Origin of the sequence: Streptomyces collinus, assembly GCF_031348265.1 — a bacterium.
GTDB lineage: Bacteria > Actinomycetota > Actinomycetes > Streptomycetales > Streptomycetaceae > Streptomyces > Streptomyces collinus.
The window spans coordinates 8551159-8781844 of sequence record NZ_CP133771.1 but is presented as its reverse complement, the minus strand read 5'-3'; the positions used below and the strand labels follow the sequence as shown (position 1 = coordinate 8781844).

At 70.6% G+C, this 230686-nt stretch carries 191 protein-coding genes and 15 pseudogenes (2 of these 206 running past the window's edge); 97 read left to right on the top strand and 109 right to left on the bottom strand.

Features of this window, described 5'->3' with window-relative positions; all coding sequences use genetic code 11:
* The 10 genes and pseudogenes from RFN52_RS39650 to RFN52_RS39605 form a co-directional block, all read right to left on the bottom strand.
* A protein-coding gene (locus RFN52_RS39650) for an SDR family oxidoreductase (RefSeq protein WP_184853711.1) crosses the window boundary here: on the bottom strand, positions 1–324 show its beginning. It extends 459 nt beyond the left edge of the window; the window shows 324 of its 783 coding nt (coding positions 1–324); it begins with the start codon at positions 322–324; its stop codon lies beyond the left edge, outside the window.
* Between the two features lies 1 nt (position 325).
* Positions 326–1555 (bottom strand): acyl-CoA dehydrogenase family protein, encoded by a 1230-nt coding sequence (locus tag RFN52_RS39645; protein WP_184853710.1) that lies wholly within the window; start codon positions 1553–1555, stop codon positions 326–328.
* Entirely contained in the window at positions 1542–1793 is a 252-nt protein-coding gene (locus RFN52_RS39640) for an enoyl-CoA hydratase/isomerase family protein (protein WP_311241190.1), read from the bottom strand. Before RFN52_RS39640 ends, RFN52_RS39645 begins: the two co-directional genes overlap by 14 nt.
* Entirely contained in the window at positions 1790–2608 is an 819-nt protein-coding gene (locus tag RFN52_RS39635) for an SDR family oxidoreductase (RefSeq protein WP_184853709.1), read from the bottom strand. Before RFN52_RS39635 ends, RFN52_RS39640 begins: the two co-directional genes overlap by 4 nt.
* Positions 2609–2830: 222 nt before the next feature.
* On the bottom strand, positions 2831–3475 hold the full coding sequence (locus RFN52_RS39630; protein WP_311241265.1) for a TetR/AcrR family transcriptional regulator: 645 nt from the start codon (positions 3473–3475) through the stop codon (positions 2831–2833).
* A gap of 103 nt (positions 3476–3578) precedes the next feature.
* Positions 3579–3740 (bottom strand): hypothetical protein, encoded by a 162-nt coding sequence (locus tag RFN52_RS39625; protein WP_184854240.1) that lies wholly within the window; start codon positions 3738–3740, stop codon positions 3579–3581.
* 37 nt (positions 3741–3777) lie between these two features.
* A pseudogene (locus tag RFN52_RS39620) lies at positions 3778–4062 on the bottom strand (AMP-binding protein); the annotation flags it as partial.
* A gap of 112 nt (positions 4063–4174) precedes the next feature.
* A pseudogene (locus tag RFN52_RS39615) lies at positions 4175–4366 on the bottom strand (AMP-dependent synthetase); the annotation flags it as partial.
* Between the two features lie 88 nt (positions 4367–4454).
* The gene (locus RFN52_RS39610) at positions 4455–5084 is read right to left on the bottom strand and encodes an HAD family hydrolase (protein ID WP_229856931.1); all 630 of its coding nucleotides are present in this window, start codon (positions 5082–5084) and stop codon (positions 4455–4457) included.
* Positions 5085–5094: 10 nt separating this feature from the next.
* On the bottom strand, positions 5095–6294 hold the full coding sequence (locus tag RFN52_RS39605; RefSeq protein ID WP_184853706.1) for an acetyl-CoA C-acyltransferase: 1200 nt from the start codon (positions 6292–6294) through the stop codon (positions 5095–5097).
* A gap of 129 nt (positions 6295–6423) precedes the next feature.
* On the opposite strand from RFN52_RS39605, the gene RFN52_RS40205 reads away from it, so the two are divergent.
* Positions 6424–7065, top strand: coding sequence for an alpha/beta fold hydrolase (locus tag RFN52_RS40205; protein WP_374050204.1), 642 nt, complete (start codon positions 6424–6426; stop codon positions 7063–7065).
* Here the strand turns inward: RFN52_RS40205 and RFN52_RS39600 are convergent.
* A complete protein-coding gene (locus RFN52_RS39600) occupies positions 7031–7906 on the bottom strand; it encodes a PaaX family transcriptional regulator C-terminal domain-containing protein (RefSeq protein ID WP_311241189.1) in 876 nt (291 codons plus the stop codon). The genes RFN52_RS40205 and RFN52_RS39600 overlap by 35 nt on opposite strands.
* A 5-nt stretch (positions 7907–7911) precedes the next feature.
* A complete protein-coding gene (locus tag RFN52_RS39595) occupies positions 7912–8547 on the bottom strand; it encodes a GNAT family N-acetyltransferase (RefSeq protein WP_184853705.1) in 636 nt (211 codons plus the stop codon).
* A 114-nt stretch (positions 8548–8661) separates the two neighbouring features.
* Between RFN52_RS39595 and RFN52_RS39590 the strand changes: the two genes are divergently transcribed.
* Positions 8662–9723, top strand: coding sequence for an alpha/beta hydrolase family protein (locus RFN52_RS39590; RefSeq protein ID WP_184853704.1), 1062 nt, complete (start codon positions 8662–8664; stop codon positions 9721–9723).
* Positions 9724–9798: 75 nt separating this feature from the next.
* Here the strand turns inward: RFN52_RS39590 and RFN52_RS39585 are convergent, their stop codons facing one another.
* Positions 9799–10473: a TetR/AcrR family transcriptional regulator gene (locus tag RFN52_RS39585; protein WP_184853703.1), complete on the bottom strand. Its 675-nt coding sequence runs from the start codon at positions 10471–10473 to the stop codon at positions 9799–9801.
* Positions 10474–10577: 104 nt separating this feature from the next.
* Here RFN52_RS39585 and RFN52_RS39580 point away from each other — a divergent pair, with 104 nt between their 5' ends.
* Positions 10578–11600: an NAD(P)-dependent alcohol dehydrogenase gene (locus tag RFN52_RS39580; RefSeq protein ID WP_311241188.1), complete on the top strand. Its 1023-nt coding sequence runs from the start codon at positions 10578–10580 to the stop codon at positions 11598–11600.
* Positions 11601–11789: 189 nt separating this feature from the next.
* Here the strand turns inward: RFN52_RS39580 and RFN52_RS39575 are convergent, their stop codons facing one another.
* On the bottom strand, positions 11790–13577 hold the full coding sequence (locus RFN52_RS39575) for a serine/threonine-protein kinase (RefSeq protein WP_184853702.1): 1788 nt from the start codon (positions 13575–13577) through the stop codon (positions 11790–11792).
* A 433-nt stretch (positions 13578–14010) separates the two neighbouring features.
* The gene (locus tag RFN52_RS39570) at positions 14011–15000 is read right to left on the bottom strand and encodes an aldo/keto reductase (RefSeq protein ID WP_184853701.1); all 990 of its coding nucleotides are present in this window, start codon (positions 14998–15000) and stop codon (positions 14011–14013) included.
* 579 nt (positions 15001–15579) lie between these two features.
* On the opposite strand from RFN52_RS39570, the pseudogene RFN52_RS39565 reads away from it, so the two are divergent.
* Both RFN52_RS39565 and RFN52_RS39560 read left to right on the top strand, forming a co-directional pair.
* Positions 15580–15864 (top strand): annotated as a pseudogene (locus tag RFN52_RS39565) (UBP-type zinc finger domain-containing protein); the annotation flags it as partial.
* 84 nt (positions 15865–15948) lie between these two features.
* Complete coding sequence (locus RFN52_RS39560; protein ID WP_229856972.1) at positions 15949–16377, top strand: DUF427 domain-containing protein; 429 nt, start codon at positions 15949–15951, stop codon at positions 16375–16377.
* Positions 16378–16400: 23 nt separating this feature from the next.
* On the opposite strand, the gene RFN52_RS39555 is transcribed toward RFN52_RS39560, so the two are convergent.
* Positions 16401–17399 (bottom strand): YdcF family protein, encoded by a 999-nt coding sequence (locus tag RFN52_RS39555; RefSeq protein ID WP_184853699.1) that lies wholly within the window; start codon positions 17397–17399, stop codon positions 16401–16403.
* Between the two features lie 153 nt (positions 17400–17552).
* Complete coding sequence (locus RFN52_RS39550) at positions 17553–17819, bottom strand: hypothetical protein (RefSeq protein ID WP_184853698.1); 267 nt, start codon at positions 17817–17819, stop codon at positions 17553–17555.
* A gap of 53 nt (positions 17820–17872) precedes the next feature.
* Between RFN52_RS39550 and RFN52_RS39545 the strand changes: the two genes are divergently transcribed.
* A complete protein-coding gene (locus RFN52_RS39545) occupies positions 17873–18010 on the top strand; it encodes a hypothetical protein (RefSeq protein WP_184853697.1) in 138 nt (45 codons plus the stop codon).
* 181 nt (positions 18011–18191) lie between these two features.
* A pseudogene (locus tag RFN52_RS39540) lies at positions 18192–18508 on the top strand (glyoxalase superfamily protein); the annotation flags it as partial.
* Between the two features lie 58 nt (positions 18509–18566).
* Here the strand turns inward: RFN52_RS39540 and RFN52_RS39535 are convergent.
* Together RFN52_RS39535 and RFN52_RS39530 are read right to left on the bottom strand one after the other, a co-directional pair.
* The gene (locus RFN52_RS39535; RefSeq protein ID WP_184853696.1) at positions 18567–20291 is read right to left on the bottom strand and encodes an acyl-CoA dehydrogenase family protein; all 1725 of its coding nucleotides are present in this window, start codon (positions 20289–20291) and stop codon (positions 18567–18569) included.
* A 78-nt stretch (positions 20292–20369) separates the two neighbouring features.
* Positions 20370–20927, bottom strand: a complete 558-nt coding sequence (locus tag RFN52_RS39530; RefSeq protein ID WP_184853695.1) for a PadR family transcriptional regulator — start codon at positions 20925–20927, stop codon at positions 20370–20372.
* 206 nt (positions 20928–21133) lie between these two features.
* On the opposite strand from RFN52_RS39530, the gene RFN52_RS39525 reads away from it, so the two are divergent.
* Positions 21134–21280 carry a hypothetical protein gene (locus RFN52_RS39525; RefSeq protein WP_184853694.1) on the top strand — a complete coding sequence of 49 codons (147 nt, stop codon included), beginning with the start codon at positions 21134–21136 and terminating at the stop codon, positions 21278–21280.
* A 519-nt stretch (positions 21281–21799) separates the two neighbouring features.
* Here RFN52_RS39525 and RFN52_RS39520 read toward each other — a convergent pair.
* Both RFN52_RS39520 and RFN52_RS39515 read right to left on the bottom strand, forming a co-directional pair.
* A complete protein-coding gene (locus RFN52_RS39520; RefSeq protein ID WP_184853693.1) occupies positions 21800–21997 on the bottom strand; it encodes a hypothetical protein in 198 nt (65 codons plus the stop codon).
* The gene (locus RFN52_RS39515; protein ID WP_184853692.1) at positions 21994–23181 is read right to left on the bottom strand and encodes a hypothetical protein; all 1188 of its coding nucleotides are present in this window, start codon (positions 23179–23181) and stop codon (positions 21994–21996) included. The genes RFN52_RS39520 and RFN52_RS39515 overlap by 4 nt, the downstream gene beginning before the upstream one ends.
* Positions 23182–24444: 1263 nt before the next feature.
* Here RFN52_RS39515 and RFN52_RS39505 point away from each other — a divergent pair.
* The 9 genes from RFN52_RS39505 to RFN52_RS39465 all read left to right on the top strand — a co-directional run bounded on the left by RFN52_RS39505 (position 24445) and on the right by RFN52_RS39465 (position 34471).
* Complete coding sequence (locus RFN52_RS39505; RefSeq protein WP_184853691.1) at positions 24445–26025, top strand: radical SAM/SPASM domain-containing protein; 1581 nt, start codon at positions 24445–24447, stop codon at positions 26023–26025.
* Positions 26026–26135: 110 nt separating this feature from the next.
* A complete protein-coding gene (locus RFN52_RS39500; RefSeq protein ID WP_184853690.1) occupies positions 26136–28019 on the top strand; it encodes a carbamoyltransferase C-terminal domain-containing protein in 1884 nt (627 codons plus the stop codon).
* Between the two features lie 47 nt (positions 28020–28066).
* Entirely contained in the window at positions 28067–28999 is a 933-nt protein-coding gene (locus tag RFN52_RS39495) for a phytanoyl-CoA dioxygenase family protein (RefSeq protein WP_184853689.1), read from the top strand.
* A complete protein-coding gene (locus RFN52_RS39490) occupies positions 28992–30272 on the top strand; it encodes an MFS transporter (protein ID WP_311241187.1) in 1281 nt (426 codons plus the stop codon). The genes RFN52_RS39495 and RFN52_RS39490 overlap by 8 nt, the downstream gene beginning before the upstream one ends.
* 3 nt (positions 30273–30275) lie before the next feature.
* Positions 30276–31211 carry an NAD(P)/FAD-dependent oxidoreductase gene (locus RFN52_RS39485; protein ID WP_184853688.1) on the top strand — a complete coding sequence of 312 codons (936 nt, stop codon included), beginning with the start codon at positions 30276–30278 and terminating at the stop codon, positions 31209–31211.
* A 53-nt stretch (positions 31212–31264) separates the two neighbouring features.
* Positions 31265–32182 (top strand): SGNH/GDSL hydrolase family protein, encoded by a 918-nt coding sequence (locus RFN52_RS39480; RefSeq protein WP_229856936.1) that lies wholly within the window; start codon positions 31265–31267, stop codon positions 32180–32182.
* Positions 32183–32192: 10 nt separating this feature from the next.
* Entirely contained in the window at positions 32193–32381 is a 189-nt protein-coding gene (locus RFN52_RS39475; protein WP_184853687.1) for a hypothetical protein, read from the top strand.
* A 1-nt stretch (position 32382) separates the two neighbouring features.
* Positions 32383–34251, top strand: coding sequence for a carbamoyltransferase family protein (locus RFN52_RS39470; RefSeq protein ID WP_184853686.1), 1869 nt, complete (start codon positions 32383–32385; stop codon positions 34249–34251).
* Positions 34229–34471: a hypothetical protein gene (locus tag RFN52_RS39465; RefSeq protein WP_184853685.1), complete on the top strand. Its 243-nt coding sequence runs from the start codon at positions 34229–34231 to the stop codon at positions 34469–34471. The genes RFN52_RS39470 and RFN52_RS39465 overlap by 23 nt, the downstream gene beginning before the upstream one ends.
* Here RFN52_RS39465 and RFN52_RS39460 read toward each other — a convergent pair.
* Positions 34440–35063: a class I SAM-dependent methyltransferase gene (locus RFN52_RS39460; protein ID WP_184853684.1), complete on the bottom strand. Its 624-nt coding sequence runs from the start codon at positions 35061–35063 to the stop codon at positions 34440–34442. The two genes, RFN52_RS39465 and RFN52_RS39460, sit on opposite strands and share 32 nt — an antisense overlap.
* Before the next feature lie 96 nt (positions 35064–35159).
* Between RFN52_RS39460 and RFN52_RS39455 the strand changes: the two are divergent.
* A pseudogene (locus RFN52_RS39455) lies at positions 35160–35428 on the top strand (IS5/IS1182 family transposase); the annotation flags it as partial.
* 89 nt (positions 35429–35517) lie between these two features.
* Here the strand turns inward: RFN52_RS39455 and RFN52_RS39450 are convergent.
* The gene (locus RFN52_RS39450; RefSeq protein ID WP_184853683.1) at positions 35518–36462 is read right to left on the bottom strand and encodes a glycoside hydrolase family 16 protein; all 945 of its coding nucleotides are present in this window, start codon (positions 36460–36462) and stop codon (positions 35518–35520) included.
* A gap of 302 nt (positions 36463–36764) precedes the next feature.
* On the opposite strand from RFN52_RS39450, the gene RFN52_RS39445 reads away from it, so the two are divergent.
* Both RFN52_RS39445 and RFN52_RS39440 read left to right on the top strand, forming a co-directional pair.
* Entirely contained in the window at positions 36765–38000 is a 1236-nt protein-coding gene (locus RFN52_RS39445; protein WP_184853682.1) for a sensor histidine kinase, read from the top strand.
* A gap of 223 nt (positions 38001–38223) precedes the next feature.
* A pseudogene (locus tag RFN52_RS39440) lies at positions 38224–38343 on the top strand (IS5-like element IS4811 family transposase); the annotation flags it as partial.
* A gap of 600 nt (positions 38344–38943) precedes the next feature.
* Here the strand turns inward: RFN52_RS39440 and RFN52_RS39430 are convergent.
* Both RFN52_RS39430 and RFN52_RS39425 read right to left on the bottom strand, forming a co-directional pair.
* Positions 38944–39738, bottom strand: coding sequence for an SCO4651 family lipoprotein (locus tag RFN52_RS39430; protein ID WP_184853681.1), 795 nt, complete (start codon positions 39736–39738; stop codon positions 38944–38946).
* Between the two features lie 624 nt (positions 39739–40362).
* Complete coding sequence (locus tag RFN52_RS39425; protein WP_184853680.1) at positions 40363–40554, bottom strand: hypothetical protein; 192 nt, start codon at positions 40552–40554, stop codon at positions 40363–40365.
* Between the two features lie 216 nt (positions 40555–40770).
* Between RFN52_RS39425 and RFN52_RS39420 the strand changes: the two genes are divergently transcribed.
* Both RFN52_RS39420 and RFN52_RS39415 read left to right on the top strand, forming a co-directional pair.
* Positions 40771–43302, top strand: coding sequence for a helix-turn-helix domain-containing protein (locus tag RFN52_RS39420; RefSeq protein WP_311241186.1), 2532 nt, complete (start codon positions 40771–40773; stop codon positions 43300–43302).
* A 523-nt stretch (positions 43303–43825) separates the two neighbouring features.
* On the top strand, positions 43826–44119 hold the full coding sequence (locus RFN52_RS39415) for a hypothetical protein (RefSeq protein ID WP_311241185.1): 294 nt from the start codon (positions 43826–43828) through the stop codon (positions 44117–44119).
* A gap of 101 nt (positions 44120–44220) precedes the next feature.
* On the opposite strand, the gene RFN52_RS39410 is transcribed toward RFN52_RS39415, so the two are convergent.
* Positions 44221–44538: an alpha/beta hydrolase family protein gene (locus RFN52_RS39410; RefSeq protein ID WP_311241184.1), complete on the bottom strand. Its 318-nt coding sequence runs from the start codon at positions 44536–44538 to the stop codon at positions 44221–44223.
* A gap of 628 nt (positions 44539–45166) precedes the next feature.
* Between RFN52_RS39410 and RFN52_RS39405 the strand changes: the two genes are divergently transcribed.
* Entirely contained in the window at positions 45167–46972 is a 1806-nt protein-coding gene (locus tag RFN52_RS39405; RefSeq protein WP_311241183.1) for a B12-binding domain-containing radical SAM protein, read from the top strand.
* A 27-nt stretch (positions 46973–46999) separates the two neighbouring features.
* Here the strand turns inward: RFN52_RS39405 and yddG are convergent, their stop codons facing one another.
* The gene (gene yddG / locus RFN52_RS39400) at positions 47000–47944 is read right to left on the bottom strand and encodes an aromatic amino acid exporter YddG (RefSeq protein ID WP_184853678.1); all 945 of its coding nucleotides are present in this window, start codon (positions 47942–47944) and stop codon (positions 47000–47002) included.
* Positions 47945–48278: 334 nt separating this feature from the next.
* On the opposite strand from yddG, the gene RFN52_RS39395 reads away from it, so the two are divergent.
* Together RFN52_RS39395 and RFN52_RS39390 are read left to right on the top strand one after the other, a co-directional pair.
* Positions 48279–49964, top strand: coding sequence for a ribonuclease J (locus tag RFN52_RS39395; RefSeq protein WP_184853677.1), 1686 nt, complete (start codon positions 48279–48281; stop codon positions 49962–49964).
* Between the two features lie 566 nt (positions 49965–50530).
* Positions 50531–50821, top strand: a complete 291-nt coding sequence (locus RFN52_RS39390) for a hypothetical protein (RefSeq protein WP_184853676.1) — start codon at positions 50531–50533, stop codon at positions 50819–50821.
* Between the two features lie 816 nt (positions 50822–51637).
* Here RFN52_RS39390 and RFN52_RS39385 read toward each other — a convergent pair.
* The 4 genes from RFN52_RS39385 to RFN52_RS39370 form a co-directional block, all read right to left on the bottom strand.
* Entirely contained in the window at positions 51638–52309 is a 672-nt protein-coding gene (locus RFN52_RS39385; RefSeq protein ID WP_311241182.1) for a pyridoxamine 5'-phosphate oxidase family protein, read from the bottom strand.
* A 310-nt stretch (positions 52310–52619) separates the two neighbouring features.
* Positions 52620–53237, bottom strand: coding sequence for an NUDIX hydrolase (locus RFN52_RS39380; protein ID WP_184853674.1), 618 nt, complete (start codon positions 53235–53237; stop codon positions 52620–52622).
* Between the two features lie 208 nt (positions 53238–53445).
* Positions 53446–54492 (bottom strand): MFS transporter, encoded by a 1047-nt coding sequence (locus RFN52_RS39375; protein WP_311241181.1) that lies wholly within the window; start codon positions 54490–54492, stop codon positions 53446–53448.
* Positions 54493–54713: 221 nt separating this feature from the next.
* Positions 54714–55436, bottom strand: coding sequence for a maleylpyruvate isomerase family mycothiol-dependent enzyme (locus tag RFN52_RS39370; protein ID WP_184853673.1), 723 nt, complete (start codon positions 55434–55436; stop codon positions 54714–54716).
* Between the two features lie 282 nt (positions 55437–55718).
* Between RFN52_RS39370 and RFN52_RS39365 the strand changes: the two genes are divergently transcribed.
* Complete coding sequence (locus RFN52_RS39365; RefSeq protein ID WP_184853672.1) at positions 55719–56216, top strand: peptidylprolyl isomerase; 498 nt, start codon at positions 55719–55721, stop codon at positions 56214–56216.
* Between the two features lie 206 nt (positions 56217–56422).
* On the opposite strand, the gene RFN52_RS39360 is transcribed toward RFN52_RS39365, so the two are convergent.
* On the bottom strand, positions 56423–56665 hold the full coding sequence (locus tag RFN52_RS39360) for a DUF5302 domain-containing protein (RefSeq protein ID WP_079129310.1): 243 nt from the start codon (positions 56663–56665) through the stop codon (positions 56423–56425).
* A gap of 337 nt (positions 56666–57002) precedes the next feature.
* Here RFN52_RS39360 and RFN52_RS39355 point away from each other — a divergent pair, with 337 nt between their 5' ends.
* Entirely contained in the window at positions 57003–58325 is a 1323-nt protein-coding gene (locus RFN52_RS39355) for an aldehyde dehydrogenase family protein (protein WP_184853671.1), read from the top strand.
* Positions 58326–58552: 227 nt separating this feature from the next.
* On the opposite strand, the gene RFN52_RS39350 is transcribed toward RFN52_RS39355, so the two are convergent.
* Positions 58553–59119: a TetR/AcrR family transcriptional regulator gene (locus tag RFN52_RS39350; protein WP_184853670.1), complete on the bottom strand. Its 567-nt coding sequence runs from the start codon at positions 59117–59119 to the stop codon at positions 58553–58555.
* A gap of 100 nt (positions 59120–59219) precedes the next feature.
* On the opposite strand from RFN52_RS39350, the gene RFN52_RS39345 reads away from it, so the two are divergent.
* Positions 59220–60293, top strand: a complete 1074-nt coding sequence (locus RFN52_RS39345) for an alpha/beta fold hydrolase (protein ID WP_184853669.1) — start codon at positions 59220–59222, stop codon at positions 60291–60293.
* On the opposite strand, the gene RFN52_RS39340 is transcribed toward RFN52_RS39345, so the two are convergent.
* Both RFN52_RS39340 and RFN52_RS39335 read right to left on the bottom strand, forming a co-directional pair.
* On the bottom strand, positions 60247–61080 hold the full coding sequence (locus tag RFN52_RS39340) for a DUF4436 family protein (protein ID WP_311241264.1): 834 nt from the start codon (positions 61078–61080) through the stop codon (positions 60247–60249). The two genes, RFN52_RS39345 and RFN52_RS39340, sit on opposite strands and share 47 nt — an antisense overlap.
* A 62-nt stretch (positions 61081–61142) precedes the next feature.
* A complete protein-coding gene (locus tag RFN52_RS39335) occupies positions 61143–61313 on the bottom strand; it encodes a hypothetical protein (protein WP_184853667.1) in 171 nt (56 codons plus the stop codon).
* Between the two features lie 533 nt (positions 61314–61846).
* Between RFN52_RS39335 and RFN52_RS39330 the strand changes: the two genes are divergently transcribed.
* The 4 genes from RFN52_RS39330 to RFN52_RS39315 all read left to right on the top strand — a co-directional run bounded on the left by RFN52_RS39330 (position 61847) and on the right by RFN52_RS39315 (position 67621).
* Positions 61847–62467 carry an SRPBCC family protein gene (locus tag RFN52_RS39330; protein WP_184853666.1) on the top strand — a complete coding sequence of 207 codons (621 nt, stop codon included), beginning with the start codon at positions 61847–61849 and terminating at the stop codon, positions 62465–62467.
* A 36-nt stretch (positions 62468–62503) separates the two neighbouring features.
* Entirely contained in the window at positions 62504–64816 is a 2313-nt protein-coding gene (locus RFN52_RS39325; RefSeq protein ID WP_184853665.1) for an FdhF/YdeP family oxidoreductase, read from the top strand.
* Positions 64817–64999: 183 nt separating this feature from the next.
* Complete coding sequence (locus tag RFN52_RS39320) at positions 65000–66508, top strand: DUF4246 domain-containing protein (RefSeq protein ID WP_184853664.1); 1509 nt, start codon at positions 65000–65002, stop codon at positions 66506–66508.
* Positions 66509–66709: 201 nt separating this feature from the next.
* Entirely contained in the window at positions 66710–67621 is a 912-nt protein-coding gene (locus RFN52_RS39315) for a hypothetical protein (protein WP_184853663.1), read from the top strand.
* Between the two features lie 115 nt (positions 67622–67736).
* On the opposite strand, the gene RFN52_RS39310 is transcribed toward RFN52_RS39315, so the two are convergent.
* Together RFN52_RS39310 and RFN52_RS39305 are read right to left on the bottom strand one after the other, a co-directional pair.
* On the bottom strand, positions 67737–70658 hold the full coding sequence (locus tag RFN52_RS39310) for a M48 family metalloprotease (RefSeq protein WP_184853662.1): 2922 nt from the start codon (positions 70656–70658) through the stop codon (positions 67737–67739).
* Complete coding sequence (locus RFN52_RS39305) at positions 70655–71236, bottom strand: hypothetical protein (RefSeq protein ID WP_184853661.1); 582 nt, start codon at positions 71234–71236, stop codon at positions 70655–70657. The genes RFN52_RS39310 and RFN52_RS39305 overlap by 4 nt, the downstream gene beginning before the upstream one ends.
* 543 nt (positions 71237–71779) lie before the next feature.
* Here RFN52_RS39305 and RFN52_RS39300 point away from each other — a divergent pair.
* The 3 genes from RFN52_RS39300 to RFN52_RS39290 all read left to right on the top strand — a co-directional run bounded on the left by RFN52_RS39300 (position 71780) and on the right by RFN52_RS39290 (position 74682).
* On the top strand, positions 71780–72274 hold the full coding sequence (locus tag RFN52_RS39300) for a hypothetical protein (protein WP_184853660.1): 495 nt from the start codon (positions 71780–71782) through the stop codon (positions 72272–72274).
* Positions 72271–72642: a peptidase inhibitor family I36 protein gene (locus RFN52_RS39295; protein WP_184853659.1), complete on the top strand. Its 372-nt coding sequence runs from the start codon at positions 72271–72273 to the stop codon at positions 72640–72642. The genes RFN52_RS39300 and RFN52_RS39295 overlap by 4 nt, the downstream gene beginning before the upstream one ends.
* Before the next feature lie 549 nt (positions 72643–73191).
* Positions 73192–74682, top strand: a complete 1491-nt coding sequence (locus RFN52_RS39290) for a SulP family inorganic anion transporter (RefSeq protein ID WP_184854213.1) — start codon at positions 73192–73194, stop codon at positions 74680–74682.
* Positions 74683–74891: 209 nt separating this feature from the next.
* Here RFN52_RS39290 and RFN52_RS39285 read toward each other — a convergent pair whose 3' ends face one another.
* The 4 genes from RFN52_RS39285 to RFN52_RS39270 form a co-directional block, all read right to left on the bottom strand.
* Entirely contained in the window at positions 74892–76346 is a 1455-nt protein-coding gene (locus RFN52_RS39285) for a serine/threonine-protein kinase (protein WP_184853658.1), read from the bottom strand.
* 160 nt (positions 76347–76506) lie between these two features.
* Positions 76507–76947, bottom strand: coding sequence for a VOC family protein (locus RFN52_RS39280; RefSeq protein ID WP_184853657.1), 441 nt, complete (start codon positions 76945–76947; stop codon positions 76507–76509).
* Between the two features lie 317 nt (positions 76948–77264).
* On the bottom strand, positions 77265–77765 hold the full coding sequence (locus RFN52_RS39275; protein WP_184854239.1) for a hypothetical protein: 501 nt from the start codon (positions 77763–77765) through the stop codon (positions 77265–77267).
* Between the two features lie 122 nt (positions 77766–77887).
* On the bottom strand, positions 77888–78919 hold the full coding sequence (locus tag RFN52_RS39270; RefSeq protein ID WP_311241180.1) for a helix-turn-helix domain-containing protein: 1032 nt from the start codon (positions 78917–78919) through the stop codon (positions 77888–77890).
* 145 nt (positions 78920–79064) lie between these two features.
* Here RFN52_RS39270 and RFN52_RS39265 point away from each other — a divergent pair, with 145 nt between their 5' ends.
* A complete protein-coding gene (locus RFN52_RS39265; RefSeq protein WP_229856944.1) occupies positions 79065–79349 on the top strand; it encodes an antibiotic biosynthesis monooxygenase in 285 nt (94 codons plus the stop codon).
* 111 nt (positions 79350–79460) lie between these two features.
* Here the strand turns inward: RFN52_RS39265 and RFN52_RS39260 are convergent, their stop codons facing one another.
* Positions 79461–80297: an alpha/beta fold hydrolase gene (locus tag RFN52_RS39260; protein WP_184853656.1), complete on the bottom strand. Its 837-nt coding sequence runs from the start codon at positions 80295–80297 to the stop codon at positions 79461–79463.
* A gap of 154 nt (positions 80298–80451) precedes the next feature.
* Here RFN52_RS39260 and RFN52_RS39255 point away from each other — a divergent pair.
* The 5 genes and pseudogenes from RFN52_RS39255 (at position 80452) to RFN52_RS39235 (ending at position 84791) form a co-directional block, all read left to right on the top strand.
* A pseudogene (locus RFN52_RS39255) lies at positions 80452–81291 on the top strand (helix-turn-helix domain-containing protein).
* Positions 81292–81423: 132 nt separating this feature from the next.
* Positions 81424–81954, top strand: a complete 531-nt coding sequence (locus RFN52_RS39250; RefSeq protein ID WP_184853655.1) for a hypothetical protein — start codon at positions 81424–81426, stop codon at positions 81952–81954.
* A gap of 166 nt (positions 81955–82120) precedes the next feature.
* A complete protein-coding gene (locus tag RFN52_RS39245) occupies positions 82121–83431 on the top strand; it encodes a hypothetical protein (RefSeq protein WP_184853654.1) in 1311 nt (436 codons plus the stop codon).
* Positions 83428–84072: a hypothetical protein gene (locus RFN52_RS39240; RefSeq protein WP_311241179.1), complete on the top strand. Its 645-nt coding sequence runs from the start codon at positions 83428–83430 to the stop codon at positions 84070–84072. The genes RFN52_RS39245 and RFN52_RS39240 overlap by 4 nt, the downstream gene beginning before the upstream one ends.
* A complete protein-coding gene (locus RFN52_RS39235; RefSeq protein ID WP_311241178.1) occupies positions 84069–84791 on the top strand; it encodes an ATP-binding cassette domain-containing protein in 723 nt (240 codons plus the stop codon). Before RFN52_RS39240 ends, RFN52_RS39235 begins: the two co-directional genes overlap by 4 nt.
* A 97-nt stretch (positions 84792–84888) precedes the next feature.
* On the opposite strand, the gene RFN52_RS39230 is transcribed toward RFN52_RS39235, so the two are convergent.
* Positions 84889–86343, bottom strand: a complete 1455-nt coding sequence (locus RFN52_RS39230) for a 3-hydroxybutyrate oligomer hydrolase family protein (RefSeq protein WP_184853652.1) — start codon at positions 86341–86343, stop codon at positions 84889–84891.
* A 422-nt stretch (positions 86344–86765) separates the two neighbouring features.
* On the opposite strand from RFN52_RS39230, the pseudogene RFN52_RS39225 reads away from it, so the two are divergent.
* From RFN52_RS39225 to RFN52_RS39215, 3 genes and pseudogenes are all read left to right on the top strand, one after another.
* Positions 86766–87725: pseudogene (locus tag RFN52_RS39225) on the top strand (extracellular catalytic domain type 1 short-chain-length polyhydroxyalkanoate depolymerase); the annotation flags it as partial.
* A gap of 92 nt (positions 87726–87817) precedes the next feature.
* Positions 87818–88543 (top strand): GntR family transcriptional regulator, encoded by a 726-nt coding sequence (locus RFN52_RS39220; protein ID WP_184853650.1) that lies wholly within the window; start codon positions 87818–87820, stop codon positions 88541–88543.
* A 144-nt stretch (positions 88544–88687) separates the two neighbouring features.
* Complete coding sequence (locus RFN52_RS39215) at positions 88688–89059, top strand: Ldh family oxidoreductase (protein ID WP_311241177.1); 372 nt, start codon at positions 88688–88690, stop codon at positions 89057–89059.
* 239 nt (positions 89060–89298) lie between these two features.
* Here the strand turns inward: RFN52_RS39215 and RFN52_RS39210 are convergent, their stop codons facing one another.
* Positions 89299–91575 (bottom strand): catalase, encoded by a 2277-nt coding sequence (locus RFN52_RS39210; RefSeq protein ID WP_184853649.1) that lies wholly within the window; start codon positions 91573–91575, stop codon positions 89299–89301.
* Positions 91576–91766: 191 nt separating this feature from the next.
* Between RFN52_RS39210 and RFN52_RS39205 the strand changes: the two genes are divergently transcribed.
* The gene (locus RFN52_RS39205) at positions 91767–92066 is read left to right on the top strand and encodes a barstar family protein (protein ID WP_184853648.1); all 300 of its coding nucleotides are present in this window, start codon (positions 91767–91769) and stop codon (positions 92064–92066) included.
* Positions 92067–92285: 219 nt separating this feature from the next.
* On the opposite strand, the gene RFN52_RS39200 is transcribed toward RFN52_RS39205, so the two are convergent.
* Positions 92286–93245 (bottom strand): helix-turn-helix domain-containing protein, encoded by a 960-nt coding sequence (locus RFN52_RS39200; RefSeq protein WP_311241176.1) that lies wholly within the window; start codon positions 93243–93245, stop codon positions 92286–92288.
* Positions 93246–93379: 134 nt separating this feature from the next.
* Here RFN52_RS39200 and RFN52_RS39195 point away from each other — a divergent pair, with 134 nt between their 5' ends.
* The gene (locus RFN52_RS39195) at positions 93380–94903 is read left to right on the top strand and encodes a dienelactone hydrolase family protein (RefSeq protein ID WP_184853647.1); all 1524 of its coding nucleotides are present in this window, start codon (positions 93380–93382) and stop codon (positions 94901–94903) included.
* Positions 94904–94940: 37 nt separating this feature from the next.
* On the opposite strand, the gene RFN52_RS39190 is transcribed toward RFN52_RS39195, so the two are convergent.
* The 4 genes from RFN52_RS39190 to RFN52_RS39175 form a co-directional block, all read right to left on the bottom strand.
* Positions 94941–96197, bottom strand: coding sequence for a C40 family peptidase (locus RFN52_RS39190; RefSeq protein WP_311241175.1), 1257 nt, complete (start codon positions 96195–96197; stop codon positions 94941–94943).
* A gap of 219 nt (positions 96198–96416) precedes the next feature.
* Entirely contained in the window at positions 96417–97232 is an 816-nt protein-coding gene (locus tag RFN52_RS39185; protein ID WP_311241174.1) for a GNAT family N-acetyltransferase, read from the bottom strand.
* Positions 97233–97359: 127 nt separating this feature from the next.
* Entirely contained in the window at positions 97360–98241 is an 882-nt protein-coding gene (locus RFN52_RS39180; RefSeq protein ID WP_184853645.1) for a diacylglycerol/lipid kinase family protein, read from the bottom strand.
* A gap of 84 nt (positions 98242–98325) precedes the next feature.
* Positions 98326–99924 (bottom strand): FAD-binding oxidoreductase, encoded by a 1599-nt coding sequence (locus RFN52_RS39175; RefSeq protein WP_184853644.1) that lies wholly within the window; start codon positions 99922–99924, stop codon positions 98326–98328.
* Between the two features lie 66 nt (positions 99925–99990).
* Between RFN52_RS39175 and RFN52_RS39170 the strand changes: the two genes are divergently transcribed.
* Both RFN52_RS39170 and RFN52_RS39165 read left to right on the top strand, forming a co-directional pair.
* Positions 99991–100608 (top strand): TetR/AcrR family transcriptional regulator, encoded by a 618-nt coding sequence (locus RFN52_RS39170; protein WP_184853643.1) that lies wholly within the window; start codon positions 99991–99993, stop codon positions 100606–100608.
* Positions 100605–102188 (top strand): glycerol-3-phosphate dehydrogenase/oxidase, encoded by a 1584-nt coding sequence (locus RFN52_RS39165; protein ID WP_184853642.1) that lies wholly within the window; start codon positions 100605–100607, stop codon positions 102186–102188. The genes RFN52_RS39170 and RFN52_RS39165 overlap by 4 nt, the downstream gene beginning before the upstream one ends.
* A 37-nt stretch (positions 102189–102225) precedes the next feature.
* Here RFN52_RS39165 and RFN52_RS39160 read toward each other — a convergent pair whose 3' ends face one another.
* The 4 genes from RFN52_RS39160 to RFN52_RS39145 form a co-directional block, all read right to left on the bottom strand.
* A complete protein-coding gene (locus RFN52_RS39160) occupies positions 102226–103767 on the bottom strand; it encodes a fused MFS/spermidine synthase (RefSeq protein ID WP_184853641.1) in 1542 nt (513 codons plus the stop codon).
* A 130-nt stretch (positions 103768–103897) separates the two neighbouring features.
* Positions 103898–104773, bottom strand: a complete 876-nt coding sequence (locus tag RFN52_RS39155) for a geranyl diphosphate 2-C-methyltransferase (RefSeq protein ID WP_184853640.1) — start codon at positions 104771–104773, stop codon at positions 103898–103900.
* Positions 104774–104788: 15 nt separating this feature from the next.
* Positions 104789–106111: a 2-methylisoborneol synthase gene (gene tcp, locus RFN52_RS39150; protein WP_184853639.1), complete on the bottom strand. Its 1323-nt coding sequence runs from the start codon at positions 106109–106111 to the stop codon at positions 104789–104791.
* Positions 106112–106187: 76 nt separating this feature from the next.
* Positions 106188–107603, bottom strand: a complete 1416-nt coding sequence (locus RFN52_RS39145; protein ID WP_184853638.1) for a family 2B encapsulin nanocompartment shell protein — start codon at positions 107601–107603, stop codon at positions 106188–106190.
* A 441-nt stretch (positions 107604–108044) separates the two neighbouring features.
* On the opposite strand from RFN52_RS39145, the gene RFN52_RS39140 reads away from it, so the two are divergent.
* Both RFN52_RS39140 and RFN52_RS39135 read left to right on the top strand, forming a co-directional pair.
* Positions 108045–108437 carry a hypothetical protein gene (locus tag RFN52_RS39140; RefSeq protein WP_184853637.1) on the top strand — a complete coding sequence of 131 codons (393 nt, stop codon included), beginning with the start codon at positions 108045–108047 and terminating at the stop codon, positions 108435–108437.
* Positions 108434–110239, top strand: a complete 1806-nt coding sequence (locus RFN52_RS39135) for a caspase family protein (protein WP_184853636.1) — start codon at positions 108434–108436, stop codon at positions 110237–110239. Before RFN52_RS39140 ends, RFN52_RS39135 begins: the two co-directional genes overlap by 4 nt.
* Before the next feature lie 277 nt (positions 110240–110516).
* Here the strand turns inward: RFN52_RS39135 and RFN52_RS39130 are convergent.
* Positions 110517–111989: pseudogene (locus RFN52_RS39130) on the bottom strand (CocE/NonD family hydrolase); the annotation flags it as partial.
* A 61-nt stretch (positions 111990–112050) separates the two neighbouring features.
* Between RFN52_RS39130 and RFN52_RS39125 the strand changes: the two are divergent.
* Entirely contained in the window at positions 112051–112968 is a 918-nt protein-coding gene (locus RFN52_RS39125) for a CocE/NonD family hydrolase (protein WP_311241173.1), read from the top strand.
* A gap of 253 nt (positions 112969–113221) precedes the next feature.
* Here the strand turns inward: RFN52_RS39125 and RFN52_RS40275 are convergent, their stop codons facing one another.
* Positions 113222–113431 carry a hypothetical protein gene (locus RFN52_RS40275; RefSeq protein WP_445082014.1) on the bottom strand — a complete coding sequence of 70 codons (210 nt, stop codon included), beginning with the start codon at positions 113429–113431 and terminating at the stop codon, positions 113222–113224.
* A gap of 395 nt (positions 113432–113826) precedes the next feature.
* Here RFN52_RS40275 and RFN52_RS39115 point away from each other — a divergent pair, with 395 nt between their 5' ends.
* The 3 genes from RFN52_RS39115 to RFN52_RS39105 all read left to right on the top strand — a co-directional run bounded on the left by RFN52_RS39115 (position 113827) and on the right by RFN52_RS39105 (position 116563).
* Positions 113827–114492 carry a response regulator gene (locus tag RFN52_RS39115; protein WP_184854209.1) on the top strand — a complete coding sequence of 222 codons (666 nt, stop codon included), beginning with the start codon at positions 113827–113829 and terminating at the stop codon, positions 114490–114492.
* Positions 114489–115619: a sensor histidine kinase gene (locus RFN52_RS39110; protein ID WP_184853635.1), complete on the top strand. Its 1131-nt coding sequence runs from the start codon at positions 114489–114491 to the stop codon at positions 115617–115619. Before RFN52_RS39115 ends, RFN52_RS39110 begins: the two co-directional genes overlap by 4 nt.
* A 248-nt stretch (positions 115620–115867) precedes the next feature.
* The gene (locus RFN52_RS39105) at positions 115868–116563 is read left to right on the top strand and encodes a hypothetical protein (protein WP_184853634.1); all 696 of its coding nucleotides are present in this window, start codon (positions 115868–115870) and stop codon (positions 116561–116563) included.
* Positions 116564–116606: 43 nt separating this feature from the next.
* On the opposite strand, the pseudogene RFN52_RS39100 reads toward RFN52_RS39105, so the two are convergent.
* Positions 116607–116973, bottom strand: a pseudogene (locus RFN52_RS39100) (sulfite exporter TauE/SafE family protein); the annotation flags it as partial.
* 201 nt (positions 116974–117174) lie between these two features.
* Between RFN52_RS39100 and RFN52_RS39095 the strand changes: the two are divergent.
* Positions 117175–118557, top strand: coding sequence for an L-serine ammonia-lyase (locus tag RFN52_RS39095; protein ID WP_184853633.1), 1383 nt, complete (start codon positions 117175–117177; stop codon positions 118555–118557).
* A 58-nt stretch (positions 118558–118615) separates the two neighbouring features.
* On the opposite strand, the pseudogene RFN52_RS39090 reads toward RFN52_RS39095, so the two are convergent.
* Both RFN52_RS39090 and RFN52_RS39085 read right to left on the bottom strand, forming a co-directional pair.
* Positions 118616–120909 (bottom strand): annotated as a pseudogene (locus RFN52_RS39090) (FdhF/YdeP family oxidoreductase).
* 3 nt (positions 120910–120912) lie between these two features.
* Positions 120913–122055 (bottom strand): aromatic ring-hydroxylating oxygenase subunit alpha, encoded by a 1143-nt coding sequence (locus RFN52_RS39085; protein WP_184853632.1) that lies wholly within the window; start codon positions 122053–122055, stop codon positions 120913–120915.
* 193 nt (positions 122056–122248) lie between these two features.
* Between RFN52_RS39085 and purU the strand changes: the two genes are divergently transcribed.
* Complete coding sequence (purU, locus tag RFN52_RS39080; RefSeq protein ID WP_184853631.1) at positions 122249–123121, top strand: formyltetrahydrofolate deformylase; 873 nt, start codon at positions 122249–122251, stop codon at positions 123119–123121.
* A 55-nt stretch (positions 123122–123176) separates the two neighbouring features.
* On the top strand, positions 123177–123968 hold the full coding sequence (locus tag RFN52_RS39075; protein ID WP_184853630.1) for an IclR family transcriptional regulator: 792 nt from the start codon (positions 123177–123179) through the stop codon (positions 123966–123968).
* A gap of 102 nt (positions 123969–124070) precedes the next feature.
* On the opposite strand, the gene RFN52_RS39070 is transcribed toward RFN52_RS39075, so the two are convergent.
* The 11 genes from RFN52_RS39070 to betA form a co-directional block, all read right to left on the bottom strand.
* Complete coding sequence (locus RFN52_RS39070) at positions 124071–124676, bottom strand: sarcosine oxidase subunit gamma (RefSeq protein WP_184853629.1); 606 nt, start codon at positions 124674–124676, stop codon at positions 124071–124073.
* On the bottom strand, positions 124669–127902 hold the full coding sequence (locus tag RFN52_RS39065; RefSeq protein WP_184853628.1) for a sarcosine oxidase subunit alpha family protein: 3234 nt from the start codon (positions 127900–127902) through the stop codon (positions 124669–124671). Before RFN52_RS39065 ends, RFN52_RS39070 begins: the two co-directional genes overlap by 8 nt.
* Before the next feature lie 28 nt (positions 127903–127930).
* Positions 127931–129163 (bottom strand): sarcosine oxidase subunit beta family protein, encoded by a 1233-nt coding sequence (locus RFN52_RS39060; protein ID WP_184853627.1) that lies wholly within the window; start codon positions 129161–129163, stop codon positions 127931–127933.
* Positions 129160–130443 (bottom strand): serine hydroxymethyltransferase, encoded by a 1284-nt coding sequence (glyA, locus tag RFN52_RS39055; protein WP_184853626.1) that lies wholly within the window; start codon positions 130441–130443, stop codon positions 129160–129162. Before glyA ends, RFN52_RS39060 begins: the two co-directional genes overlap by 4 nt.
* On the bottom strand, positions 130440–131300 hold the full coding sequence (locus RFN52_RS39050) for a bifunctional methylenetetrahydrofolate dehydrogenase/methenyltetrahydrofolate cyclohydrolase (RefSeq protein ID WP_184853625.1): 861 nt from the start codon (positions 131298–131300) through the stop codon (positions 130440–130442). The genes glyA and RFN52_RS39050 overlap by 4 nt, the downstream gene beginning before the upstream one ends.
* A 117-nt stretch (positions 131301–131417) precedes the next feature.
* A complete protein-coding gene (locus RFN52_RS39045; protein ID WP_184853624.1) occupies positions 131418–133856 on the bottom strand; it encodes a GcvT family protein in 2439 nt (812 codons plus the stop codon).
* 227 nt (positions 133857–134083) lie between these two features.
* Positions 134084–135046, bottom strand: a complete 963-nt coding sequence (locus RFN52_RS39040; protein ID WP_184853623.1) for an ABC transporter substrate-binding protein — start codon at positions 135044–135046, stop codon at positions 134084–134086.
* A 13-nt stretch (positions 135047–135059) separates the two neighbouring features.
* Positions 135060–137069, bottom strand: coding sequence for an ABC transporter permease (locus RFN52_RS39035; protein WP_184853622.1), 2010 nt, complete (start codon positions 137067–137069; stop codon positions 135060–135062).
* On the bottom strand, positions 137069–138157 hold the full coding sequence (locus RFN52_RS39030; protein WP_184853621.1) for a quaternary amine ABC transporter ATP-binding protein: 1089 nt from the start codon (positions 138155–138157) through the stop codon (positions 137069–137071). The genes RFN52_RS39035 and RFN52_RS39030 overlap by 1 nt, the downstream gene beginning before the upstream one ends.
* 19 nt (positions 138158–138176) lie before the next feature.
* Positions 138177–139646: an aldehyde dehydrogenase family protein gene (locus RFN52_RS39025; RefSeq protein ID WP_184854208.1), complete on the bottom strand. Its 1470-nt coding sequence runs from the start codon at positions 139644–139646 to the stop codon at positions 138177–138179.
* Between the two features lie 196 nt (positions 139647–139842).
* On the bottom strand, positions 139843–141504 hold the full coding sequence (betA, locus tag RFN52_RS39020; protein ID WP_184853620.1) for a choline dehydrogenase: 1662 nt from the start codon (positions 141502–141504) through the stop codon (positions 139843–139845).
* A 209-nt stretch (positions 141505–141713) separates the two neighbouring features.
* On the opposite strand from betA, the gene RFN52_RS39015 reads away from it, so the two are divergent.
* Complete coding sequence (locus tag RFN52_RS39015) at positions 141714–142460, top strand: IclR family transcriptional regulator (RefSeq protein WP_184853619.1); 747 nt, start codon at positions 141714–141716, stop codon at positions 142458–142460.
* 85 nt (positions 142461–142545) lie between these two features.
* Here RFN52_RS39015 and RFN52_RS39010 read toward each other — a convergent pair whose 3' ends face one another.
* The 6 genes and pseudogenes from RFN52_RS39010 to RFN52_RS38985 all read right to left on the bottom strand — a co-directional run.
* On the bottom strand, positions 142546–143676 hold the full coding sequence (locus tag RFN52_RS39010) for an aromatic ring-hydroxylating oxygenase subunit alpha (RefSeq protein ID WP_184853618.1): 1131 nt from the start codon (positions 143674–143676) through the stop codon (positions 142546–142548).
* Between the two features lie 92 nt (positions 143677–143768).
* Positions 143769–144932: an NAD(P)/FAD-dependent oxidoreductase gene (locus RFN52_RS39005; protein ID WP_184853617.1), complete on the bottom strand. Its 1164-nt coding sequence runs from the start codon at positions 144930–144932 to the stop codon at positions 143769–143771.
* Positions 144929–145291 carry a bifunctional 3-phenylpropionate/cinnamic acid dioxygenase ferredoxin subunit gene (locus tag RFN52_RS39000; protein WP_062931108.1) on the bottom strand — a complete coding sequence of 121 codons (363 nt, stop codon included), beginning with the start codon at positions 145289–145291 and terminating at the stop codon, positions 144929–144931. The genes RFN52_RS39005 and RFN52_RS39000 overlap by 4 nt, the downstream gene beginning before the upstream one ends.
* A 175-nt stretch (positions 145292–145466) precedes the next feature.
* Positions 145467–145871: pseudogene (locus tag RFN52_RS38995) on the bottom strand (MBL fold metallo-hydrolase); the annotation flags it as partial.
* On the bottom strand, positions 145871–146956 hold the full coding sequence (locus RFN52_RS38990; RefSeq protein WP_184853616.1) for an S-(hydroxymethyl)mycothiol dehydrogenase: 1086 nt from the start codon (positions 146954–146956) through the stop codon (positions 145871–145873). The gene RFN52_RS38990 and the pseudogene RFN52_RS38995, both read right to left, overlap by 1 nt.
* 199 nt (positions 146957–147155) lie before the next feature.
* A pseudogene (locus RFN52_RS38985) lies at positions 147156–148049 on the bottom strand (cupin domain-containing protein); the annotation flags it as partial.
* A 97-nt stretch (positions 148050–148146) separates the two neighbouring features.
* Between RFN52_RS38985 and RFN52_RS38980 the strand changes: the two are divergent.
* Positions 148147–148905: an IclR family transcriptional regulator gene (locus RFN52_RS38980; protein WP_311241172.1), complete on the top strand. Its 759-nt coding sequence runs from the start codon at positions 148147–148149 to the stop codon at positions 148903–148905.
* Positions 148906–149030: 125 nt separating this feature from the next.
* Here RFN52_RS38980 and RFN52_RS38975 read toward each other — a convergent pair whose 3' ends face one another.
* Together RFN52_RS38975 and RFN52_RS38970 are read right to left on the bottom strand one after the other, a co-directional pair.
* Positions 149031–149831, bottom strand: coding sequence for a GntR family transcriptional regulator (locus RFN52_RS38975; protein ID WP_184853615.1), 801 nt, complete (start codon positions 149829–149831; stop codon positions 149031–149033).
* Positions 149832–150306: 475 nt separating this feature from the next.
* A complete protein-coding gene (locus RFN52_RS38970; RefSeq protein ID WP_184853614.1) occupies positions 150307–150516 on the bottom strand; it encodes a DUF2180 family protein in 210 nt (69 codons plus the stop codon).
* Positions 150517–151386: 870 nt separating this feature from the next.
* Between RFN52_RS38970 and RFN52_RS38965 the strand changes: the two genes are divergently transcribed.
* A complete protein-coding gene (locus RFN52_RS38965) occupies positions 151387–152538 on the top strand; it encodes a S1 family peptidase (protein ID WP_184853613.1) in 1152 nt (383 codons plus the stop codon).
* A 113-nt stretch (positions 152539–152651) separates the two neighbouring features.
* On the opposite strand, the gene RFN52_RS38960 is transcribed toward RFN52_RS38965, so the two are convergent.
* A complete protein-coding gene (locus RFN52_RS38960; RefSeq protein WP_311241171.1) occupies positions 152652–152846 on the bottom strand; it encodes an alpha-L-rhamnosidase C-terminal domain-containing protein in 195 nt (64 codons plus the stop codon).
* Positions 152847–152991: 145 nt separating this feature from the next.
* Positions 152992–153354 (bottom strand): annotated as a pseudogene (locus tag RFN52_RS38955) (alpha-L-rhamnosidase-related protein); the annotation flags it as partial.
* Positions 153355–153743: 389 nt separating this feature from the next.
* On the opposite strand from RFN52_RS38955, the gene RFN52_RS38950 reads away from it, so the two are divergent.
* Complete coding sequence (locus RFN52_RS38950; protein WP_184853612.1) at positions 153744–154727, top strand: LacI family DNA-binding transcriptional regulator; 984 nt, start codon at positions 153744–153746, stop codon at positions 154725–154727.
* Between the two features lie 83 nt (positions 154728–154810).
* On the opposite strand, the pseudogene RFN52_RS38945 reads toward RFN52_RS38950, so the two are convergent.
* Positions 154811–155046 (bottom strand): annotated as a pseudogene (locus tag RFN52_RS38945) (alpha/beta hydrolase); the annotation flags it as partial.
* Between RFN52_RS38945 and RFN52_RS38940 the strand changes: the two are divergent.
* Positions 155028–155390 carry an alpha/beta fold hydrolase gene (locus RFN52_RS38940; protein WP_311241170.1) on the top strand — a complete coding sequence of 121 codons (363 nt, stop codon included), beginning with the start codon at positions 155028–155030 and terminating at the stop codon, positions 155388–155390. The pseudogene RFN52_RS38945 and the gene RFN52_RS38940 overlap by 19 nt on opposite strands.
* A complete protein-coding gene (locus RFN52_RS38935) occupies positions 155387–158017 on the top strand; it encodes a family 78 glycoside hydrolase catalytic domain (protein ID WP_184853611.1) in 2631 nt (876 codons plus the stop codon). Before RFN52_RS38940 ends, RFN52_RS38935 begins: the two co-directional genes overlap by 4 nt.
* A gap of 76 nt (positions 158018–158093) precedes the next feature.
* On the opposite strand, the gene RFN52_RS38930 is transcribed toward RFN52_RS38935, so the two are convergent.
* The 3 genes from RFN52_RS38930 to RFN52_RS38920 form a co-directional block, all read right to left on the bottom strand.
* On the bottom strand, positions 158094–160277 hold the full coding sequence (locus RFN52_RS38930) for a galactose-binding domain-containing protein (RefSeq protein ID WP_374050232.1): 2184 nt from the start codon (positions 160275–160277) through the stop codon (positions 158094–158096).
* 259 nt (positions 160278–160536) lie between these two features.
* Complete coding sequence (locus tag RFN52_RS38925) at positions 160537–161394, bottom strand: MerR family transcriptional regulator (protein WP_184853610.1); 858 nt, start codon at positions 161392–161394, stop codon at positions 160537–160539.
* Positions 161395–161728: 334 nt separating this feature from the next.
* A complete protein-coding gene (locus tag RFN52_RS38920) occupies positions 161729–162064 on the bottom strand; it encodes a winged helix-turn-helix transcriptional regulator (RefSeq protein WP_184853609.1) in 336 nt (111 codons plus the stop codon).
* Between the two features lie 65 nt (positions 162065–162129).
* Between RFN52_RS38920 and RFN52_RS38915 the strand changes: the two genes are divergently transcribed.
* The 3 genes from RFN52_RS38915 (at position 162130) to RFN52_RS38905 (ending at position 165375) form a co-directional block, all read left to right on the top strand.
* Positions 162130–162975, top strand: a complete 846-nt coding sequence (locus RFN52_RS38915) for an NmrA family NAD(P)-binding protein (protein ID WP_184853608.1) — start codon at positions 162130–162132, stop codon at positions 162973–162975.
* A gap of 59 nt (positions 162976–163034) precedes the next feature.
* A complete protein-coding gene (locus RFN52_RS38910) occupies positions 163035–163946 on the top strand; it encodes a phosphotransferase family protein (protein ID WP_184853607.1) in 912 nt (303 codons plus the stop codon).
* A 211-nt stretch (positions 163947–164157) separates the two neighbouring features.
* Entirely contained in the window at positions 164158–165375 is a 1218-nt protein-coding gene (locus tag RFN52_RS38905; protein WP_184853606.1) for a GNAT family N-acetyltransferase, read from the top strand.
* Between the two features lie 110 nt (positions 165376–165485).
* Here the strand turns inward: RFN52_RS38905 and RFN52_RS38900 are convergent, their stop codons facing one another.
* From RFN52_RS38900 to RFN52_RS38890, 3 genes are read right to left on the bottom strand one after another with little or no spacing between them, the layout of a single operon-like run.
* Entirely contained in the window at positions 165486–166016 is a 531-nt protein-coding gene (locus tag RFN52_RS38900) for a cupin domain-containing protein (RefSeq protein WP_184853605.1), read from the bottom strand.
* Positions 166017–166062: 46 nt separating this feature from the next.
* A complete protein-coding gene (locus tag RFN52_RS38895) occupies positions 166063–167127 on the bottom strand; it encodes a phosphotransferase family protein (RefSeq protein WP_311241169.1) in 1065 nt (354 codons plus the stop codon).
* Entirely contained in the window at positions 167124–168128 is a 1005-nt protein-coding gene (locus tag RFN52_RS38890) for a C-terminal binding protein (protein WP_184853604.1), read from the bottom strand. The genes RFN52_RS38895 and RFN52_RS38890 overlap by 4 nt, the downstream gene beginning before the upstream one ends.
* An 807-nt stretch (positions 168129–168935) precedes the next feature.
* Between RFN52_RS38890 and RFN52_RS38885 the strand changes: the two genes are divergently transcribed.
* On the top strand, positions 168936–170204 hold the full coding sequence (locus RFN52_RS38885; protein WP_184853603.1) for an MFS transporter: 1269 nt from the start codon (positions 168936–168938) through the stop codon (positions 170202–170204).
* Positions 170205–170294: 90 nt separating this feature from the next.
* Here the strand turns inward: RFN52_RS38885 and RFN52_RS38880 are convergent, their stop codons facing one another.
* Positions 170295–171074: a fumarylacetoacetate hydrolase family protein gene (locus RFN52_RS38880; protein WP_184853602.1), complete on the bottom strand. Its 780-nt coding sequence runs from the start codon at positions 171072–171074 to the stop codon at positions 170295–170297.
* Positions 171075–171260: 186 nt separating this feature from the next.
* On the opposite strand from RFN52_RS38880, the gene RFN52_RS38875 reads away from it, so the two are divergent.
* Positions 171261–172292: a LacI family DNA-binding transcriptional regulator gene (locus tag RFN52_RS38875; protein ID WP_184853601.1), complete on the top strand. Its 1032-nt coding sequence runs from the start codon at positions 171261–171263 to the stop codon at positions 172290–172292.
* Between the two features lie 178 nt (positions 172293–172470).
* Positions 172471–173337 carry a DUF3626 domain-containing protein gene (locus tag RFN52_RS38870; protein WP_311241261.1) on the top strand — a complete coding sequence of 289 codons (867 nt, stop codon included), beginning with the start codon at positions 172471–172473 and terminating at the stop codon, positions 173335–173337.
* A 550-nt stretch (positions 173338–173887) separates the two neighbouring features.
* Here RFN52_RS38870 and RFN52_RS38860 read toward each other — a convergent pair.
* The gene (locus RFN52_RS38860; RefSeq protein WP_311241168.1) at positions 173888–174454 is read right to left on the bottom strand and encodes an NADPH-dependent FMN reductase; all 567 of its coding nucleotides are present in this window, start codon (positions 174452–174454) and stop codon (positions 173888–173890) included.
* A gap of 406 nt (positions 174455–174860) precedes the next feature.
* Here RFN52_RS38860 and eno point away from each other — a divergent pair, with 406 nt between their 5' ends.
* The 6 genes from eno to RFN52_RS38830 all read left to right on the top strand — a co-directional run bounded on the left by eno (position 174861) and on the right by RFN52_RS38830 (position 181053).
* Entirely contained in the window at positions 174861–176171 is a 1311-nt protein-coding gene (eno, locus tag RFN52_RS38855) for a phosphopyruvate hydratase (RefSeq protein WP_184853598.1), read from the top strand.
* Between the two features lie 59 nt (positions 176172–176230).
* Complete coding sequence (locus RFN52_RS38850; protein ID WP_184853597.1) at positions 176231–177235, top strand: VOC family protein; 1005 nt, start codon at positions 176231–176233, stop codon at positions 177233–177235.
* A gap of 33 nt (positions 177236–177268) precedes the next feature.
* Positions 177269–177820 (top strand): carboxymuconolactone decarboxylase family protein, encoded by a 552-nt coding sequence (locus RFN52_RS38845; RefSeq protein WP_184853596.1) that lies wholly within the window; start codon positions 177269–177271, stop codon positions 177818–177820.
* Positions 177821–177861: 41 nt separating this feature from the next.
* Complete coding sequence (locus tag RFN52_RS38840; protein WP_184853595.1) at positions 177862–178971, top strand: alcohol dehydrogenase catalytic domain-containing protein; 1110 nt, start codon at positions 177862–177864, stop codon at positions 178969–178971.
* Positions 178972–179058: 87 nt separating this feature from the next.
* Positions 179059–179964 carry a LysR substrate-binding domain-containing protein gene (locus RFN52_RS38835; protein WP_184853594.1) on the top strand — a complete coding sequence of 302 codons (906 nt, stop codon included), beginning with the start codon at positions 179059–179061 and terminating at the stop codon, positions 179962–179964.
* 222 nt (positions 179965–180186) lie between these two features.
* The gene (locus RFN52_RS38830) at positions 180187–181053 is read left to right on the top strand and encodes a 3-hydroxybutyryl-CoA dehydrogenase (protein WP_184853593.1); all 867 of its coding nucleotides are present in this window, start codon (positions 180187–180189) and stop codon (positions 181051–181053) included.
* Positions 181054–181055: 2 nt separating this feature from the next.
* Here RFN52_RS38830 and RFN52_RS38825 read toward each other — a convergent pair whose 3' ends face one another.
* Positions 181056–182006, bottom strand: a complete 951-nt coding sequence (locus RFN52_RS38825) for an AraC-like ligand-binding domain-containing protein (protein ID WP_184853592.1) — start codon at positions 182004–182006, stop codon at positions 181056–181058.
* A 251-nt stretch (positions 182007–182257) separates the two neighbouring features.
* On the opposite strand from RFN52_RS38825, the gene RFN52_RS38820 reads away from it, so the two are divergent.
* Positions 182258–183439, top strand: a complete 1182-nt coding sequence (locus RFN52_RS38820; RefSeq protein ID WP_184853591.1) for an acyl-CoA dehydrogenase family protein — start codon at positions 182258–182260, stop codon at positions 183437–183439.
* On the top strand, positions 183436–183930 hold the full coding sequence (locus RFN52_RS38815) for a flavin reductase family protein (protein WP_184853590.1): 495 nt from the start codon (positions 183436–183438) through the stop codon (positions 183928–183930). Before RFN52_RS38820 ends, RFN52_RS38815 begins: the two co-directional genes overlap by 4 nt.
* Before the next feature lie 79 nt (positions 183931–184009).
* Here the strand turns inward: RFN52_RS38815 and RFN52_RS38810 are convergent, their stop codons facing one another.
* The 11 genes from RFN52_RS38810 to RFN52_RS38760 all read right to left on the bottom strand — a co-directional run bounded on the left by RFN52_RS38810 (position 184010) and on the right by RFN52_RS38760 (position 195337).
* A complete protein-coding gene (locus RFN52_RS38810; RefSeq protein ID WP_184853589.1) occupies positions 184010–184975 on the bottom strand; it encodes an electron transfer flavoprotein subunit alpha/FixB family protein in 966 nt (321 codons plus the stop codon).
* 34 nt (positions 184976–185009) lie between these two features.
* Positions 185010–185792 carry an electron transfer flavoprotein subunit beta/FixA family protein gene (locus RFN52_RS38805; RefSeq protein WP_184853588.1) on the bottom strand — a complete coding sequence of 261 codons (783 nt, stop codon included), beginning with the start codon at positions 185790–185792 and terminating at the stop codon, positions 185010–185012.
* 26 nt (positions 185793–185818) lie between these two features.
* A complete protein-coding gene (locus RFN52_RS38800) occupies positions 185819–186994 on the bottom strand; it encodes an acyl-CoA dehydrogenase family protein (RefSeq protein ID WP_184853587.1) in 1176 nt (391 codons plus the stop codon).
* Between the two features lie 88 nt (positions 186995–187082).
* Positions 187083–188318, bottom strand: a complete 1236-nt coding sequence (locus RFN52_RS38795; protein WP_184853586.1) for a CaiB/BaiF CoA transferase family protein — start codon at positions 188316–188318, stop codon at positions 187083–187085.
* Positions 188319–188374: 56 nt separating this feature from the next.
* Positions 188375–188809, bottom strand: coding sequence for a PhlB family protein (locus tag RFN52_RS38790; RefSeq protein ID WP_184853585.1), 435 nt, complete (start codon positions 188807–188809; stop codon positions 188375–188377).
* Between the two features lie 246 nt (positions 188810–189055).
* Entirely contained in the window at positions 189056–189223 is a 168-nt protein-coding gene (locus RFN52_RS38785) for a hypothetical protein (RefSeq protein WP_184853584.1), read from the bottom strand.
* Between the two features lie 73 nt (positions 189224–189296).
* Positions 189297–191033, bottom strand: a complete 1737-nt coding sequence (locus RFN52_RS38780; protein WP_184853583.1) for an MGH1-like glycoside hydrolase domain-containing protein — start codon at positions 191031–191033, stop codon at positions 189297–189299.
* Between the two features lie 81 nt (positions 191034–191114).
* Positions 191115–191939, bottom strand: a complete 825-nt coding sequence (locus RFN52_RS38775; RefSeq protein WP_062931077.1) for a carbohydrate ABC transporter permease — start codon at positions 191937–191939, stop codon at positions 191115–191117.
* A complete protein-coding gene (locus RFN52_RS38770) occupies positions 191936–192919 on the bottom strand; it encodes a carbohydrate ABC transporter permease (protein ID WP_184853582.1) in 984 nt (327 codons plus the stop codon). Before RFN52_RS38770 ends, RFN52_RS38775 begins: the two co-directional genes overlap by 4 nt.
* 10 nt (positions 192920–192929) lie before the next feature.
* Positions 192930–194171: a sugar ABC transporter substrate-binding protein gene (locus RFN52_RS38765; protein ID WP_184853581.1), complete on the bottom strand. Its 1242-nt coding sequence runs from the start codon at positions 194169–194171 to the stop codon at positions 192930–192932.
* Positions 194172–194314: 143 nt separating this feature from the next.
* A complete protein-coding gene (locus RFN52_RS38760) occupies positions 194315–195337 on the bottom strand; it encodes a LacI family DNA-binding transcriptional regulator (protein ID WP_184853580.1) in 1023 nt (340 codons plus the stop codon).
* A gap of 469 nt (positions 195338–195806) precedes the next feature.
* Between RFN52_RS38760 and RFN52_RS38755 the strand changes: the two genes are divergently transcribed.
* The 4 genes from RFN52_RS38755 to RFN52_RS38740 all read left to right on the top strand — a co-directional run bounded on the left by RFN52_RS38755 (position 195807) and on the right by RFN52_RS38740 (position 200736).
* Complete coding sequence (locus RFN52_RS38755; protein ID WP_184853579.1) at positions 195807–199460, top strand: LamG-like jellyroll fold domain-containing protein; 3654 nt, start codon at positions 195807–195809, stop codon at positions 199458–199460.
* A gap of 161 nt (positions 199461–199621) precedes the next feature.
* Positions 199622–199825: a hypothetical protein gene (locus RFN52_RS38750; RefSeq protein ID WP_184853578.1), complete on the top strand. Its 204-nt coding sequence runs from the start codon at positions 199622–199624 to the stop codon at positions 199823–199825.
* Between the two features lie 157 nt (positions 199826–199982).
* Positions 199983–200192 carry a hypothetical protein gene (locus RFN52_RS38745; RefSeq protein WP_373308592.1) on the top strand — a complete coding sequence of 70 codons (210 nt, stop codon included), beginning with the start codon at positions 199983–199985 and terminating at the stop codon, positions 200190–200192.
* Between the two features lie 73 nt (positions 200193–200265).
* The gene (locus RFN52_RS38740; protein ID WP_184853577.1) at positions 200266–200736 is read left to right on the top strand and encodes a hypothetical protein; all 471 of its coding nucleotides are present in this window, start codon (positions 200266–200268) and stop codon (positions 200734–200736) included.
* Positions 200737–200830: 94 nt separating this feature from the next.
* Here RFN52_RS38740 and RFN52_RS38735 read toward each other — a convergent pair whose 3' ends face one another.
* Complete coding sequence (locus RFN52_RS38735; protein ID WP_184853576.1) at positions 200831–201769, bottom strand: ADP-ribosylglycohydrolase family protein; 939 nt, start codon at positions 201767–201769, stop codon at positions 200831–200833.
* A gap of 102 nt (positions 201770–201871) precedes the next feature.
* Positions 201872–202330: an ATP-binding protein gene (locus RFN52_RS38730; RefSeq protein WP_184853575.1), complete on the bottom strand. Its 459-nt coding sequence runs from the start codon at positions 202328–202330 to the stop codon at positions 201872–201874.
* Positions 202331–202498: 168 nt separating this feature from the next.
* Between RFN52_RS38730 and RFN52_RS38725 the strand changes: the two genes are divergently transcribed.
* Positions 202499–202864 carry an STAS domain-containing protein gene (locus RFN52_RS38725; protein WP_229856958.1) on the top strand — a complete coding sequence of 122 codons (366 nt, stop codon included), beginning with the start codon at positions 202499–202501 and terminating at the stop codon, positions 202862–202864.
* Between the two features lie 159 nt (positions 202865–203023).
* Here the strand turns inward: RFN52_RS38725 and rph are convergent, their stop codons facing one another.
* Entirely contained in the window at positions 203024–205621 is a 2598-nt protein-coding gene (gene rph / locus RFN52_RS38720) for a rifamycin-inactivating phosphotransferase (protein ID WP_184854205.1), read from the bottom strand.
* Between the two features lie 332 nt (positions 205622–205953).
* On the opposite strand from rph, the gene RFN52_RS38715 reads away from it, so the two are divergent.
* A complete protein-coding gene (locus RFN52_RS38715) occupies positions 205954–207588 on the top strand; it encodes an ABC-F family ATP-binding cassette domain-containing protein (protein WP_184853573.1) in 1635 nt (544 codons plus the stop codon).
* 82 nt (positions 207589–207670) lie between these two features.
* A complete protein-coding gene (locus tag RFN52_RS38710) occupies positions 207671–209332 on the top strand; it encodes an ABC-F family ATP-binding cassette domain-containing protein (RefSeq protein ID WP_184853572.1) in 1662 nt (553 codons plus the stop codon).
* A 694-nt stretch (positions 209333–210026) separates the two neighbouring features.
* Here the strand turns inward: RFN52_RS38710 and RFN52_RS38705 are convergent.
* The 3 genes from RFN52_RS38705 to msrA all read right to left on the bottom strand — a co-directional run bounded on the left by RFN52_RS38705 (position 210027) and on the right by msrA (position 212438).
* Entirely contained in the window at positions 210027–210218 is a 192-nt protein-coding gene (locus RFN52_RS38705; protein ID WP_184853571.1) for a hypothetical protein, read from the bottom strand.
* 95 nt (positions 210219–210313) lie between these two features.
* Entirely contained in the window at positions 210314–211756 is a 1443-nt protein-coding gene (locus RFN52_RS38700; protein ID WP_184853570.1) for an aldehyde dehydrogenase, read from the bottom strand.
* A 172-nt stretch (positions 211757–211928) separates the two neighbouring features.
* Entirely contained in the window at positions 211929–212438 is a 510-nt protein-coding gene (msrA, locus tag RFN52_RS38695) for a peptide-methionine (S)-S-oxide reductase MsrA (protein WP_184853569.1), read from the bottom strand.
* A 274-nt stretch (positions 212439–212712) separates the two neighbouring features.
* Here msrA and RFN52_RS38690 point away from each other — a divergent pair, with 274 nt between their 5' ends.
* The 10 genes from RFN52_RS38690 (at position 212713) to RFN52_RS38645 (ending at position 223782) form a co-directional block, all read left to right on the top strand.
* On the top strand, positions 212713–213201 hold the full coding sequence (locus tag RFN52_RS38690; RefSeq protein WP_184854204.1) for a TetR/AcrR family transcriptional regulator: 489 nt from the start codon (positions 212713–212715) through the stop codon (positions 213199–213201).
* Between the two features lie 308 nt (positions 213202–213509).
* Positions 213510–214037 carry a hypothetical protein gene (locus RFN52_RS38685; RefSeq protein WP_184853568.1) on the top strand — a complete coding sequence of 176 codons (528 nt, stop codon included), beginning with the start codon at positions 213510–213512 and terminating at the stop codon, positions 214035–214037.
* 398 nt (positions 214038–214435) lie between these two features.
* The gene (locus RFN52_RS38680; protein WP_184853567.1) at positions 214436–216562 is read left to right on the top strand and encodes a hypothetical protein; all 2127 of its coding nucleotides are present in this window, start codon (positions 214436–214438) and stop codon (positions 216560–216562) included.
* 99 nt (positions 216563–216661) lie between these two features.
* Complete coding sequence (gene pelF, locus RFN52_RS38675; protein WP_184853566.1) at positions 216662–218179, top strand: GT4 family glycosyltransferase PelF; 1518 nt, start codon at positions 216662–216664, stop codon at positions 218177–218179.
* The gene (locus RFN52_RS38670) at positions 218176–219594 is read left to right on the top strand and encodes a hypothetical protein (protein ID WP_184853565.1); all 1419 of its coding nucleotides are present in this window, start codon (positions 218176–218178) and stop codon (positions 219592–219594) included. The genes pelF and RFN52_RS38670 overlap by 4 nt, the downstream gene beginning before the upstream one ends.
* Positions 219595–219645: 51 nt before the next feature.
* A complete protein-coding gene (locus tag RFN52_RS38665; RefSeq protein ID WP_184853564.1) occupies positions 219646–220647 on the top strand; it encodes a GDP-mannose 4,6-dehydratase in 1002 nt (333 codons plus the stop codon).
* Between the two features lie 43 nt (positions 220648–220690).
* On the top strand, positions 220691–221404 hold the full coding sequence (locus RFN52_RS38660) for a nucleotidyltransferase family protein (RefSeq protein WP_184853563.1): 714 nt from the start codon (positions 220691–220693) through the stop codon (positions 221402–221404).
* 7 nt (positions 221405–221411) lie between these two features.
* The gene (locus RFN52_RS38655; RefSeq protein ID WP_184853562.1) at positions 221412–222305 is read left to right on the top strand and encodes an NAD-dependent epimerase/dehydratase family protein; all 894 of its coding nucleotides are present in this window, start codon (positions 221412–221414) and stop codon (positions 222303–222305) included.
* On the top strand, positions 222302–222964 hold the full coding sequence (locus tag RFN52_RS38650) for a spherulation-specific family 4 protein (protein ID WP_184853561.1): 663 nt from the start codon (positions 222302–222304) through the stop codon (positions 222962–222964). Before RFN52_RS38655 ends, RFN52_RS38650 begins: the two co-directional genes overlap by 4 nt.
* Complete coding sequence (locus RFN52_RS38645) at positions 222961–223782, top strand: endo alpha-1,4 polygalactosaminidase (RefSeq protein WP_184853560.1); 822 nt, start codon at positions 222961–222963, stop codon at positions 223780–223782. The genes RFN52_RS38650 and RFN52_RS38645 overlap by 4 nt, the downstream gene beginning before the upstream one ends.
* Positions 223783–223871: 89 nt before the next feature.
* Here the strand turns inward: RFN52_RS38645 and RFN52_RS38640 are convergent, their stop codons facing one another.
* Entirely contained in the window at positions 223872–224150 is a 279-nt protein-coding gene (locus RFN52_RS38640; RefSeq protein WP_062931053.1) for a GlsB/YeaQ/YmgE family stress response membrane protein, read from the bottom strand.
* 178 nt (positions 224151–224328) lie between these two features.
* On the opposite strand from RFN52_RS38640, the gene RFN52_RS38635 reads away from it, so the two are divergent.
* Complete coding sequence (locus RFN52_RS38635; RefSeq protein ID WP_184853559.1) at positions 224329–225243, top strand: NAD-dependent protein deacetylase; 915 nt, start codon at positions 224329–224331, stop codon at positions 225241–225243.
* Here RFN52_RS38635 and RFN52_RS38630 read toward each other — a convergent pair.
* Complete coding sequence (locus tag RFN52_RS38630) at positions 225206–227185, bottom strand: glycosyltransferase family 2 protein (protein WP_311241167.1); 1980 nt, start codon at positions 227183–227185, stop codon at positions 225206–225208. The two genes, RFN52_RS38635 and RFN52_RS38630, sit on opposite strands and share 38 nt — an antisense overlap.
* A gap of 316 nt (positions 227186–227501) precedes the next feature.
* Here RFN52_RS38630 and RFN52_RS38625 point away from each other — a divergent pair, with 316 nt between their 5' ends.
* Both RFN52_RS38625 and RFN52_RS38620 read left to right on the top strand, forming a co-directional pair.
* Positions 227502–227753, top strand: coding sequence for a hypothetical protein (locus tag RFN52_RS38625; protein ID WP_184853557.1), 252 nt, complete (start codon positions 227502–227504; stop codon positions 227751–227753).
* Between the two features lie 195 nt (positions 227754–227948).
* On the top strand, positions 227949–229136 hold the full coding sequence (locus RFN52_RS38620; RefSeq protein ID WP_184853556.1) for a beta-ketoacyl-[acyl-carrier-protein] synthase family protein: 1188 nt from the start codon (positions 227949–227951) through the stop codon (positions 229134–229136).
* Positions 229137–229164: 28 nt separating this feature from the next.
* On the opposite strand, the gene RFN52_RS38615 is transcribed toward RFN52_RS38620, so the two are convergent.
* Positions 229165–230686, bottom strand: the 3' portion of a protein-coding gene (locus tag RFN52_RS38615) for an ATP-binding SpoIIE family protein phosphatase (RefSeq protein WP_184853555.1). 629 nt of this gene lie beyond the right edge of the window; only the last 1522 of its 2151 coding nucleotides appear in the window; the start codon falls outside the window, past its right edge; the stop codon is at positions 229165–229167.

Genomic DNA, 230686 nt, shown 5'->3' with positions numbered 1-230686 from the left:
CGCGAACCGGCCGTGGTCCTGGTCGATGACCGGCCCGAAGGCCGGGTTGGTCCCCGCGTTGTTGACGAGGATGTCCAGGCTGCCGAAGCGCTCGAGCGTCAGATCCACGCAGCGCTGGGCCGCCTCTTCGTCGACCGCGTGCGCACCGACGCCGATCGCTGTGCCCCCGACCTGGGCCGCGGCGGCGTCCGCCGCCTCCTGGGACCGGGACGTGAGGACGACGTTCGCGCCGACCGCGGCGATGGCCTGGGCGATCGCCAGCCCGATACCACGTGAGGCCCCGGTGACGACGGCGGTGCGACCGGTGAGATCGAGTCCCGCCATCTCAGCTCACCGCCGCCGTCGCCTCGTCACGGTACTGCCGCAGTTCCTGCCTGGCGATGGCCCGCTTGTGAACCTCGTCGGGACCGTCGGCCAGCCGCAACGTCCGCAGACCCGCGTACATCATCGCCAGCGGGAAGTCGTCGGTCACTCCCGCTCCCCCGTGCACCTGGATCGCACGGTCGACGATCTTCAACGCGATGTTGGGGGCGGCGACCTTGATGGCCGCGATCTCGGTGCGCGCTTCCTTGTTACCGACCGTGTCCATCAGATAGGCGGCCTTCAGCGTGAGCAGGCGGATCATCTCGATGTCGATACGGGCTTCCGCGATCCAGTCCTGGATGTTGGACCGTTCGGCAACCGGGCTGCCGAACGTCACCCGTGACTGTGCGCGTCGGCACATCAGTTCCAGCGCCCGCTCGGCCGCGCCGATGGCCCGCATGCAGTGGTGGATACGACCGGGCCCGAGCCGGGCCTGGCTGATCGCGAAACCCTCGCCCTCGCCCTTGAGCAGGTCCTTGGCCGGCACCCGGACGTTCTCGAAGATGATCTCCGCATGACCCTCGCGATCCGCGTACCCGAACACCGGGAGGTTCCGGACCACCGTCACCCCAGGGGCATCGACCGGGACGACCATCATCGACTGCTGGCGATGTGGGGCCGCCGTGGGATCGGTCTTGCCCATCACGATGAGCACCTTGCAGTTCTTGTGCATCGCGTTGGAGGCGAACCACTTGCGGCCGTTGAGCACGTACGCGTCGGCGTCGCGCTCCATCCGCAGCTCGATGTTGGTGGCGTCGGAGCTGGCGACACGCGGCTCGGTCATCGCGAACGCCGAGGCCATCGTTCCGTCGAGCAGGGGCTTGAGGTACTTCTCCTTGTGCTCGTCGCTGCCGAACAGCGTGAGCACCTCCATGTTGCCGGTGTCGGGCGCGTTGCAGTTGCACGCCTCGGAGGCGATGTGGCTGCGGCCCATGATCTCCGCCAGCGGCGCGTACTCGAGATTCGTCAGACCCGGGCCCCACTCCGGGTTCGGGTGGAACAGGTTCCACAGGCCACGCCTGCGCGCCTCCGCCTTCAGCTCCTCGAGAATCGGCGGGTGGAAGTGCGGGTCACCCGACGCGCTCATCTGCTCGTGGTACACCGCCTCGGCGGGGTAGATGTGCGCATCCATGAACTCGAGCAGATCCGCCTGGTACTTCTTGGCGCGGTCCGACATCTCAAACAGGGACATCCGAACTCCTGACAGGTAGGGAGGGAAAATCGGGCAGGCGTTTTTTCAGATGACTGGCCACGCTTTCGACCACGACGGCGCGTACGTCCGGGTGGTCCTCGGCGGCGTCGAGCAGCGTGACATAGCGGTCCTCGAGTTCGTCCGTCCAGGCGTTCAGCCTGGCGGGCCGGTTGAAGGTGAGCACCAGAACCGGCCCTCGGTGTTCGGCGAGGACGAGTTCGCCCGGTGCGCCGGTCATGCCTGCGCCAGCAGGGAGCTCTGATACCGGCGCATTCCGCGGGGCCACCGGTCGTAGTCCGAGCCCTTGTGCCGGTACATCTCAAGAACATCCTCGTGCGGCAGGATGAGGAAGAGCTCGTCCTCGATGGCGGCCAGGACGGCGTCGGCGACTTCGGCCGGCTCCAGGACGTCACCCGCGGACGTGACGGCCCGCGTCGCAGCTCTCCCCAGCGCGTCTTCGGAGTCCTCCCCCAAGGACAGCAGCTTGGTGTTCACCCCCATCGGGCACAGACAGCTGACACGCACCCCGCGGTCGCCGTAGGTGACACTCAGCCATTCGGCGAAGGCGACGGCCGCGTGCTTGGTGACGGCGTACGTGGCGGAGCCGATCTGGGTGAGCAGTCCGGCCGCCGAGGCCGTGCTGACGAAGTAGCCCTCACCCCGCTCGAGCCACCGCGGTACCAGCAGCCTTGCCGCACGGATGTGGGCTCGCAGGTTGACTTCGGTCGAACGGTCCCAGTCCTGCTCGCTCGCGTCGAGGCCGAGCGCCCCGGCGACGCCCGCGTTCGCGAAGTAGAGATCGACCGGGCCGAAGCTGCTCTCCGCCAGGTCGACCAACTGCTGGATCCGCTCGGTGTCCGACACGTCCCCGCCGGCGCTGACGGTGCTTCCCGGATGCTCGGCGTTGACTCTCTCCGACACCGCCCGCGCGCTGTCCGCGTCGAGGTCCGCGACGACCCCCCGGGCACCCTCGCGAGCGAGCCGTGCGGCCAGCGCGCTGCCGATGCCCGCGCCGCCCCCGGTCACGACGGCGACTCTTCGTGCGACGTTCACAGCTGACCCTCTCGTGGCGGACGGGGCGAGGCCGGGGCACGGCCCCGAGATCGCGGGGCCGTGCTCTTGCCGAACTGTATAATTGAATCCGACGTCAAGTTCAATAGCTGGGCAGGTGGCACCACGCGAGGAACGGCTTCCGACCGGCCGTGCAATGGAGGAGAGAAAAGAAGAGCACCCGGCAGTACCGGGTGCTGTGGGGGACGCGGTCCAGCCGCTGGATCAGCGGTGGCCGGGGAAGCGGAGGGCGTTCGCCCAGAGCCGGGTGACCGTGGACACGAGCTCCTCGAGGTCCACCGGCGCCCCTTCCTCCTGCCGTTCGCCGAGCACGAAGGCGTTGTAGGCCATGACGCTGACCATGCCCGACAGCGCACGGGAGGCCATCATCGGATCGACCTCGCGGTCCGCGACACCCCTCGCCTGCAGGTCGGCGATGCCACGGGCATTGCGGCGGATGAACGCGTCGGCGCGCCGCCTGCGGAACTCACGGAACTCCGGCTCCACTTGGGCGACCTGCTCGAGCAGGCCCATCAACTTGGCGTTCCGCTTGTATGCCTCGAGGTACGCACGATTGCTCGCCTCGAGCACCACATGGGGATCGTCGGTGCCCTGCACCCGGCCCATTCCGGGGTGCATCATGTCCTCCTGCGCCTCCAGCAGGACGGCGGCAAGCACCTCTTCCTTGTTGGCGAAGTAGGTGTAGAAGGAACCCGCCGCGCATTGAGCCTCTCTGGTGATGTCGGTCAGGCGGGTGTCGAGGTAGCCGTCCCGTTCGAACACCTTCCGTGCGGCTTTCACCAGAGCGGCCCGTGTCCGCGCTCCGCGCTTCGTCGTGGGTGGCTCTCGAAGGTGCGAGAGGGGTGCCATGGGCGGTGCCTGCTCGCCGTCCGGCTCCTCGGGCGCAGTAGTCTCCATCCCGGGAACTGTACTTGAATCCGACGCCACCATCACAAACCGGGAGAGCGGACGCTCAGTGCCGACGGGCGGCAACGTCGGCGGGCGCCGGGTCACGAGTCAGGGCCGTACGGTCGATGGACCGCTTGAGGATCTTCCCGGTCGGGCCCTTGGGCAGCGCGTCGACGAACCGGACGATGCGCGGGATCTTGTAGGCGGACAGCCGCTCTCGTGCCACCCACGGTCAGGGTCGCCATCATGACCGAGGTCTGGCCGAACACGTGGAACAGCGGGAGTCCGGTGCCGGTGCGGTCGGCGGTCGAGGCACGGCTGCGCTCGGCGCCGATCTCCCCGGCGGACAACGGGTTCCCGACGGTGAGTTGGGCGCCCTTCGGCCGCCCCGTGGTGGCCGACGCGTACAGGATGGCCGCGGTCTCGTCGCGGTCCCGGTCGACAACGCCGGCAGGGGCAGCGGTGACCTGCGCACTCGGGGACAGCACCCGAGAGGCACCGAGAGCGCCGCGGCCGCCTCCGCGACGGCGGGGCCGAGGACGTGCCATGCGATCGCCAGTGAGCATCCGGCATCGCCGAGAACGTACTCGACCTCAGCCGGGTGGACATCGTGTTGACCGGAACCACGACACAGGCCGCGGCCTGAATCCCGAGGGAGGCCACCACGAACTCGGGCACCGGCGCCGCGAGCAGCACCCGGTCCCCCGGGGACGGGCCCGCGGCTGCCAGGGCGCCCGCATACCGCATGCTCGCGTCCCGCAGCCGGAGACAGGTCCACTGATCCGTGGCACCGCGCAGTGCGATGTTGTCGGGAGTGGCGTCCGCGTGACGGCACACTGGGCGCACCCTCATCGATGGGTTGACGTGGCCCCGCTTCGGCAACAAGTCCTCGGGCGCTGTGGCCGGATGACCGACCCAGCTGCGCCCGGTTGCTGGATCGTCAGGTGGTCATCCCGAAGCGTTCGGCGAGTTGGTGGCGGGTGTCGGCGGCGCTGGTGTGCAGTACGCCGCCGATTCCGATCCGTGCCGCTCCGTCGAGGTTCTGCCGCAGATCGTCGATCATGACGGCCTCCTCGGGGTCGACGCCGAGGCGTTCGCACGCGATCGCGTAGATGCGACGGGAGGGCTTGCGGATCCCGACCTCACCGGAGATGACGACCACATCCACGACAGCATCGAGCTCGACGCCGTCGTAGGTTCCGGTACCGAACGAATTGGACACAAGCGCAACGGGACGGCCGGCTGCTCGGAGATCACCGAGCAGCGCGAGCATGTCCCGGTCGATCGACATTCCCGCCTGCATGCGGGCCGTGAGCCCCTCGGCCGCCACGTCGGCGCCGTGCGCACGGAGCCGTTCGGCGAATCCTCGCTCGAAGGCTTCGGCGTCGATACGGCCGCACTCGTGGTCGGCCAGGAGGGTGCGTGATGCCTCGTCCCGGCCGAGGAGGTCCAGCGGCAGGCGCGGGTCCCCGCCGAGCGAGGCGCCGAAGTCGGTGAAAGCCCGCAGCACACTGGACGTGATGACCCCGCCGAAGTCCACGAGGACCGCGGTTCGCGCCTTGTCCGTCACGCTCGACACCTCAGGCGACCTCGAACAGTCCGGCCGCGCCCATTCCGCCGCCGATACACATCGAGACCACCACATACCGCACGCCCCGGCGCTTGCCCTCGATGAGGGCATGCCCCACGAGCCGGGCACCGGTCATTCCGTACGGATGACCGACCGAGATGGCGCCGCCGTTGACGTTGAACCTCTCCGGGTCGATGCGCAGTTCGTCCCGGCAGTACAGCGCTTGGGAAGCGAACGCCTCGTTGAGTTCCCACAGGCCGATGTCGTCGATGGTGAGGTCGTGCTGCTTCAGCAGCTTCGGAATGGCGAACACCGGACCGATGCCCATCTCGTCCGGCTCACAACCGGCAACGGTCATCCCCCGGTAGACGCCCAGCGGCTCCAGTCCGCGGTGTTCGGCCTCCTTCGCCTCCATCAGTACCGACGCCGAAGCCCCGTCCGACAACTGCGAGGAGTTGCCCGCCGTGACGCTGGATCGCGCGCTCACCTCACCGTCGGCCAGGACCGGCGTCAATCCGGCCAGGCCCTCGAGCGTCGTCGACGCGCGGTTGCCCTCGTCGCGGGTCAGAGTCACGGCTTCGTCCCGCACCTCCCCGGACTGCTTGTCCACACCCTTCTTGACGCTGTCGAGCGCGACGATCTCCTGGTCGAACCGACCGGCCTCCTGCGCCGCCGCGGTGCGCTGCTGTGATATCAGCGCGAACTCGTCCTGGCGCTCCCGGCTCACGCCGTAGCGTTCGGCGACGATCTCCGCCGTGTGCAGCATCGGCAGGTAGATGCTCGGCTTGTGCTCGACCAGCCAGGGATCGGCCATGCGGTGGGTGTTCATGTGGTCGTTCTGCACCAGGGAGATCGACTCGACACCGCCGCCGACGGTGACCTGCATGCCGTCCGTGACGATCTGCTTGGCGGCCGTCGCGATGGCCATCAGGCCCGACGAGCACTGCCGGTCGATCGTCATCCCCGACACGATGTCCGGAAGTCCGGCGCGGAGGGCGGCCTGACGAGCTACGTTGAAACCCGAGGACCCCTGCTGCACGGCGCAGCCGAAGATCACATCCTCGACCTCACCTCCCTCGAGCCCGGCCCGCTGCACCGCGTGCGAAAGGGCGTGTCCGGCAAGCTCCTGCGCCTGGGTGTCGTTGAACGCGCCGCGGTAAGCCTTTCCGATCGGTGTGCGTGCCGTCGAAACGATGACTGCTTCTCTCATGTCGCCTCACTGCTTCCTGTCGGCCCGGTTCGTCCGTCCGCCGGTTATATTTGAATTCGGCGTCAGGTTCAACCACGATCCGGCCCTTGACACTTCGCCCGCTTGCCTGGAGGGTACCGACCAGTCGGTATGATGAGTTGGGTCGTGACTCAGCTGAGCATCTCCACGGGTGCGGGCGCGTTCGACGCGATCGCGGCGGGTCCGTCCGAGGGCCACCCGGCGCTGCTGCACGGCTTCCCGCAGACAGGGCTGGTGTGGCAGCGGCAGATCGAGGCGTCGGCCGCGCACGGCTACCGGGTGGTGGCACTCGACCAGCGTGGCTACTCCCCCGGCGCCCACCCCCAGCGGCCCGAGGACATCGCATCAGCCTTCCCGCGGAGACGTGGTCACGATCACAGAGGAACGGGGCTGGGCGGCATTCGACCTTCGGCCATGACCGAGATCGATCGTCGGGCGGCCCACCTCGGGTGGCAGTGCCGAGGGGCCTTGTTTCGGCCAGGTCGACGAAGCGTTCGTGGGGGCCTACCAGCTCGTCGCCGGCCTGTAGCGCGTAGAGCTCGTCGAGGCCGAAGGCGAGAATGCATTCGTTTGGTGACCGAGCACTATCGACTTCAATGCCCGACCGTCGTGGGGGCTGACGGCCGGACTCCGTCCGCGACGCGAGGTCGTGCGCGCCCTGCGGGCCGGCGGCCTGGATCTCGTCCGGCGGGTATGAGCGGCGTGGTCTGTTGCGTCCTCAGCGCGTGGCCCGGTCTGCTGCTCCTCGGGTGATGTCGGCGTAGAGACGGAAGAGGGTGGGCCGGGCTTCGCCGTGGTCGCGCTCGGACAGCGCCGCCCAGCACCGGGCGATGATCTTCCGAGCCTCGGTACCCGGCCAGGGCTGGGGCAGGAGCGGAGGCGGCAGCAGCGGGTCGGGCTCCATGGCGCGGGTGAGTTCGGCCGCCAGTTCGACAGCGAGGGTGAGCAGGGCGGGCGGGGAGAGTTCGGCAGAGCCGGTGAGCCGGTCGAGGCGGGGTCGAGCGATGCGGGTGAGGCGGTGGTAGCGGTCGGCGATCTCCTGCAGGGGCCACAGGCGTCGAACGAGTTCGGCAGGATCCTGGGTGTCGCCCCTGCGTAGATCCGTGGTGCTGAGGAGGGTGAGCGCACTGTGGGCGCCAAGGCGGCGCGCCGCGTCTTCGACGTACGGCTCCCAGGCGTTGGCGCAGACGTACAGCCCGCCCTGGAGCGGGGCGCCACCGAGGTGGACAAGCGTCTCGCGCAGGGCGTCCCGGGCCGTGCGCGCCGATTCGGGCACGGCGAAGGCGGCCAGGTGCCAGACGCCGTCCCAGGGGGCGAGCCCGGCATCCTGACGGAATGCGAGCCGCAGAAAGTCCGCGTTGGGGGCCAGGGCTTGTGTCGTGTCGTCCGTGGCGTGCAGCACTGCTTTACGACCGCGGCCCTTCGAGGTGAACCGGCGCTCGGCCACGAGGCGTTTGACGCACAGTCGTACCTGCTGGTCGCTCATGCCGAGGGTCGAAGCGACGGTGTACAGGTCGTTCGCGCTGACCGTGCCGTCCTCCCGGATCAGCGCGTGGACGAGCATGCGGGTGGGAATCTCGACGTGGTCGGTCACGGCACTCACCGTCCTCTCGGCTCGTCCGCCTCGACGGGGCGGTGCATGGTGGTCACCGCGCCGAACCCCAGCAGCCCGCGGAGATAGGGCGTGTGCTCGGTCCGCACAGCCGTGAAACCGCGCCGCTCGTACAGGGCTCTGGCACGCGGGTTGGTGTCGATCACGTCCAGTCTGATCTGCCTGCAGTGCTCCTCGGCCGCGACGGCTGTCACTTCCTCGATGAGCAGGCTTCCGATACCGCGGCCGCGCGCGCCCGGGTCGACGGCGATGCCGTCCATGACGAGCTGCCCGGGGGTCGGCCGACGTTCGAACAGGGCGAGGAGCAGGAGCCGATACAGCCCTCCCAGGTATCCGTACGTGCGCAGCACGGCGGAGGCCGACCCCCCGGTGAGGGCCCGCCCGCCGAGTTGGTAGCCGGCGAGGCCGACGAGCCGCCCTCCGGAGATCGCACAGACCGCGCGGTCGGCGTTCAGGTGGGCGGCGATGAAGGGCACCGCCTTGCCCGGCGGGTTCAGCGCGGGACCGAGTTTGCGGCCGAAGGCATCCCAGTACAGCTCGGCCGCCCGCCGCTCGGCTCCCACCGGAACGCCTCGCCGGACGGTCACGGGCCCGGTCCCGGGATCTGTCTCGTCCAGTCCCATGCCGTCCCTCCCTTCGCCTCGAAAACCGATCCCCAATCTATCAGACTCACAACGATCGTTCTCACAATGATAGTTTGAGATCCCTGCGCACACCCGAACAGAGGCGGCCCTCCCATGTGTCCGAAGACCCAGCCCCGACGGCGCGGGCTCCGCATCACCGTGTGGTCACTCGTCACCGTCCTGGTCCTGGCCGCCGGTCTCGCCGGTGTGGTGCTGTGGCAGAACTCCTACGATTTGGACGAGCAGCGGGTCACGATCCGCCACGGCAGCCACACCCTCAACGGCGTACTGGCCACCCCCAAGGACCTCCGCAAGCCCTACGGCCTGGTCGTCTACGTCCACGGCGACGGCCCCATCGACGCCACCCACGACGACGGGTACAAGCCCATGTGGGAAGCGAACGCCAAGGCCGGCTACGCCTCTCTGTCATGGGACAAGCCCGGCGTCGCAGGCGCACCCGGCAACTGGCTCGACCAGTCCATGGACGACCGGGCCGACGAAGCAGCCGCCGCAATCACCTGGGCGCGCGGCCGCCCGGACATCGACGCCGACCGAATCGGGCTCTGGGGCGCCAGTCAGGCGGGCTGGGTCCTGCCGAAGATCGCGGCCAAGACCCCGGTGAGTTTCGTCATCGCCGTCTCCCCCGCAATCAACTGGCTCCGGCAGGGCCGCCACAATCTCCTCGCCGAACTACGCGCCGACGGCGCCTCGGCAGCCCGCACCAAAGCCGCGATCGCCAAGAGCGACACCACCCGCCGACTGCTCGCGCGGCGCGCGACCTTCGAGGAGTACGTGAAGGCAACGGGCGGTGACACGGACGGCATGACGGCCGACCGCTGGGGCTTCATCTCCAAGAACTACACCGCGGACGCCACGCAAGATCTGCGTGCCCTGCGCGGCATACCGGTGCTTCTGACCCTCGCGGGCCATGACATCAACGTGGACACCGCCGACACGGAGCGCGTCTACCGCAAAGTGCTGGACCCCGGCAGTGCATTGACGGTCAAGCGCTACCCTCACGGGTCCCATTCGATGCTCAAACAGTCCGTCGAGCAGTCGGACGTCAGGATCACGCTCACCGCGCTCTTCTCCCCCCGCTCGCTCTTCGTGAACGGATTCCTCAAAGACCAGCGCCAGTTCCTGAAGGATCTCGGCCGCGACGGCAACGGATCTTGAGTGCGCCGCTTCCGGCAGCGGCTCACCACTTCGGCATGACAACGAACCGGATGTGGCCGGTACGGCGCCGGCCCGTCAGCTCGACGCTTTCCGGAGGCCGTCGAGGATGAGGTCCAGCCCGAACTCGAACTCGTCGCCGAACGCGTACCCCGGCCGCATGACGTGCCTGGTCGCCATCTCGGTCAGATGAGGGTACTCACCATCGCCGAAACCGCTCATGATGGAATCCGCCAGTTCGGCGGTCTCCTGAGGAGAATCGAAGGGCAAGGCCTTCTCCTGGAGGGCGAACCCATAGATGTAGCTGTCGAGAACCGACACGGCGTGGGCAGTCAGCGCGAGGGAAAACCCGCCCTCACGCAGGCAGCCGAGAACGGCATCATGGTGACGCAGGGTGGCTGGGCCAGGAGTGGATCGTGACTCCATCAGACCGATGGCCCAGCGGTGGCGGGACAGTACGAGACGCATGGAGATGGCTCGCTGCCGCATGGCCTGTCGCCATCCGTGACCCGGCGTGGGCAGCTCGACCTCGCCGAACACCAGGTCGACCATGCCGTCGATCAGGTCCTCCTTGTTGGCCACGTGGTTGTACAAGGACATCGCCTCGACTCCGACGGCCTCGCCGAGCTTGCGCATGCTGAGTGTCTCCAGGCCGCCGGCGTCGGCCAGTTCGACTGCGGCATGCAGCACCCGCTGCCGGGTGAGCGTCTCGCGGCTCGCCTGCCGGACGGTACGTCGGGTCACGGTGGACATCACTTCCTCTCGGGCTCCCAGCATTGACGAGCTTACGCCGTAAGTGCTGTACTTACGGCGTAAGTATGCGGTCGGCACGAATGGGAGCAGGGATCATGCGGAACATGAGTGAGCGGATCGCAACCGCCGGCGAGACCACCACGATGACGGCAGTCGTACAGCAGCGTTACGGCGCCGAACCGGAAGCCGTGCTGCGCACGGGTCGGCTCGCTCGGCCCGCCATCGAGCCGACCGAGGTGCTGGTCCGCGTGCGCGCCTCCAGTGTGGACCGGGGCACCTGGCACATGATGGCCGGCCTGCCCTACGCGGTCCGGCCTGTGAGCGGCCTGCGCAGGCCGAAGCTCCCCAATCCCGGCCGCAACATCGCCGGCGTCGTCGAAGCGGTCGGCCCCGAAGTGACCGACTTCGCGCCCGGCGATCACGTCTACGGCACCGCAGTGGCCGCATTCGCCGAGTACGCCGCCACCCGTCCTGACAGAATCGCCGCCAAGCCGCCAGGACTCACCTTCGAGGAGGCGGCGACGGTGCCCGTCAGCGCGCTCACCGCACTCCAGGCGGTTCGCGACAGGGCCAAGATCCAAGAAGGCCAGCAGGTCCTGATCACGGGAGCCGCCGGCGGTGTAGGCACCTTCGCGGTCCAACTCGCCCACGCCTTCGGCGCCCGGGTCACCGCCGTCGCCAGCACCCCCAAACTCGACGCCGTACGAGCCCTGGGCGCCGACCATGTGATCGACTACACGCGCGAGGACTTCCTCGCCGCCCCGCGACGTTACGACGCCATCATCGACATAGCGGGCCAGCGTGGTCTGCGGGATCTGCGCCGGGCCCTCACGCCCCGCGGCAGGCTGGTCATCACCGGTGGTGAAACGGACGGCCGCTGGCTCGGGGGCACCGACCGGCAGCTGCGCGCACACATGCTCTCCCCGTTCACCGGACAGCACCTGGGCACCTTCATCTCCTCCGAGCACGCGGACGGGCTGCGCGACCTGACCGTTCTCATCGACGCGGGCACGCTCACGCCTGTCGTGGACCGTGTCTTCCCGCTCGCCGAGACCGCCGCGGCCATCCGACACCTTCTCGACGGCCGCGCCACCGGCAAGGTGGCGCTCGCCCTGCCCACGGAGTGACGCCGCAGGCCAGGCCACCTTCTGGCAACAGGCCACCCACCAACAGCCCATAAGCATCGCCGCATCCAGCACATGGCCCACCCCCCCCACCCGACAGACACAGGCACGCCAGCAGCCCATGCACGCACCTCGGGCTCACGCTCTGCAAACGGTCGGTCGTGGTGAGGTGCAGAAGTGAGCGTTCGAGGATCAGTCCTGGGCCGGCATGACCCGGGTCACCTTGCCCTTGAGGTCGGCGTCCAGATAGCCGGTGACGTGCTCGTCGGCGAGATAGACGGCCAGTCCCAGCGGGGTGCCGAAGGTGTCGTCCGCCGGACGGACCAGGACGTAGCGCATGGTCGGCCGCTGCACGTTCAGGTCCTTCTCCGCCCGCTTCAGCAAGGGGGGAAGGACGTCCCAGTCGAAGTCGTCCAGGCTGAACGGGCGTTCGCCACCGATGAGTGCGCTGCTGATGATGCCCTTCCTGACGCCTTCGCCCGGGCGGTAGGTGTAGCTGTCGTACTTGGTGTCGCTGCCCTTGACCATGATTTCCGCGGACACGTAACCGGGGTAGACGGTGAGGTCGCACGCCCGGTCCGTGCCGGTCGCGGCTTTGATCTCCTTCACCGCCGTCCGGATGCCGTCCGGGGTCAGCAGGTCCGTCTTGGCGTCGGCCTGGGGCACCGATGCCGTCCGGGACGCTCTCGGCGGTGCGGAGGCAGGGTCCTTCGCGGCGGTCGAGGCCGAGGCGGTCGGATCGGCTGCTTTGGCATCGTCGTTCTGCCCGCCGTCGGGCAGCAGGGTCCACGTCAGGACTCCTGCCAGCACGGTCGCGACGACGGAGGAAGCGATCGTGATGCGGCTCTTCGTCCGGTTTCCCGATCGTGGCCGCGTCGGCCGGGTGGGGCCCATCGGGTAGGGGGTCGGGGCGGGGGTCGACGGCCCGGTGGGGCCCATCGGGTAGGGGGTCGACGGCCCCGTGGGGCCGGGCACGGCGTCGTGCGGTCCCGTGGGGCCGAAGCCGGTCGGCGGGCCGAAGCCCACGGGCGGTCCGAACCCGGCCGGCACCGAGGGTGTGGGGGTCGGCACCGGCGGAGGGGCAAGCCGGTACGAGGTGGTCGCGCCCGCCCCGTCGAGAGCGCCGGGAGCCGCGCCGCGGCCCTCGGCCGCTTCGGCGAGCATCCGGTCGGCGGTCTCCGCGTCCGCTCTGCGCACCGGATCCTTGACGAGCACGGCGTTCAGGAAGCCGGTCAGCGCTCCGGCCCGCAGGGGCGGCGGAAGCTCCTCGCTCAGCAGAGCCGCGAGCGTCGCGAGGGTGGTTCCCCTGCGCAGCGGGTGGTGTCCTTCGACTGCGACGTACAGCATCATCGCCAGCGACCACAGGTCGGAGCCGGGGCCGCCCTCGCCGCCGGTGATGCGCTCGGGCGCCATGTAGTCGGGTGTGCCGATGATGGATCCGGTCACGGTCAGGGAGGTCGACTCCCTGATGGCCGCGATGCCGAAGTCGGTGAGGACGGGGCGGCCGTCGGGCCGCATCAGCACGTTGGCGGGCTTCACGTCCCGGTGCTGGATGCCGACGTCGTGCGCGGCGCGCAGCGCGGCCAGCACCTCGCGTCCGAGCCGGGCGGCCTCTACAGGTTCGAGCGGCCCCTTGTCGAGCCGGTCCTGGAGCGATCCGCCGGTCACCAGCTCCATGACGAGCCAGGGGTAGGCGTAGGCGTCGGTGTCGACCACGTGGTGGATGGTGACCACGTTGTGGTGGTTGACGCGGGCGAGCGCCCGTGCCTCGCGCAGCACCCGGGCCCGGAGCGTGGCCGCGGCGGGCGGATCGTATTCGGCGAGTCCAGGATCGGTGGGCCGTACGTCCTTGAGCGCCACGTCTCGGTCGAGGACGAGATCGCGCGCCCGCCACACCATGCCCATGCCGCCGCCACCGAGCCGCCCTTGCAGTTCGAAGCGCCCGTCTATGACCCGTCTGCCGGATTCCCCGTCGTTCATGGCCGGGAGCCTACGGGATGCGTGGGGCGCGGCCCCGCGGAGGTGAGGGGCACAGCCCCGGCGGAGGGATGTTCGTCGGCGGGGCGGTCTCGTCCAGGGTGTGGCTGCGCGGAGCGGATGACCGGCACTCCCCCGTGCGCCCCGACGGGCAACTGCGCGGAACGGAAGGGGTGCTCGGGCCGACGCGTGCCTGCTGCCGTCGTCGCCCGGTGTCCCTCAGATCAGCAACATGGCGCTGGCGCACGCCGTGGCCGAGCAGGCCGTCCGCCACGACGGGGGATGACAGGGCGCCTGCCGCCCGTCACGAACGGGCGACCGCAGTCGCGTGGTCGTGGCCGCCGAGTGCCGTCCTGCCGTCCGGCGATCAGGAGGTCGACGACCACCTCGCCGCGTTCCCTGCGGATCCCCCGTGCGGTGTATGCGCTTCCTCCGCCTACCGGTTGACGGACCGCATCCCTGCCTCGTCGTACCGCTCACCGGCCGCCTCGGGCAGCTCCGCGTCGATGCGGGCCAGGTCGTCCTTCGTCAGGTCGATGTCCACGGCGGCGGCGTTCTGCTCCAGGTAGGTGCGGCGCTTGGTGCCCGGGATCGGCACCAGGTCCTCGCCCTGGGCCAGCACCCACGCGATGGCCAGCTGAGCCGGCGTCACATCCTTCTCGGCGGCGATCTCCTTCACCTTCGCCGCCAGCCGCTGGTTCGCTTCCAGATTGGCGTCCTGGAAGCGCGGGTTCTGGCGGCGCCAGTCGTCGGCGTCCAGGTCGTCCGGCGAGGTGAACCGCCCGGCGAGGAAGCCGCGGCCGAGGGGCGAGTACGGCACGAAGCCGATGCCCAGCTCCCTGCAGGCCGGCAGCACCTCGGCCTCCACATCCCGCGACCACAGCGAGTACTCGCTCTGCACCGCGGTGACCGGGTGCACGGCATGCGCACGCCGGATGGTCTGGGCGCTCGCCTCGCTCAGCCCGATGTAGCGCAGCTTGCCCTCGGCGACCAGTTCGCCCAGCGCGCCGACCGTCTCCTCGATGGGCACGTTGGGGTCGACCCGGTGCTGGTAGTACAGGTCGATGTGGTCGGTTCCCAGACGCTTCAGCGAGCCGTGGACGGAGCTTCGAACGTGTTCGGCCGAACCGTCCTGCGGGCCGACCGTGCTGATGTCGCCCGGTACGGCGTCGTCCATCCGGTAGTTGAACTTCGTCGCGATCACATACTCGTCGCGGCGCCCCCGGATCGCCTCGCCGACGAGGGACTCGTTGGTGAGCGGGCCGTACATCTGCGCGGTGTCGAGGAAGTTCACCCCGAGGTCGAGGGCGTGCCGGATCGTCGCGACGCCCTCCTCCTCGTCGGCGGTTCCGTAGAAGGCCGACATGCCCATGCACCCCAGGCCGATGGCCGATACCTGCAATTCCCGCAGACTACGCTTCTGCATGTCGTGTCCCAGCCTTCCCTGCACTCTTGATCGTCCTTCGGGCGACACGAAGCCTCCCGTCCATCCGGGCACAGATGCCGTCACCCGGCATCCCAGCAGGAGTGGGCGCTGAGACGGCCTCGTGTGCCGTTGCGTCATCGACGCTATGACTTCGAGCGCACTCCATGGCAAGTGGGATGTGAGGAAGGCCTGGAATCTGGAAGGGACCACACCCGTGTGACGCTCCAGAGGCAGGAGGAGACGAGCCTGGAGCCGTTCGTCCTCGCGTGCGGGATGCGGCGCCCGGGGACGACGCCGGTAGTGCCAGCGCAGCGGCCCGTGCGCGGGACGACGCCGCCGGCGACCGCCAGCCACGTCCGGGTCCGGCCTCCGGCTGTCAGATCGTGGCGCACGCCTATCGCGTGGAGGGCCGCCGCTGGGGACAGAGGGCCCGGTGGCCTGCATCTCCTGGGCGGTGTCAGGGCGAAACAGGGTGGAGAACCACGACCACAGAGGAGAGAGCGTGACCGACAGGAGCGTGGGCCGGGGCGCAGTGCTGCCGGGACGCGTGATGGCGACTGCACAGGCCGGTGATCACCGATGACGCGATGGACGCCCCGGCCTGACGGCGGCCGGCCTTCGGGCAGGCCCTGCTCCCACATCTGGACGGCGGATCCACCTCCGCTGAGTGAGACGTGCGCGTCCTGCGCGGCGCGCGGACGCGCACCGGCCGACCTGCTGCTGTGCCTGACCTGCGGCCACGTGGGCTGCAGCGACAGCTCTCCCGGCGCTCATGCCACGGCTCACTTCGACTCCAGCGCACATCCGGTGGCACGCACCCTGGCACGCGACGGGGAATGGGCCTGGTGCTACGAGGACGAGGTGTATCTGGACCTGCTGGAAGAGCCCGTGCCGCGTTCCGCGCCGCGGCCGCCCGAGTCGGTCTGGGACTACCCGCGGCCGCCCGCCATGCGGGAGGACGACCGTGACGTGCGGGTGGAGTGCGCCGGCCAGGTGGTGGCCGAGACCCGCAGGGCCGTCCGGGTACTGGAGACCAGCCATCCCCCCGTGTTCTACATCCCTCCGCAGGACGTCCGTACGGAGCTCCTGTTCCCGGCGGTCGCGGGACGGACCTGGTGTGAATGGAAGGGGTCGGCCCGGTACTGGGACGTCATCGTGGGAGACGACGTACGTGCTCGTGCCGCTTGGAGCTATCCCCGTCCCGAGCCCGGCTACGCACCCCTCGCCGACTTCATCGCCTTCTACCCGAGCCGCATGGACCGCTGCACGGTCGACGGAGACGAGGTCAGGGCGCAGGAGGGCGACTTCTACGGCGGCTGGATCACCGCGGAGGTGCGGGGGCCGTTCAAGGGCGCCCCGGGCACCCGACTGTGGTGAGGCGGCGACGGGCAGCCGGCGCTTCAGCGCTGGAAGACCGCCGTCGCCACCGGCACGGCCAGCAGCAGACTGAGTCCGATCAGGGGGAGGCGGTCCAGCCACAGGACGGCGGCGAATTCGCGCAGGGTCGCCGCCAGCCAGTAGGCGGGGGAGGTCGGTGCGCCCACGACGTGCACGTGCACTCCGACGCGGCGGGCCAGCAGCGTCGTGCGGTAAACGTGGAAGCCGCTGGTGACCACCGTGGCGCGGTAGCCGGGAGTGGTGCCGTCCACGAGCGCCGCACTGAAGCGCAGGTTCTGGCCGGTGTTGACGGAGCGTTCTTCCCGCACGATCCGGTCGGCGGGCACTCCGCGTCCGCGCAGATAGTCGGCCATCGCGTCCGCCTCGGAGCGGACCTCGTCGTCGCCCTGGCCGCCCGAGACGACGAAGACCACACCAGGCGTGTCCGGTGCGCGGGCGGCGTCGATCGCCAGAGCGCGCTCCAGCCTGCGGGTCAGCAGCGGGCCGGGCCGGTCGCCGTCGAGCCCGGCACCCAGGACGACGGCATGGGTGGTTTCCGGCAGGGGGGCGCTACGGCCCCGGACGAACACATAGCCGGCGAAGACGAGGAAGAGCAGACTGAGGTATCCCGCAGCCGCGTTCACCACGACCACGAGGACACCGAACGCCTCGCCGCCGACCGCGTGGAAGACCGCGTCGAGGCCGGGGACCGCCAGCACCGCGCAGCCGGCGGCCCCGGTCGCCAGCAGAGCTGCCTGCGGTCCGTAGCGCCGGACCAGGAGGACACCGTCGGCCAGCAGGAGCAGGCCCAGCGCGAGCGCCAGGAGCAGGGCTGTGACGGCGAGGACGGTGGCTAGGGTCGGGTGGGATGCCGCGCTGCGACTGGCCACACCGAGTCCGGCAGAGGTCACCGCGAGGCAGAACAGGACGGCGGTGGAGAACCGGTGCGGTGCCAGCACGGCGTTGACGACGCCGCCCGCGGCGAACACGACCGCGGCGAGGTACTCCGGGTACTCCGGCATGTGCCGCACCGCTCCGCTCTTCCGTCCGCCGGGCCACTGCCCGTACCCGCCCGCCCTTCGCCACCCACGGGTTCGCGGACCCGGGACGGAAGGCTGCCGGCCATCCTCCCAGACCTGCTGCGGGGCGCCGAACGCGGGCAGGCAGCGGTGGGTTCAGCACCACCGGCATGTCATGCCGGAGTGCTCCGCCGGCGGAGGCGAGGCCCTCACCTCCGGCACCACCTCCACCAGGCGGGCGACGAGGCTCTGCCACGGCGTCTCGGTCTGGTGTTCCATCTCCTTGGCCCCCTTTGATCCCAGGGCCGGAGGCGGGTCGGTGCGGGCGCCGGCCGCATGCTGGTGCGCGCGGACAATCGTGGAGTCGACCGAGATGGCCCCTACGTCGAGGAGCTCTGGCGCACAGCCCTGAGGGTTGGGCATCGGTCGCTCCCGACTGGCGGCTGACCCTCGCGCCCCGGCCCGGGGGCGAGCTGGTGCCGCTCGTCGAGGCTGCGGTGAACTTCGCCTTCACCTCCATCGAGCTGAACCACCCTGACCGGGTCCCCGCCACCGTCGCGCTGATGGAAGAGGACGGCCACAGCCTGCGCCTGACCGACATGTTCGCCCGCTGATCAGGTATGGCATCACGAGACATCAACGAGCACGCGGCCCCGCCGGCTCCGGGCGCGTACGAGCACGTCGTCAGGAACTCTGCGGGGAGCAGGGGAGCGACCAGGTCGCGGACGCGATCGGCTAGTGCCGCATCAGGCAACGCTCGCCCTGGGCGGTCTGCTCGTCTGCGTCGATGACTCCATGGACGCAGAAGTCACTCCCATTCTTCGCGTCGAGGACGCTGCGGCAGCGGTCGCCTGGTAGGGGCGGCTGGGCTTCGCCAGGCAGTGGGAACATCGCTTCGAACCGGGACTTCCCGCGTTCGTCGAGGTCGCCCGGGGGGGGTGCGGTTGTTCTTGTCGGAGCACAAGGGTGGCGCCCGCCCTCACCCGATGGTCTACCTCCGCGTTCGTGATGTCGAGGCCATCGTCTCCGAGTTCGGTGTGCAGGCGAAGGATGCTCCGTTGGCGCGTGAGATTTCGGCCAATTGCTCTGACCCACCGGCGAACGCCTCGCGGGGTACGGCGGCGGCCGTCCGCACCCCGCGAGGCGTTCGTCCGAGGCCGTGCCGAAGCCTCAGGGCATCATTTCGTACGCCCCCGACAGCGCCTCGACGCGCTGCCAGACGCGCTCCGAACGCGCCTCGTCGACCGCCGGGCGCCGGACGGCGCCGAGTGCCCAGAGCTGCTGCTCCTCGGTTGCGGAGTCCTTGCCGTGCAGCTCGACGGAGTGCGCGGAGAAGTCCCGGACGAGGACGGCGAACAGTTCGTCGAGGACGTTCTCGTCAACGCTCGTCAGGGCCGCCTGCTCCAGGACCAGCTGGCCGTGGACGACGAGTGCGAAGAGCTGCCCGACGGCGAGGAGGAGGTCGAGGTCCCGGCTCTGCTCCTCGTCGGGAGCGGCCGTGCGGACGAACTCGCACAGCGCGTCGGCCTGTTCACGGAATCGGGCGACGTTGGGCAGGTGGGCGTAGGTGTCGAAGGCCGGCCGCCAGTCGTGGAAGCGTACCGAGCCGAGGCCGCGGGCCGGGCCCTGGCGGAAGAGGAAGTCGTCGTCGGCAGCGTCGAGACGGGTCGGGACGGGCTCGTAGTCGACCGGGTCGAGGAGGTGGTTGCGCATGAACTTGAGGATCAGCGCCAGGTTGACGTGGACGGTGCCCTCCAGCTTCGGCAGGCCGCGGATCTCGACGGCGGCCTGGGCGAAGTAGTTGTCCTTCTCGAAGCCCTTGGCGGCGATGACGTCCCACATCAGGTCGATGACCTTCTCGCCCTCGGTGGTCACCTTCATCTTCGTCATCGGGTTGAAGAGGAGGTAGCGACGGTCGTCGGGGCCCGCGGTGCGGAAGTAGTCGACGGCGCGGTCGCTGAACAACTTCATGCCGACGAGCCGTACGTATGCGTCGGTCAACTCGCGCCGTACGTGCGGGAAGGCGGTGACCGGGCGGCCGTACAGGATGCGGTTCTGCGCGTGGGTGACGGCCTCGTACATCGCGTGCTCGCAGATGCCGATCGAGGCGGTGCACAGATTGAACTTACCGACATTGACCGTGTTGAGGGCGGCGTCGAAGGCGGCGCGGCCGGTGTGCAGGACGTCTTCGGGAGCTACGGGGTAGTCCTCGAGGCGGAATTCACTGACGTACTTCGAGGAGTCGACGACGTTCTTGACCAAGTGGTATGCCGGGTGGCGGCTGTCGGCGGCGAAGAACACGTAGCCGTCGGGGCCCTCGACGTCGGTGCGGCGGCCGAAGACGGAGACGAGCCCGGCGGCGTTGCCGTTGCCGATGTAGTACTTGGAGCCGGTTGCCCGGAAGCCGCCTGTGCCCTCGGGCTCCAGGAGCATGTCGGTGGAGTAGATGTCGGCGCCGTGGGCCTTCTCGGACAGACCGAAGGCGAACACCTCGCCCTGGGAGAGCAGTTCGGCGGCGCGGGAGCGGGCGGCGGGGTTGTCGCTCTGCCAGACGGGGCCGAGGCCGAGAATGGTGACCTGCCAGGCGTACCAGTAGTCGAGGCCGTAGAAGCCGAGGATCTCGTTGAGGGCGGCGATGCGGGCGGTGTCCCAGCGCCTGTCGCCCTCACCCTCTCCGGCGGCGGAGGCGGGGGTGAGGAAGGTCGCGAAGAGCCCTTCCTTGGCTGCGAAGGCGAGGAAGTCACCGAGCCAGGCGCGGGTCCGGTAGTCCTCGATCAGCCGGCGCTTGCCCCGCTCTTCGAACCAGTCGACGGTGGCGCGCAGCAGCCTGCGGGTCTCCGGGTCGAAGTGCGCGGGGTCGTACGTGCGCGGGTTGAAGAGCAACGCGTCGGTCACGGGTGCCGCCTTTCGGCTGGGATGAATGAGGGTGGGTCCGGGCACGGTCACGGTCCCGGTGAGGGCCCGCTCGGCAGGTCAGTGTTCGGCGTCGAAGCGGGCGAGTGTGGCGAGGACGTCGTCGAGCCAGGCGATCATCATGCGTTCGTACGCGATGCCGCCGCGCAGCACGACGTGCTGGAGTTCCCGCTCGGCGTCGAGCGGACCGTCCGCCGGAGGCTCCCCGAAGTCACGGGCCTCGCCAGCGAGGTAGTGAGCGAGGCGGCCGGTGTGCGCCTGCCGGTGCCGCTCGACCTCACTGATCAGGGCTGTCGGATCGTCGAAGGCGGCGCCCCGGATCTTGACCGCCAGGTCGTGCCGCACGCTCTCCGGCTCGGTCGGTTCGCTCAACCACACGGCAAGCGCTTCTCGGCCGGGCTGGGTGACGGAGTACTCCTTCTTGTCCGGACGCCCGTACTGCGGGACGTCCCGGACGTCGACCCAGCCGTCGCTCTCCATCCGCTTGAGCACGCGGTAGATCTGCTGGTGGGTGGCGGTCCAGAAGTACCCGATGGATCGCTCGAACCGCCGGGCCAGCTCATAGCCGGAGCCCGGCTTTTCCAGCAGGGAAACGAGGATCGCGTGCTCGAGCGCCATGTAGCGATCTTTCTATGCACCTCGTTGCATATCAACGCTTCCGCCGTGAGACACGGCTCACCCGGGGCGGGTCGCGCAGATCATTGCCGACGGAAGCGTGCCGGGGGCGGGGATCACCGGCCGGGCCTACTGGCGGCCGACTTGCGACGGGTGACGGCAGCCTCTCTGAAGTGCTGCGCTTGCGTGATCATGCCGATCTCCCAGCGATGGGCCGCGATGAACGGCAGTACGGCGCCCTCGCCGAAGGTCCCATGGACGGCTGGAAGGGCCGGCCGCAGGCGGCCGAGCCCTCCGCGGAGGAGTTCGATCTGCTGTGGACGGAAGCACGGCGGACTCTGGGCCGTTCAGCCTGATCTGACGGGTTGGGTTCCTGCAATAGGAACTTGATCAACCCAGGGGGCCGTCACTGCGAGGCGGCCGGCGCCTTCGTGACCGCCTGGTGAATTGCCGATCTCGGGCACGAACAGCTTTTGCAGGAGCCAGGGTGGCGCGCATCACACCGGGTAAGTGGCGGGGGACTCGATGTCCGAATTGCTTAGAGTGCCGCTGGAAAGCGGCGGTTCTGTGCTGGTAGAAGTCGACAACGGACCGCAGGCGGTGGTCAGGGTTGCCAGGCCCGGCGGGGTGGTGGCTGAAGCAACCGAGACCCTGGAGCGCGGTCTGGGAACAGCGGCGAGCGCGAGTACCAGGCGCGCCGGGAGGACGGCAAGGTGAGCTTCTCACCTCCGCTGCCCGAGAACCCGAACTATCCGGGCAAGTGATCTCAACCACCCTGTTCTGTGGGGCCGGTCACCACCCGCCGCACGCCCGGCACCTTCGTACGGCCGCCGGGACCACAGCTGTCAGCCCGGGCGCTGTTCGCCCGGGCCGGTTCAGCCGATCACGGACCGGGCGAAGGCGACGGTGCCGGCGAAGGAGCCACCGGCAGCCAGCACCGCGACAGCCCATGCGTTTCCTGCCATCACGGTCAGCACGCCGACGGCAACCGCGATCTGCGTGGCCAGCATCAAGATGACCGCGGCCCGTACGGTCATCAGCGGCTCCTGCGACCGGTCGGACGGCGTACTCACGGAAGCTCCCGGCGGTTGATCTCGTGCCTGCGCCACTCCTTGGCGACGCGCTTCAGCTTGCGCCGGTTGTGTTCTCCCTGCGCTTCGTCCTGCTGGACCAAGGCGGGCGCCATGGTCCACGGCATCGGATGCTTCTCCGCCCTGACCCGGAGCACGGCCTGTTCCTGCTCGTTGAACCGGCCGACCACGTACTGCACGGACTCGGTCTCAAACTGCTGAGCCCAGGGAACAAGGCGCGGGATCACGAGGTCCTCCGGCCCGGGCACGGTGACCCGCTGCTCCCAACCGTCCGGGATGCAGCCGATCGAGAAACCTTGGATCTGGTGATCGCGCTCGAAGTCACGCCTTCGACGCATACCTGGAGGGCGACGCAGAGTCGATGAAGGACTTCCTGCGTCGCTGCCTGAGCCTGTGGCCGGTGCTGGAGGACCACTGTCAGGCCTTGGCTGTTGCGAGCGGGCTTCGGCAGGGACGGACGGCCTCAGCCGCTTCGCCCGGTCGGCGACGGACCGGACTCGGGCGAAGAGAGCCGCAACATGGCCGCCAATGACGTCAGCCAGCGGCGGACGCGTGGGGAGGATCTCCTGCGTCATCTGCAGCAGTCCCACCGGGACCGTGAAGCCGTCAGGTGCCGGCATCTCGGTCATCTTCGCCAGTGGCGCCCGAGCCCCGGCCATCTTCGCCGGGCCGGGCAGCGGCGGAATCAGAGCCGGGAGGCCTTCGAGTACCTGAGCCAGGCCGACGTGCGATCGACCGACGAGTTCACCGACACCTCCCAGCGGATGGAAGGCGTCAGCCATCGACGACAGCCGGACGGCTGATCCCGGTACCCTCACCATGCTGTTGATCTGCGGTTCGACCCCGGGCAGCATCGCCCTGGCCGGGTTGAGTCCGAGACAGGCCAGAGGCTCGAGCAAGTCGCTGATGCCGGACACGAAGGAAGCCGTGTCCACGACGTCCGCCACACTGCCGGAGTTCAGGACGCCGTCATCAAGCGGCGGGACGACACATGGGTCCAAGTCGAGCGTGTCCATCGGCGCCGCGAGTCCGCCGTAGCCCGATTGGTCGAGGGCCCCGGCTTGGGGGGCGTCCAGTGAAGGGGCGAGCAGTGCTTCGAACGGCTCTGCGGCAGGGTGCTGAGAAACGTCCTCGGGTGCCGAGTCCAGCGTTGAATCCGAAGGCATCTCGGGCCTCCTTTGTTGCTCGAGTGAGTCTGTTCACCTACCTGCGACGGGAGAGAGCTGATTCGACACTCATTCTCTCGACAATCCTCTGTGATTCACGTCACATCGCACTGTCTGGCGTGTTCCCCCCTCATCAACCGCCGCTCCCCCACCCACTCGAAGGGGACGGCCGTTCACCGTCCTGACACCGCATCACTCGACGTGGCAGGGTCGGCTGTGATCACGAACAGTCGAATTGACGGGGCTCCGTGGATGCGGAGACGTGGGACGTACTGGTCAGCGTGATGAAGAACGTGTGCATCGCAGGACTGGGAGAGGGGCCGTGCCCCCGCCCGGCCATCATGCCGCTGGCGCGAGGCGAGCTGGTCGGGAATGATCCTGCCGCGGCGGAGCCGCTTGCGGATCTGGTCGGACCGTTCCGGGATGGTGTGCCGAATGTTCCGCTGCCGCAGCCAGGTGCGCATGGCCTTGGAGCCGTAGCCCTTGTCGCCGATGACGTGGCAACTACCCCCGCCTCAGCGACAGCGGCTGGACGCGGGGGACGACGATTCCGGGCGTGGTCTCCTGCTCGTTCGCGCACTCGTCGACGACAGGGGCGTACAACGAAAAGGGTGCCGCACCACGAGAATACCGAGGGGCGGATTGGCGTAGACGATCTGTCGGTCACATCCCCTGCGTGACTAAATCCCGTCAGCGTGCGGCACTTCGGCCGACGCACAGCAGGTCGTCCCCAATGGATCGATCAAGCAGGGGGAGCAGGTGAGCCCGTCCCGCAGGTATCCGGGCGGCCCGTAATGCGTGATCGATATCGGCGTCGACCCTCGGCAAACGGGCAGTTCCAGCATGACCGGTTGACGTCTTATTGGGCCTCGCTCACTTCTGCTTCAGTGGGTCGCGTTGTTTGCCTCACCCACTGAGGAGGGCCGTATGGCCGAAGTCAGGAAGGTCGCCCGACCCGCGGTCACCGCGTCGACCCGTCCGTGCGCGTTCGTATCGCCGGACAGGGGCAACGCCCCGACCATCACGCCCCCGCGTCAGCGGACGGAGACCACCTCGGCCTCCGCTGACCAGCGAAAAGAGTGTGAGCCGGCCTAACGGCTGATTCACCCGGGGCCCCGCTCGCCGGCTGGGCCCCGGCACCGCGCGCCGGGACCTGCCCTGTTCCGCGCCGCGCACCTGTGACCGCGGCACCGCCGTCCCGGCCCTCGTGTACGCCTTTCCGTCGCGCCGGAATTCGTGACCCGCAGGGAGAAGGCTTCAGCCATGCAGAATTCGATGTACCAGTCCTCGCGCTACATCCGCACCCTGCGCGGCGCGGACGATCGGGATTTCAGCTCATTCGGCGGCCGACTCGACGCATTCACGGGCGGCGAGCGAAACATGGCCTTTCATTCACTCTTCGGAAATGCGCGGCTGATCGACCGGGACATCGTGGAACTCCTCCGGGAGGCCGCCGGGGGCATCAGCTGGCAGCGGCTACGCGAACGGGTGGACGAGGAGTCTCTGCGTGATCTGGTGGAAGCCCGCTTCCTGGTCGAGGTGGGGCAGGACGAGGCCAAGGAGATCGACACCCTGCTCGAGAGCAGGCGTGAAGTGCTCAGCAGCGGCGTCTTCCACTCCTCCATCCAGCTCGTGCTCACCAACGCCTGCAACTTCTCCTGTCAGGGCTGCTTCGCGTACAACTTCGACGGTGGTGTGGAGGAGCGCAACACCTCCGGAGAGTCGGTGAAACCCGGTCCGGTCCTGGTCGAGCTGCGCCGCTCCCGCGACGACGCCCCAGGCCGTCCGGACTCCGGCCCCACGCTCGCCCGCGGCGACTGGAACCACGGCTCGGACGAGGCCCGCAATCCGTCGATGCACATGTCGCGCGAGGTGGCCGAGAAGACCGTCAGGGAGGCCATCGAGCTACGCAAGGCCAACGGGGGCGGCCATCTTTCGGTGTCGTTCTTCGGCGGCGAGCCGACCCTGGCCCGCAACACCATCCTGCACGTGCTGCGCACGTTCGGCGACTGCCACGACGGGGTCTCCCTCTCCTACGACCTGACCAGCAACGGCTCCCGCATCGACGCCGAACTGCTGGCGGCGCTCGCCGAGCACCGCGTCGACACCACCGTCTCCATCGACTACCTGGTCCCGGAGACCGGCGAGTTCCGCGGCGGGCAGCAGCAGCGCACTCCCTGGGCGGTGGTCCGCAAGGCGATCCTCGACATGAAGGCCGCGGGCGTGCCCGTCAGTATCACCTCGGTGCTCTCCCAGTACACCTGGGACAAGTGGGGCACCCCGCTCATCGACTTCGTCGCCGAGGCCGGCCTGGACAGCCTGGACGTCATCGTGTCCTTCCAGGCGAAGGAATTCTTCCAGAAGCACAGCCCGCACGACGTGGCACAGCGGCTGCTGGCCGCAGTGGACTACGGGCGCGAGCGCGGCGTGCAGCTCAGCGGCTACTGGTACCAGACCTTCCAGATGATCATCGACGAGGCCAAGTGGGCCGAGCAGGCCGACTACAAGACCTGCCCGGCGGTCGGCCGTCAGCTCTCCATCGAGCCCAACGGCAGTGTGTTCGCCTGCAAGGCCACCGCCCGCAAGCTCGGCACCATCGACGACTGGCGCGGCATTTTCGCCTCGCCCGCCTACCAGGACTACGGCATGCGGGCCTACACCAACGGCCCCGGCTGCCAGGGCTGTGAGCTGCAGGGCACCTGCTCGGGCGGATCCGCCGGCGCTCTGGAGGAGGAGAACGGCTCGATCCAGGTGATGTCGCCCGGCTACTGCGCCTATATGCGCGAGGTGGTGCAGGGACTGCTGGAGCGCCATCACGCGCAGAGCCTGGCCAGTTTGTCCTGACCCCGGCCCCCACGTACTCCCCGACGGGTCGTCCGCACGGTGCGGCGGCCCGCCGGTCCACGACCCGGCCCCGTGACCCCGTTCCGGGCCGAGGAAGGGTGACTGGTTCCATGGCAACGATCGGACTGCACTTCGGCCATGACGCCGGGGCCGCACTCACCGACGCGGACGGCTACCGGGTCATCGAGGCGGAGCGACGGCTGGGCCTGCGCCACGTGTGCGGCGGCAACGGCGACTTCCCTCCCGCCGCCGCCGAGTGGCTGGCGGAGCTGCGGGAGCGGGCGGTGAGCCCGGTGACCCGGATCGCCGTGGCGGACTGGTACACACCGCGATGCCAGGTGGTGCCGCCCGCGCTGGTCGAGCTGGTCAACGAGGACGCCCGCTGGTCGGCGCCCGGCGTCACCGGCCTGGCCGAGGCGGTGACCCGTGTGATCAAGCCCGTCGACTGGCCACTGGCCCACGGTCTCGGCGACATCACCCTCATGGCCGTACGCCATCACTACGCGCACGCTGCGCTTGCCTATCACACCTCCGGCGCCCGGAGGGCCCTGGTGCTGGCGCTGGACGGGACGGGCAACTACGCCGAATGCGGCATGGTCTGTCTCGGCGACGGCGACCGGCTCACCCCGGTGATGTCCCTCACCAACCGCGGCGGCCCGCGCTTCGGCCTGGTCTACGAGGCGCTGTCCCGGCGGGTCCACGGCAGCCAGTTCGACACCGGCAAACTGCTCGGGCTGACGGCCACCGGGGAGCCGGACGAGGCCCTGCTGCCGGTGCTGCGCGCCATGCTGGTCCCGCAGTCCACCCGGCGTGCCGCGCCGGATCTGTACGAGGTGCTGGACGAGAAGAAGCTGACCGGGACCGCGCTGCGCTACGCCGACACCTGGTGGGAGTACGACTCGGTCAGCGGCGGCTACCTGGACGCGGGCCTCGCCGACTCCTCGGACGACGACGTCGTGCACTCCTTCGGCTCGGTGTTCCCTGACGAGATCCGGAGCGCGGACGGTGGTACCACGCTGGTGGGAACCTCTCCCGAGGACCGGGTCTGCCGGGACCTCGCGGCAACCCTGCAGCACGCCGTGGAGGACGACCTGCTCCAGCTGGTCACCGGCATCAGCCGCCGGTTCCCCGGTTACGCCACCCTGTGCTACGCGGGTGGCTGCGCCCTCAACATCACCGCCAACACACGCCTGGCCGAGTCCGGCCGGTTCTCCCGGGTCCACGTCCCGACGTGCTGCGACGACTCGGGAATCGCGCTCGGCGCGGCGCTCGCCGTCGCCGATCCGGCCGACCGCCCCACGCTGCTGGGCGGTTCACGCTGGGCGCCGCTGGCCTATGCCGGACCTCCACTGACGGGCCTGGAGGCCCTGGAGGGCGACGGCACGGAGCCGGCCGCCCGCCCCGCGGCGGCACCGGCCGAACCGGCGCTGTCCGTGCGGCGCGCAGTGGACGACGAGGAGTTCATCGAGCGTGTCGCCGAACTGCTCGCCGAGCGGCGGTGCGTGGCCTGGCTGGAGGGTGGCCTGGAGACCGGGCCGCGAGCCCTCGGTCACCGTTCTCTGCTCGTCTCGGCCCACTGGAGCGGCGCCCGCCGGTACGTTTCCGAGACGATCAAGCAACGTGAGTGGTTCCGGCCGGTCGCGCCGATCTGCCCGCAGGAGGTGGCCGACCAGTTCTTCACGGGGCCCCTGGACCACGCCGAGACCATGTTGTTCGCGGTGCGGGTACGACCCGACCGGGCCCGGCAGCTGGCCGAGGCCCGGCACATCGACGGCACCGCCCGGCTGCAGACCGTGACGCCCGGCGTTCAGCCCCTGCTGTACCGGCTGTGCCACGCGGTGGGCGCACGCACGGGCCTACCGGTGCTGATCAACACCAGCGCCAACGCGGGCGGACGCCCGCTCCTCAACCGCCTCGACGAAGCCTTGGAGCTGCTCACCGGCACCGAGCTGGACGCCGTGGCACTGCCGGAGCACCACCTGATCGTCGAGTGAGGCCCACCCCGTCCGGCAACCCGCGACCCCTGACCTGGAGAGTACCCGTGGCCGTCGTTCCCCTGCGTGACATCGTCAAGACCCAGCCGCTGCGCGTCCTGTCCCCCTCTGACTGGCAGCAGTGGGTCACCCAGGGCTATGTGATCGTGCGTCAGGCGGTGGAGCCGCAGACCGTGGCCACCCTGACCGAGGGCCTGTACTCCTTCCTGGACATGCGTCCCGACGACCCCTCGACGTGGACCTCGCCGCACACGGGCAACGACCGGCTCCCGGGGCACAGCGGTCTGGTCGAGATGTACAACCACCAGGCGCAGTGGGACGTGCGGCAAAGCCCCCGGGTCTACGGCGCCTTCGCCGACATCTGGGACCGCACCGACCTGTGGGTCACCATCGACTTCACCAACGTCAACCCGCCCAACCGGGGGCCACGCGCCTTCGACGGGTTCGTCCACTGGGACGTGGACACCTCCACCGATCCGCTGCCGGTGAGCTGTCAGGCGGTGCTCTCGCTCACCGACGGCGACGAGGAGATCGGCGGGTTCCAGTGCGTGCCGGAGATCTTCACCGAGTGGGAGAAGTGGGTGAGTGAACAGCCCGCCGACCGCGACCCGTTCACGCCCGACATCACCGGCTACTCGATCACCATGCCCCGGGTCCATCCCGGTGACCTGATCATTTTCAACAGCCTGCTGCCGCACGGCGTGCATCCCAATGTCTCCGAGGGCCGGGTGCGCATGGCCCAGTACCTGACCATGGCACCCGCCTGGGAGGAGCACGCCGAACTGCGCGAGGCCCGGGTGCGGTTCTGGCGGGACCGGGTCCCCCCGCATCCCCCCGAGGGCGGGGTGCGCAAGGACGAGGCCGAGCTGTGGGGACCGGCGCGGCTGAGCGATCTCGGCGAACGACTGCTGGGCCTGCGGACGTGGTCCGACGACGGTGTGCCGCAGGACAACGCGTCCCGGGGAGGCGTTGTTGACTGACACCGCACGGCCCGCGACCGGACCGGACCGGCGGGCGGATCTCGGCCGCCCGTTCCGGTGGCTGTGGGCCTCGGCCGCCGCTTCCAACGCCGGCGACGGCATCACCCGTACCCTGCTGCCGCTGCTCGTGGTGGCACACCATCCCCACCCCGCGGCGGTCGCCGGGCTGACCACCGTCAACATGCTGCCCTGGCTGCTCTTCGCGCTGCCCGCGGGCGTCCTGGTGGACCGCTTGGACCGGCGCCGGATCGTACTCGCCAGCAACGCGGTGCGCGCCGCGGCCCTGCTCGCCGCGGCCGTGGCCCTCGCCGACCACCGCCCGCTGGCCGTGTTGTACGTGCTGGCGTTCGTGCTCGGTATCGCCGAGACCCTCGCCGACACGGCGGCGCCCGCGATGCTGCCACGGCTGGTCGACGAGCGGCAGCTGGAGCGTGCCAACGGGCGGCTGTCGGCGGCACAGATCGTGCTGAACGAGATGGTCGGGCCGCCCGTCGCGGGCCTCCTCGTGGCGGTGACCGCCGTCGCGGCGGTGGCGACCGGCGGCACGATGTACGCGCTGGCCGCGCTGCTCATGCTCGGCCTCGCCCCGCTCCCCCGCACCGCCCGCCCGGACGTCCCGCCGGGCACGCGCGGCGGAGTGCTGCGCGACATCCGGGAGGGCCTCAGGTTCGTCCTGGGCCATCGCACGCTCAGGCTGACTCTCGCCGCGAGCACCTTGTACGGGCTGGTGTTCTCGGCGACGTTCTCGATGCTGGTCCTGCTCAGCGCACACGCTCTCGGACTGGACGGCACCGGGTACGGACTGCTGCTCGCCGCCGGTTCGGTGGGCGCCGTCGCGGGCAGCTGGCTGGCGCCCCGGGCCGTCGGCCGGCTGACCGCGCTGCGACTGGCCCGGTGGTCCCTGGCAGCGTCGGGCGCCGCGTACGTAGCGCTGGGTCTCCTGCGGCAACCGGCGCTCGCCGCCCTCGCACTGGCCGCCAACGGCGTCTTCATGATGGGCTGGAACATCCCCGTGATGTCGCTGCGCCAGCGGCTCACGCCGGAGCCGCTGCAGGGCCGGGTGATGAGCGTGTCCCGGCTGTGCTCCTGGGGCTCCATGCCGGTCGGCGCCACGCTCGGCGGTCTGCTCGCCGAAGCCCTCTCCGTGCCCGCCGTCTTCGTGGTGTGCGGTGCCGTCCTGGTGGCGGGCGCGCTGCTGCTGCTCGCGCCGCTGCGCGAGGACACCGCGGCGGCCGGCCCGTCCCCGCACAGCGACCTACTCGACAAGGGGTGACCGTTGGACACACAGCTCTACGACACGGTGATCGTCGGAGGCGGCCCGGCCGGCCTCAACGGCGCGCTGTACCTGGGCCGCTCACGCCGAAGGGTGCTGCTGATCGACTCGGGTGACGCCCGCAACATGGCGGCCGGGGTCATGCACAACGTGCTGACCAATGACGGGGCGACGATCGCGGACTTCCGCGCCCGTTCCCGCGCCGAGCTCGCTGCGTACGACGTGACCTTCCGCGACGACGAGGTGACGTCGGCGGGATGCGACGGCGGCCGGGTGGTCGTCACCACCAAGGAGTCCGGCACCTTTCACGCCCGCACCCTGCTGTACGCGGCCGGCGTGCGCTCGGTGCTTCCTGCGGTCCCGGGCCTCGCGGACCTGTGGGGCAGGGCGGTGTTCGAGTGCCCGTACTGCCACGCCTGGGAGATGCGTGCGCGCAGCTTCGCCGTGTACGGCGGCAACGTGCCCAGCGAGTGCCTGGCCGCGACTCTGACGGTGTGGTCCGAGGACATCACCTACCTCTCCGACCGGCGCGTCCTCCCGCGGGACGAACGAGACCGGCTCGTCGCGGCCGGCGTGCCCGTGGTGGCCGACGGGATCAGCGCGTTCAAGCCGCACTCCGAGGGGGTCGAGGTCATCTTCGAGGACGGCCGGTCCGCCGCCTTCGGCGCCCTCTTCCTGCATCTGGACATCGAGCCCCGGGTGGACCCGCTGCGTCCCTGGCTGCAGGCCCCGGACCTGGAGTCGGTACAGACCGACGAGCGCGGCCGCACCAGCCTGCCCCGGCTGTACGTGGCGGGTGACCTCGGCAGGAACATGCAGCAGGCCGCGATGGCAGCCGCCAGCGGCGGGCTGGCCGGCATGGCCATCAACGCCGACCTGATCCGGGAGGACCGTCCCGGCTCCCTGCCCGAGCCGCCGCCCCCGCGGCCCGCCCGCTGAGCGCACGCTGAGCGCACGCCGACCGTCCCCCCAGCCACGGGAGCCCCTTCGCGATGACCTCACCCCGCGCCGAGTTCACCCCGCACATGGAGCACTACACCTTCCTCCTGGAGGACCAGCCGTACCTGGGCTATTTCCAGTACGGAAACGAGAAGACGCCCGTCTACACGACCGACCGGCACGGCTTCCGGGTCACGCCGGGGCCGGCCGGGCTGGTAGCCAGTGTCGGCGGCGACCGCCCCGACGGTCCGGCGCGGGTGCTCGCCGGCAGTTCCGCGGTCTTCGGCGTGGGCGCCACCGGCGACGCGGCAACCATCTCCGCCCGGCTGTGGAACGCCCACGCGCCCCGGCTGCCCTGGCTGAACATCGCCGGGCAGAGCCACAACTCCGCGCAGGAACTCATGCTGTTCACCCTGTTCCTGCACGAACTGCCGCCCGTGGAGGACATCGTGCTGGTGTCCGGCGTCAACAATCTCGTGCTCAGCCGACTGCCCGAGGAGAAGCAGGGCCGGCACGGCGCGTTCTTCGACTGCGGGCCCGCCCCCGACGTCGTCCCGCCACCGGAGCGGCGGGTGGCGCACGCCGCAGAACTGACGTTACGCCACCTCGGGGCGTGGAAGACCCTCGCGGACGGCCTCGGCGTCCGGCTGACCTTCGTCCTCCAGCCGCTCGCGCCCTGGGTGCGCGAGGAGCCGCTGCCCCGGGAGAAGCTGCTGTTCGAGGAGCTGGACGAGGTGTCCAACTTCCGCCGGTTCCACAACGACATCTCCACCATGGCGGTGGGCCGCGCCTACGCGGACCGGCTGGCCGCCGGATGCGCCGGTCTGCACGTACCGTTCCTCGACATGAACGTGGCGCTGGCCGACGTGGCCGGCCCGGAGGACTGGCTGTTCATCGACCGGGTGCACTGCACCGATCTGGGCTACGACCTCGTGGCCCGGCAGCTCGCCGACCGTCTCGACCTGGCGTGAGGAGCCTGTGATGCCCGAGACCCCGCACGAGGCGGCCCACGACACGACCCCCCGGGAAAGCGGCCCCGCGTCCGTGCCGGCAGTGCGCCGCCTGGCCTCCTGGCTGCGCCGCGCGCACCGGCCCGCCCCCTCCGCCGCCCCGCCGCACGGGCTGCGCCCACAGCCCGAGGACGACGCCTCCGTCTACCCCCTGTTCTGAAATGGCTCGTTCCGGCAGCGGGACCGGCCCGGACGGCCCGGTCCTGGGCATCTCCGCCTACTACCACGACAGCGCGGCCGCCGTCGTGGCCGGCGGCGTCCCGCTCGCGGCGGCGCAGGAGGAGCGGTTCACCCGCCGCCGCCACGACGCGGGCTTCCCCGCCCACGCCGTCACCTCCTGTCTGCGTGAGGCCGGGCTGCGCCTGGACGACCTGGCGGCGGTGGCGTTCTACGAGGATCCGGCCCTGAAATTCCGCCGGGTGCTGGCGACCTGGCTGGCCACGGCCCCCCGCGGCTACCCGGTGTTCCGCCGGGCCTGGCCCGAGTGGACCGGCTGGAAGCGGCGCGCCGTGGACGACGTACGGGCACGGCTGGGTGAGCTGGCCCGCGGCCGGCCGCTGCCCCCGGTGGTGGCACACCGGCACCACGCCTCGCACGCGGCATCGGCGTTCTTCCCCAGCCCGTTTTCCTCGGCAGCGGTGCTGTGCGTGGACGGCGTGGGCGAGTGGGAGACCACGACGCTCTGGCACGGCCGGGACACCGAGCTGGTCCCCCTCGCGCAGCTGTCGTTCCCGCACTCGCTCGGCATGCTGTACTCGGCGTTCACGTACTACTGCGGCTTCAAGGTCGACTCGGGCGAGTACAAGCTGATGGGCCTCGCGCCCTACGGCACCCCGCGGTACGCGCCGCTCATCCGGGAGCGGCTGATCGACGTGAAACCGGACGGCTCCTTCCGCCTGGAACTCGGCTACTTCACCTTCCAGTACGGGCTGACCATGGTCGGCCGGGCCTTCGAGGAGCTGTTCGGCGGCCCACGCCGGACTCCCGAAGGTCCGCTGACCCAGCGGGAGTTCGACCTGGCGGCGTCCGTGCAGCAGGTCACCGAGGAAGTGCTGCGGCGGCTGGCCCGCACGGTGCTGGAACGCACCGGGGAACGGCGGCTGTGCCTGGCGGGCGGCGTCGCACTGAACTGCGTGGCGAACGGGCGGATCCTGACGGACGGGGTGTGCGACGAGTTGTGGGTGCAGCCGGCGGCGGGGGACGCGGGCGGGGCGCTGGGCGCCGCCCTGGCCGAGTCGCACCACCGGGGAGCGCCCCGCGCCCACGCCGGCAGCGGCCGGGACGCGATGGCGGGGGCGCTGCTCGGCCCCGCCTGCTCAGACCGGGAGATCGAAGACTTCCTCGCCGACGGCGGTTACCCCGCCGTACGGATGCCGGAGCGGGCGCTGACGGAGCGGGTCGCGGCGGAGCTGGCGGCGGGCCGGGTGGTGGGCTGGTGTCAGGGGCGGATGGAGTTCGGGCCGCGTGCGCTGGGCAACCGGTCCATCCTCGCGGACCCACGCGACCCGGTGATGCAGTCCGCCCTCAACCTCAAGACCAAGTTCCGCGAGTCCTTCCGGCCGTTCGCGCCCGCGGTGCTCGCCGAGGAAGCGAAGGACTGGTTCGAACTGCCGCAGGAGAGCCCGTACATGCTGCTGACCGCGCAGGTCGCCGCCGCCCGGCGGCAGGAGTGCGGGCTCCCACCACGGGGTGCGTCGGGACTGGAGCTGTTGCGGGTGCCGCGCTCCACGATTCCGGCGGTCACCCATGTCGACGGCTCGGCGCGCGTGCAGACGGTGACGGCCGAGCACAACCCGCGCTTCCACGCGCTGCTCACCGCGTTCCGGGAGCGGACGGGATGTCCGGTGCTGGTGAACACGTCGTTCAATGTGCGGGGGGAGCCGATCGTGCGGGACGCCAGGGAGGCGTACGCCTGCTTCATGCGCACGCGCATCGATCTGCTTGTCCTCGGCGACTTCCTGCTGAACAAGCGGGACCAGCCCGAGTGGCGGGAGGAGGGCGACTGGCGTGCCACGATCCCGATGGACTGAGCGGCTGCGGCACCTGGGGCTGGCCGTACTGTACTTCGCGGTGGTCACCCCCGCCGGGCTGTGCGTACGAGCGGTCCGCGACCCGCTGCGCCGCTCCTGGGACGCCCACCGGCCGACCTATCTGCAGCCGCCGGTGCGCACCCACCGCCGCACGGTGTCGTCGTCCGGCCGAACCCGCAGACCGGGCGTCAGAATCCGGCGGGCGCACTCGCCACGATGACGGCCACACGGCGTGCTCCGAGGTCGAGGATCCGGGATGCGGCCCCGGAGAAACCGCATGAAGTCACCCAGGCGTCGGCCTCCCGCGCGGTGCGGGGCAACGGCACGTCACGAGCGATGTGGCGGGTGAAGCGTTCCGATGGGCGAAAGTGCGTGGCCAGCGGCAGGGTGAAGCCCACGCGGCCCCCGGGACGCAGGGCGCGCAGCCAGTCGTCCATCACCCGACGGCCGAGAAAGTGCAGCGAGGAGGCGCAGAGCACCACGTCCAGGGAGTGATCGGGGACGGGCAGCGGTACCGCGTCGGCGACCCGCCAGTCGATCGCGGCGACCGGGACGAGGCCGACGGAGCGCTCGCGGCCCGTGGCGACCATGCCCGGCGACAGGTCGACGGCCAGGACGGCCGGTGCGGTGTCCGGCCGGCCCCGGGCGACTTGCAGCGCCACCGCGCCCGCCCCGCACGCCACGTCGGCGACCCTGGCGGTGGCGCCGGGATCAGCCCATGCGATCAAAGCCCGCGCGATCTTCTCATGGTGCCCGTGGTCATAGCTGTCGGCCAGCTCGTCGAAGACTTCCGCCAGCGTTGCGCTCTCCATCACCGGCCGATCCTAGAGGCTGTCCCGTATCTGCGGTCGCGGATAGTCATGGCCTCGTCAGTTGCTCGGTTCCGTCACAGGTGCAGCTCCTGCACTGAGGGTGCGGGCCCGGTACTCAGGGGCCGGCCGTGGAGCCTGCCGTTGGAGGACCGGGTGCTGCTGGTTGCCGCGTACTGGCGGATAGACCCGACGCAGGGCAGCTTGCGCCGCTGGACACCATGCTGATCGTGGACGGCATTCTCGTGCCCACCCGCGACCACGCTGTTGCCGAGCAGTCGAAGAACTACCGGTACTCCACCAACCACAGGGTCGTCATCGACGCCGACATCCGGCTCGTCGTCGCGGTCGGCCGAACGGCTGGTGGCGTGGCGAGGAGCCGGCCCTCACCAGTGGGAGGGCCACCACGCGTGAGCGACCAGGCCGCGCGGCAGGGGGCTGCAGATCTGCTGGTCGGTCAAGGCCGGTGCGGGGTGGCGGTGAGGACGGCGACGTGGTCGACGAGCATGGGATAGCCGGGGCGGGTCTGCGTCGTGGGGGTGGCGTGCCCGGCCAGCGCGTCGGGGAATCCGCCGCCGACAGCGAGGTTCAGCAGGAGAAAGTGGCCCTGGGCGGTAGCTGCTTGCCAGGTGGCCGGGTCGACCTGCGTGGAGCTGACGGTGTGGTAGCGCCGTCTGTCGACGAACCAGTGCAGCCGCTCGGTGGAGGTGCGGCGGTCCCATTCCAGGGTGTAGGTGTGGAAGGTGCCGGTGCAACGAGTGCCGGGGCAGGTGGTGCCGGCGGCCAGGCCGGTGCTCTCGTTGCACGGCCCCCCGGTGGGTGTGCCGCAGTGCATCACGCCCCAGATGCGGTTCAGGCCGTTGGCGTTCTCCATGATGTCGAACTCACCGGACGTCGGAGAGGGGACCCCGGCCCGGTATGAGGCGCCCAGGGTCCAGAAGGCCGGCCAGTAGCCCTCGGCCGCCGCGCCGGTGACGGCGGGCAGTTGGATGCGGGCCTCGATGCGCATGCGTCCGCCCGCAGGAGGGCGAAAGTCGCTGCGGCGCGTCTCGATGCGCCCGGAGGTCCACCGCCCGGCGGTGTCGCGCAGGGGGGTGATGCGCAGGTTGCCCCGGCCGTCGTGGCTGATGTTGGCGGGATCGGCCGTGTAGGTCTGCACCTCACCGGTGCCCCAGTTGGGCGGGCCGCCGGGGTACCCGGTGCCGATATCGACCATCCATTTCTCACTGTCGGGCAGGGTCCCTGCCGGGCCGTTGAAGTCGTCCGCCCAGGCAGTCCTCCACACGTGTGTGGCTGACGCGGGAGTGCTGCCTGCGGCCAGCGGGACCAGGCCCGCGCACAGCGCGGTCAGCGCAGCCGCCAGGCCCGCCCGGGCACGGCGGGTACGCAAAAGTGTTCTCATGGGCTGCACCTCGCTGGGCTGGTGGTCAAACGATCTCCTGGCACACACGGTTCGCACCATATGTCCATAGATGCCCTTCCTGCTCGGTGAGAGGGTCTCCCCCTACGGCACATGGCGCACCACCCGCGCCCTGGTGCGGCCGCTCAGATCGGTGAGACAGACCGTGGGCGCCCGTGTCGGCACGGTCCGCGCCTCAGCCGCAAGAGGGGACCCGTCGGGTGATCCGCACGTCGGCTCCGTGGCCGCGGGTGTCGCATGGGAAACGATCTTTCGACCCCACCAGGCAGGAAAGGACGGCCATCGTGGCCAAAGCATCGTTCCCGGTATCCGCTGATGAGCCCGAGCGTCTTCGAGTCCTGCGGCGGTACGGCATCCTGACGGCGCCGGTCCCGCCGGACCTGGCGTCGATCGTGGAACTCGCCTCCTATGTCTGCCAGGTCCCTCATTCGGTGATCAACATCATCTCCGCCGAAGATGCCAACCTGATCGCGGCGGTCGGCTTCGAACCGACGGTGTGTGCCCGCGGCGACTCCATGTGCGCGGTCACTCTGGTCGAGCCGGCGCCGGTGTGCGTTCCGGACGCCAGGCTGGATGTCCGCTTCGCCGACAACCCCTATGTCAGTGGCGTCCTCGGCGACATCCGCTTCTACGCCGCTTCCCAGCTACGCACCCCCGAGGGACCAGTCCTCGGCACTCTCTGCGTCTTCGACACTGAGGTCCGCCGGCTGACCGCCTCGCAACGTGGCGCGCTGGACAAGCTGGCCGGCATGGTCGTCGACGTCCTCGACCTGCACCGTCACCAGGCACTGCTTCATCTGGCACTGCAAGCCGCCGATGAGGCACGCTCCGAACTCGAACGCTCCAACCGCGCGCTGCAGCAGTTCGCCGGACAGGTCAGCCACGACCTCAAGAACCCGCTGACCGGCGTCCTCGGCCACGCCGAGAATCTCATCGACATCCCGGCAATCGCCAAAGACCCGGACGCCTCCTTCTGCGCCCAACGGGTCATCGGCTCCGCACACCGCATGCACACCATGATCGAAGACGTGCTCGCCCTGGCCAGCGCGGGCGGGCGACTCCACCTCGAACCCGTCGACCTGAACACCCTCGCCCACGCCGTCATCGAGGACCTCGACAGCCCCATCAGTACCCATGGTGCGCGCGTCACCGTCGAGAACCTGCCCATCGTGATCGCCGATGCGACCCAGTTGCGCGTGCTGCTTCAGAACCTCGTCAGCAACGCTCTGAAATTCCGCAGAGCCGACCGCCCTTGCCAGATCGTCATCGCCGCCGGAGCACATGGGCACGGCTGGGACATCGCTGTCGTCGACAACGGCCGCGGCATCCCGCCGCAGGACCGGCAGCGTGTGATGGGCCTGTTCACCCGTGTGCACCCGGACGTCGAAGGCTCCGGCATCGGATTGGCCACCTGCCAACGGATCGCCGCCGCACATGGCGGCGCCCTCCGCCTCGAAGAGACACCCGACGGCGGCACCACCGCTGTGCTCACCCTGCCCACCGACACCACACCGAACTGACAGCCGCCCCGGCCTGAATGCTGCCGGGCGAGCACGGAGGCGACGACGCGATACCACAGGTATCGCCGCAGATTCCTCTTCCTTCTCGGCTGCAGAAGCGAAGGGCCTGGCTCCGCCAGAAGGCTGACGTCGGACAGCCACCGCCAACGACACCCGGCGGCGGTCCCGAGCGTCGCCGCCACCCGGCGGCACGGCATTCCGGCGGGCATCGGTCGAGCTACCCAGCCGACCCTGGATGATGAACGCCCGCAAGCACGCACGGGACTACGAACGGCTCATCCAGCACTCCGAGACCCTGATCACCTGGGCCGCGATCACCCTGATGCCCCGCCGTCTGACCCGCCGGCCGGCATGAGTAGACGGCGACCCGGGAGGGCGGCGCCGGCTCCGCCAGCCGCTGCAAAGGGGTCACTTCGGCTGCCACCGTCATCGGCGTCGCTTTGACAGGGGCCCGAGGCAGCCGGGCGACTTCAATCCGTCCGTGGTTGAGTCCGCCGTACAGAGCCCCGTGCCCACGGCGGTGTTCGGGCGCGAGCGCAAGATCAACCAGCTCCGCACCGGCCGTCCGTTCACAGCAGGGCGTCGCACAACTCGAACAACGCGTCGCCCCACGCGGTCAGGCTGGCCGACGATCCGGGCTTCGACGTCGCCGACTGCCTGGCGTGATGGGTCGTGTCAGGCTGCCAGATCCAGGCCGCTGTTCGTCTACGCCAGCGCCCGCAGACGCACGGCGGTGGACCGGCAGCTGTACATCCCGTGCTCCTGGACGAGGGCCCAGGCCGTTGCTGAGCCTCAGGGCTCCAGGAGGTGCTGCGGACCTTCGTCCGCATCCATGCCCTGCTCCGTACCTGCCCCAGGAAGACTGAGCCCCTCGCCGGTTTCGTCCCCGCTGCCGACTCCTGGTCTGGCGTCTCCCAGGAGCCCGTGCCAGGTTCGCCCCCGATCAGGCCAGCAGGACATCCTCACCCGCCGTCACAGGGACGATCTGCTCGGCCGACGGCGCCTTGGCCTTCACCGACGTCCCGAAGTTCGACAGCGTCATCGTCGTCATGGCCTTCACACCGCCGAAGCAGGACAGCCGGACCTGAACGGCGCGCCCCTTCCCATCGACCCACACGTCCGCGTAGACGGGCATGTCGTCGCCCAGCTTTTCGCGCAGGTCGTTCAGCCCTCGCTTCGTCTCCGCCGTCATCCGGAGCGTCGCGGTGGCGTGGTCGATCGTGCCCCGGTAGTGCACCGCAGGGGCGCCATTCACCTGTTCCTTGCCCTCGTTCGACACCTGCCGCATCGCCTTGACCTGACGCAGCAGGTGCTCCGGGTCATTCAGCGGCGCCCGCAGGAAATAGCGGGTGAGTGCCTCGCTGCGGACAGCCGAGGCCCACCTGCCCTCGCCCGCCTCCCGCGAGCCCCGCACATAGACAGTGTCGCCGACAAAGACCTCCTCGACCGGGTCCATGCCACTGTCCTCAAACCGCACCGTAAGCCGGCCCCTGTCACCCGCCAGGTCGAACACGCCGGCGATCGCGAACACGTAAGTCCTGGGGCTGTCGGCGGACTTCAGCTCGATCTTCTCGTCCACGCGGGCGCTGTCCGCGCTCGTCCTCTCGATCGCAGCACGCACGGCCGCCCCCTGATCCATGGTCTTCTCTGCACTCTCCTCCGAGTCACTGTCCGCGCCGCCGGAACAGGCGGTGCACAGCAGGAGGACAGCAGCGGACAGGAGGTGGGCGCGACGCATGAACTCTCCGGGGAATCGTTACTGCGGCAGGGTGGGGCCCGAGAGGGCCTGTAGATCGTCGCACGAAACCGGTTGCAGGGCCCGAGAGTTAGAGATCACGGACGGAGCCACGGTCGAAGCTCGGCCAGAGTCACCGAACGTCTGCGCTCTCGGTTCCGCCGCCCGCCCTACGGGCCGGATCCTGCCGGCACTCGCCCCGGTCTTCCTTGCCGTGGGCAGCGTCGCATGCCCGACCACGCCACGGTCCCAGCGGCGCCCACGCACAGCGGCGCGACGGCGACGCAGCGCCCGCCGCCGTCTCCGTCCCCACCTGGGGAACACGCTGGATCGCGCACGCCACTCCTGACATCCAGACGAGGCCGAGCGCCCCGCCGGCATGGAACAACTGCACCGGGCCCTGATCGAAGCCGGCGAGGTGGACCTCGCCCAAGCGGCAGCGGCCGACAGACCGGCCGGGGCCGGGCCCCCGGCGTCGGGCGCCACCGGGTACCGGGTCGGGAATGATCAGGGATGAACGACCTGCACGGCTTACCCGAGCCTGTGCCAGGGCTGCCGGTCGACGCACATCGTGCGGACGACCAGCCACCCTGCCCTTCAAGCCGCGGCGCCGGGCCGATCGATCGACTAGGACTCGGTGTCGTCAATGAGCGCGTGCAGCTTGTCGAGAACCCACAGCGCCACGACGGCGGTGGCGAGCGGACCGAGACCCGGAACGTGGCTCGCGATGGTCTCGGCGACGGTTCCGGCGCTCGTGCCGGCCGCCGCCGCGCCGCCGGACAGGACGGCCTGACGCAGGGTGAACGGTTTTCGGCTCATGGCGTCTCCTGGGGCTTTGACGGAACGGCTGGTCTGCCGCGGCTCCAGCCAAAGCGAAGGTGCGGTGTTCACGACGAACATCGGACACCGTTGCCGCGTCAGGACGGTTGAACTGGCCGGACGGACGAAGACCGCGCGGTGTTCAGTGAACTGGGTGAACAGCGAACTTGCCCCCGATACGCTGCCTGCGAGGGGCGAGGATGCGAGGGGGCTCGGATGAGCGCATCGGAGGGCCCAGTAGGGTGCCACGGCGACCTTGTGGACCTGCTGAAGCGTTTACGTGATGCCGCGGGTATGCCGCCGCTACGGACGATCGGGAAGAAGGCGGGGGTGTCGTACGGGTATCTGAGCGGCATCTTCAACGGAAGGAAGCTGCCCAGCCCGGATACGGCGCAGGCGATCGCACGGGCATTGACGACTGACGTCGCCGCCCAGCGGAAGGCGTACGAGTACGCCGAGCGTGCGGCTGCGGACCGGCCCGCCAACCGGACGCCCGGGAGGGGTGACAGGGCAGTCCTCGTGCAGGAGGAGAGCCTCCCGTTGGAGGACTACCTTGCCGATGTCTGCCGCCACGCGGAGGTTTCCAGGCCCTACGTTGCCCAGTCGGTGGTGAGCTGGCAGGACGGGCGTCCCGCCGACCGTTCGACGGCCCGGTCGGCGAGCGCCGCCGTCTTCACCGCAGGGCCGCTCGTGGTGCTGCTCGGTGATCCCGGTGGCGGCAAGACCGAGCTTCTGCGGCGTTACGAGCTCGACGTCTGCCGCCGGTGGGAGGCCGGAGTCCGGTCTGGTGCGCTGCCGGTCCGTATCCCGGCCCCGTCGTTCAGTAACGAGCATCTCGCGCAACGGCTCTTCGCCCACCCGCCGGCGCCCGGCGCCCACTGGCTCGTCCTGCTCGACAGCCTCGACGAGATCACCAACGCCCGGGCACGCCGGAACGTGCTGCGGGATGCGGTCCGATGGGCGGCGGAGCGGCCGGAGACCCACCGCCTCGTCATCGCCACGCGGCACCTGTCCGAGCAAGAGCAAGGTGATCTCGAGGAGGCGGCGCCCGTCTGCTTCGAACTCTTGCGGTTCGAGGCGGGTGACGTCCGGAAACTCGCCGCGGCTCGACTCGGCCCGGACCGGGTCGACGGCCTCATGGCCGCGATCGACGAAGCCGGTCTCGCCGACCTGGTCGAGCTGCCCATGATCGGTGCCCTTGTCTGCCAGCTGTACAAGGACGATCCGGACCGGCCTCTGGGCAACACCCGTGGGGCCGTCTACGACGACTTCATCACCCGATTGATGACACCCACGCCGTCCACCGGTACCCGGCCCGAGCATCATGCGGGCACACGAGGCGACATCGGGGAACCCGCCTGGATCGACCCCGCGGTGGCGGAGCGCGTCGTCGCTCTGTCCACGATGTCACCCGCCGACCTTCGTACACTGCTGACCCAGGTGGCCCACCGCCGACGGGAGAGCAGTCCTGCCCGTTCGGTCACGGACATCCTGCTGCACGAGCCACTCACCGAGCTGCCGGGCGGTGTGCCGGTCAAGTGGTGGAGAGAGCAGCTCGTCGCATGCCTCCGGCGCAGCGGAGTCCTTCAACAGCGGGGCGACGATCTGGAGTTCGCGCACCGCACGTACGAGGAGTTCCTGGCCGCCTGTGCTGTCTGTGATGTGCGCGAACACGGCGTGGCCGAGCTGCGACGCGTCCTCGGCGCTCACCGGCGACGGCACTGGCCGTTGCGGCCGGTGCCTGGCTACCACCCCGGGGGCGGCTGGGGCCGGCGGTTGTGGTCGACTGCCGTCGCCGATGGCGAGAACATGTCGTACCTCGGCTTCCTCATCGACCGGCTCACCGATGCCGCCGCGGCGGATCTCGACAAGCTGCCGTCGTCCGCCGGCATCAGCGGCTGCACGTTCCTCGCCGCACAGAAGCGGCTCGGCACCTACCTCCCGGCCTCGGTGCAGGCTCGGGCGGTGGAGAAGCTCAAGCGGCACATCAAGATCGGCAAACAGGCCCGGTTCGGGGCCTCGATCGACATCCGCGCGGTGAATGAGATGGATCCGGGCTCCATGCCGATGGCCGAGACCTTCGCCGCCCTGGCCATCGACGATTCCCGGGTCGATTCCGCCGACGCGCTGCTCGCCTTCGCCGAGAGCAGAGCCGAGGGCCTGGCGGCCCTGCGGGAACTGGCACACTCGCCGCGGCTGACGAGTCTGCAGGGCCGGGTGGCGGCGGCGACGGCGATGGTCCGCGCCGACGACGAAAGCGGCCTCGACCTGATCGTGGACCTGGCGTCCCATCCAGGACAGGACGACGACGACCGGCTGGGCATCGTATGGCAGCTCATCCGTCTTCACCGGCCACGCGGCCTCGCCCTTCTCGACAGCTGGATCGACGCCCGAACCGGAGGCGACTTGTGGTTCAAGGCGGCGCTCATGGTCGTCGAGACCGACGAGGCGTACGGCATCGCGCGGATGAAGGCCATCGCCGACGATCTCGCCTGCCCGGCCCGGACGCGGATCAACGCGGCCTACGTGACAGCGCTCTGCCGCGACCCCCGAGGTGCGGAGGACCTCCTGCGGTTCGCCCGCGACCCTGACGTGGAAGAGCGTCTGCGCGTGATGACGGTGCACTTGCTGGCCGAGTTGGGCCATCCGTCGGCAAGGACGGTGTGCGACGAGCTGGCCCAGGAACCGAACCTGAGCAGTCGAGGGCGGAAGTCCCTACGCCGGTTGCCCTTGGCCCAGTCGTCCTGAAGCGGCCCCGTCCCGGCTGGCTGCCGACCTCCTCGGTCATGCCCGCCGAACGCCAGAACCGGACGCTCGACAGGCCGGTGTGGGGGCGCAGCCCGTCGGGGCCCTTCCGGTCAGGCGAAGTTCTCGGTGAAGAACTCGTCGAGCTGTCGAAGGGGATGAGGTCCTTGCGGTCGTACAGGTCGACGTGGTCCGCGCCCGGGGCGATCACGAGGTCGACGGCGTCGGGGGCCGTCTTCCGGATGTCCTCGGAGTAGTAGCGGGAGTGCGCGTCGGCGCCGGCCACCAGGAGCGCCTTGCGGGGCGCCAGCATGTCGATGTTCATCATCTGCCGGAAGGCGAAGAACGACATCGGCGTGGTCCCGGTCCACGCGGTGGTGGAGTTGATCGAGCGCGGGTGGTAGCCGCGCTCTGTGCGGTAGTAGTCGAAGAAGATCTTCGTGATCGGGTCGGCGTCCGCCGGAAGGGCCCTGGGCAGGACGCGGTTCGAAGGGGCGACGTTGCCTTCCTCGTCGAAGGGGACCTCGTGGGAGAGCCGCGCGTAGGTGCCCTGCTCGGCGTCGATCCAGCGCTGCCTGCTGAGATGATCCACGACCTTCTGCCGCTGCTCCGGCGTGTAGTAGTCCTCGTGACCGCGGGAGATGCTGCGGGACATGTCGTACATCGAGGCCGTGGCGACCGCCTTGATACGGCTGTCCGCGGCCGCCGCGGTGAGCGCCATACCGCTCAAGCCGCAGATGGCCTGCACGCCGATGCGCTCGCGGTCGACGATCTTCTGCAGGCCGAGGAAGTCGACAGCGGCGCTGAGTCCTCGGTGTAGATGTCGGGCGAGGCCACGTCGCGCACCGCGCCACCGCTCTCCCCGGTGAAGGAGGGGTCGAAAGCGAGTGCGGCGTAGCCGCGGCGGGCGAACTCGTTGGCCTAGAGCCCCGAGGACTGCTCCTTGACCGCGCCGAAGGGTCCGCTGAGCGCCAGGGCGGACAGCTTGCCCCTGGCGTTCTTCGGCACGTAGAGGTCCGCGGCGACCTCGATGCCGTAGCGGTTCCTGAACCGCACCGAGGTCCGCTTGACGCTCTTGTCCAGCGCGAACGTGTAACCGCCCTTGGCCGTGGCCTTGCCCCGTCCTGGGGGGCCCGCGACGCGGCCGGTCTCCGCACTGTAAGAAGGCAGAGCCGTGACGGAGGTGGCGGTGGCGGCTCCGGTGGCGGCGATCAGTCCGAGCGCTTTGCGACGTTCCATGGAGGGGACCTCATATTCGATCGGCGGGGGAAAGAGCGCGACGGCCGGTGGTGTCGTGGCCGAGGCGCGATTCCAGGAGACCGCTTCTGCGCAAGGCGTGGCAGGGCGGGCTTATGGGGGTACAAGCTCAACCCCCCACCCCCATGGCGATGTGCGTCGTCGTAGCGTGGAAGTCACGACATACCGACGCCCGCCGGACATCATCCGCGTCGTGCGAATGACCCTGATTCCGTAGAGACGTTGGTCATACAGCCTGGCCCCGGTGCCGGTGCGGCCACGCGTTTCTCGGAAGGTGCTCCCACGTTCCCGCGTGGGGTAGACGGGCAGCAGCCGCACGCAGGTCCCATCGGGCGTACGCGCCCGGCATTGCGATTCTCAGTCCGCCTGGTCCGCCTGGATGCGGACGCGGACCGGCGAGCCCGTGGTAACCGCACGCCTCATCGCCGCGGGGAGCACGCTTACGGAGCAAGTGGCGCCTCCTGCCACGTCTCCCCCGGTTCGACCCGAGGGCCCGCTTCACGCCATTTCTGAGGGAATGCCCTCGCGACAGTGTGAGGCACGCCACGATGGCGAGCGAACTCCCGTTCGCATCCGTCCGAGGTTGGTCAACCGGTCAGAAGGAGCGCTCGTGACTCAAGCCGTACCCCCCTTACCCGTGGTGGTCGAGAATCCGGTCGTCAAGTTCTCCAGCGCCCCGCAGCGCCCACACCTGCGGCATCTGGGCAGGCCCTCCCTGCGCACCTCGGTCTCCGGCACCCGGCGGCGCGCCCGTGGTGAGGCGCCCCGCGTTCTGCTCGTCGTCCCCTCCTACACGCGGGTCGTGGAACCCTCGCCCGAGCGCAGCAGCTTCCGGGCCCTCGGCCTGGACACCTTCGAGGTCATGAAGCGCGCCGGCACTCCGATCGGGCTTCTGCGCATCGCGGCCAACGCCCGCCTCGCCGGCTTCGACGTCCGCATCGTCGACTCGCCCTTCGCCGGCTGGGAGCAGGAACGCCGGCTCGTAGACCTCGGCGCCGGCAGCAGCCTGGTCCGCTACGGCCTCGACGATTCCCAACTACGCGCGATCATCGAGGAGTTCGAGCCGGACGTCGTCGGCGTCCAGTGCATCTACACGGTCCAGTGGGGCAACGCGCGCGCCCTGGCCGACCTGGTCAAGGACATCGACCCGGCGATCGTGACGGTCACGGGCGGAGCCCATCCCAGCGGGGACTGGCAGTACGCCGTACCGGACTCCCCCTTCGACCACGTCGTCATCAACGAGGCCGACCAGACCTTCACCGCGTTGCTGCAGGCACTGACCGAGGAGGGCGGTGACCTCGACGCGGTGCCCGGCGTCGCCTACCGGCGGGCCGACCTCGCCGTGGTGCGGACCACCGCCAAGTCGCCGTACATGCGCATCCTGCCGAAGCGGCAGGGGCTGGACCAGCGGCTCGGCATGATGCCGCTGCCCGACTTCGGGATGCTGGACATGCGCCAGTACGAGCAGGCGTACCACTCGTCGGGGAAACGGGTGCGCGAGCACGGTTCCTGGGCGCAGATCTTCTCGACCATCGGCTGCAACGTGGGCTGCGACTTCTGCTACATCCCGATGGTGAACGGCCCTTGGCGGGCACTCGGCACCGACTGGTTCGACCTGCACCTCGCCGAGATCACCAAGCAGGGTGTGACCGAGGTACTCATCGAGGACGACCATCTCCTGCACGACCCGCTGTACGCCATGCGTGTCTTCGAACTGCTGCGCAAGCACGACCTGCCGTGGGTGGAGGAGGGCGGCCTGAGCCTGTTCAACCTCGTCCTGCTGCACCTGGGCGAGGAGTTCGCCAACGGCATGGACGACGCCGAGCGGCGCAACCCCAACTTCCGCAACGTCCTCTCCGCGATGCGTTCCGGGCTGACCTGCCGCGACCTCATCAGGGCGATGGCCGACGGCGGCTGCTACAGCGTCTACCTCGCCGTGGAGAGCGCCAACGAGGACAGCCTCGAGCAGTCCGGCAAGCCCCGCCTCAACGCCTTCCAGAAGGCCACCGGCGAGATCGTGGAGATGTTCACGGAGTACGGCATCCAGGTCACCGGCGGATTCATGCTCGGCTTCGTCAATCCGCCCGAGCGGCCCGGGGGCGAGCCGTACATCGAGTCGCTGGAGCAGATCGAGAAGACCATCGACTACGCGGTCACGCTCATGGGCCACGGGATGGCGTACGCCAACCCCTTCATCGTGACCCCGCTTCCTGGCACCAAGATGTGGGACTTCCAGAAGGACTACGTCGTACGGCACTACGACAACGGCTGGTCGCACGAGAAGGGGACCATGGCGACGGAGGGGTGGAGCGCGGAGGACATCGAGCGCATGCGGCTGGAGCTGTTGGTGCGCGCCAACGGCGCCGACAAGGTGACCGAAATGGTCCGCCGCGGGACCTGGCCCGTGGACGCCTGACGGCCTCGGGACGCGGTCGCGACCGGCTCAGCCACGGCGGCGCGCCGCACGCAGCGCGTCCGCCGAGGCGAGCATGGCGCCACCGGTGATCAGCACACAGGCGGCGGCGACGGGCCAGCTCGCGTCGGCCCGTCCCGTCGCGATCAGCAGGGCGGTGGACAGCAACGGGGCGAAGTACGACAGGGTTCCCAGGAGCCGGATGTCGCCGTGCTTGGTGCCGTGGTCCCAGAGGTAGAAAGCGCCGCCGACCGGGCCGAGGCCCAGAGCGAGCACCGCGAGCCACTGGCCGCCGTCGGGCCGGACCGTGTCCTCGAACAGCAGATGGCAGACGGCCGCGAGCACCGCGGTGGCCAGGCAGAAGAACGCCACCATGTCCGTCGGGACTCTCGGATAGCGCCGGTTGGCCACCGAGTACGCCGACCACACCATCGCGCAGACGGCGGCTGCCGCGTACCCGGGCAGGTACTCGCCGCGGAGCTGGACGCCCTGCCCGCCCGTGACCAGCAGGAAGGTGCCGCCGAGGCCGAGCACCGCGCCCGCCGCGTGCCACCAGCGCAGCCGTTCGCCCGGCAGCAGCGCGGAGAACACGACGATCAGCAGCGGCCACAGATAGGCGATGAGGCCGGCGTCCACCGCGGGCGCGTTGCGCAGCGCCACGAAGTAGAAGAAGTGGTAACCGAACAGGCCGCCGACACCCAGGACCCAGGCCCCGCGGGGCACCGCACGGACGAGCGTTCCGCCGCCGCGCAGCGCCCGGGGCAGTCCGAGGACGCCGCCCACCGCGAACGCCATCGCGGTGAGCTGGAACGGCGGAATCCGCCCGGTGAGCGTGGTGAACAGGGCCAGCGACGCCCACAGCAGTACGGCTCCGGCGCCGATCGCGGTGGCCCTGAGCTGGCGCGCCGGGTTCGGCGCGGCGTCGTGCGTCGTCTCCGGCGCCGCGGCGCCGGCTCGCGCCTCCCGAGCGTTCACATGTCCTCCAGCCCCCCGGCGGCGTATGACGGTCCGTCAACCTATGACCACACAGGGGCATCGTAGGGAGGCGCATCGCGTGGACCCGCGCTTTCCGGTCAGCGGGCGGTCCGAGGCGATGCGGAGGGGTCGGGCTCTGCATGTGAGCTCACCAGCCAGCCCGAAGGTGCGCGGTGCCGTGCGCTGTCGGACTCAGAGCCTCTTGATGCCCCGGAAGGCGGCGACCGGCACGGAGGCTCAGGACGGGAACGAGGTCCCTCGGGGTTCGCCGGGAGGACCGTGTCACGGGGCAGGCAGTCGATCATTTCAACGGGCTCTCCGGTAGCGTCGGGGTATGAGTCATCCGCACCCCAACTTGAAGGCCGCCCCTCCCCTGCCGGCCGGAGGCTTGCGTGTCGTCGCACTCGGCGGCCTGGGCGAGATCGGTCGCAACATGACCGTCTTCGAGCACGCCGGCAAACTGCTGATCGTGGACTGCGGGGTGCTGTTCCCTGAGGAGAACCAGCCCGGCGTGGACGTGATCCTGCCGGACTTCACCTCGATCAGGGACCGCCTCGACGACATCGTGGCCATCGTCCTCACCCACGGCCACGAAGACCACATCGGCGGCGTGCCCTATCTGCTGCGGGAGCGGACGGACATTCCCGTCGTCGGCTCGAAGCTCACCCTGGCCTTCCTGGAGGCCAAACTCAAGGAGCACGGGATCAGGCCCCGCTCGGTGCGCGTACGCGAGGGCGACCGGCGTGGTTTCGGCCCCTTCGACTGCGAGTTCGTGGCCGTCAACCACTCCATCCCGGACAGCCTCGCGGTGGCCCTGCGTACCGCAGCCGGGCTGGTGCTGCACACCGGCGACTTCAAGATGGACCAGTTCCCGCTGGACGACCGGATCACCGACCTGCGCGCCTTCGCCCGACTCGGTGAGGAGGGGGTGGACCTCTTCCTCACCGACTCCACCAACGCCGAGGTCCCCGGCTTCACCACCTCCGAACGGGAGCTGAACCCCGCGATCGAGCAGGTGATGCGCACGGCGCCGCGGCGTGTGATCGTCTCCAGCTTCGCCAGCCACGTACACCGCATCCAGCAGGTCCTGGACGCCGCCCACGAGCACGGCCGCAAGGTGGCCTTCGTGGGCCGCTCGATGGTCCGCAACATGGGCATCGCCCGCGACCTGGGCTATCTCAAGGTTCCGTCCGGCCTGATCGTGAACGCCAAGGAGCTGGAGAAGCTGCCGGACCACCGGGTCACCCTGGTGTGCACGGGCTCCCAGGGCGAACCCATGGCAGCACTGTCCCGGATGGCCAACCGCGACCACTCGATCCGCATCGGCAAGGGCGACACCGTCCTGCTCGCCAGTTCCCTCATCCCCGGCAACGAGAACGCCATCTACCGGGTCATCAACGGCCTGACCCGGTGGGGCGCCAACGTCGTCCACAAGGGCAACGCCAAGGTGCACGTCTCCGGCCACGCCAGCGCCGGGGAGCTCGTCTACTGCTACAACATCGTCCGCCCCCGTAACGTCATGCCCGTCCACGGCGAGTTCCGTCACCTGCGGGCCAACGCCGACCTCGCCATCCGGACCGGCGTGGACCCCGAGCGGGTCGTCATCGCCGAGGACGGTGTCGTCGTCGACCTCGTCGACGGTCGCGCCGCCATCACCGGCAAGGTGCCCGCAGGCAACGTCTACGTGGACGGGATGGAGGTCGGGGGCGCGACGGAGGCCTCCCTCAAGGACCGCCTCACCCTGGCCGAGGAAGGCGTCGTCACCGTCGTGGCCATCGTCGACGCCGACACCGGCGCCCTGGCCGAGGCTCCCGACTTCCTGGCCCGCGGCTTCGTCCACGACGAGACCACCTTCGAGCCCGTCATCCCCGTCATCGAGAAGACGTTGGGCAACGCAGCCCAAGAGGGCGTCGGCGACGCTCACCAGCTCGAACAGCTCATCGCCCGGGCCGTGGCCAACTGGGCGTTCCGCACCCACCGTCGCAGGCCGCTGGTCATCCCGGTCATCATCGACGCCTGAGCCGGAACGACATGGCGACCATCGCGGGCCCACGGCCGGGCGCGGACGAGGAGCACGAATGAGCGCGCTCCGGGGAGATCGACCGGCGACCGACGCCGATCGATGAGATGGGTCTGTGCCGGCGCCGCGGCCCGGTGTCGGGACCCGGTGCCGCGACCCGGGTTCGGGACCCGGTGCCGCGACCCGGGTTCGGGAGACGCCGTGTACGAGGTGAGACTCGGCAGCGAGGGGCTTCCGCCGTAGGGGCGGGCATGGACGGATCTGACACGGGTCGCTGTTGGAACCGATCGCCGATCGCGTCGGCCGTGGCGCAGCTCGGACAACGGCGGTGGCACCTTGCGCCTCGGGCGGGCTCGCGCGGCCGGCGGCCTGCCCGTCCGGCGTGCGGGCGGCCCGCTCCCCCGGCGGCCCCTTGCGTCTCTTCGTAGTGGGCCGACCAGAGCCCGACCGTGCCGTGGACGGCCCGATGCGGGTGAGAACTGCTTCAACTGTCGATACCTGCGATGTCCATGACCGGATTCTGCCGGGCCTCACCTCGGGAGCGGTGCCGCCCATAGAATGTCTGGATGTCCAAGCCGATACGGACGAGCCGCCGCACGTGGGTCGCTGTGTGGGCGCTGTTGTGCGGGGCAGGCATAGCGGCCACCGCCGGACTGAACGCCGCCTCGACACCGGACCAGCGCCCCGAAAGGCCCGTCAGCCCCGAGTGCGCCGACTACATCGCGGACATCGAGAGGCAGTTGGCCGAGGCCAAGCAGCAAGGCAGGGACGACGGCGTGCTGGCCTTCTCACGCAGCAAGGTCGGCGCGGACGACTGCAGCGATGAGATCCGCGACCACTTCGGTGGCGATCGGTGAGCCGCGCCGTCGAGGGCGAGCTCACAGCACGCTGTGCAGGGTGGCCGTATCGCTCTGATCCTTGCGCTGTCGCGCCACCGAGAGCGCCGATAGACGCATGCGACGCGAAACATCCGCCGGTCGGCGAGGGTCCTGGCGCCGGTCAGCAGGAACTGCTGCAGGACGACGAACTGCTCCCGCATGAAGACGAACTGCTCCCGCACGTCGACGAGCTGCCGCATGACGAGGAACCACCGCCGGAGCAGTCACTCGACGAATGCTCGCTCGCGCCCGCCTCCCACCAGGACGGGTGGTCTACGGGGCTGCCAGAGGCATGCCCCGTCGTCGCGTTGTACGTGCCGGTACCGGTCGGCCATGCTCCATGGCCGGGTCCGGCACTCGAGCCGGACCCGGTTGCCCGCATGCTCAGATCGTCCCAGGCGCGCCGCCATGCCCGGCGCACCATCCAGGTGATCACCGATACGAGCGCCAATACGAACACGCCCACGCATACGACTGCGATCAACATGACGTCCCCCCTCCGCCGGGCGGCTGCGCCCGGATTGCCCGCAGTATGCCCAGCAATGCATTGACCGGCAGCACCTCTTGAGCAAGTCCAGAGCTTCGGCCATGCAGGCCGCGATTCTGCACCGGCTGGGACACCTCGGTGGACTCCACCATCGTCCGCGCGCATCAGCGGGCGGCTGGCGCCCGCTCCGATCCGCCCCCGCGCCCGCGCCCGCCTCAAAGGGGGCCGGCGAGGTGGAACACCGGGACGAGACGCCGTGGCAGAGCCTCGTCGGCCGCCTGGTGGGGGTGGTGCTGGAAGGTTCCGTCTCAGCGCGGAGCCAACCCGTGTCGTCGGGCCGCCGCTCCGAAGTAGTCGCCGCCCTTGCGCCTGACGTCGTCCGTGCCCCAGGCCTGCCCGTCCTCACCGGCCGCGCCTTGCGTCCCGTCGACGCTCTGCCGCAGCGGTGCCTTGACCAGCCTAGGTATGTGCTTCGAGCAGTGGATGTAGGCCTCTTCGACTTCGACCTCCACCCACATCTGAGGACGGCGGCCCGGGACCGGATCGACGGGGAGGCCGGGGTACTTGCTGCGCATGGCCTCGTCGGTGACCAACTGGGCGCGGCCGTTGACGTGCAGACCGATACGGTCCTGGGAGAAGTCGATCATCAGGATGCCGACGTGGGGGTTTTCACGGATGTTGCCGAGCGAGGCCATGACCCCGTTACCGCGGTACTCCGGGTATACGAGGGTCCCGGCGTCGATCACCTGGAGGAAACCGGCCGGTCCTGCCCGGAACGTGCTGTCGCACTCCCCGTGTCTGTCCGCCGTGGCGAGGAAGAACATCTCCTGACGGGCTACAAACTCCGTCATACGCGAGTTGAGCCGGTCCAGCACCTGTTCGTCGTAGAACCGATCCGCGCGGTCGACGGTGCCCACATCACGCTGGATCTGGTGCTCTCCGTGGCTTCCGGGCCGCTCTGCCCGCTCGTCGTGGTGCAACGGTCCTCCCTGACAGGCATTCAGTAGAGTGCAGCGGTCCACTGGGCCCAGGGAGTGCGAGCGCCTCTGTCCGGGCCATGGCCCGGTGTTCACAAGACTCACGTGACCTGATTGCATCGCCGCTCAAGCCGAAAACCGCACCGGCCATGCCCATGAGGGTAGAGCAGGCCGCCCGAGGGGCGCGGACCGGGCCATGGCGCCGGGGCCGGATCCGGGCCTGACCGCGACTCCCACGGACGTTCGACCTGAGGGGATGGCGGTGTCGGCCCCGGCGTTGAACCGTCGTGGAGCACCGCGGACGGCCGGGGGGCTACCCGCAGTGCCTTCCTGCCCGGGCATGCTGCAGCTTGCGGGTGAAGCGGTGCATGTGGGGATCGAGCAGCTCGTCGGATTCCTCGAGCACGTGCTCGGCGGTCAGCCACCGGATCGCGTCGAACTCGTCCTGGTCGTAGGAGGTGATGGTGTCGGCCTCGGCGTTGAGGAGGTACCAGAGCGAGACGTCGGTGTGCGTCCCCTGCCCCCGAGTCTCGGTGACGGTGAGGAAGAAGGGGAGCTCGCCGGTGATCGTCGATGCCGTGGCCTGGATGCCCAGTTCCTCACGGCACTCACGCACCACCGCGGCCCACGGGTCTTCCTCCGGCTCGACGTGTCCGCCGGCCGGCAGCCACAGGCCCGCCTTGCGGTGCGCGACGAGCAGCAGCCGACCGCTGGTGTCGTCGAGGACGACGAAGTAGCTCACCAAGTGCATCGCGGGAACGTCCGGCTTGCGCACCCGGTAGACCGGGGCGCCGCTGCCGATCCATTGCGTCGCGGTCTTCAGATGGGTGCGCTCCAGGTCGTCCCAGGGTTCGATGGCGCCGAGCAGCTCCAGAAGGCGGGCACGCGGTTGATCATCATGCTCGGTGAGAGAGTAGCCGGTTGAGGTCATCCGCGCATCCTGTCCGGGGAAGTATGTGCCGTGTGCAGTGATCGTATGGTGCGCACCCGTACCCCACCGGACTCATCCCCGGTGAGAAGGGCACGTGGCGCAGCCGGGCCTGCCCGTCGTCGAGATTGCCGCATGTGACGGCACGACCGCGAGGTCCGCCGAACCCGGTGTACGGCTGCTCTGCTACCTGGACGTGCCGGAGTCCGGCTCAGCCAGGCACCGGATCTTCAGAGGCGGGCAGAGGTTCCGCGGCCTTCGGGACCAGGGCGCGGACGGAGGGTGCGGCGACCATGGCGAGGGTGGCGAGGAGGATGAGCGCGGCGGCCGCGTAGAGGGTGGCTTGCAGGCCCAGGAGAAGTACGGCGGGTCCGGCGGCGAACTGGGCGAGCGGGAGCGCGAGGAAGGAGCCGAGGTCGTCGTAGGCGTAGACGCGGGCCAGGCGGTCCTCGGGGATCTGCTCGTTGAGGGTCGAGTACCAGGCGACGCCTGCCTGTTCGATACCCACGCCCGCCACGAAGTTGGCCACGACCAGCGCCCAGGTGTACGGGGCGAGCGCCAGCAGCAGCGGGGTCGACGCCGTCAGGCCCATCAGCGCGCAGCCGACCAGGATCGCGCGCCGGGGCCGCCAGCTCAGCGACAGTACGCCGCCGGCGACCGCGCCGAGCGAGCCCGCGGCGACGACCAGCCCCCAGCCGCTACGGCCGATCCCGGTGGTGTCGGCGACGGCCGGCCCGAGGACGGTGAACGAGGCGGTGATGCCCGCGTTGAGGAAGCAGAAGGCCACCACGATCACCCACACCCAGCTTCGGGAGGTGAACTCCTGCCAGCCGATGCGCAGTTCATGCACCAGCCCTGGGCTGGGCGCGGGCGGCGCGACCTGGACGCGGATCAGCGCGATGGACGCGGCGGCGAGCGCGAAGCTGGCAGCGTCGACGGCAAGGCCCCAGCCGGGGCCGATCGTGGCCACCAGTACGCCACCCAGCGAGGCGCCCACGATCATCGCGCTGCTGCTCGCGATCCGGGAGAGCGCGAGGGCGGCGCGGCGGGACTCGGCCGGCACGGTCTGGGGCAGCAGAGCCTGGGCGGCGGGCTGGTAGCAGGAACTTGACGCCCCGTTGACCGCGGCGAGCACCATGAGCAGGGGGATGGCGGCGCTGTGGGTGAGGACCAGGGCGGCGATCACCGCCTGGCTCGCGGCGCTGACCACGCTGCTGCCGACCAGCAGCGGGCCGCGCGGCAGCCGGTCCGCCAGCACTCCCCCGTACAGCCTTCCGCGTCAGCGGCACCTTGCGGAGCTGCGGATGATCGTGGGGCCGTCGGATCCGCCTCTCTGATCACGATCGGATCGTCGATTCCGCCGCCACTTGGGCGCGCTCGCCGACCTGTTCACCCAGCCGCTGTGGCTGCACCTCGCCATGGGGCCGGGCATGGCCTCATGGGCCGCGTCACCCTGGAGGATCCGTGCCGACGGATACCTCAGTCTGCGGGGTCCGGCGGCCACGGACCAAGTTGCGGCAACTGAGGGGCCGTCGTGCTCAGGTGACCGTCGAGGCTGCGGCCGGCCATCCAGGCCGCAAGGTCACGCACTGCTCCAGTGACCTCGACTGCCGTCCCGCTCCCCAGGGTTCGGGTGAACCCGTCGTCGACGGCCCGCAAGACCAGCCGAACGCCGGCTGGGGCGCGGTCCGACAGGAAGTCCAGTGCGTGGAGGGCGAAGGCGAGCGACCAGTCGCGGGGGCGGTGGTCGAGCGCCAGGTCGACGGCATGGATTTCCGTCTCTCGCCATCGTGCCAGTGCGGTATCCAGCACCGTGGCATGCCGGAATCGGACCGGGCGTCGCCAGTCCGCTGCCGTCAGCCGGCTCCACGAGTCCTCCAGCGCCCGCTGGGCCAGAATCAGGTCCTCACGCAGCTCGGCCAAGGGCCGGGCGGCGCCACGCTCGATGGATCGGTCTCGCTCCCCCTGACCGCCGTCATACATGTCCTTGAGCTCACCGCGCAGAGCAGCCAGTGCCTGCCGCTCGAAGGCACGAGCATTGTCGGCGAGGTGCTGGAGGACATGCCCACGACTCCAGCCGGGCAGGGCGGACGCTGCGTCCTTCTGCCGGCCGTCGAGCTGATCGGCCAGTTCAAGCACCCGGGCATGCGCTTGCGAGACCCTGGGCACCAGCTCGTCAGGACCTATAACGGAGTTGACCACTGTCACAGCCTAGCCGTGGTGATCCACTTCAGATGAGGCCCTGGCTGCATTGGCCTGAAGCGTTGTTCATACGGCTGATCCATGACTGGCCGCAGAGTGCGGCCGATCGCGTGCCGGACATGGATGGCCGGGAAGCCGCCCGCCGGATCCTCGCCCGGGCCCCGAACTGCCGGGTGATCATGCCGACCCATCGGTCGCGAGAAGTCCAGGCAGCCGCAGGGTCTGTAAGCCCGCGGAGGGGCCCGGGCCAGCCCAGTGGGCGCCAGGTGTCAAGATGGGGGCATGACTATCAAGGTCTTCTTTGACATCACCATCGACGACGTTCCCGCCGGCCGGATCAACATGAACCTGTTCGACGACGTCGCCCCCAAGACCGTGGAGAACTTCCGCGCGCTGGCGACCGGAGAGAAGGGCTTCGGCTACAAGGGCTCGTCCTTCCACCGCGTCATCCCGGAGTTCATGCTCCAGGGCGGCGACTTCACCCGTGGCGACGGCGCCGGCGGTAAGAGCATCTACGGCGAGAAGTTCGCCGACGAGAACTTCACGCTCAAGCACACCAAGCCCGGCCAGCTCTCCATGGCCAACGCCGGCCCGAACACGAACGGCTCGCAGTTCTTCATCACCACGATCGTGACGTCGTGGCTTGACGGCAAGCACGTCGTGTTCGGTGAGGTCGCCGACGAGAGCAGCATGGAGCTCGTACGGAAGATCGAGAGCTACGGCTCACGGTCCGGCCGCACCTCGGCGACCATCACCATCGCCGACTGCGGCGCTCTCTGACCGAACGCCGCTCGCAGGCCCGTAGTCGGGGTGACCCGACCCGGGCCGCATGCCGCGCATGCCTCCCGTACCCCATGTGAGGGCCCGGGAGGAGCGTGGGAACGGCTGAAAGCGGCACCCTTGTCATCCGGCAGGGCACGGCCCATATCATCGGCATGATCGCCGGGCCGTGTCCTGCCGAGTCTCATCCAGCGGCCGCTACAGGCTCAGCCACCGCTCTTCCGCCGGAACGACCGCTGGTTGGCAGCCGGGCCGTGCGCGCCGCGGATCTTCGACGCGTGAGGATTCGCAGCGAGGTCGGCGGCATCCGCCTGCATACCGCGCTTGCGGGCCAGAGCTTCCCGGAACTTGCGCTTCAGATCGTATTGACCGTCAGCGTCGGGCGTGAGGGCAGGGCTCTCGGCGTCAGCCGACTCCGAACCTTCGGGTGATGGAGACTCTGCGGCCATGGTGACCTCCTGGGCTCGGGCGTTGGAAGGCACAGCTTGTCATGCCGAGTACCGCATGCGGCGCCGGCAGCCGGCATTACCAGCCGCATCGGCTCGCAGCCATCACGCGGCCCGCCGTCAGCCGGCGCCATGCACGGCTCGTCATGGCGCCGAAACCGGCAGCTGCCCGCTTCCCCTCCCTGCACCTGCCTGCACCGTCTGCGCGCTTGTCTCCAACGGCGGCCGGGGGCGCGACCCGCTGTGACACACGGCACGGATGCAGTGCGGAAACGATGGAATGCAGGAGCGCGGGCAGAAGGTTGGCATATACATCTGACTGTGAGCCTGTGAGGTACCTGTGAACGACTCCGCCCCTGAGCAGCCCGCCGACGTCGTCGCCCGCCTGCGCGCCACCTTCCGTACCGGCCGGACCAAGCCGGTGGAGTGGCGCATGACCCAACTGCGCCGGCTGCGTGACATGCTCACCGAGAACGGCGCGGACCTGGCAGCCGCCCTCCACGCCGACCTGGGAAAGAGCGCCACAGAGGCCTTCCGCACCGAGATCGACTTCACGGTGCGCGAGATCGACCACACCCTTGACCATCTCGCCGACTGGCTGCGCCCGGAGCCCGCCCCGGCCCCGGCTCACCTCGGCGCCGACGTGACGGTCTGGACGCAGTACGATCCCCTCGGCGTCGTCCTCGTCATCGCGCCCTGGAACTACCCGGCCCAACTTCTGCTCACCCCCGTGGTCGGGGCCCTGGCCTCCGGCAATGCGGTGATCGCCAAGCCGAGCGAGCTGGCCCCCGCCACATCCGCCGTCCTGGCCCGGCTGCTGCCGGCGTACCTCGACACCGATGCGGTCGCCGTGGTGGAGGGCGGGGTTCCCGAGACCACGGCCCTGCTGGCCGAGCATTTCGACCACATCTTCTACACCGGCAACAGCACGGTCGGCCGTATCGTGCTGCGGGCCGCCGCCGAGCACCTCACCCCGGTCACCCTCGAACTCGGCGGCAAGTCACCGGTGTTCGTCGACCGCGACACCGACCTGGCCGTCGTCGCGGACCGGCTGACCCGCGGCAAGTTCCTCAACGCCGGACAGACCTGCGTCGCCCCCGACTACGTCCTGACCGATCCGGAGACAGCGGCGGCTCTCGAACCGCTGCTCGCGAACGCCGTGAACGCGCTGTACGGCAGCGACCCGGCAGCCTCCGGCGAGTACGGGCGGATCATCAATGAACGGCACTTCGACCGGCTCACCGGCCTGCTCGACTCCGGCCGCACCGTAGTGGGCGGCACCGGCGACCGCGCGGCGAAGTATCTCGCGCCCACCGTCCTGGCCGACGTCTCCCCCGATGCGCCCGTCATGCGCGAAGAGATCTTCGGCCCCATCCTCCCGATCGTCACCGTCCCCGACCTCGACGAGGCGATCGCCTTCATCAACGACCGGGACAAGCCGCTCGCCCTGTACGTCTTCACCGAGTCCGACGGGACGCGGCGCCGGTTCGCCGCCGAGACCTCCTCGGGCGGCCTGGGCCACGGCCTGCCGCTCGCTCATCTCACCGTCTCCGACCTGCCGTTCGGCGGAGTGGGAGAGAGCGGCATGGGCAACTACCACGGCCGCTACTCCATCGAGACCTTCAGCCACCGCAAGGCGGTCCTGGACAAGCCGCTGCACTGACGCCCACGACCGGGATCCGGCACGGCCTCAGCGTTCTATCCGCGAGGGCGCCGAAGAGGGTGCGCGGACAGGAGCGCCGCGGGTCGCGGGTCTCCTCGGCGACGTTCACCGAGGTCTCGAACCCGACGAAGGAATAGGGTCACGGAGGCCGACAAGTAGCCGCGGGCGAGAGCGGCCACGGAGACGACGCCGGGGGCCGGCATGCAGAAGCCGGGACAGGCGGGGGCTCAGCCGCGCAGCCCCCGCAGCATCACTCCCAAGTAGCGGCGGCCGGTCTCCCGACGCGTCTCGTCGTCGTCGGCATGGACTTGGGCGGCGAAGGCGAGCCCGCACATGAGCGGCAGCAGGTCGTCCCAGGTGACCACGCCGCGTACGGCACCTGCCGCGCGGGCGCGATCGAGCAACTGGCCGGCGAGCGAGTCCAGCGTCGCGGTCAGTTCCTCGGTGCGGGGCAGGACACGATCCGGGGCTGCGCGCACGATGGTGAGCGAGGGGTCGGTCAGCTGCGCCTCCAGCGTGACGTCGAGGAAGTCGGCCAGGGCGTTCCAGGGGTCTTCCTCGGTCAGCGCCCGTTCCGCGCGGGCGACCAGCGCCTCCAGGCCCGGGGCCGCCACGGTCTCCATCAGGGCTTCCGGCGTCGGGAAGTGCCGGTAGACGGTGGCCACCCCTACCCCGACACGGCGGGCGACATCATTGAGCTGCAACGGAGTGCCCTCGTCGACGAGCTGCCGGGCGACGTCGACGATGCGCTGCCGGTTACGGGCAGCGTCCTTCCGCATCGGTGCACTGGTCATACGGACAGCATAAACGGATAGGCGATCCGGTTTCTGCTGCGGCGAAAGGGATACATCATCCGCTTTGTTGGGCCGCCTCGCGTCACCAGGAGGAATGACCATGACGTTCACCGTCACCGACGTGCCGGATCTGCCCGCCGGGTTCACCGGCACGTTCACCAGCCACACCGTCGAAACCTGCGAACTGACCCTGCACACGGTCAGCGGCGGCGACGGGCCGCCGCTGCTGCTCCTGCCCGGCTGGCCCCAGTTCTGGTACAGCTGGCGGCTGATCATGCCCGCCCTCGCCGAGCGCTTCACCGTCGTCGCCGCCGACCTGCGCGGCATGGATGCCAGCGACAAGCCCGCCACCGGCTACGATGCGGCCGCCCTCGCCGACGACATGGCCGCCCTGATGACCGCGCTGGGCCACGACCGCTTCGCCGTCGTCGGCTACGACCTCGGCATGCTGGTCGGCTACGCCCTGGCGGCGAGCCACCGGGAGCGCGTCACCGGCCTCGTCGGCGCCGAGTCGATCCTTCCCGGTCTCTCGCCGTCCCCGCCGCTGCTGTCGGACCCGGCCACCAACGAGTTCCTGTGGCACTTCGCCTTCAACCGCCTCGCGGACATCAACGAGCGCATGGTCGCCGGCCGCGAGGAGATCTACTTCGGCTACAACCTCACGTCCAAGACCGCCGCCCCGGGCGCCATCCCGCAGCAGGCCATCGACGTCTACGTCGACCAGCTGCGCGACCCGGCCGCCCTGCACGCCAGTTTCGGGTACTACCGGACCCTCGACACCTCCGCCGAGCAGATCCTGCGCTGGCGCGACGAGGGACCGCTGTCCATCCCCGTCCTGGCCATAGGCGGTCAGCACAGCACCGGCACCATGCCGGAGGAGACCATGCGCCTGGTGGCGACGGACGTCACCGGCCTTGTCATCCCCGGGGCCGGCCACTTCCTGCCCGAAGAGGCGCCGGAGGATTGGGCAAGGCGGTGCTGGACTTCCTGCGCTGACCCGGCGACCTTCCTGGTCGGAGCCGACGGCGCGTGGAGCGCCGGGGAGTCGACGCCGGCGTGCAGGACGCCGTCGACCTCTACCCGTGCCCGTCCGACCGCGGGCGGGGCCGGCCCGGTGCGGCAGAGCACTACGGGGGCGGCGCGGCCTGGTGAAGGGCCTTGTCGGCGCCGGTGACGACCACGGTGACCAGGCAGAGGGCGATGATGGACTCGGCCCACAGGAAAGCGAACCAGTCCAGCACGCAGCCGATCGGGGGTGTGCCGGGGGCGGTGTTGCGGAACGCGGCGAGGGCGAACAGGGTGGCGGCCATCCAGGCGAGACCTGGCCAGACCAGGCCCTCGCTGCTGGTCGTCAGGTACCAGGCGCCGATGAGCACGGACGCCGCCAGCGCCCACATCACCACCATCATGAAGACCGCGAAGACGAGCAGGCTGCCCGATCTCGACAGCCCCACCGCCGCCACGGCCTCCTGCCGGGAGGGCGCGGATTCGGCGGAGACCGAGAAGAGCGTGTCGTTGTTGGAGAACAGCATCCGTACCGGCACCTGCTCGCCGCCCATCTCCGCCCGGAACGCGATGTCGGTCTCGTAGGTGTCGAACGGGTAGTCACTGATCGATCCGCCGGTGAGCGCGACCTGCACGTCCTTCGTCGAGAGCCGCTCGTGCGCCGTGAACGTCAGGTCGCTGAGGGTCGACCCCGAGGTCTGGAGGCTGAGATCGGCCACCGGGGCCGCCCCGCCCGCCTCGCCGAGGGCCCCGCGCGGGGTCACCCAGACCCGCAGTACCAGCTCTCTGTTCGCGGCGTCGACGCTCTGGACGACGGCCTCCACATCCACCCGGTCGGCGGCCGAGGAGCCGACGGTGTGCACCACGTCGACCGCCTGCCGCTCGGTGAACTGCAGCCACGAGCCGACGGCCACCGCCACCACGATCAGACCTGCGATGGGGATGAGCACGGGCAGGATGGACCGCCCGGTGCGTCGCGGGCGAGGCGAGGCGGCAGGTGTCGGACGACCCTGACCCATCACTTGGTCCGGACGTCCAGCAGCCGGCCTGCCGGATAGATCAGCTCGACGTCCTCAGCCTCCAGAAGGTCCTGGTAGTCCGCGATGCCGCTCGTATGGCGCAGCAGGTCACCCGGTGTGACGAGCCGCGCGCCACCTCCGGGGATACCCGACGACGCCATCCGATTCACGGACACCACCTGCATTCGCCACCTGGAACGGGCTCGGCTCAGTGCCGTCTCGAACGTCGAGCGGCGAGGTCTTCTGGTCCGCTGCGGGAGCGCTGCCACCGGCGCAGCCGTGATGCGGCGGCGGCCGACACCGGGTCGAGTTGCCACGGGGACCGGGGCGCCCGGCGAGCCGGCTACGCGACGCGGAAGCTGCGCTCTGTCCCTGGTTCACGGTAACGGGTGGTCCGAGGACGTGCATGCGGACGTGCTCGCGAGCGCGAAGCGGGGGCAGCCTGCCTCGGGCACACGGCTGAGCGACCGCCGCCCCCAGCCGCCTCAGTCGCTCAGTCCCTCCAGTCCCCTCAGTCAGCTCAGTCCCGTCAGTCGCCTCGTGGCCGGCCCGCCCCTCTCGCAGGCGCGATCCCGCGGGACCCGCAGGCGCTGGGGTGACTCGAAGGGCGCGATATGGGAACCGGGAGAGGAGACCTGCCGTACGAGGGGAGGCCGGGTGCCCGGACGCCGCCGGGCTCCGTCGCCTCGGAAGAGAGACCACGATGGCGCACAAGGACGACGCCCAGCAGGCTGTGCCGAACACGCCGGGAATGCGCACGGACGGTGACGGCGCCGGGCGCCGTCGTCCGCTGCGGGAGCGGCACGTCGAGGAGACGGTCGAGGTCGCGGTGCCGGTGCGGACGGCGTACAACCAGTGGACGCAGTTCAAGACCTTCCCGCGGTTCTCGACCGTGGTGCGCGGCGTCGAGCAGATCAGGCCCACCGTGACCGCTTGGACCATCGGCTACGGCCCCCTGCGGCACCGCTTCGCGGTCGAGATCGTGGAGCAGGACCCCGACGCCTACCTGGCCTGGCGCGGCCTGGAGCAGAACCCCTCCCACCATGGCGAGGTCGAGTTCAGGCCGACGGAGTCCGGCGGGACCGCGATCACCGTCCGGATGCTCCTGGAACCACAGGGAGCCGCGAGGATTCTGACCCGCTCGTCCGGGGCCGCCCGGCTGACGGCCCGGTTGGTGCGCGGGGAGCTCATGAACTTCAAGCAGTTCATCGAAGGTCTGGGGCAGGAGGGCGGGGCCTGGCGCGGCACCATCCGCAACGGCCGCGTGCAGCACGACCATCCGGAGCCGCCCAGGAGCCGCGTGGCCCAGTGGCCCGTCGGCTGACCTGCGTGCCGGACCCGGCGAGAGAAAGGCGAACCGATGCAGAACCCGCCCGGTGAGGAGCCGGAGACCACCCTCTCCGTGACACCGCCGAAGAAGTGGGCGGCCGGCGTCCCCGCGGTCGTGCACGCCTTGGAGTACTCCCTGGAGCAGACCTCCCCGCGCAAGACCGGGGTGGACCTGCTGGCCATGAACCAGGTGGGCGGGATCGACTGCCCCGGCTGTGCTTGGGCGGACCCGGCCCCGGGCCGGCGCCATCGCAACGAGTACTGCGAGAACGGCGCCAAGCACATCAACGACGAGGCCACCACACGCCGGATCACCGCCGGCTTCTTCCGGGAGCACAGCGTTTCCGACCTCGCCGCCCGCTCCGACATGTGGCTCAACCAGCAGGGCCGGCTCACCGAGCCGATGATCAAGCGGCCCGGCTCCGAGCACTACGAACCCATCAGCTGGAACGACGCCCTGGGCGTCCTCGCGCAGGAGCTCAGAGCGATGGACTCCCCCGACGAGGCCGTCTTCTACACCTCCGGCCGCGCCAGCAACGAGGCCGCCTTCGTCCTGCAGCTCTTCGCCCGCGCCTTCGGCACCAACAATCTGCCCGACTGCAGCAACATGTGCCACGAGTCCAGCGGCTTCGCCCTGAGCGAGACCCTGGGCACCGGCAAGGGCACCGTCAGCCTCACCGACCTCCACCACGCCGACCTGATCTTCCTGGTCGGGCAGAACCCGGGCAGCAACCACCCGCGCCAGCTCAGCGCCCTGGAGGAGGCCAAGCGCAACGGCTGCCGGATCGTGGCGGTCAATCCGCTGCCGGAGGCCGGGCTGCGGCGCTTCAAGAACCCGCAGAAGCCGAGCGGGATCCTCGGACGCGGCACTCAGATCGCCGACCGCTTCCTGCACATCAAGCCCGGCGGCGACCTCGCCCTGTTCCAGGCCCTCAACTTCCTTCTGCTGGAGGCCGAGGACGCGGCGCCCGGCACCGTCCTGGACCACGACTTCATCGACGCCCACACCACCGGCTTCGAGGAGTTCGCCCGGCACGTCCGCACCGTCGACTGGGACGACGTGCACGCGGCAACCGGGCTGACCCGCGCGGAGATCGAGAAGGTCCGCGACGAGGTCCTGAACAGCGAACGGGTCATCGTCTGCTGGGCGATGGGCATCACCCAGCACAAGCACGCTGTGCCCACCGTCCGGGAGATCGTCAACTTCCTGATGCTGCGCGGCAACCTGGGGCGCGCCGGGGCCGGGGCCTGCCCGGTTCGCGGCCACAGCAACGTCCAGGGCGACCGCACGATGGGCATCTGGGAGCAGATGCCGGACACCTTCCTCGACGCCCTGCAGAAGGAGTTCGGCTTCGACCCGCCGCGCTCGCACGGACTGAACTCGGTGGACTCGATCAAGGCGATGCGCGAAGGCCGAGTCAAGGTCTTCCTCGCCTTGGCGGGCAACTTCGTCCGCGCCGCTCCCGACAGTGAGGCCACCGAGGGGGCGATGCGCTCGTGCCGGCTGACCGCCCACATCTCCACCAAGCTCAACCGCTCGCACACCGTCTGCGGCGACACCGCGCTGATCCTGCCGACTCTGGGGCGCACCGAGCGTGACCTGCAAGCCGACGGCGAGCAGTTCGTCACCGTCGAGAACTCCATGAGCGAGGTGCACACCTCCCAGGGCCGCCTCGAACCGGCCTCCCCGCTGCTGCTCAGCGAAGTCGCCATCCTGTGCCGGCTCGCCCGCCGCACTGTGGACGGCAAGGCGGACATCCCGTGGGACACGTTCGAGGGCGACTACGGCACCATCCGCGACCGCATCTCCCGCATCGTGCCGGGCTTCCACGACTTCAACGCACGGGTGACCCGTCCCGGGGGCTTCCAACTGCCCAACCCGGTCAACGAGGGTGTCTTCAACAACAAGGTCGGCAAGGCCCTGTTCACCAGCAACGAGCGCGTGGTCCCGCGGGCACCCGAGGGCCACCTGCTGCTGCAGACGCTGCGCTCGCACGACCAGTGGAACACCATCCCCTACACCGACAACGACCGCTACCGCGGCATCCACGGCAGCCGCCACGTCGTGCTGGTCAACCCGGCCGACCTGACCGAACTCGGCCTGGCTCAGGGCGATCACGTCGACCTGGTGAGCGTCTGGGCCGACGGTTCGGAGCGCCGGGCCGCGAACTTCGAGGTCGTCTCCTACCCGGCCGCCAAGGGCTCGGCCGCCGCCTACTACCCGGAGACGAACGTCCTGGTGCCGCTGGACAGCGTCGCCGACATCAGCAACCAGCCCACGTCGAAGGGCATCGTCGTGCGCCTCGAACCCACCCCCGACCGGACACAGCCCGCAACCGCCTGACCCGACGCACGATCCCGGCGGGGCCCGCGACAGCAGCGGGCCCCGCCGGGCGTTTCCGGCAGGAGTGCCCTCCCCTGCCGCGCCCGCCCTGCTGACCGCCCTTGCGCCCTGGCCACGACGGCAGTGTCAGTCGGCTCACGTATCCTTCCGGCCACCGCGCACCGACCGTGAGGACCGAGAGACTTGACCGGGTTGCCCGCTTTCCCCTTGCCCTTCCATGCTTCCCAATCCATAGCGTTCACGCCACCGCGAACGCTGCGGGAACTCCAGATGATGCAGTGCAGCGCGCACATCCGGGCGAAGCCGGAATGGTTCGACAAGATGAACGATGCCGGCATCGTCGCGAGGTGGACACAAGAAGCGATCGCCCAGGGCCTCACCGAAGCGCAAGTCCGCTACGTGCTGGACGAACTCGCGCATTACGCCGCGCTGAGAGACGGGCGAACCGGCGTCCAGGTGTCCGCCGTCGACGGGGTGTGGCAGTCGGACGAGTTGATCGACGACACGCTCAGATCGCGGCTGCGCAAGGCGGTTCAGGTTCTGGAACAGGTCCCCGAAGCGGAACTGGACTGGCATCCCGGGTCCGACGGCCAGGTACTGGATCTGGTTCACCCCTCACTGTTCTGTCTGGTGAGGGGGGTGAGCGGCGCACCCGAGCGGGCATGGCGGAACCCGACGAACCGCTACGCGAAGTACGAGTTCTCGGAGAAGTTCCAGTGGCTGCCCACGGACGTCGACGTCCAGGACGACGGCGATGTCGCCTTCGCCTCGTACGTCAACAACGTCCACTCCGAGCGTCACCACGAACTGGCCGGGGTGCTGCCTGACTTGTTCGCGCGCATGCTTCCGCTGCTGGAGAACGTGCTCACCGATCTGCGCCATCCCCGGCCCCCGCGGATCGAGGCCGATCCCTACGGCTGGTACGACTCGGAGCCGGTGTATCCAGACAAAGGCTCCTACACGGATGACGGGGCCTATACCGAAGCCCTCCGCGCCTGGGAAGCGGCCCAGGACGACTGGTGGGAGAACCGCCGCCCTGTCCTCCCGGACGCCCCGGTCTTCACCGCGCCCGAGCGGCCCGACGCATCCGCCCGGGTCGATCTGCGCGGCCGCCGTCTCCAGGTCATCGTCAAGCTCGCCACCCTTCACCTCACCCCGGACAAGCCCGAGTACCTCGGCGGATCCTGGCACGTCGAGGGAATGCTGAACGAGCGGATCGTCTCCACCGGCATCTACTACTGGGACAGCGAGAACATCACCGAAAGCCGGCTGAGTTTCCGGGCGGCACTCGATGACCCGGATTACGAACAGAACGACGACAACGGCCTGCGTGAGGTCTACGGCCTGGAAGACGAAGACGCGCTGAACCAGATGCTGGGATCGGCATCGACCCCAGCGGGCCGCTGCCTTGCGTTCCCGAACATCCTGCAACACCGGGTCGACTCATTCCGCCTAGAGGACCCCACCCGCCCGGGGCACCGCAAGATCCTCGCGTTCTTCCTCGTCGACCCGTCGGAAACGATCGTCTCGACCTCCGATGTACCCCCGCAACAACCGTGGTCCGACACCTCGACCATGACGCTTGACCAGGCAAAGAACCACCGCGAACAGCTCATGCGGGAACGCAGGTTCTTCGTCGACGAACACAACGAGCAGCTCTACGAACGGGAGTTCTCCCTCTGCGAGCACTGAACCTCTGTCCCGCTTGCCGGGCCTGGCACCAGGTGTTGGCTGAAACATCAACTCATCACACCTGAAACGCAGTTGTCGCTGATCATTCTGGTTGGCAGACTCACCTCGCCGACGGACCGTGCGGACAAGCGGGCGCATGCGCGCGCGGAAGCACCATGTCGGCGAACGGGGGCTCATGTCATCTCACCAGGGGGAACATCCTTGAATCTCAGCCTGCCCAGACGCGTCCTGGGCCGTGCCACCACCACCCTCGCGCTGGCACTGGCCATGGCCACCGGCACCACCGGCCTGCTCTCCGGTGCCGAAGCGCACGCCCTGCCGGTCACCGAGGGCTCCTTCAGCTTCGGCGGCGACGAGGGCGACTACATCAGCGGCGGCCAGTCCCACGCCTACGCGACGGCGTCCCAGGACCGCATGAACGTCTCCGGCGACACCGACAACCGGGTGGTCACCGTCTCCGTCGACGGAGCGAACGGCGACTGGTGGACCCTGAACCTCGGAGCGCCGTCCGGCAAGTCCCTGACGCCCGGGACCTACACGGGAGCCACCCGCTACCCGTTCAACGAGGGGACCGAACCGGGCCTGTCGCTCAGCGGCAACGGCCGCGGCTGCAACCAGCTCACCGGCACCTTCACCGTCTCGGCGGTGGAGTTCGGCCCCCAGGGTTACGTGAAGAAGCTCGACGCCACCTTCGTGCAGCACTGTGAGGGAGGCACCGCGGCCGCACGTGGCGAGGTCCACATCGAGAACCCGGCCCCGCCGGCAGAGCTCGGCCTGGGCCTCGACATCGCCCTGGTCGGCACCGCGAGCTCCCTCAACGGCAAGGCCACCATCAACGGCACGGTGAGCTGCAACAAGCCGGTGCAGGTGACCGTGGCGGGCGACGTCACGCAGGTGAAGAAGCGTGACCTCATCCGCGGTTCCTTCTCCACGTCGGTGTCCTGCACCCCCGGCGCTCCGGTCGCCTGGACCGGCAAGGCCGTACCCACCGGCTCGGTCCCCTTCCAGAAGGGGGACGTCGAGGTCGAGGGCCGTGCGACGGCGACGGACCCGGACTACAGCCGGCCGGTGACGGTCGGCGAGACGGTGGCGGTCCGCCTCACCCGGGCCTGACACACATCCTGACCCACGGCCACAGCCACACCGCCCGGCCCGGGCCCCGGTCCTCTCACCAGGAGCGGGGCCCGGGCCGGTCCGCATTGCGCGGCGCCTGGTGGGCTCACGGCCGTCAGGTCGAGCCCGTCGCCACGTTCGTCATCTTGTCCAGGACGGTGGTGAGGCGGCCCACGGCTTTGAGTGTCCCGTCGAGGGCCTGGCTGAAGGCCCGTGACCGGTCCGCTTCCGTCTTGTACGGGTCGTCGTCGCCGCGGGTCATCGCGTCCTGGCAGATCCGGCCCTGGCGGACGATCCCCTTCAAAGACCCCGACCAGGTCTTCTGCAGGTTCTTGTCCGGTACGGGGAAGTAGGCCAGCGCGTCGTCGGCTCGCTTCACCAGGGCCCCGCAGAGCCCGCTGAACTTCTTTGTGTCCAGCCTGATCTTCCCGTTGCTGCCCGGCTTCTGCTTCCCGGCGGCGGTGAGTGCGTCGCCGACGTCCGCGATGACGTCGGCGATCTGCTTGTAGTGCGTCAGACCGCCGTGGTCGAGCCAGGCCAGCATCTGCCACTCGCGGATCTTCGCCTTCCTCGCCGTCGGCGGGGAGTCGACCAGATCGCCGAGCGGGTCGTCCGGGGCGTCGACCGACGCCGCCGCACTGGCCGGCTTCGCACCGGACCAGACCTCGTGCGCCGCCATCGTGAGCAGTGACGCGGGAACGGCCAGCACCAGGACCATGCCCGACGAGAGCAGCCTCAGCCGTGTGTTGGCGGCGGGAGGCGGGGGTGTCTGCGTGCGGCCCGATGTTCCGTCCGGGTGACCGGCCGGGTCCGGCCGTAGGGGGGACCCGCGTCGCAACCGTCGTACGCCCCACCCCACCCCCGCACCGATCAGCGCCGCGCACCCCGCGAGGAGGACCGTCGGGGTCATGATGGTCCGGGTGATCGGGCCGAGGTAGATCAGGCCGGCGTCCGGCAACCAGTGGCACCGGTCGGTCATGACGCTGAACCGGCCGAGGCAGCCGTCGGCGGAGAAGAGGACGAACGTCCCCGCGAGTCCGAGCAGTTGGGACACGGCTGCGGCCAGCAGGGCGCGAGGGAGCCAGGAGTGCCGGGAGAGGGCTGCCACTGCGGCGGCGGTGAGCAGGCTCGAGGCGAGGATGGCGCCCATCACCAGCCAGCTGTGGAAGAAGCTGTACGCACCGGCGCGTTCCGCCCAGGAGCCGGGGCGGCGGCCGTGCTGGACGTAGCCCGCCGCGAGCAACCCCGCCCAGCACAGCGCACCGCCGGCCAGGCCGGCTGCGAGGGCCCGGCCGGCCCGCAGTGCGGGCGTTCCCGTGCACGCCCAGAGCACGAGCGGGAGGAACCACAGAGCGAGGGCAGCGGCCTCGACCGGGATGCTCTTCGTGAGGGCCGAGAGGCTGGGCAGCAGCGCGACGACGGCCGAGAGCTCCCAGGAGTAGGCCTGCCACGTGCCCGGGTACATCGACGTCACCTGATCGCGGAACACTTCGGTCTGGCTGTGCAGGCCGGCCGCGAGGTACTGGCCCGACCGGTACCACCAGTGCAGGCCGGCCCCCAGTACCGCCGCCACGACCAGCAGGTTCAGCAGCCCGGCCGACCGCCTCGCCCACCTGCGCGAGAAGGCGAGTGCCAGCCGTGTGCACTGTGCCGACCACGCCGCCGCGACCGTCGCGGCGAGCAGCAGGCCGAGCAGGAACCAGGGCGCGGGCCCCAGCCACTCGTTGCCGTGCCTGCCGCGCACGAACTCGCCCAGGATCAGGCCGCAGCCGAGCCAGATCCCCGTCCGTACGCCGGACTCCTTCCGCCCCGTGCCCTGGGCGGCTTCCACCGAACGCGCCAGCGCGAACCAGAGTATGGGCGCCGTGAAAGCGGCCGTGCACCATGCGGCGCCGCTGTTCGTGGACAGCCCTGGCACCACCAGCAGCGCGTTCACCAGCAGCGTGGTGCCGACTCCGACGAGGAAGACGGAGAGCGCCCCCACCCCCGACAGCCGGGTGCGGTCGGCGAGCGCGCGGCGTCGCTCGGCCCAGGTCGGGTGCGTCCTCAGCAGCGTGGTGACGCGTCGCACCGAGGCCGCCACCGTGCCGGGCGGGTCCCGGTGCTCCCACGCGGCGTGCGACGCACCGTGGTCGACGGCCCCGGCGTCGGCGTGCAGTTCACGGCGGCGCAGCAGATCGGCACGGGCCAGGTGCACCAGGCCCACGAGGACCAGGCCGGCCAGCAGGGAATACCCCAGTGCTGACGCGACCCCAGGCCAGAACGGTGAGTCGGTCAGGCCGAACAGGCCCTCGAAGAGCATGCGGCCCTCGTGGTACAGGTAGGGCAGCAGCGCGAGCATCACGAACACCCGCCACAGGGCGGTACTGGCGGAGGCGAAGTCCACGTCGCGGTTGCGGATGTGGGCGAGTTCGTGCAGGACGACCGCGCGGAAGCCCTCCGGGTCCGTGCCGCGCCGCACCAGCAGGCCGGCGTGCAGGCATACGGTGTAGTGCCCGAATCGTCCGTACACGACGGCACCGGCGGTGGTCCGGGCCGGGTCCACGCGGAACGCCAGGCCGTAGGTGATGCCGGCGCGGGCCCGCAGTCCGGCGAGCTCGGCGGCCAGCGTGCCGTCGGGATCCACTCCCCCGACCGGGATCGTGCGGTGCTTGAGCTCGCGCAGCCGTGGCGTCCACCAGTACACCGCCGTCGCGACCGCCAACAGCAGCAGCGTCGCGACCATGCCTTTCCAGTGCTCGACCGCCGGTACCCCGGACATGCACGTCGACAGCGCCTCGGACCGGCTCGCAGTGATCAGCAGGTTGTCCAGATCGCGGCCGTCGGGGTCCAGCCCGGCCGCGAGCAGACAGCCCAGCGGGTCGCCGGGGGTGTCGTTGGGCTTCGGCGCCAGGACGGTGTCCAGCATGCTCACGCTGGACGCCGTCACGACGGTCATCAGCAGTGCGAAACGGGGCCCGGTGTCGGCGATGCCGCGCCGCCGGGGTCTGTCCGGCGTGGAGGCCGCGGCGCCGACGGGCGCGTTCACAGGGGTCACGAATCGGTGCCGGTCACCGACCGGTTGTCCTCGCCGCCCGTGTCAGGGTGGCCCGATGCGCCGTCCGCCCCCGGGTCGGCCGTGGCGAGGCGGGCCACCACCGCGTCCGCCAGCGAGGTCGCTTCGTCCGTGTCGATACCGCGCTCGGTCGCGTGCCGCAGGATCTGCGTGTGTACGAGGGTGAGCTGGGCGCGGTCCAGGTCGGGCAGGGTGCGGGGCGGAGTGGCGGCGCCTCGGCGCAGGACCCGGCGCAGTCCGGAGCGGCCGCGTTCGACCAGGCCGTCCGCGGCGGCGTCGAGGGCGCGCCGGGCCACCTGGTCGAGGACGAGCCACACCACGGCGGTGACCAGGGCGGTCGCCTCGGCCAGACCGAAGCCGAGTGGTTCCCTGCGTGGCCCCCGCCCGTCGAGGACCCGGACGGCCTCTTCGTCGTCGAACCGGAACAGCCCTTCGACGAGGGGCAGTTCGTGCGGCGCGCGCTCGGTCACCACCGCCCGCACCACGTCCCGTACCTTCGTCGCTCCGACCTCTTCGGTCACCGTGAACTCCCGTACGCCGAACACCCGTTGGGGTCCCATGGCAGCACAAGGACACCGCTGGTCGCCACCCCGTTGCCGTATACAGCGGATTCGCTCAGGTGCTGTGGCGGCTCATGCGGCGGCGTACCGCGAGGGCGTGCCGCCACCGGCGGCGATCAGCTCTCAGCGGCCGTCCCGGCCCCTTTGGAACCTGCGTCGATCAGCGATGCCTCACAGTTCCCGTCGTGCAGACCCTGGTCCGGGGCCGACGCCGGGATGACAGCCCCGGCACTCCATCCGGGCAGCGGGCCGATCAAGGGGGTGGCGAGCCCCCCTTCGGCAGCAGGGAGAGCCCGGGTCCGGAGCGGGGGCCGCCCGCGAAGCATGTCGCCGCGCCGGGAACGTCGCGTGCTCACAACGTGAGCGGGCGCCCGAGCGGAGCTACCCGCGCGGGGTACTGACCCCCGAGCGCCGCTCGCTGGAGTGAAGGACCTGCCTCCCCCGTGTCCTGCGGCCCGTCCGCCCCCGTTGAGTTGATCATGCGAACGATCTTCCCTGCGCCGTCTTGCACCCCGACGGGCCGCCGGACGGCTTGAGCTCTCCATGCCTACGCATCCGCGCCGCCGCGCGACGGCCGTCGCATTCCTCGCCTCGCTGTGCGTCATGACCGCCTGCACGGCCCCGCGAGCCCCGTCGCTCGGCGCCGACGACACCGTCAAGGCCGCCCAGCTCCTGCTGACCGACCGCTGTCTGACCCGCCAGGGCCTGACCCCGCCGCGTCCGGGGCAGCGCCCGCCCGACACCGCGGAGCAGAGCCGGGTCAGTGACGCACTGTTCGGGACCGGCCGGGCGGAGCTCTCCCTCACCCTGCCCGGCGGCCCCGAGGTCCGCCAGCACACCGATGGCTGCCTGGCCCAGGCCCAGCAGCGCCTCTACGGCGACCAGGAGCGCTGGTTCCGCGCCTCGACCACCGTCAACAACCTCAAAAGCAGGGCTCCGGCAGGCGAACGGACCGCCTACCGGGAACTGCGGGCGCACGCCGTCCGCACCGCCCGAACCATCCTCCGGTCCGCACATGAGAAAGGCACGAACCGATGAAGAAGCCCGCCCTCCTGGCCGCCGCGCTGCTCCTCGCCGCCGGCAGTCCCCTCACCACCGCCGCCACGGCATCAGCCGCGGACTGCCCCAGCGGCCACTTCTGCGCTTGGGAGAACGTCGACTTCCAGGGGCAGCGCGCCAACTGGTCGGGCGACGACGGCTGGTGGGAGGGCTACATCGCCGACACCGACTCCTCCTGGGCCAACCACGGAATCGTAGGTCCTGGCATCCCGAGCTTTGTCCAGGTGTTCGAGAACGCCGGGCAGCGCGGCGACATGACCATCTGCCTCGCCCCCGGCCAGGAGGTCAACTGGAACGGCGTCGCCAACGACCGGGGTGACTCCCACAGGTGGGCCATGGGCTGCTGAACATCCACCGAGGCACCACCCACACCCGATGAATCGGCCGACCCGGCGGAATGCCCCCGCCGGGTCGGTGGGCCGTTGACGAAGCACCGGCCCCAGGGGGCAAGCCCGCCCGCTGGCTGACGCGACCACACCGTTCCAGATACGGGCGGAGGGGACGACCGGGCCGGGGTGGGCGCCGCCGACCCCGGCCCTGACGTCAGGGTAGGGTTGCCGGTGGTGAGAGGCGGGATGCCGCTGCCTCGCCGTTGTCATGTCGGGGCCGATGGCGCTCCGGCGAAGATCCGGTTCTTCAGGAGAGAAGCGTGCGCGAGCCCATGACGCCCGGCGCCGCCGCCTGCCCGCCGTGACGCTTCGCCCCCGGATGTGAGCCCGGCCGCACTTCCGGACAGGCCCGGCTCCGCTCTCCTCTCGACTTGCGGCTGCGCACCTCGCGGAGCCGACCCGCGGGGTGCCGACCCGGCCCCTCCACATCCCCGCACACCCCGGCCTGCCGCAAGGGTGTGCCCGAGCTCGACAGGTCCTTCCCTCTTGTCTGCTGCCGCCGATGCCGTGTCCCCGGCTGCGCGCCTGCGTGGTCTGAAGCCCGATTGGATCTCCGACCCGAGGGTCTGGCGCACCGAAGTCCTCGGGGGCCTGGTCGTCGCGCTCGCCTTGATCCCCGAGGCGATCTCGTTCTCGATCATCGCCGGTGTCGACCCGGCCATCGGCCTGTTCGCCTCCTTCACCATGGCCGTGACCATCGCGATCGTCGGCGGCCGACGGGCGATGATCTCCGCCGCCACCGGTGCGGTGGCCCTGGTGATCGCCCCGCTGAACCGGGAGCACGGCTTCGGCTACCTCGTCGCCGCCGTCATCCTGGCCGGCGTGTTCCAGATCGCCCTCGGCGCTCTCGGCGTGGCGAAGCTGATGCGGTTCGTTCCCCGCTCCGTCATGGTCGGCTTCGTCAACTCCCTGGCCATCTTGATCTTCATGGCCCAGATCCCGGAGATGCGCGGCGTCCCCTGGCCGGTCTACCCGCTGATGGCCGGCGGCCTCGCACTCATGGTGTTCTTCCCGAAGCTCACCACCGTGATCCCCGCGCCGCTCGTCTCGATCGTCATCCTCACCGTCATCACGGTGGCGGCCGGCATCGCTGTCCCGACGGTGGGCGGCAAGGGCGAGCTGCCGTCGTCCCTGCCGGTGCCGGGCCTGCCCGACGTGCCCTTCACCCTGGACACGCTGACGACCATCGCGCCGTACGCGTTCGCCATGGCCCTGGTCGGGCTGATGGAGTCGCTGATGACCGCGAAGCTCGTCGACGAGATCACCGACACTCACTCCGACAAGACCCGCGAATCCATCGGCCAGGGCATCGCCAACGTCGTCACCGGCTTCTTCGGCGGCATGGGCGGTTGCGCCATGATCGGCCAGACGATGATCAACGTGAAGGTCTCCGGTGCGCGCACCCGGCTCTCGACCTTCCTCGCGGGCGCGTTCCTGATGGTGCTGTGCATCGTTTTCGGCCCGGTCGTCTCCGACATCCCCATGGCCGCGCTCGTCGCCGTCATGGTCATGGTGTCGTTCGCGACCTTCGACTGGCACTCCATAGCGCCCAAGACGCTCAAGCGGATGCCCGCCGGGGAGATCACCGTCATGGTGATCACCGTCGTCTGTGTGGTCGCCACCCACAACCTCGCCATCGGCGTCGTCGTCGGCTCCATCACCGCCATGGTCGTCTTCGCCAAGCGCGTCGCCCACCTGGCCGAGGTCACCGCCACCACCGGTCCCGACGGCAGCTCGGTCGTCTACCGGGTCACCGGCGAACTGTTCTTCGCCTCCTCCAACGACCTCGTCGGCCGGTTCGACTACGCCACCGATCCGAAGAAGGTCGTCATCGATCTGAGCGCGGCCCACATCTGGGACGCGTCCTCTGTCGCCGCCCTCGACGGGATCGCAGCGAAGTACGCCCAACGCGGCAAGACCGTCGAGATCACCGGCCTGAACGACCCCAGCGCCGACCTCCACGGCAAACTCACCGGGGAACTCGCCGCCGGCCACTGACGCCTTCGGCAACGGGCGAACAAGGACGAGGTGAGTCATCTCCTCGTGCGACGACCCACGGCATTCGACACCGCGACCGGGCCTCCGTCGGTAGCCCTTGAGCAGGAGGACACCGCACCACAGTGACCGAGTCCGGGCAGACCGGGGCAGGGCCTCCTGCTACCGCCACCCGCCTTGGTCGCCTTCGCCCGGCTTCATCGCCCGTTTTCCTACTTGGCGTGTGCTGCCTTCTTTCCCTTCTGGTTCTTTCGGGAGTCTCCCGGAATCTGGCCGTGGGCATGTGTTCTGCCGTTCGCGTCTGCGTCGGCCGCGGCCTGCTCGGAAGTGCTGTGCGTACGAGCCCGGTCGGTGACGGGCTCCTGGCCGTCAGAGGGCGGACGAGCGCTGCGCACGGGAACGGAATCGCTCACCGGCCGGCCCGAGACGGAGGAGCCGGGCGAAGACGGAGGCGCCGACGCGGAGGGCTTGTCATCGTCGTGAGCGGCCGATTCCGGAGGTGTGGAAGGGGCGACCGGATCGGGGGCGGACGGAGCCGCCTCGTCGGCGGCGTCGTGGCGTGAGAAGCCTTCGGTGGCCACCAGGCCGCCGGCGAGAACGGCGGCCAGCGCAGCCGCCACCCCTCGGGTGCGGATGCGGCCCCGTGGGGTCGCGGGCCGAGACATCGCCCCAGCGGGGCCCGTTGAGGTACTCAGGCTTCTGGGCGCCATCACGGCGGGCGACAGGCCCCGGTGGGTGCTGTCGGCGTGATGCGTGACCGTGGACGGTACGGCGCTCAGTACGGGGCGGGCAACGGATGCGGCGGGGTCTGCTGAGCTCGTTCCGGAGAGACAAGATAGGGCTTGGGCGCAGTCGGCCGCCCTGGGACGAACGTGTTCTTCGAGGCTGGTCATGTCCCGCAGGAGGGTGGCGAAGCCGTGGGGCAGGAAGTCCGGGAGCGACGGCGGGCGGTGCAGGCGCGCTATCGCGGCCTCCAAAGGGCCACCGTCGTATTCGAGCCGGCCGGTGAGGCTTTCGAGGAGGACCAAGCCGAGGGCATAGATGTCGGCGGGCCGGCCGACGGGCCGGCCCAGCACCTGTTCGGGGGCGAGATAGGCCGCCGTGCCGGTCAGGGCGCCGGTTGCGGTGCGGGTGGTCGCATCGAGCAGCCGGGAGATGCCGAAGTCCGTCAGATGGGGACGGCCGGAGGAGTCCAGAAGGATGTTGGACGGTTTGACATCCCGGTGGACGATGCCCTCCTCATGGGCGTGAGCGAGCGCTTCGGCCAATGCCGCGCCGAGGTCGGCAGCGGCCTCGCACGTCAGGGGACCGTCGGCGATGCGGGACTTCAGGGTAAGTCCGTCGATCAACTGCATGACCAGGAAGGCTTCGCCGTCATGGTGTCCGGCGTCGAACGCGGTCACCAGGCCCGGATGCTGCAACCGCGCGAGGATCTCGGCCTCGCTGCGGAAAGCCTCCTCCGTGTCGAACCCGCTGCCGGGGCGGAAGACTTTCACAGCGACCGGCCGCCGCAGTCGCAGGTCGAAACCGCGGTGGACGTCAGCCGCACCGCCTGAACCGATCAGCCCGTCCAGGCGGTAGCGGCCCGCCAGAACCCGGGCACAGCCTCGAAATGCCCGGGCGTCCCGCACCTCTCGCCATCCCACCTGAATCTCCCCACTCCGCATGCGCACACCATTCCGAACCCGTCGCCGACGGGCCGCCGAACGCAAGTACCCATTCATCCGCCGCCTGCACAGGCCGGTGACTCGCTCTCCTTTCGCGCCGGCCGGCGGCGGTGCCTCGCTCCTGACGTTGCGTGGGGTCGCGCCCTTGGTGACCTTCTTCTCAGCGCAGTTGCTCGGCCAGTCCGACGATGATGCCCGCCGGGCCGCGGAGGTAGCAGAGCAGATAGCTGTCCTCGAACCGGGCGATCTCGCCGACGAGTTCGGCGCCGTGAGGGCGCAGGCGGGCGACGGTGTCCTCGATGTCGTCGACGGCGAACATGACGCGGTGCGTGCCCAGGACGTTGTGCGGCCGGTTGCGCGGCCCGGCGCCGATCACCGCGGGGCTGCGGTACTTCGCCAGCTCGAGCCGGCTGTGACCGTCCGGGGTCCGGACCATCGCGATGTCGCAGCGGACGCCGTCGAGTCCGGTGCACTGGTCGGCGACGGGGCCTTCGACCACCGCCCTGCCCTCCAGTTCCATGCCGAGTTCCACGAAGAAGGCGATGGCGGCATCCATGTCCTCGACGACGATGCCGACGTTGTCCATCCGCTGAATCGCCATGCCGGGTTCACCTTCTTCCTCGTGTCGGCCGGTTGAGCGGCCGGGCGCTGATGTCCCTGGGACGGAGCCGGTGGCACGTTCTCGACATCGTTGGACCGCTGGCCTCCGAGCAGTATGGGTCGTGCCGCGGCAGCGCTGCGGCAGACCCGCGAGTCGGGCGCCCCCCTTGTCCGTGCCCTGGGGTATCTGCCGGGCATCGAGGGTGCTGGATCGCTGGGGGGCATCAGGGAGGGGAGGGCCGCCCGGGCGTTCCGGCCGCCACACCGCCTGCCTGCAGGTCGAACGGGGCGGCACCGGCAAGGGCTGAGCTCGATGAATCACTGCCATGGAGGCGAGGGCGTACCGTCCGGGTCCAGGCCGTACGGCCACAGCATCTTGAAGGTCCCCCTGGGAAGGTGCAGCCGGTCGGGGCGGCCGTGGTCGGCGGCCTGCCGGGCCAGGTTTTCGGCGCCCTCCCGGACCCCGGCCTCCTCCCGTCTCAGCACCAGGTCTTCGACCGGCGCCGGCGACTTGGACAACCTCGCCCGAGCGGCCGCAGGCCGGCATCGCCTGCAATGGGCCCACCACCTCCAACTCCGTGCCGCTGAGCACGGCAGCACCCGTGCGCTGCCTCCAGCCGTGGGCAGGGCCGTGTACTGCTTGAAGTAGTCGGGCCGGAGCGTGCCCAGGACGAGGGCCGGTCCGCGCTGGGGGCTGGTCAGCAGGTGGTGAACGGCAGCCGCGATACGCTCACCGGCCGTCGAGTCGCCGAGGCAGTGGTGGGCCTCGTTCAGCCACACGACCGTGCGGGCCCCGGCCAGGGCACCTTCTGGGGCCATGGCGGCACGGTCTGGGGCGGTGGAGCGCTGGCCATGACCCGTGCCGACGGCAAACGGCAGCTGGCGGTGGCGGTGAACCTGCAGAGGTGGAACAGGCTCGACTCCGCCGGCAAGCCGCAGCCTCACCCGATCGACGACGCGCTCACGGGCGTCGTACCGCGTGGCGATGTACGGCTGATCCTGATGTGTGAGCCCGTGCCCTGCTCGCGATGGCCGAAGGAGCGTCGATAGGCGGCGGGTGTGGTGTGCACCAGGGCGTGGAAGCGTCTGCGCAGGTTGGTGGCCGAGGACAGGCCGACCCGTTGCGCGACCGTCTCGACGGGGAGGTCGGTCTCCTCCAGCAGGGCCCGGGCTGCCGCGACGCGTTGCTGGAGCAGCCAGCGGCCGGGGCTGACGCCGAGTTGGTCGGCGAACCTGCGGGCGAGTGTGCGTGGCGAGGTCCTGGCCTGCGCGGCGAGGGCGTCGAGGGTGAGGGGCTGGTGCAGCCGTTCGGTGGCCCAGTCGAGGAGCGGGGCCAGAGATTCCGCCTGCCGGTCGGCGAAGGCGCCCGTGCTGTACTGCAGTTGCCCGCCCTCGCGGTGCGGGGGCATCACCATGTGCCGGGCGACGTGTGCGGCGTAGGCGGCGCCGTGGTCGGTACGGGCCAGATGGAGGCACAGGTCGATGCCGGCCGCCGTTCCGGCGCTGGTGGCGACATCGCCCAAGTCGATGTACAGCGTGTCGGGCTCGACCTCCACGTCGGGGAACCGGGCGGCGAGTTCGCCTGCGAGCCGCCAGTGGGTGGTCGCTCTGCGGTGCGACAGCAGTCCTGCCTGGGCGAGGAGGAAGGTGGCCGAGCAGATCGCGACGACACGGGCGCCGCGGCCGTGCGCCCGCTGCAGGACGTCGATCACGGCGGGCGGGGCGGGCTGCGTGCGGTCGTGCCAGCCGGGGACGAGGACGGTGTCCGCCGCGTCGAGCGCCGTGAGGTCCGCGCCGACGAGCATGTCGTAGCCGGCCAGAGTCGGCACGGCTCCCGGATGCTCGGTGCATACCGTGAACTCGTAGCCGTGGGGCAGGCCGGGGCGGCGCAGACCGAAGACCTCGGCGGCGGACGCCAGCTCGAACGTGGACTGCCCCGGCAGGACCAGCGCGGTCACTCGGTGAACGCTCATGGCAGGAAAGTACCCGTCCATGTCGATCCCGTCACTGGGCGAGGCGCAGGCCCGGCGTGAGGATCGGACCATGACGCAATCACCGAGTGACCTCCCCCTGCCGCACGTTGACGCGGCCGGCCGGGGAATGGCTCTGATCACCAGGGTGAGCGAGGCTCGCGTTCGCCCTGAACGCTTCGAGGCGTTCCGTGACTTCGTCGTGTCGGCGGTGCGCACGTTCCCCGACCGCCACCCCGGTCTCGTGGCCCACGAAGTACTGCTCGCGCCACCCGGCACACTGCTGTACGTCAGTCGCTGGCGCAGCGAGGCGGATCTGGCCGACTACGCCGGCGAGCACTGGCGTGACCGGCCCGTGGTCCTGCCGGGGGAAGACGAGTACCTCGTTGCACCGCTCCAGGTGCGGCACTTCACCCTCACACCCCTGAACTGATGACGGCCGCGCGGGCCGAACTACCTTTGCCCAAGGTCGGGTTCGGCGACCGAGTGGGGGCTCCGACCGGTGAGGCGGACCGAGCCCGGCCAGGCCGGCAGCGTCCTGGCCTCAGCCCGTGAAGGCCAGCAGGGCGGCGGCGGTCCGCGGCGGATCCTCGAGCAGGGGCGAGTGCCCGAGACCGGGCAGCATCTCGACCCTTGCGCCCGGAACAGCGCGGTAGTCGACAGCGGATGAGGATCGCCATCTGCGGTCGTCCTCGCCGAAGATGACCAGGAGCGGCTTGCCCAGGACCGCCAGTCGGTCCGGGAGCGCCTGCTGTTCCAGGTAGGAGCAGGTGGCCTGCATGGACGTGGTGAGCGAGTGATGCGTCATACCGCGCACGTCGTCCAGGAGCTCTTCCGGGATCCGGTAGCCCTCGCGGCTGAACCCGGTGCTCGCGAACCGGCGGAGCTGCTCGTCGGTCGGCGGCCACTGCTGGGCGCCGATTCCGGCGGCATCCGCGGCGATGAAGGCGTCCAGGCGGGGTCCGGTGTTGATGAGCGCGAGCGCGGCCACCAGGCCGGGTCGCTGTTCGGCCAGGGCGGTGGCGACGACGCCGCCGCTGGAATGACCGACGAGCACCGCGCGCTCGACTCCGAGCCGGTCCAGGACCGCTCCGGCCCGACGTGCCTGGTCCGGGATCGCGTAGCTCCGGTCGACGGGTTTGGCCGACCGGCCGTGCCCGAGCAGGTCGATCCGGATGACGCGGTGGGATCCGGTCAGCAGCGGAACCATCGGGTCCCACGAACGGGTCGAGGATGCGGACCCGTGGATGAGCAGGAGTGCGGGGGCATCGAGGGGGCCTTCAACGCGTACATAGATGTCTCCGTCGTCCAGCGACAGGAGTGAACTCGTGGTGGCCTCGGCGCTGCCGTTCGCGTGTGGTCTTCCGTCAGAAACAGTCATGAGCCCACTGTCGCCGCCGGCCCCCCGTTGGCGGATTGGACGAATGTTCCCTCGGTCGGCTCTCGTAGCATGGGAGGGTGCAGACGTTCGAGCACGGTGCGGTTGTCTGGACGTGGCATGCCCGCAGCGGCCCAGCCGGGTGGCCGGTCTGACGATGGCCGGGTTCCGTATCCGTGAGCTGGACGCCCTTCGGATGGTCCCGCACCCGGCTGTGACACTGCTCCTGGAGTTCGGCCCTGGCTCGCCCGTCCTCGACGGTGGCCCGGGACAGCAGCAGCGGGAAGCATCGTCGCCGGGCCCGGGCTCGGATCCGGCCCTGCGGCCCGGGCTCGGGGAGAGAACGTCGAGTGCGTGCAGGTACGCCTGTCCCCCGTGATCGCACGCGCGATTCTCGGCACCTCCCCCACCGGGGCCTCGACGGCGCCGTCGTGTCGCTCGGTGACCTGTGGGGCCGGGAGGCGTCCGGGATCCGCGAGCGACTCGGGGAGATCTCCCTGGCAGGAGCGCTTCGCATGGACGGACGTGCTGCTCGCCCGCCGGCATGAGGCGGGCCCGCCGGTGGACCCGGATGTGGTCTGGGCATGGCACCGGATCGTCGTAAGCCGGGGCCTGATCCGGGTCGACGGACTCGCTGCCGAGGTCGGATGGAGCCGTAAGCGGCTGTGGCCCCGGTTCCGGTCGCAGCTCGGCCTGCCGCCCAAACGCCGTGAAGCTGGTCCGCTTCGACCATGCCGCCCACCGCCTGGTCGCGGGTGAAGGCGCGGCCGAAGTCGCAGCGGACAGCTGCTACGCCGACCAGTCCCACCTGCACGGGGACCTCAAGGCGTTCACCGGGGCGACCCCCGCGACCATGGCCGGCGAACCGTTTCTCGCCGTTGACGACCTCGCATGGCCCAACCGTGGCGGCAGCGGTGACTCCGCAGAGGTGGACGGCAGAAGGCGTTGGAGGTTCCCTCACTTCTCCGTGACAAAGCCCACCGCACCCCATTCATGATCAGACCGGAGCAAAACACCCCGCTCGGTGATGGGGGCACACCAGCCAGGCATTAGCTTTACGACTTCCTCATCGCAAGCCCCATTCCATCGAGCGGGTCATCTTCCGCCGTCCGAAGGCGAGTTCCTGACCATGGCGCGCAAGACAAGGCTCACGGGCCTCGCACTGGCCGGCGGCGCCGTCGCGGGCGGGCTTCTGACGGGCTGCTCGTCGGACGACGCGTCCCTGACGTATCAGACGGACTACAGCAATCACCAGCCGCTGCGGGTCGTCGGCTACCCCTCCACGGGAAGTCTGGAAACGGTGCAGAAGGCCGTGTGGCGGCTCGCCGACGGTGACGCCGACGGGCTGGCCGCGCTCGCCGTCGACGAAGCGCACGCCGATGCCACGGCCCGCAACTGGGTCAAGGCCTTCGGCGCCGCCGCCGAGGGAGACGTGACGGCGGACTTCTACGACGAGGGCTCCGTGCGGCAGGTCGTGGTCCTGTACTTCGCCAAGAGCGGCCAGACCAAGGAGATCGAGGCCCGAATCGGCGAGGACGACTCCTGGGGACTCACCCTCGCCGAGCCCGACCCGGCCAAGGCGACGGCCAAGCCGACCTGGGCACCGCCTGAGCCGGGCGGCTCCGGTTCCCGCACCTCCGGCATCCCGACCGGGGGCTAGGCTCGCCTGCCCCGCAGAGACCTTCGCGGGACCGCACTCCGAACAACCGGCGTGCGGTCCTGCGTATCACGCGCCGGCACCCTCCGTGCGCCCCGTGCGCTCCCCCTCGCCCCTTCACAACCGAGGGCCCCAGGAACCATGAGCCTGCGCACGCCTTCCTACAGGCATGTTCCTGAGGCGGCGGTCACCGATCGTCATCGTGCTCCGGGCGAACCTGCGGCGGCAGGCCGGCCCGCTCGCCGCGCTCGTGATGGCCGGTGTGCTCGTGGCCGTGGCCTGGGACGGGCTGTACGCCCAGGGCAGGTGGGGGGACACCGGCTGGGTCTACATCGGCGAGATGTGCGGAGTGGCGGCGCGGACCGTCGGAGTGGGGTTCGCGGTGCTGCTGGCCGGGTGGCAGGGCGGGTCGGAGGCACGCGATGAGGCCGGTTGGGTCGCGACGACCTCGGCCCGGGGTTCGGTGACCTACCAGTTGATGGGGCTGGCCTCAGGGGTCGTGTGGCCGCTGGCCGGCTACGTGCTGGCCATGACCGTCATGGTGGTGTCGCCGTATCCGCAGGAGCCCGTGGGCCGTGCGCCACTCGACCTGATGGCGGTCGACGCGGTGATGCTCACAGCCTTCTCCTGTGTGGCCTACCTGGTGGGCCGGACCGTTCCACTGCGAGGAGTCTCCGTTCCTCTCACCGCGGCCGGCGTGGTGCTGTCGGTCTCCCCATGGAGCGATCCGCTGTTGGGTCCCCTCACCGATCTGCGGTTCACCTACAGCGGGGACCCGGTACCGGGAGGAGCGGAGCTTGGGGCCCCGCCCGGTCCGGCTGTCTGGCTGCCCTGGTTCAGGGCAGCCCTGCTCGCCTCGGTGGCAGCCAGTGCTGTCCTGTTGTGCGCCCGCCGGTGGAAGACATCGATCGTCCTGATCGTCATGCTGGCGGCAGCCCTCCCGCTCCTGGCCCGCATGCCACAGGACCGTGCTCCGGGATCGGTGGTCAACACGCGAGAAGTGCGCTGCAGGGGACACGATCCCGCTGTCTGTGTGTCTTCCGCGTACGAGTCACGACGGCAGCGGTTGGAACAGGTCGCCCTGCGCCTGTCCCGCCGGCTGGAGGGAGCGGGCCCCACCCACTACCTCTTGACCGAGGACAGTTCGCACACGTGCCGTGACAGCGACGGGGTCGACTCCGCGTGGACCGTCGGCATCTGGGCCCGGCAGAAGATCAGTCTGCAGAACCTTGCCGGCTGCCTCACCGGTTTCCATCCCTCCCGAGAACCCTCTTCCGCAGAGGCCCGCGCTCTGTACCGATGGCTCACACAGGAAACGTCCTCGCACCGTGCGACCACCCACGCGCCGTCCGCCGCCGACCGGTTGGCCCGGCTCACCGCGTCCGAGCGCGCGACCTGGATCCGCCGTTATCTGGCAGCCGCCGAGCGCGGCAGCCGCCCTCCCCGCATCCCTGACCCCGACGGAGAACGCCCGCGATGACGCCCCTCCCCCAGCCACCACCGTGGCTGCGAGCCGTGCCCGGACTGCGCTGGCCGTGGCTGCTCGCCGTCACCGGGGTCTGCGCGGCGGCCGCCTGGCTCGCCGCGACAGCCGGCGAGGAGGACTCCCTCCCTTTCCTGCTGCTGCTCGCACCGCTGCTGCCTCTCATCTGGGTGGCTGCCAGCTACGGAGGCAGAGCCGACCCCTTCGCACCGGTGATCCGCAGCACTCCGGCCGGCGGACTGCGTCTGTTGATGCTGCGCGCCGGCGTCGTACTCGCCATCTGCCTTCCCCTGCTCCTTGCCGCTGCGATGGCGGGCGTCGGCGTGTCGCCCTGGGCTGCCGCCTGGCTGGTGCCCAGCCTGGCGCTGACGCTCGTCACCTTGATCCTGGGTTCCTACATCGGCTGCACGCTCGGGGCAGTGGTGACCAGCGGTACATGGCTGCTGGTGATCGCCGCCATCGCCCGCCTTTCCATGCGCCAGGACGGCAAGATCAGCTCCTTCAGGACCGTCCTGCTCGCTGTGCTCAAGAACCTGCTGGACGGGGGCGCTCAGTTCGTGTGGGGCGTCGCGTCCGGCGTACTGGGTGCTTTTCTCGTGCTGCGGCGGCACTCCTTCAACGATCTGAGGTCCCGGTGATCAGCGCCACCCGACTGACCGTCCGGCACCGCCGCACCACCGCTGTGGACAGCCTCGATCTGGACCTGGGGCACGGTGTCCACGCCCTGCTCGGCCCCAACGGTGCCGGCAAGAGTTCCCTGTTGCGCGTCCTGGCGACGGCCGCACCGGCCGTGGAAGGGGAGTTGAGGCTGCTGGGGCGCGATCCGCGGCGCCCCGCCGAACGCCTGGAGATCCGTCGCCGGCTCGGCTACCTGCCCCAGACGTTCGGGATGTTCCGGGGCTTCACGGTGCGGGAGTGCGTCAGCTATGCCGCCTGGCTCAAGGACATGCCGAACCGTGGCGCCGTCCACGCGGTGGAACGCGCCGTGGATCGGGTCGGCTTGACCTCGCGGACGGACGCCAAGTACCGCACCCTCTCCGGCGGCATGCGACGCCGGGTCGGTATCGCCCAAGCCCTCGTGAACGACCCCCGACTGCTTCTGCTCGACGAACCCACCACCGGCCTCGACCCGGCCGAGCGGGACCGCCTCCACGCCCTGCTCCGGCAGCTGGGCGCCACCACGACCGTGGTCCTGGCCACCCACCTCATGGAGGACGTGCACGCCTGCTGCGACAGCGCGATCATCCTCTGCGCATCCCGCAAGGTCTTCCTCGGATCCCCCCAGGCCCTGCGGGAGGCAGGCGGCTACGCGGGAATCGTCGAGGGCGACGCCCAAGCCGGGAACCCGAGTCGATAACCCGTCCGGGGAAGTCGCCCGGCCGCCCGCGCAGTACGACGTCACGGCCCCGCTGCGGCCCGGGCGCGGCGTCCTGGCGGTACGCAGCGGGGACTGATCACCGATGGGTGGGCGGAGGATCCGCGTCCGCGCGCGTGTTCAGGGAGCAGGTGCTCAGGCGGGTCGCGGAGTCTCCTTCGGCGGGCATGGGGACGGTGTGGGAGGCGGGCGGGCGGTGCCCTTGCGACAGCCAGCTCTCCAGGGCCGTGAAGGCCGTGCGGTGGCACGGCGTCAGCGGGCGCAGGCGTTCCGGATAGGTGTCGACGAGGGCGTCCGTGTGGGTGCCGCCCTCGATGCGGTAGTAGCGGTGCAGTCGGTCGCGGCCGGCCTGGCGCACCATGCGGGCGTAGACGTCGGAGTCCTGGGCGATCGGCAGCAGGACGTCCAGGGTGCCGTGCAGGGTGATCAGCGGTTTGCCGATCCGGCCGGTGAGAGCGATCTCCGCCACGGCCTTGCGGACCTCGTCGGGCCGGGCGGCATAGTCGTATTCGGCGTCGCAGGCCGGCGTGTCCGGCGCGCAGAAGGGCGTGCCCGCCTCGGTCGTGCCGTCGAAACCGGGGTCCAGTTCCTCGCGGTAGATGCGCTGGGTCAGGTCCCAGTAGACCTGGTGGTGGTACGGCCAGAGAAACTCGGAACCGGCCGGGAAGCCGGCGGCCCGCAGAGCTTTGCGCGCCGCCTCGGCCTCCTCACCCCCGGCGCGGTACGCGGGGTAGTGACGGAGCGCCACGGGCAGGAAGTGCAGCAGGGTGGGGCCGCCGGAGCGCCAGAGGGTGCCCTCCCAGTCGACTCCCCCGTCGTAGAGGCCGGGATGGTTCTCCAACTGCCAGCGCACGAGGTAGCCACCGTTGGACATGCCGGTCACCAGGGTGCGTGCCGGCGGTCGGTGGTAGTGCCGGGTGAGAGTGGCGCGGGCGGCGCGGGTGAGCTGGGTGAGCCGCTCGTTCCATTCGGCGATGGCGTCGCCCGGCTTCTTGCCGTCACGGTGGAAGGCCAGGCCGGTGTTGCCCTTGTCGGTGGCGGCGTAGGCATAGCCGCGGGAGAGCACCCAGTCGGCGATGGCCCGGTCGTTGGCGTACTGCTCCCGGTTGCCGGGGGTGCCGGCAACCACCAGACCGCCGTTCCAACGGTCGGGCAGGCGCATGACGAACTGGGCGTCGTGATTCCATCCGTTGTTGGTGTTGGTGGTCGACGTGTCGGGGAAGTAGCCGTCGATCTGGATGCCGGGAACCCCGCTGGGCACGGGCAGGTCCTTGGGCGTCAGGCCCGCCCAGTCGGCCGGGTCGGTGTGGCCGGAGGCGACCGTGCCTGCCGTGGTCAACTCGCCCAGGCAGGCGGCCCGCTGGTACTCGGCCCCCGGTACGCGCACCTGTGTGGGACGCGGGCAGTGGTGGTCGCTCGGGCTGACCGGTGCCGCCGCGGCGGACGTGGGTGTGAGGACGAGGGCGGTCAGGGCGAGCGCCGCCGTTCCGCTTCGTCTCCGGAAGCGTGGCAAGGAACGGAGGGAGAAGGGCATTCAGGGACCTCCGGGGTCGGATGCGGATGCGGATGCGGATGCGCCGGAGGCTAGGGCGCGGCTTCGTCGCGGCATATGGGGCTGCCGACCACCATCCAGAGTCACGTCGTAGTCGTGGGCACCACCCGGGGTGCTCTGTGCACGGCGCTTCGCGTCTCTCCCTCTCCCCCCGGCCCCGCGGGCCTGTGGGTTCCTGCCGTACACGCCCCTTCAGGAGTCGGGATATGTCGCGCCGTCACACAGGTTCCCGTCACCGGTGGTTGTCCCGCCCATGCCGGCACCGGGACGAGAGCGCCGATGATGCACCGCACGCCGGTCACCGGTCCTGCCGGTACCGGCGAGGCCCCCCACAACATCAGGAGGCAGTCGTCATGGGACAGTCGCGTCCTGCTCGCCGTTTCTCCCGGACCCTCGCCGCACGCATGCGCCGTTGTGCCACCACCGCCGGGGCTGTGGCCCTGACGGGCAGTCTGCTCGCCGTGGGCCCCCAGGCATCCGCCGCGGGTCTGACTCAGATCGCCGGTTTCGGCACCAACCCCGGCAACCTGTCGATGTACACCTACGCGCCGGACGCACTGCCTGCCGGCGCCCCGCTGGTCGTCGCCCTGCACGGCTGCACGCAGAGCGCGAACGACTACTACGCGCACTCCGGCTGGCCCGAGTTCGCCGACGCCTACGGATTCGCGCTGGTCCTGCCGCAGACGAGCAGCGCCAACAACGCCAACTCCTGTTTCAACTGGTTCGAGCCGGGCGACAGCGGACGCGGCCGTGGCGAGGCACTGTCGATCAAGCAGATGGTGGACAAGGCCGTCTCGCTGTACGGCGGCGACACCCGGCGCGTCTACCTCACCGGCCTGTCGGCGGGCGGCGCCATGACGGCGAACATGCTGGCCGCCTACCCCGACGTCTTCGCGGGCGGGGCCATCGCCTCCGGGCTGCCCGCCCGCTGTGCGAGCAGCCTGGCCACGGCCTACACCTGCATGTACGTCCCGCCGGACAAGAGCCCGGCCCAGTGGGGGGATCTGGTGCGTTCGGCCGCTCCGGCCGGCACGGCCTCCTGGCCGCGCGTGGCCATCTGGCAGGGCACCGCCGACACCACCGTGCAGCCCGCCAACGCGAACGAGCTGCGCGATCAGTGGACGAACGTGTGGGGCATCGGTCAGACGCCCTCCCGTACGGAGCGTCTCGGCGGGGGCACCACACTGAGCGTGTACGACGACTCCTCCGGCCGCTCCGCCGTCGAGGTCTACTCGGTCTCCGGCATGGGCCACGGCCTGGCCGTCGACCCGGGCAGCGGCACCGAACAGTGCGGCAGCGTCGGCACCTACTACCGCGACACCATCTGCTCCAGCTATCACACCGCCCGCTTCTGGGGCCTCGACGAATACTGACGCCTGTCGTGGTGGACCTGGGCGCGCGCCACGGCGATAGGCTGTATACAGCCCGATGTGCGGGGTAGGCGACGAGGAGTGTCATGGTCCGGGCCACTGGCAAGAGCGAAGCGGTGTACGAGCGGCTGAAGGGGGATATCGAGTCGCTGCGCCTGCGCCCCGGGGCGAAGCTGAGCGAGGTCCAGCTCGGCGAGGAGCTGGGGGCCTCCCGTACCCCGGTGCGGGAGGCGATCCGGCGGCTGGCCCGTGAGGGGCTGGTGGACTTCGTGCCGGGCGAGGTGGCCCGCGTGGCGTCGATCTCTCTGGGCGGAGTGCGCGCCCTGTTCGAGTTCCGGATGCTGCTCGAGCCGGAGGCGACCGCTTCGGTCGCCACGTCGGGCACGGCCCGCGATCACGTCCTGGTGCCGTTCCGGGAACTCCTGGAGCAGCTGGAGGAGTTCGACACGTCCTTCCGGGCGCTGGGCGCGGCCGAACAGGAGCGGGACTACCAGGGCTTTTACGATCTGACCGAGTCGTTCGACCAGGCGGTCATCGCGGCGTGCCGCAACCCCTACCTCGCCCGCACGATCCGTGATCTGCGGAGCCAGACCGTACGGCTGCGGCATCTCTCCCACAGTGGGCCACGCCGGATGCTGACGTCGCTGGAGGAACACCGCGCCATGCTGAAGGCCATCACGCAGGGCGACGCCCAGGCCGCGTCGGCCGCCTGCCGTCACCACCTGGCGCAGACGCTGCGGGCCCTGATCGACAGCCTGACCGCACACGACTTCCTGCTCGGTGCCGACGTACAGGTGGGCATGGCCGGCTGACGCCTCCGGGCGGCACCACCGGGTGCCACCGAGTGCCACAGGAGCGGAGAGTCGATTCCCTTCGCGGACGGCGCTGTCCCTCCGCGCCGGCCGTTGCTGTATACACGAGTGGATACATTTCCGCTCGAGGGTGAGGGCCGTCTGATGCCGCACACCGTCGCGGCGGTCGACCTGCTGAGGTTCGCCGCCGCCACCACCGAAGCCCACGGGGTCCCGCCCGAGGACGCCCGTCTGCTGGCGGACACGCTGGTGACCGCCGAGCTGTGGGGTCACCCCTCGCACGGGATGCTGCGTTTGCCGTGGTACCTCGCCCGCATCCGGAGCGGTGCGACGGCCGCGACGGCCGCCCCTCGGGTCGTCAGCGACAACGGCGCGGTCCTCGTGGTGGACGGCCAGGACGGACTGGGACAGGTCCTCGCCGACCGCGCGACGCGTCTGGGCATCGACCGGGCCCGGGAGCACGGCATCAGTGCGATCGCGGTCCGCAACTCCGGGCACTTCGGGACAGCCGCGTGATTCACCCGCAAGGCGGCCGAGGCGGGCTGTGTGGCGATGCTGGCCACCAATGCCAGCCCGGCGATGGCACCGTGGGGCGGCAGGGAGAAGTGGCCGGCATGGCGCCGTGCCCAGGGGTTGTCGGACCGTGCAGCGGCTTCCAGTTTGCCTCGCAGATTCTCACTGTCGACGGCTCGGGCGACGCGCACGTACTCACGGTCCTTGCTCCCGGACGCCGCAGCCCGGCCGCTCGGCCCGCTTCAGGCCGTCGCGACGAAACGCTCCCACACGCGGTGGGCGGCCATCAGCTCCCGCAACTGCTCCAGCACGGCGGTGCCGTCCCGGCCGACCACCACGCCAGGCGCGTCGGCGGTGATCCCGAGCGTCTCCAGTGCCGTGTCGCCGCCCGCCCAGGCGCCGATCGCCTTGCCGTGGCGGAACGCCTCCGACAGCAGCAGGCTCACCCGCGGATCGACGGCCCCCGGCAGCCCGGTGGGCGAGGCCTTGGCGTCGCGGGAGCCGTAGGCGTCGACGCCCGCCGCGGGTGCGCCGGCCACGAGCAGCGCGTCGAACTCGACGGACCGCGCGGTCGCGAGCGTCCGCTGAACCGTCACCGGGTCGTCGCCTGCGCCCAGCTTGCCGCCGGTGGGGGCGATGACCAGCGGCACCATGCCCGCGCCGAGCACCGCCTCGCGCACCGCACGCACGCCGTCCAGGTCCCCGTCCGGGCCGGAAACGATGCCGATGAGGCGGCCGTCGGTGGGCCAGGACTGCCCGACCTGGGAGAGCGCGGGACTCGGTGCGACGTCGGCCGGCGGCAGGGTCGGCTCGGGCGCCGGCAGGCCGAGGCCCTCGGCCACGCGAGCGCACAGCTCTCCGTCGATGTTGGCCAGCACCTGCAGCGCCCGTTCCTTGACGGCCTGCTCGTAGCACTTGCCCAGCTCGAAGGTGTACGCGCCGATGATGTGCTCCCGCTCCACCGCGCTCATGCTCAGCCAGAACCGGCGCGGCTGGCTGAAGTGGTCGGAGAACGACTCGGGAGCCTCCCGGACCTTCGTCGCCTCCGGTACGCGTACCGGCGTCTCGACGTACGCTCCGGTGTCCGCCCCCGCCAGGAACGGGCAGCCGCCGTCGAGGGAGTTGGGCCGGTACGGTGCGACGCCCCGGTGCACGGCGTCCTGGTGGAAGCCGTCCCGCAGCATGTCGTTGACCGGCGCGTGCGGCCGGTTGATGGGGAGCTGAGAGAAGTTCGGGCCGGCCAGCCGGGTGATCTGGGTGTCCAGGTAGGAGAACAGCCGTCCGGCGAGCAGCGGGTCGTCGGTGATGTCGATGCCGGGCACCAGGTGGCCGACGTGGAAGGCGACCTGCTCGGTCTCGGCGAAGTAGTTGGACGGGTTGCGGTTGAGCGTCAGCAGCCCGATCGGCTGTACGGGGGCGAGTTCCTCGGGGACGAGGTTGGTCGCGTCGAGCAGGTCGATGCCCTCGAAGGTCTGCTCCGGGGTGTCCGGGAAGGTCTGGATGCCCAGCTCCCACTCCGGGTAGGCGCCCGCCTCGATGGCGTCGGCGAGGTCGCGGCGGTGGAAGTCGGGGTCGACGCCCCCTGCGATCTGCGCCTCCTCCCACACTAGGGAGTGCACCCCGAGTTTGGGCTTCCAGTGGAACTTCACCAGCGTCGTGGAGCCGTCGGCGGCCACGAGGCGGAAGGTGTGTACGCCGAAGCCCTCCATCATCCGGTACGAGCGCGGGATGCCCCGGTCGGACATGTTCCACAGGGTGTGGTGGGTGGCCTCGGTGTGCAGGGTGACGAAGTCCCAGAAGGTGTCGTGTGCGCTCTGGGCCTGTGGGATCTCCCGGTCCGGGTGCGGCTTTCCGGCGTGGATGATGTCCGGGAACTTGATGGCGTCCTGGATGAAGAAGACCGGCATGTTGTTGCCGACGAGGTCGAAGACGCCCTCGTCGGTGTAGAACTTGGTCGCGAACCCGCGCGTGTCCCGCACCGTGTCGGCGGAGCCCCTGGACCCCAGCACCGTCGAGAAGCGCACGAACACCGGCGTCTCCGCGCCCGCTGCCAGGAACGCCGCCTTCGAGACGGCGGCCGCGGTGCCGTAGCTCTTGAAGACGCCGTGCGCCGCCGCGCCACGTGCGTGCACGACGCGCTCCGGGATGCGCTCGTGGTCGAAGTGCATGACCTTCTCGCGCAGGTGGTGGTCCTGCAGCAGCACCGGTCCGCGCGGACCCGCCTTGAGCGAGTGATCGGTGTCGTGGAGCCGTGTGCCCTGGGCGTTCGTCAGATGGGCGCCCGACTGGGCCATGCGTGCCGGGGCCGCGCCGGTCGCCTGCCCCGTGGGCGACATCGTGCCGGGCCCGCTCTGGTCGGGCTTCGGGGGCAGAGGCTCACGCGGCTCCACCGGTTCCGCGACGCTCGGGGAATCCGGGGCCGGCTTGCCCGGAATCCCTTCCTCCGGCCCTGCGCCGGTGCCCTGGATAGCTTCGGTGACCTTGTCTGCCGCCCGCTTGATGGGGTTGGGCTGGCTCATCGCTATCGTTCCCTCTGCTTCAGCCGGCCATGGCCGGTGCGGCCAACATGGATCGGACGCTCCGAATTCGGCCGCCGGGTACCCGGCTACGCCGGACGAATCCCTGGTCATGTCCGGGGGTGGAGCGGCGGGACGGGCATCTGTCTCCCGTGACCGCTGCACGGCTGGATGAGGTTGGTTACGCTGCTGCGATGGCCGAGAAGACGGAGTCGGAGCTGGTGGTCGACCTGCGGGAGCAGTCGATCGAGACGCTCGACGACTTCTGGGACGCCGTCACCGGGCCCTGCGGGCTGCCGGAGTGGTTCGGCCGCAATACGGATGCCTGGCGGGACACCATCCAGACCCGAGGCATCTCCGAGGTCATCGACCGCTACGACGTCCTGGTCGTTCACGTGGACAGGCAGGGTGTCTTCGCTGCGCGGAATCGTGAGGCACGGGCGCTGCGCAGCTCGTTCGCCGGACGGCGGTCGCGCCTGGTCGTGCACTCCTAGAGCAGGGCCGATCGTCGGAGTGCATCGGTCAACGTCCCCCAAGAGCCGCCAGGTTGGCCGCGACCAGCCGGGTCCGCTGGTCGTCCGTGCCGAACACCCGCCGGCAGTCGGTCAGGAGACGTTCGTACGACTCGATGGCCCTGCTCCTGTGGCCCTGTGCCCACGCTCCAGCGCGCTGCCCGACTGAGTCGTGGCGTCGTCGAAACGGTGGGACGGGACTTACGCGGCTCCGGCGTTGTCCAGCCGCAGTGCGGCGCGCAGCCAGTCGTCCGCGGAGCCCGGGGTCGGCTGGGGGCTGCGGCCGGGCGGAGTCAGAACGACGGCGGCGAGTTCCCAGTACTGGTTCAGGCGCGCCTCGGCGGAGAGCCGGGCGGCCAGCGAGCGGCGGAATGCGTGGGTGTCGCGGCTGCGAAAGGCGCTCGCATATGCAGCGACGTACGCGTCCAGGGCCTCACCTGGGTGCGGGGCGTGTGCCCGGCGCAGGTGTGAGGCCGCGAGTTCGAATGCTTCGGCGAGGCCCGCGTACAGCAGCACAGCGCCGCCGGCCCCTGCCACGCGGTGCACGTCCGGTTGGGGCTGCCGACCGTCCGGGCAGGGGGCCGTCGTCATCGCGTTCAGCCGGGCGAACGCGAGCACCTGGGAAGGGTGAGGCTCGTCGGGCGGCTGAGGGACGGCCGCCTCCAGGAATGCCGCAGTCGCCGAGCGTGGCATCCGTGGTGGCAGCCAGGCGCGCCAGAACCTGGCCAGTGGTGCGGTGCTCGGCGGGGTGCTCAGCACGCTGAGCAGCCTCAGCCGACCTGCGCGCTGAGCCGGCGGGCAGTCGCGCACCAGTTGGAGTGCCGCTTCCCGCCAGCGCAGGGCCTTCAGCTCACTGCCGAGCCCGCGCAGGCGGCTGTCGAGGGCGTCCTCCAGGACACGGCCGGTTGCCTCTGCGTCGTCGAGGATGCGGCGTACCTCGGGCAGGGGCAGGTCAAGGGTGCGCAGGGAGCGGATCAGCTGCAGTCGTTCCAGTGCCTGGGGTCCGTACCGGCGATGTCCGCCACTGCTGCGGGCGGCTTCGGGGAGCAGGCCCTGGTCGGAGTAGAAGCGGACGGTCTTCACCGTGGCACCGGCGCGCTCGGCGAGTTCCCCGATGCTCCACAACAGCTCGTGCGACGTCGACAGTTGAACCTCCCTCAAGGGGAGTTCCTACGGTACCGGTGCGCGGGCGAGGCAGACACGGCGGCCCGCGGACGACGGCGTTCACGACCGGCGCGGCGTCATGAGACGAGTTCGACGAGTTCGACGAAGCCTGAGAGTCCGGGGAGGACTGTGTGTACGTGTTCATCATGGTTGCGGGTGTGTTCACCGGGGCCCATGTCTGGGAAGAGACGGCCGCGCAGCTGGTCGCGGCGGGTGGCGCGGCGCACGCTGTCCCGCTCACGGGCATCGACCCGGCCCGGCCCGCCACATCGGCGCACGTCGGTCTGGAGGCGCACATCGAGGACGTGATCGCGGTGATCGACGCGGTGGACGTGGCATCCGGACAGGAGATCGTGCTCGTCGGTCACGACTACGGGATCCACCCGGTGCTCGGTGCCGCCGACCGGCGGGCGGAGCGCATCGCACGCGTCGTGTATCTGGACTGCGGGATGCCGCAGAACGGCGTTCCGGCGCTGGCCGCCGTGCCGGACCAGGCGCTGCGCGCGCAGTTGGCCGAACGCGCCGAGGCGGGCGAGCGCGAGGGCGTACTGACACCACCGGGACATGGCGAGTGGGAGCGCTGGGGCAGTACGGCCGATGTCGACGAGGCGGCCCTGGAGCGGTTGACCGCCCTGGCGGCGCCGCAGCCGCTGGGCACTCTGTTTGAGCCGCTGCGGCTGACCGGGGCGGTGGCGGCGGTTCCCGTCACCGGCGTGCTGTGCGCCCGGAACGGCGCCGGTATCGACCAGGTGCAGAGGCTCGTCGACTTCGGCGACCCCGCGTTGGCCGCCCTGACCGAACCTCAGGTCACCTTCTTCGAACTTCCCACCGGGCACTGGCCGATGCTGTCGTGCCCCGACGCACTGGCCGACGTCCTGCTGCGGGCCGCGGCCGGTGAGGGGCACCGCCTGCGGCCGGCCGGCGACGATGCACCGGCGCCCGCCCACCTGCGCCCGTTCCCGCTGGACGTCCCCGCCTTTCCTCGCGACCGTCAAGGTCATGTCGATCTGTACGTCCCCGACGGCGAGGGCCCGCGACCGGCCGTGGTCTTCGTGCACGGCGGACCCGTGCCCGCGGGAGCGCGGCCGCGGCCGCGCGAGTGGCCGACCCTGGTGGGATACGCCCGCATGGCCGCCGCCGAGGGCATGGTCGGCGCGACTCTCGACCACCGCCTCCACGACATCGCGGACTATGACCGCGCCGCCGCGGACATCGCCGCCGGAGTGGACCTGGTGCGGTCCGACGCCCGGGTCGACGCCGACCGGATCGCCCTGTGGTTCTTCTCCGGCGGGGGTCTCCTCACCACGGACTGGCTGACAGGGCCGCCCGCCTGGCTGCGCTGCCTGGCCGCGTCCTATCCCGTCCTGGCGCCCCTTCCCGCCTGGGGCATGGCCGGCAGCCGCTTCCATCCCGCCAGGGCGGTCGGACAGGCGGGCCCCCTGCCCATCGTCCTCCTCCGCGCCGGGCGGGAGGCTCCGGAGATCGCCGCGACGGTCGATGCCTTCGTGACCGCCGCGGACGACAGCGCTGCGCGACTGGAGTTGGTCGATGTTCCCAACGGCCACCACGGGTTCGAAACCCTCGATGCGCCGGAGGAGACGGTCCCCGCCCTGCACCGGGCGATGCGCTCGGTGGTCACCCATCTGACCGGGTGAATCCCCCAGCCGCGTCGGTTCTCCCCCGCGCGGCATGTCAAGCCGGGCGGATCGCCCCCTTGATGGCCGACTGGCCGGCGAAGAACACCGACTCCTCCCGGATGAGCGCTCCCGGGCCGGACGCGTGAATCATCATGCCGTCGCCGCTCCAGATGCCGACATGGCCGAGGTCGTCGTGGAAGAAGACCAGGTCCCCGGCCTGGACTTCGGTGAGCGGGACCTGAACGCCCGCGCTCCACTGGGCCTGGGTGGTCCGGGGAAGCGTGACACCGACCGTTCTCCATGCGGCCTGGGCGAGACCGGCGGCGTCGTACGATCCCGGCCCCACCGCGCCCCATACGCACGGCAGACCGATCTGCGCGCGGGCGAAGGCGATCACCCGCTCGGCCTGCGTGCTGCGGCCGACGACCGGCGTCGGCGTCGGCGTCGGCGTCGGCGTCAACCAGGATTCACCGTAGGTGTCGGGCAGACCGGCGCCATGGGTCGTGGTGGTCATGTCGGCCGGTGTAACGGAAGCGTGGTAAGCGGTGAGGTCCCCGGACAGGGGCGTGGCATACAGTGCGGTCGCGCCGGTCGCTGGGCCGGCACCGTAGGTCTCCGTACCGCTTGTCAGGAGATCCGCCTGGTAGGCAACCGCGGCTGGGGCCGGTACGGCGGGCAGCACCGCGAGGGACTGCGGGCCGGACTCCAGTGCGGCCGCTGGTGCGGGCTCGTACAGCGGCCACGCCGCCGCATCGCCGTCGAGACCTGGCTGTGCACCGGCCGGCAAGGCACTCTCGACGAGCCGCGCTTCGCCTGCCGCCACCATGTTGGCACGCTGGTCGGACAGCTCCGGGAAGGCTTCGGCGGCAGGCGCCTGAGCTGATCCGCTGGGCAGCTCCCACGCAACACCGGTGGACGCCGGGGGCGCTTCGATGGCGCGGAGTTGCGCGGCACGTTCCGCCGGGGGCGCTTCGAGGGCTCGACGCTCCGCGGGACGTTCCGCCGGGCGCGCAGGTCGTGCCGCCTCGGGTGCGCGCTCGGGCTTGACCGGTACCTTCCGGTCCGACTGCCACGCCGGCACGGACGGGCCCAGCTTGGCGCGGGCGACGTCGAACCACTGCCGGGCGAGGGCTCCGACCGCCGGCTGTGTGTCCTCCTCGGACCGGCCGCGGGTTACCGCGCCTCGCTGGCGCGGAATCGCGGCGGCGCGGGTCGCGTTGAAGGTGCCGGTGTCGCTCTCGGCCCGGTCGTAGAGGCTGTCGATCCGCCGCCGGACCTCGTCAGGGCTCGGCCCCTCGCCGTCATGCGCCACTGCGGACACCCGCCAACCGCGAGAGCCGGGCCTCGGTCACTCCGAGGCGCGAGGTTCGTTCCAGCGCCATGGAAAGGGCACTCCTTCGGTCCGAGAGCGCACGGAACCACCTGTCCATCGGTGGAAGTCGTGCATGCTGTAACCAACTTAGCCAACTTGTGAGCCTTCCGTGAAGATCGAAGTTGCGAATTGCCTGATATGCCTCTGTGACGTTCGCCCCTACTCGGCGGGTTCGGCGATCAGTGCCGTCCCGACCCTGCGGAAGCCGAGTCGGGCGTAGACCCGCGCGACATCGTCGTCACCTGCCGACAGGAACACGGTTGCCGCGCCCCTCGATCGGGCGTCGGCCACCAGTGCCGCGGTGACCGCGCGTGCGAGACCTCGGCGGCGGGCTGCGGGAAGCGTTCCGACACCGACGATCTCACTGACCCCTGCGAGCGGTTGGTGCTGTCCGGCGGACAGCACTGATCCGTGCTCGACGGCTGCCGCCACCACTGTCAGACCTGCCCGGACCCGCACGATCGCGCGTTCCACCGATCCGTCGGCGACACACGCGTCGATCACTTCCGTCAGTTGCGGTGTTCCCGCGAGACCGACCTGGGTCCCGGGCTCGGCGAAGGCGAGGCGGGGAACGGCCAGGGCGCCGGGCAGGATCGGATCGTCCGCGCTTACGATCCGGACGGACACGTTGCCGGACACCCCGTCCACATCAGCCGCGGGAGCACCGGGATCGAGCACCATCAGCGGATGTTCGTGGACCACGAGTCCCGCCCCCTCGGCCGCTGCCCGGAGCGTGGGTGTGGTCTCGGCGACCCATTCGAAGGTCTCCGGGATCCCCAGTTCCCGCTGGCGGGCCCGCACCTTCTGAACGTCGGTGGGATGCAGCGGTCGTCCGGACCGTCCCTGTGCGGGACGTGCGTAGAACGGCCAGCCCCGGCCCTCCCGCACGAACAGGGTGAGCGGCCCGTGGTCCTCGACGCGGGCGCCGTGCCGCGGGACTGCGTCGTAGTACTCCTCGAGCCGGTCAAGCAGCACTCGCTCAGGATGATCGTCGAAGTCAGGAGAAGTCACGTCGGGCATCCAAACAACAGGGCACCAGCCCCGCCAGTTCGTTTTGAACCGCCTTCGCGGGGCCGTCCTGAATCGCCACCGGGTCGGCGGCTCAGCACAGGACTCGCAGCGCCCCGGGCAGCACTCTGGCCGTCACCGGGAGGACGGCCTCGATCTCGCCGTCCGCGCCGTAGGGCACGTCTCGGTCGGCCTCGATGCGTATCTCCCGGCCACGCACCACCTGCACCTGGGGCCGGTGGATGTGGGCACCGGTGTCCAGCTCCTTCATCAGGGTGAAGAACAGCCGGCGCGGGGCGTCGCGGATCATCACGACGTCGAGCAGTCCGTCGTCGAGACGGGCCTCGGGAGCGATACGGCGCGCGGAGCCGTAGTAGCTGGAGTTCGCGGCCACCACCGTGTAGCCGCTGAAGGCGTGGTCCCGGCCGTCGACGGTGATCCGGTAGCGGACGGGGCGCCAGGTGCTGATCGCGCGCAGGGCACCTGCGTAGTAGGAGGCCGAACCACGCAGCATCCGGGAGCGGTTGGCGTGGAGGTTGGCCAGTGCGTCGACGCCCGCGTAGACGCTGCCGAGTACGACGGTGCCGGCGTGGACGGACGACGTGACCTCGATGGTGTCCACGGCGCGCGGTGTGCCGTGGAGCAGCACCCGGGCCACGCCGTCGGGGTCGCCGGGCAGGCCCAGGGCCCGTGCGAAGTCGTTGCCGCGGCCGGCCGGGACCATGCCGAACAGGGCGCCCGTGCCGCTGAGGGCGCCGCCGATGCTTCCGGTGATCCCGTCGCCGCCGACGGCCAGCACCACCCGGCCGCGTTCCCCGGCGTGCCGGGCGAGTTCGCGGGCGTGGGCGAGGCTGCGGCTGTACTCGGTCTCCAGCTCGGCGCCCGCCTCCCGGAGGAGGCGGGCCACCTTGTGCAGTGCCGCAGCGCTGGTGGCTCCGCCCGCGGTCGGGTTGACGACGGCGGTGAACTGTCGCATCGATGTGCCTCCGGGCTGACGGGTGGTGCCGGGCTGTCGTCTGGTCAGGGGTGGTGCGGGTTCAGGCCGAGAGCGGGGCTGCGGTCAGTCGGCCGGCAGCAGGACGCCGGGGTTCAGCAGGCCGTCCGGGTCCAGCCGTCGCTTGACTGCGCGCAGCGCCGCGACACCGAGGTCCCCGGCCTCCCGCACGTACCAGTCGCGGTGGTCGGTGCCGACCGCGTGGTGGTGGGTGATCGTGCCGCCCGCGGCGAGGATCGCCTCGTTCGCGGCGTGCTTGGCGCGTGTCCAGTGCTCGACGGGGTCGGCGCCCTGGGCAGAGACGGTCGTGAAGTACAGGGAGGCGCCGTTCTCGTAGACGTGCGAGATGTGGCACATGACCAGCGGCGGGGTGCCGTTGTCGGTGAGCGTGGCGGTGAGCGCGTCGCGGACGGCCGCGTACAGGCCGGGCAGTCGCGACCAGTAGGCGGCGGTCTCCAGTGTCTCCGCGAACGCGCCCGCTTCGAGGAGCGAGTCCCGCAGGTACGGTGCCGCGTAGCGGCCGTGCGCCCAGCGCTCCCCCGGCTCGTCGCCCGCGAACTCGCCGCCGCAGTCGGTCAGTACGGCCGCCGCGGCCGCCCGCCGTCGCGCGGTGTCCTGCTCGGTGCCCTCGAAGCCGACCACGGCGAGGCATCCGGCGCCGTGCTGCTCGACGCCGGAGCCGATGGCTTCGGGCTGGGCGAGGCCGATCAGGGTCTCGGTCTCGTCGGACAGCCTGAGGACGGTGGGGCGGGGGCCGTCCTGGGCGAGGCGGCGCAGCGCGGCGGTGCCCTCGTCGAAGGAGGCGAAGCGCCAGCCTTCGTAGCGGCGCGTCTGCGGGACGGGCCGGATGCGGACGGTCACGGAGGTGATGACGCCGAAGGCGCCCTCCGAGCCGAGCAGCAGCTGCCGCAGATCGGGGCCGGCTGCCGAACGGGGTGCCCGGCCGGTGTCGAGGGTGCCCTCGGGCGTGGCGAGGGTGAGGCCGAGGACCATCTCGTCGAAGCGTCCGTAGCCCGCGGAGGCCTGCCCGCTGGAGCGGGTCGCGGCGAAGCCGCCGATGGTGGCCCACTCGTAGGACTGGGGGAAGTGGCCGAGGGTGAAGCCGTGTTCGGCCAGGAGCGCCTCGGCCTCGGGGGCGCGCAGGCCGGGCTGGAGGGTGGCGATCCGGGAGACGGGGTCGAGGTCGAGCATGCGGTTCATGTACCGCAGGTCCAGGGCGATGAAGGGTGCCCGGCCGGTGGGGGCGAGGCCTCCCACGACGGAGGTGCCGCCGCCGAACGGGACGAGGGCGAGGCGGTGTTCGGCACAGACGCGGAGTACGGCGAGCACCTCGTCGTGGCTCTGTGGAAGAGCGACCGCCGCCGGGGCGTCGGTGGTGTCGGCGGCGCGGATGCGCAGCAGGTCCGGGGTGGACTTGCCGCGGGTGTGCCGGATGCGGCTCTCCGTGTCCGTGCGGAGGCTCTCCGCGCGATCGCCGAGTGCGGCGTGCAGCGCGTGGCGGGCGGCGTCCTCCAGGGCGGGCGTGGAGATCGTGATCTCCTCCAGCCGGGCTGATGCCGCGGGCTGCGGCTTGACGCCGAGCCAGTCGCGCAGCAGCCCGGTGACGGTGTCGGGCAGCGGCGTCGCCCTGGCCGGGTCGCCCCAGCCGTTCCACAGCATGTCCATGCCTGTCGTCCTCACCGGTCGTCGGGGGTTGCCGCTGGAGCGGCCTCGGGCGTTACACTGTTACACATGACGCCTAACCGTCACAACAGCTCGGCTCAGCAGAAGTCCTCCGACAACGACGTGGTGCTGGACGCCGTCCGGGACTGCGTCCTCGCCGTCGGTGTCCGCCGCACGACCATGACCGACGTGGCCCGCCGTGCGGGCGTCTCACGGATGACGCTCTACCGCCGCTGGCCCGACGTCCGTTCCCTGGTCGGTGATCTCATGACGCGCGAGTGGATCGCCGTCGCGACGGGGGCCATGCCCGAGAGCCGGCCCGAGGTGGGCACGCGCCCGCCGCTGATCGACGGCCTGGTGGCGGGCGTGGAGGCCTTCCGCGCCCACCCGCTCTTCCAGAAGATCGTCGACGTCGATCCCGAACTGCTCCTGCCCTACGTCCTGGACCGGCGCGGCGCGAGCCAGGAGGCCCTGCTGGGGCTGCTCGCCGGGGCGCTGCGGGAGGGACACGCGGACGGCTCGGTGCGGGTGGCCCCCGCCGAACGCCAGGCCAGGACCGTGCTGCTGATCCTCCAGTCCTTCGCCCTGTCCCTGCGCACCATGACCGACGAGGACGACGCCGAGCTCACGAGCGCGGCCTTCCTCGCCGAACTGCGCACCGTTCTGGAGAGGACCCTCACCCCATGAGCCTGACCGGCACCCCCGCCGCCGGGGCCTCCCTGTCCGCCGCGCGGCGCACCCGCGACCTGACCGAGGCGACCGACGGCCGCGTGGTGGACGTGCTGATCGTCGGCCTCGGCGCGACCGGCGCCGGAGCGGCCCTCGACGCCGCCGCCCGCGGTCTCGACGTCGTCGCGGTCGACGCCCACGACCTCGCGTTCGGCACATCACGCTGGAGCTCCAAGCTCATCCACGGCGGGCTGCGCTACCTGGCCTCGGCGCAGTTCGACGTCGCGCACGAGAGCGCGGTCGAACGCGGCGTGCTGATGGAGCGGACGGCACCCCACCTGGTGCGCGCCCAGCCGTTCGTGCTGCCCCTGACCGGACTCGTCTCGCGCGGCCAGGCCGCTCTCGCCTGGGCCGGATTCCGGGCGGGCGACGCCCTGCGGCTGTCGGCCCGCACGGCCCGCGCCACACTGCCCGCCCCGCGCCGGCTCTCCCCGGTAGAGACCCGGCACCTGGCCCCGGCGCTGCGCCCCGCGGAGCTGCGCGGCGGCCTGCTGTCCTGGGACGGGAGGCTCACCGACGACGCCCGGCTGGTGACCGCCCTCGCCCGTACCGCCGCCGCACGGGGTGCCCGCGTACTGACCCGTGTCCGGGCACTGGAACTCTCCGGGTCCGGGGCCCGCGTACGCGACGAACTCACCGGCGAGGAGGGCGAGATCCGAGCCCGGGCGGTGATCAACGCATCCGGTGTGTGGGCCGGTGACCTCGTGGAGGGCATCAGGGTCAGGCCCTCCCGCGGCACCCATCTCGTCCTGCGCTCGCAGGACATCGGCCCGCTGCCCGCCGGTCTGCACATCCCCATCCCCGGCGAGACCAACCGTTTCGTCCTCGTCCTGCCCCAGGACGACGGCCGGGTCTACGTCGGACTCACCGACGAACCCCTGGACGGGCCCGTCCCGGACGTCCCCGAGGTGCCGGAGACGGACATCGGTTTCCTGCTCGACGTCCTCGGCTCGGTACTCGACGTCCCCGTCCGGCGCAGCGACGTCGTCGGCGCGTTCGCCGGGCTGCGGCCCCTGTTGGACACCACCCCCACGGGACAGCCCGGCGCCGCCTCCCGCACGGCCGACATCTCCCGCCGGCACGCGGTGCTGACCTCACCGGACGGCGTGGTCAGTGTGGTCGGCGGCAAGCTCACCACCTATCGCCGGATGGCCGAGGACGCCGTGAACGCCGTGGTCGACGCACGCGGCCTGTCCGCCGGCTCCTCCCCCACGGCCACGCTCCCGCTGGTGGGCGCCGCGGCCCCCCGGACGCTCGCCGCGCTGCGCGCGCCACGCCGCCTCGTCCAGCGCTACGGCACCGAGGCACCGGCGGTACACGCCCTGGCTGATCGGGACCCGCGGCTGGGCGAGCCCGTCGTGCCCGGCCATGCCGTGACCGGCGCCGAACTGCTGTGGGCGCTACGCCACGAGGGCGCCCTGGACGAAGCCGACCTGCTCGACCGCCGCACGCGCATCGGACTGGTCCCGGCGGACCGGGCCGAGGCGCTGAAGGCCGTACGCGGGCTGGTGGGCGAAGCCCTGGGCACGGGAAGCTGAGGCCGGCGAAGACGCCGGTGGGCCTGGTCTGGCCCGCTCACCGGCCGTTCTGCGCGCTGTAGGGCTGCAGGAGCTGGTCCACGGGTGCGTGATCGTCGGTGAGGAGCCGGGCAGCACCGGTCCAGGAGGTGAGGTCCTCGCCGGTGGCGATCTTCCAGCCGGTGTGCCGGGCGTCGAGCGCTCGCTGGACCGCCCGGAGGTCGACCGGCCGGTCGGAGGCGAGCACCACCAGGTTGCCGCCCCTGGACGCGGCGGCCGGGCCCAGGCCGATGTCGGCGGGTTCGCCGAGGAGCGCGACGTGCGGGAAGGTCTCGCCGAGCGTGGCCACTTCGGCGCGGGCGAAGTCCATGCCCCCGTGATCGATGAGGTTGGCCACGTACACGCCCCCGTCGTCGAGCACCCGCCGGACATCGGCCATCGCTTCCACGGTGGTGAGGTGCCACGGCACGCTGACGCCACCGAAGGCGTCGCCGACGACGAGATCACGGCTGTCGGTGTCGAGTCGCCGCAGGCCGAGCCTGCCGTCCTCCACACGTACGTCGATGCCGGCTTCCGACCGCAGACCGAGCCGGTCGTGGTTGATGCGGACGACTCCGCCGTCGATCTCGGAGACGAGGCTTCGTGTTCCGGGGCGCGTGGCCGCAAGGTAACGGGGAAGAGTGAGTCCGCCACCGCCCAGGTGGTGGGCGACCAGTGGTTCGCCCTGCGGGAAGCCGGCGTCGACCACCGACGCGACGGCGCGCACGTACTCGAACTTCAGATGGGTCGGGTCGTCGACGTCGACGTAGGAGTGCCGCAGGCCGTCCAGGACGAGCGTGCGGCCGTCGCCCCCGCCGGGGTCCGCGACGACACGTGCGCAGTGGTACTTGGTCTCCACGTCGCAGCCCCCGGGCGCGACGGTGGCGGCGAGGCCGCCGGCCGCGACGACGAGTGCCAGGGCCGGAGTGCCGGTCCACCCGCGCGTTCGCCACTCGACCCACGCCGAGCCGACCACCAGCAGCGCTCCGAGCCCGAGCAGGATGCCGCTGACCGGCAACCGCGACACGAGGACGAAGCCGGTGAGCACGGTGCCGACGATGGCGCCCACCGTGCCGATGCCCGAAAGCCGGCCGACCACCGTACCGGTCTCCGCCAGGCTGGTGAGACGCAACTTCGTGACGAACGGCGTCACCGCGGACAGCAGCGCACCGGGCACCAGGATGGTCAGCGACGCGATGACCAGGAGCACCGCCGGCGCCCACTCCGCCGTGCTGCGCAGCACGGCAGGGGTGAGCGCCACCACCGCTCCGGACACCCCCAGCGAGGGACCGATGAGCCGACGCGGATCGACCTGGTCCGCGATGTGGCCGCCCAGCCAGGAGCCGAAGGCGATGGCCGTGAGCGCGATACCGATCACCATCGTGCTGGTCTCGAGGGTCAGGCCGAGGTAGGGAGCCAGCAGCCGCAGAGCTACGATCTCGACCACCAGGACCGCCGCCGAGGACCCGAACACCAGTATCGCGGCGGCACGCGGGCCCAGACCGTCACGGGGTGTGCTCTCAACGACGGGCGACGTAGACGATCCGGTCACGGGCGACATTCTCGCACGGTGCTCGTCGACGGAACGGCACCGTTCGCATCCTCATATGTGTTGCGGGTGTTGCGTGCGCCGTCATCCAACTCGCGGAGCCGGGGCCTGTGATGAGGACCCCCGGCTTCGCGAGGCCGGGTCAGACGCGGTCGGCCGCGATCAGGACGTACTGGAAGGAGCCGTCCCGGTAGGACTCGATGAACGCCTTCTCGATCCCGGTGACCAGCGAGGACGTGGCCCGCAACTCCCAGTAGGGCAGGGTGTCCGGAGTGAGGTCGACGATGGTCTGCGGCACGAGCCGGTTGTCGGCCATGGCGCGCAGGTATTCGCGGCGGGAGTGGATGTTGCACTCGAAGTGGGCGTTGATCTGGGAGACCCACTTCGACGGCTGGCCGTAGCGGGGGTTCCAGCAGCCGGTGATCGTCACGTAGCGGCCGCCCACTCGCAGGAAGCGGGAGTGCTCGGCGAACAGGTCGTCGAGGTCGACGTACATGCTCGACTCGTTGTTCCACGAAGCGGCGATGCTGCCCTTTTCGAAGGGGGTGTCGAGCATGTTGCACACCCGGGAGCGGACGTGGTCCTCGATCCGCAGTTCCCGTGCCCGCCTGTTGCCGAAGTCGGCCTGGGTCGCGGAGAGGGTGACGCCCTCTACCTTGCAACCGAAGCGGCGGTGGGCCATGACCATGGAGCCGCCGCGCCCGCAGCCGGCGTCGACGAGTGTGTCGTCGGGCCCGACGGGGCCGAGGTGGTCCAGGAGGACCTCTGCCTGGGCCGACTCCAGTCGGTGCAGCTCCGCGATGAGCTTCTTCTCGTACTCGCTGTGGCCCGGGTCGCCGAGCGCGGCATGGTCCACTTCGCCGATGCCGTAGTGGTGGTGGTAGAGCCCGTCCACGTCACCGAGGCGGAGGTTGACCGGCCGTGCCTCGTTGTTCCAGTAGCGGGCGATGTCCCCCTGGTACGGCGTCGCCGGGGCCGGGATCTTCACGGAGGCGGTGGTGGTCGTTTCAGTGGTCACAGAAGGGTCCGTTCTTTACCAGAAGTCGGGCAGGCTGTAGCGGTAGGTGTTGGTGCGGTGCCAGTCGTGGTTGCCGTCGACCCAGGCGGCCACGCCCTTGAGGAAGCGCAGCACGGGGGGCAGGGGGCAGTCCGCCGCGAGGTCGGCCGCGGCGGCCTCGAAGGCGTGCTGGAGTTCGTTGTGGACCTCGACGGCCTTCAGATAGGCGTCGCGCTCGGAGAGTTGCTCGCGTTCCGCGATCACCACCGGCAGGTTCAGGTGGCGGCCCGGGCTGTTGAGTTCCTTGGTGTACGAGTAGAGGTCGTTGACGATGGTGGTCGCGTTGCCGGCGAGGGCGATGACCCGTTGCATGTCCGGCCGGGCGTGCAGGTCCGCGGGCAGTTCGTAGCCGCCGACGGTGTCGGTGATCGTGGGGCAGGGACGGAAGTTGTTGAACTGGCGCATCGCCAGGTACTCCCACACCTCCGGGACGTGACCGGTCTGCGCCCAGGCGGCCTCGGCGAGGTAGCCCAGGTGCAGCCGGGCCATGTCGTGCCGGTAGCGGTCGGACTGCGAGGGCGTGGCCGCGCGGACGAAGTAGTCCATCGCGCTGCGGTACGCCCGGCGCGGGGCGTCCGACCCGAGCGACTCCAGCCAGGCCGGCGCGTACTCCGCGGTCGTGTGGAGGTGGTCGATCGCCGTGTGCGCGAGGAGGAGGCGCCCGCCGAGGCCGACGGGTGACCCGCCGTGGTCCTCGCAGTAGCAGTCGTCCACCGCGTTCTCCGCGACCATCAGCCGTGTGGCGAGCATCAGGTGGTCGACCGTCGGGGCGTCGGGATGGCAGGCGACCATGTAGCGGCCGACGGAGAAGCCGTCGAACTGCTTCTCCCACTCCTCGGGGTAGAGCTGGACCTCGTCCTCGGCCCAGTGCTTGATCCGGAGGCTCACCTCCTCGACGCGTACGGGGTCGGGTTCCGGGACGGGGTGGTGGTAGAGGCCGGGGACGGCTCGTCCGTCGGCGGGCGGGGCGGGGGCCGGGGGCTCCGGATCCGGGAGCGGGGGTTGGTACCGCTCGGCGACGGAGAGCGAGGTCGTGCCCGGGCCGGTGGGTCCGCGCAGGATCCGCCGGAGCGCGGAGCCGGCCTCGGCCGCGTCAGGCGTGTCGCCTACGGGGGGGCCGGTCGGGGGCGGTGGCGGGTCGGGAATCGTGACCGGCGGATGCAGTGCGGCGAGAAAGTGCCGAGCGGTCGGCGTGGCCGGAGGGCCAGGGGCCACCGGCACGGGGGCGTCCGGCACGGCTGTGGGCGCCGTCGGCCGCTGTTCGGGCGGGGATGATCCGAGGGGCCCGGAGTCGGGCATCGGCAGCTCCTTGCTGCGGTGGGGTGGGCGCTCCGTCGTGCGGGGTGTCAGGCGTGGGCCTGTGCGGATCAGGGCTTCAGCGCGGTCTGGAGGCGATCTGCACGTTCTCCATCACGCCGAGGGCGTCGGGGAGGAGCACCGCGGCGGAGTAGTAGGTGCTGACGAGGTAGGAGTTGACCGCCTGTTCGTTGATGCCCATGAACCGCACCGAGAGCCCCGGTTCGTACTCGTCCGGCAGTCCGGTCCGCCGCAGACCGATGACGCCCTGGTTCTTCTCGCCGGTGCGCATCGCGATGATGGAGCTGGTCTGCTCCTTGCTGATCGGGATCTTGTTGCAGGGCAGGATGGGGACCCCGCGCCAGGCGGGAACGGACTGTCCGCCGAGGTCGACGTGGTCGGGGTAGAGACCGCAGGCGTTGAAGCCCCGTCCGATGGCGGCGATGGTCCTGGGGTGGGCGAGGAACATTTTGGTGCCGCGCCTGCGGCAGAGCAGATCGTCCATGTCGTCCGGTGTGGGCGGGCCGGACCGGGGCTGGATGCGCTGCTTGAAGTCGGCGTTGTGCAGCAGCCCGAACTCGCGGTTGTTGATGAGCTCGTGTTCCTGGCGCTCCCGCAAGGCCTCGATGGTGAGCCGGAGTTGCTCCTCGCTCTGGTTCATCGGACCGTTGTAGAGGTCGGCGACCCGGGTGTGGATCCTCAGTACGGTCTGGGCGACGGAGAGTTCGTACTCGCGCGGCTGCTGCTCGTAGTCGACGAAGGTGCCTGGCAGTTCGGCCTCGCCGACGTGGCCGGCCGACAGGGCGATCTCGGCCTCGCCGTGCTTGTTCTGCCGCAGTCGTGAGCGGGAGCTGAACGCTTCGACGTGGGCCCGGAGGGCGGGCGCCGAGTCCTGCACTTCGGCGAAGTCGGAACGGGAGAGCGTGAGGAGGGTGCCGGAGGTCTCGGCGGTGACCGTGCTGTCGTGGCGGGCGTCGGCGTCCAGCAGGGCGTTCTCGCCGAAATGGTCGCCGTCCGCGAGGACCGCGATGGCGATCTCTCCGCCGTACTTGCCCGCGGAGGTCCGGCTGACCCGGCCGTGGGCGATCAGGTGGATCCGGTCGGCGGGGCTGCCGCGTTCGACGAGGACGTCACCCGCCGCGAAGTCGCGCTGCGTGCACCGGTCGGCGAGTGCGGTGAGGACGTCGGTGTCCTCGAATCCGCGCAGCAGGGCCAGTTCACCGAGCTCCCCGGGGATGACCCGGACCGTCGCGCCCTCCTGGACGAACTCGATGCGTCCGTCGCCGAGGGTGTGGCGCAACCGCCGGTTGACCCGGTAGGCGCCTCCCTCGGCCTCGACCCAGGGCAGCATCCGCAGCAGCCAGCGAGAGGTGATCTCCTGCATCTGCGGGGCGGACTTGGTGGTGGTGGCGAGGTTGCGGGCGGCGGCGGTGCTCAGCGACTGCTGCGCCGCGGCGGGTGTGGTCGGGGTTTCCGGGATGCTGTCGACGGTCATCGGGAGGGATTCTCTCCTTGCACGGCGGGGCGTCCGGCGCGCACGGATGCGCCGACCGGGAGACAGGGAGGGGTGGGCAACGGGGCGGGAAGGATCACGGCGATCCGTCCGCCTGCAGAAAGCTAGCCGCCAGCGGGGCCGCAACCACCAGGGAGACGAGATGCTTACCTCGAAGCAGTGACAATCCGTTGAATGCGGTTTATCGGCCCGCTCCGCGGCATCGCCCCGTCCTCGGCGCGCCGCGTCGCCGACGGGACCTCGCCGACGGTGAGCCATGCCAAGTTGAAGACGGAACCTTGCGGTTGAACCGTGAAATTCATTCCGCCGTGGGCGACTTGCCACCCGGCTCTGAGCAGCGGAAACTGTAAATGATGACGTAGAGCCCACCGGTACCTCGAACTCTGCGCCGCCCCGAAGAGCACGAACGAAGGGGCTGACACGGTGGAGAACGAACTGCACATCCTCCTCACCGAGGAGGACGCGGAAGCAGAACGCGTCGCCGAACTGACCGGCTACCTGCGTCAGGAACTGCTCGATCTCGACGTGGACGATGTCACGACGCTTCCCGGCGGGGAGGTCCCTCCCGGAGCGCGGGCGGTGGACGTCACTCAGATCGGTGCCCTGCTGGTGACCCTGGGCACCTCGGCGACCGCCCTGAACCAGGTGGTGACCGTCATCCGGTCGTGGGTGGGCCGTCGCCATGACACGCACCCGTCCTTGCACCTGCGGATGGGCGACGACGTCCTGGAGGTGTCCGAGGCGACCGACGACCAGGTCGCCGAGGCGTTCAAGATCTTCGTCCAGCGCCATTCCCCGGCTGGAGCCGAGCCATGACGGATTCCAGACACGCGCTGATCATCGCCAACGACCGGTACACCGACCAGGGGCTCAAGAAGCTCAGGGCGCCCGCCCAGGACGCAGCGGCCCTCGAGAAGGTGCTGCACGACCCGCAGATCGGCGACTTCGAGGTGCAGGTCGTGCACAACGCGTCGGCCGATGTCATGCGGCGGCGCATCCAGGGCTTCTTCAACGACCGCCGCCGCGCCGATACGCTCCTGCTGCATTTCTCCTGCCACGGCCTCAAGAGCGAGTCCGGCGAGCTGTACTTCGCCGCGAGCGACACCGAGCCCCCGCTGCTGGCCGCCACGGCGGTCCCCTCCCAGTTCGTCCGCAGTTGCATGTCCGTCACGCGGGCGGGCCGCTCGGTGCTGTTCCTCGACTGCTGCTACGGCGGCGCCTTCTCCCGGGGCTCGTCCTCCGTGCGCGCGTCCGGAGACGTCAACGTCCTCGAGTCCTTCGCGAAGGACGAGCCGGTCAGCGGGCGCGGCTGGGCCGTCATCACCGCGTCCGACTCCATGGAGTACGCCTTCGAGGGCAGCCGACTCGCCGACGACTCCTCCGCTCCTCAGCCTTCGGTGTTCACCCACGCTGTGGTCGACGGCCTGGAGACCGGCGAGGCCGATCTCGACGCGGACGGCAAGGTCTCCCTCGACGACCTGTACGAGTACGTCTACAGACAGGTGCAGGAGCAGAACCCCCATCAGACGCCGAAGAAGGCGGCGGATCTGCACGGGGAGCTGCACCTGGCACACAGCCGGCGCGGCCGCATCAAGATCGTTGCCGATGACTCGCCGCCCAAGCTGCAGAATGCGCTGAAGAGCGACGACGTCCTCACCCGGCAGGGCGCCGTGCTGGAGTTGCAGAAGCGGCTGCAGCACACGGAGCTGCCCGTGGCGGAAGGGGCGCGTCAGCACCTGGAGGAGGTCGCGCGCAACGACATCCAGCAGATCGCCGTCATGGCGTCGGACGCCTTGGGCAAGATCCGGCTGGCACCGTCCCCGGACCACTTGGACTTCGGCCTCGTACCGAAGGGTTCCGCCCCTCGCAAGCAGTCCGTGACCATGCACGGCCCGCCGCTTGCCCGGCACTGCGTGGCCCAGCCCAAAGAGTCGTGGCTCCGGGTCGACCCGACCGGCAGCGGTTTGGAGGTCCACGTCGACACGGCAGCAGAGGGACGCCTGTCGGGTGACATCGTGCTGAAGGGTGTGGCCGACGAGTCGGTGATCCATGTCGACGCGGAGGTGGCACCGGCGCACGAGCCCGGTCGCACCGAGCCTGAACCGGGCCCCGCACACGACTCCACGACGCCGCCCCATGAAGCGGACGGCAAGCGGCAGACGGTGGTCATCGGGCCCCCGGGCGCCCCGCCCCGTCCCGAGCAGCCGCCCGTGAGCGCCACACGCGCCCCTCGAACGGACAGACGCGCTCCCTCCCTTGCCGGTGCCGCTCTCGCCCTGGCCGTCGCAGCCATCGGCACCCTCGTACTGGCCATGCAGAGGGCGGTGGTGGCCATCGTCGAACGGGGCGAGGAAGGGGTGCACGGGACCATCGAGGACAACGTCCGTGAGTACGGAGCGCTCACGCCTCTCATCGTGTGTCTGGTCACCGGTGCGGCGGCGCTGGTGGCCGGCGCGGTCGCCCGGCACGACCTGGAAACACGGCAGGAGCACTACACGAGGCAGGCGGCGAGCAGTACGCAGACACTGACCTCGGTCGCGAAAGGGCTGGCGATCCCTGCCCTGGCCCTGGCCGTCCTCGCGGGCATCGCCTATCTGGTGGGCAGCCCTCATTGGTGACCGCCTCGGCAGGCCGGGCCGCGCTCCCTCACCGGAGGTGGTCCCGGCAGCGCTGGGCCCGGGAGTCCAGGTCGGCGCGGTCGAGGCGGCCGGCCAGTCGCCGGATGTCGGACTGGGCCCTCGTCAGGTCGGCTGCGGTGAGGTAGGCACTGAGCGCGCGGTCCCAGGTCCTGCCGCGAGGTGCGGAGCGTCAACTGGACTGCTCCGTTGGGCCGGTGGCCGAGCCGCAGCAGCCCGGGACGTGGCCCCGGCCGCCGGAGCCAGGACGCCGAAGCCGTCACCGCAGTGCGGACAGTCCTCCCTCCAGCCACACCCTCAGGTGGGAGGGATGTCTCGCGTCCATGTGGACCGTGTTCGCGGCCGTGGCGGTGCGGCGGGCCGTCGCCTCTGGTTCGCCGGTGTTGCTGTTGACGTCGAAGCGGGGGAAGTTGCTCGAGGAGATGTCCAGACGGATGCGGTGGCCTGCCGCGAACAGGTTGGCCGTGTCGGGGGCCGTCACCTCGATCTCGTAGACCTCGCCCGGGGTGAGCAGCTCCGGGTGTTCCGCGTCGCGGTGGAAGCGGCAGCGCACGATGCCGTCGGTGAGGTTCATGGCGAAGCCATGGGGATAGTCCGGGTTGGGCGGGTGGACGTCGATCAGTTTGATGGTGAAGTCGGTGTCCGGGGCCGAGGTGGAGATGTGGAGTCTCGCCGAGACCGGGCCGGCCAGGACCACGTCCCGTTCCAGCGGGGGTGTGGTCAGGCTGATCACGTCCGGGCGGGAGTCCAGGGGGAGGTAGGGGTCACGGGCACCGTGGACCCGGGCGTCGGGGGCATTCTGGTCGTAGGCGCCGCCCGACATCACCGGTTCGCCGGAGGTGACTTGGCCTCCCATGGTGGGAACCGGGTGGCGTGGGTCGAAGTCGTAGGTCACGGAGGCTGCCGGTGTGGTGGGAGCGGCGGTCGACAGGCCGCCGTCGGGGATGAGGTAGAGGGCCACCGGGGCGGTCGTCGTCGGAGGCCAGTGCCTGTCCGCGCGCCATGTGCCGCCGTGGCGCATCCTGCCCGCCGAGTTCCGCCTGCCGTCGCCTCCACCCATGAGGAAGTACTGCACAGCCGGCAGATCGTCACCGGGCCCCGCCTCCCGGCCGAGCGCCCTGTCGAACCAGCGGCGGCGGAAGTCCAGGTACGAGGGTGCCAGATTGCCGTCGAGTGACGAGCGCGGGCCGAAGTCCACGTCCCCGGCGTGGGTCTCACAGCGGCGGCCGTGTGTCCAGGGGCCCATGACGAGGTAGGAAGGGGCCTGCTTCAGGTCGGCCAGGGCGGTGAAGTTCTCGATCGTGGAGCGGACGTAGGGGTCGTACCAGCTGCCCAGGTGCAGACTCGGCGCGTCCGGGAAACGGTGGTAGAAACCGCGGCCGTAGATCGCCGGGGTGCGGTAGTAGTCGCTGAAGGCGTCCTGACGCCACTGTTCCAGAAGATAGTTCTCGTACGCCGGCAGGTGACGGAGGGGCGTGCAGCCGGGGCGCCACGGCATCGCGCCGAACCAGCCCGTCACGTCCACCCGCAGCAGCGCCTCCGACAGCACCGGGTCCGCCGCCGCCTCCGGGCTGTGCAGCGCATGGCGCAGTGCCCAGGTCACCTGTTTCAGTTCGAAGGCGCCGCCCATCCGCAGCCCCGCGTCGTAGGCGGAGGAGAAGCCGCCCGAGTCCTGGAACATGGCCGCCAGGCCCTCCGGCCCTTCGGCCGCGGCGGCCGACTGGCAGTGCGCGGAGTAGGAGACCTAGCCCCTCCAGGACGGCGCCCTGTGGCGCCGCACCCTGCGCGTCCCCATGCGGGACGGGGTCGCTCTCGCCGCCGACCTGTACTCGGCTGCGCCCGCGCCGGAGACGACGGCACGCCCAGTGCTCCTCGAACGCACCCCGTACGGCCGGCGCGCCCAGCGGGGCTCGGACCAGGACCGCGCCGACGCTCCGCTCCCACGCCCGGAGGACATCGCCCGCCACTTCACCGACGCCGGGTACCACGTCGTGCGGCAGGACTGCCGAGGGCGCGGCGACTCCGAGGGAACGTTCGTGATGTACCTCGGTGAGGGCCCGGACGGCGCGGACACCATCGCCCGCCCCACCCGGGCCGCCGTCGGCAGCAACTCGCTGAGCACATCGGCGGGGGACCTGGCCGCCAGCCTGCGGCGTACCTCCCGGGCGTGGTCCTCCAGGACCGGCCGCAGGCTCCGCCAGTCCTCCGCGAAGAACGCCGCGTCGGCGGAGCGCTGCCGCACCCGTTCTGGCTGTTCTGGATCCTGTGCGGGGGCGTCGCCGTCCTCAGCCGCCGAGACGGTGGTGAAGTACATGTTGTCCGTCGCGCGGACCACCGCGTCCTTGTCGACCAGCTGCGCTGCCCCGGTCATCACCACCCGGCCGTCCCACCAGGGCCGGCTCCGACACCTGGGGCTACCCGAGCGGCGCCACCCCCGCCGGGCTCCTGGTGGCCAGTTCGGTCCGCTGGGTGTGGTGCTGATGGTGATGCTTTTGCAGATCGATGAGGTGAAGGTGGCCCCGCGGCCTCTCGTTCTCGTTCCGTCCGCCCGGGTGTGGCCCCATCTCACGGTCAAGCACGAGCACCCGTCGTGCGTGGCGGTGCAGTACCCCGTGCCTGCCGCCACCCCGGGCGGGCAGTTGACCCTGCGGTTCCAGAGGCCGCCGGGCTCGCGGTCGGCGAGGGCCTGCTGGACGATGTACAGGATCTGAGGGAGAACCAGTGCGCCGGTGACCGCGCTCCACCAAGTCCAGCAGCCGGGAACCACGTCCCTCCTCGCCGGGCTCGGGGCCCCGCACCTCCTGGGTGCGATGGACGGGTGTGCTCATGGCGGCCTCCTGGAGGGCGGGCGAGGACGAGACGGGAGAGGGAGGACAAAGAGGGGGGCCCCGCGGATATCGCGGCCGGGCCCTCCGCGTTGTCGGAACTGATGGCGAGCCTGCATGTGCTCGCCGAACCCGAACATCACCCGGAGGTGACCTCGTACGGCACGCCCCCGCCGTCTCCGCCCCTGCCGACCCGCCGGCTCGAGAAGCCGGCCAGGAAGGCGAAGAGCGCGGAGGCACGGCCGTGCGCCAGTTCCATGAGGTGGCCGGCCACGCCGCCCTGGGCGGGGTCGGGGCCCACGTGGGCGGCGTACATGCCGAAGACGGCGAGGCCGCGGGCGAGGTCCACGCCGATGAGACGGCCGGTCGAGGGGCGCGTCGTCTCCGGTGCACCGACCGGTCACGGTGTCAGGTCCGTGGCCGGTGCCGCGAGTGCCGTGGCGTCTGCGTTCTGGGTCATGCCTCCAGGCTCGGGAGCGGGCCGGGCCCGGACTATCCGGCAGGTGTCCGGTCCGCCCCCGCCGTCCGCGGCGCTCCCCCCGTCCGGCTGGATCCCGCCCCCCGGGTGGCGGGAGTATCGCGCACGGCCGCCCCGCCTGACTCCTCCCGTTCTACGGTCGCCAGGGCGACGACCGGCAGCGGCGGCGGCAGGTGCTGCCGTGGCAGCATTCAGGGCGCGGGCCGCAGGGACGGCATCGGCTGCATGGACTTCTACGGCAAGGCGGAACGCGCGTGATCCGGGTGATGGTGGTCGACGACGAGGCCCTGGTCCGGTCCGGTTTCCGGCTCATCCTGAGCTCGGCCGGCGACATCGAGGTCGTCGCGACCACGACGGGCGCCGAGGCGGTCGAGACCGTCCGGCGGGAGCAGCCGGACGTCGTACTGCTCGACATCCGGATGCCGGACGTCGACGGGCTGACCGTCCTGAGGCGGTTGCACGCGCTGCCGAAGCCGCCGGTGGTGGCGATGCTGACGACGTTCGACGCCGACGAGTACGTCCTGACCGCGCTGCGCTCCGGTGCGGCGGGCTTCCTGCTGAAGGACACCGAGCCAAACCACCTCGCCCAGTTGGTGCGGACGTTGGCGGCGGGCGGTGTGGTGATGTCACCGAAGGCGTCCCGGGCCGTGTGGCAGAACCACCCCGGCGCCACGGCGGCCGACGACGAGGAGGCCGGCCGGGTCGGACGACTCAGCGAACGCGAGCGCGAGGTGCTCGTGCTGATCGCTCAGGGGTTGTCCAACGCCGAGATCGGCGGCCGGATCCACCTCAGCGCGGGCACGGTGAAGGACCACGTCAGCGCGATCCTCACCAAACTGCGGGTGGGCAGCCGGGTCCGGGCCGCGCTGCTCGCCCAGCGGGCCGGGCTGCTCGACGACGACACACGGCGGCGTCCGGAGCCGGGGCGATGACCGCGACGGGGCCGTCCGAAACCTGGTGGGCGCGGGTTCCCGGCCCGGTCGTCGACGCCGCGGTCGTCGCCGTCGCGGTGGCGGACGTGCTGTTCAACCTGGCGGGCTCGTCCGGTCTCGCGCAGGTGATGGCCGCGCTCGCCTGCACCGTGCTCGCGGCCCGTCGGCGTTTCCCGCTCGCGGTGTTCCTGCTCACTCTCCCGGCCAGCCTGATGCTGGACATCGTGTTCGCCCCGTTCGCGGCCCTGTTCACGCTGGCCGAACGCTCCCGGGACCGCCGTCTCCTCACCGTCTGCGCGCTGTTGTTCGCTCTCGCCTCCGCCACGCCCTGGCCGCTGGACGACCTGTCCGCGCACGAGCGCACCTGGACCGCCGTCTACTTCTTCTACACCCTCGCCACGGCCGCCGCGCCCGTCCTGTTGGGCCAACTCGTCCAGGCTCGCAGGGACTTGGGGCACAGGATCGTCGAAATCGAAGAGGCCCGTGAGCACGAACGCCTGCTTCACTCGCAGGCGGTCCTCGCCCGGGAACGCGCCCAGCTCGCCCGCGAGATGCACGACGTGGTCTCCCACCAGGTCAGTCTGATCGCCGTCCAGGCCGGCGCCCTGCAGGTCGCCGCCAAGGACCAGGACTCCAGGGACGGCGCCCGCACCATCCGGTCCCTCAGCGTCGACACCCTGGACGAACTGCGGCACATGGTCAGCCTGTTGCGCGCTTCGGGCGGCAACACCACTGAGCTGACCCCCCAGCCCACCCTCGCCGACCTGCACAAGCTCGTCACCACGAGCGGTATCGACACCGAACTCACCGGCGACCTGCCCTCGGACATCGGCACGCCCGCGCAGCGCGCCGTCTACCGTACGGTCCAGGAAGCCCTCACCAACGTCCGCAAGCACGCTCCCGGGGCCCGTGCGACCGTACACCTCTGGCACGAGCCCGGCTTCTTCGGCGTCACCGTCACCAACACACGCCCCACCCGTTCCTCCCTTCCCCTCCCCGGCTCCCGTCAGGGCCTGATCGGCCTGGCGGAGCGAGCCGAACTCCTGAGCGCCGTTTTCGAGTCAGGCCCGACCACCGATGGTGGATATCGGGTGACCCTCAGGGTCCCGGCGAACGGGGACACCTGAAGGCCGGGAGACCGGGCGCGAACCAACTCGGGTCTGTACCCCGCCCGTTGACGCCGACGGTTGCGGTCGCGAGTCCGGTACCGGGAAAGAGGACACCACTCGGCGGGAACAACTGGCCTCTCATGTCCGTACCATCTCTCACCAGGGCAGCTCGCGGGACGCGCAACTCCCCCACCGGGCCGCCGAAGCCCGCCCTGGGACAGGCATCACCCGCAGCTTGCCTCCGACGCCGAGGAAAGGTCAGTGCCATGCCCGAGACAAAGACTCCCGCCACCGAACTGGCATCGCAGTACATCGCCCAGGTGACCGGCGATCTCGAAGCGAACCTCAAGGAGCAGGAACGTATCGGAACGGAAATCACCACCCTGCAGGAGCAGCTCGCCGCTCTCCAGCACGACCACGACGTGCTGAAGAGCATGCAGCAGGCCCTCGGCATCACAGCGCCTCCGAACGGGTCCGCAGCCGAGTCCGAGAGTGCCGTGCTGCCCTCCCCCCGTCGTAAGAAGGCAGGTCCGGCGGCCGGCGAGAAGCAGAAGGCGCGTCAGTCGACCGCCACGCCGGCGAAGAAGGCAGCCAGGAAGCCGGCAGCCGGTAAGCCCGCAGCCGAGAAGCCGGCCGTTGCGAAGCCCGCGGCCAAGAAGCCCGCGGCCAAGTCGACGGACAGCGCCAAGGCGCCCGAGCCCACCCTGGTCGAGCTCATCCGCCGCCATCTCGCCGAGCAGAAGGAACCGCGCTCCGCGGCGGAGATCTCCACCGCGCTCGGTGAGGCCCACCCCCACCGCGGCATCGCGGCCAAGGTCGTGCGCGTCACGCTCGAAGGACTCGTGGCCAAGAGCCAGGCCGAGCGCTCCAAGCAGGGCAGGTCCGTCTTCTACACCGCCCCTGCCTCGGAGCCGGCGGCTGCGTCCGAGACCGAAGCTCAGCCCCAGGGCGCAGACAACTGACAGTGCGTCCGGCCCTCGAACGCGCCGCGGCGGACTCGGCGCCTCACGCCAGGGCCTGCACGGCGTAGAGGAATCCCAGGCCTGTAGCCAGGCCGCCGAGGAGGAGGCGCAGGCACGTCTCCGGCAGGCAGGGCTGCAGGCGGGCGCCGATGCAGTCGCCGACCAGACCGCCCAGTCCGCCGGCCCGCCCAGTCCGCCGACCCGCCCAGTCGCAGGCGAGCCCGAGCCACCCGTCGGGTGCGACGTCACTCACGCCGGTCAGGGAGAGCAGCGCATACGCACCGGCGCCGACCAGAGGTGGCGAACGTCGCGGAACGGCCATGGCCCGGACCGAGGGTGCGGACACACAGCCACACGCCGAGCGGCAGGAGCAGGGCGGCGATCAGGAGCCGGAAGACGCCTGGTCCGGGACCACGCGGGGCATGGGCCGGCTTCGTACGCCGCGTGCGTTCCGCAACCGACAAGCGCTCCGTCCTGGTCGAGCCCGCCGCCGGGCAGCGCGCCCAGCGCCCCGATCGAGGCCTGCCGCCGTCTTGACAACCCCTGAAGCCACGGGAAAGGCTGTTGCACATAGAGAGTCCAGTTGCTCAATAGGAAACGGGAGCCCGCTCGTGGCCATCTCCGTCTTCGACCTCTTCTCCATCGGCATAGGGCCGTCCAGCTCACACACCGTCGGCCCCATGCGCGCGGCCGGCATGTTCGCGGGACGACTGAAGGAGGAAGGGCTCCTCGCCCGCACGGCAGCGGTGCGGGCCGAGCTCTTCGGTTCCCTCGGCGCCACCGGACACGGCCACGGCAGCCCCAAGGCGGTGCTGCTCGGCCTGGAGGGCAACGAGCCGCACACGGTGGACGTGGCCGAGGCCGCGCGGGACGTCGAGCGGATCACCTCGACGGGGCGGCTGCGACTGCTGGGCCGCGAGCTCGGGGATGCCCACGAGATCGGCTTCGACGCGGCCGGCCAGTTGGTGCTGCACCGCCGCCGTTCGCTGCCGTACCACGCCAACGGCATGACGTTGTTCGCGTACGACGCCGAAGGCACATCGCTGCTGGAGAAGGCGTACTACTCGGTCGGCGGCGGGTTCGTCGTCGACGAGGACGCGATCGGCGCGGACCGGGTCAAGCTGGACGACACCGTGCTCAAGTACCCGTTCACCAGCGGTGACGAGCTGCTGCGGCTGACCCGGGAGACGGGCCTGTCGATCTCGGCGCTGATGCTGGAGAACGAACTGGCCTGGCGCGGCGAGAAGGAGATCCGTACCGGCCTGCTGGAGATCTGGCGGGTGATGCGGGAGTGCGTCGCGAGCGGACTGTCCTGTGAGGGGATTCTGCCGGGCGGGCTGAAGGTCCGCCGCCGGGCCACCGCCGTGGCCAAGGCGCTGCGGGCCGACGGCGATCCGGCCGGACGGGCACTGGAGTGGGTGACCCTCTACGCCATGGCGGTCAACGAGGAGAACGCCGCCGGCGGCCGCGTGGTCACCGCCCCGACCAACGGGGCCGCCGGCATCATCCCGGCCGTCCTGCACTACTACGTCAACTTCGTCCATGGAGCCGACGACGACGCAGTCGTGAGGTTCCTGCTGGCGGCCGGTGCCATCGGCCTGCTGTTCAAGGAGAACGCCTCCATCTCCGGCGCCGAGGTCGGCTGTCAGGGCGAGGTCGGTGCCGCCTGCTCGATGGCCGCGGGCGGCCTCGCGGAGGTCCTCGGCGGTTCACCGGAGCAGGTGGAGAACGCCGCCGAGATCGGCATGGAGCACAACCTGGGTCTGACGTGCGATCCGGTCGGCGGCCTGGTCCAGATCCCGTGTATCGAGCGGAACGGCATGGCGGCGGTCAAGGCCGTCACCGCGGCGCGGATGGCCCTGCGGGGCGACGGCCGCCACCACGTCTCCCTGGACAAGGTCATCAAGACCATGAAGGAGACCGGCGCCGACATGAAGGTCAAGTACAAGGAGACGGCCCGTGGCGGGCTTGCGGTCAACGTCATCGAGTGCTGACGAAGCAGCGGCCGGGCCCGCGTCGGCGGTGCGCGAGCGGGAGTGACCGGCAGGCCGGTCAGCGTGCCGGTTCCAGCCGGACCACGATCGACTTGGACGTCGGCGTGTTGCTGATGTCCGCGGTGGAGTCCAGCGGGACGAGGACGTTGGTCTCGGGGAAGTAGGCGGCGCAGCAGCCACGCGGGGTGGGATAGGCGACGGTCCGGAAAGCGGGGGCCCGGCGTTCGACCCCGTCGGAGAACTCGCTGACGATGTCGACCGGTTCGCCGTCGGCCAGGCCCTGTGCGGCGAGGTCGTCCGGGTGAATGAAGAGCACTCTGCGGCCCTGGTGGATGCCGCGGTAGCGGTCGTCCAGGCCGTAGATGGTGGTGTTGTACTGGTCGTGCGAGCGGATGGTCTGGAGGAGGAGCCGCCCCGGCGGAACCCGCAGCAGGTCCAGCCGGTTGACGGTGAAGTTGGCCAGTCCGGTACGGGTGGGGAAGCGGCGCTCGTCGCGGGGCGGGTGCGGCAGGGCGAAGCCGCCCGGCGCCCGCACCCGGGCGTTGAAGTCCTCGAAGCCGGGGATCACCCGGGCGATGCGGTCCCGGATCCGGTCGTAGTCCGCCTCGAAGTCCGCCCAGGGCACGTGTGGACCGTCGCTCGCGAGGGCCGCGTGAGCCATCCGGCAGATGATCGCGACCTCGCTCAGCAACGCGTCGGAGGCGGGTGCCAGACGGCCGCGCGAGAGGTGCACCATGCCCATGGAGTCCTCCACCGTCACCTGTTGCTCTCCGGCGGGCCGGAGGTCGGCTTCGGTGCGGCCCAGGCAGGGCAGGATGAGGGCCTGGCGGCCGGCCACCGCGTGGGACCGGTTGAGCTTGGTGGAGATCTGCACCGTGAGCTCGCAGGTGCGCAGCGCGCGCTCGGTCAGGTCGGTGTCGGGCGCGGCGGAGACGAAGTTGCCGCCGAGGGCGACGAGACCCGTACCTGCCCGTCCCGCATGGCCCGGATGGTCTCCACCGCGTCGTGGCCGTGGGGGCGCGGCGGCTCGAAGCCGAACTCCGCGCCGAGCGCGTCGAGGAAGGCGGCGTCCGGCTTCTCGTGGATGCCCATCGTCCGGTCGCCCTGGACGTTGGAGTGGCCGCGCACGGGGCAGAGTCCGGCGCCGGGGCGTCCGATGTTGCCGCGCAGGAGCAGGAAGTTGACGACGTCGCGGATGGTCGGCACCGAGTGGCGGTGCTGGGTGAGGCCCATGGCCCAGCAGACGACGATTTTCTCGGCCGCCAGGACCTCCTGGAACGCCTCCCGGATCTGCTGCGCCGGCAGGCCGGTGGCCTCCAGGACGTCGTCCCAGGACGTCTTGCGGGCCTGGCCGGCGAAGTCGTCGAAGCCGTGGGTGTGCGCGGTGATGAAGTCGTGGTCGAGGACCGTGCCGGGGGCTTCGTCCTCCGCCTCCAGGAGCATGCGGTTGAAGGCCTGGAAGAGGGCCTGGTCGCCGCCGAGCCTGATCTGCAGGAAGAGGTCAGTGAGCTGGGTGCCGCTCCCCAGGACGCCGGAGGGCCGCTGGGGGTTCTTGAAGCGCAGCAGGCCCGCTTCGGGGAGGGGGTTGACCGAGATGATCCGGGCTCCCCGGTCCTTGGCGGTTTCGAGTGCCGAGAGCATCCGGGGGTGGTTGGTGCCCGGGTTCTGTCCGACGACGAGGATCAGGTCGGCCTCGTACAGGTCCTCCAGCCGGACGCTGCCCTTGCCGATGCCGATGGTCTCGGTCAGGGCCGAACCGCTCGACTCGTGGCACATGTTGGAGCAGTCGGGCAGGTTGTTGGTGCCGAGGAGCCGGACGAAGAGCTGGTAGACGAAGGCGGCCTCGTTGCTCGCCCGGCCGGAGGTGTAGAAGGCCGCCTGGTCCGGTGAGTCGAGTGCGCGCAGTTCCCGGGCGACGACGGCGAACGCCTCGTCCCAGGAGACCGGCCGGTAGTGGTCGCTGCCGGCGGGGCGGTACATGGGGTGGGTGAGGCGGCCCTGCTGGCCGAGCCAGTAGTCACTACGCCCGGCGAGCTGCGAAAGGGTGTGCTCGGCGAAGAAGCCGGGGCCGACCCTGCGCAGGGTGGCCTCTTCGGCCACCGCCTTGGCGCCGTTCTCGCAGAACTCGGCGCGGTGGCGGTGCCCCGGCTCGGGCCAGGCGCATCCGGGGCAGTCGAAGCCCGACTTCTGGTTGACGCTCAGCAGGGTGAGCAGACTGCGGCGGGCGCCCATCTGCGCGTGGGCGTGGCGCAGGGAGGACGTGACCGCGGGGAGGCCCGCGGCGTGGTCCTGGGGCGGGCCCACCCGAAGGCGGGAGTCATCGGGGTCCTCGGCGGGTGCTTTGCGGGCCATCGGCTAGCGCTCCGCGAGATTCGCGCGGGTGCCGAGGCGGTCCTGGACCCAGTCGTGGAACTCGCCGATGTGGTGCTCGCTGGGCACCAGGACGCCGCCCTTGGCGTACAGCCGGGAGCTCATGGCCGGCTGGCAGCGCTCGCAGGCGTCGAAGTCCTGCCGGTTGACCCGGTCGAACAGCTCCACGGACCGGCTGACGTCCCGGCCGCTCTCCACCACGCCCTTCAGGTACAGCCAGTCGCACTCGACGATCGTGCGGTCGACCGCGACCGGGAACATCCGGTGGAAGATCACGTGGTCGGGAACGAGGTTGATGAACACCTGAGGGCGCACCGTGATGGCGTAGTAGCGGCGGTCCTGTTCCTCGGTGACGCCCGGGATGCGGTCCAGGCCCTCCGAGCCGTCCACGGTGAAGCCCTGGACGTCCGTGCCGAACTCGGCGCCGTGCCCCACGTAGAACTGCGCCGCGTAGCCGTCGGCGAACTCCGGAAGCACCTCCGTCAGCTCCGGGTGGATGGTCGCGCAGTGGTAGCACTCCATGAAGTTCTCGATGATCAGCTTCCAGTTGGCCCGGACGTCGTAGACGATCCGCCGGCCGACCTCCAGGCTCTCGACGTCGTACCGTTCGATGGACTCGACGTCGCCCAGGCGCGCGACCACGTCGGCGATCACGGACTCCTCGAACGGCGGCGGGTTCTCGGCGAGGCACACCCACACATAGCCGAGCCACTCGCGTACCGCCACGCTCGCCAGGCCGTACTCGGTACGGCCGATGTCGGGCATCTTGGTCAGGTTCGGGGCCGCGACGAGTTTGCCGTTCAGGTCGTACGTCCAGGCGTGGTACGGGCACTGGAAGGCCCGCTTCACCTCACCGGACTCCTGCGTGCAGAGCTTCGCGCCCCGGTGCCGGCACACGTTGAAGAAGGCCTTGACGGAGCCGTCCCGCGAGCGGGTCAGCAGGACGCTCTCCCGTCCGACGTCCACCGTCCGGAACGCACCCGGCTTCGACAGCTCCGACGAGCGTGCCGCGCAGAACCACATGGACTCGAAGATGTGCTCCTGCTCCAGGCGGAAGATCTCCGGGTCGGTGTAGTGGTCGCCGGGAAGGGTCGCGATCAGGCTGTCCGGCAGGCCGGTCGTAGTCATGGTTCACCTCGGAGTGAAGCGCCCCGGTCGGGCGAGTGGTTGCCTCATACGCAACGGACCTCTTGCTACGCAACTCACAGTGCAGTCCGCCCGAAGCACTGTCAAGACCTTGACCCCGGGCCGCCGGAGCCGGGACCATGTTGCGTATCAGTCCCACTGTTGCGCAATACGCACTTCCCTCAGGGAGGGCTCAGTGTCTCTTGGACCCACCACCGGCCGTGAGTTCGTCCTCACTCTGTCGTGCCCCGACCGCTCGGGCCTCGTCCACGCCGTCACCGGCTTCCTCGTCCGGCACTCCGGGAACATCCAGGAGAGCCAGCAGTTCGACGACCGGCTCAAGGACCGCTTCTTCATGCGGGTGCACTTCGACGTCACGGACCCGGCCATGACGCTGGAGGACCTGAAGTCCGGCTTCGCCCCGGTGGCGGAGGCGTACCGCATCTCCTGGCAGCTGTACGAGGCGTCCACCCCGACGCGCACGCTGATCATGGTGTCGAAGTTCGGGCACTGCCTGAACGACCTGCTCTTCCGCTGCCGTACGGGCGCGCTGAACATCGAGGTACCGGCGATCGTCTCCAACCACCGGGACTTCGAGCCGCTCGCCGAGAGCTACGGGATCCCGTTCCACCACGTGCCCGTCACCCGGGAGACGAAGCCCGACGCGGAGGCGCGGCTGCTGGAGCTCGTCGACGAGCTGGACATCGACCTGGTCGTCCTCGCCCGCTACATGCAGATCCTCTCGAACGACCTGTGCAAGCAGCTCGAAGGCCGGGCGATCAACATCCACCACTCGTTCCTGCCGAGCTTCAAGGGCGCCCGGCCCTACGTCCAGGCGCACGAGCGCGGCGTCAAGCTCGTCGGGGCGACGGCCCACTACGTCACCCCGGACCTCGACGAGGGGCCGATCATCGAGCAGGACGTCGTCCGGGTGAGCCACTCACAGGGACCGGACAGCCTGGTCGCCCTGGGACGTGACGTCGAAGCGCAGGTCCTGGCGCGGGCGGTGGAATGGCACAGCCAGAGCCGCATCATGGTCAACGACAACCGTACGGTCGTCTTCCGCTGAGGAAAACGGCCTCCACCCCCTCACACCCGTTGACCATTTCGCCTAGGGTTTCGCCATGAGCAACTACGGTGCCGAGTCCGCAGGCGCTCCGAGTGGCGGAGTGCAGTCCGTTGACCGTGCTGTCGCCGTGCTGGAGATCCTCGCCCAGCACGGCGAGGCGGGCGTGAGCGAAGTGGCCGCGGCGATCGACGTCCACAAGTCCACCGCTTTCCGTCTGCTCGGCGCGCTGGAAGCGCACGGGATGGTCGAGCAGGAGAGCGAGCGCGGAAAGTACCGTCTCGGCTTCGGAGTCGTGCGCCTTGCCGGCGCGGTGACGGGCCGTATCGCCGTCACCCGGCACGGACGGGGCATCTGCGAGCGTCTCGTCGACGACGTGGGCGAGACGATGAACATCGCCGTGCTCGAGTCCCACCACGCGATCAACCTCTACCAGGTGCGCAGCACCTCGGCCATCGCCGCGCAGAACTGGGTGGGGCGGCAGACGCCGCTGCACTGCACGTCGAGCGGCAAGATCCTCCTCGCCCACCTCGACAAGAAGGACCGCGACGAGCTGCTCACCGACACCGGCCTGCCCCGTATGACACCGCGCACGGTGACCTCCCGGAAGAAGCTGGAGGCGGACCTCGCCCTGGCCCGTGAGCAGGGCTACGCCATCACGATGGAGGAGTACGAGGAGGGCCTCAACGCCCTCTCCGCGCCCGTGCGTTCCGACGAGGGCGAGGTCATCGCCGCCCTCAGCGCGTCGGGGCCGGCCTTCCGGCTGACCGAGGAGCGGATGCACGACCTGGCCCGGGTTCTCGTCGCGGGAGCGGACGAGCTCAGCCGCCGTCTCGGCTACACGGGCTGAGGCGCGGCCGGATCGCTGGCCAGGGCAGGGCCGGCACCAGGAAAGCGGCGGTCGGAGAACCGGTATCCGGTTCTCCGACCGCCGCTTTCGCGGTGCCCGGTTTCAGCCCGTCCACTCCACGGCAGCGTCCAGCAGCCAGTCCGTCAGATAGCCGGCGAAGGAGGAGCGGACCAGTACCCAGAACCCGGCCCTCGGGTCGTCACGGGCCACCAGGACGACCTGCGTGCGGCCCAGGGTCGTCTGGGCGCAACGGCCCGGGCCGAAGACGCGCGGGTGCAGGTCGAGCGAGCAGCCGTGGGCCAGCAGGTCGTGGGCGCGGGGGCCGGCGACGAGGAGCGTGGTGCGCTGAGCGGAAACGTCGACGACGGACACGGGCTCGTCACCGGCGGCCTCACGGATCCGGCTCTCCAGCCCGCGCCGGCCGCCCGGCGGGCCCACCACGAGCCATTCGTCGGGGCCGAGCCACAGCGCGGTCAGCTCTCCGGCGCGGACGACGGTGCCGGGCTCGACGGGCAGTTGCAGGCCCAGCGCCAGCCCCACGGCGTCCGCCGCCGCTCCCTTGGGATCGAGGCGGACGTTGAACTGGGTCAGGAAGGGGAGTTCGGCCAGCCGGACGGCACCCCCGGAGGTACGGGTCGCGGCGGCCAGCCGGTCCGCGGCGTGCGACAGGGGGCTGCGGAGCGGGGCGGTAAGGGCGGTGTCAGCCATCGCGGCGGGCTCCCTCGGGGTCGTAGAGGACGGGGCTCGCGACGGTCACCGGGACCAGCCGGTCACCGACGGGGGCGTAGAGGCGCTCACCGATGCGCTCGCGTCCGCCCTTGACCAGCGCGAGCGCGAAGGTCCGGCCGAGGGCCGCGCTGCGGTAGCTGGAGGTGACATGGCCGAGCATCGGAACGGGGGGCGCGGGCAACACGCTGTCGGCGACCAGGTGCGTGCCCTCGGGGAGGAACGTGCCCGGGTCCTCCGGGAGCAGACCGACCAGGTGTTTGCGGTCGGGGCGGACGGTGTCGGCGCGGGCGAAGGACCGCTTGCCGATGAAGTCGGGCTTCTTCTTCGACACTGCCCAGCTCATGCCGAGATCCTGCGGTGTCACCGTGCCGTCGGTGTCCTGGCCGACGATCGGATAGCCCTTCTCCGCGCGCAGGACGTGCATCGTCTCCGTGCCGTACGGCGTGATGCCGTACGGGGCGCCCGCCGCGTACAGCGCCTCCCAGAGGGCGAGGGCCTCCCAGGGCGACACGTTGATCTCGTAGGCCAGTTCGCCGGAGAAGCTGATCCGGCACACCCTGGCCTCGATGCCCGCGACCGTCGTGTCCCGCCACGCCATGAACGGGAAGTCGTCCTGGGCCACAGCCAGTTGCGGTGCGAGCGAGCCGAGGACCTCGCGGGACTTCGGACCGACCAGTGCGACGGTGGCCCACTGTTCGGTCACGGAGGTGCAGTGGACCTTCAGCTCGGGCCACTCGGTCTGGAGCCACTCCTCCATCCAGTCCAGCACGGTGGCGGCGTTGCCCGTCGTGGTGGTGACCAGGTAGCGGTCCTGGTCGAGGCGGATGACGGTGCCGTCGTCGAAGACCATCCCGTCCGGGCGGCACATTACGCCGTAGCGGATCATGCCGACCTTCAGGGTGCTCATCATGTTGGTGTAGAGCAGGTCGAGGAAGGCGGCGGCGTCCGGGCCCTGGACGTCGATCTTGCCGAGGGTGGAGGCGTCCATGAAGGCGACGCCCTCGCGGGCGGCGGCGCATTCGCGCAGCACGGCCGTCTCCATGTCCTCACCGTCCTGCGGGTAGTACCAGGGCCGCTTCCACTGGCCGACGTTCTCGAAGAGAGCGCCGTGCCCGACGTGCCACTCGTGCAGGGCGGTCGTGCGGACCGGGTCGCTCAGCACGCCGCGGTGGCGGCCGGCCAGTGCGGCGAAGGAGACGGGGGTGTACGGGGGCCGGAACGTGGTCGTGCCGAGCGCCGAGATGTCCACGCCGAGCAGTTCGGCGACGACGCCACTGGCCAGGACACCGGAGGTCTTGCCCTGGTCGTTGGCCGTGCCGGCCGTGGTGTAGCGCTTGGTGTGCTCCACCGAGCGCATTCCGGCACCGGTCGCCCGGGCGAGGTCGTCGACGGTGACGTCGCGTTGGAGGTCGACGAATTGCGGGGCGCCTGCACGGCCGGGGACGGTGAACACCGGCATGGACGGCGTCTGCGGCTGTGCCGCCACCTGCGGCAGGCGGGGCGCCTGCGAGGTGTAGCCCACGGCCTCGATGGCGCGGGCTCCCGCGCCCGCCCCCTGCGTGAGGACCCGGGCGAGGTCGAAGACGCCGCTCGCGGCGCCCGCGACCTCGACGGCCTGACGTGAGGAGTCGGGGACGAAGGTGCCGAGCTCCTCGTCGTGGCGGAGCCTGCCGCCGGCCTGGCTGAACAGGTGCGCGACCGGGTTCCAGCCGCCGGAGACCAGAAGCAGGTCGGCGGCGAACTCCCGTCGCCCCGTCGTCTCCCCGTACGGGGCGACCGTGACGGCGGTGAGACGGGGGGCGCCTTCCGTGGCCGTGACGGCGTGGCCCGTCAGCACCTCGATGCCGGCCCGGCGGGTGCGCTCGGCCCACTGCCCCGGCTCGGGACGGGTGTCGACCACGGCCTCGATGGCGACGCCTGCCGCGGCGAGGTCCATCGCCACCGCGTAGGCGCTGTCGTTGGTGGTGAAGACGACCGCGTGGCGGCCGGGCAGGACGCCGTGGCGGTTGACGTAGGCGCGGGCCGAGGCGGCCAGCATCACGCCGGGCCGGTCGTTGTCCGCGAAAGCCAGCGAGCGTTCGTGGGCGCCGGTGGCGAGGACGACGTGGCGGGCCCGGATGCGGTGAACGCGTTCCCGGGAGACGTTCTCGGGAGCCGCGGAGCCGAGGTGGTTGGTGCGACGCTCGACGGCGAGCAGGTGGTTGTCGTCGTAGTAGCCGAAGACCGTGGTGCGGCGCAGGACACGTACGTCCGGGGCGGCGTCGAGCAGGGCGGTCGTCTCGGCCACCCAGTCGAGGAGTTCGCCGGTGCCGAGGAGGCTGCCGCCGGGGTCCGGCTGGTCGTCGGCGAGGATGACGCGGGCGCCCGATCGGGCGGCGGCCGCGGCCGCGGCGAGGCCGGCCGGGCCGGCGCCGACGACCAGGAGGTCGCAGTGGGTGTGCACGGCGTCGTAGCGGGCCGGGTCCGGTTCGGTGGCCAGGCGGCCCTGTCCGGGGAGGCTGGTGGCGACGAGGCCGTCGTAGAGCTCGACGGCGGTGGCCGGGAGCATGGGCTCGGGGAACGGTTCCTCGATCTGGACGACCGCGTTGGGTTCCTCGACACCGGCCGCGAAGATGCCGCGGGGGCGGCCCCGTTTGATGCTGGTGCCGGTCTGGATGAGGCCGTTGGCGAGGAGGGCCGAGGCGAGGGTGTCGCCTCTGTAGCCCTGGTACTCCATGCCGTCGAAGGTGAAGGTGAGGGGCTCGTCGCGGTGGATGCGGCCTCGGGTGGGGTGGCGGAAGGGCTGGTTGTCCTCCCCCGCCCCGCCCCTTCCCGAAGCCAGGGGCTCTGCCCCCGGGCCCCGCTGGGGGCTCTGCCCCCGGACCCCCGTATCGGCCTGAACGACCTCGTCCTCAAGCGCCGGACAGGCTGCCTGCGCCGCACGTGCCTCGAGAACGGCCGGGCGCTCCTCCCCCGCCCGGTACACCGTCAGGATCTCGTTCGTCGATGTGTCCCGGACGGCGTTGAACCAGCGGCGGCAGCCCGCGGCGTGGCTCCAGCGCTCGGCGAAGGGGCCCCTCGGGTTGTCGCGGAAGAAGAGGTAGCGGGCCCACTCCTCGTCGGTGAGGGACGCCGGGGCCTCCGGGTACGGCACATGGGCCTGGCCGCCGTAGTGGAACTCGGCCTCGTCGCGAGGTCCGCACCACGGGCAGGGGATCAGCAGCATGGATCGGCTCCCAAAGCTTCCAGTGGTCCTAGTGGGCCACCGCGGCCGCGCCGTGCTCGTCGACGAGCGCGCCGGTGGTGAAACGGTCGAGCGAGAAGGGGGCGTTCAGCGGGTGCGGTGTGTCGTGGGCGATGGTGTGGGCGTAGACCCATCCGACCCCGGGGGTGGCCTTGAAACCGCCGGTTCCCCAGCCGCAGTTGAGGTAGAGGTTGTCCACCGGGCTGAGGCCGATGATCGGCGAGGCGTCGGGGCTGACGTCGACGATGCCGCCCCAGGTGCGCAGGACATGGGCGCGGGCGAAGACCGGGAAGAGTTCCAGGGCCGCCGCCATCTGCTCTTCGATGATGTGGAAGGCGCCGCGCTGGGTGTAGGAGTTGTACGCGTCGATGCCCGCGCCCATCACCAGCTCGCCCTTGTGGGCCTGGCTGACGTACACGTGGACGGCGTTGGACATGACGACCGTCGGGTGGACCGGCTCCAGCAGCTCCGACACGAGCGCCTGCAAGGGGTGGCTCTGCACGGGGAGTTCGATGCCCGCCATGGCCGCCAGGACCGAGGTGTGGCCCGCCGAGCAGAGGGCGACCTTGCCCGCGGCGATCGGGCCCCGGGTGGTCTGGACTCCGACCACCCGGTTGCCGGTCACGTCGAGGCCGGTGACCTCGCAGTTCTGGATGATGTCGATGCCGGCGGCGTCGGCGGAGCGGGCCAGGCCCCATGCGACGTGGTCGTGCTTGGCGATGCCCGCGCGCGGCTGGTAGGTGGCGCCCAGGACGGGGTAGCGCACGTCCTGGGAGATGTTGACGATCGGGCAGACGTCCTTGACGCCGTCCGCGTCGAGCCACTCGGCGTCCACGCCGTTGAGGCGGTTGGCCTCCACGCGGCGTACGCTGTCGCGGACGTCCTGGAGGCTGTGGGCGAGGTTCAGTACGCCGCGCTGGGAGAACAGGATCGGGTAGTCGAGCTCGTCCGTCAGCCCCTCCCACAGCTTGAGCGCGTGCTCGTAGATGCCGGCGCTCTCGTCCCAGAGGTAGTTGGAGCGGATGATCGTGGTGTTGCGGGCCATGTTGCCGCCCGCCAGCCAGCCCTTCTCCAGCACGGCGACGTTGGTGATGCCGTGGTTCTTCGCCAGGTAGTGGGCGGTGGCCAGGCCGTGTCCGCCGCCGCCGACGACGATGACGTCGTAGGAGCGCTTGGGCTCGGGGTTGCGCCACAGCCAGTCGGGGTGTTCGGGGAGCTCGGCGCCGGGGGTGCGGGGGCTCATCGGGCGTCTCCGTCCTCGGACAGGTGCGGGTAGAGCGGGTGCCTGGCCGCGAGGGCCTCGGTGCGGGCGCGCAGGGCGGTCACGTCCGGTTCCGGCTGGAGGGCGAGGGCGATGACGTCCGCGACCTCGGCGAAGTCCTCCTCGGTGAAGCCCCGGGTGGCCAGGGCGGGGGTGCCGATGCGCAGGCCCGAGGTGACCATGGGCGGGCGCGGGTCGAAGGGCACCGCGTTGCGGTTGACGGTGATGCCGATGTCGTGGAGGAGGTCCTCGGCCTGGCGGCCGTCCAGCTCGGAGTCGCGCAGGTCGACCAGGACGAGGTGGACGTCCGTGCCGCCGGTCAGCACCTTGACTCCGGCGGCTGCCGCGTCCGCCCGGGTGAGGCGTCCGGCGAGGATGCGGGCCCCGGCGAGCGTGCGGGCCTGGCGTTCGGCGAACTCCGGTGTCGCGGCGACCTTGAACGACACCGCCTTCGCGGCGATGACGTGTTCCAGAGGGCCGCCCTGCATGCCGGGGAAGACCGCCGAGTTGATCTTCTTGGCGAGGTCGGCCTCGTTGGTGAGGATGACGCCGCCGCGCGGACCGCCGAGAGTCTTGTGCGTCGTCGTGGTCGTGACATGGGCGTGCGGTACGGGGCTCGGGTGCAGTCCGGCCGCCACCAGCCCGGCGAAGTGCGCCATGTCGACCATCAGCAGGGCGCCCACCTCGTCGGCGATCCTGCGGAAGGCCGCGAAGTCCAGCTGCCGGGGGTACGCCGACCAGCCCGCGATGATCATCTTGGGGCGGTGTTCCTTGGCGAGCTGCTCGACCTCGTCCATGTCGACGAGGTTGTCCGCCTCGGACACGTGGTACGGCACGACGTTGAGCATCTTGCCGCTGTAGTTGATGCGCATGCCGTGCGTGAGGTGTCCGCCGTGCGCGAGGTCGAGGCCGAGGACGGTGTCGCCGGGCTGGAGGAGGGCGAAGAAGACGGCGGTGTTCGCCTGGGCGCCCGAGTGCGGCTGGACGTTGGCGAAGCCGGCCCCGAACAGGGACTTGATGCGCTCGATGGCCAGCCGCTCGGTGACGTCGACGTGTTCGCAGCCGCCGTAGTAGCGGCGGCCCGGGTAGCCCTCGGCGTACTTGTTGGTCGCGACCGAACCCTGGGCCTCCATCACGGCGGAGGGCGCGAAGTTCTCGGAGGCGATCATCTCCAGAGTCGACTGCTGGCGGTGCAGCTCGGCGCGGAGCGCGGCGTGGACCTCGGGGTCCAGCTCCGCCAGGGGGGTGTTCAGCGCGTTCATACGGCGTTCGCGTTCCTCTCGGCGGCCTCGACGACATTGGCGAGCAACATGGCACGGGTCATGGGGCCCACGCCCCCGGGCATCGGCGCGAGCCATCCGGCGACCTGGGCGGCGTCCGGGTGGATGTCTCCGACCAGGCCCTGGTCGGTGCGGGTGATGCCGACGTCCAGGACGACCGCGCCGGGGCGCAGCATGTCCTTGGTGATCAGTCCGGGCGAGCCGGCGGCCGCGACGACGATGTCCGCCTCGCGTACGTGCCAGGCCAGGCCCTTCGTTCCGGTGTGGCAGAGGGTGACGGTGGCGTTCTCGGAGCGGCGGGTGAGCAGGAGCCCGATCGGACGTCCGACGGTGATGCCCCGCCCGATCACACACACGCGGGCTCCGGCGAGCGGCACGTCGTACCGACGGAGCAGTTCGACGATGCCGCGCGGGGTGCAGGGCAGCGGCGCCTCGACGCCGAGGACGAGGCGGCCGAGGTTGACGGGGTGCAGTCCGTCGGCGTCCTTGGCCGGGTCCATGCGCTCCAGTACGGCGTTGGCATCGAGTTGGCGGGGCAGCGGGAGCTGAACGATGTAGCCGGTGCAGGCGGGGTCGGCGTTGAGCTCGTCGATCGTCTCCTCGACCTGCTGCTGAGAGGCGTCGGCGGGCAGCTCCCGCCTGAGGGAGGCGATGCCCACCTGGGCGCAGTCCCGGTGCTTGCCACCGACGTAGGCACGACTGCCGGGGTCGTCACCGACCAGGACGGTACCGAGGCCAGGCGCCCGGCCCGTGGTCGCGACCAACTTGGCCACGCGCTCTGCGAGTTCACTGCGGATGGCGGAGGCAGTGGCCTTGCCGTCGAGGATCTGTGCGGTCACCTGGGGTGTTCCTTCCAACGAAGCTGTGGTGGAACGGGCGTGAGGGGCGCGGGGCTGTGTCGATCAGCGGCTCTGCCGCGGGGCGCGACAAGCCACGACGCAGCCGCAGACGAGAACTCAGCCACGAAGCCGGGACATCGTCGGGTCGAACAACGGCTCCTCGGCGACGACCGCCTCGACGGACTGGTCGAAGTACCCGATGTGCACGACGGTCCCCGGGTCGGCCAGCTCCACCGGCAGCCACGCATAGGCGATGCCCTTGCCGATGGTGTAGCCATACGCGGCACTGGTGACGTACCCCACCGCGCAGTCCCCGTCGTACACCGGCTCCTTGCCCATGACGACGGCCTCGGGGTCGTCGATCGTGAGACAGGTCAGCTTGCGCCGGACATCGGCCTTGCGCCGCTCCAGCGCCGCCTTCCCGACGAAGTCCTCCTTGTCGAGCTTCACGGCGAAGCCGACACCGGCCTCGTACGGGTCGTGTTCGTACGTCATGTCCGTGCCGAAGGACCGGTAGCCCTTCTCCAGCCGGAGACTGTTGAAGGCGCCCCGCCCGGCCGCGATCCCGCCCAGCGGCTCGGCGGCGCGCCACAGCGTGTCCCACAGCTTCTGGCCCAGGTCGGCGGTGGTGTACAGCTCCCAGCCGAGCTCGCCGACGTACGACAGGCGCATCGCGGTGACGGGCACGGAGCCGATGTGGGCGCGCTTGGCGCGGAAGTACTTCAGGCCGGTCGCGGAGAAGTCGGCGTCGGTGAGCGGCTGGAGAACGTCGCGGGCGCGCGGCCCCCACAGGCCGATGCAGCAGGTGCCGGGGGTGATGTCGCGGACCTGGACCGTGCCGTCGGCGGGGAGGTGCCGGGTGAACCAGTCGAGGTCCAGGTTGCCGTTGGCGCCGACCTGGAAGAGGTCGGGGGCCAGCCGGGCGACGGTGACGTCGCTGCGGATGCCGCCGTCGTGGTCGAGGAGCAGCGTGTACGTCACCGAGCCGACGGACTTGGCGACCTTGCCGGTGCACAGCAGCTCCAGGAACTCGCCGGCGCCGCGCCCGCTGACCTCCAGCCGCTTGAGGGCCGTCATGTCGTACATCGCGACGGTCTCGCGGGTGGTCTGGGCCTCGGCGGCGACGATGGGCGACCAGTACCGTGCGGCCCAGTCGTTGGGGGTGACGATGGAACGGCCGTCGACCAGGCCTGCGTTGGCCTCGTACCACTGGGGCCGCTCCCAGCCGCTCGCCTCCAGGAAGAAGGCGCCCAGCTCCTGCTGGCGGGTGTGGAACGGGCTGGTGCGGATCGGGCGCGGGTCGCCCGACGGCTGGAGGGGGTGGAGGATGTCGTAGACCTCGACGAAGTTCTGGCAGTCGCGGGCCAGTACGTACTCCGGCGAGAGCTGGTGCGGCTCGAAGCGGTTGACGTCGCACTCGTGCAGGTCGAACGAGGAGCAGTAGCCGTCGACCAGCCACTCGGCCATGGCCCGCCCGACACCTGCGGAGTGCGTGACCCAGACGGCCTCGGCGACCCAGAAGCCCTTGACGTCCGGGGATTCGCCGAGCAGCGGCAGGCCGTCGGTGGTGAAGGAGAACAGGCCGTTGATGCCTTCCTCGACCTTGGCGTCCTTCGTCGCGGGGAGCAGTGACTGTGTCTCGGCCCAGGCCTCCTCGAAGTCCTCCTCGGTGAACTTCAGGACGGAGGGCATCTCGTCGGACTGGTCCACGGAAAGGATGTCGTCGGCGGAGATCGGCATCGGGCGGTGGCCGTAGTAGCCGATGCCCAGGCCGTCGAAGCGGTCGCGGTAGTAGAGGTCGGCGTCCTGGTGGCGCAGGATCGGACGCACCGCCTCCTGCGTCTGTCCGGCCAGGGCGGGCACCGGGCCCGTCCAGGCGAGCTGGTGGGCGAGTGGGGTGAGCGGGAGGTTCATGCCGGCCATGCGGGCGATCTTCGGGCCCCAGATGCCGGCGCAGCACACGACGATGTCGGCGGGGATCTCACCCTGGTCGGTCAGGACGCCGGTCACCTCGCCCTCGGCCTGCCGGACGTCGAGGACTTCATGGCGGGCGAGGAAGCGGACGCCGCGCTCGGTGGCCCGGCGGATCTGGGCCTCGACGGCGAGGACCGCCTTGGCGAGGCCGTCCGTCGGCACGTGCAGGCCGGCGAGGACCTTGTCCGGGTCGACGAGCGGGTGCTGTGCGACGCACTCCTCGGTGTTCAGCAGGCGGGACTCGATGCCCCAGGAGGCGAGCCAGCCGTGGCGCCGTTGGAGTTCGGTGACGCGCTCCGGGCTGGTGGCCACCTCCAGGCCGCCGACCTGGAGGAAGCAGGGCTGCCCGTCGACGTCGAGGGAGCAGAACTTCTCGACGGTGTAACGGGCCATCTCGGTCATGGTCTTGGAGGGGTTGGTCTGGAAGACCAGGCCCGGGGCGTGCGACGACGAGCCCCCGGTGGCGGGCAGTGGGCCCTGGTCGACCACGGTCACTTCGGTCCAGCCGCGCGCGGAGATCTCGTCGGCGAGCGCCGCCCCCACGACGCCCGCTCCGATGATGACCACCCGGGGTCCCGCCATCGCCGCACCTCCGACGTTGAAAGCGATCCAGTTGCTGTCTACGCAACAGGGTTCAGGTTGCGCAACTCAATGTGCCCGCCGTGCATCGGCGTGTCAAGGGGTCCGCGACGCCGGAAAAACACCCGGACACGGCGAGGAGGAAACAGCTCAAAACGACGAGGCCCGGCAGGCTGACGACACAGCCTGCCGGGCCTCTCCGGCCGGACTCACACGGGCGTTCCCGCGCGCTACTTGATCCAGGCGTCGACCTTGTCGCGGTTGGCCTCGACCCACTTCTTCGCCGCGGCCTCGGGCGCCATCTTGTCCACCGCGATGTACTTGGCCACGGTGTTCTGGTCCTCGTTCGTCCAGGTGAAGTTCTTCACCAGGTCATAGGCAGGGCTGCCCGACTTGGCGAACTTCGCACTGACGATCTTGTCGAGCTCGTACACGGGGTAGTCACAGGCGACCTTCTCCGCGTCGGCGTCGCAGCCCTCCTTGTACTCGGGCAGGCTGACCTTCTTCAGCGGCACCTCGGACAGGAACCACTGCGGCTCGTAGAAGTAGCCGATCACCCACTGCTTGTTCTTCTCGGCGTTGCGGTAGGCCTGGATGAGCGCGGTCTCACTGCCCGCGTACACCACCTTGAAGTCCAGCTTGAGGTTCTTGACCAGCGCCTCGTCGTTGGTGACGTACGAGGGGTCGCCGTCGAGGAGCTGGCCCTTGCCGCCCGACTCCGAGGTCTTGAACTTCGACGCGTACTTGTTGAGGTTCTTCCAGTCGGTGATGTCCGGGTGCGCCTTCGCCAGCCACGGCGGCACGTACCAGCCGATGAGGCCCTTGTTGCCGGTCAGGCCGGCCTCGACGGCCGTCTTCTGATCGGTGATGTACTTCTTCTTCAGGTCGTCGTGGCCCCAGTTCTCCACGACGGCGTCGACCTCGCCCGTGCCGAAGCCCTGCCAGGCGATCTCCTCCTTGAGGTCCTTCTGCTCGACCTTGCAGCCGAGGTCGTGTTCGGCGACGTACGCGAGGACCGCCGCGTTCGCCTCGTAGCCCACCCACGGGTTGATCGCGAGGTTGAAGGTGCCGCACTTGCCCGAGCTGCCCGAGCCGGCCGCGCTGTCGTCACCGACCTTCGCGCCCCCGCAGGCCGTGAGGGTGAGGCCGAGGACGGCCAGGCCGGCCGCGCCGGCTCTCCAGTGTCGTGCCATGGTGAGGTGCTCCTTATGCTCCGGCGCGGCGAGCCGCTGCCTGAGTGATCCGGTCGAACATGACTCCGAGCAGGACGATGGCCAGTCCGGCCGCCAGTCCCTTGCCGTACAACTGGCCCTGCGAGAACCCGGCCACGACGTCGTAGCCGAGGGCGCCCGCTCCCACCAGACCGCCCACGACGACCATCGACAGCACGTAGATGAGGCCCTGGTTGGTGGCGAGGGTCAGGGCGCCGCGTGACATCGGCAGCTGGACCTTGGTGATGATCTGCCAGGTGTTGCATCCGGTGGACATCGCCGCTTCGACGGTGGTCCCGGGCACGGCCCGCACCCCATCGGCGATGATCTTGATGGCGACGGGTGCCGCGTAGACGATGGCGGCGACGATCGCCGTGAACCGTGTCGCGCCGAACAGCGCGAGGAACGGCACGAGATAGACGAACGGCGGCATGACCTGGGCCGCGTCCAGTGACGGCCTGAGCAGCCGGTCGACGAGCGCGCTGCGTCCCATCCACACCCCGAGGACGACGCCGAGCAGCATCACGAGCACGGTGGCCACCGCGGTGGACGCCAGGGTCGTCATGGCGTCCGACCACACTCCGGTGCCGATGAGCAGACCCACGCACACGGCGGAGGTGGCCCCGGCACGCCATCCGCCGAGCACCGTGCCGAGCGCGACGAGGGCGGCGCCGACGAGCCACCACGGGGAGTCGGTCAGCAGGGTCTGGAAGGGGTTCAGCAGGCCGTTGGTGAGGACGTCGCGGAAGGCGTTCGTCAGGCCCGACAGGTTGTCCTGTGCCCAGGTGGTCACGTCGGTCGCCGCCTTGGCGATGGTGCTGCCGGTGCCGCCCTCGCCGGGGAACTCGGCCGCCCACAGATAGGTGTGCGACAGGTACACCAGGACCGCGGCCGCCACTCCCCCGGCCACCACCAGCTGCCGCCGCCACTTGAGGAGGGGACTGTCCGAGCCCCGGGCCGTGTCGGCCCGTACGCTCGCGGCGGTGGTGACCCGGTCGAGCACGATGGCCATGACGACGATGGCCAGTCCGGCGTTGAACGCCGTGCCGACGTCCAGCGACTGCAGGGCCTGGACGACCGTCGCCCCGAGGCCGGGCGCGTTGATCAGGGCCGCGATGGTCACCATGGCCAGGGCGGCCATGATGGTCTGGTTGACGCCCATCACCACGGTCCGTTTGGACATCGGCAGCAGGACCTTCAACAGCGCCTGGCGCCGCGTCGCGCCCATCGAGTCCGCCGCCTCGACGGTGGTCTCGGGAACCGAGCGGATGGCGTGGGCGGTGATGCGGATCGCGGGTGGCGCCGCGTAGATGGCCGTCGCGATGGTGGCGGAGGCCGGGCCGATCAGGAAGAACAGGGTCAGGGGCGCCAGGTAGACGAAGGTCGGCATCGTCTGCATGAAGTCCAGGAACGGCGTCACGACCCGGTTGAACCGGTCGGACAGCCCGGCCCACACCCCCAGGGGAAGGGCGAACAGCAGCGCCACGAAGACCGCGGAGAGGGTCAGCGCCAGCGTGTCCATGCTCTCCTGCCAGAGCCCCTGGAGGCCGAGGAAGGTGAAGCCGGCGACGGCCAGCAGCGCGACCCGCCAGTTGCCCACGGCCCAGGAGACGTAGCCGACGATGCCCACGACACCGAGCCAGCCGATCTGCGGGACCGGGCGGCCCGCGGTCGGCTGCGAGATCAGCTCCTGGACGAAGGTCACCAGGGTGTCGATGACCAGGCGGATCTCGTTGAAGAAGTAGAGGAAGAGCGGGTTGGAGTTGCGGTTCGCGCCGATGGAGTCGTTGACGTCGTTGAACCACCGGTGCAGGTCGGTCAGATCGGCCGCGGCGAGGGACAGGGTCTGCTTGCCGCGCAGCACGGCGAAGAGGACGAGCCAGACGACCAGGATCGCGGCGACGATCATCGAGCGGCTGACCGTGGGCGCGCGCCGGGCGGGAGTGGGTGGCTCCTCGTTCCCGGTTCTCTGCGGTGTGGGCGTCTTCTGCACGGCGACGGTCATCAGGCGTCGCCTTCCTGTCCGGCGACCACCGCGAGGATCTCGTCGTCGCCGACGATGCCGAGCAGTTCGCCGTTCTCGACGACCTTGACCGGCTTGTCGGCCGCGAGCACCGCCCGCGTGGCCTCCTTCACCACGACGTCCGGGCCCAGCTCGGGACCGTCCAGAGGGTCGTCGGGCTCAGCCGGGCGCATGATCCACCGCAGGGTCAGGACGTCTCCGCGGGGCACGTCCCTGACGAAGTCGCGTACGTAGTCGTCCGCGGGGGCGCCGACCAGTTCGTCGCCGGTGCCGCACTGGACCATCCTGCCGTCGCGCATGATGAGGATGCGGTCGCCCAGCCGCAGCGCCTCGGACAGGTCGTGGGTGATGAACACCATCGTCTTGCCGACCTCGTGGTGCAGACGGACGACCTCGTTCTGCATGTCCCGGCGGATCAGCGGGTCGAGCGCCGAGAACGGCTCGTCGAAGAGGAGCACGTCGGGGTCGCCGGCCAGGGCGCGGGCGAGACCCACGCGCTGCTGCATGCCGCCGGAGAGCTGGTCGGGGTAGGAGCTCTCGTAGCCCGAGAGGCCGACGAGTTCGACGACCTCCAGCGCGCGCTTGGTGCGCTCGGCCCTGCTCATGCCGCGGATCTCCAGGCCGAAGGCCACGTTGTCGACGACCCGGCGGTGCGGCAGCAGCCCGAAGTGCTGGAAGACCATGGAGAACTTGCTGCGGCGCAGCTCGCGCAGGCGGCTCGCGTCCGCGTCGCGGATGTCCTCGCCCTCGAAGAGGATCTCGCCGGCGGTGGGTTCGATGAGCCGGGTCAGACAGCGCACCAGGGTGGACTTGCCGGAGCCGGACAGGCCCATCACGACGAACACCTCGCCGGGCGCGACGTCGAAGTGCACGTCGCGCACGGCGGCCGTGCATCCGGTGCGGTCCATCAGTTCGCGGCGGGTGAGTCCGCGCAGTTCCTCGGAGCCGGGCACCTGGGCCGCCTTGGGGCCGAACACCTTCCACAGTTCGCGTACGGAGATGACCGGGGTGGGTGCCGAGTCCTGGGGGGTGTCGCGCCGCCGCGACGCCTCGGTCGTTGCTGGGGTCATGTTCGACCTCTTTCGGCGTTCAGCCGCGGAACCAGTGCTGCGGCCTGGGTTGGATGTTCTGCCAGATGTGTTTGGGCTCCCGGTACTCGTCCAGGCCCGTCGGTCCCAGCTCCCGGCCCACGCCGGAATGCCCGAACCCGCCCCATTCCGCCTGCGGCACATAGGGGTGGTAGTCGTTGATCCACACCGTGCCGTGGCGCAGCCGGCGGGCGACCCGCTGGGCCTTGCCTGCGTCCTGCGTCCAGACGGCGCCGGCGAGTCCGTACTCGGTGTCGTTGGCGATGCGTACGGCGTCGTCCTCGTCGGTGAAGCGCTCCACGGTGAGGACGGGCCCGAAGGACTCCTCGTGCACCACGCGCATGTCCTGACCGCACGCGTCGAGGACGGTCGGCGGGTAGTAGTGGCCGTTTGCCAGGGCCGGGTCGGCGGGGCGTTCGCCGCCGCAGCGCAGGACGGCACCCTCCGCGAGTCCGGCCGCGACGTACGCCTCGACCTTCGCCAGGTGCTGGGCGGAGATCAGCGGGCCGGTGTCGGCCTGCGGGTCGAAGGGGCCGCCGAGACGGATCCGCCGGGCGCGGCGGACCACCTCGTCGACGAACCGGTCGTGCAGCGCGTCCTCGACGATCAGCCGGGCGCCGGCCGAGCAGACCTGGCCCGAATGCAGGAAGACGGCCGTGAGCGCGAAGTCCACGGCCGTCTCGAAGTCGGCGTCGGCGAAGACGACGTTGGGGTTCTTGCCGCCGAGCTCCAGCGCGACCTTCTTCACGGTCGCGGCGGCGGTGGCCATGATGCGTCTGCCGGTGTCCAGGCCGCCGGTGAAGGAGACCATGTCGACGGCGGGGTCCTCGGCGAGCGGTGCTCCCACCTCGGGCCCGGCTCCCAGGACGAGATTGGCGGCGCCCTCCGGAAGTCCGGCCTCCGCCAGGGCCCTCATCAGCAGGATCGAGGTGGAGGGGGTGAGTTCGCTGGGCTTGAGGACGATCGTGTTGCCCGCGAGGAGGGCCGGGGCGACCTTCCAGCTCGCCTGGAGCAGCGGGTAGTTCCAGGGGGTGATCAGTGCGCAGACGCCGATCGGCTCGTACACGACGCGGCTGACGGCGTCGTCGCGGCCGGTGTCGATCACCCGGCCGGCGTCGGTGCCGCCGAGCCCTCCGTAGTAGCGGAAGCAGGAGACGACGTCGGCGATGTCGTACTCGCTCTCCACGAGCCGCTTGCCGGTGTCCAGTGATTCGGCGCGGGCCAACGCGTCGGCGTCGCGTTCGAGGATGTCGGCGGTGCGCAGCAGGAGCGCGCTGCGCTCGCGCTCGGGGGTGCGCGGCCAGGGCCCCTCGTCGAAGGCCCGGCGGGCCGCGGCGATGGCCGCCTCGGTGTCGGGGCGGGTGCCTTCCGACACGGTCACGGAGAGTGTGCCGTCTGCCGGGCAGCGGATGTCCCGGCGGCCTCCGGCCACGGGATCCCGCCATTTGCCGTCCACGTACAGGTCTGCCACGTCGGGGCCCTTCGAGCGAATCGCGTTGCGCATCACGCATCGCATTGCTTGTGGTGGAACACTCTGGATAAGGCGGGATCCCACGTCAAGGGGTTGGCCGATGACGGTTTGACCAAGGAGGCAACCCTCAGAACCCGACGCCGACCGGCCCGGAACGCCGGGTTTCCGGGCCGGTCGGCTGTCTGAAAACACTGGGTTACGCGGATGCTTCACGGTGCCGGTAGTAGGCGGCGCGGGACGGTGGCAGCGGCTCCTTTCCGAGGATGAGATCGGCGGCCTTCTCGGCGATCATCATCACCGGCGCGTAGATGTTGCCGTTGGTGATGTAAGGCATGACGGAAGCGTCGACGACCCGCAGTCCCTCCACGCCGTGCACGCGCAGGTCCGCCGGGTCCACGACGGACATCTCGTCGGTGCCCATCTTGCAGGTGCAGGACGGATGCAGCGCGGTCTCGGCGTCCTTGGCGACCCAGGCGAGGATCTCCTCGTCGCTCTCCACGGCCGGGCCGGGCGAGATCTCCCCGGCGTTGTACGGGGCCATGGCGGGCTGGTTCAGCAACCGGCGCGCGACCCTGACGGCCTCGACCCACTCACGGCGGTCCTGGTCGGTGGAGAGGTAGTTGAAGCGCAACGCGGGGTGCTCGGCGGGGTCCTTGCTCTTGATCTTCACCGAGCCGATGGCGTCGGAGTACATGGGCCCGACGTGCACCTGGTAGCCGTGTCCGCCGGCCGGCACGGAGCCGTCGTAGCGGACCGCGATGGGCAGGAAGTGGAACATCAGGTTGGGGTAGTCCACGTCGTCGTTGCCGCGGACGAAGCCGCCCGCCTCGAAGTGGTTGGTCGCGGCCGGGCCCGTGCGGAAGAGCCACTGCAGGCCGATGAAGGGGGCCCGCCACTTCGCGAGGTACGGCTGCATGGAGACGGGCTGCTTGCAGCCGTACTGGATGTACACCTCCAAGTGGTCCTGGAGGTTCTCGCCGACGCCCGGCAGATCGTGTACGACGTCCACGCCGAGCGCCGCGAGTTCCTTGGCGTTGCCGACGCCGGAGAGCTGGAGGAGTTGCGGGGAGTTGATCGCGCCTCCGCAGAGGATGACCTCACCGGCCCGCACCCGCTGGGGCCTGCCGCGACCGCGCCGGTACTCGACGCCGACGGCCCGCTTGCCCTCGAAGAGGACGCGGGTGACCAGGGCACGCGTGGTGACGGTGAGGTTGGGCCGCTTCCGGACGGGCTTGAGGTAGGCCTTCGCGGCCGACAGCCGGCGCCCGCGGTGGACATTGCGGTCGAACCTGGCGAAACCTTCCTGCCGATAGCCGTTCACATCGCCGGTGGGGGCGTGTCCCGCCTCCTCGGTGGCCTTGAGGAAGGCCTCGAAGAGCGGGTTGGTCCCGGGACCCCGTTCGAGGACGAGAGGGCCGTCGTGGCCCCGGAACTCGTCGTCCGGGTCGGCGGCCAGGCAGTTCTCCATCCGCCGGAAGTACGGCAGACAGTGCGCGTAGTCCCAGTTCTCCATTCCGGGGTCGGCCGCCCAGCGCTCGTAGTCCATGGGGTTGCCGCGCTGGAAGATCATGCCGTTGATGCTGCTGGAACCGCCCAGGACCTTGCCGCGTGCGTGGTAGACGCGCCGGCCGCCCATGTGGGGCTCGGGTTCGGACTCGTACTTCCAGTCGTAGAAGCGGCTGCCGATGGGGTAGGTCAGTGCCGCGGGCATGTGGATGAAGACGTCCCATGGGTAGTCGGGTCTGCCCGCCTCCAGAACCAGGACCCGGTTGCCCGGATCCTCGGAGAGCCGGTTGGCCAGTGCACTGCCGGCCGATCCACCACCGACGATGACGAAGTCGTACTGCAAGTCAGCCATGAGGCCTCGTCTCGCTCGCGCCGTAGAGAATTGCGCGGCATGCTAGTACCTGTATCTCTATGCGCACCAGGTTGCGGACAACGCAACTTCAGTTTTCTCGGAACAAGCCCGTGACCTGCACCGCTGTCGGCTATGTTAATCGCCCGTATAGTTGCGTTGTGAGCAACTACCATCCAGATACCGAAACGACAAGTGCGCCGACCGGTGGGGTGCAGTCGGTCGACCGGGCCATCACCGTGCTGGAGATCCTGGCCCGGCGCGGCGAGGCCGGCGTCAGCGAGGTAGCCGCCGAGATCGACGTCCACAAGTCCACCGCGTTCCGGCTGCTGGGCGCCCTGGAGGTGCGCGGCCTGGTGGAACAGGCGGGCGAGCGCGGCAAGTACCGCCTCGGTTTCGGCATCGTCCGTCTCGCCGGCGCGGTCACCGGACGCATCGACATCACCCAGCAGAGCCGCCCGGTCTGCGAGCGTCTCGCCGAGGAGATCGGCGAGACGGTGAACCTCGCCGTGATGCAGGAGAAGTACGCGATCAACCTGTACCAGGTGCGCGGTCCGGGCGCCGTGACGGCGTTCAACTGGGTCGGCCAGCTGACGCCGTTGCACGCCACTTCCAGTGGCAAGATCCTGCTGGCCCACATGCCGGCGAAGGAGCGTACCGCGCTGCTGTCGGACGCGGGCCTGAAGAAGATGACGCCCCGCACCCTGACCGCGAAGACGAAGCTGGAGAAGAACCTGGCCGAGGCTCTGGAGCGCGGCTACTCCTGGACGCTGGAGGAGTTCGAGGCGGGGCTGCACGCCATGGCCGCCCCGGTCCGCAACCGGGACGGCGAGGTCATCGCGGCGATCAGCGCTTCCGGACCGGCGTACCGGCTCACCGAGGACCGGATGCACGACCTCGCTCCGGTGCTGGTCAAGGGCGCGGACGAGATCAGCCATCGGATGGGCTACCTGGGCTGAGCCTGCCGCGCCGCCTGCGCCGGCCGCCCCTCGCGGCGGGGGCCGGGACGCCGCAGGCCCGGAGCCGGGACGCCGGGAGCCGCCGTTACTGCGGCCGCCCCGCGCCCAGGCGCTCCTGGACGAAGGTGTGGAACTCGCCGATGTGGTGCTCGCTGGGCACGAGGACCCCGCCCTTGGCGTACAGCCGGGAGCTCATCGCGGGCTGGCAGCGCTCGCAGGCGTCGAAGTCCTGCCGGTTGACCCGGTCGAAGAGCTCCACCGACCGGCTGACGTCCTTGCCGCTCTCGACGACGTGCTTGAGGTAGAGCCAGTCGCACTCGACGATGGTGCGGTCCGCGGCGACCGGGTACATCCGGTGGAATATCACGTGGTCGGGCACGAGGTTGATGAACACCTGCGGGCGGACGGTGATCGCGTAGTAGCGGCGGTCCTGTTCCTCGGTGACGCCCGGGATGCGGTCGAGGCCCTCCGAGCCGTCGACGGTGAAGCCCTTGACGTCCGCGCCGAACTCCGCGCCGTGTCCCACGTAGTACTGGGCGGCGTAGCCGTCGGCGAACTCGGGCAGCACCTCGGTGAGTTCGGGGTGGATCGTCGCGCAGTGGTAGCACTCCATGAAGTTCTCGACGATGAGCTTCCAGTTCGCCCGGACGTCGTAGACGATCCGTCTTCCGATGTCGAGGTCGTCGATGCCGTAGTGCTCGATCGACTCCGTGTCGCCGAGACGCGCGACCACGTCCTGGACGACCTCGTCGAAGGGGGGCGGGTTCTCGGCGAGGCACACCCACACGTAGCCGAGCCATTCGCGCGTCGCCACGGTTGCCAGGCCGTACTCGGTGCGGCTGACGTCGGGCATTTTCGTGAGGTTGGGCGCCGCGACGAGCTTGCCCGTCAGGTCGTACGTCCAGGCGTGGTAGGGGCATTGGAAGGCGCGCTTGACCTCTCCGCTCTCCGCCGTGCAGAGCTTGGCCCCGCGGTGCCGGCAGACGTTGAAGAAGGCGCGTACGGTCCGGTCGCGTGCACGGGTGATGAGGATGCTCTCGCGGCCGACCTGCACGGTCCGGAACGCCCCGGGGCCGGCGAGGTCGGCGGAGCGCACGGCGCAGAACCACATGGCCTCGAAGATGTGTTCCTGCTCCTGGGCGAAGACCCCGGGGTCCGTGTAGGCGGAGCCGGGCAGGGTGGCGATGAGACTTTCCGGCAGGCCGGTCGAGGTCACAGTGCACTCCTCGGGGAAACGTCGTGGGTCGGGCATGCACGCGCCGGGACGAGCTACACCGGACGTCGTCGAATCAAGGAGCAGCGCCCTTCTCAGGGCGTGTTGGCCGCGAGCTGCTTGCGCCAGCGCATGAACAGCCGGGGCTGGTTCATCCCGAGGACGGCGACCGGGTGTCCGGCCCGCCGGTAGACGGCCAGGACGTTACGGTCGTCCGCGGCGCCTTCCTCGATGGTGACGTTGTCGGCACGGGACGCGTTGCCGGCGAACTGGATCTTCACGCCGTACTGGTCGGACCAGAAGTACGGCGGCCTCGGTACGCCCGGTTCGGACTCGCCCCAGGAGAGCAGGGCGGCCACGGCCGCGTCGGGGCGCTCCCGGGCGCCCGTCCAGTGCTCGACGCGGCGGTGGATGCCCGCGCGCGGGTCGTACCAGGAGGCGCAGTCGCCGACCGCGACCACCCCGGCCAGGCTGGTACGGCCGTCCGCGCCGCACTTGACGCCGTCGTCGAGTTCGACACCGGAGCCTGCCAGCCAGTCCACGCAGGGGCGGGCCCCGACGCCCACGACGACGATGTCGGCGGGGATGCTGCGGCCGTCCTCCATCAGGACGGCGTCGACGCGGGTCTCGCCGCTCAGCCCCTTGACGCCGACGCCGCACAACAGGCGCACGCCGTGGTCGGCGTGGAGGGCGGAGACGATGCCGCCCATGGTCGCGCCGAGCGGCCCTGCCAGAGGGGTGGGCGCAGCCTCGACGATGGTCACGTCGAGGCCGAGCGCGCGGGCGGTGGAGGCGACCTCGGCCCCGATGAAGCCGCCGCCGATCACGACCAGGCGTCCGCCCCCGGCCAGTTCGTCCCGCAGGGCGCGGGCGTCGTCCAGGGTGCGCAGGGTGTGCACACCGGCCAGGCCGTCCATGCCGGGCAGGGTCCGGGCGGAAGCGCCGGTGGCGATGACGATGCCGTCGGCTCTCACCTCCCGGCCGTCGGTGAGCCGCACGGCGCGGGGTGTGGTGTCGAGTCCGGCGGCGCGGGCGCCGAGCAGCCACTCCGCTTGCAGGTCCTCGTCGTCCGGCTCCAGTGCGAGATCGGCTTCGCCGATGCCGCCGGCCAGGAACTCCTTGGACAGGGGCGGCCTGTCGTACGGGCGGTGGAGTTCGTCGCCTATGACGACCAGCCGTCCGTCGTACCCCTGCTTTCGCAAGGAGCGCGCCGCTGACAGACCGGCCAGCGACGCGCCCACCACGGCCACCGTCCTCACGCGACGCCCCCGGCGAGCCGGGCGGCGATGCAGGGAGGCAGGTTCGGGGCTGCCGTGGACAGCCGGACGTAGATCATGCCGTCCTCGACGAAGACCTCGTGCGTGCGCACCGGGAGCTTGGCCGGCGGGGCGTCGACGGCTCCGGTCTTGAGGTTGAACTTCGAGGCGTGCAGCGGGCATTCGACCTCACAGCCCTCCAGCCAGCCGTCGGCGAGCGAGGCGTCCTGGTGGGTGCATGTGTCGTCGATGGCGAAGAGTTCGCCGTCGTCGGTGTGGAACACCGAGACCGGCGGGTCGATGTCGAGCCTGTGGGCCTCGCCTCGGGGCAGATCCACGAGACGGCACGCGGGAATCATCATGACACCTCGGTGCGTATAGCGAAACGGATTGCGGTGAACGCAACGTCAGTTTGGGGTCGCCCACAAACCCTTGTCAAGGAGTTCACGGGCCGCTCGGCACCCCTATTTTTCGTTGCGCGATGCGAAACGCCCTGCGCTATAAGAAACGCAGGTCAGAGCTGGACACCCCTCAGAACACGGCCCCGGGCGCGTGCCCGGGGGTGTGGAGGACGCGCAGTCCGATGCCCGCGACGACGAGTTCGTCGCCGTCGGCGAGGGGGCCGTCGGGGCGTCGGTTCGGGTGCACCGTCTTCCACAGGACCTGGTCGTCCGGGTGCAGCAGGACGCGCGCGCCGGTGGCGAGAGCGACGTCCGGTGCGGCGCGCACATGGTCGTCGTGGGCGTGGGTGCACACGACGGCGGACAGGCGGCGGTCACCGACGGCCTCCAGGACGGCGTCGGAGTCGTGCGCCGCGTCGATGACGACCACCTCGTCGTCGTCACCGACGATCCAGACGTTGTTGTCGACGTCCCAGGTGCCGCCGTCGAGACTGAACGTGCCGCTCGTGACGAGGTGTTCGATGCGCGGTGCGCCGGCCATCACAGCACCACCACGGAGCGCAGCACGTCGCCGCCGTGCATCTTCTCGAAGGCCTCCTCCACGTCGCCCAGGCCGATGGTCTCGGTGACGAACGCGTCGAGGTCGAACCGGCCGCCCAGGTACAGGTCGATGAGGGCCGGGAAGTCGCGCGAGGGCAGGCAGTCGCCGTACCAGCTGGACTTCAGCGCGCCGCCGCGGCCGAAGACGTCGAGCAGGGGCAGTTCCACCTTCATCTCCGGGGTGGGCACGCCGACCAGCACGACGGTGCCGGCCAGGTCCCGGGCGTAGAAGGCCTGCTGGTACGTCTCCGGGCGGCCGACGGCCTCGACGACGACATCGGCGCCGAAGCCGCCGGTGAGTTCGCGCACCGCCTCCACCACGTTGCCCTTGGCGCCGTCGACGGTGTGGGTGGCCCCCATGGTCATGGCACGGTCCAGCTTGCGCTGGTCGATGTCGACGGCGATGACCTTGGACGCGCCGGCGAGCCGGGCGCCCGCGACGGCGGCCATGCCGACACCGCCGCAGCCGATGACGGCGACGGTGTCCCCCCGCCCGACGGCGCCGGTGTTGACGGCGGCGCCGAAGCCCGCCATGACACCGCATCCGAGCAGCCCGGCCGCCGCCGCCGGGGCCGCCGGGTCCACCTTGGTGCACTGTCCGGCGGCGACCAGCGTCTTCTCCGCGAAGGCACCGATGCCGAGGGCGGGCGAGAGCGGGGTGCCGTCGAGCAGTGTCATCGGCTGCGTCGCGTTGTGGGTGGCGAAGCAGTACCAGGGCTTGCCCTTGCTGCACGCCCGGCACTGGCCGCACACGGCACGCCAGTTGAGGATGACGAAGTCGCCGGGCTCGATGCCGGTGACCCCCTCCCCCACCGCCTCCACGCGACCGGCCGCCTCGTGTCCCAGAAGGAAGGGGAACTCGTCGTTGATCCCGCCCTCGCGGTAGTGGAGGTCGGTGTGGCAGACGCCGCACGCCTCGACCTTGACCAGTGCCTCACCCGGGCCGGGATCGGGGACGACGATCGTCTCGACGGAAACCGGGGCGCCCTTCTTCCGGGCGACGACGGCACGTACCTCGTGAGCCATGAGCTGCTCCTCAGACGGGAAAGTCCGCGGGTGCGCTGCTTCGTGAGTTGCCTCATCAGATACACGCACCGCTATACGCAACTGAGCATCGGGGAGGAGGACACCGGGGGTCAAGGGGTCGACCGGTACCGGACCGACCCGGCGGATGCTCAGCTCGCCGGCTGCGAGTCCGCCACGGCGTCGGCCGGCACCACACCGCCGCCGAGCCGACCGAGCGCAGCGGAGTGGTCCTCGTTCCCGCCCGGAGCCGGCGCATCTCGGTGCGGATCGTGACCAGGGCGTCTTTGCCGGTGGTGGGGTTCGAGAAGCGGACTCCGGCGTGGCCCGGCTCAAGCACTCCGGCGATCCCTTCCACCTCCAGCTCCAGCTGGGCCGTGAGTGCGGCGTCGGTGTGTTCCCAGCGGTAGGCGGCCAGCGGGGAGTTGGGCCGGTCGGGCCGGCTGATCGGACGCAGTCCGGGGTGGGCCCACAGCCGCTCAGCGCGTGAACGCTCGGGCGTGGCGGTGGTGGACAGCTCGTCCGGGCCGAACTCGAAGAAGCCCGCGTCGAGTTGGGCGACCAGGGGGATGTCGAGACCGTCGATCCAGGTCATCGGCTCGTCGGTGACGTTCTGGTGCTCGTGGAAGGCCCAGCTCGGTGTCAGCAGCAGATCACCGCGGCGCATCGCCACCGCGTCCCCGTCGACGTTCGTCCACATGCCCTCGCCGTCCAGGACGAACCGGAAGGCCCCCTGACTGTGCCGGTGCGAGGGGGCGACCTCGCGCGGGCCGAGGTACTGGATCGCGGCCCAGAGCGTGGGAGTGGCGTACGGCAGCCCGGGCAGTCCCGGGTTGGACAGCGCCATGGCCCGTCGCTCACCACCCCGCCCGACCGGCACCAGCCGCCCGGAGCGCTCCGCGATCGGCAGCAGCCGCTCCTACCGCCACAGATGCGGGACGGCGGCCGGCTGCGGTGTCGCCGGCATGAGGCCGTCCAGCTGAGTCCACAGGGGGATCAGACCCGCATCCTCGAAGTCTGCATACAGATCGTCGAGCATTTTCCGCTCGATCAGGTCGTCGGCTGCATCGGTCACTGCAACCTCCAGGGCACACATGGAGCAGCTCGATCAAAGTGTGTACAGTTTGCCTGTCGATGGTCGACCTTACGCCGCGGTTTCACTGAGTGGAATCTCCGAGGAAGAGAATTCTTCTGTGCAGAATCCCGAGCCTTCGTATCCCGTGAGTGCGGCCGGCAACGCGCTGCGCGTCGTGCGGTTGCTGCACGAGCACGACGAACTGCGCGTGCTGGAGGTCGCCGCAAGGCTGGGCGTCGCACGGTCGACGGCGCACCGCATCCTGGCGATGCTCGTGTTCGAGGGGTTCACGGAGCAGGACCGCCACAAGGTCTACCGGCCGGGACCTGCCCTGCGGGCGATCAGAGGCAGTCGGGCCGCCCCGCCGCCGGACCTGATCACCCTCGCCCGCCCCCATCTGCAACGCCTGGCGGACATCGTCCGCGAGACCACTCACCTGACGGTGCTGGAGGGCAACGCCACCCGGTTCCTGGACGGAGTGGAAGGCCCGCAGGCGCTGCGCGTGACCCATCGCACGGGCGCGCTCCTGCCCGCCCACGTGACCTCGGGCGGCAAGGCGCTGCTCGCCGAGCTGCCGCCGGAGCGACTCCGGATGCTCTACCCGAACGGACTCCCCGGGGGAAAATCCAAAGCGCCGGAGGACGTCCAGCGTCTGGTGGCCGAGCTGACGACGGTCCGCCGCGCCGGCTGGGCCCTCAACCTCCAGGAGAGCGAGCGGGGTGTGAACGCGGTCGGTGCGTGCGTCCGCGATCGCACGAGTAGGGCCGTGGCCGCCGTCGCCGTGGCTGCACCGTCCGCCCGCTACCCGAAGGGCCGGCTGAACCGGCTGGCCTCTCCGCTGCTGCCGGCGGCGCGGGACATCGGCCATCAACTGTGACCGTCACAGGGCGACGGGGCGGGGGCCTCATGACTACGGCGTAGCCACCGCCCACGGTGGGACGGGTGGCTGGATGCTTCAGGGCCCGCCGGGTCGATGGGGTGCCCTGCGGCCGCCGCCTGGCGTCACTGCCCGCCGTTGCCCGCGATGGCCAGGGCGGTGCGGGTGGCCGCGGGTTCGTGTTCGGGGGCGATGTCCGCCAGCACACTCAGAGCCGTGCGCGCCAGATGACGGGCGACCACGCGTGCGGCTTCGGCCGGATCGCTGCTCCGCAGTGCATCGAGGAGTGCCTCGTGCTCCGCGTACGCCTTGCTCCATGAGGCGGGCGCGCCCAGCTGAGCCAGGCGGATGTAGCGCTCGCTGTGTTCGCCGAGCGAGGCGATCATGCGCTGCAGGTGAGGCTCGACGGCCTGGGTGGCGATGCTGTGGAACTCGTGGTGGGCCGCGTGCCACTCCTCCGGCTGGTCGTCGACCGTCAGGCCCCGCATCCGCTTCAGGGCGTCGCTCATGCGCTCGATGTCCTCGGCCGTGAACGACTTGGCCGTCATGCTCACCGCGAGCGTTTCGAGCATGATGCGGGCCCCGTAGACGGCGTCCAGGTCCTCGGGGTCCACCGACCGCACCCGGGCGCGCTGGTCGGGGCGCGCGTCGATGAGCCCTTCTTCCTGGAGCAGCCGGAACGCCTCGCGCATGGGTGTGCGGCTGACACCCAGCTTGCGTGCCATCTCGGCCTGGAGCAGCACCGATCCCGGAGGCAACTCGCCGTTGAGGATCATGGCGCGCAGCCGTCCATGGACGTCGAGAGCCAGGCGGCGCCCGCCCGCGGCGGCCGCGGGGCCCTCACCCGACGGCGCCCCGGCCTGCGCCTCGGTCTCGTCGCCGGCCGGCCGCTGTTCCTGAGGGGACTCGCTTCTGCTCCTGCTCACGCCGGGAGTCTACCCAGGTGTATGCAGCCGATGCAGAGACGCCCGGCAACTCCAGGGTGAGAGCTGATGTGTCTGTCATCGGCCCGCTTCGGACGGGGAATGACTGTATCCACCTGTAGGAGCCGGTGAGCCTGGCGCCTGGCCGTGCCATGGGCCCTGGCGCTCATCGCTCCAGGACGAGGGCGATGCCCTGTCCCACGCCGAACGGGAGGAACGCCGGCCTCTTCAGCGCCCTGCGGAAGGCCTGATCTCTTGAGGCGGCTGCCGCCGAGCTGGAACGAGCCCGACCCCTACAGCATCCGCTCGTCCGCGGTCGTGCCTCCAGCATGGCGCACCGGGCCGTGGCCTCAGCAGTGGCGACGGCCCGGTGCGCCAGTGATCAGGAACGACGTCCGAGCAGGCCGAGAACGCCTTCTCGGACGGACAACGCGCATTCGGCGACCGGTGATGCGGGCGCGACAAGCGCGCTGTGCGGTCAGTGCGCCGTCTCGGCCATGTCGCAGGTGTGGCACACCACCCTGCGTGCCGGGATACGGCCGTACGAAGCACCCATGCCGACCTGGCGGGCGACCTGTGCCTGACGTACGCGGGCGTGGTTCTCGCAGGCGGCCAAGCCGCAGCGCGAACACACACCGATGCCCGTGGTGTCGCTGCGCGCCTCCTGGAGGCAGTCGTAGCACCTCATGTCCAACTCCGATCTCAGCAGGGGCCGGATGTGGAGGCCAACCAAAAATGAATAAACCCACCCAGGCCACGCACACCCACTCAAGGACTTGAAAAGTAGACTCCACTTTAGACTTTGTCAAGACTGAGACTTGGTCGTGACTGCATGCCCAGTGCGCGATGCGGTGAAGCAGCTCGACCTGACTGCCAGTTGGTTTTCGCTGTTCAGGCGGAGTCGCCCGTTGAACGTCGGCATGCAACGTCACAGTGGCGAGCGGGGCTTGGACACTTCACGCACACCGGCATGGCCTCATGCTGTTCGGTGCGTGCTCTCCGTCCGCCCCGGGAACGTACGGTCCGACGGCTTCGCGGACCCGGTCGCCGATGCGGGCGTGCCACTGCGCCAACTCGCCAGGGGTGCCGGCCCGGAGACCGGAGAGGATGACGAGCAGGGCCGATGCGCCCATCGGCCAGTCGTCGAAGCCCACCGCCGCCCCTCCCTCGCCCGGCCGGCCGGACCGAAGGAAGACACGCAGCAAGTCGGCGCTTTCTGCGGCACGTTCGGCCGCGTGCTGGCACGCATAGTCGGCGGGCATGGGTTCTTCACCGCCGCGTCAGGGTTGTCGGCCTACCTCACCGGAAGCATACGCTGAAAGTGTATGCACATAAGAACTTCACCCGGGTGCCGTCCCTCACTAAGGAGGATGCAGCCGTCCCACCCGTATGTGTATGCAGCTTCCGAGTCGACACGCACGATCGGCTTCCCGAACGACCGAAAACATGGCATAGACCTTTCCGCGATCGGTGGTTAGGCTCTGCCGCGCGCACCACGAGAGCGCTCTCAGGCTCTGCTGTTCCACCCCACTCTGCTGGAACAACGAAGGGGCATCCCTTGAGACGCACCACAGCTCTGCGTACCGCACTGTCCGCGCTCCTCCTGCTCGGCACCTGGACCGCCGCGGGCGCCCTGCCCGCTTCGGCGGCGGACACTCCCGCACGCTCCACCCAAGCACCCGCCTCCCCCGCTCTCCTGTCCGCGATGCAGCGCGACTTGGGGCTGACCCGGGACGAGGCCGAGGCACGCCTGGCCGCCGAGAAAGCCGCGGCAGCCGTCGAACGCGAGGCCCGCAGCGCCGCCGGTTCTTCCTACGGCGGCTCGTGGTTCGACGCCGGCCGCGGCGAACTCACTGTCGCCGTCACACGGGCCGCGCGGGCCGAGGCCGTACGCGCGACCGGAGCGGCCGTACGCCTCGTGCGGTACGACGCGCGGCAGCTCGACGCGGCCATGAAGAGGATCGACGCGCTGTCCGCGCCTGCCGGCGTGGGCAGTTGGCACGTGGATCCGCAGGCCAACAAGGTCGTCGTCAACGTCGTCGCCGGGAACCGGGACGACAACGATGTCCGGGCCTTTCTGGCCCGGGCCCGTGAGGCGGGTCCCGTGGCGGTGCGGCAGACTCCCGCCGCGCCGCGTACCTTCGCCGCCGGCACCGTGGGCGGTGACCCCTACTACACCGGCAACGTCCGCTGCTCCATTGGCTTCTCCGTGCACGGCGGCTTCGTCACCGCCGGGCACTGCGGCTCGCCGAGCGCGGCCGTGTACGGCTGGGACCGGTCCTACATCGGCAACTTCCAGGGGTCGTCGTTCCCTGGCAACGACTACGCGTGGGTGAACGTGGGCAGCGGCTGGTGGACCGTACCGGTGGTGCTCGGCTGGGGCACCGTTCCCGACCGGCTCGTCCGCGGCTCCGCCGAGGCCCCGGTGGGAGCCTCCGTCTGCCGTTCGGGCTCCACCACCCACTGGCACTGCGGCACCGTCCTGGCGAAGAACGAGACGGTGAACTACAGCCAGGGTGCCGTCCACCAGATGACCAAGACCAGCGTCTGCGCCCAACCCGGTGACTCCGGCGGCTCCTTCATCAGCGGCGACCAGGCCCAGGGGGTCACCTCCGGCGGCTGGGGCAACTGCAGCAGCGGCGGCGAGACCTGGCACCAGCCCGTCAACGAGATCCTCAACAGGTACGGGCTTCGGCTGCACACCGCCTGACCACTGAGCGGCACACCGTGCGGGGGACGTGCTGTCCGGCGGACAGCACGTCCCCCGCATCATCGGCCTTCGCCGTCGTAGCCGACGAATCCGTGCCGCCCCGAGGCCACGCCCTAGGTGGCACGGTCGCCCCGTATGCCCTGGAACACGGCGCCGTCCCCGGTCACTTGGGTGCGTCCGGCGGTGGGTACCCGGACCTGTGCCGTGGTGTTGGGCGGGAGCCCGACGTCGAGCCGGAACCGGCCCTTCTCGCGGACCCACCGGGCGGACACCACGCCGTACGGGGGTGTGGTAGCTGCCCTCGGCACGGGTGAGCCCGCCGACCGGACGGGGGTCGATCACCAGCTCGCGGTAACCGGCCTTGCCCGGTGCCTGGCGGATGCCGACCAGACCGCTGTGGAACCATTCCTCTATCTGCAGCAGGATCATGTGGTTCTTGGAATTGCCCATGTCCCACTGTTCGGGGACGGTCGTCAAGCCGTGGGGATTGGCCGTGGTCGGGGCCATGAAGTAGCCGTAGCCGGGGCGGGTGTCCTCCTGGAGGACGTCCCAGAGGACGTCGTCGCGGCCGCCCGCGTGCAGGGCCCTGACGATGGGGGCAAGGCCGATGGTGCCCCCGCTGAAGTGGGGGCCGCCCCCGAACGGCCGGTGGGCGTGGACGAGTTCGACCAGCGCGTCCAGGACCCTCCCGCGTTGCCCCTCGGGAACCAGGCCCTCGTCCAGCGCGAGCGCCTGGGCGGCCTGCGTCGCCCCGGTACCACCCCGGCTGCCGACGGCGGTGTACCGGCCGAGCCCCGGGTTATAGAAGGCGTCGTTAAGGACGTCCCTGACGGTGGCGGCGAGGCTGCGGTACTCGGACGCGTCGGCGTCACGCCTTGAAACGTTTCAAGCTCTGGCGCGATCGAGTTCGGTCTGCTCGGCGCCGTACGGCCGCCGGGCGGGTTCCGCGTCTGGGGATGTGGTCGGGGACCGAGGTCGGATGCCCCGGGCCCCGCTGTGTGGGTAACGTTTCCCACAAGGTGTTGCCAGACCCTAGAGACAGCCCCGCATGACGTCAAGATGCCGCGCACGCTGCGCACCTGTGACGAACGATCAGGGTCCGATCCCCGACGCCGGCTCGGGACGATCACGCCGCCGCCTTACCGAGCCGGGGCTCGATCCGTACACTCACCGGCAACGTTCCCCACGCACCGGGAGGCGCCGCCATGGAGTCGACGACGGCGGTCTCCAAGGTGCTGCGCAACGCCTACGGAGCCAGCCCCGAGATGCGCGCGAAGGTGCGCCGGACGATCGACGAACTGGGCTACCGGCCGCTCGCGGCCGCCCGGGGCCTGCGCGGCCAGACGTACACCATCGGCGTGATGCTGCCCGACATCCGCAACCCGTTCTTCCCCGAGATCCTCGACGGGATCACCGGCCGGCTCGCGGACACCGACTACCAGGTCTTCCTGGGGCCCGGCGGGTGCAATGACGAGAAGGCGGAGGCACGTGTCACCGAGGCCATGATCGACCGTGGGATGGACGGCATCGTTCTGATCGCCCCCGTGTCGTCGCGCGCCCGTCTCGAGCACATCGCCACCGCCGTGCCGACCGTCGTGGTCGGCCGCCACGGGCACTCCTCGGTCTACGACACCGTGACGGACGACGACGTGGCGGGTGCGGCCGTGCTCGTCGGTCACCTCACCGGCCTCGGACACCGCCGGATCGCCCACATCGAGCACCACGAAACCGACCCGACCCGCATCGAGGAGATGCCCAACGCCCAGCGCGCCGACGGTTATCGGCGCGCCATGCGGGCCCACGGTCTCGCGGAGGAGATCGACGTCGTCTCCACCAGCTACACCCAGCAGGGCGGGTACGAGGGCGCCAGACAGCTGCTCGCGCGGCCCAACCGCCCCACGGCCGTCTTCGCCGGCGCGGACATCGTTGCCATGGGGGTGCTGGAGGCCTTCGCCGAAGCCGGGGTGTCGGTGCCGGACGACATCTCGGTGGCCGGCTACGACAACACGACCTTCGCCTCCTTCGGCCCGATCTCCCTCACGAGCGTCGACCAGTCGGGCCACGAGATCGGCGCCAACGCCGCGCGCCTCCTCGTGGAGCGGATCGCCGACCGCCTGAAGTCCCCGGTGCAGATCAAGCTGTCACCCACGCTGGTGCCGCGGCGGACCACCGCTCGTCCTCCGGCGTGAACCGACCTCCTCCGGTGTGAACCGACCTCCTCCGGTGTGAACCGCTCCTCCCCCGGGGTGAGAGGGCGCGCCGGGGGGGAGCCTCATTCGGCCTGTGCCGACTCTCCCAGGAGCCTGCGCAGCCAGCGCAGTTTGGCGGCGCGGGCGTCCACGGAGAGGGCCGCTTCGGGTACCAGGCTGTCGAACCTGTGGAAGCCGCCCGGCTACACGTGCATTCGGCGGTGCCGCCCGCCTGCCAGATACGGCTCGCGTAGGTGACGTCCTCGTCGCGGAAGGTCTCCGCAGAACCCAACGCGCGCTGTGCTGGCAAGCGTCCGGTCCCTCGGCTTCCTCAAGGGCCGCAGCCCGGCCGCGGAGATCGAAGAGAAGGGATACTTCGATGCCGACGGGCACCGGATGAGTCCCGCGCTCGTTGAGGACATCGCCGGTCTCGACGTGTACGGGCGTTCCGCGCCCTACCGGGGACCGGTCCAGATCCTGCACGGCGACAAGGACGACATCGCCCCGCCGGCCTACGTACGCCGCCGCTACCTGGATCACTACGACGGCATCGCCGAACTCGAGATCGTCGAGGGCGCGGACCACGCCTGGGGCACGGTCCCGCACCGCACCACGCTGCACCAGTCCACGCTGCGATTCCTCCGGAGGCACCTGCAGTCATGACCACCCCGAGTTTCGAGGCATCCCCCACGACGGACACCGCGACGAAGGTCACCGCACTGCGCACCGCGGACGACTCCGGTCTCGTCGCCACCCCGCTTCCCGAACCCCGTCTGTCATGGTCACTGACCGGCGACCGGCCGGGCGTCCTGCAGCACGCCTACGAGGTGCAGGTGGCGGCCGACCGGTCCTTCACCGGCGCGGTGTCCAGCGGCGAGGTCGAGTCCGGCGCGGTGACCGATCACCCGTGGCCGGCCGGGCCCCTGGGCAGCCGCGAGGTCCGGCACTGGCGCGTCCGCGTCCGCACCGACGTCGGGTGGACGCAGTGGAGCCAACCCGCCCGGGTGGAGGCCGCGTTGCTCGACGCCGGGGACTGGACGGCCCGCCCCGTCCATGTGCCCAGTGACCGGGGCCGCACCTCCCCCGGCCCGGTGCCGCTGCTCCGCCGGGAGTTCGACCTCCCGGCGGAGCCGGTGTCCGCCCGGCTGTACGTCACCTCGCTGGGCGTCCACCGCACCGGCGTCAACGGCCGGCCCGTCTCCGGCGAACTCCTGGAACCAGGCTGGACCAGCTACCCCAACCGGCTCCTCTACGCCACCTACGACGTCACCGGTCTGCTCTCCCCCGGCCGCAACGCCCTGTCCGCCGCCGTCGGCGACGGCTGGTACCGAGGCCATCTCACCTGGCACAAGAACCGCGACGTCTACGGCGACACCTCCGCACTGCTCGCCCAGCTGGAAGTCACCCTCGCCGACGGCGGCACGGTCACCGTCGTCACCGACGACCGGTGGCGCGGCGGGTACGGCGGCCTGCTGGCGGCGGACCTGTACGACGGCTGCGCACGCGACCTCCGCCAGGAGCCGCACGGCTGGCGGCTGCCCGGCTTCGACGACCGCGACTGGGAGCGGGCCGCCGTACTGCCCCTGCCCGCCGGGCTGACGCAGCGGGCCCACCCGCCGGTACGGGTCGTCCAGGTCATCCGGCCGGAGCTGAGCACCCTGCCCGACGGCACGATCGCCGTCGACGCGGGCGAGAACGTCACCGGCGTGCTCCGGCTCCGCGCCGACGGCCCGGCCGGCGGCACGGTCACCGTCCGGCACGCCGAGGTCCTCGACGACGACGGCCGGCTGCTGACCGGCATCCTGCGCGGCGCACGGGCCACCGACGAGTACACCCTGTCCGGCGGCACGGCCGAGCTGGAGCCGGAGTTCACCTTCCACGGCTTCCGGCACGCCGAGATCGACGCCTCCCCGGGCGTCACCGTCGAGCACGTCGAAGTCGCCGTCATGGCCGGCGACCTGCGCCGCATCGGCGAGTTCCACTGCTCCGACGACCGTGTGAACGCGTTGTACGCCAACGTCGTCCGCTCCCAGCGCGGTAACTTCCTCGCCGTCCCCACGGACTGCCCGCAACGCGACGAACGGCTCGGCTGGACGGGCGACATCATGGCCTTCGCCCCGACGGCCTGCGCCACGTTCGACAGTCGGTCCTTCCTCGACAGCTGGCTCACCGACCTCGGCATCGAGCAACGGCCGGACGGCGCGGTGCCGCTGGTGATTCCCGACGTGGACCTCGGTGAACTGCCTCCCATGGACCTGCCCTTCGCGGGCACCACCGCGGGCTGGGGCGATGCGGCCACCGTCGTACCGACCGCTCTGTTCGACGCCTACGGCCACCGCAGCCTGCTGGGCCGCCACTACGCCACGATGCGCGCTTGGGTCGACTTCACCGCCGGCCGTCTCGACGACGACGGGACCTGGAGCGGCAACGCGCAGCTCGGGGACTGGCTGGACCCGGCCGCCCCACCGGAGGACCCGGCGCGCGCCACCACCGACTCCGCCTACGTGGCCACCGCCTTCGTCGCGCACAGCGCCCGGCTGCTCGCCGACGCGGCCCGTGAACTGGGCCGTTCCGACGACGCCGAACGGTACGCGGAGCTGCACCGGCGTACCGCCGAGGCCGCCTGGCGGAAGTGGGGCGGCCACGCCCGCACCACCCAGACCGGGTGCGCGCTCGCGCTCGAATTCGGCATCGCGCCCGCCGCGGAACGGGCCGCGGTCGGTGAGTCCCTCGCCGCCCTGGTCCGTGCCAACGACGGGCGTATCGCCACCGGGTTCCTCGGCACCCCCTTCGTCCTGCCGGCCCTGTCCGGCAGTGGTCACACCGCGGAGGCGTACCGGCTGCTGCTCAACACCGAGTGTCCGGGCTGGCTCTATCAGGTGGAGCGCGGCGCCACCACCATGTGGGAGCGGTGGGACGCGATCCGGCCCGACGGCACCATCGACACCGAGAAGGCCGGGACGATGCTGTCGTTCAACCACTACGCCTACGGCGCGGTCGCCGCCTGGCTCTACGGCTCCGTCGCCGGTCTGCGGGCGACCTCGCCGGGCTACCGCACCATCGAGATCGCGCCACGCCCCGGGTCTGCGCTCACCTCGGCGAGCGCCTCGATCGCCACCCCCTACGGAACGGTGTCCGTGGCCTGGTCGGTCAGGGGGGACACGCTCACGGTGGACGCCGAGCTGCCGCCGGGCACGACCGGACGGTTCCTCCCGCCCGAGGGCCTGCATTCCGCGCAGCCGGTCACCGGCCTCGGGTCCGGACGCCACCGCCTGGTCCTGCGCGGCTGACGGCGGGAGGAGGAGACGCACCAGAGACGGCAGTCTCCTGCGACGGCTTGGAGAGTCGGCGCGACGCCGTGCGCCGTCAGCCTCGCGGCGGCGCCGTGCTGCCCCGGACCGTCAGCGTCGTCGCGATCTCCCGCCCGGCCTGGGGCGCCTGTTCGCCGCGACCGAGGGGGAGCGCCAGTTCCGTCGGACCTGCCGCGCGGTCCGTTCCGCGGAGTCGGTGCGTCCTGGCCGCGCCCGCCGTCCTACTTGATCCGGATCTCGGCGAGCTGGAGGCGGTAGCGGGTCGGTTCGTCGGCGGCCGGACTGCCGAGCTGGCGCGCACGCGCAGGTAGCGTCCGTTCGCGGCGGTGAGCGTGTAGGTCTGTGCGGCTCCGTCGGGGTTGTTCTGGCCGGTGACCGTGCGCACGGTGCTGTAGGAGGCCGAGCCGTCACCGCGGGTCTGCAGGGTGAAGTCGACCGGGAAGTCGGCGCTTCCGCCGCCCGCCGCAGGCGTGTCGCCGCGCGGGTGGAGGGTGACCGCGCCGATCGGCCGGTCGGCGCCGAGGTCGACCTCGATCCACACCGGCGTGTCACCGACGTCGGCCGAGGAGAAGTCGATGCTCGTGAAGCCCTTGGAGCCGGCCACGCTCGTGGTGGTGCCGTCGAGCACCCGGGTCTTGCCCCAGTCGCCGTTCTCCAGCGTGTAGTTGCTGGTGACGGTCGTCGCGGCGGTGGGGACGGTGAGTTCGGCGAGCTGGAGGCGGTACTTGGTCGTCTCGTCGGACGCGGGCGTGCCGAGCCTGGTCACCTCCAGGCGCACGTGGCGGGCGGTGACCGTCCTGAATCCGTACGTCTGCACGAGTCCGTCGGGGTTCGGCTGGCCGGTGACGGTGCGGACGGTGGTGTACGTGCCCGAGCCGTCGGGGCGGGTCCGGATCGTGAAGTCGGCCGGGAAGCCCGGGGTTCCGCCACCCGCCGCCGGGGTGTCGGTGCGGGGGAAGAGGCGTACGGCGTCGAGGTCCGTGTCGGCCCCGAGGTCGATCTCCACCCACACGGGGTCGGCGCTGACGTCGGCGGAGGCGAACTCGTTGCTGGTGTATCCCTTCGCCCCCGTGACGCCGCGGAGCCGGCCGTCGGTGAGGCGGTCTCTCCCCCAGTCACCGTTCTCCAGGCTGTTGTTGCCGGTGACCGGACGGCCCAGGGCCAGGTCGTCGAGACGGCCCGTGCCCGTCGCGGTGAACGTCCAGGTCCCCGGCTGGACGGTGAAGTAGACGTACGAGGCGTCCTTGCCCGCGGGGCTCAGACCGCTGACGCCGCCGGTGGAGGAGCCCCCGGTGAAGACCGTGGTGCCGTTCGCCCTGATGACCGGCTGGGAGCCGCCGTAGACGGGCACGCCCACGCGGGCGGTCGTCCCGTTCGGCGAGGTCAGGGTGAGGGTCGCCCGGGTGCCGTCGCGCACGATGCCGAAGCGGATGTCTCCCTTGTCCGTGGGCGTCACCGTGTTGATCCTCGTGAGGGTGCCCGTCTGCGGGACGACCTCGTACCGCGTCCAGCCCGGCTCGGTGGGGCGGACGCCGGCCGTGTACGCGGACAGCGCGTACAGCGGGCCGCCGTTCCAGGCGTGGTTGTCGGTGCCGTCGGCCTTGGTCCACAGCTCCCAGAGCGTGTGGCAGGCGGGGTCGGCGACCTGGGCGGCGAAGCGGTTGCGCATGCGTTCCTCGGCGACGCCGGCCGCACCCATGAGATACAGCGCTTCAAGGACGTAGAACTCCATGTAGGGGCTGGCGTTGAGGTGGGTGCGCAGCACCTCGGTGACTGCCCGGTGACGGGAGGCGGGGGCGAGGCCGGCGACGACGGCGAGCGCGTTGGCGCGGTCGTCGGTGTCCTTGGTGTAGCCGGGTGAGCGGTATTCGTTCCGCGATCCGTTCCACAGAACGCGGTCGAAGTTGGCTCCGATGCTGTCGCGCCGGGCCTTCCACGCGGCCACGTCCGCGGAGTTGCCGCTGAGGTCGGCCAGTTTGGCTGCGGTGTCCAGGGCCAGGTAGTACCAGCAGTTGTCCACGACACGGGCGTCGATGTCGGAGCCCAAGTCCTCCCAGTCCCAGTCCCCGGCGCGGTGATCGACCAGGCCGTCGCCGTCCAGGGTCCACAGATTCAGGTACCTCTTCACCGCCGGGTAGGCGACGGTGACGGCGTCGGTGTCGCCGGTGTAGAGGTAGTAGGTCCAGAAGGACCAGACCGAGGCGAGCATCTGGACGGGCAGTTCGGCGGTCCAGATGATCGTCGGGACCGGGGAGTACAGTGCCCCGCTGTCCTTCTGCCAGGCGGCCAGCTGGGCGATGGCGGAGAATGGAAAACGTTACCCGCGAGCCCGCCCCGGCCCCCTGGAGCGTCCGCCCGCCTCCCTGCCGCAACGGCCCGCCCGGTCCGTATGCCCCCTGGCAGCGACCGAGGCTCTCGACCCCGGTGAACCGTGGTTACGTTCGCGCTGCACCACTCCGGGCTGCTCTTGCCGGGCCGGCCCTGGGCGCCGACGCCGGTCAGCAGGTCTGTGGGATGTCACTGTCCTGATCGGCCGGGTGGAGCAGTTCGATGACGCGTTCCTCGTACCGGACACGGGCCGGGGAGAAGTCGTACGGCATCTTGCCGATGGCCTCCAGTGTGCCCATCGTCGCCTCGGCCTCTTCCTCGCCGTCGTGCTCGTCGTGCCGGTCCAGGAGGTCGTCGAGGGCCTCGCCCAGGCCGGATCTGTCGATGGTGGCCACCAAGGCGATCTCATGAGCACACCGCTGGACGGCCAGGTCTTCGATGCGGGGGTCGTCAGGGGACACGGTGTCGTCCAGGGCCGACTCGGCCTCGGCCAGGCGGTCCTCCTCGGCCCGCAGCTCGGGGTGGGTGGCCAGGACGATGAACCGGTCGGCCTGCACGGCGGCGCCCACCGGGCCGAAGACACGCTCCGTGACCAGGAGGGTATCGAGATCGGCCGAGCGCAGGGCCCCGGGCGGCAGATCGCGCAGGCGACCGCTGACCAGCGGTGAGAGCAGGCCCAGGGGGCTGCCCGCCTCGCGGAGGCGGTGCACGGCGGTCCGCTGGGCTTCGATGGCGGCCGCCTTGGAGGCGAGGGTTTCCTCCAGCCGGGCCAGGGACTGCTCGATGCCGGTGGTGCCCTCAAAGCCGGCCCGGATGTCGTCCAGGGAGATACCCGCATCAGCCATCTCGCGGATCCACAGCAGGCGGATCATGTCGTCGTATCCGTAGCGGCGGCGGTCATCACTGCCGCGTTCCGGCTCGGCGAGCAGCCCGATGGCGTGGTAGTGACGGATGGCGCGGGGTGTGGTCCGTGCGAACGCGGCGGCATCGCCGATCTTGACCCGGCGGGGAATCGGAGGAAGGGGCATGCGAGGGAACCTCTCAGTGTCGTGCCGCCCACTGGACCACATGCCGTTACGGCACGTGCAAACCCCGCTGCCGCGAGCGTGCCGGTCGCTCCCGCAACCATCAAGGTCGTACGGACCGCTGCACGGGCAGAGAAGACGTCCCGGATGAGCAGACTCGGGAACAGAGCACGGGTGGGGAATTCAATCGACGAGTGCCGACAGGGCGGCAGCGTCCATGGTCACAGACGAGTCGTGAACGGGCCGTCGGGCAGTTTCCGCGGCCGGCCGCGGTCGGCCACTGCGGCAGCGGCTCGCGTCCTCGGCGTGACCGCGTCCGCGCCCCGGGGGGCACACGTCAGGCGGTGACGTCGGCCTCTGGGTCCGGCACCGCCATGGCCCAGGTGCCCATGGCTTCCAGGACATCGCGCAGCCCCTCGCCGAGAGGGGTCAGCGCGTACTCGACGCGCGGCGGGACCTCCGCATACGTCGTGCGGGTGACGATGCCGTGCCGCTCGAACTGGCGCAGCCGGCTGGTCAGGGTGTGCGGGCTGATGCCGGGCAGGGCCTCACGCAGCTGATTGAAGCGGTGAGGCCCGTGCAGCAGTTCGCGCACGATCAGGGTGGCCCACGGGCCGTTGAGCAGCGTGAGGAACCGGGCGACGCCGCATTCGGGGAGACAGGGAGCAGTCACAATTTTTGACCGTAGTCCATTAGTGCAGTTGATGTAACCGGTGCATCGCATGCACTAATGGCGTCATGACTTACGTGATTCACGGCGCCACCGGCGCCCAGGGTGCCCCCGTCGTCGCCGCTCTCGCCGCCGCGGGCCAGTCCGTGACCGCTCTGACCCGGAACGCCGACGTCGTCGTGGCCGGCGCGCAGCGCGTCGTAGCCGCCGACTACGGCTCCACCGCGGAACTGACCGAGGCGTACCGCGGCGCTGACGGGGTGTTCGTGCACCTGCCGGTGGTCTCCGAAGAGGACCGCCGGGACTACGCGCGCAACATCGTCGCCGCCGTCCGCGCGGCCCGCCCGGCCCGAGTGGTGTTCTCCGCCGGCGGCGCCCCGATCGACCCCGAAACCGGCGGCGCGGCCGCAGCCCTGGCCGGCGGCCTGGCGGAGACCGGAGTGCCCCATGCGGTGATCACTCCCACGCTCTTCCTGGAGAACCTGCTCATGCCCTACGTTCTCGACACGGTCCGCGAGCGAGGCGCGCTGCCCTACCCGATCCGTGCCGGCTTCCCGGTCTCCTGGGCGTCGCACCTGGACATCGCCGATGCCGTCGTCGCTCTGTTCGACCGCCCGGACATCACCGGCGTGGTCTCCGTCGGCCAGTACCCGGCGATCACCGGCCCGGACCTGGCCGAGGCGTTCGGCGCCCACTTCGGCAAGGACGTGGTCTTCGAGCAGATCACCCCCGAGCAGTTCCGCAGCTCCGTCGCACCCCTGATCGGCGAGGGCCCGGCTGCGGACGTGGCCGGAGCCTACGCCGCCATGAGCGCGCTTCCGGACCGCTCGATCACGCCCGAGAACTCCGCCCAGAAGCTGCTCGGCATCACCCCCCGGACGACCGGACAGTGGCTGACCGACATGGGCCTGTGACCGCATTCCCTACCGGCCGTCATGAGGCGGCGGTCGTCCGGCCGTTGACACTGGCATGGGTGAACCGGAACCTGGCCGCCGGCGAGAGGGTCGTCGGGGCGGAGGTGCTGCACGGAGGCATCACCGCCGAAGTGCTGAAGCTGACCGCCGGCACGGCGGACGGCGTCACCCGTGACCTGGTGCTGCGGAGCTTCACCGACCGGTTCTGCGAGGTGCAGGCCGAGGACTGGCTGGAGCGGGAGGCCGGTGCCCTGGGCCTGCTGTCGGGGACCGGGGTGCCGGCCCCCGGCCTGGTCGCGGTTGATCCGACCGGCGCGCATGGCGAGTACCCATCGCTCCTCATGACCCATCTGGCGGGCCGGGTGGTCCTCGACGCTGAGGGGCTGGAGACACGAATCCCTCTGCTGGCCCGTCAGCTCGTGGCGATCCACGCGGTACGGCCCGCCGAACAGCCCCGGGGGTACGTGGCGTTGACGACCGCCGAGACCGTCGTGGTTCCCAGGGGAGCCGACGCGGCGGTATGGGCCGCGGCGATCGACGTGATCCGTAGGCCCGCGCCGCCCCGTCGTGGGCGATTCCTGCACCGGGACTTCCACCCCGGCAACGTGCTGTTCGACGTGCCGCCCTCAGGGTCGAAAGAGGCCCGGATCGTCGGTGTCGTCGACTGGGCGGCGGCCTCCTGGGGTCCGGCGGATCTCGATGTGGCGCACTGCGCGACCAATCTCGCGCTGCTGCACGGTCCCGCGTGGGGCCTGCGATTCGCCGAGGCGTACGAGGAGGCCGGCGGGTTGCTGGCAGAGGCCGCGAGCGAGCGGCTGTACTGGCAGGTCCGGGACGCGCTGGCGTGCTCGGAAGAAGTGCGGTCGGTGGCACAGCCGTGGCGGGAGGCAGGAAGGGTGGAACTGACGACGCGAGCCGTGGAGGAACGGCTGGATGCCTACGTCACCGCCCTGCTGGAGACGCTGGGCTGAGTGCGAAGAGCCCGGAGACACACAGGACCGCGGCTTCCGGCGCTCCCTCGGCCCGGCCGTAATCCACTTGCCCTGGTCGCGAGTTGGCGTTGCACTGTGGCCAGACACCCGGCCCGGCCGTAATCCACTTGCCCTGGTCGCGAGTTGACGTTGCACTGTGGCCAGACACCACAAGCCGTGGTGCCGGTATCCCGGGGAGGCAGCGGCAGCGATGGAAATCCGTCCCACGACCGACGAGGATCTCGACGTCTTCGTCGACACACTCCATGCCGCGTTCGGGCTCTTCCCGGAGACCCCGGTCGAGGGCGGCGGGCTCTGGTGGTCGGCGCTCGAAATGGACCGCTGCCTCCTCGCCGTCGCGGCGGACGGGCGGCCCGTCGGGACCGCCGCCACGCATTCCTTCGAACTCACCCTGCCCGGTGAGACCCTCGTCCCGGCCCCCGGGGTGACCGCCGTCGGCGTCCTGCCCTCGCACCGGCGTCAGGGTGTGCTCAGCGCGATGATGCGGCACCAGCTCACCGAGCTGCGGGACCGCGGGGAGATGCTCTCCGTGCTGCTGGCCTCCGAGGCCCTGATCTACGGCAGGTTCGGATACGGGCCGGCGGCCTATACGGCGCAGCTGAAGGTACCGCGCCACAGGGCCGCCCTCGCGGCTCCCCGGGCGGGCGGAGTGACCGAAGGAGCAGCGACCGGCTCGGTCGAGGTACTGCGCAGGGACGGGTGCGGCGAGATCCTGGAGGAGGTCTACGACCGCTACCGCCGCGCCCAGCCCGGGGCGCTGTCCCGACCGCACCGCTGGTGGGCCTTGCGCGCGGGACAGCCGCCGATATCACCGGCACAGCGCTACGTCGCCGTCCACCGGGACACCGACGGCGTCCCGGACGGGTACGCCAGCTACTCCATCGAGTCCGGCACCCTGACGGTCGACGAGACGATCGCCACCGAGGACGCCGTCTTCACGGCCCTGGCCCGGTTCGTACTCGAACACGACCTTGTGTCTCAGGTGGTGTTCAAGCACGTCCCGTCCGGTCACCCGCTGCGCTGGCAGTTGGCGGACTTCCGGGCCGGCGAGGTCAGCGGCGACATGGACTGGCTCTGGGTGCGGCTCCTGGACGTCCCGCGTGCGCTGACCGCGCGTGGCTGGTTCGCGGACGGCGAGCTGGTCCTCGACGTCGACGACCCGTTCCTCGGCGAACACCACCGCTACTTGCTGACCGTCCGGGACGGCAAGGCCGACTGCGTCCCGACGGACCGGGAACCGGACCTGTCTGCGGACATCCGCGACTTGGGCTCCATCTACCTCGGCGGCACCGCCCCGAGCACGCTCGCCCGGGCCGGACACATCCGGGTCCATCACCCGGGCGCAGCCGCCCTCGCCGACGCACTCTTCCACGCCGAGCGCTCCCCGCACTGCCTGCACTGGTTCTGACCGCCCCCAGCCCCCCAACACGTCTCGCCCGTCGGCTGCTCGGTCGGTCCATCGGCCGGCGGAAGCAGTGGCGGAGCTCGCCCCCCTTCCAGAAATCCGGCCCGGCGCGGTCAGTCGCCTTGTTCCGCGCCGATCAGGACGAACGCCATCGTGGCGGGCCGGTCACTGCGGTTGCGCCAAGCGTGGCGGGTGCCGTTCTGGATCACGACGTCGCCTGCCGAGAGCGATGTGCAGTGGCCGTCGTCGAGTTCGAGGACGAGCTCGCCCTGCAGCACGATGCCGTAGTCCACGGTCGGGGTGGCGTGCATGCCGTCGGGTTCGATGAGTTCGGCGATGCCGGGCGAGTCGGCCCGCTGCTCCCGGTCGAAGGCGGCGGGGTCGAACGCCGGGTCGGCAAACGCGGATTCCGGCGGGAAGGTCAAGACGATGAACCGCGTGCCGCCGGGCGCGGGCAGCAGACTGGTGATGTCCGGGGTGGGGTCCTCCCCTGCCCGGGTGGCCTTTTCGCCCGGCTCGGTGGCCCACGGCAGCCGGGACACCCAGCCCGGCAGGCTGGCGAACTCCCGGCTCCGCGGGACAGGGCCGTCGCTGACGACGATCGACCTGCCGCTCCCGTCATGGCCGGTGACGACTCTGCGCATGTGTCTCTCCTCGGCCGGGTCGGTCGGACCCGGCACATCGGTCGGGTCAGTCGAACGGGGTGCCGACGGGTTCGGCCGGGGCCGGCAGGGCGGTCTCCCAGGCGTCCACGACGTCCGCCATCGTGGCGGCCGGTGTCCGCAACAGGGCCGTCGCCGCTGTGCGTACGAACTGCCGGTGCCGGTCGTCCGTGAGGTACTCCACCGGGGACTTGCCGTCCACCCGCGCCAGCAACAGCGCCGGGAGCAGCGTCGCGGCCCGCTTCTCGACGGCGGATCGCGGCTCCCAGTCGACACAGCGGGCGTACGCCTCGGCCAATGCCCGGGCGGAGCACAGGAGTTCGCCGCGACGTCCGGGCACCACCAGGCTCTTGAGCAGGAGATGGTTGACGCAGAAGGCGACGTCGAAGGCCGGGTCCCCGTACCAGGCGCACTCGGCGTCCAGCAGCACGGGACCCGACGGGCCGAAGAGGATGTTCTTGGGGCTGACGTCACCGTGCACCAGGGCAGTGTGGGTGGCGGCCGTGCGGTCGGCGAGGCTTCGGAGGGTGTCGGCGAGGGAGGGGTGTGCGGCCGCGGTGGCGAGCAGGTACGGCTCGATGCGCAGCGCGTGGAAGTTGTCGTCGGTGGCGAACTCCTCCGCGAGGGCGGCGTCGCCCGCGCTCGCCGCGTGCAGGGCGCCGAGGAGTGCCCCGACGGCCGCCGCGGTCGTCACCCGCACCTCGCCCGCCAGCAGCTGAGCCTTCCAGACCGGGTACCGCTCGGGCGGCAGGTACTCCATCGCGAACAGGCCGGCTCCGGGGTCGTGGGCCAGCAGGCCCGGGACGCTGTCCGGGCGGTGCCGGGACGCGAACCGCATCCAGGCCCATTCGTAGGCGTTGCGCGACACCGGTGCCTGCCAGTCCGCCGACACCTTCAGTTTGGCCAGGGCGCGTTTGACGCAGAGGGAGCGTCCGGGCAGGTCCACCCGCCACAGGTCGGACGAGACGCCGCCGGCCAGCGGCGTCCAGCGAGCGGTTTCGCCCGGTTCGGCGAGGCACTGGGTGATCAGGAAGTCCGTCAGCCCGGTGCCGGGCCCGGGGGCCGCACTCATCTGCGCGGGGCTCGCGTTCATCGCGGGTCACCCGACCCGGCGGGCAGGTCACGAGGGGTGTTGCAGGCGTGGGCCGGTGTCTCGCCCGCGAGGATCCGTACGACTTCCTCGGCGGCGCGGCGGCGCAGCTCGATGACCGACGCGTCCGAGGAGAAGGCGACGTGCGGGGTGAGGAGCGCCCCGGGCTGTGCCGACAGGCCGGCGGGGACGTCGGGCTCGGTCTCCAGGACATCGAAGGCCGCGCCGTCCAGGTGCCCGCTGTCGAGCGCCTTGATCACCGCGTCGGTGTCGACGAGGCCGCCCCGGCTGACGTTGACCAGCAGACCGCCCGGCCGCATCAGCGCCAGCTGTTCGCTTCCGATGATGTGGTGAGTGGCGGGCGTGAGCGGCACGTGCAGGATCACCACGTCGCTTCGGCGCAGCAGTTCCTCCAGGCCGGTCATCTCCACTCCGGGCACGTCCTGCGGCGGGTGCGGGTCGTGGGCCAGGATCCGGCAGCCGAACGCGCCGAGCCTGCGTGCCGTGGCGCGTCCGATCCGCCCGAAGCCGACGATGCCGCAGGTCAGTGTCGACTGCCGGCGCAGCCGGGCACTCGCCGGGTCCCAGCGGCCCGCCCGGACCTCGCGGTCGAAGACGGCCAGACCGCGTGTCCAGGCCAGGACCATGCCGACGGCGTGATCGGAGACCTCCTCGACGCAGTAGTCCGGCACGTTGGTGACCCACACGCCCCGCTCGGTGGCCGCGTCCACGGCGATGTTGTCCAGGCCCACTCCGAGGCGGGCCACGACACGGAGATCCGGTGAGGTCCCGATCGCGGTGCCGGAGACCGGCGCCCAGCAGGTCAGGATGCCGGCAGGGCGGTGCTGGGCGACCAGCTTCTCGATCGCCCCGGCGGAGGAGGGCTCGGCGGGGCCGGTCACCAGGGTGTGGCCCGCCTTCTCGATGACCGACCGCTCGACCGAGTCGTCGGGCCAGGCGTAGTCGGTGAGCAGCACGGTGCCGGGGCGGCTCGGTGGTTTCATGGCAGGTCGTCCTCGCAGAATCGTGCGGCCGCAGCGGACGGCCGGGCGTCCCGCCCGGTCGCGTCCGGTCAGCAGGTTTGATCGTCATCCGGCACGGCGGCCGAAGTCACGCCCGATCGGGCCTTCGGTCGCCGTGGGTGGGGTGGAGAGGTTCGCAGGGCTCGGGTGGGCTGCCGGCGCTCGCCGACTTGTGGTCGGTCGGGGCGGCGCGCCACGTCACGGGTACGGGTCACGAGATGCCGGGGCACGTCGTATCACTCTGTCATAGCCACGTGGTGCTAACGATAGCACTGGCTCGCTTCCTTGCGTCAAGAGCGAGGCATGAACCCGGGTCAGGCGCGAGACATGTCCGTGTGCCGAGCGCGAGACAGGAACCCGGACGCCGGCGCCCCCGGAAAGGTGTGTCCGGCATCGAAAGATCCGGTTACCAGAGGAAAACGAGGGCTACTGAAGAAATCCGGCGTTCACATCTTGACGCGCCCCGAACTTCCCTTCATCGTTCTGGCAACGCCGACCGTGTGACCAGAGCGTGGGACGCACGAGATCCGGCTGTCGAAGACGCCATAGCCACGGACGTCCCCGACGGGCGACATACGGCTGAATTCCGCACGCGGCATCCGACCGCGCGGCTGCCCATTCGCCCCCTCAAATCGCCGGTTCGGCGCTTTCTCGCCGCATGCCGGCTCGACCGTGCCGTTTTCCGCTCGCCCCTTCTCGCCTCACCGCATCCGGCCGCCGTGGGCATCTCCCGTACCGGCGATGCGTCCGCCGCGGCCTGCCGTGGCCCGTTCCTCCTCAGGAGCCGTAATGACTCACGCAGCGCAAGTCGACACCAGTGCCGTGCCCGCCGACGACACGAAGGAGAGCAGCAGCCCTCCCCTGTCCAAGACCATGATCGGGCTGGGCTTCCTGCTGATCGTCCTCTCTTACATGGTCAATGCGATGGACCGCCAGGTCTTTCCTCCGCTGCTCCCCAACATTCGTGAGGAGTACGGCTTCTCCCTGGAGCAGGGCGGGCTGCTGGCCACGAACTTCACCCTGGGCATGGCGCTGGCCGGTCTGCCCGCGGGCTACCTCCTGGATCGCTTCCGCCGCAAGACCGTGCTGCTCGCCAGCATCGTGATCTACTCCCTGGGCACCATGGCCACGCCGCTGGCGACCGGCTTCGCCGACATGACTCTGTACCGGGTCGTCTCGGGCTTCGGTGAGGGCATGCAGTCCGCGGCGATCTTCGCGGCGATGGGCGCCTTCTTCGCCCACCGGCGCGGTCTCGCCTTCGGCGTGATCGGCATGGGCTACTCCGTCGGCGTGTTCATCGCGCCGCTGATCGGCGTCGAGCTCATGAGCATGCACGGCACCTGGCACTCGCCCTTCTACCTGTTCGGCTCGGCGGGGCTGCTGATCGCGGCCGTCTCCCTGTTCCTCGTGAAGAGCGGGCTGACCGAGACCTCCGTCGAGAAGGTCGTCACGACCAGGACGTACGAGTACATGCCGGCCTCCGCCTACAACCGCAACACCATCGCCCTGACCGTCCACGCCGTCGTCAGCGGTGTGGCCATCTACGGATTCCTCGGCCTGTACCCGACGTACCTGATCAGCTCGCTGCACTACTCCCCCGAGCAGGCGGCACTGGCCATGAGCCTCCTCGGCTTCGGTGGCATGACGGCCATACTCGGCGGCTGGCTCGGCGACCGGGTGAACCAGCGCAACCTGCTGATCATCAGCCTGCTCGCCGTCTCGGCCATCAGCGTGTGCATCTACGAGACGCAGGCCACGGTGGGCGTGCAGTGCGTGTTCGCCTTTCTCATGGGCGCCTTCGGACTGGGCTTCATCTACCCCAACACCAACAGTGCGATCCAGCGGGCGGTCCGGCCGACGCAGATCGGGCGCGCCTCCGGCCTCTTCGTCACCGGCTACTACGGGCCGGCGGCGTTCTCGGGCCTGCTCTTCGCCGCCCTCGTGGACTCCTTCGGCTGGAGCCGGGCGGGGATGCTCCAGGTCACCGTCCTGCCGTTGCTGGGCGTCGTCGCCCTGGCGTTCGTCCGGCCCGCGCAGTTCAACAACGCGGTCCGCTGACCGCACGCTCCGCCGACACGCCAAGGGCCTGCCCACCGCCGAGCGGTGGGCAGGCCCCGTCGTTGCGGACGCCGGCGGGCGTCCCACCGGTCAACGGCTCTCGGCCACGACCGGATTGCGCAGGACGCCGATGCCCTCGATCTCCACTTCGACCTCGTCCCCGGGGCGTATCGGTCCGACACCGGAAGGCGTGCCGGTCATGATCACGTCGCCGGGGAGCAGCGTCAGATAGCGGCTGAGGTAGCTGACGATCTCCGGAACCGGGAGCAGCAGGTCGGCCGTGCTCGCGGACTGCACGACGGCGCCGTTCACACGAGTGGTCAGGGCCAGTCCCGAAGGGTCGAGCCCCGTCGCGATGACGGGCCCGAGGGGAGCGAAGGTGTCCTGCCCCTTCCCGATGAGAAGCGTTCCGAATGCACTCTCCTTGCGCTGGACGATGCGATCGCTGACGTCATTGCCGCACGTGTAGCCGAGGATGTGGTCAGGCGCTTCGGAGGGCTTGACATGACGGGCCTCCTTTCCGATGACGACGACCAACTCGCCTTCGAAATGAATCAGTTCGCCGTCGGACGGATACACGATCGCGTCGCCCGGCCCCACCACCGCCGTACTCGGCTTCATGAAGCAGACGGGCACCTCGGGAATCTCACGGTCGGTCTCGTCGACATGTGAGGCGTAGTTGTAGGCGAATCCGAAAATCCTGGGCCCGTCGACCGGCGGGAGGACGACGACATCACCGACCCGGTCGGTGTGCCCCGTGGGAGACAACCCGGTATAGGGATCGCCTTCGAATCTGGCGATCCCGGCGCCTCCGGATTCCAGTTCTCCGTAATGACGTTCGCCGCCGACGGCATATCTGACGATGCGCACGGACACCTCCGCAACTAGGCAGCCGCGGGCGGCTGCACGGCCCATCCAGTAATGCTAACGTTAGCACGGAGACGGCAGCACGGTTCGGGACCTCAGCTCTCGGCGGCCACGGAGCGCAACATCGATGCTATCGTTGGCACACGCAAAGTGACGACACGGGACCAGTCAGTCGAGGGGACTCCTTACGTGATCACGACCAGGGACATCGCCGAGCGCCTCGGAGTCTCCGTGTCGACGGTGGGACGGGCGCTGGCCGACGATCCGCGCATCAGCGAGGAGACGAAGTTCCGCGTCCGGCAGGCCGCTTCCGACATGGGGTACGTGGGCAACCGCGCGGCCCGGATGATGCGCGGAGCGTCCAGCAACGTCGTCGCGCTGGTGATTCCCGACATCCGCAACAGCTTCTACTCGACCATCGCGCACGAGCTGTCCAAGAACATGGAGTCCGAGGGCTTCCAGCTGATGCTGTCGGAGACCGACGACGACCGGACGGCGGAGCTGCGCCACCTGCGGGAACTGTCCGCGAACCGAGTGGCCGCCGTCATCATCGTGCCCAGCGCTCGCCCGCACAGCGAGTCCGTCAAGCTTCTGCGTGCCCTCCCGCACGTGCAGTTGCTGCGCCGGCACCCGTCGCTGGGCTCGCAGTGGTTCGGCGTGGACGACCAGGAGGCGCTGCGCCGGGCCACCGCTCACCTGGTGGCGCAGGGGCACACGCGCATCGCCTACCTCGGCGGTCCCGAGGAACTGCCCACCGGCGCCGAGCGTCTGCGCGGGTTCCGCAGCGCCCTGCGCGAAGGCGGCCTGCCGGACGACGCCGGGCGCGCGGAGCTGGGACCGCCGTCGTCGGTCGACCACGGCCGCGCGACGGTACGCCGGCTGCTGTCGGGCCCGGATGCGCCCACCGCCCTGGTGCTCGGGTCGATCCAGCTCACCCTCGGCGTCCTGGAGGAGCTGTCCCGGCAGGGCGTGAAGGTGCCCCAGGACCTGTCCGTGGTCGGGTTCGGTGACGAGCCCGGGTTCTCCTGGTGGGGCCCCGGACTCACCACGATCGGCCTGCCCATCCAGGAGATGGCCACCGGCTGCGCGCTGTGGATGATCCGACGGCTCAAGACCGAGCCGGGCAACGACGGCCCGTACACGGCGGTTTCCCCCGGTTCGTTGATCCTGCGCGGCAGTACGGCATCGCCTGACGGGGGGACCCCGTCCGGGTCCGCCTGAGAGGTCGTCTCGACCGGTGTTCGAAGCTCCGTCTCCCGCACGGCCGGACTGTCGGTGGACAATGCGCGTGCAGCGGTTGATCAGCTTGAGGAACACTGTGCGGATGAGCTCGCCAGTCTTCCGGACATCACAGGAACGGGCCCTTGGCCATGTCACGGAACTGGCGGCGGGCCCTCCCATGGACCCGACGCTGCGGGTGACCCTGAACTTCCACCCGGACCGGCTGCTGCACGGCAAGACGGTCCTGGATGCCATGACCGAGGACGGTGTCTACCGCTCACAGTTCGTCACGGGGACCGGCAACGGCGGGCTGACCGCATATCCCGGCGGCGACCGGTGGCACTGGGAGAGCCGGATCTTCGGCGGGGCCTACGACGAAGCGCCCGTTCATGAGCGGCCCGTCTACGGGGCGTTGAACTTCCGCCGCAAGCCTGTGGGCGGTGCACCGCGGTTCGGCTCCGCCCACTTCCGGCTGACAGCCGGGACGCTGGCGCGGACCACGTTCTGCTACCCGGACAGTTTCCTCGAACCCTCGGATTTCGGTGTCGCGGCCCGCCTGGGGCTCATCGAGCTTGCCCTCGCCGATCGCCAGGACGACCTCGACGACTACATCGAGGCGCAGGTTCACGGTCCTGTGCGACCGAACCGCCACGCGGAGGCGCTGGTCCTGGACCCCTGCTATCGAGGTACCGCTGTCGAGGTTGCGGCCATGCGCCTGGGCTGCGCCGTGGAGTGGCACGCCGGCTTCCGGCTCAAGGCCGAAGAACTCCTCCGTCATCCCGGCTACCGCGGTCAGGAGTACGTCGACCTGGGCGCGCAGATCGCCGTCGACGGCGTACTCGATCCGCGCATCGTCGGAGTCGCGGCGCGTGCCGGCCACCATGATCCGCAGGCGCTCAAGAAGGTGTGGCACTGCCTCGCGCGTTTCGGGGCGCCGGGGAAGGCCGTTGACGGTTCGGTGAGTCCGGCACCGACGGAGGACGTTCCGGGCTGTGGGACCGCCGGTCCCCACGAGGCCGCCGGGCGGTGGCAGTCCGCGAGCTGATGATCGCGCTCGGCGCAGCCGCTGCCAATGCCCGCGACAGTCGTCCGGTCTCGCCGTGGACCACGTCGACGCCGGCATGCCGAGTTGCATGGACACATGGGCTACGACTGCGACCACCCGCGGCCACGGCTCCGATCGCGGAACATCGCACCCCGCCTCACCCGCACGGGCATCGAGCCCTCCCCGCGCCTGGGCCGTCGCCGTCGGACCGTGGAACGGACCGTGGCCGTGCCCTGGTCATCCGGATGCCGCCGTTCGCACCGCCGCTACGAGCGCAGGGCCGAACACTTCCTCGCCTTCGCACGATCCGCCGGCACCTCGTGACGGTTGGACTGCGGCTCGGCGGTCCGCCCTCGCCCCGGTGATCCGCCACTGCCTCAGCGATCCGACCGCATCCCGACGGCCCCCGGCCTCCCGGCAGTCCCGCGCACCTCCCGGCGGTCCGCCCCAGCCCGACCACCTCCCGGCCGCGTCCCGCACAGCCCCGTCCCCACAGCGCAGGCGCCCGGAGCGAAACAGCCGCCCCGGGCGCCTGCGCGCAGTGGCGCCTTCAGTACGTTTCCCTGCGCAGCCGACGCATCACCGTCGCAGTGCGCACCAGTTCGTCCAGCATGTGCTCGGCGGCGGCCTCATGGATCTTGCCGGCCAGGAAGGCACCGTCCTCGACCCGTTCACTGACGAACGGGATGCTCACGGTCGGCCCGATCGGCAGCATCCTCAGGTTGGCCACCACCTGCTTGGCCATCTGCACGGCGCGGGTGCCCGCCGAGACGCCTCCGTAGCTGACGAACGCGGCCGGCTTGTGCTGCCACTCCACGACGAGGTAGTCCCACGCGTTCTTCAGCGGAGCCGGGAAGCCTCCGTTGTACTCCGGGGTGACGAACACGAACGCGTCCGAGGCGTCGACGATGCGACTCCAGGCGCGGGTGTGGCTGTGTGTGTACTGCTGAAGAGCGGGCGGATGCGGCTCGTCGAAGAACGGGAGGGCGAGTTCGCGCAGGTCGACCACGTGCGACTCGAACTGCTGGCACTGCGCGGCCCTGGCCGTGAACCAGTCGGCGACGGACCTGCCCACGCGCCCTGGACGCGTGCTGGCCACGACTGTGGTGAGGGTCATGGGGGCCGCAGAGGGCTCAGGGGTCATGAGGACTCGCTTTCCTGTCGGCCGCGGCCTGGCCCGGCGAACCCGCGCTGCCTGTGCTGTCCGTCCGTCCAGGACAGCGCGGGCTCGCCGGAGTCTCTTCCGCAGCGTCCCAGTCTCATGACGGGTTGTGCGAACGATAGCATTGACTTCCGGCAGGACCAAGAGCGACGCAGATCGGCAAGGCAAGTGCGCATTGCGGCGCGACTCACCTCTTGACAGAACCACCGTCGGTTCGCACGATTGCGCTATCGATAGCACGCTATGAGCCGCAGCGGATGAACATGCCTCCGGCTGCGGGGGCGCCCCTCCTCCTTCTGGAGGACCGGCACAGGTGCCGCCCGGCGCCCCGATCGTCCGAACTCCGAAAGGTTGCACCGCCATGACAGACGCGCGGATCGCCGAGCTCTATGGCCGCCGGGTGTGGGACTCCCGCGGGCGCCCCACCGTGGAGGTCGAAGCGCACCTGGCGGACGGCGCGATCGGCCGGGCCATCGCGCCGGCCGGCGCGTCGACGGGCCAGGGCGAGGCGCTCGACCTGCGTGACGGCGGCAGCCGCTTCGGCGGGCTGGACGTCCAGCGGGCGGTCGGTTCGGTGAACCACGAGATCGCTCCCGCACTCCTGGGCCGCGACGCGAGCGACCAGGAGGCCGTCGACCGGATCCTGGTCGACCTCGACGGAACTCCCGACCGCAGCCGCCTCGGCGGCAACGCGATCGTCGCCACGTCCATGGCGGTCCTGCACGCCGCCGCGGCGTCGCAGGGGGTACCGCTGTGGCAGCACCTGGCGGGCGAACGGCCGGTCCGGATCCCGCTGCCGGAGATCCAGATCTTCGGCGGCGGTGCCCATGCGGACCGTCGCGTCGACGTACAGGACTTCATGGTCATGTGTCCTGCGGCGGGCAGCTTCTCCGAGGCTCTCGACTGGACCGCGGAGATCTACCGGGCGGCCGGCAGTCTGATGCGCCAGGCCGGCAAGGCCCAGGGTGTGGCCGACGAGGGCGGCTTCTGGCCCGCCTTCGACTCCAACGAGGAGGCCCTCGAAACGCTCACCCGGGCGATCGAGAAGGCCGGCTTCGACCCCTCGACGCAGGTCGGCATCTCGCTGGACATCGCGGCCTCGCAATTCGGCAGCGGCGGCCGGTACACGCTGGCGCTGGACGACCGCACGCTGGACACCACGGCGCTGATCGACATGCTGGGCGGCTGGATCGAGCAGTATCCGATCCTCTCCGTCGAAGATCCGGTGGGCGAGGACGACACCGACGGCATGGTGGAGTTCACCCGGCGCCACGGCCACCACTGCCAGGTGATCGGAGACGACTACCTGGTCACCAATGCCAAGCGGGTGGAGGCCGCGGCCACCGGCGGGGCCGCCAACGCCGTCCTCGTGAAGCCGAACCAGGCCGGCACGGTCACGGAGGCGTACCAGGCACTGCGGGCCGGGAAGGACGCCGGCTTCGGCACCATCGTCTCGGCCCGGTCCGGTGAGACCGAGGACGTCACCATCGCCCATCTCAGCGTCGGCTGGGACGCGGGACAGCTCAAGGTGGGCTCGTTCACCCGCTCCGAGCGCATGGCCAAGTGGAACGAGGTTCTGCGCATCGAGGAGTCCCTCGGCGAATCCGCGGAATTCAGCGGATGGTCCGCGTTCACATTCTCCGATTCCGGGTCTTCCACGACCGAGCCGTAAAAACAGTTCGAAGTATTACAGTCATCGAAATACAGAGCCGATCGGAGCACGGAGACCCCATGCTGCCACCCGTCAATCTGCGCCCGAGTTTCAATATCACCCGCGCGAGCCACGTCCGGCTCACCGTCGCCGATCTGGCCGAGAGCCGGAACTTCTACGTGAACGCCCTGGGGCTGGTCGTCAGCGACGAGGACGAGCGCACCTGCTACCTGCGCGGCCTGGCCGAGGCCTGCCACCACAGCCTCGTCCTGGAGCTCGACGAAGAGGGCGCGGGCGCGTGCAAGAGGATCGGCTTCCGGGTGTTCTTCGACGAGGACCTCGATATCGCGTACGCCTGGTTCCGCGATCGTGGCCTGCCCGCCGAGTGGGTGGACGTCCCGTACCAGGGCCGCACCCTGCACGTCAGTGACCCCGTCGGTACGCCGCTCGAACTGTGCGCGCACATGGAGACCCGGCCGCGGCTGCACATCGACTTCCAGCAGTACAAGGGCGCCCACGCGCAGCGGCTGGACCACTACCAGACCTTCGCGCCCGACGCCTATGAGCTGTGCGCCTTCTACAGTGAGCTGGGCTTTCGCAACTCGGAGTACCTGGAGCACGGCGACAAGCTGCTGAGCGCGTTCATGTACCGCAAGGGCACCTGCCTCGACCTGGCGATCGTCGAGAACACCGGGCCGGCGCTGCACCACTTCGCCTACACCGTCTCGGAGAGCCGCGACATCTTCACCGCGTGCGACTGGGCGGGCATCCTCGGCTACGGCGAAGGGGTCGAGCGAGGCCCCGGGCGGCACGGCCCCGGCGGGATGCTGTTCGCGTACCTCCGCGACCCCGACGGCCACCGGGTCGAGGTCTTCAACAGCCACTACCAGACGATCGACACCGAGGTCGAGCCGGTGCGCTGGGACGCGGCATCGCTGAGCACCAACGTGCGCTGGGGGCTCCCGGCCCTGGAGAAGTGGTACTTCGAGGCGTCGCCGTTCGTCGGCGCGCCGCGGATTCCGCCGGCCGAGCAGCCGAATCCGATGTCGCTGGAGCGGTTCCTGCTGGAACAGCCCCTTCCCTGACCTTCCGCCCGCACCGCCCCCCAAGGAGACGCCATGGCACGAGTTCCCTATCTGCGCCGCGAGGACGCGGACGAGTCGCTGAAGCCGCTGTACGACCGGCTGGAGACCGAACGCAAGGTCCCGACGGCGAACATCTTCCTCGCCCTCACCCACGCGCCCACCCAGCTGGACGCCTTCCTGACCTACGCCAACTCGCTGCGGGCCGCTGATCTCAGCCCCAAGCTGCGCGAACTGGCGATCCTGACCGTGGGGCACGCCACCCGGTCGGCGTACGAGGTCGCCCATCATCAGTCGCACGGCCTCAAGGCCGGGCTCACCGAGGAACAGCTTGCGGCGGTGGCCGACTTCGAGCATTCCGGTCTGTTCGACGACATGGAGAAGGCGGTCATGCGGCTCGCCAGGGAGTCCACCCTCCGGGTCGACGTCGCGGAGGAGACCTGGCAGGCCGCGGCCGCGCATCTGACGAGCCGGCAGATGGTCGAACTGTCGTTGTCCATCGCCTGGTACAACTCCGGCGTCCGCATCATGGGACTGTTGGGCATCGACCTCGAAGACAATTATCCGGACCCGTTCGCCAATTCTTAGGTTTTCGGCACCGTACGGCTCATCACTTCAGGAGTATTTCAATGGCGAAAATGCTCGCCGCGCGACTGCACGAACTCGGTGCGCCGATGTCGGTGGACACGGTCGACGTGCCCACCCCGAGGCCGACCGACGTGCTGGTGCGGGTCAAGGCATGCGGAATCGTGCCGAACATGGCCAATGTGATCAACAACTGGCCTACGTGGTACCCGCATCAGCCGCTGCCCCAGCTCCCCGCGATCTTCGGTCTCGACCCGGCGGGTGTGGTCGAGGCGGTCGGCGATGCGGTGCTCAACACCAAGCCCGGCGACCGGGTCTATGTGAGCCCGCTGCGGTCCTGCGGCAGCTGTCAGGTGTGCCGCGGCGGCGAACTCAGCCGATGCCGCTACTTCACCCTGAACGGCTACTTCAGCACCTCCCGCGACGGCCAGCGGATTTTCGACCTCTACCCCTACGGCGGTTTCGCCGAGTACATGACCGCGCCGCAGCACGCGATCGTCAACATCCCCGACAACATGACGTTCGAGCAGGCCGGCAAGCTCGGCTACATCGGAACCTCCTACGGCGCCCTCAAGAACGCCGCGGCCGCCCCCGGCCAGGTCGCGCTGATCGACGGAATCACGGGCACACTCGGTGTGGCCTCCACTCTCCTCGCGCTGGCCTCCGGCGTCTCCAGGGTTCTCGGCACCGGCCGCAACGAGGAACTCCTGAAGCGGGTCAAGGAGTTGGCTCCGGACCGGATCGAGGTCATGCGGCTGGGCGAGGGCTCCACCGGGGAGTGGGCCAAGTCCCGCACCGGCGGCGAGGGGGCGGACTTCGTGATCAGTGCGCTCGGCGCCAAGGCTCCGGTGGAGACGATGCTCGACTCCATGCAGGGCGTCCGCCGGGGCGGCAGGGTCGTCAACGTCGGCGGGGTGGCCGACCGGCTGCCCGTGGACGTGAAGTGGCTCATGGACGAGCAGGTCCAGCTGATCGGCTCCAACTGGTTCAGCACCGCGCAGGGCCAGGAGGTCGCCGACATGGTGGCGACCGGAGCCCTGGACCTGTCGTACCTGATCACCAAGCCCTTCCCGCTGTCCGAGGTCAACGAAGCCATCTCAGGACGGGTGACGGATCTCGACGGTGGATTCAGCAACTACGTCGTGATCCCCTGAACCCGTAGCTGCCCCATACTCGCCCCGCGGCGGTCCTGTTCTGCCCTGACGCCGCCGCGGGGTGATCCCAGCACGACGGAGGTACCGGTGGAACTGCGCTGGCTGGAGTCGTTCGTCGTCGTCGCGGAGGAACTGCACTTCGCCCGGGCCTCGGACCGTCTGCATCTCGCCCCGTCGGCGCTCAGCGCCCAGATCAGGGCGCTGGAGTCGCACCTGGGTGTGCGGCTCGTCGACCGCGGGCGGCGGACCCGCCCGGCCCTGACCAGTGCCGGACGGCTGTTCCTCGAAGAGGCGCGGCTGACCCTCGCCCAGGCCGCCCGGGCCGAGGCGGTGGGCCGGCGCGCCGGTCGCGGGGAGCTGGGACACGCGCAGATCGCGTACGTCGCCTCCGCGGCGTTCTCCGGGGTGCTGACCGACGTCCTCACCCGCTGCGCGGCCCCTGGTACCGAACTGACGGTGCAGGTACGGGAGTTGGAGACGCCTGCCCAACTGGAGGCGCTGGCCGGCGGAGACATCGACGTCGGCTTCCTGCGCTTCAGGCCGGAGTACCCACCCGAGGTCACGGCGACCTGTCTGCTCACCGAGCAGGTCGTCCTGGCGCTGCCTGCCGGGGCGCCACTCGCGGCGTACGACGCCGTTCCGGCGGCACAACTGCGCGACGAGTGCTTCGTGGCCCCGCACTTCGACGAGGAGTACGGCTGCCGCGACCAGATCCTCGAAGTGGCGGAGCAAGGCGGGTTCAGTCCCCGGTGCGCTCCCCCGGTGCGGGACTTCATCGCGGCTCTGACCATGGTGGGCGGCGGTCTCGGGGTGGCCCTCGTGCCCGATTCGCTGCGCCGCGTCCAGATCCCCGGAGTGGCCTTCCGTCCGCTGGCCGACGTGGCGCCGACCACCCGGCTGGTCGGCGCCTACCGCACAGGGGAGGCCTCGCCCGCGGTGCGCGCCGTGATCCGCCGGCTGCGGGAGGCCGCCGCCGCAACGGCGACAGCCTGAGGCGTCGACCCCCTTCAGGCGTCCGGCACGGGCCGGACGCCCTTTCGGCATGCCTCGACAGCCTGCTGTCCGAGCCCTCTCGACCGACGCACGTTTGTACGCGGATTGCGCACTGTTCACGCAGGTCAGAGGGGATGTGTCGGGCCTACGCTCGATGCGGCGGCACACACCGTGGCGGCGACCGGCGGCCGCCGCCCGACCGAGGGACAGGCGGAGGAACACATGACAGAGATCAAACACGTGGGCGTCGTGGGCGCGGGCCAGATGGGCAGAGGCATCACCGAGGTGTGTGCCCGCGCCGGGCTGCACGTCACGTTGTGCGACGTGACCGAGGACAGGGCCCGGGCCGGACTGGCCGGCGTGGCGGACTCCCTGCTGAAGGCGGAGAAGCGCGGCGCCGTCACCTCCGAGGACCGCGCCCATGCCCTGGCCGGGATCTCGGTCACCGGGGACCTCTCCCGCCTGGGCGGGGCGGACCTGGTCATCGAGGCGGCCGTCGAGGACGAGCAGGCCAAGACGGCACTGTTCCGACAGCTGGGCGACATCGTCACGGACCCGGCGGCCGTACTGGCCAGCAACACCTCGTCGATCCCCATCGCCCGGCTCGCGGCCGCCGCCGGCCGTCCGGAGACGGTGATCGGCCTGCACTTCTTCAACCCGGTCCCCGTCTTGCCACTGGTGGAGATCGTCCCCTCACTGCACACCTCGAAGAGCACCGAGCTGCGCGTGCGGGCCTTCGCTGAAGACGTCCTGGGCAAGAGAACCATCGTCGCGCAGGACCGCGCGGGCTTCGTGGTGAACTCCCTGCTGATCCCTTACCTGTTGGCCGCGGTGCGCATGGTCGCCTCCGGCACGGCGACGGCGGAGGACATCGACACGGGCATGACGGCCGGGTGCGCGCACCCCATGGGGCCGCTGCGCCTCGCCGACCTCATCGGGCTGGACACCGTGGCGGCGATAGGCGAAGCGCTCTACGAGGAGTACCGGGAGCCGCTGTACGCCCCTCCCCCGCTGCTGCGCCGCATGGTCGAATCGGGCCTGCTGGGCCGCAAGTCGGGACAGGGGTTCTTCGACTACCAGCCCGCCTGACGTCATCGACGCGCCGCGCGCGCCTCCCGGGGGCTCATGCCGTACGCCGCCTTGAAGGCGTGGCTGAAGTGGGCCGGGTCCGCGAAACCCCAGCGCCCGCCTACGGCACCGACCGGAAGATGGTCCAGGGCCGGATCGGTGAGGTCACGTCGGCACCGGGCGAGGCGCTGTTCCCGGATCCAGCCCGAGACCGTGTGTCCCTGCGCCGCCAGCAACTTGTACAGGTAGCGGCGGGAGATGCGGTGGACTGCCGCGATGCCCTCGGGGCTCAGCCCGGGGTCCGCGAGCCGCTGCTCCATGTAGCCGAGGACGCGCTCGGTGAGCAGGTCCGGGCCGGCCTCCCCGGCCCGGCGGTCCCCGTCCGCGTGCTCCGCGAGCAGGGTGCCGATCAGGTCGATCACGTTGTCGGCGAGCCGGGGCGTGCCCCGGGACTCCAGGTGTTCCATCTGCCGCGCCAGCCCGTGCAGGAACGGCAGGACCACCTGCCCGAGCCCGTCGTTGCAGGGCACCGGAGTCGCCGTCACACGCAGCAGGTCACGCTCCGCCAACGGCAGCATGGCCCGCGGGAACATCAGCACGAGACCGGTGTGGGACTGGTGGAGGTCGTAGGTGAAGGGACGGCGCGTGTCGTACACGACCAGTTCCCCCGGCCCCACTTCGGCCTGGCGGTCCCGCTGGGTCAGCACGCCCTGCCCGGTGAGCTGCACCGTCAGCTGGAGGTAGTCGGGTGCGTCGGAGGCGATGTGGCGGCGGGTGCGCGCGATGCTGTGCGGCTCGGCCGAGATGACCGACATCTGGACCTGACCGACCCGCACGGCGTGCAGGGACGCCCTGAAGTCGGCGCTCTCGCGCGGCCGGACCTCCAGGGGCACGAGGTTCCGGCTCACGGCGTCCCGCCAGCAGTCCAGTCGCTCGATGGCCGTGCCTTCGCTCGGCGTCGTGATCCGGGGCATGCGGTTCTCCTCCCGGCGGTGCCGGAACCCGCGGAACGGGCTCGGACGGCACTCCTGGTGAGGAATGGTAAGTCTCGGCGGGCATTCCGCAACCGGCTCGCGGGAAGTGTTCTCAGCCACACAAATGACCGGTGCTCCCGGACACAAGCAGGTCCTGCGTCACCCCCCACATGATGCGACCAGTGACCCCGGACCACCTCGGCCGGTGTCCCGTTCCTCTTCCAGTGACCTCCACCATCCAGGGATCCACCATGTCGACCTTGCTCGAATCCACCGCGTCATCCGACCAGGCGGCCGGCCACCGTGTGCTGGGCCGCGTCCGGGCCCACCTGCCCGAGATCGCGGCGCGTTCCGCCGAGGCCGAGGCCGCCCGGGCCGTCTCGGCGGACCTCATCGCCGCTCTGCGCGAAGCCGGCGTGTTCCGTATGAGCCTGCCCAGGGCATGGGGCGGCGAGCAGCTGGACCTGGTGGAGAGCGCTCGGGTGGTCCGGGAGATCTCGCGGGCCGACGGGTCCGCCGGCTGGACCGTTCAGGCTGCTTCGATGGCCTGGTTCTTCGTCCGTTCGCTGCCCCACGAGACGCTCGCGAACGAGGTGTTCGGCGACGGCGCCGACCTGATGCTCCGTGGGGCGATAGCGCCCAAGGGCAGGGCGGTCAGGGTTGCGGGAGGCTACCGCCTCAGTGGGCGCTGGCCGCTGGCCAGTGGGTCGTTCACCCCGGACTGGATGCTCGCCGGTTTCGTGGTCGAGGGTGCGCCTGCGCTCCCGGACGGACGCCCGGACATGCGCGTCGCGCTCGTGCGCCCCGAGCAGGCCACGTTCCTCGACACGTGGGACGCCGTGGGTCTGCGCGCCACTCAGAGCACGGACTTCACGATGGACGACGTCTTCGTGCCCGACCGCTTCACGGGGCCGCTGGTGGGCGGCAACAACATCCCCGCTCCCTTCTACGGTTTGCCGTACACCGCCACCGGCTCGTCGCACGACGCCGTCATCATCGGCTGTCTGGAGGGCGCTCTGGACGATCTGGCCGAACTCGCCGCCACCAAGCGGCCGGCGTTCGACCCCAGGGTCGTCATCGGGGAGGATCCGGTGTTCCAGGAGAAGTTCGCCGAGCTGCACCTCCGCACGGCGGCACTGAACGCCCTGCTGGAGCAGACCGGCCGCGTCGTCATGGACCGTGCGCTCGCGGGCGAGGAGCCCACCGCGCGTGAATGGTTCGGCTACACCGGCGGCCACCAGCACATCCACCACGAGGGCATCCGGCTCCTCAACGAACTCATGACGCTGTCGGGCAGCTCGGGGCTCTACAGCTCCCATCCGTTGCAGCGCCGCTGGCGCGACGTCCGGTGCGTCTCCCAGCACGTCGCGGGCAACAACGGCTCGCTGCGTCGTCTGGGCGCGGTCCTCTCGGGTCGGGAGGATGTCCGATGAGCGCCCTGTCGGCGACACCGACGGACCCCGCCGTGCTGCGCCGGGCGTTCGGCTGCTTCCCTTCCGGAGTGACAGCCCTGTGCGCGCTGGATTCGGGCAGACCGGTGGGCATGGCCGCGAGTACGTTCACCCCGGTCTCTCTTCGGCCGCCGCTGGTGTCGGTCTGTGTCCAGGACACCTCTGCGACCTGGCCCAAGCTGCGCAAGCAGAGCCGCCTGGGCCTGAGTGTGCTGGCCGAGGAGCAGGATCCGGTCTGCCGTTCCCTGGCGGGCAAGGGTGGTGACCGGTTCGCGGACGTCGATTGGGAGGCATCCGCGGGCGGCGGCGTGTACATCCACGGTGCCGGTCTCTGGCTGGACTGCTCGGTCTACGCCGAGTTCCCGGGAGGCGACCACACGATCGTGCTGCTGGAGATTCACGGTCTGAGGGCCGATCCCGACCGGGAGCCGCTGGTGTTCCACGGCAGCCGGTTCCGGCGTCTGGCCGTCTGACGGGCGGAAGGCCGACGCGAGAGCTCCCGCCCCCCTCGTCACAGGTACGGGGGCCGGGAGCTCTCGCCGTGGTGGGTCCTCAGCCGGCCGCGCGGCGGGCGGCCACCGCCCGGGTCAGTTCGGGAGCCACGGCGAACAAGTCGCCCACCACGCCGTAGTCGGCGAGGTCGAGGATCGGGGCGTCGGGGTCCTTGTTGACCGCGACGATCGTCTTGGAGGTCTGCATCCCGGCCAGGTGCTGGATGGCACCCGAGATGCCCAGGGCGATGTACAGCTGGGGCGATACGGACTTGCCGGTCTGTCCGACCTGGTACTGGTGCGGGTAGTAGCCGGCGTCCACCGCGGCGCGTGAGGCGCCCACCGCGCCTCCCAGGGCGTCGGCCAGCTCCTCCACCACCTGGAAGCCCTCCGCTCCTCCGACCCCGCGTCCGCCGGAGACGACGACGGCCGCCTCGGTGAGTTCGGGACGGTCCCCTGCGAGAGCTCCGCGACGGGCGGTGACGCGAGCGCAGCACGCGGCGGCGACCGGCCGGAGGGCGAGCTTCTTCTCCTCCGCCCGCACCGGACACTCCTCCGCCTCGAACGACCCCGGCCGCAGTGTGATCACCGGCATGCCGTGGGTGACCTGTGAGCGCACCGTGTACGACCCGCCGAAGACGACCTGGGTGACCACGCCGGAGGAGTCCAGGTCGACCGCGTCGATCAGCAGCCCGGTGTCCAGCCGCGCGGCCAGACGCCCGGCCACCTCCTTGCCGTCCGTCGTCGCGGAGACGAGAACGGCGGCGGGGGAGGTCTCCCCGGCCGCGCGTTCCAGGGCGTCGACGGCGGGCGTGGTGAGGAACTCGTCCGCCTCGGCGGATTCGGCCGCGTAGACGCTCCTTGCGCCGTGGCGGGCGAGGGATGCCTCCAGGCGGGCAGCGGTGCCGGGAGTTCCGACCACGACGGCCGCCGGTGCGCCCAGCCTCCGTGCGGCGGTGAGGAGTTCGTACGTGGTCTTGTGGACACGTTCCCCGTCGTGGTCGACGAGGACGAGGACTTCGGGCATGGGTGCCTGCTTCATGGTCGGGCTCGCGGGGCGTTCAGACGAGCTTCTGGGCGATCAGGTATTCGACGAGTTGCCGGCCGGCCGTGCCGTCGTCGGTGACGCGCGTGCCGGCCGCCCGCGCCGGACGCGGGACGGCCTCCACCACACGGGTGCGGGTGGTGAGGATTCCGGTGCCGTCCGCGTCGGGGAACAGGTCGTCGAGACCGACCGTCTCCACCGGCTTCTTCTTGGCGGCCATGATCCCCTTGAAGGAGGGGTACCGGGGTTCGTTGATCTTCTCGGTGACGCTGACCAGCGCGGGCAGCGGTGCGTCGAGCGTGGTCTCACCCTGCTCGGTCTCGCGCTCGGCGCGTACCCGTCCCGCGTCCACGTTCAGCTCCCGGGCGTGCGTGAGCTGCGGCAGGCCGAGCAGGTCCGCGACCATGGCGGGTACCGCGCTCGCCTGCCCGTCGGTCGTCGCGTTGCCCGCGAGCACCAGGCCGAGGTCCCCCACCGTCCGCACGGCAGCTGCCAGCACGCGCGCGGTGGTCACCACGTCGGCGCCCCGGAGCCTGTCGTCGCAGATGTGGATGCCACGGTCGGCGCCCATCGCCAGGACCTTGCGGATCGCGTCGAGCGCGGCGTCGGGTCCCATGGACACGACGGTCACCTCGGCCCCCACGGCCTCCTTGAGGGTGAGGGCCTCCTCCGCCGCGCGCTCGTCGATCTCGTCCAGCACGAGATCGACGCTCTCGCGGTCAAGGGTGTGGTCCGCCCCGGACAGGGTGCGCTCCGCGCTGGTGTCCGGGACCTGCTTGACCAGTACGACGATGTTCACGGTCGTCCTCCTCCGGTTCCGGGTGGTCAGCGGAACGCCGGATAACCGGTGACCGCCTGGCCGACGACGAGCGTGTGCATCTCGTCGGTGCCCTCGTACGTGCGGACGGATTCGAGGTTGTTGGCGTGGCGCAGGGGCGAGTACTCCAGGGAGACGCCGTTGGCGCCGAGGACGGTGCGGCACTCCCGCGCGATGGCGATGGCCTCGCGGACGTTGTTGAGCTTGCCGACGCTGATCTGCTCGGGCCGGATGCGGTGCTGGTCCTTCAGCCGGCCCAGGTGCACCGCGAGGAGTGCGGCGCCGCCCAGGGACACGGTCATGTCGGTGAGCTTCTTCTGGGTGAGCTGGAAGGCGCTGATCGGCTTGCCGAACTGGACGCGGGAGTCGGCGTAGCCGATCGCCGCCTGCAGCGAGTCCCGGGCCGCGCCCAGGACGCCGAAGAGGATACCGAAGCGGGCCTCGTTCAGGCAGGACAGCGGTCCGCGCAGGCCCTGAGCCAGGGGCAGCCGCGCGGAGTCGGGCAGCCGGACCTGGTCGAAGTAGAGCTCGGAGGTGATCGAGGCGCGCAGCGACATCTTCTGCTTGATGTCCTGCGTGGTGAAACCAGGGGTGCCGCGGGGCACGAGGAAGCCGCGGACGCCGTCCTCGGTCTGCGCCCAGACGGTGGCGACGTCGGCGATGCCTCCGTTGGTGATCCACATCTTGGAGCCGTTCAGGATCCAGTCGTCACCGTCGCGGACGGCCTTGGTGCGCATGCCGGACGGGTTGCTGCCGAAGTCGGGTTCGGTCAGGCCGAAGCAGCCGATGGCCTCACCGGCGGCCAGCCGGGGCAGCCACTCCTGCTTCTGCTCCTCCGAACCCCACTTCCAGATGGAGAACATCGACAGCGAGCCCTGCACGGAGACGAAGCTGCGGAACCCGGAGTCGGCCGCCTCCAGCTCCAGGCATGCCAGGCCGTAGCTCACCGCGTTCGTCCCGGCGCAGCCGTAACCGTCGAGGTGCATGCCGAGCACACCCAGCTTGCCCAGCTCCGGAGCGAGTTCGCGGGCGAAGTGCGCGTTCTCGAACCACTCGCCGATGTGCGGGCGCACCCGGTCGGCGAGGAACTTGGCGACGGTGGCCTGGATCTCGCGCTCCTCGTCGGTGAGGACGGAGGCGATGTCGAGCAGGTCGAGGGGGTCCTTCAGGGGCGTGCCGCTCATGCTGGGGTTCCTTGTCATCAGGGTCGGAAAATCGAGGTCGGTGAGGTGCCGGTGCCGGCACCCCGCAGGGCCGGGGCCGCGCTGCGCGTCACCCGGAGGCATCGTCGGAGCCGTCGAGCGGGCCGTCGAGGATCTCCGCGGTGTGCCGGCCCAGGCCGGGCGGGGGGAGGCGGTACTGCGCGGGTGTCCCGCTCAGCGTGATGGGGTGCGCCACCTGTCGGGAGGGTGCGCCCTCGCCGCTGTCGGCGGTTGCGCCAGGGATGTCGACGATGCCGGGAAGACCGAGCTTGTGGGCGAAGGCGAAGGCGTCGTCGAGGGTGTTGACCGGTCCGGCGGGCACCCCCGCCGCGAGCAGGACGGCCGACCAGTGGTCGGCGCTCGCCGCACCGAGCCGCCTGGTCAGGATGCCCCGCAGTTCCTCGCGGTGGGCGACCCGGTCCGCGTTGGTGCGGAAACGGCCGTCTTGGGCCAGACCGGGTTTCCCGACGGCCTCGCACAGCGCCGCGAACTGCCGGTCGTTGCCCACCGCGAGGGCGATCGGCCGATCGGCGGTGGGGAGGGTCTCGTACGGCGCGATGCTCGGGTGGGCGTTGCCCATGCGTTCCGGGACCACACCGGCGACGGCGAACGCCGATGCCTGGTTGACCATGGCCGACAGCAGCGAGGTGAGCAGATTGACCTCGACCAGTTGTCCCCGGCCGGTGGCGTCGCGGTGCCGGAGGGCCGCCAGGATGCCGAGGGAGGCATGCAGCCCGGTGATCACGTCGACGAGGGCCACGCCTGCCTTCACCGGCTCCCCGTGCGCCTGGCCGGTCACGCTCATCAGACCCCCGACGGCCTGCACGAGCAGGTCGTATCCGGGGATCGCCGCGCCCGCGCCGCTGCCGAAGCCGCTGATGGAGCAGTAGATCAGCTCCGGGTGCCGCTCGAGGAGCTCCTCGTGGCCGAGGCCCAGCCGTTCCATCGTGCCGGGCCGGAAGTTCTCCACCAGCACGTCGGACCGGGCGATCAGGTCGCGTGCCCGTGCGCGGCCGGTCTCCTCGGTCAGGTCCAGGACGACCGACCTCTTGTTCCGGTTGACGCTCAGGAAGTAGGTCGAGATGCCGTCCTGGTCCGCCGGCGGGTGCCAGGCGCGGGTGTCGTCCCCCGTGCCGGGCCGCTCGACCTTGATCACGTCGGCGCCGAGGTCGGCCAGGAGCATGGTGGCGTACGGCCCCGCGAGAACCCTGGAGAAGTCGGCGATGCGCAGGCCGTCCAGGGCACCGTGCCCCGGTGCATGGGGGTTGCCGGCCCGTTCGTCAGGCTCCTGGTGCTGCGTGCTCATACGCTTGCCTCTCTGATCGTTCAGGCCGGCCGTGGGCGTGGCGGAACCGGGTGCCTTCACCACCAGCGCTCCAAGGACGTGGCGCGGTAGGTGAGTTCGACCAGGGGGAACCCCGGGGGGCGCGGCGCCGCGCCCCGCACGACGCGTACTCTCGCCCCGACCGCGACCACGACCGGTTCCGTGCCGGTGACCTGGCAGAGCAGGTTGAAGCCCTCGGCCATCGCGACGAACCAGGTGTTGAGCGGGGCCTGGCCGATACGGCGGACGAGGACCCCGGCGCCGGTGCTGCGCTCCCGTTTGAAGGTGGTGGCTCCACAGGCACGGCAGAACGAGCGACGGTAGGCAGGGGTGCCGCACCAGAGGCACCGCTGGAAGAAGAGGTCGCGGCAGGTCGCCGGCTGTGGCTGCTCGGCCGTCGCCGTCATGTCGAGGGCAGCCGCCTCGGTGTCTTCCTTGAGCTTGTCGTGTTCGCGGCTCTCTGTCCGGAGCATCGCGGCCTCCCGTACGCGGTTCGGTGACCGAAAGAATGGGGATCGGAATCCGATGTCCCCATCACCTTGGCCCTGCCGCGAAGAGGAGGTCAACGACGGGTTGACGCATCTTTGTGCGCGGAAAACGCTCCGTATGAGCAGCTCAGAAGGGTTCCTCCGGCGCTAGGCTCAGCCGGGAGGCGCCGGTGTTCGGCCGGCGAACCGCAGGTCCGGTGGCAGGGTGCCACCGGACCTCAGGGGCCCACGTCAGCGTCGGCGAGCCCAGCCGGCGCCTACTCCGGCGACCTGCAGAGCCAGGCACATCAGACCCAGCAGCATGACGTTGGTCGAAGAGAACACATCGTTGGTGCTGAGTTCTGCCGCGTTGATCAGGAACGCCACGAAGAACAACACCGCCGCGACTATGCCGAGCATGAGACGAGCTCCTCTCCAAAGGGGTGAAGCCCGTATGCCCCGCCTCCGCCGCCGGACACCCGGAGGCGGCCGGTCAGCGGCCGTCCCGGTGTGCCTGTGCTTCGGCGAGGAGGAGGTAGCTGCTGGCGGTCCAGGTGTACGCGCGGTCGCGCAGGCCCGTTCCGGTGAGCGCGTCGAAGTTCTCGGCGAAACCGTGGGTTTCGCACAGGGCGCGGAAGCGGGCGCTGATGTCGTCCGCGAGGCGCTCGTGGCCGGCGCGGCGCAGGCCGTCCTCGATGAGGACGGTGGCGGGGGCCCAGATGGGGCCGCGCCAGTAGCCGTCGGCGAGGTAGTGCGGTGAGGTGGGCAGTTCGGTGGCGAGACCGTAGGGCGTGAGGTGGGCCTTGATGTGGTCGGCCAGTGTGCTGCTGACGTCGCCGGGCAGGTGTTCGCCGAGGACGACGGGCATCAGGTCGAGGAGGCTTGAGCTGCTCCAGGTGTCCCCGGTCTCGACGCCCCGGGCCACGAACCTGTCGGTGGCCCAGAGCCGGTCGAGCAGCGCCGTCTGCGTCTCCTCGGCTGCCCGTGTCCACCGGCGTTCCTCGTCGGGCTTGTCCAATGCCCGTGCCAGATCGGCCAGTTCATGGAGCTGGAGGACGAGGAAGGCAGCCAGGTCGGCGGATTCGATCACCCGCTCGGGGTCGAAGGTGGTGGCGTTGTCCCAGCCGCTGTCGTTGCCGTGCTGGTAGTGCGGCAGGTCGGCGCCGGGTGCTCGCCGCGCGGTGAGCCAGAAGCCGGTCCAGCGTCGCAGCCGGTCGTAGGTCTCGGCGAGTTCGGCGGGCCCGGGGGGTGTCGGCAACCGGCGGCGCAGGTGGCCGAAGGTCCAGCCGTGGATGGGCGGCTTGACGAAGTTGTAGAGGACTTCGGAGTGGGTGACGGAGTCGGGCAGGGCGCCGCTGTCGTCCTGGTGGTCGAAGGGCAGGGCGAACTGGTCGAGGGCCAGGTCGGGGCAACCGGGGGCGAGGGCGAGGGCGTTGAAGCAGTGGTCCCAGCTCCACACCTTGTCCATCCAGTGCTTGGACATCAGCACGGCTGGCCGTGTGACCAGCCCGGTGGGGCGTACGGTGGCCGACCAGAGGACATAGGCGGCGAGTTCGGCGGCGGGGGTGGCGGACGAACGCCACGGAGCCACCTGGTCGACGAAGTCCGCGAACCTCGCCTGTGCGGCCTCGGTGATCGCGTCGAACGGCGCCGAAGACGCGTACGGCGGGCGGGCGGTGTCGAGTTCCTCGATCGCGATCTCCCAGTGGCCGCCGGCCTCAGCGGTCATGGTGAGGCCGCGGTGTCCGCCGCCCAGGGTCTGAGTGCCGGGGGTCCCGGCGACGGTGCCGGACAGCACGGTGACGCGGTAGCGGCGGCCGGTCTCGTAGGACGTGAACACGTGGGCGTCCGCGGCCGGGTCGCGGAAGAAGTACGTTCCGCTGAACGGGGTGAGGGTCCGCGCGGCCGCGTCGACGCTGATGCCGAGGCCGCTCCCCCGCAGGCGGACGGTGTCGGGCGACTCGTAGGAGAGGTCGATGCGTCCGCCCGTGCCGATCCAGCTGAGCCGGCCCGGTGTGGTCTCGACGCGGGCTTCGGTCCGGTCGCCCGTCGCCGGGTCCAGCGGCACGAGGCGCAGGACGGCGTGCATGCCGTTCTGGTGCGAGACGAGGTGGAGGTCCTCGGCGTACGTCTTCTCCGCCACCACGGGTGAGATGTCGAACCAGGACCCGTGGGTACTGAACGGGATGTCGTGGACGGAGAAGGCCGGGCCGGATCGGGCGGCGGTCATGAAGCTGACTCGTTTCTCGAGCAGGGGTCACCGGCCGCATGACGGGCAGGCGGCTCCGTGGTGACGGGGAGGTGGAGGCGGTCAGTCCTTTACGGCCCCGGCGGTCACGCCGGCGGCGACGTAGCGCTGGGCGAGGACGAGGATGACCGCGGCGGGCAGCGAGGCGACGACGGCGGTGGCCATGATGGCGTTCCACTCCTGATTGTTGTTGCCGATGTAGTGGTAGATGCCGAGGGTGATCGGCTCGTGGGCACCGCCGTTGACGAGGGTGCCGGCGAAGACGAAGTCGGACCAGGACCACAGGAACGCGAACAGGGACACCGTGACGACGGCGTTGCGGCTCATCGGCAGGACGACGGACCAGAACGTCCGCAGCGCCCCCGCTCCGTCGGTCCTGGCGGCCTGGAGCAGTTCGCCGGGGATGCCGGACATGAACGCGGTGAAGATGAGCACGCCGAAGGGGACGGCGAGCGTGGAGTCGGCGACGATCAGGCCGGGGACGGACTGGAGCAGGCCGAGCTGGAGGTAGATGGCGTAGAAGCCCATCGCCATGATGATTCCGGGGATCATCTGGGCGGCCAGCAGCACGAAGTTGAGGATGCCCCCGCCGCGTGGGCGCAGCTTGGCCAGGGCGTAGCCGGCGGGGGCGGACAGGGCGACGGTCAGGACGACGGTTCCCAGGCCGATGACGAGGCTGGTGCCGAGGTAGGGCAGCTGCTCGTCGAGGACGGTGCGGTAGCCGTCCAGTGTGCCGTGGGCGGGGAAGAGGTCCGGTGGGCTCTTGCGCATGTCCCGGTCGGGGGTGAGGGACACGTTGAGCATCCAGTAGACCGGGAAGAGCATGAGCGCGGTGAGCAGCAGGCCGAGGGCGGTCTTCCACCAGGTGCGGCCGGTGCGTCGGTTCATGACAGGGCCTGCTTTCGCTGGACCTTGAGGTAGATCAGGCCGAACACCAGGGCGGCGACGACCAGCAGGTTGCCGACGGCCGCGCCGGGGCCGAAGGCGGGCAGGAGGTTGCCGAACCCCAGCTGGTAGGACCAGGTGGCGAAGGTGGTCGACGAGTCGGCCGGGCCGCCCTTGGTCATGATCCAGATGATGTCGAAGACCTTGAGCGTGTAGATCAGGCCGAGGAGGAGGGTGATCGCGGACACCGGGCGCAGCAGCGGGAAGGTGATGCGCCAGAAGCGCTGCCAGGCGTTCGCGCCGTCGAGGGCGGCGGCCTCGTACAGGTTCGCGGGGATGGACTGCAGGCCGCTGTACAGCACGACCAGGTTGAACGGGACGCCGATCCAGATGTTCGCGATGATCACCGAGGTCAGTGACCAGGTCGGTGAGGTCAGCCAGTTCACCGGCGCGATGCCGAGGGCGTGCAGGGCGGCGTTGACGACGCCCGATTCACTGTTGAGCATCCAGGACCAGGTGGACGCGGACACGATCAGCGGCAGCAGCCATGGCACCAGGAACAGGGCGCGCAGGGTCGCCGACAGCCGGAAGTGCTGGGTGAAGAAGACGGCGAGGGCGAGGCCGATGGCGTACTGGAAGAGCAGGCAGACGGCGGTGAAGAGCACGGTGTGGAGCAGGGCGGGGGCGAAGGTCGGGTCGTCGAAGACGGTCCGGTAGTTCTCGATGCCGGTGAAGGGCGCGTTGCCCTGGACGAAGGAGCGGACGGTGTAGTCGCGCAGGCTGAGGTCGAGGTTGCGGTAGAGCGGATAGGCGTAGAAGAGGGCCAGGTAGAGGGTCACCGGGGCGAGGAACGCCCAGGCGGCCCACTGCTCGGAGGCCGGGCGGCGCCGGGCGCGCACGGGGGCCGGGGGCGGGGCGGCGATGGCCACCCCGTTCCGGACGTGCGCGGACGGGTGGTCCGGCGGATGGATCGTCTGCTTCATCGGGCCCTCGTCACTTCACCGCGGCCTGCGCCGAAGTGAGTGCGTTCTTGGGGGACTCGGCCCCGCTGAGGGCGGACTGGACGGCCTTCCACAGCTGCTCGGAGATCTTCGGGTACTTGGTGCCGAGATCGTCGCTGGTGCGCCCCTTGGCCGCCTTGACCGCCTCGACCCAGGGCTTCAGTTCGGCGTTCGCCGCGACCTGCTTGGCCTGCACCGCACCGGTGGGGGCCACGTAGGACAGGGTGGTGTCGGTGTCGTACAGGTTCTGGCTGCTGGTCAGGCAGGTCGCCAGCTTCTGGGACGTGGCGTAGCGGCCGGTGTCACCCTGGGTGGGGAGGGTGACGAACTCGCCGCCGGTCGGGGCGGCGGCGCTGCCACCGTCGGCTCCCGGTATCGGCAGGACGCCGTACTCGAAGCCGGCCTTCTTCGCGTTGGCGAGCTGCCAGGTGCCGTTCTCGGCGAAGGCGTAGTCACCACCGGCGAACTCCTGCCAGCTGGTGGTCTGCGTGTTGTTGATGACCGAGTTGGGGGCGTAGCCCTGCCCCAGCCAGTCCTTCCACAGCGACAGGGCGGACACGGCCTGGGCGGAGTCCAGTTCGGTCAGCTTCGCGCCCGCCCCCCAGAACCACGGCAGGAACTGGAAGCTGCCCTCCTCCGTGCCGATCGCGGAGAACGTGATGCCCTTCTTGCCCGCCGCCTTCACCTTCGCCAGCGCGGCCGTCAGCGACTTCCAGTCCTTGACCGAGGCGACGTCCACCCCGGCCTCCTTCAGGACCTTCTTGTTGTAGTAGAGCGCGAGGGTGTTGGCGCCGATCGGGGTGCCGTACGTCTTGCCGTCCGACTGTCCGGCGGCGAGCAGGTTGGGGTCGACCTTCGAGGTGTCCAGTTTGTTGTCGTCGGTGCTGGTGAGGACGCCCGCCTCGGCCAGGGTCGACACCACCGGGTTGTCGACGATGAGGACGTCCGCGGAGTTGTCCTGCTGGGCGGCCAGCAGCGCCTTGTTGGCCAGGTCGCTGGTGTCGTAGCCGGTTCTCTTGATCTTCACACCGGCCTTGGCGCCGCACGCGTCCAGCAGCTTCACCCAGGCCGAGCCCTTGGCGAACTGCGGGTAGGGGTCCCAGACGGTGTACGTGCCGCTGTCCGAGCCCTTCGCGTCGGCGCTGCCCGACCCGGAGGAGCAGGCGGCACCGGTGACAGCAACGACGGTCGACAGGGCCACCGCGGTGAGCCGGCGCCTTGAGGAGCTGTGCATGGCGGGTCCTTCGTTCTTGGCACACGTGTGCCGTGGGAGGGGATGGCTGGGGGGGAAGCGGGCACGCCGAACCGGCGAGGGTGAGGGGGCCGGGTGCCCGGCGGAGAAGGAAAGGAGGGAAAGGGCGTGAGGTGCGGTCGGGCTCAGCGGATGGAGGTGCCGGTCGCGGGGCCGGTGCTGGCCCGCAGCGAGATCGGCGGCGTGAGCAGGTGGTGCCGGCCCGGCGCGGCGGGCTGCTCGATGCGCTCGACGAGCAGGTCGACCGCGCGCCGGCCCATCTCCTCCGCCGGCACGTCCGCCGCGGTGAGCTGCGGGGTGACGGTCTCCGCCCACCTGCTCGCGACGATGCCGGTGACGGAGAAGTCGCGCGGTACGTGACGGCCCGCCCGGGCGAGCCCCCGGTACAGGCCGCCCAGTGCGGCCTCGTTGAGGGTGACCAGAGCGGTGGTGGCCGGGTCGTCGTGCAGGATCTGCTCCAGGCACGCCTGGCCGGACGCGGCGTCGTCGCCGCAGCAGTACGTCCGCACCGTGAGCCCGCGCTCGGCCGCGGCCTTGGTGAAGCCGTCCAGACCGCGGTGCGCCGACTCGTACCCCGCCTGCAGGAGCTGTTCGGGCCGGTTGACGAAGGCGACCCGGCGGTGGCCGAGGTCGGCGAGGTGGTGGACGCACGCCGCCGCGAGCGCGGTGTGGTCCAGGCTCACCCACCAGCCGTTCTCCGGATGCGCGGTGCGGCCGATGGCGACGGAGGGGAAGTCCAGTTCGGCCATGTGCTCGACCCGGTCGTCCTCCAGCCTGATCTCCATCAGGATCGCCCCGTCGACCCGCCGCTCCCCCAGCAGCCGCTGGAACGAGCGGTCGCTGTCGACGCCGCTGGGCGACAGCAGCACGTCGTAGTCGTGGACCGCCGCGGCCTCCACCACACTGCCGATGAAGTCGAGCTGCATCCCGGTGTAGTGGTTGCCCGCCGGCGGGAAGACCAGGCCGATCGTGCTGGTCCGTCCGTTCGCCAGGGCTCGCGCGCTGGCGTTGGGCCGGTACCCCAGCTCGTCGATGACCTGCTGGATCTTGCGACGAGTCTCCTCCGACACCGAGCGCTTGCCGCTCAGCGCGTAGGACACGGTGCTCCGCGAGACACCGGCCCGCTTGGCGATCTCACCGATGTTCACGTCGGCTCCTTGCTCGAACCGGTTCGACACCTCGTAGGAGGGGGCACGCGCCGGTCGCGAGGGTGAGGGGTGGGACGGGGGGCGAGGTCCGGTCGTCGAACCGGTTCGCGTGAAGCGACGGTAGGAACTGCCCGAAGGCCTGTCAACACCCTGCACCACACTTTCCGGGACCGCCCGGAGGTCGGGGCCTTCCTTGTGCCGGAGGGATTGCTGGCCGGGTTTCACGGTGCTAGCTTCGCGAACCGGTTCGACGAAGTGATCCTTCCGGCGAGCCTGCGTTCCTTCCGCACCAGTTGCGGAGACGAGCTGCCGCATCTCCCGGCCGGCGACGTGCCCCGCAGCCCGTGAAGTCGAACCGATTCGACGTCGATCACCCACCCACTCTCCTCACCGGGCCGCCCCGGCGTACGAGCAGCCGACCGGTTCCGGCCGGCCGGAACCGCCTACTCAAGGATTGAGGACGCCATCCATGCCATCCGCTGACAGATCCGCCCGGCGACGGGCCCCGGCCGCCGTGACGCTGGCCCTCGGCGCGGGCCTGCTGGCCGCACCGGCCGCCCCCGCACAGGCCGCGGAAGCGCCCCGGCCCGCCGCCCGCTACACCTTCGACCAGGACGACATGACGTCCGGGAAGATCACCGACAACTCCGGCAACGGGCTGACGGCAGACCTGGTCAACGGCTCGACCGCCCAATCCGTTGAGGGCACCGGCGGAGGCAAGGCCCTCGCCCTGCCCGGCGGTGCGTCCGACTCCGGAGGCGCGTACGTCCGGCTGCCCCGTGCCGTGGTCGGCGACGCGGCCGACCTGACGGTCTCCGCACGCGTGAAGTGGAGCGGCGACAAGTCGCCCTGGCAGCGGATCTTCGACCTGGGCACCAACACCACCAAGTACCTGTTCAGCACCCCCTACAACGGCAGCGGACTGTTCCAGACGTCCGTGACCACCGGCGGAGGGGGCGCCGAGGCGCAGGTCCGCGGCTACGCACCGCTCCCCTCGCCCGAGTGGCGGACCGTCACCGTCACCCTCGACACCTCCGCGGGCCGGCTCACCACCTACCTCGACGGCGTGGCGGTCTCCTCCGCCGAGACCGCCGTCAAGGCCAAGGACCTGCTGGACGCCTCGGCCACGGCCGCCGGGTACATAGGCAAGTCCTTCTACCCGGATCCGCTGCTCAAGGGCGCGATCGACGACTTCACCGTGTGGCACTCGGCGCTGAGCGCGGAGCAGGTCGCCGGTACGGTCGGGACCGTGCCCACCCTGCAGGAGCTCTCGAAGACGTCCTTCGAGGCGCGCACCACGACCGGGACCGCCCCGTCCCTGCCCGCCGCGGTCCGCGCCTCCTTCTCCGACGGATACGACCGCGACACGCCCGTCACCTGGGATGCCGTCCCCTCCGACAAGTACGCCGCACCGGGCACGTTCACCGTCTCCGGAACCGCGGCCGGGCGGTCGGTGAAGGCCACCGTCACCGTGGTCCGCGAGGGACAGCTCACGGTCGACCTCGGCTCGGACACCGGCGCGTTCCACGGCGGCGCCTCCGGCACCCTCTACGGCGTGTACGGGCCGGACGTCCCGACGAACAACCTCATGGAAGGCATGGGCCTGCGCACGGTCTCCACCAAGGCGCAGGACGGTCCGCAGCATCCCGGTGCCGACGCCCTGGAGGTGGTGAAGCCGCTGGCCGACTCCACCGACGGTGACGTGTACATCTACATGACCGACATCCACCGCGGCTTCCCGTACCAGTGGCCCGGCGACACCCCCGCGGAGAAGCTGAAGCTCTACAAGGAGAAGATCGCCGAGCAGGTCGACCAGGTCCTGAAGCTGCCCGAGCAGTACCAGGACAACATCGTCTTCGTGCCGTTCAACGAGCCCGAGGGCAACATGTTCGGCACCGGCGAGTGGAGCTACAACAAGGTCAGCTGGCTCAACGACCCCGACGACTTCCTCGCCGCCTGGGACGACGCGTACAAGCTCATCAAGGGAAAGATGCCGAACGCCCGCATCGCCGGGCCCAACACCAGCGTCCTGTACGACCAGGTGAAGGGCTTCCTCAGCCACACCCTGGCCGCCGGCACCCTCCCGGACGTCATCACCTGGCATGAACTGAGCCACCCGGAGGCGGTGCGCCAGAGCGTCGCCAAGTACCGGGCCTGGGAGAAGGACCTGTTCAAGGGCACCAGCAGGGAAGGCACTCAACTCCCCATCAACATCAACGAGTACGCGTTCAACTACCACACCTCGGTGCCCGGCCAGATGATCCAGTGGGTGTCCGCGATCGAGGAGTCCAAGGTCGACGCCGACATCGCGTACTGGAACATCGACGGCAACCTCTCCGACTCGGCCGTGCAGTCGAACCGCGGCAACGGCCAGTGGTGGCTGCTGAACTCGTACGCCTCGATGAGCGGGCACACGGTGAAGGTGACCCCGCCGTTCCCCGGCGAGAACTACACCATGCAGGGCGTCGCCACCCTCGACGAGAAGAGGAAGCAGTCCCGGCTGATCTTCGGCGGTTCCACCGGCAAGGGGCACATCACCTTCGCCGGCGTGCCGAAGAAGGTGTTCGGCAAGAACGTGCACGCCTGGGTACGGGAGATCGAGTGGAGCGGGCAGGTCGGCGACTCCTCCGGACCGAAACTCCTCACGGAGACGAACCTGAAGGTCGGTGACGACGGCACGGTCGCCCTGGACTTCGGCGACGGCGCCCTGCCGAAGCTGAAGGAGTCCTCGGCCTACGAGGTCGTCCTCAGCCCTGCCGGGGAAGCGAAGGGCACTCAGGCCCCGCCCGTGCGCTGGCAGTCGTCGTACGAGGCGGAGGACGCCGCGCACACCGGCTCCGGCTGGTCGAAGAACGGCCCGGAGGGCTCACCGCGTGACGTGTCGAAGTTCTACACCTCGGGCGGCTACGACGTCGGCGGCCTGCGCACCGGCTCGGACGTCGCGCTCGACTTCACCGTGGACGTGCCCGAGGACGGCACCTACGACCTGAGCGTCTTCGCCAACTCCCTCAACACCTTCGACAAGGTCAAGGAACAGGGCCCGACCAACGTCTTCCTGCGGGTGGACGGCAAGGCCGGCAGCGAGCAGGAACTGCACCTGCCGCTCGGCTACAAGTGGGTCGTCTGGGACCACACCGACACCCAGGTGAAGCTCACCAAGGGCAAGCACACCCTGACCCTCGCCGCGAAGAGCGCCGACGGCAAGCGCGCCACCCAGGGCGACGCCATCGTCGACCGTCTCACCCTCTCCCTCCCCCGCGCCTCGGCGGACGCCCAGGTGTACGAGGGTGAGCTGGCGTGGCCGGCCGGCGGGGCACGCCCGGTCTACGACCTTCCGAAGCCGGCGGCCACCGGCTCGGGCGCGGTCCGCGTCGCGAAGGGCCAGAGCGCCACGTTCTGGGTCTACTCCCCGGCCGACCGCGAGGCCACCCTCCAGGTCGACACCCTCGGCGGCACGGGCGCACGGCTCTCCGTCAACGGCCAGGAGGTCCTGCGTCTGGCCAAGGGCCGGAGCAGTGCGGCGGTCTCCCTCTCCGGCGGCGTCAACAAGGTGACCGTGACCGGGGGCCCGTCCACGACCCTGGTCGACCGCCTCACGGTCACACCGACCGAGGGCACGCTGCCGGTGCGCACCTACGAGGCGGGGGACGCCCGGCTCGCGGGCTCGGCCACGCTCGCCCCGCTCTCCCTCGCCACCGGCGGCACGGCGATCACCGGCATCGGCGGGGCCCCCGGCAACGACAACACCGCGACGTTCACCGTCTCCGCCGACCGGGCCGGCCTGTACGCGCTGCGCATCCGCTACTCCAACCCGGAGCAGTCCGAGGCCACCCACTACAACCCGGACCCGCTGGCCCGCCACGCCGACATCAGCGTCAACGGCAACGCCGCGCGGCGCGTCGGCTTCCCGCACAACTTCCACCAGAACAACTTCTGGGAGCTGACCGTCCCGGTGCAGTTGAAGAAGGGGACGAACACGATCGGCTTCCGCTCCGAGGAACTGCCGAACTTCGACGGCACCACCTATGCGTCGGACACCTTCCCCGGCGTGCTGCTCCGCTCCCGCTACGCGCCGCTGATCGACCGGATCACCGTCGCCCCGTACGCGCGGGAGGTCGGCTGAGGTGAAGCGGCCCGGTCCGGTCACCCTGACGGACCGGGCCGCCCCCGGACCGGCGGGACGTGTTCCTTGCGCACGCCGCCGTCACCAGACCTTCACGTCTGCCCGCTGCCTTCGCGGCATCCCTGGGAACCCGGGTGTCATCGACCGGGAGGGACTGGGCTGTGATCGCTGTCGCCGTGTTGCTGCTGCCGGCTCTGGGGGTGCTGCTGTTCGTGATGGACCGTGTCGAGGACCGGTTGTCGACCCGACCGTCGGCGGCCCGCCACGCCCGTAAACGTCACCTGCGCCTGGTGCACGACGCGGGCCCGCGCTCCAACGGGCGCCTTCCGGACCGGCGTTCCCGGCGCCACGGCAAGGCGGCCTGACGCCGGGCGGGGCCGACCCGCTTCGAACCCGCTCACCGGGCACCCTGACTGGCGCAGGTGATCACATGTCCGGTCCTTCCGGGTCCACGCCGATCCCGCGGGCCATGCGTTCTGCATCTTCGTCGCCTGAGCCCTCCCGCGTTCAGCGGGTGCGGGGGTGGTCGGCGAGCGCGCGGGAACGGCCTCCGGACTCCTCAACTCCTGCCGCCAGACCGGCGGTGCGCTCGCCGTCGCCCTCTTCGGAGGCCTGCTCTCCGGCGCCGGCGGCGGCTTCTCCCTCCCGGGCATGCGCGTCGGCCTCGTCGCCGTCGCGGTTCTCCTCCTCGCGACGACCGCCCTGTCCCGCCTCCTCCTGCCCCGCGGCTGACGCCGGGCCCCGACGGGAAGAAGCCCCGGCCTGCTGGGAAAAGATGGGGGCCCTCAACAAGGAGGTTCGTGGGATGAGTTATGACCTGCAGGCCGTGATCGCCGGCGAGGCGGCCCTGCGTGTTGCCACTCGGGCCCTGCCCACCGCCCGGCTGGCGTCGATCGGACAGGGCCTGTCACTGATGCCGATGACAGACGCGCTGTTCGACACCGTCACGGACGGCAGCGGTGCGGGCGCCTTGGGGTTCCGGCGCCTCCCGGGAGGGTTCGAGAAGACGCTCGCCGACTGGTCGGCCGGTGGACCGGTGGCATACGTGGAGGCGGAGTACTTCGGCGGTGCGGGCGAGCAGCGGGCCGCCGTCTGGGACGGCGGCACCATCGCGTTCCCACCGCTGCACGTGGACGAGGACCAGCCCTTTCCGCCGGCGGGCAGTCCGATCTCCCAGGCGCTGCGCCGTTTGGGAGCGGTGGCGGGCGCAGGCGAGGACGAGTTCACCGCTGTGGGGTTGCACCGGCATCGGCACAACGAGGCGTGGCTCGCCTGACGCGCACCGTGTGAGGCAGTCCCCCGGTGGCAGTTGCCGGATGCCGCGTCAGTTCGTAAGGCACTCCCCCGGTTCGCGGTTGCCGGATGCCACGTCAGTCCCCGTCGGCCGCGAGGCGGTGCGCGAGGTCGATCAGATCCGCCGACCGCACCACCCGTCCGCCGAACCCGGGCAGGGGCACGTGCAAGGGGCCGGTCCAGCGAGCGGGGACTGCTTCCCATCCGTAGTACGCGCCGGCGAGGCCTCCGGTGACGGCGGCGACGGTATCGGTGTCACCGCCCACGTCGATCGCCGCGCGAAGGGCGTCCTCGAAGCTGTCCGTGGTGCGCAGCGCCCAGACCGCCGACCCCAGACAGGGCCAGACGGCGCCGTTGAACTCGGTTGCCCGGCCGGGATGCCAGTCATCAGCGAGGACTGCGGCATATCGCCGGCGGTGGTCGGGGTGGACGAGGTCCAGGACGTCGGGCAGGGCGCAGATCGGGTCGGCTCCTGACAGGGTCAGGCGCACGAGTTCGTGGAACACGGCCGTGCCTTCCCAGGCGGCGCGGTCGCCGTGGGTGAGGGCGGCGATGCGCCGGGCGGCGTCCATCGTCGCCGTCCGGCCGGCACGGGCGAAGTAGACCGCAGACGTCGATGCCCTCATCAGTGAACCGTTGCCGGCCGCCCGCCGGCTGACCTGGAATTGGATCGCCGCGGCCAGATCCCACGGCATGCCGTTGGTCAGAACGCCCTCGGTCTGCAGGCCGATGTCCTTGGGTCCCGCTGCCGCCCAGCGTTGGAAGCGGGCGAAGATGTCCGGCAAGTCCAGTCCGCCGCACTGCAGTAGTGACTCCGCGAGGACGACGGCCATCTGCGTGTCGTCCGTGCCCTCGCCCGGTTCCCAGCCGCCGCCTCCGCACATCTCGCCGCCGTGCCCCGCTTCCGGGAAGCGGGCCGAGAACGCACCCGGTGGGCCGAACTCGAAGGGTGCTCCCAGCGCGTCGCCGACGGCGGAGCCGACGATCGTCGCGACGGCTCGGTCGATACGCCTCATCCGGGCAGGCTATGCCGCATCACGCAGCCATCGCCCGGCAGCCCCCTGAGCGAGCCGCCGAGGACCTCGCCGGCCAGGCGTCGCCCGTCGCGTTCGGACGCTTCACAGGTGGCCGGGCCCGTCGGCGAGTGCGATGCGGGCGGTGATGCGTTTGCCCACCGGCTCCCGCCGTACCTCGAAGTCCTCGGCCACGGCCTTCACGATCTCCAGGCCGTGCTGGCCGATCCTGCTGGGGTCGGTGGCGCGGGCCGCGGGGATCTTGGGGTCGCTGTCCCACACGGAGATCTCCACGGTTCGGGCGGTGACGCGCAGTTCCAGCAGGACGGGGCCGGGCGCGTACTTGCGGGTGTTGGTGACGAGCTCGCTGACGACCAGCTGGGTGAGGTCTCTCGCCCGGGCGGAAACGGGCAGGTGCTGGTCGTCGCTCGCCCGGTCGAGGAAGGCGGCGGCGTGATGGCGGGCGTCCGCGATGCAGCTGTCGTCTCCGTCCAAGGCGTACCCGACGCGCAGGAGATGCACGTCCGGCGTCGTACAGCCGTCACCGTCGGCAGCAGATTCCACTGGCCTCGCCTCACTCCCCGTTCACGCGCGCCGGTACCCGTTCTGCGTCCCTGCATGCCACAAGCGTGTGGTTCGGCACAGCCGCCCGGGTGCATCCGGCCGTGGCGGTGGGGCAGAATCAACCGTGCACGTTCTGACCGGGCAAGCCTAGACACAGTCGAGGAGAAGGTGTCCCAGCACGAGAAAGCGGACCGGCCGGGCCGGCTCCACGCCGAACACCGCATGGCCGGAGGCATCCGGGTCGTGACGCTACGGGGTGAGATCGATCACGATGTCCAGGACGTGCTCAGCGAGGCCCTGCTGGTCCAGAGCGGCGCGGTGCCGCCGCGGACGGTCGCGGATCTCAGCGGCGTGACCTTCATGGACTCCAGCGGCATCAACATCTTCGTCGCCGCACACCAGCAGGCGAGCGGCGCGGACGGCTGGGTGCGTATCGTCGGCGCTCAGACAGCGGTGCTGCGCGTCCTGGAGCTGGTCGGCGTCGACACCCTCATCCCCTGCCATCCCACCATGGAGCAGGCCCTGGCCTCCTGATCCGCGTCGACCGGGCAGGGGAACGCTTCACGACCGTGTCCTGCCTGGCCCGTACCCCTCGGCCCGGTCCTGCCGGCAGCCCTGGTTCAGCGGCCGACGTCGCTCCGCCAGAAGCCGAGCAGGGCCACCGCAAGGCCGCCGCGCCGCCGCAGTCGTCGGTCAGGACAGGATCTCGATGTACCCGTCGGTTCCGTGCACGCGGATCCGCTGTCCGTCCCGGATCAGCCGAGTGGCCTGGTCCACGCCTACGACGGCCGGCAGGCCGTACTCGCGTGCGATCACCGCTCCGTGGGTCATCAGCCCGCCCACCTCCGTCACCAGGCCGGCGATGCCGACGAACAGGGGGGACCAACTGGGGTCCGTGTAGGCCGTGACCAGGATGTCGCCCGGTCCGAGATCCGCGTGGGCCATGTCCAGGACGACGCGGGCCCGTCCCTCGATGGTCCCGCCGGACACCGGCAGGCCGATCAGGGCACCGTCCGGCACGTCGTCACGCCGGTACGCCCCGTTGACGCACTCGCCGTCCGATGTGAGGACCCGGGGAGGCGTGAGCGCGTCGTACGTACGGAACGCTTCCCTGCGCTGCCGGACGAGCCGGTCGTCCACCCGGTTCGAGCGTGTGACCTGCTCAAGCTCCTGGAAGGTGAGGTAGAAGATGTCCTCCTGCCCGCCCAGTACGCCGGCCTGCACGAGGCGCCGGGCCTCCTCCAGCAGCGCCTGCTTGTAGACGAAGAGGCGGCTGACGATGTCGTACTTCGGGTACTCCCGGTATCCGATGAAGGTCCGGACCCGGTCGATCATCCGCTTGGTCTCCTCGGCCTTGCTCTCGCCGCCGGGCAGGGTCCGCAGGCGTGTCAGCACGTCCTGTTCCTTCTTCTCCGCCTCCCTCCGCCCTTGCTCGAAGCGCCGCCCGGCCGCGCCCGGTTCGAAGTTCCTGACGTTGTCGAGGATCGCCGGCACGAGCGTGCCGGGCTGTTCGCGCCACCGAGGCCTCGTGATGTCGATCTCGCCGGCACAGCGCATGCCGTACCGGTCGAGGTAGGCCTCGACGGCGTCGCGCGCTTCGGTCCCGCCCGGGAGCTTCGCCAGGTCGTCCAGGAAACCGTCGTCCTCGACGTTCTGCAGGAACGCCACCACTTCGGGATGGGGACGGATCACGTCGGCGACGTCGAGCAGCGCAAGTCCCATCTGCGACGTGATGTTGTCGGGGGCGGACAGCGTGAGTGTGTCCGCCGCGTTCTTCTCCCCCAGCCACTCGTGCAGCTTGTCGTTGAGCCACCAGGTGGCCTCCATTCCGGCCATGATCACCTGGATGCTCAGCGGATCGCTGAGGACCCGCTTGTGCTCCGTGAAGGCCTCCAGCAGGAAGTCGAACAGGGCCGGTCCGGTCTTCGTGCCGATGTCGCGCCGCAGAGCGGCGATGGATGCCTCGCTGCGCTCGATCAGCCGGGTGACGATGGCCGGGTCGGTCTCGATCGGGGCGGGCGGGCCCCCGGCCGGGGGTGTGCTGGGGGCCGGGTCCGGGTGCAGGGGGACGAAATCGTCGCGTTCGAGGACGGTCTCCAGCGCGTCCCTGGTCAGGGGATCGCCCCTGCCCACGAGGTCGAGGAGGCCCGTGCGGCTCGTGGGCGTCGTCAGGGCCCGGGTGGCGTCGACCCACAGCCTCCCGCCGGCGTCGGTCATCGGCGCCATGGCCGTCAGCTTCCACACGGAGAGCCCCAGGGGCTTCATGGGGTCGGTCATCATCTGCTGATGACCGACGGAGACGTAGACGTGGTTCTCCTGGCCGTCGCTCTCGGGGACGGGGAACAACGTCGTGATCGGCCGGCTCTGCACGATCTGGAAGCCGTCGTCATCAAGGCACCATTCGATGTCCTGCGGGCGGCCGAAGTGAGCTTCGATCCGCCGTCCGAGGTGCACGAGCCGCACGACCTGCGCATCCGTCAGCGCCGGCTGTTCCTGCCGCCGCGAGTCGACCGCCCTCTCCTGCGTACCGCCGTCCGGGAGGGCGTGAACGGCCCGCTGTTTCGCGGCGATCGTCCTCGCGACGACTTCGCCGTCGCGCACCGCGAAGACGTCGGGGTTCACCAGGCCGGACACCAGGGCCTCACCGAGGCCGAATCCGGCGTCCACGGTGGCCACCTTCCGGTTGCCCGTGACGGGGTCGGCGGTGAAGAGGATGCCGGACGCGTGCGGGAGGACCATCCGCTGCACGACGACGGCCATGTGGACCGTGCGGTGATCGATGCCGTTGCGCCGCCGGTAGGTGACGGCCCGCTCGGTGAACAGCGAGGCCCAGCAGCGGCTGATGTGCTGGAGAACCGCCGTCGGCCCCATGACGTTCAGGTACGTGTCCTGCTGGCCGGCGAAGGAGGCCGTCGGCAGGTCCTCCGCCGTGGCGCTGGACCGGACGGCGTAGGCGGCCTGCTCGCCGTGGCGGGTGAGCGCGCCGGTGATCGCCTCCGCCAGATCTTCGGGGACGGCGATTTCCTCGATGGCCCGGCGCACGCGCGCGCTGAGCGTGCGGATCGCCTCCCGGTCGTCCGGGTCCGAGCAGGACAGCCGGTCCAGCAATTCCTGGATCGACGGCGCTCGCGTCACGATCCGCCGGAACGCCTCCGTCGTCACGCAGAAGCCACCCGGCACGCGGATGCCCGTGATCCGCGACAGTGCGCCCAGATGTGCGCCCTTGCCGCCGACGACCGCGATCTGTGTCTCGTCGACCTCCTGAAGATCCAGCACGTATGGCTCGTTCATCTCCGACGCACGCACGTCGTATCCCCGTTTCCGCAGGTTGTGGGCTTCGGTCGACGATTCTGCGCCGCCACCCGGGCCTTGCCGCAAGCCCCCCTGTGCGCTATAACTTGAGAGAGGCAAGGAGAAGATCTCCTTGCCTTTGTCGTTGACCGTGCATCGAGGAGTCACAGACGTGGTGGGTGAAGACGACATCTCCGGGTGAGACCCGGATCTGACGGCCACCGGACGCGCTGAGGAAGCGCCGCCGAAGTGGCCGGTTCGTCATACCCCCTTCTCCCACGTCTGCTCAGGGCAGAGCTCTCTCTGTCCGTGGTTCCTTCGAGGTCATCTCCATGTCCGACGCCGCCGTCGTGTGCTCGAACCTGTCCTTCTCCTGGCCCGACGACACCCCGGTCTTCAGCGACCTGTCCTTCACCGTCATGACCGGCCGTACGGGCCTGGTCGCTCCGAACGGCGCCGGCAAGAGCACGCTGCTGAAGCTGATCGCCGGTGAACTCCGCCCCAGCAACGGCTCGTTGTCGGTCGGCGGGACGCTGGGCCATCTCCCGCAGAACCTCCCCCTGACCGGCGACCTCACCGTCGCCGAGGTCCTCGGCGTCGACGCCGTGATCCGCGCCCTGGACGCCGTGGAGTCCGGCGACGTCAGCGAGGAGCACTTCACGGTCATCGGCGACGACTGGGACATCGAGGAGCGCACGCGGGCCCAGCTCGACCGTCTGGGCCTGGCCGGTCTCGCCCTGGACCGCAGCCTGAGCACGCTCAGCGGCGGCCAGGTCGTCTCGCTCGGCCTCGCTGCCCAGTTGCTCAAGCGTCCCGACGTCCTGCTGCTCGACGAGCCGACCAACAACCTCGACCTGGAGGCCCGGCACAAGCTCTACGACGTGCTGTCGGACTTCACCGGCTGTCTGCTGCTGGTCAGCCACGACCGCGCCCTGCTCGACCGCATGGAACGCATCGCCGAACTCGGCAGTGGAGAACTGCGCTTCTACGGCGGCGACTTCACCGCCTACGAGGAAGCCGTTCGTGCCGAGCGGGAGGTGGCCGAGAAGAAGGTCCGCAACGCCGAGCAGGAGCTGAAGCGGGAGAAGCGCGAGATGCAGCAGGCCCGTGAACGGGCCGAGCGCCGCGCGAGCAACGCCGCCCGCAACCTCAAGAGCGCCGGCCTGCCGCGGATCTTCGCCGGCACCATGAAGCGGGGCGCACAGGAGTCCGCCGGCCGGGCCGGCCAGATGCACTCGGCCCGGGTCGTCGAGGCCAGGAACCGCCTCGACGAGGCCGGACGCGCGGTGCGCGAGGAGCAGCGGCTCACCCTGGACCTGCCCGGCACCCAGGTGCCCGCCGGCCGCAACCTCTTCCTCGGCGAAGGGATGCAGGTACGGCTCGGGGGCCGGCAGGTGTTCGCGGAGCAGGGTGTCGATCTGACGGTCCGGGGCCCCGAGCGCATCGCGCTGACCGGACCGAACGGCGCCGGAAAGACCACCCTGATGCGTCTGATCACCGGCGAACTCGCCCCGGACAGCGGGGAGATCAGGCGCAACGACGGGCGTATCGCCTACCTTTCGCAGCGCTTGGACCTGCTGGACCTGGAGCGCACCGTGGCGGAGAACTTCGCCGCGTACGCCCCGGAGCGACCCGAGGCGGAGCGCATGAACCTGCTCGCCCGCTTCCTCTTCCGGGGGTCCGGGGCGCACCTGCCGACGGGGTTGCTCTCCGGCGGCGAACGGCTGCGCGCCACCCTGGCCTGCGTGCTGTGCGCCGAACCGGCTCCCCAGTTGCTGCTGCTGGACGAGCCGACCAACAACCTCGACCTGGTCAGCGCACGCCAGTTGGAGAGCGCGCTCAACTCCTACCAGGGCGCCTTCATGGTGATCAGTCACGACGAGAGGTTCCTCGCCGAGATCGGGGTGGACCGCCGGCTGCGCCTCGCGGACGGCACGCTCACGGAGACGGGAGGTCCCGGGGTGTGAGGCGTCGGCATGTGCGATGGCCCGCGTCCGCGGCCGTGCGCCCGGCGGGCCGACCCCTCGATCACTTTCCGGACGGATACCCGTGCCCCAGCCTGCCCTGCTCGCCCATGACCTCGTCCGCTCCCTGGGCGGCCGCCGTGTGCTCGACGGCGTCTGCCTGACCGCCTCCCCCGGCCACCGGATCGGTCTCATCGGGGAGAACGGCGTCGGCAAGTCCACCCTGCTGCGGTTGCTCGCCGGTGTGGACGAACCCGACGTGGGAACCGTCTCCCGCCCTGACGGCCTCGGCTTCCTGCACCAGGAGATGCCCTTCGACACGGCCTCGACCATCGCCGCGGTGCTGGACGAAGCGCTGCGGGAGGCCCGAGAGGACCTCGCGGAGCTGGAACGGCTCAGCGAAGAACTGGCCCGCGTCCCCGAGGAGGACCCCGGTCACCAGGAACTGCTCGACGCCTATGGCAGGCGGCTGGAGCGGGCCCAGGACCGCGAGTCCTGGGACGCCGACCGGCGCGCCGCCCTGGTACTGGAGGGCCTGGGCCTCGGCGCGTTCGGGCACGACCGCACGCTCGGATCGCTCTCCGGCGGGCAGCGCGGCCGGCTGGCCCTGGCCGCGCTGCTGGTCCGGCGCCCGCCGGCGCTGCTGCTCGACGAGCCGACCAACCATCTCGACGACGGTGCCGCCGCCTTCCTGGAGGAGCAACTCCGCGGCCTCCCCGGGGCCGTCGTGCTCGCCAGTCACGACCGTGCCTTCCTCGACGCCGTCTGCACCGACCTGATCGACCTCGACCCCGCCGTGGACGGCCCGGTCCGCTACGGCGGCAACTACAGCGCCTACCTGGGCGAGAAGCGCGCCGAACGGGAGCGCTGGGAGCGGCGGTACGCCGAGGAGCGGGAGGAGGTGGAGGAGCTGCGGCACTCGGCGGGAGTGACCGCGCGCCGCGTCGCCCCGGACCGGGGGCCGCGTGACAACGAGAAGATGGGTTACGGCCACCGGGCGGGCCGGGTCCAGAGCCAGATCTCGCGCCGCGTGCGGAACGCCGCCCGCCGGCTGGAGGAACTGGAGCGTACGCGGGTCGCCGAGCCGCCCAGGCCATTGCGCTTCGCGGCCGGGGAACTCACCGCGCGTTCGGAGGAGGGCCCGTACCGCCCGTACCCGTTGGTGTCCCTGTGTGACGTGCGGGTGGCCGGCCGGCTGGCACTGGACGGCCTGGAGGTGGCGCCGGCCGACCGGCTGCTGGTCACGGGCGGCAACGGGGCGGGCAAGTCGACGCTCCTCGCCGTCCTCGCCGGACACCTTCCGGCCGAGGGCGAGGTGCACCGGCGGCCCGGGCTGACGGTGGGGCTGCTCGCTCAGGACACCGAGTTCGGGCGGCTCGACCGCACGGTCCGGGAGACCTACGAGCTGTCGGTGGGCCCGGAGCGGGCCGAGGAGGTGCCGCTGGGTTCACTCGGTCTGCTGCACGAGGCTGATCTGGGCAAGCCCGTCGGGCACTTGTCGGTGGGGCAACGCCGGCGTCTGGCCCTGGCGCTGCTGGTGGCCCGTCCGCCGCATCTGCTGTTGCTCGACGAGCCGACCAATCACCTCTCGCCGCGGCTGTGCGACGAGCTGGAGGAGGCGCTGGGCACCGCAGGCCGGGGTGCGATCGTGGTCGCCGGCCACGACCGCTGGCTGCGCCGGCGGTGGCAGGGCCGCGAGCTGCGCCTGGAACGGGATCAGGGGCGACGGGAGCAGGCCCGGCGCTGAGCCCGGGGGTGCTCCCTCGGGCCATGTGAACACCGGAGGCGCTCTCGCCCGGCTTCGGCCTGCGGCCGGGCTCTCGACGAGCGGCACGTAGCGCGACAACTCCCGGAAGCCGTCCGGCAGTGCCGGCTGTTCCAGGTCGGTGACGTCCCGCTCGTCGAGCTGGTCCGGGTCCCCTTGTCGCCGAGGCCGGCCGGGTTCGGTCACGTACCGCCCGCCGCCACCGCCGCTGGGCGTACTCGTCGGCGGCGCCCGGCAGCACCGTCCGCTCGATGCCCGCCGCCGCATGGTCGTACCAGTCGATCACCTAGTCGACCAGACCGGCGTGGCCGGGATGGGCGTGGCGGGCCAGGTAGTCGCCGGTGATGTCCTGCACTGCCCCGTCGCTCCGCCTCACCCGGCGCGGACGGCGAGCCCGGCCCCATGCGACCGGCCCTCGCCGGAGAACCACATCCGGCGCCGCCGGCTCGCGCCGCCACCGGCCTGTCCCGGTTCCGGGCCGACTCGCCGTACGACGCGTCGATGTCGACCAGGTCCGGGCGGTCCGCGGCGACGCGCTGCGCCAGCCCCTGCATGAGGTGCACGTCCCCGGCCGTCACCTGCTCGGCATTCGCCATGGTGCGTCACCGTGCCGGGATCCCGCAGGACCGTCGAACCGTTTGGGCCCTGACCAGGGCACGGGGGATGACAGGGGGGTCTACAGGCCCAGATCGAGCGCGAGGCACGAGTAGTACTTCCACGAACCCTCGGGGTTGTACGCGTTCGCCCCGCCCCTCGGTGCGGCTTCCGCCTCCTCGGCCATGTCCTCGAAGCGGGTGCGCTCGGGGAGCTTGCCGAACCGCGCGTGCCGTGCCGCTGCGGCGGTGTCCGTCGACAGTTCCTTGCCCATGACCGGTCTCCCTTGCGGAATCACGCTGGTTCCTCGGACGAGGATCAGCATGCCCCTCCCGGCGTCACCTGTCAAACCGGTGACGTGAGCGGGCATCAGACGGTGATGGTCTTGTACTCGGTGTAGGCCCCCAGGCCGACCGCGCCGTACTCGCGGCCGATGCCACTGGCCTTGAAGCCGCCGAACGGGCCGTCGAAGGCGATCGGCGCACCGTTGACCGTGACGGTTCCGGTGCGGACCCGGCGGGCGACCGCCAGGGCACGGTCCTCGTCGGCGGACCAGACGCCGCCGGAGAGGCCGTACTCGGAGTCGTTGGCGATGCGGACGGCGTCGTCCTCGTCGTCGTAGGCGATGACGACCAGGACCGGGCCGAAGATCTCCTCCTGAGCGATGCGCATCGAGTTGTCGACGTCGGCGAAGACCGTGGGGGTGACGTAGTTGCCCTTCTCCAGTCCCTCGGGGATCTGCGGGCCACCGGTGACGAGGCGGGCGCCTTCCTCGATGCCGAGCCGGATGTAGCCGCGCACCCGCTCCTGCTGGTCGGGGCGGATCATCGGACCGATGAAGGTGTCGGGGTCACCCGGGTCGCCCACCTTCAGCGACTCGACCAGTTCCTTCACCGCGGCCACGACCTCCTCGTACCGGCCGCGGGGGGCGAGAATGCGGGTCTGGGCGATACAGGACTCGCCGTTGTTGAGCAGGGAGCCGAACTTCAGGCCCGCGACCGCCTTCTCGATGTCGGCGTCCGGCAGGACGATGGCGGCGGACTTGCCGCCCAGCTCCAGGCTGACGCGCTTGAGTCGCTCGCCCGCGATCGAGGCGATGCGACGGCCGGCCCGCGTCGAGCCGGTGAAGGCGATCTTGTCGACCTCCCGGTGCGACACGAGGTACTCACTGGTCTCCCGGTCCGCGGGCAGAACACTGATCACACCCTCGGGCAGACCCACCCGCTCCAGCAGTTCGGCGAGGAAGCCCATGCTCAGCGAGTTCTCCGGGGACACCTTGAGGACGACCGAGTTACCCGCGAGCAGGGCCGGGATGATCTTCGTGGTGGCGGAGGAGAAGGGGGAGTTCCACGGGATCACCGCGGCCACGACGCCGATCGCCTCGCGGCGCACCACGCTGCGCACCGGGGACGCCGGGTCGGAGGGCACCAACGCCTCCTCCCAGCCGAACTCCTCCGCCGCCTTCAGATAGGCGTCGGCCTGACGGGTCAGGCCCGGCTGACCGGCCCGGGTGAACCATCCCGCCGAGCCGTTCTCCAGCGAGATGAGGTGTGCGATCTTCTCCGCCTCCCGCTCGCGCAGTGCGTTGAACCGCCGCAGGACCGCGATCCGCTGCGCGGGCGGGGTCGTGCGCCACCCACCCGCCTCGAAGGAGGCCCGGGCCGCCGCGAGCGCCCGGTCCACGTCGGCGGGCTGCGCCTGGGCCGCACGCCCGATCACCGACCGGTCGTGCGGTGAGGTGATGTCCAGCAGCTCCGGATCGCCGGACTCCACCCAGGAGCCTCCGATGAACAGCCGGTCGTAGGTGATCATGCGCTGTCTCTCCTCGGGGAGTAGTTCGAGCCCTGGCAACATCTGTCACTCGACTGTAGCGGTTATGATGCTTTCAGACTCACCGGCGTGTCGAATGCCTGCCGACAAGGCGGGAGAAACGGCGCGTGGCCGGGGAGGGCAGAGCCCTCCCCGGCCACGTCGGCGGTCCGGATCAGCCGCGCCTGGGCAACCGCCAGTTCGGGCGCGGGAAGTGACAGGTGTAGCCGTCCGGGTAGCGCCGGAGGTAGTCCTGATGCTCGGGCTCGGCCTCCCAGAACGCGCCGGCCGGCACCACCTCGGTCACCACCGGGCCCGGCCACAGCCCGGACGCCTCGACGTCGGCGATGGTGTCCTGCGCGACGCGCCGCTGCTCGTCGTCGAGATAGAAGATGGCGGAGCGGTAGCTCAGGCCGATGTCGTTGCCCTGCCGGTCCCTCGTGGTCGGGTCGTGGATCTGGAAGAAGTACTCCAGGATCGCGCGGTAGTCGGTGGCGGTCGGATCGAACACGATCTCGATCGATTCCGCGTGCCTTCCATGGTCACGGTAGGTGGCGTGGGGCTTGTCGTCGTCGCCGCTGTAGCCGACCCGGGTGCGGATCACTCCGGGGAGCGACCGGATCAGCTCCTGCATCCCCCAGAAACAGCCACCCGCAAGCAGGGCCCTCTCCTCGACATCACTCATGACGCATCACCTTTCTCGCCCGCATCCGTCCACACGGGACCAGCCTCGCACACACGCCCTCCGCGTGCAGTCACCATTCTGACAGGTGACGAATGCATCCGTCGCGGCGGCTCCGCCCTCGCTTAACCGTTACATCGGCGTAGCGATTCCCCGATCTCCCTTCACGCGCGTGAGGCGATAGACACGTCAGGCTCCACAGGGCACGCCTAGACTCGGTGCGGTGAGAGCCGACGCCGCGCGCAACCTGGAAGCCGTCCTGACCACCGGAGCGCGCATGCTCGCCGCCGACCCGGGAGCGAGCATCGCGAACATCGCCGCCGAGGCCGGTGTGGACCGCCGCACCGTCTACCGGCGCTTCGCCTCCCGCGAGGACCTCCTGGCCGCGATCCATTCAGCCCGCCTCGCGGCCATCGAGGACGCCATCGAGGACGCCCGGCTGCGCGAAGCCCCCGTCGCCGTCGCCCTGCACCGCTACGTCGAGAACATCATCGCCGTCAACCGCACCTGGCCCGTCGACCTCGCCCGCATGCTCGCCGACGACGGTGTCCACGCCCGCCGGGACGCCTCAATACGCGAGGTGGACGCCTTCCTCCAGCGCGCCGAGGAGGAGGGACTTCTGCGGCCCGGGCCCCCGCAGGGGTGGGCGGGTGCGCTGCTGCCCCAGCTCATGCACCTCGCATCGCGGCAGATGCCCGATCTGAGCCCCGCGCAGGCGGCGGACGTCGTGGTCGACACCTTGCTGCGCGGCCTCGGAGCGTCCTGACCGGCCCCCTCGGCGGGCCGGAATCCGGCGGATGACCGAGAAGCCCAGGGTGATCACGGGCGAAGGAGAGGCCGGCCGGATCCGATACGCGCCAATGTCACGGCCACGCGCCGTGGATGCCGTGGAGGGCGCCCCTCCCGCGCCCCCGGCTCTGCGCGCAGCAACTGCCTGGGCGAACGCGGCTCCCGCCGGGCCGTCACACCTTCGTCACGCATCATCCACACCATGAACACTTCCAGCCGCATGGCGAACCGGGCCTCCCTTTCGGTGCAGACGCTGCGTTCAGCCGCTGCCTACCCTCCGTGGCCATGCGATCACCCCTGATGAGACGTTTCGGTCTCACCGCCGTCCTCGCCCTGGCCCTCGCCGTGTTCGGTCTGGCTCCCGGCGCGAGCGCGGCCGGCCCGGCACCGGCGGAGCTGACCTTCACCACCGACAGCGCCACGACCACGCCCGGCGGCTCGGTCAAGCTGTCGATGACCATCACCAACAACAACACGTACGACGTCTGGTTCGTCTACCAGACGATCGAACCGACCTGGCTCACCACCCAGCGTCCCGATCTGAAGTACGGCTTCAGCGGGTGCAGCCTCACCACCGCGAACGGCCCCACCCCCTGCTCCGGGACCGGCCCGGCCAACCTCGGCGCGAACTACGGCGCCACCATCCCGCCCGGCCAGAGCCGTACGGTCACCCTGACGCTGGACGTCGCCGCCGACTCCGGCTGCAACGGCAACATCGGCTTCTACTCGTACTTCTACGCCGAGTTCAGCGACTCCACGAACGTCAGCGGCGGCCCGGTCTACACGCCGGTGACGCGAGTGCTCTGCCCCTGACGCCCGGTCCGCGACCGGCGAGCGTGACCTGAAAGCCGCCACACCCGGACATCCGCTCCGGTCTGGACCACTGGCATGACGACCGGCGGGCCCCACCGGCCCGCCGGTACGCCGCACAGGGCCCGGACCAGCAGGCCGGGCCCTCGCGCCCGCCAGGTCCGGCCTCGTCCGGCAGCCTGGAACGGATCACTTCTCTTTCGAATGGACCCCATTCGACACCTGCGCTTTTCCGTCATGTTCCGCAACATGACCGCGAAATCTCCACACAGACATCACTATGTGACGCGAACGGATGCGTGACGAACCGGCTTCTGAGGGGGACGCCGGCGGCACGCAAGGGGGTGCGTCCGCTCCACGGGAGCCGTACTCGCCCCTGCCCGGGGAGGGGACCTCACCGCATGAAGCGGACCTTACGCACCACCGTTCTCACGGTGGGCGTGCTCATCGCCGCGCTGGGCCTGCCGGCCGGCGCGGCCCACGCCGACACCACGCCCCGCGTCGATCTGCGGGTGCTGGTGGTGAGCGACGGCGGCCCGTCCACCGACGCGATAGCCGCCGAACTGGCCGCGGCCGGAACGCCGTACACCCGGATCGACCTCACGCAGTCCGGCCGGACCGTGATCGACGCCGGCTTCCTCGCGGACATCGTCGACGGCCGGCCGCGCGCCAAATTCCAGGCCGTGGTGCTGCCCAACGACAACCCGTTCCCGGCCGGCTCCGCCGAGATGGCGGCGCTCACAGCGTACGAGCAGACTTACGCCATCCCCCAGGTCGACGCCTACACGTACGCGCGTCCCGAAGCCGGTTTGCAGTACCCGGTCCACGGGGGCTACTCCGGCAGCATCGACGGGAAGCGGGCGGAGGTGACCGCCGCCGGCAGGTCGGGCCCCTTCGGTTATCTCGACGGGGCGGTGCCCTTCGAGGACAACGACCCGACCGTCGGCGAGAGTTACGCCTACCTGTCGAAGCCCGTGGCGGGGGCCGACTTCACTCCGTACGTGCAGGCGACGATCCCCGGGCAGTCGGCCAAGGGCACGCTGGTGGGCGAGTACCGGCACGACGGGCGGCGCGAACTGGTCGTCACCTTCGTCTACAACCAGTACCAGCAGCAGTTCCGGCTCCTGGCCCGCGGCATCGTGGAGTGGATGACCGGCGGGGTGCACCTGGGCGCCTCACGGAACTACTTCTCCGTCCACGTGGACGACGTCTTCGCCGCCGACGACCGATGGAACAGCACGCTCAACTGCACGCCCGGCGATGTCGACTGCACGGACCCGAACGCGACACCCGACCCGATCCGGATGACGGTCGCCGACGTCGACCACGCCGTCGACTGGCAGAACGACAAGGACTTCACCCTCGACTTCGCCTACAACGGCGCCGGCAGCGTCGACCACCGGGAGGACAACAACGGCGCCGACGCGCTCGCCGACCGGCTGATCGCGCGGCGGGGCGAGTTCCGGTGGATCAACCACACCTACTCGCACCCCTTCCTCGGCTGCGTGCAGGACACGACCGTGGTGCCCTGGAAGTGCGCGACCGACGCCGACGGCAGCACCCGGTGGATGAGCCGCAACGACATCTCCGACGAGATCGCCACCAACCGGGTCTGGGGCGAGAGGGCCGGACTCCCGCTGGTGAACGACGAGTTGGTGACCGGCGAGCACTCCGGCATGAAGGTGCTGCCGCAACAGCCGGAGGACAACCCCAACCTGGCGCTCGCCCTCGGCGACAACGGCATCGGCTGGCTCGGCTCCGACAACTCCCGTGAGCCCGCCCAGCGTCGGGTGGGTCCGGCCACGACCGTGCCCCGCTATCCGATGAACGTCTTCTACAACGCCGGGCGGGCGGCCGAGCAGGTCGACGAGTACAACTGGATCTACACCAGCCGCGCCCAGGGGGGCAGCGGCATCTGTGAGGACAACCCGGCCACCACCACCTGTCTGCCGGCGCCGCTGTCCGCCGCCACCGGCTACGCGGACCACATCGTGCCGCTGGAGACGCGGATCGCGCTCGGGCACGTCCTGGCCAACGACCCCAAGCCGCACTTCATCCACCAGTCGAATCTGGCCGAGGACCGCATCGCCTACCCTGTGCTCAACGGCGTCCTGGACGACTACGAGGCGCTGTTCACGGAGGACACCCCCGTCGTGAACCCGCGGATGCGGGACATCGGCACCGAACTCCGGCGCCGGGCCGACTGGCAGGCCGCCCTCCGGGCCGGCGAGGTCACCGCGCACCGCATCGGCGACACCGTGACCGTCGACGCGCCGGACGGGCTCGCGGTGCCCGCGACCCTGCCCACCGGCGCCAAGGTGGCCGGTGCCGCGTTCGGCGAGGCGTACGCGGGTGCGGTGTCCGGCTGGACGCCCTCCACAGGTGAGCCGCTCACCCTCACCCTGCCGGCATCCGCCCCGGCTCCGGCCGCCGACGCCGGCGGACCCGCCCCGGCCACCGGCCCCGCGCCGAAGACCCGGGTCCCCGCGGGCGTCACCGATCCGGTGGGCCACACCGCAGACGGCTGAACGGCGCACCCGCCCAAGACCGACCGAAGGTCACGGCCGCCCCGGCGGGCGGCCGTGACCGGCCCGAACCACCCCACTCCTCGGCCGTGGAGCACATCGATGCCCGTTCCCCAGGGCGCGCGAGGTACCGGAGCGACGCGCGTCACCCTGCTCACCGAAGGCACCTATCCGCACAGCCACGGCGGCGTCAGCGTCTGGTGCGACCAGCTCGTCCAGGGCATGCCCGACCTCGCCTTCGACGTCATCGCCGTCACCGGAACCGGACGTGAGCCGGTCGTGTGGGACCTGCCCGCGCACGTCTCGGGTGTGCTGTCCGTCCCCATGTGGGGCGCCCCGCCCGAAGGCCGCCCGCCCCGTGGCCGGGCCCGCAACCAACTCACCGCCGCCTACGAGCGGTTCCTGGCCGCGCTGCTCGACCCGCGTGCCGAGGACGGATTCGCACCCGCCCTCTACGCACTGGCACGCGCCGCGTCGGACGGGACGCTGAGCCCCTTCCTGCGAGCAGACCGGGCCGTCACGATCCTCACCGCGCTGTGGAACCGCCCCGGGCTCGCCGTCCGCGAGGCACAGCCGACCCTGCACGACGCACTCACCGCGACCGCCCTGCTGGAGCACGCCCTGCGTCCGCTGGCCGCCCCGGCGCCCGAGTCCGACGTCGCGCACGCGGTGAGCGGCGGGGTCGCCGTCCTGCCGGGGCTCGCCGCCCTCGAACACCACGGCGTCCCACTGCTGTTGACCGAGCACGGGGTGTACCTGCGCGAGCGCTACCTCGGCTATCGCACCGCGCCCTACCGCTGGCCGGTGAAGGCCGTGATCCTCGGGTTCTTCAGGCTGCTCGCGCAGGAGAGCTACCGGCGGGCCGCCCTGATCACACCGGGCAACCGCTACAACCGGCTGTGGGAGGAGGAGGGCGGCGCCGACCCGGCGTCGATCCGCACGGTCTACAACGGCGTCGACCCCGCCGCGTTCCCTGCGGCCGGCCCCGAACCTGACGCCCCGACCCTCAGCTGGGCGGGCCGCGTCGACCCCATCAAGGATCTGGAGACCCTCATCCGGGCCTTCGCCCTGGTCCGCGCCCGACTCCCGCACGCACGGCTGCGGTTGTTCGGCGGGACGCCCCGGGGCGGAGAGGCCTACCGGGAACGCTGCGAGACCCTGGCCGCCGAGCTCGGGCACGCTGACGCCGTGACCTTCGAAGGGCGCGTCGACGACATCAAGGACGCCTACGCCGCCGGGAACGTCGTGATGCTCTCCAGCATCAGCGAGGGCTTCCCCTTCACCCTGATCGAGGCGATGTCCTGCGGGCGGGCAACCGTCTCCACCGACGTGGGCGGGGTACGCGAAGCCGTCGGAGACACCGGGCTCGTGGTGCCTCCGCGCGATCCCGAGGCGATGGCCGCGGCCGCGCTGGAGCTGCTGGGCGATCCCGGACGGCGCAGGGCGATGGGCGAGGCGGCCCGGCTGCGGGTCATCGAGCAGTTCACCCTCCGGCAGACCATTGACACGTTTCGATCCGTCTATCTGGAACTGGCCCATCCAAAGCGGGAGTTGACGGACCTGACCACGGTCAGGACGTCCGCCCCGGCCGTCCACGGCTCCGGAAGCCTCGCCCTGTGAGCGGGCCGATGTCCCTCGAACCCGGCGGTGCCGAGCAGGACACGCTGGCCATCCGGCTGGCCGGCACCCGCCCGCCGCGCCGCCGGCCGCGCTGGGCCCTCGACGACGCCACCCTCGCCATCCGGCTGCCCCGGCGCGGTCCCGACGACGAAGCGGTCAGTGAACTCGCCGCCGAACTCGCCGACCGCATAGGTCCCGCCGTCCACCCCTACGAGGTGGCCGCCCTGCTGGAGGCGGAGGGACTGTCCGCCTCCCTGATCAACGAACGGTACGGCCACCCGAACCTCTTCTCCCTCGCCTCCGCGCTGTACGAGCGGGTGCCGCGCACGTTCCCCGAACCCGCCCCGGCGGCCGACCCGTGGCGCCCCGACACCGTCCGCTGTCTGCTGCGGGGCGTGCTGTTCGCCCTTCCCGGTCTCGCCTACCTGCTGACCGCGCCGCTGTGGAACGCAGGCGGGTACGCCCCCGCCCTCATCGTCGCCGGACTCGTCTCCTGGGCGTGGGGGCAGGCGCTCGGCCACCGTGCGCACCTGCGGCTCGCGATCGGACGCCGGGAGGCGGGCCGTACCCTTTTGGCCGGCGCGCCCGTCGGAGCCGTCGTGGCGACGACGGTCGCCGCGCTGCCCGCCGACGGCGGGCCGGTGACCCTCGTGGCCGCGGCGCAGTCCGCGTACCTGGCAGCGGCCGGTGTCCTGCTGGTGCTGGGCCGGGAGCGGCTGCTGCTGGCCGCGCTGAGCCCACTGGTCGCGGGTGCCGCCGCCCTGCCGTGGTGGGAGCCGGGTCCGGCGCTCCGGGCCGGGCTGCCCCTGCTGGCGCTGCTCGCCACGCTCACCGTGACCGGCCTGGTCCTTCGGGGTGTCCTCGCCGTCCCGGCCGTCGCCGGCGCGGCCCGGCCGCGTCTGCTGTGGTCCCTGCCGTACGGCCTGTTCGGACTGGCCGCGGGGGTGCTGGTGCTGCTGGAGGGGCGGGAGGAGCCGTACGCGGTGATCGTGCTGACGCTGAGCATGGGGCCGGCGGAATGGCTGCTGTACCGCTACCGCGGACTGTCGGTCGCCGCCCTGCGCACCACCGCCACGCCCGCCGGGTTCCTGCTGCGCTCGGCCGGCATCCTCGGCCTCTGTCTGCTCGCCTACCTCGCCCCGCTGCTGCCCGCGGCCCTGCTCTCCGGCGCCGACCCCGTCGCCCTGCTGCTGCTCGCGGCCGTTCTGTGGACCGCGCTGCTGCTCCAGGCGTTCGGGGCGGCCTGGTCGTCGGCCGGGATCTGTCTGACGGCAGCGGGCGGGGCCGGAGCGGTCGTCCTCCTCCGGCTGCCACCAGGCACCGCCCTCGCCTTGCCAGTCGCCTGCGGCGCCGCCGCCCTGTGTCTGTCGGCGTGCGCGCTGTGGCTGCTCGGCCGGCCCGCCCCGCACGCCTGAACCCCGTCCCCACTCCCGCTCCCATCCCACCCATCCGAAGGGACACCGCAGTTGACCTCCGCACCGCTCGCCGCCGTCACCGGAGCCGAGGGCTTCATCGGCTCGCACCTCACCGAGGCGCTGGTCGCCTCCGGACACCGGGTCAGGGCCATGGCCCAGTACAACTCCTTCTCCTCCTACGGCTGGCTGGAGACCCTGCATCCGGACGTCCTGGACCAGGTGGAGATCGTCCTCGGTGACGTCCGTGACCCGGGCTCCGTCCGCGGCCTCCTCGACGGCGCCGACACCGCCTACCACCTGGCCGCCCTGATCGCGATCCCGTACTCCTACCAGGCCCCGCACAGCTACGTGGACACCAACGTCACCGGCACCCTCAACGTGCTGGAAGCCGTGCGGGCCCTCGGCACGCCCCGGCTGGTGCACACCTCCACCAGCGAGACGTACGGCACCGCGCAGACCGTGCCCATCACCGAGGACCACCCCATCAACACCCAGTCCCCGTACGCCGCTTCGAAGGCGGGCGGGGACCGGCTGGCCGACAGCTACCACGCCAGTTTCGACACGCCGGTCGTCACGCTGCGGCCCTTCAACACCTTCGGACCGCGCCAGTCGATGCGGGCGGTCATCCCCACCGTCATCGGGCAGGTCGCGGCCGGGGAGCGCACGATCACCCTCGGCGACCTGCGTCCCACCCGGGACTTCACCTTCGTCAAGGACACCGCGCAGGCCTTCCTCGCCGTCGGTACGGCGCCCGCCGAGCGGGTGGTGGGCCGTACCTTCAACGCCGGTACCGGCGGGGAGATCTCGGTCGGCGACCTGGTCGCGCTCATCGGCAAGGTGATGGACACCGCCCTCGACGTCCGCGAGGACACCGCCCGCATCCGCCCCGCCAACTCCGAGGTGATGCGCCTCGTCGCCGACGCGAGCCAGCTCGCCGCCGCAACCGGCTGGCAGCCCGCGCACACGCTGGAGGAGGGCCTCGCCCACACCGTGACGTTCTTCCGCGACCCGGCCAACCTGGCCCGCTACAAGACCGGCATCTACAACATCTGACCCCGTCCGGCACGTCAGCGCACGTTCACGAAGGAGGAGCCCCATGCACGCAGTGATCCTGGCGGGAGGCAAGGGCGTCCGGCTGCGGCCGTACACCACCGCGCTGCCCAAGCCGCTCGTGCCCATCGGCGACCAGCACGCCATCCTGGAGATCGTGCTGCGCCAGCTGTCCACGGCCGGTTTCACCAGCTGCACCATCGCCATCGGCCACCTCGGCGAGATCATCCGCGCCTACGTCGGCGACGGCTCCCAGTGGGGCCTGGCCGTCGACTACGCCACCGAGGAGAGCCCCCTGGGCACCATGGGCCCGCTGCTCACCCTGCGTGACCGTCTGCCCGAGACCTTCCTGGTGATGAACGGCGACGTCCTCACCGACCTCGACTACGCCGACGTCCTGCGGCGGCACCGCGCGTCCGGGGCTCCGCTGACCATCGCGACGTACGCCCGCAAGGTGCACATCGACTTCGGGGTGCTGACCACCGACTCCAGCAGAGTCGTGGCGTTCACCGAGAAGCCGAGCATGGACTACCGCGTTTCCATGGGCGTCTACGGCCTGTCCCTCGCCACGCTGGAGGGCTACACGCCGGGACTGCCGCTGGGCTTCGACGAGTTGGTGCTCGATCTGCTGAAGACGCAGAACAAGCCGCACGCCTACGAGTTCGACGGGTACTGGCTGGACATCGGCCGCCCGGACGACTACGACCGGGCCAACGCGGAGTTCACCACCCGCAAGTCGCTGCTGCTCAAGGGAGCCTGAGCACGTCATGCGCATTCTCGTCCTGGGCTTCACCGGCTATCTCGGCACTCACGTCGTCGAGCGGCTGCGCGCCCTGCCCGGCGCGCAGGTGCTCGGCGGCGGCCGGTCTCCGGCCGCCGACCTCGACGTCGATCTCGCCCTGGTCCGCCCGGAGCGGCTGGCGAAGGCCCTCACGTCGGCCGCGCCCGACACCGTGATCAACTGCGCGGGCGCGACCGGCGGCGACACCGTCACCCTCGCCGAGGTCAACGCCCGCGGCCCCGCGGTACTGTGCGCCGCACTGCGCGAGGCGGCCCCGGCGGCTCGCCTGGTGCACCTGGGCTCGGCCGCCGAGTACGGCCCCGGCGCACCGGGCATCCCGGTGACGGAGTCGGCGGCCACCTGCCCGGTGGGACCCTACGGCGCGACCAAGCTCGCGGGCACGGTGGCGGTGACCGCCTCCGGGCTGGACGCGGTGGTGCTGCGGGTGGGCAATCCGGTGGGGCCCGGGGCGCCGCCCTCCGGACTGCCGGGCCGGATCGCCGCACTGCTGCGGGAGACCGGCCCCGGACCGGAGGCGGTGCTGCGGCTCGGCGACCTGTCCGCCCATCGCGACTTCGTCGACGTGCGCGACGTGGCACGGGCGGCGGTACTCGCGGCCACGGCCCCGGGTCCGCTGCCGCCCGTCCTCAACATCGGCGGCGGCCGGGCCGTTCCGGTGCGTGACCTGGTGCGCGGTCTGGCCGATCTGGCCGGCTTCCGGGGCCGGATCGAGGAGGGCACGGCCGGCTCGGCCCGTTCCGCGCAGGTGTCGTGGCAGTGTTCCGACATCGCCGCCGCCGGGCGGGCCCTGGGCTGGCGTCCGGCCCACACCCTCGACGACGCGCTGGCCGCGCTGTGGGAAGGGGGCCGCGCGCCGTGAACCTGCTGATCCCGCTGTACGTCCATCCGGCCGAGGACCCGGGCGCCTGGCACCGGCTGATCACCGCCGCGAACCGCACCTACGGGGTCGTCCTCAACCCGGCGAGCGGTCCGGGCGAGGTCCCCGACCCGGCGTTCACCGCCGCTGCCGGTGCGCTGCGGGCCGCGGGGGCGCGTCTGCTGGGCTACGTCGACACCGACTACGGGGTGCGCGATGCCGCGGACATCGCCGAGGACGTGCGCCGGCACCGGGAGTGGTACGCGGCGGACGGCTGCTTCCTGGACCGGGTGACGGCGACCGCGGACGGGCTGCCGGCCTGCCGCCGCCTGGTACGGGCGGTACGCCGGCTGGGTGCGGGGACGGTCGTTCTCAACCCCGGGGTCCATCCGGCCCCGGGCTACGTCCGCCTCGCCGACCTGACCGTCACCTTCGAGGGCCACTGGTCGACGTACGTCTCCGCCTTCAGCCGGCCGGCATGGACCGCACGGCACCCGCCCGAGCGGCTGTGCCACCTCGTCTACGGCGTGCCCGGGGCGCTCGTTCCCCTCGCCGTGCGGACCGCGCACGAGCGCGGAGCGGCGGTCAGCGGGCCGGTGACGGGTGAACCACCCAACCCTTGGGCCCAGTTGACGCCCGCGCTCACCGGAGCGCAGCGATGAGTGGGCGGGTTCCCGTCCGCGCGGCCCTGCTGACCGCCCTGACGACCGCGGTGCTGACGGGCTGCTCCGGCAGCGCCGAGCGATCCGCCGACCCGCCGGGTACGACGTCACCGTCCCGGGCTGTGTGGAAACCCCGTCCTGGTCTCGCCTGGCAGTGGCAACTGGACGGCAGGGTCGACGCCTCGGCCGATGTTCCCGTCTACGACATCGACGGCTTCGAGAACTCCGCGGCGGACGTGGCCCGGCTGCACCGCGCCGGGAAGAAGGTCATCTGCTACGTCAACGTGGGTGCGTGGGAGGACTTCCGGCCGGACCGGGACGCCTTCCCGCACTCGGTGCTGGGCGAGCCCAACGGGTGGGCGGGCGAACGGTGGCTGGACATCCGGCGGCTGGCCGTCCTGCGCCCGATCATGGAACGCCGCTTCGACATGTGCCGCGACAAGGGCTTCGACGCGGTGGAACCCGATCTGGTGGAGGGCTACGGCAACGACACCGGCTTCCCGCTCACGGCCCGCGACCAGCTCAGGTACAACCGTATGATCGCGGCCATCGCCCACGAGCGCGGGCTGTCGGTGGGGCTGAAGAACGACCTGCCCCAGATCCCCCAGCTCGTGGACCACTTCGACTTCGCGGTCAACGAGGAGTGCGCCCAGTACGACGAGTGCGGCGAGCTCTCCCCGTTCATCGCGGCGGGCAAGGCGGTCTTCCACGTGGAGTACACGGAGCCCCGGAGCGGTTTCTGCGCCGAGTCCCGCCGGTTGAAGCTGTCGTCGATGCTGAAGGAACCGGAGCTCGGGGTGTGGCGCCGCCCTTGCTGAGGGTGGTGCGGACGCACCTCGACGGCTCCCTGCCCTGTGCGCGGGGAGGGAGCCGTCGAGGTGCGTCCGGAGGGTCTGCCGTCAAAGGGTCACGCGTGGCGGTGCGAGCGCCGGTTGCCGGTGACGACGCGGTAGAGGGCCAGCAGGATGAGGGAGCCGACGATCGCGGCGATCCAGGTGGAGAGTTCGAAGAACCCGTCGACGGAGTCGACGCCGAAGATGACCTTGCCCAGCCAGCCGCCGAGCAGACCGCCGGCGATGCCGATGAGCATGGTGATGATGATGCCGCCGGGGTCCTTGCCCGGCATCAAGGCCTTGGCGATCGCGCCGGCGAGCAGCCCGATGATGATCCAAGCGATGATGCCCATGGTCCGTCTCCGCTTCGTCGTATAAGGATTGTGTTAAGTCATCGGGTACGCCGATCCGGCCCGGCCAAACGTCTCGGCCTGATATCGGCTCAGGGACGGTGGAGGGGGCGGCTCCCGCCGGCCGCCGGTCATGACCGTGCGGTCTCCTTGCGGGGGTGTCCTTTCGTACCCTGACTGCATGCGCATGCGTCCCACCCTGAGCTGGACCCCTTCCGAGGACCTGCTGCCCGCGACCTCGGACCCGGGGCCGGTCGCCGATGCGCTGGGCACCGGCGGAGTGCTGGTGCTCAGCGGAGCGGGCATCTCGACGGAGTCGGGCATCCCCGACTACCGGGGCGAGGGCGGGAGCCTCAGCCGGCACACTCCGATGACCTACCAGGACTTCACCGCGAGCGCCCAGGCCCGGCGCCGGTACTGGGCGCGCAGCCACCTCGGCTGGCGCACCTTCGGCCGGGCCCGTCCCAACGCCGGGCACCTGGCCGTCGCGGCCTTCGGCCAGCACGGCCTGCTCTCGGGCGTCATCACCCAGAACGTGGACGGCCTGCACCAGGCCGCCGGCAGCGCCGACGTCGTGGAACTCCACGGCACCCTGGCCCGGGTCGTCTGCCTTTCCTGCGGCGCCTTCAGCCCGCGCCGCGAACTCGCCCGGCGGCTGGAGGAGGCCAACCCGGGGTTCGAGCCCGTGGCCGCCGGGATCAACCCGGACGGTGACGCCGACCTCACGGACGACCAGGTCGCAGGCTTCCGCGTGGTTCCCTGCACGGTCTGCGGCGGCATCCTCAAACCGGACGTCGTGTTCTTCGGCGAATCGGTTCCGCAGGAGCGCGTCGAGCACTGCCGCGAGCTGGTCCGCGGGGCGGCCTCGCTGCTGGTCCTGGGCTCCTCGTTGACGGTGATGTCCGGGCTCCGCTTCGTCCGCCAGGCGGCCCAGGCCGGGAAGCCGGTGCTGATCGTCAACCGGGATCAGACCAGGGGCGACCAGTACGCCCTCACGAGGGTGTCTCTCCCACTGGGCACAGCCCTCGGCGCCGTCGCGCACCGGCTGGGCCTTCCGGTCAGCCGAGTCGTCGACGCAGGGCCGCAACCGGCCTGACCGGCGCCACGCGCAGTACCAGTGCTCGCTTCGGGCTGCCGGCGAGCGGCTTGGCGTAGTAGGGGCGTCCGAGCCGGGCGGCGCGATACCAGCGGGTGCCGGACAGTGCCTTCGGGGTCGGGACGGGAACAGGGCTCTTCGGGTCGTCCGTGCGCAGGGTCAGCGTCCAGCGCCCCGGTCGCAGGTTCCTGACCGGCATGCGGGCAGTGAAGGTGCGGCTGCCGTGCGGTGCGTACAGCAGGGGCACCTCTCGGACCGAGCCCGCGTCCTCTTCGGCGCGCAGGGCGACGGGTTCGGGGTGGCGTGCGGCTTCGCCGGTCAGGCGTCCGCTGACGACGAGCGTGGCGGGGGCGAAGGTGTCCCAGGCGATTCCGGTCACGAGGCATGCCGGCTCGGCCTCGGACTGCCGGACGTCGAGGGAGAAGTTGCCCTGGGGCGTGAAGAAGGGGCGTGCCGTGGTGGGCTCGTGGCCCCGCCGGGAGCCGGTGGCCAGCTCCCGCTCCGGTGGGGCGGTCCTCCGGCCGTCCGTGTCCGTCCGGGTCTGCCGGAGCCTGACGGTTCGGCTGACCCCCTGGGCGCGTACATCCAGGTGGAGGTCCCACTGGCCGCCGCCGAGCGGGGCGCCCGCGTCCACGGTGCTCAGGTCGACGTCGACGGTGAAACCGGCCGCCGCGTCGTCACCGTGGTGCGGGGCGGTGCCGACGGTCACGGGCACACGGATGTCCGGGTGGCGGAAGCCGCTCGGGCGCAGGATCAGTTGAGTTGTGGACTGGAGGGGGCCCAGGGACTCGATGCGTGCGTGGCCGCCGAGGCGGAGGACATCGCCGTCGCCCGTCCAGGCCGCTTCGGCCAGTTCGTGGTGGACGGGGAGGCGGTCCGTGGTGTCGAAGCAGACGTCCGGGACCGCCTTCCCGGGGTCGCGGAAGAAGGGGTGGGCCCAGTAGACGCGGCCTTTGTCGACGACGTGGCCGCGCTCCGCGTCCGCCTTGGCGTTGCGGGCCACGGTCATGAGGTCCTCGAAGCGGTCCGCGCGCAGGAGGTGGACGATCAGCCGGTCCTGCGGGGCGATCAACTGGAAGACGCCGTCGGTCACGTAGGTCCGCGCCCAGTCCCGGAACTGCGGGTAGAAGTGCTCCCGTGCCCGCTCTTCGCTCTCCCGGGGCAGCAGAGCGCGCAGCGGCCCGCACAGCTCCCACTCCACGTGGCGGCGCATGATCCGGTCCTGGCGCGGGCCGGGGTCCAGGTAGCGGGCGACCGTTTCGAAGCACAGGCGGGTGCCGTCCATGCGGTGGGCGAGGTCGGCGGCGGTGAGGGTGAGGTTGTTGCCGTTCTGGCGGTTGCGGGAGTAGTAGCAGTCATAGTCGGCCACCACGGAGATGCCGTCGGCGTTGAGGTAGGCGGCGGCGGTGAAGGGCTTGTCCTCGCAGTTGCGGTACGGCGGGAATCTCAGCTCCAGCCGTTCGATCAGCGAGCGCCGGAACAGCTTCCAGCAGCCGAGGGTGCGGTAGGCGTGGGAGGAGAAGAGGTCCGTCCGGGGCTGGTTGTGCGAGAAGACGGCCGTCGGGACGGCGCGTCCGCCGACCGACACCATCTTGCCGAGGACCACGTCGGTACGGTTCTCGTCCGCCATCGCGACCATGCGGCGCAGGGCGTCCGGGCCGAGGTAGTCGTCGGAGTCCAGGAAGAAGACGTAGTCACCGCCGGCCAGGTCCAGACCGGTGTTGCGGGGGACTCCGGCACCTCCGCTGTTGGGCCGGTGCACGACGCGGAGGCCGGAGCAGGTTCGTGCGAGGCGGTCCAGTTCGCTTCCGGTGCCGTCGGTGGAGCCGTCGTCGACCGCGATGATCTCGATCTTGTCCGGTCCGAGCGTCTGCTCCATGACGGACGTGACGCACTTCGTGAGTTCCGGCATCGCGTTGTACGCGGGGATGATCACGCTCACGCGGGGAGGGTTCCTACGGGACATGATGGGCTCCCGGGCCGTGGAGTGGTGCGGGGGTGAGGGAGGCAGTCCGGATTCGGGCGAGCGGCTCCATGGAGCTTCCGGCCCGGGCCGCTGCCGCCGCCCCGCATGAGGCGTCGTCCTACGCCGTCGGAGTGAGGGAACCACCCGTTCGGGTGCGTGCCGGCTCCTCTCGGAACGTCCTCTCCTCATGCGTCGCAGAGAACGCCTGGCTGGTCACCCGGCACGAGGCCGCCTGTCGCGACATGAGCCCGCGTCAGGTCGCCGAGCGGGTGTTCTGGCCGACGGCTGCCTGATGAGCGCGAAGAAGGACGGCATCGTCCACATCGGCGGCTTCCTCGGTCTGTGGGGCCGCGCCCTGGCCGAGCGGTGCGACGCGGGCCGCCTGCTTCCGCACATCCCCGCGCACCGCTTTCCCGGCCATGCGCTCGGCGAGGTCCTGGCCGCCACGGTCAAGGACAAGGAGCGGATCCCGGGCTACCGCCTGGTCGAACAGCCCCCGCTTCTCGGCCACTTCCGCAGCAAGGTGGAACCGGTCCAGAGGTGAGCCGAGTCACAGCACCCAAAGTGCGCCTGAGTTGTGCGCATAACAGCGGAAATATCCCTTTAGCCTCCATGCTCGAAACGGACACCGGCTCCCGAAAGGGCGTTCACCGGCATCCTCTTGGGCGCTAAGTTCCGAAGTGACCCATGACACAGCACTCGTGACATTCTCCCTGTCCCCTCTGGAAGGTGCCCCATCATGGCCGCTTACCTCTGCCCGCCTGCCGTGATCCACGGCGAGCACGCCGTGAAGACCAGTGAGATCGTGGCGGAGGTGCGGGACCGGCACCCCCACGCGGCGTGGGCGCCGCGCATCGACGGCATCGCGGCGAGCACCGGCATCGAGACCCGTGGCTGGATGCTGCCGCTGGAGACCGCCGTCGCGCCCGGCGAGGGCGGCGGCCTGCGGGCGGTCGGCACGGAGCCCACCCAACAGGCCTTGGTCCGCGACGGCTTCACCCAGCAGGAGGTGGACCGCGTGATGACCGCCCTCGCATCCATACCCGCACCGCAGACCGTCCAGGAGCGCACCGCGCCGGCCTGGGAGGCCGTGCAGTCCTACGGGGAGCGCGCGGCGCGCGGGGCCCTGCAGACAGCCGGGCTGGACGCCTCGGACGTCGACTGTCTGATCACCAGTCACTCCACCACTCCGGCGCTGCCGGGTCTGGACATGACCCTGGCCAACAGGCTGCAGCTGCGCAGCGACGTGATGCTCCTGCCGGCCACGCAGTGGGCCTGTATCGCGGGGACCCGCTCACTGGCCCTGGCAGCGGACCTCGTGGCCGCCGACCCCGACCGGGTGGTCCTGGTCGTCATATCGGAGGCGCTGAGCACGACCTACCAGCCCGCGGACGACACCCTGGAGTCCCTGATCGTCCGGCTGCTGTTCGCCGACACCGCCGTGGCAGCGGTGGTCACGGGCCGCCCGAGGCCCGAGGCCGTGCTGCGGCTGGACGCCGCCTGGCATCACACCCTGCCCGGCACCCAGGACCTGCACCGCCTGGAGACACGGGCGGACGGCACCCACTTCGTGATGGACCGGCGCGGCCCGCGCGCCGTGCAGGAGACGGTCACCGCGATGTGGGAGTGGCTGCACGCCCGCTACCAGGACGACCCCCACGCCTGGCATCCCGACGTGCTGCTCGCGCACCCCGGCGGCACCCGGGTGCTGGAGTACATGGAGCAGACGATGCCCGACACGTGGCCGCCGGGGCTCCTCGACCACAGCCGGGACAGCTACACCAGCGGCAACCGCGGTGGCGCCGCCGTCTTCGACATCCTGCGGCGGGCGCACGACGCGGGGCTGCAGAAGCCCGGAAACCGCGCCGTTCTGTACGCGGCGGCACCGGGGCTCACGGCGACGGCCCTCGAGGGGCAGTGGCTGTAGAGCGCTGAAGGGGCCGGTGCGTGCCGCGTCACCGCGCCACTTCCGCCCAGACGACCTTGCCCGTGTCCGTCCACCGCACCCCCCACCGGGTGGTGAGCCGGTGCACGATGCTCAGGCCACGGCCTCCGTCGTCGAGCAGGTCGGCACGCCTCAGCCGTGGCCTGCCGTTGCCGGTGTCTCCCACCTCGCACAGCAGGCGGTGCCCGGCCCTGATGAGCCGCACCGTGATGGGGCCGGTGGCGAAGCGCACCGCGTTCGTGACCAGCTCGCTGACCAGCAGCGTCGCGTTGTGCCGGGTGTCGTCCCTGGTGCGCCACTGCCTCAGCAGCGCGGACACGTGCTCGCGGGCCCGGGCCGGGGCGTCGTCGCGGGCGGCCAGCCGCCAGGTCGCCGTGTCCCCCTTGCGGTAGCCGATCATGCGCGCGAGCAGGAGCGTCACGTCGTCCCGCTGAGGCGCGGGCGCCAGTTCGGAGACGACGTGCCGGGCGGTCCGTTGCAGGGTGTCCCAGGGGTGCACCGTGGCCACCGCGTCCGCCAGCCTGCCCATGCCCTCGTCGATCGACAGGGCGGGGTCCTCCACCAGGCCGTCGGTGTAGAGGGCGAGCACCGAGCCGGGCGGCACGCCGACGGTGTACACGTCGAACGGCTCCCGCAGCGCGAACTCGGCTCCCAGGCCTGGGTGAGGGCGGATCGCGAGGGGGCCCGCCCGCCCGTCCGGGGAGACCAGGATCGGGGGGAGGTGGCCGGCGCTGGACAGCGTCACGTGGTGGCCGACCGGGTCGTAGAGGGCGATGCAGCAGGTCGAGCCGAGGGCGCTGTAGCCGGCCGCCAGCCCGGACTCGGCGTCGTCCAGTACCGTCACCGTCTCGTCCAGGTGCTCCAGCACCTGGTCGGGTGCGAGCCCAGCGGACAGCAGCGCGCGGGCCTCCATGCTCAGCTGGCCCATGGTCGCGGCGGCCCCCAGGCCGTGCCCCACGACATCACCGACCACCAGCGCGGTACGCCCGTCGGGCAGCGGGAAGCTGTTCACCCAGTCGCCGCCGACGCCCGCGCTGTCGGGGGTGGCGGGCTGGTAGACGCTGGCGATCTCGATGGTGTCGCCACCGGCCCGGGGCAGGAGCCGGCGCTGCAACGCCAGTACCTGCGTGTGCTCGCGCTGGTGCTGTCGGGCGAGGTCGACGTGGTGGGCGGTTCTGGCCACCAGCTCCTGAAGGTCGAACAGCTCACTGTCGCGGAAGGGGCAGTCCGCCCGGCGCCAGACCTCCGCCACGCCCAGCACGATGGGCGGCACGCTGTCGAGGACGAGTGGTATGCACACCACCCCTGCCGAGCGGTCCCCGGGCACCAGGGCACGCGCCACGCGTGGGCTGCCGAAGACCCGCTCGACCGCCTCACCGTCGGGTATGACGATGGTCTGCGGCGCATCGTCCCGCAGCACCGCCTGGGCGAGCAGGCGACTCGCGTCGCCGGGGAGATCGTCGCCCGGCGTCATGTAGCCATCGGGCCACACCCGGTCCGGTACGAGGGCCGCCCGCCGCAGCCGGATACGC

Coding starts and splice junctions, on each gene's coding strand:
- RFN52_RS39645 (WP_184853710.1), bottom strand. CDS start 1,555: ATGTCCCTGTTTGAGATGTCGGACCGCGCCAAGAAGTACCAGGCGGAT.
- RFN52_RS39640 (WP_311241190.1), bottom strand. CDS start 1,793: ATGACCGGCGCACCGGGCGAACTCGTCCTCGCCGAACACCGAGGGCCG.
- RFN52_RS39630 (WP_311241265.1), bottom strand. CDS start 3,475: ATGGCACCCCTCTCGCACCTTCGAGAGCCACCCACGACGAAGCGCGGA.
- RFN52_RS39605 (WP_184853706.1), bottom strand. CDS start 6,294: ATGAGAGAAGCAGTCATCGTTTCGACGGCACGCACACCGATCGGAAAG.
- RFN52_RS40205 (WP_374050204.1), top strand. CDS start 6,424: ATGATGAGTTGGGTCGTGACTCAGCTGAGCATCTCCACGGGTGCGGGC.
- RFN52_RS39595 (WP_184853705.1), bottom strand. CDS start 8,547: ATGGGACTGGACGAGACAGATCCCGGGACCGGGCCCGTGACCGTCCGG.
- RFN52_RS39590 (WP_184853704.1), top strand. CDS start 8,662: ATGTGTCCGAAGACCCAGCCCCGACGGCGCGGGCTCCGCATCACCGTG.
- RFN52_RS39585 (WP_184853703.1), bottom strand. CDS start 10,473: ATGTCCACCGTGACCCGACGTACCGTCCGGCAGGCGAGCCGCGAGACG.
- RFN52_RS39580 (WP_311241188.1), top strand. CDS start 10,578: ATGAGTGAGCGGATCGCAACCGCCGGCGAGACCACCACGATGACGGCA.
- RFN52_RS39575 (WP_184853702.1), bottom strand. CDS start 13,577: ATGAACGACGGGGAATCCGGCAGACGGGTCATAGACGGGCGCTTCGAA.
- RFN52_RS39570 (WP_184853701.1), bottom strand. CDS start 15,000: ATGCAGAAGCGTAGTCTGCGGGAATTGCAGGTATCGGCCATCGGCCTG.
- RFN52_RS39560 (WP_229856972.1), top strand. CDS start 15,949: ATGCGGGAGGACGACCGTGACGTGCGGGTGGAGTGCGCCGGCCAGGTG.
- RFN52_RS39555 (WP_184853699.1), bottom strand. CDS start 17,399: ATGCCGGAGTACCCGGAGTACCTCGCCGCGGTCGTGTTCGCCGCGGGC.
- RFN52_RS39550 (WP_184853698.1), bottom strand. CDS start 17,819: ATGCCCAACCCTCAGGGCTGTGCGCCAGAGCTCCTCGACGTAGGGGCC.
- RFN52_RS39530 (WP_184853695.1), bottom strand. CDS start 20,927: ATGGCGCTCGAGCACGCGATCCTCGTTTCCCTGCTGGAAAAGCCGGGC.
- RFN52_RS39525 (WP_184853694.1), top strand. CDS start 21,134: ATGGGCCGCGATGAACGGCAGTACGGCGCCCTCGCCGAAGGTCCCATG.
- RFN52_RS39515 (WP_184853692.1), bottom strand. CDS start 23,181: ATGCCTTCGGATTCAACGCTGGACTCGGCACCCGAGGACGTTTCTCAG.
- RFN52_RS39505 (WP_184853691.1), top strand. CDS start 24,445: ATGCAGAATTCGATGTACCAGTCCTCGCGCTACATCCGCACCCTGCGC.
- RFN52_RS39500 (WP_184853690.1), top strand. CDS start 26,136: ATGGCAACGATCGGACTGCACTTCGGCCATGACGCCGGGGCCGCACTC.
- RFN52_RS39480 (WP_229856936.1), top strand. CDS start 31,265: ATGACCTCACCCCGCGCCGAGTTCACCCCGCACATGGAGCACTACACC.
- RFN52_RS39475 (WP_184853687.1), top strand. CDS start 32,193: ATGCCCGAGACCCCGCACGAGGCGGCCCACGACACGACCCCCCGGGAA.
- RFN52_RS39470 (WP_184853686.1), top strand. CDS start 32,383: ATGGCTCGTTCCGGCAGCGGGACCGGCCCGGACGGCCCGGTCCTGGGC.
- RFN52_RS39460 (WP_184853684.1), bottom strand. CDS start 35,063: ATGGAGAGCGCAACGCTGGCGGAAGTCTTCGACGAGCTGGCCGACAGC.
- RFN52_RS39450 (WP_184853683.1), bottom strand. CDS start 36,462: ATGAGAACACTTTTGCGTACCCGCCGTGCCCGGGCGGGCCTGGCGGCT.
- RFN52_RS39430 (WP_184853681.1), bottom strand. CDS start 39,738: ATGCGTCGCGCCCACCTCCTGTCCGCTGCTGTCCTCCTGCTGTGCACC.
- RFN52_RS39425 (WP_184853680.1), bottom strand. CDS start 40,554: ATGAGCCGAAAACCGTTCACCCTGCGTCAGGCCGTCCTGTCCGGCGGC.
- RFN52_RS39420 (WP_311241186.1), top strand. CDS start 40,771: ATGAGCGCATCGGAGGGCCCAGTAGGGTGCCACGGCGACCTTGTGGAC.
- RFN52_RS39410 (WP_311241184.1), bottom strand. CDS start 44,538: ATGGAACGTCGCAAAGCGCTCGGACTGATCGCCGCCACCGGAGCCGCC.
- RFN52_RS39395 (WP_184853677.1), top strand. CDS start 48,279: ATGAGTCATCCGCACCCCAACTTGAAGGCCGCCCCTCCCCTGCCGGCC.
- RFN52_RS39390 (WP_184853676.1), top strand. CDS start 50,531: ATGTCCAAGCCGATACGGACGAGCCGCCGCACGTGGGTCGCTGTGTGG.
- RFN52_RS39380 (WP_184853674.1), bottom strand. CDS start 53,237: ATGACCTCAACCGGCTACTCTCTCACCGAGCATGATGATCAACCGCGT.
- RFN52_RS39365 (WP_184853672.1), top strand. CDS start 55,719: ATGACTATCAAGGTCTTCTTTGACATCACCATCGACGACGTTCCCGCC.
- RFN52_RS39360 (WP_079129310.1), bottom strand. CDS start 56,665: ATGGCCGCAGAGTCTCCATCACCCGAAGGTTCGGAGTCGGCTGACGCC.
- RFN52_RS39350 (WP_184853670.1), bottom strand. CDS start 59,119: ATGACCAGTGCACCGATGCGGAAGGACGCTGCCCGTAACCGGCAGCGC.
- RFN52_RS39345 (WP_184853669.1), top strand. CDS start 59,220: ATGACGTTCACCGTCACCGACGTGCCGGATCTGCCCGCCGGGTTCACC.
- RFN52_RS39330 (WP_184853666.1), top strand. CDS start 61,847: ATGGCGCACAAGGACGACGCCCAGCAGGCTGTGCCGAACACGCCGGGA.
- RFN52_RS39325 (WP_184853665.1), top strand. CDS start 62,504: ATGCAGAACCCGCCCGGTGAGGAGCCGGAGACCACCCTCTCCGTGACA.
- RFN52_RS39305 (WP_184853661.1), bottom strand. CDS start 71,236: ATGGGACCCCAACGGGTGTTCGGCGTACGGGAGTTCACGGTGACCGAA.
- RFN52_RS39300 (WP_184853660.1), top strand. CDS start 71,780: ATGCCTACGCATCCGCGCCGCCGCGCGACGGCCGTCGCATTCCTCGCC.
- RFN52_RS39295 (WP_184853659.1), top strand. CDS start 72,271: ATGAAGAAGCCCGCCCTCCTGGCCGCCGCGCTGCTCCTCGCCGCCGGC.
- RFN52_RS39285 (WP_184853658.1), bottom strand. CDS start 76,346: ATGCGGAGTGGGGAGATTCAGGTGGGATGGCGAGAGGTGCGGGACGCC.
- RFN52_RS39280 (WP_184853657.1), bottom strand. CDS start 76,947: ATGGCGATTCAGCGGATGGACAACGTCGGCATCGTCGTCGAGGACATG.
- RFN52_RS39275 (WP_184854239.1), bottom strand. CDS start 77,765: ATGGCCCCAGAAGGTGCCCTGGCCGGGGCCCGCACGGTCGTGTGGCTG.
- RFN52_RS39270 (WP_311241180.1), bottom strand. CDS start 78,919: ATGAGCGTTCACCGAGTGACCGCGCTGGTCCTGCCGGGGCAGTCCACG.
- RFN52_RS39260 (WP_184853656.1), bottom strand. CDS start 80,297: ATGACTGTTTCTGACGGAAGACCACACGCGAACGGCAGCGCCGAGGCC.
- RFN52_RS39250 (WP_184853655.1), top strand. CDS start 81,424: ATGGCGCGCAAGACAAGGCTCACGGGCCTCGCACTGGCCGGCGGCGCC.
- RFN52_RS39245 (WP_184853654.1), top strand. CDS start 82,121: ATGTTCCTGAGGCGGCGGTCACCGATCGTCATCGTGCTCCGGGCGAAC.
- RFN52_RS39240 (WP_311241179.1), top strand. CDS start 83,428: ATGACGCCCCTCCCCCAGCCACCACCGTGGCTGCGAGCCGTGCCCGGA.
- RFN52_RS39230 (WP_184853652.1), bottom strand. CDS start 86,343: ATGCCCTTCTCCCTCCGTTCCTTGCCACGCTTCCGGAGACGAAGCGGA.
- RFN52_RS39220 (WP_184853650.1), top strand. CDS start 87,818: ATGGTCCGGGCCACTGGCAAGAGCGAAGCGGTGTACGAGCGGCTGAAG.
- RFN52_RS39215 (WP_311241177.1), top strand. CDS start 88,688: ATGCCGCACACCGTCGCGGCGGTCGACCTGCTGAGGTTCGCCGCCGCC.
- RFN52_RS39210 (WP_184853649.1), bottom strand. CDS start 91,575: ATGAGCCAGCCCAACCCCATCAAGCGGGCGGCAGACAAGGTCACCGAA.
- RFN52_RS39205 (WP_184853648.1), top strand. CDS start 91,767: ATGGCCGAGAAGACGGAGTCGGAGCTGGTGGTCGACCTGCGGGAGCAG.
- RFN52_RS39180 (WP_184853645.1), bottom strand. CDS start 98,241: ATGCGACAGTTCACCGCCGTCGTCAACCCGACCGCGGGCGGAGCCACC.
- RFN52_RS39175 (WP_184853644.1), bottom strand. CDS start 99,924: ATGGACATGCTGTGGAACGGCTGGGGCGACCCGGCCAGGGCGACGCCG.
- RFN52_RS39170 (WP_184853643.1), top strand. CDS start 99,991: ATGACGCCTAACCGTCACAACAGCTCGGCTCAGCAGAAGTCCTCCGAC.
- RFN52_RS39165 (WP_184853642.1), top strand. CDS start 100,605: ATGAGCCTGACCGGCACCCCCGCCGCCGGGGCCTCCCTGTCCGCCGCG.
- RFN52_RS39160 (WP_184853641.1), bottom strand. CDS start 103,767: ATGTCGCCCGTGACCGGATCGTCTACGTCGCCCGTCGTTGAGAGCACA.
- tcp (WP_184853639.1), bottom strand. CDS start 106,111: ATGCCCGACTCCGGGCCCCTCGGATCATCCCCGCCCGAACAGCGGCCG.
- RFN52_RS39145 (WP_184853638.1), bottom strand. CDS start 107,603: ATGACCGTCGACAGCATCCCGGAAACCCCGACCACACCCGCCGCGGCG.
- RFN52_RS39135 (WP_184853636.1), top strand. CDS start 108,434: ATGACGGATTCCAGACACGCGCTGATCATCGCCAACGACCGGTACACC.
- RFN52_RS39125 (WP_311241173.1), top strand. CDS start 112,051: ATGCGGGACGGGGTCGCTCTCGCCGCCGACCTGTACTCGGCTGCGCCC.
- RFN52_RS39115 (WP_184854209.1), top strand. CDS start 113,827: ATGGTGGTCGACGACGAGGCCCTGGTCCGGTCCGGTTTCCGGCTCATC.
- RFN52_RS39110 (WP_184853635.1), top strand. CDS start 114,489: ATGACCGCGACGGGGCCGTCCGAAACCTGGTGGGCGCGGGTTCCCGGC.
- RFN52_RS39105 (WP_184853634.1), top strand. CDS start 115,868: ATGCCCGAGACAAAGACTCCCGCCACCGAACTGGCATCGCAGTACATC.
- RFN52_RS39085 (WP_184853632.1), bottom strand. CDS start 122,055: ATGACTACGACCGGCCTGCCGGACAGCCTGATCGCGACCCTTCCCGGC.
- RFN52_RS39075 (WP_184853630.1), top strand. CDS start 123,177: ATGAGCAACTACGGTGCCGAGTCCGCAGGCGCTCCGAGTGGCGGAGTG.
- RFN52_RS39070 (WP_184853629.1), bottom strand. CDS start 124,676: ATGGCTGACACCGCCCTTACCGCCCCGCTCCGCAGCCCCCTGTCGCAC.
- RFN52_RS39065 (WP_184853628.1), bottom strand. CDS start 127,902: ATGCTGCTGATCCCCTGCCCGTGGTGCGGACCTCGCGACGAGGCCGAG.
- RFN52_RS39060 (WP_184853627.1), bottom strand. CDS start 129,163: ATGAGCCCCCGCACCCCCGGCGCCGAGCTCCCCGAACACCCCGACTGG.
- glyA (WP_184853626.1), bottom strand. CDS start 130,443: ATGAACGCGCTGAACACCCCCCTGGCGGAGCTGGACCCCGAGGTCCAC.
- RFN52_RS39045 (WP_184853624.1), bottom strand. CDS start 133,856: ATGGCGGGACCCCGGGTGGTCATCATCGGAGCGGGCGTCGTGGGGGCG.
- RFN52_RS39040 (WP_184853623.1), bottom strand. CDS start 135,046: ATGGCACGACACTGGAGAGCCGGCGCGGCCGGCCTGGCCGTCCTCGGC.
- RFN52_RS39035 (WP_184853622.1), bottom strand. CDS start 137,069: ATGACCGTCGCCGTGCAGAAGACGCCCACACCGCAGAGAACCGGGAAC.
- RFN52_RS39030 (WP_184853621.1), bottom strand. CDS start 138,157: ATGACCCCAGCAACGACCGAGGCGTCGCGGCGGCGCGACACCCCCCAG.
- betA (WP_184853620.1), bottom strand. CDS start 141,504: ATGGCTGACTTGCAGTACGACTTCGTCATCGTCGGTGGTGGATCGGCC.
- RFN52_RS39000 (WP_062931108.1), bottom strand. CDS start 145,291: ATGATGATTCCCGCGTGCCGTCTCGTGGATCTGCCCCGAGGCGAGGCC.
- RFN52_RS38990 (WP_184853616.1), bottom strand. CDS start 146,956: ATGGCTCACGAGGTACGTGCCGTCGTCGCCCGGAAGAAGGGCGCCCCG.
- RFN52_RS38970 (WP_184853614.1), bottom strand. CDS start 150,516: ATGAGGTGCTACGACTGCCTCCAGGAGGCGCGCAGCGACACCACGGGC.
- RFN52_RS38950 (WP_184853612.1), top strand. CDS start 153,744: ATGGAGTCGACGACGGCGGTCTCCAAGGTGCTGCGCAACGCCTACGGA.
- RFN52_RS38935 (WP_184853611.1), top strand. CDS start 155,387: ATGACCACCCCGAGTTTCGAGGCATCCCCCACGACGGACACCGCGACG.
- RFN52_RS38925 (WP_184853610.1), bottom strand. CDS start 161,394: ATGCCCCTTCCTCCGATTCCCCGCCGGGTCAAGATCGGCGATGCCGCC.
- RFN52_RS38915 (WP_184853608.1), top strand. CDS start 162,130: ATGACTTACGTGATTCACGGCGCCACCGGCGCCCAGGGTGCCCCCGTC.
- RFN52_RS38905 (WP_184853606.1), top strand. CDS start 164,158: ATGGAAATCCGTCCCACGACCGACGAGGATCTCGACGTCTTCGTCGAC.
- RFN52_RS38900 (WP_184853605.1), bottom strand. CDS start 166,016: ATGCGCAGAGTCGTCACCGGCCATGACGGGAGCGGCAGGTCGATCGTC.
- RFN52_RS38895 (WP_311241169.1), bottom strand. CDS start 167,127: ATGAACGCGAGCCCCGCGCAGATGAGTGCGGCCCCCGGGCCCGGCACC.
- RFN52_RS38890 (WP_184853604.1), bottom strand. CDS start 168,128: ATGAAACCACCGAGCCGCCCCGGCACCGTGCTGCTCACCGACTACGCC.
- RFN52_RS38885 (WP_184853603.1), top strand. CDS start 168,936: ATGACTCACGCAGCGCAAGTCGACACCAGTGCCGTGCCCGCCGACGAC.
- RFN52_RS38870 (WP_311241261.1), top strand. CDS start 172,471: ATGGACCCGACGCTGCGGGTGACCCTGAACTTCCACCCGGACCGGCTG.
- RFN52_RS38860 (WP_311241168.1), bottom strand. CDS start 174,454: ATGACCCTCACCACAGTCGTGGCCAGCACGCGTCCAGGGCGCGTGGGC.
- eno (WP_184853598.1), top strand. CDS start 174,861: ATGACAGACGCGCGGATCGCCGAGCTCTATGGCCGCCGGGTGTGGGAC.
- RFN52_RS38850 (WP_184853597.1), top strand. CDS start 176,231: ATGCTGCCACCCGTCAATCTGCGCCCGAGTTTCAATATCACCCGCGCG.
- RFN52_RS38845 (WP_184853596.1), top strand. CDS start 177,269: ATGGCACGAGTTCCCTATCTGCGCCGCGAGGACGCGGACGAGTCGCTG.
- RFN52_RS38840 (WP_184853595.1), top strand. CDS start 177,862: ATGGCGAAAATGCTCGCCGCGCGACTGCACGAACTCGGTGCGCCGATG.
- RFN52_RS38830 (WP_184853593.1), top strand. CDS start 180,187: ATGACAGAGATCAAACACGTGGGCGTCGTGGGCGCGGGCCAGATGGGC.
- RFN52_RS38825 (WP_184853592.1), bottom strand. CDS start 182,006: ATGCCCCGGATCACGACGCCGAGCGAAGGCACGGCCATCGAGCGACTG.
- RFN52_RS38820 (WP_184853591.1), top strand. CDS start 182,258: ATGTCGACCTTGCTCGAATCCACCGCGTCATCCGACCAGGCGGCCGGC.
- RFN52_RS38815 (WP_184853590.1), top strand. CDS start 183,436: ATGAGCGCCCTGTCGGCGACACCGACGGACCCCGCCGTGCTGCGCCGG.
- RFN52_RS38810 (WP_184853589.1), bottom strand. CDS start 184,975: ATGCCCGAAGTCCTCGTCCTCGTCGACCACGACGGGGAACGTGTCCAC.
- RFN52_RS38800 (WP_184853587.1), bottom strand. CDS start 186,994: ATGAGCGGCACGCCCCTGAAGGACCCCCTCGACCTGCTCGACATCGCC.
- RFN52_RS38795 (WP_184853586.1), bottom strand. CDS start 188,318: ATGAGCACGCAGCACCAGGAGCCTGACGAACGGGCCGGCAACCCCCAT.
- RFN52_RS38790 (WP_184853585.1), bottom strand. CDS start 188,809: ATGCTCCGGACAGAGAGCCGCGAACACGACAAGCTCAAGGAAGACACC.
- RFN52_RS38785 (WP_184853584.1), bottom strand. CDS start 189,223: ATGCTCGGCATAGTCGCGGCGGTGTTGTTCTTCGTGGCGTTCCTGATC.
- RFN52_RS38780 (WP_184853583.1), bottom strand. CDS start 191,033: ATGACCGCCGCCCGATCCGGCCCGGCCTTCTCCGTCCACGACATCCCG.
- RFN52_RS38775 (WP_062931077.1), bottom strand. CDS start 191,939: ATGAACCGACGCACCGGCCGCACCTGGTGGAAGACCGCCCTCGGCCTG.
- RFN52_RS38770 (WP_184853582.1), bottom strand. CDS start 192,919: ATGAAGCAGACGATCCATCCGCCGGACCACCCGTCCGCGCACGTCCGG.
- RFN52_RS38765 (WP_184853581.1), bottom strand. CDS start 194,171: ATGCACAGCTCCTCAAGGCGCCGGCTCACCGCGGTGGCCCTGTCGACC.
- RFN52_RS38755 (WP_184853579.1), top strand. CDS start 195,807: ATGCCATCCGCTGACAGATCCGCCCGGCGACGGGCCCCGGCCGCCGTG.
- RFN52_RS38740 (WP_184853577.1), top strand. CDS start 200,266: ATGAGTTATGACCTGCAGGCCGTGATCGCCGGCGAGGCGGCCCTGCGT.
- RFN52_RS38735 (WP_184853576.1), bottom strand. CDS start 201,769: ATGAGGCGTATCGACCGAGCCGTCGCGACGATCGTCGGCTCCGCCGTC.
- rph (WP_184854205.1), bottom strand. CDS start 205,621: ATGAACGAGCCATACGTGCTGGATCTTCAGGAGGTCGACGAGACACAG.
- RFN52_RS38715 (WP_184853573.1), top strand. CDS start 205,954: ATGTCCGACGCCGCCGTCGTGTGCTCGAACCTGTCCTTCTCCTGGCCC.
- RFN52_RS38705 (WP_184853571.1), bottom strand. CDS start 210,218: ATGGGCAAGGAACTGTCGACGGACACCGCCGCAGCGGCACGGCACGCG.
- RFN52_RS38700 (WP_184853570.1), bottom strand. CDS start 211,756: ATGATCACCTACGACCGGCTGTTCATCGGAGGCTCCTGGGTGGAGTCC.
- msrA (WP_184853569.1), bottom strand. CDS start 212,438: ATGAGTGATGTCGAGGAGAGGGCCCTGCTTGCGGGTGGCTGTTTCTGG.
- RFN52_RS38690 (WP_184854204.1), top strand. CDS start 212,713: ATGCTCGCCGCCGACCCGGGAGCGAGCATCGCGAACATCGCCGCCGAG.
- RFN52_RS38685 (WP_184853568.1), top strand. CDS start 213,510: ATGCGATCACCCCTGATGAGACGTTTCGGTCTCACCGCCGTCCTCGCC.
- RFN52_RS38680 (WP_184853567.1), top strand. CDS start 214,436: ATGAAGCGGACCTTACGCACCACCGTTCTCACGGTGGGCGTGCTCATC.
- pelF (WP_184853566.1), top strand. CDS start 216,662: ATGCCCGTTCCCCAGGGCGCGCGAGGTACCGGAGCGACGCGCGTCACC.
- RFN52_RS38660 (WP_184853563.1), top strand. CDS start 220,691: ATGCACGCAGTGATCCTGGCGGGAGGCAAGGGCGTCCGGCTGCGGCCG.
- RFN52_RS38655 (WP_184853562.1), top strand. CDS start 221,412: ATGCGCATTCTCGTCCTGGGCTTCACCGGCTATCTCGGCACTCACGTC.
- RFN52_RS38645 (WP_184853560.1), top strand. CDS start 222,961: ATGAGTGGGCGGGTTCCCGTCCGCGCGGCCCTGCTGACCGCCCTGACG.
- RFN52_RS38640 (WP_062931053.1), bottom strand. CDS start 224,150: ATGGGCATCATCGCTTGGATCATCATCGGGCTGCTCGCCGGCGCGATC.
- RFN52_RS38635 (WP_184853559.1), top strand. CDS start 224,329: ATGCGCATGCGTCCCACCCTGAGCTGGACCCCTTCCGAGGACCTGCTG.
- RFN52_RS38625 (WP_184853557.1), top strand. CDS start 227,502: ATGAGCGCGAAGAAGGACGGCATCGTCCACATCGGCGGCTTCCTCGGT.
- RFN52_RS38620 (WP_184853556.1), top strand. CDS start 227,949: ATGGCCGCTTACCTCTGCCCGCCTGCCGTGATCCACGGCGAGCACGCC.